The following is a 227534-nucleotide window of genomic DNA, read 5'->3' as shown; positions in this document are numbered from 1 at the left end:
TTCCCGCCTACGTGCAGGCCGCGGCTCCCGGGTTCGGCGTGGGCCCCACCGAAATGTCGCTCATCATCCTTACGCCGTACGCCCTTCTCGGCTGGGTGGTGGGACCCCTCAGCGGCAAGCTGGCACCCGTGTTTGGTTACACCAAGGTGCTGCGCATCGGCATGCTGGGCAGCGTCGCGGCCCTGGCCATCATCGCGTTCTTCGGGCTCAGCAGCCTGCCGCTGATGATCGCCGGAACGGTCTTGCTGGGCATCATGTACGCCGGTACGGTCAACATCATGCTCAACGGCCTCGGTGTGGTGCTCTCCCCTGCCGGCAACCCCGGCTTCCTGCCCGGCATGAACGCAGGGGCCTTCAACCTCGGTGCCGGCCTCAGCTTCCTGGTGCTCCCTGCCGTGCTGGTGGCGACGTCGGCGCTCGGGGACGCAAAGGCTTCCTACCTGACCGTCGTGGTCACCGGGCTGGTCATCACGGTTGCGGCGTTTGCGGCCTCGCTCCTGATCCCGAAGCCGGTTGAGGCTGAGGTGGCCGAATGAGCACCGGAACCGCAGGCACCGCCGTCGAAAAGACCGGCCGGATCGTCGTCGTCGGGTCCCTGAACGCGGACCTGACCATCTACTGCGAGCGGCTCCCGCGGCCGGGCGAAACGGTGCACGGCACCGGCTTTGCCGTCAATCCCGGCGGCAAGAGCGCCAACCAGGCCGTTGCGGCGAGCCTGCTGGGCGGCTCCGTGAGCCTCGTCGGCGCCGTGGGGAATGACGCCAACGGCGAGATGCTTCTGACGTCCGCGGCCAGCGCCGGCGTGGACATTTCGCGGGTTCGCTCGTCCGCGTCCGAGGCTACGGGTGTGGCTGTCATCGCCGTCGACGAAAACGGCGAGAACAACATCATCATCTCCGCCGGCGCCAACGGCACGCTGTCCCCCACGGACGTCGCGGCGTCAGCGGAGGAGTTCGACGGCGCCGCGGTGGTCTGCCTCTGCCTGGAAGTCAGCCCAGAAACAGTGGAAGCCGCAGCGCGGGCCGGGCGCGACGCCGGCGCCACCGTGCTGCTGAACCTCTCGCCGTACGCGACGATCAACCGCGAACTGACGGAACTGACGGACGTCCTGTTGGTCAACGCCCACGAGGCGTCGCTTTTCCTTGGCTCAGGAGGGATGCCGGATGCCGCAGCGGACGACGCCGACTGGGACCGGATCCGGGTCCGGTTCGCCGAGCGCGGGCTGCTCAAGGTCCTTCTCACCCTCGGCGCGGAAGGTTCCGTGGTCCTGGACTCAGAGACGGCCGGTCCGAAAGTCACGAAGATTGCGCCAACAGCGGTCAAAGCTGTGGACACCACCGGCGCCGGGGACGCGTTCACGGGGGCCGTGGCCGCACGCCTGGCCGCAGGCCAGCCGCTGGCGGCTGCTGCCCGGTTCGCCTCGGTGGCGGCTGCCCTGGCCACCACGCGCAAGGGCACGCAGGCTGCCTACGCGGACATCGGAGACGTGGAGCGACTGCTGGATCCCCGGAACTAGGGCCGCGGCTTACCCCGGGGGTTGCAGGGACTGGTTTCGGGGCTTCAACACCGCGAAGTAGCCGGGGACGAGGCTGGCGGCCGCGTCCCCGGTCATCGGGTTTATTTCGATGGTTGTGGGTCCGTCCTCCAGCAATTCCCAGGTCTCCGGCGGCAAGGCCCTGCTGCGCTCTGCCGGGCCAAAGTGGCCGGGCATTGGCAGTTCGCGGATGGCCCGTTCCAGTGGCGCGGGGATAGATTCCCTCGTGGCGCCAAGATGTGTCACATACTCAACAGCGTTGCCCTGGAAGTTGGTTTCGGCCAGGAAGACCGCGCCGCGCGTACCCACCACTTGCCGGAGATTCTCCACCAGGGCCCTCCGCTCGGCCGGTTCCAGCACGTGCAGGACGCCACGGATGAAGACGTTGGCGTCGGTTCCGCCGGCTAGCCCGGCACCGGCATCCGGTTGGGTCATGTCGCGCACCAGGAAGGTGACATTGTCGATTCCCGCGGACTCTTCCCGGGCCCGTTCCACGGCGTGCGAGGACACGTCCACGCCGATGGCCCTCGGGAAAGACGGTGCCAGGGCACGGGTGAAGCTGCCGTGGCCGCATCCCACGTCCACCACCGGCAAAGCCGGATCCAAGTGCCGCTGGAGCACGGCAGCGTAGCCAAGCAACTCGTGATCGCTTCCGGAGTCCCACAGCACTTCGCTCTGCGCACCGGTTTGGGCTATTCCGGCCCAGTACCGGTCCCAGGCAACAGTCCTGTCCTTCGGCGCGGAGCGGGACAGCCTGATGAGTTTGGGGACCATGAGGTACTTCCGCAGGGCGGAGCGCATGGTTTTCGCTGGGGAAGACACGGTCCAAATATATGTCGGGCAGGCAACAATTCTTCAGTTAACGTCGGTTACTGCCGGGTATCTGTCCTCAGCCAGGCCAACGTGCAAGCCCGGGCAGCTTCAACCCCGGCGCATCGGTACACGCGACGATTCGGAAGCAGCTGTGCCGCATCCCCCTAGAATGTACTCAATTAGGAGCGAAGGGAGCATAGTGGCAGCGGACACACCCTTTGTCACAGCTATGCAACGCACAGCTGTGGTGGCCGACCCCGACGGCGGGCGGCTGGCGTCCAGCGCCGCAGCCCTCCGCGACGCCGGCTATTTGGTCCACACGGCAGAGGACGCCGTGACCCTGTTCCCGCTGCTCGAGGGCGGCCGCCCATCGGTCCTTGTGGTTGACAGTTCCCTCTCTCCGCGGGAGTCCCGCGTGCCGGTGCTGGTGCTGGTGGACCTGGACGATGCCAACGAGATCGCCGCCATCGAAGGTTCGGGGGTCCGTGACTGCATCGCCAAGCCTCCGGCTGCCAAAGAGCTTGTGCACCGCGCAACTGCCCTGATCAACCTCGTGGAGCGGCGCACCCGGGCACGGCAGGAGGCCGAGGCCTTGCGCGAGCAGCTCAGGCTGGTTTCGGCTGCTGTGCGGGGAACCAATGATCCGCAGGAAATCGCCGACTACGTCGTGACCGGGTTTGGCGAAACGTTTGGCGCCGACCACGTGTGGCTGACCACGTTCGAAGATGAGCGTGTTCCCCCAATCACCGCCCAGTGGAGCCGGCCCGGCCTGGATCCGCTGCGGGCGGGCCCGCTGGAGGATGAAGCCACAGCCCGCTCCACGGCCGACCAGCTGTGGGCCAGGGCTGAAGTGCTGACCTCTGACGGCTCAGACGGTTCCATCAGGCTCCCCAAGTCGCTGGAGGACCTGCACGCGAAGGCATCTGTGGTGGTGCCCATGGGAGAAGGAAACTCTTCCCTGGGTATTTTGTGGATCGCCCTGCTGGACAGCCCGCGGGCGTGGTCACGCGCCGAACTGGGGCTCATCCAGCATGTGGCAGGCAATGCAGCCCATGGACTGATCCAAAGCCACCTGATCAGCAGCCAGCTCCAGGTGGTCAAGCAACTGCAGGAGCTGGACAAGGCCAAGACCGATTTCCTCGCTACGGTCAACCATGAACTGCGAACGCCATTGACGTCGATCATGGCGTACCTGGACATGATCCAGGAGAGCACGGCGGATCCCGTGTCGCCGGAGGTCCACCAGATGCTGGACATCGTGGTCCGGAACACGGAACGGCTGCGGATGCTCATCGAGGACATGCTGAGCGTTTCCCGCAGCGGTGGCGGGGATGGCCAGCTTCACCTGACGCCGGTCCGGCTGGGCCGTACGCTGGAAATCGTGGCCGGTGCCCTCCGCCCGCTGGCCACGCTGCAGGATGTCACCATAGCGCTGGAACCCGCACAGGAGGATCCTGAACTCATGGGGGATGAGGTTCAACTGCAGCAGGTCTTCACCAACTTGGTCTCCAATGCCATCAAGTTCACTCCCAGCGGAGGAAAGATCCACGTGGGAAGTGCTGCCCATGCCGACTCTGACGGCACGCGATGGGCAACCGTCCGCGTGACGGACACCGGGATAGGCATTTCCAGTGAGGAAATCTCCCATGTGTTCACGCGCTTCTACCGCGCTTCCAATGCAATGGCCGGGGCGGTCCCGGGCACCGGCCTGGGCCTGGCCATCACGAAGGACATCGTGAGCCGGCACGGGGGCCACATTGATGTTGCCTCGGAGCTGGGAGCAGGCACCACGGTCACCGTGACCCTGCCGCTTGCCCATGAGGCCCGGGCGAGCTGACCGCCGGAAGGAGCAATCCAGGTGTTTGCTGACAATGACCCCAGGGTCTCGCAGCTGCTGGAGGGCATCGTCCGGCTGGCCTCCGGCGACCTCAACTCGAGGATTGAAGTGTCCCCCGCCAGGGACGAGCTCGATGCCATCATCATGGGCACGAACCTCCTAGCCGAAGACCTGCAGATTATCTACGAGGAACTCGAACAGCGGGTGGAGGTCAGGACCAAGCTGCTCCACGAGGCCCACTTGGAGATGCAAAAAATGGCCATGCAGGACCCGCTCACCGGGCTGGCCAACCGTTCAGCGCTCCTGACTGCGCTGAAGTCGGCGCAGTCCGACGGGACGGCAGACTCACCCGTCATCCTGCTGCTGGACCTGGACGCCTTCAAATCGATCAACGACACCCAGGGCCACACCGCCGGGGACAAGGTGCTGATCACCGTGGCCGAACGCATCCGGAATGCGGTCCGCAGCACCGACGTCGTGGCCCGGTTGGGCGGAGACGAGTTTGCCATCGTGATGCCGGCGACGGGAGCCGACCAGGCCGCCGTCGTTGGACAACGGATCCTGGCAGCGCTGAAAGAACCGATCGAGCTTCCCGACCGGAGCATCCGCTGCGCCGCAAGCCTGGGCCTGAGCGTCGGGGATGCCGGCCAGGGCCCCGAAGAAATGCTGATGCAGGCCGATGTGGCCATGTACGCCTCAAAAGCCGAGGGCCTGAACCGGCTCCACTTCTTCGAGCCCGGGCTCCTGCTGGTGCGCCGGCTCCGCAGCCAGCTGGTGGATGACCTGAGGTCCGCGCTGAAGGGCGAAGGCCTGGTGCTCCATTACCAGCCTGTGGTGGAGCTGGCCACAGGCCGCGTGGAGGGTGTGGAGGCACTGATCCGCTGGAACCACCCCACCCGGGGACGGATCATGCCCGATGAATTCATCCCCCTGGCGGAAGAGGCCGGCCTGATCTCGGAGCTTGGCCGCTGGGTCCTCACTACCGCCGTGGAGCAGCTACGCCAGTGGGTCGACGAAGATGCGGTGGACAGCAGGTTCTCGGTACGGATCAATATTTCGGCCACCGACCTGCAGAGCCTCCAGTTCATCGAGGATGTCCGGGGAGTCCTGAAGGAGACGGGTGTCCGTCCCGAGCAGGTTGTCCTGGAGCTCACCGAGATGGCCATCGTGAAGGGCAATGATCTGGACCGCTATTCGCTGGGCGGCCTGCGCGGGCTGGGCGTTGGGATCGAAATCGACGATTTCGGGACGGGCTACTCATCCATCAGCTACCTTCGGCGGCTCCCGGTGGATCGGGTCAAGGTGGACCGTTCCCTGATCGTTGGACTGGGAACGGACCCCACCCAGCCCGCCCTGGTGGCCGCAGTCCTGCAACTGGTGCGGGCCTGCGGGCTCGAGGCTGTATGGGAAGGTGTGGAAACGGCTGAGCAGGCTGAGCACTTGCGCAACCTGGGCTGCCTCAGTGCGCAGGGCTACTTCTTCAGCAGGCCCTTGCCCGCCGAGGATATCCCCGCCCTTGTGGCGGCGGCGTTCCCGGCCGGGAATGTGGGCCTATAGTTCGGGAAAAGGCTGTACTTTTGCCCTGCCCGATATACGATCATGTTGCGGTGTCAGAATTACACTGCATGGGAGATCGGACATAATCAGAAGTGGCTGATTCCGAAGGTATCTGGAAATTGAACAATTACGGGGCCAACGGGTCATTACTTCGTCAACTGGGGGCGTAGTTAATGTCGGTTCGAGTACAGGCTTGGGGAGTAATTGCTGCTGTGCTGGCAGGTTCGGATCCTGCCCAGGCAGCCACGCGTCAGCGTCTTAGCGACCGTCTTGATGAGAATCCGGGAGTACCCGAAAGGGCCCTCCTGGAGCATCTGCTGGAAAGCCGGCAACAGGACAGCATAGGCAGCGGAACCCCGGACACCGCCCGAGTGCCGTTCCCCCGCGACGCCATGCCCCCGCAGCTGCTCGAACGCCTGGATGCCATCCGCAGTCTCTCAAGGATCAGCGCCTTGCTGGAGAACCAGATGTTGATGACCGCTTTCCAGCCAATCTACGGCCTGGCGAGCAAGGGCGTTGTTGGCGTGGAGGCACTCTCGCGGTTCGTCAGCGACGACGGCGCAGGCGCCGAGCTGTGGTTTGCCGAGGCCGCGTCCGTGGGGCTGGGGGCGAACCTGGAATTCTCCGCGTTGGGCTCCGCTGCGGCCGCCGCCGCAAATCTCCCCCCACACCTCTACGTTTCCCTAAATGTCTCACCGACGTCCTGCATTGACCCGCGGCTGCCCGAATTGTTCGACCACATCGAACTGCCAGTGAGTCGGATTGTGCTCGAATTGACCGAGGGAATTCCGGATGACGAATACCCGCATTTCGTTTCCGCAATTACCCCGCTGCGTGAGCGCGGCCTCCGCATTGCCATCGACGATTCGCACTCCGGAGCCGGCGCACTGAGCCGGATGGTTCACCTGCGCCCCGATTTCATCAAACTGGGACGCGACATCATCAGCGGTGTGGACAGCGATTCAACCCAGCAGGCGCTGGCGGCCTGCATGGTGGACTTCGCCGAGCAGATCGGCACAGTGCTGGTAGCCGAAGGCGTGGAAACCCGCGAGGAACTGCAGGTGCTGACGGATCTTGGCGTCAGCGCCGGCCAGGGCTACCTGCTGGGCCGGCCGTCGGTCCGGCCCCAGGACTGGGCGGCCTGGAACACCGCCAAGGACCCGGACGGCCTGATCAGGCAGCTCTCCGAGGCGGAGAACGTTGGCCACGGCTCACCAGGGGCAGCCGACAAGCACTGAGTGCGAGCCGCATTGCCCTGAAGCCTTGGGCAACAGCGGCCACCTACTCGCTGTGCCCCTGGTCCCCGCTCATCTGGTCCTCGGCCGGAGGGGTCTCCCCCGGCGGGACGCCGCCGCCCGGTTCGAGGCCGGTGATGTTTCCCTCCTGCGGATCGGGATTGGCCGTTCCTGCAGAGTCCTTTGCTGGGCGCGCCTGATCCGTGCCGGCGTCGGCCGTTTCCGCGCCTGGCCTGTCCGGGTTGGCGGGATCGTTTTCCGGATGGTAGCTGCTCATGGTGCTGGTTCCTTCCTGGATGGCTGCGGACTCTTCCTCAGCTCTGGACTAATTGTAAGCATGCTGATAATTCTGGAAGGGTTCCGGGATGGCAGGACAGGCCGTCCCCCCGAGCAGAAGGAGCACTGAGATGGGCATCGGCGACAGCATCGGCAAGGCAGCAGAAAACGCCATGGAAGACCTGGCGGGGACCTCATCGCCCACGGAGAACACCCGGGTTCCGGAACCCACGGATCCCAACAGCGACGTCGAGGTCCATTCGTCCATCAGTGAAGGATCCAACGCGATGGAGGCGGAGAAGGAAAAGGCGCCCGGACTCAAACCCGGCACTGCGACAGGACCGGTTTCTTCCCATCCGGCGGAGCCGGACACTGCTCCTGGCCCCTCAGGCGATGGCGCAGCGGAAGGCGCTGGCCAGTCCGCTGACGACGCCGGGGGTGTCCCCCGCGATGTTCCGGGTCCGGCGGGCCTGCCGGACGGCGACCCTGACTCCTTGCGCGCCGATCCGGGCGAGGGCGACCAGGACCCCTCCAGGGATTTGGGCCGCAGCTGACTGTCTGACAAGCGACTGGGACGTTTCGGGTTCCCGGGCTCAGGTTTCCGGCCACTCCCCGCGTTCCAGCAGCACCTGCTTGAGGAGGTCCGCCCGGTCGGTCACGAGGCCGTCCACGCCAAGGTCCAGCAACCTTCGCATTTCGGCGGGGTCATTGATGGTCCACACATGCACCATCAGGCCCAGGGCGTGTGCGCGCCGGACGTAACCGCGAGTGACCACCCTGAACCCGCCATAGCTGACCGGGACCTGCAGCGCCTGGACGTCCTTCAGTGGGGCCCGGAGCAGCAGCCGGAGCCAAGCAGCGGGCAGAGGCCGCAACAGGAAAAAGAGCGTGTTCGTGGCAATCCCGGCCGACGACGCAACGGGGCGGCTGAGCAGCTTCAGCACCGCCCGGCGTCGTCGGTCCGAGAAGCTGGCCACCAGCACACGGTCATGGAGGCTGTGCCGCTCGATGCCGGCGGCGAGGCTTCGCACCGAATTCCAGTCCTTGACGTCCAGGTTCAGCCTTACCCCGGGAAGGGCAGCCACCAGTTCGTCGAACAGCGGCACTGGTTCGTGGCCACCGATCCGGGCCCCAGCCACCTCGGCAGCGGTGAGCTCACAGATCCGGCCGACGGCGTCCGTCACCCGGTCCAGTGTCTCGTCGTGGAACAGCACCAGCACGCCGTCGGACGTTGTGTGCACATCCGTTTCCAGGTAGGTAAAGCCGAGGTCGACGGCGGCGCGGAACGCGGCCATGGAGTTCTCCAGGCCCTCGCGCGAGTAGCCGCGGTGGGCCATGGCCACCGGACGTCCGGCGTTGTGCAGGAACGGCGAGGATGCAGTCACAATGCGAGCGTACCGGCTACTCCTGCGGGACAACCTCCACGCCATCGCTGCAGTGCAGCAGCATGCGGCCGCGGCCGCCATCGAGGTCCACCCAAATGGCGGTGTGGTCCCACGTGATGGCATCCACGAGGCCGCCGCTTTCGAAGCCGGGTGCGAGGCGGACCAGGACGCGGTCGCCCTGCTTGAGCTTTTTCCAATGGGCCGCCGGTACCGCCGGACGCAGCGGCGCTTCGGCCGCATCGTGCTTGACGTTCCTTGCCATGATGTCCCCTTGAGCCGCGGATCGGTTGTCCACTTCCTAAGCTAGGGCGGCAAGGTAAACGGCAGGTGAGCGCCAGCTGTGAAAAAGGGCGTCAAGCTAGGGAAGTTTTACCCCCAGCGAGGTGAGCCGGGCCTCAAGAATCTGGGCCACGCCGTCGTCGTCGAAATGGGGCGCCTGCTGGCCGGCGGCAAGGATGGCCTCCGGGTGGCCGCTGGCCATCCCGTAGCCGTGGCCGGCCCAGCGGAGCATCTCGATGTCGTTCGGCATGTCGCCGAAGGCCACCACGTCGGCGGCGTCGATGCCCAGGGATTTGGCGTATTCGGCCAGGGTGACGGCCTTGTTGACGCCGGGCAGGGACAGCTCGAGCATGGAGACCCCTGGTGAGGAGTGTGTGGCGGCGGCCAAGTGCTGGACGGCGGGTTTCACCTCGGCGAGGAAGCTGTCCGGAGTGCCTTCCCGGACGATTGCCAGGAATTTGATGACGCGGTCGTCCGGGGTGAGCGTGTCAGCCAGCGGTGCCGGCGTGAACTCGGCGAGCAGTTCGCTGGATCCGTTCTCGATGAACCCGGGCTCGAGGTGGAAGCCGGTCAGGGTTTCCGCTGCGAAGAGTGCGGTGGGCCGCAATTCCTTGATGATCCGGCGGATCTCCAGGACCGATTCGATGCTGAGGGCCCGGGCGGAGACCAGCCGGTTATCCTCCAGGTCCCACACCACGGCGCCGTTGGAGCAGATCACGGTGCCGGTGTGGCCCAGCTGTTCTTCGAGGGGGTGCAGCCACCGCGGCGGACGGCCGGTGACAAAGACGAGTTCGACGCCGGCTTTCCGGCAGGCGTGGAAGGCACGGACGGTGCGGTCGCTGATCTTTCCGTCGTGTCCAAGAATGGTTCCGTCAATGTCACTTGCTACCAGCCGCATCCTGCCAGTCTACGTGGGTTGCTTGGACCGCTCGCCCTCATCGTTGAAGCCGGTTACCGGAAGGGTATCCCTTCACCGTGGAGCTTGGCGAAGGGATACCCTTCCATGGCTGCCGGCTCTTCCCGGCGTCCTGCTCAGTCAGGAACGGACACCAGTTCGGTGGCCGTCGGAGGCTCTGTTTGGGCCGGACCCTCCGACGAACGTTCTGCGGCGGGCGCCGCATGCGCGGCAAGCACACCGGTCTGATGCCTGATCTTGAGCCGATAGAGCAGGGCGCCGCCGCCGGCGACGGCACCGACAAACAGGACGCCGCCCCACTGCAGGTACCACTCAAACGGGGGCACTGAGTTGTAGATTTCCGGGCGGGGCCAGATCAGGTTCACGGTCATGGCGCCGCCCCAAAGCACCGCCACAATGTTCACCGGCAGCCCCCACTTGCCCAGGCTGAAGCCCGGTTCGGTGTCGTCGTCCGCAAGCGGCCACTTCTTCTGGAACCGCTTGCGTAGCATCGGGACGGTGACCAGCAGGTAGGAGAGGTAGATCAGGACGATGCTGATGCTCGAAAGGATGGTGAAGATCGCGGGCTGGGAGACGTTGACGATCAGGGGAATGATGGCGATGAGTCCGATGACGATGGCCGCCACCGTGGGCGTCTTCCGCTCTGGATGCACCTTGCTGAGCTGGCCGCTAAAGGGCAGGTTGTTGTCCCTGGCCATAGCGAACATCATGCGGATGGCGGCGGCGTGAACGGCCAGGGTACAGACGATCACTGCCACGACGATGCACACCAGGAAAGCCTTACCGAAGGGGCCGCCCAACACGGAGAGCACGATGTACTGCAGGCCGCCGTCGGCAGCGCCCAGCTTGGGGTCGTTGAGGTCGGGGGCGGCCAGGAGTCCGCCAAGGAGAATTAGGCCGCCCAGGACGAAGGACGCCGTGATTGCACGCAGGATGGCCTTGGGGGCTGTCTTTTTCGGGTCCTTCGTCTCCTCGCCGAGGGAACTGGCGGTGTCAAAGCCGTACATGACGTAACCAGAGGCCATGGCGCCGATGAGGAACACCCCGAAGAAGCCAAGGTCGTGGTCCATGCCGTAGCCTGCGGTGCTGAAAAGGACTTCCGGCCCCCGCACCACATGCCAGGCAAGGGCCAGGATGAGGAGCACGGCAGCAGCGAGCTCCACGAAGACGCCTATGCTGTTAATTTTGGTCATCAGCTTCACGCCGAAGGCGTTAATGATGGTGGAGATGGAGATCATGATGCTGGCGAGCAGCACCCCGTTGAGGGCGAAATCGTAGGTGCCCGTGCCGTCGCCGATGATCTGGAAACCGGACCAGATCTGGGGCAGGGTGAGCTGCAGTGCAAGGGCCACGGCCCCGAGCGCCACGATCGAGGAGATGAGCAGCAGCCAGCCCGCCAGCCAGGCGAACGTCCCTGACGAGAGCCGCTTGGCCCAGTTGTACACCGAGCCGGCCACCGGGTAGCGGCCTGCCAGCTCAGCAAAGCAGAGGGCTACCATCAGCTGGCCGGCGAAAACGAGGGGCCAGGACCACGCGTAGGCGGGGCCGGCCATGGAAAAGCCAAAGTAAAAAAGTTGGAATACGCCGGTGAGGATGGAGATGTAGCTGACTCCTGCCGCGAAGCTGGCGAACTTGCCGATGCTGCGGTCCAGGGTCTGGGCATAGCCGAATTCGTCCATGCCACTTGCGTCTGCACGCTTTGTGGGTTCTAACATCCGAGCTCCTAAGTGAGAAAAGCACGATGGTGATGACCCGCGGCCGCCATTGGACGCGGGTTTATATCAGGGCCGGGCACTGCGCTCGGCAGCGCCCGGCCGTTCCCCCATTGCCGTTGCCTATTCGGCCGGAACCGCCCCCGTTCCGTCCGAAGATGAACCGAACCAGCCGCTGGGTGCGGGCTGGATGTTCTGCCAGATATGTTTTGCCTCGCGGTATTCGTTGAGGCCCGCGCTGCCAAGTTCACGGCCTATGCCGGACTTGCCGAATCCGCCCCACTCCGCCTGCGGGACATACGGGTGGTAGTCATTGATCCATACTGTTCCGTGCCGGAGGGCGCCCGCAACGCGCTGCGCTTTCGATGCGTCCGATGTCCAGACCGCTCCCGCCAGGCCGTACTCCGTGTCGTTGGCTATGGCAACGGCCTCGGCTTCGGTCCGGAACGTCTCGACTGTCAGCACCGGGCCGAATGACTCCTCCCGCAGCACGCTCATACCCGAGCGGCAGTTGCCGAGCACGGTGGGCGGGTAGAAGAATCCGTCCGCAAGAGTCCCCTCGTTGGGGATGTAGCCGCCGCACAACAGCTCGGCGCCCTCCGCGATGCCGGCCTGGACGTAGGCGTGGACCTGTTCGCGGTGCTTGGCGGAAATCAGCGGGCCCGTTTCTGCGTCGGGATCAAACGGCCCGCCCATCCGGATCTTTTTCGCCCGTTCAACCACCTCGGCAACGAAGCGCTCCGCAATGGTCTCCTCGACGACAAGCCGCGCCCCGGCCGAGCAGACCTGGCCGGAGTGCAGGAAAACAGCTGTCAGGGCGTTGTCGACGGCGGCGTCCCAGTCCGCGTCCGCGAAGACGACGTTCGGGTTCTTCCCGCCGAGCTCGAAGGCGACGCGCTTCACGGTCTCCGCGGCGGCCGCCATGATGGTCTGGCCCGTAGCCAGGCTTCCGGTCAGGGAGACGAGGTCCACGCGCGGGTCCGAACTCAGCGCGGGACCCACCCTCGACCCGGATCCCGTGACCAGGTTCGCCACTCCGGCGGGAACCCCGGCCTCTGCCAGTGTTTCCATGAGCAGGATGGAGGTGGACGGCGTGAGCTCGCTGGGCTTGAGCACAAAGGAGTTTCCCGCGACAAGTGCCGGTGCCACTTTCCAGGCGGCCTGGAGGAGCGGGTAGTTCCATGGTGCGATGAGGGAACAGACGCCAAGCGGTTCGTAGACTACGCGGCTGATGGCATTCGGCCGGCCCGTATCGATAACCCTGCCGGCATCGAGGCCCGCTATCTTTCCGTAGTAGCGGAAGCATGCGGCTATGTCGTCAATGTCGTATTCGGCCTCGACGAGGCGCTTGCCCGTGTCCAGCGCCTCGGCCCGGGCGTAAGCCGCCTTGTCCCGCTCAAGCAGCCCGGCGATGCGAAGCAGTACCTCGCCGCGTTCGATATCCGTCAACCGGCGCCACGCACCGCCGTCGAACGCTGCCCGTGCACTCTCGATCGCCCGCTCAGCGTCCTCGACGGTCGACGACGCGACAACCGTCACCTCATGTCCGTCCGCCGGACAGCGCACAACTGTTGTCCCGCCGTCGGATGCCTGGTGCCATGAGCCGTCAATGTACAGGCCCTTAATGGGGTCCTGCCCTTTCCCGGCGTGGTGGATTTGTTCAACGGTGGCGGTCATGGTTTCTCCTTCTCCAGTCCATCAATCATGCCTAGGCCCCAGCCGCCGGGGCAGCTGCAGTATCAGCGGCGTTACGCTCCAGCGGGCTGATCCCGTGGCGGTAGAACTCCGTGTGCTGCGCGGCCAGCGGCGCCTTGCCGAGGATGAGGTCGGAGGCCCTTTCGGCCAGCATCATCACCGGGGCGTAGATGTTGCCGTTCGTCACATAGGGCATGGCGGAGGCGTCGACGACGCGCAGGCCCTTGGTGCCGTGGACGGACATGTCCAGCGGGTTGACCACTGCCATCGGGTCGGATTCCGGGCCCATCTTGGCGGTGCAGGAGGGGTGCAGGGCGGTTTCTGCGTCCCTGGCCACCCAGTCCAGGATTTCAGCATCCGTCTGCACGCTGCGGCCGGGAGACAGCTCGCCGCCGTTGAACGGGCCCATGGCCTGCTGGCCTAGGATGTCGCGGGAGATCCTGACGGCTTCCACCCATTCGCGGCGGTCCTGCTCGGTGGAGAGGTAGTTGAAGACCATCGACGGGTGGACTGTCGGGTCCGTGGACTTGATCTTGAGGCTGCCGCGGGCGTCCGAGTACATCGGGCCGATGTGCACCTGGTAGCCGTGCTTCGCGTCTGCCTTCTGGCCGTCATAACGGACGGCGACAGGCAGGAAGTGGAACATGAGGTTGGGGTAGGCCACGTCCTCGTTGGAGCGGACGAATCCCCCGCCTTCGAAGTGGTTGGTGGCTGCCGGGCCCTTGCGGCCGAAGAGCCACTGCAGGCCGATCCACGGCATGCGCCAAACATCCAGGGCCGGCTGCATGGACACAGGCTGCGTGCAGGCGTGCTGGATGTAGACCTCCAGGTGGTCCTGCAGGTTCTCGCCGACGCCGGGCAGGTTCACCACGGATTTGATGCCCAGCGATTTGAGGTGCTCGGCATCGCCCACACCGGAGAGCTGGAGCAGCTGGGGAGTGTTGATGGCGCCGCCGGACAGAATCACTTCACCGGCGTTGACCGTGTGCAGCTTGCCGTTGCGGCGGTAGGTGACGCCCGTGGCAGTGGTGCCCTTGAAGTTGACCTTGGTGACCATCGCCCTGGTCAGCACTGTGAGGTTTTGCCGGTTGGAGTTGGGACGGATGTGCGCCCTTGAAGCTGACAGGCGCTGGCCCTTGTGGACGTTGCGGTCAAAGGCCGCGAAGCCTTCCTGACGGTATCCGTTGACGTCGTCGGTGAGGGGGTAGCCGGCCTCCTGGGCGGCTTTGAAGAACGCCTGGAAGAGCGGGTTGGTGGCCGGGCCGCGTTCCAGGACCAGCGGGCCGTCGTGTCCGCGGAGTTCGTCGTCCGGATCCGCGGCCAGGGCATTTTCCATCTTGTTGAAGTAGGGAAGGCAGTGGGCGAAGTCCCAGGTTTCCATGCCGGCGTCGGCACCCCAGCGCTCATAGTCGAGGGGATTGCCGCGCTGGAAGATCATGCCGTTGATGGAGCTGGAGCCGCCCAGGACCTTGCCACGGGCATGGGCCACACGGCGGCCGCCCATGTACGGCTCAGGATCCGACTGGTAGCGCCAGTCGTACAGCGGGTTGCCGCTGGGGAAAGTCAGTGCGGCGGGCATCTGGATGAAAAGGTCCCAGGGGTAGTCGCTCCGTCCGGCCTCAAGAACCAGGACGCTGTTGTGGCCGCCCTCGCTGAGCCGGTTGGCGAGCACGGAACCTGCGCTTCCGCCTCCGACGATGACGTAGTCGTAGTGGGTTTTGGTCATGCTGCAAACTCTCCTTCTACCTGGTGCCGACCAGCCGCTGAGGGCGGTCGTCCTTCTTCCGGAAGCGGGCAATGCCTCTTGGTGCCCGGGAAAACTCTTTGTTGGATCTTTGGAATTGCTGGCGAACGGCGCCGGCAGGGTATCTACCTAGCCGGATGCGGAGGTTTCCGACGTGCCCTTGGAACTGCAGCCGCGCCGGATTTTCCTTGGGCCGCGAAGGGAGGTCGGCGTTGACGCCCCCTCATGTCCGCTTGGTGTGGTGTAGGTCATACTCATGCAGAATAGTGCACCTTGAACAAGTGTTCAATAGCCCGACTGGACAAGTGTTCAAAATTTACGTGGGCGTAACATGGCTCACTCATCCTGCCGTTTGGTTTCTAATCCGACGCCCCCGGGGCGCCTTGGGATGCCAACTCAGGCGCACCCCACCCTGGCGAAACGGGTGCCATGTATTGGCTTCTCTGCGGCGAACCGCGAACTCAACCTGACAGAATGAGGGTTGGAGGCGCACAATCCACTTAGCGAGGCAACCACAGTGACTCGACAGATCTTCGACAGCCATTTCCACATCATCGATTCCCGCTTTCCGCTCGTGCGAAACAACGGATACCTGCCGCCCGAGTTCACCGCGACCGATTATCTGCGGGCCGTTTCAGATCTGGGAGTTACGGGCGGCGCAGTGGTTTCGGGTTCATTCCAGGCCTTCGACCAGACCTATCTGACCGAGGCACTTGCAACACTTGGCCCGATGTTCGTGGGCGTTGCCAATATTGCCGAGACGACAAGCGATGAGGAACTTCTTCGTCTTGCTGAAGCGGGAGTCCGCGGCGTTCGGTTCAATCTCTACCGGGGCGGCTCCGCAGAAATTGAAAGTGTTTCCTCACTTGGGCGACGAGCATGGGATGTTGCAGGGATGCACGTCGAGTTCTATCTCGACGCGAATGACCTCGTTGAGTTGGAACCGGTCATTACAGCACTTCCGAAGGTGAGCATCGACCACTTAGGAATGACTTCGGTGCATCGCGATATCCTGCTCCGGCTCGTGTCCCGCGGCGTACGCGTGAAGGCCACAGGCTTCGGCCGGGTCCAACTGGACGTGACTTCAACTATTCGGGAGATCCACCAAGAGAACCCCGAGGCGTTGATGTTCGGAACCGATCTCCCCAGCACCAGGGCTCCAGTGCCCTTCCATCGGGACGACCTGGAACTCGTTGCGGACATTCTTGCCGACGACACGAGCCTCGCCCTTTACGACAACGCGGCACGCTTTTACGGTTTGACTGCGTAGCCCCCAACATTGCGGTTGGTTTGCCCGTCGTTGAGCTCAACAGCCGGCCTCCGCCCGGGCGCCAACAGCGTCCCCCTGTCCTTGGAGGAGTAACCCTGGTCCGACCGCGGCCAAGGTAGCTTTTCTGATGGGTGGCAGCTCAGTGCTTCCTTGGCCATCTTATGGATGCAACGCAGAGAACTGCTGACGACATCCATAAGGCTCCCCCCGGTCCGGCTGGAGCTGCCAGTAACCCTGCCCCGATCGGCAAGGCAACCTGTCCGAGGCGGTTTGCGAGGAGCCTCAGCGCCAGTGCGGCGCCGCGTGCGTCAGGAGGAACCGCCTGGGTAATGAGCGTCATCGTGATCGGTTGTCCGAGACCGAGGAAAAATCCAATGATGGCTAAGAGGATCGCCGCCAGGACAGGATTCCCGAACAGCCACGGCAGGGTCGCCAAGGTGGTACCTGCCCCAACGAGGCTGGCAGTAATGAGCCCGGTTCTGCTCCACCGGAACAGCATCATGGGCAGGAGCAGTCGGGACGTAATCGAGGCGGCTGCCCGGATGGCCAGAAGGACGCCGATTCCGATGGGGGCGATCCCGTTTTCCTCTCCAACGAGGGGGAGGAACGCAACGATGATGTCGGTTGTCGCCAACAATGCCAGGCTGGCGAGCATATTGGTCTTCACGGTTGGGATACCCAGAAGGTGGGCCACAGACTTCGAGGCCGGGGCCTTCACTGGCGCTGCTTCTGTTTTTGGAGCGTTGGCACGTTGCTTCGTTGATGCCCCGAAAGCGACCGGGATGGCCAGGACCGCTATTGCCCCGGCGAGTATCAATGCGGCGTTGGCGTCCATGAGCCGGGTATCGGCTGGTGCGTTTCCTGCAGCTCCCATGGCCAGACCTGCAACCAGCGGACCGACGAGCTGGCCTAGGGAGAATGCCGCGGTGAACCAGCCGAAGGCTGCGTCCATCCTGCTGAGCGGAACAAATCGTGCGATGGCGGACTGCCCGGCAATCGTGAAGCACAGGTGCCCTACGCCCAGCACCGCGCTGGCCACACCAACGAGCAAAAGAGATGGGGCGGCCGAGAGCAGGAACGGACTGGCCGCGAGCAAGAGCGTCCCGGCCACGGTGATGCTCTTCATGGACGTGCGGCGGTCGGACATTCGACCCAGCCAAAGGGCGATCACCACCGGAAGGAGGGCGAAGGAGGCAGAGGTCAGGCCGACTGCAACCGAGTCTCCGCCCAGGGCCAACACCTTGTAAGAGATGAGCGGCCTTGCCAGATTGAGAGCGATCTGGCAAAGCACCGCGGTTCCAATCAGCATCCATAACCAACGGATCGACTTGCTTTCGTTCACCCCTCCCCCTTTGGTGCGGCCAAGTCAGCCGATGCCAACAGAAGCGATACCGACACGAAGTGCCTCACTGCCGGCGCTGGGCTTCTCGAAGGCAGTCCATCACCGGAAGTCCGCTGTCGTGTCTTTGGCTACCTGCAGGAGCGTCGCTTGGAAGGCCATTTCCGCGGCAGCACGTACCCTGTCGTGGCGGTGAGCGAGGAGCACCCTTCGCGACGGTGCACTCGAACCCAGTGAAACGATGCTGACACCGGGATGCTTATTCACCACTGCGGTTCGCGGAGCAAGCGCGATGCCCAGGCCAACACTGACCATGGCCTGGGCCTCCTGGTAGTCGTTGGCTTGGAAAGCGATCCGTGGAGTGAACCCTGCCGCGCTTGCGCTTCGTTGCAGTACTTCAACCACAGGATGCGCATCACCACGAACGATCCATTCTTCTGCGGCCAAATCTGCCATGTCCACCTGCTTACGGCGCGCCAGCCGGTGATCCTTTCCGACTATGAGTGCGGTTGCGTCTTCGAAGACAGTCGTGAGCGCAAAGTCGCCAGGGTCAATCCGGTTCCATTCGTAGTCCCAGAGAAGAGACATTCCAACTTGGCCGTTTTCCAGCATTTCAACTAAGTCCTCGAAGCGGCTGCTTCGGACGTGCAGTTCGATGGCCGGGTATTCCTTCTTGAACCTGCTGATCACGAGCGGGAGAAAGGATCCGCCCAGGGTGGGGAAGGTCCCCATGGTGAGGCTGCCCCGGTGGAGTCCGGCGATTTCTGCCAGATCCGCCTCTGCGGCGGCCATCTGGCGCAGGATACGGCGGGTGTGCGCAGCCAGAACGTGCCCGGCATCGGTGGGGACCATGCCACGGGTCTGCCGTTGAAGAAGCGGCTGCCCGATTTCAGTTTCCAGACGCCGTAGCTGCTGCGAGACTCCCGACGGTGAGTACACATGCTTTTCTGCAGCAGCGGTGATCGATCCAAGCTCGACCACATCCAATAGCAATTCCAGCCTTCGAATGTTCAACACAGCCGCGCCTCCTTTGAAGTGTTACTTAAGCCCCCTAAACAATCTTAGGCTCATGCTTCATCGAAAGCGGAATTTCGGGCGTCAGTCAGGTCCAGACGTCATGAATCCTAACGAAGAGTCCTTGCTAACCCTATTTCTAAAACCCTTGATTGAAGTACAAGTGCATACAGCTGCATTATTTGGCGTTTGTAATTCATTTGAGGTTCGGATCACACTTAGATCAGCCGGCAAGGCTTGCAAGGCCCAAAGAAGGGCCCAGGAAGGTGTGAAAGCAATCATGTTTAAGATCCCAGCAGCGTGGATGCGGGGCGGCACTAGCAAGTGTTGGGTGTTCGAGTGGGACAACCTCCAAGTCCCGGGCAAGAGCGTGGACGAAGTTCTTCTGCGTCTCTTCGGCAGCCCCGACAACCGTCAGATCGACGGCGTGGGCGGCGGAACGTCCACGACGAGCAAAGCAGTCATCCTGTCCCGCTCCCTTAGCGACGCGGCCGATGTCGACTACACGTTCGCACAGGTGGCCATCGACGAGCAGAAGGTGGACTGGGGCAGCAACTGCGGGAACTGCTCCGCCGTCGTCGCCCCGTATGCCATCCAACGGGGATGGGTGACTCCCGGCCAGGAGACCACAACGGTCCGGACCCTGAATACCAACACAGACCAGCTCATTCTGCAGAAGGTTCCAACGCCGGACGGCGAACTTCAGGACCCGGGCACCCAGATGATTCCCGGCGTTCCGTTCCCCGGAATGGCAGTCGGCCTGGGATTCCTTGACCCCGCCGGGAGAACCACCGGAAAACTGTTCCCTACCGGCGAACCGCTGGACAAGGTGACCTTCGACGGACGGGAAGTGCCAGCCACTCTCATCGATGCCGGCGCTCCTCTGATCATTCTGGACGCTGAGTCCATCGGCCTCACCGGCAAAGAGACGGCCGCGGACATCGACAGCCAGGCTGCACTCCTTGTGCATCTGGACGACGTCCGCAGAGATGCCGCCGTGCGCATGGGTCTTGCAGCCACGCGCGCTGAGGCCGCTCGAGCGATACCGAAGCTGGCCCTGGTCGGCAAAGCGTCCCAGGACGATGAAGCCGACCTCAACGTCAGAATGCTGTCCATGGGAAGGCTCCACCCTGCCCTGGCCATCACGGGAAGCGTGGCGCTCACCATGGCCGCCCAGCACGAAGGCACCGTGGTCCGGGACCTTCTCACAACTGATCCGTCCTCAGGGCTGGTCATGCGCACCCCGGCCGGCATCGTCCAGACATGGGCGGAATATCGCGACGGCGTGCCCGTCGTCGGAACCATTCGAAGCGCCCGCCGCATCGCGGACGCCGAACTGCTGCTTCCAGAGTCCTGGTAAGCGGAACACAAACAAACAGCCTGTCCTCCTATCGACGCCGGAGTGGTGTTGCATTGAGGTAGGCCCTACCTAAGGATTCCTCAATGACGAGTAACAAGTCATCCTTGGAGCCGCCCGGACTCTTCCCGGAAGGCACCGACGGGCAGACCGAGCTAAGCGAACAGCCCGATCCGCCCAAGCACTCCCGGCGCACCATCCTCACGGCCGTCGGAGCCTTCGCACTGCTGGGAACGGCAACCACGATCCTGGGTGGGAGCCTGCTTAACCCACCCTCCAGCACCGAAGACGGCGATTTCAGCGGCGAAACCCTCGAATTCCTGATTCCTCTGGCTTCAGGCGGTGGAACCGATACCTGGGCCCGGTTCATCGGCACCGAACTTACTAACTACGTCCCCGGCCGCCCCGGTTTTGCACCCGTAAACGAGGCTGGCGGCGAAGGTATCTTGGGCACCAACAGGTTCGCGCGCTCAGCCAAGACCGACGGCACCGAGATCCTGGTCGGCACGGCATCCACCGTCGTGCCCTGGGTCCTGGGACGCTCGGCCGTGAAGTACTCCTTCGAAGACCTCAAACCTGTAGTTGTGAACGGCACCGGTGGAGTCATTTATGCCCGGGCCGAAGCCGGGGTTGCAGGTATTCAGGACCTGACCAACAGAGACCAGCCGCTTGAGTTCGGCGGGATCAGCGCCACAGGCCTGGACATCACTACCCTGGTAGCCTTCGACCTACTCGAAGCAGACGTGACGAGCACTTTCGGTTTCGAAGGCCGAGGCCCGGTCAACCTGGCCCTGCAGCGCGGGGAAATCGACCTGGACTACCAGACGACCTCAGCCTACGGCTCAGCCGTAGCCGGCATCGTGAAGGAAGGCAAAGCCGTCGTCCTCATGTCCTTCGGCCAGCTGAACGAGGCCGGGGACGTCATCCGTGACCCGAACTTTCCCGACGTGCCCACGGTCGCAGAAGCCTACGAAACGCTCCACGGAAAGAAACCGTCAGGGGAAAAGTACGAGGCCTACAAGACCCTGCTCGGTCTCACCTACACCTATCAAAAAGGACTCTGGGTTCCGCAGGAGACCCCGGAGAACGCCTACACATTGCTGCGCCAGTCCAGCGAAAAACTCGGCATGGACGCAGGATTCCAAGAGAAGGCCGCCAAAGTGCTCGGCGGCTACCCCCTTGTTGCGGACCCCGGAGTGGCCGATCGCGTCCGGGACGCCTACAAAGTCAGCGGCTCCGTCCGGTCCTATGTCACAGGGCTGCTCGCGAGCAAATACAACATCCACGTTGAGTAAGGACCATCATGCTTGACTCCGCAATGGCAGCGCTGGCATCCCTCGCTGACCCCTCCCTCCTCATCATGCTCCTGATCGGCACTGTCGCCGGTCTGATCATGGGCCTCATCCCCGGCCTGGGCGGCACAGGCGCCGTCGCGATCCTGCTGCCCATCACTTTCGGCATGGAACCGCCCCAGGCCCTGGCGCTCCTTATCGGTGCCCTCGCAGTCGTTCACACCTCCGACACCGTCTCTGCGGTACTGCTCGGCGCCCCAGGTTCAGCATCAGCCAGCGTCACCATGCTCGACGGCTACTCCATGGCCAAGAAGGGGCAGGCAGCCCGCGCGCTGACCCTGGCGTTCCTCTCCTCCATGGCCGGAGGCATCATCGGCGCGGTCGGCCTGACCCTGGCGATCCCACTGGCCCGGCCCTTGGTCCTTTCCTTCGCGAGTCCCGAACTGTTCATGCTGACCGTCCTCGGTGTTTCATTGGCCGCAGTCCTATCGCGGGGAAACATCATCAAGGGAGTTTCGGCAGGCCTCCTTGGCCTGATCCTCGGGATGGTCGGGACGTCACCGACTACGGCGGAGGAGCGCTTTACGTTCGGCAGCCTGTTCCTCGGCGACGGCCTGTCGCTCGTAGCTGTAGCCCTTGGCGTCTTCGGACTCGCCGAAATTGCGTCCCGCGCCAGCCAACGCCGAGGACAGAAGGAAAACATCACCCTCGGCGGAGGCTGGGGACAAGGCATCCGGGAATGGCTCACCCACTGGACCCAGGTCATCCGTGGAGCACTCATCGGAATCTGGGCAGGCGTCCTGCCCGGCGTCGGTGCCACCGCTGGAACCTGGATGGCCTACGGCCAGGCCGTCGCCACCGCCAAAGACAAGCGCCAGTTCGGCAAGGGAGACCCCCGCGGCATTGTCGGCCCCGAAAGCGCCAACAACTCCGTGGAAGCCGGCGACCTGATCCCCACCCTCCTCTTCGGCATCCCTGGCGGCGTGCCCTCAGCGATGCTCCTGGGAATGCTCCTCACATACGGCATCCAGCCAGGCCCCTCCATCATCACCGAACACCTCGACCTGATGTACCTGATCGTCTGGTCCTTCGCGATCGCCTCGATCCTTGGCGCACTGCTCTGCTTCCTCAGCGTCAAACAGCTCGCAAAACTGACCAAGGTCCCCTTCGCCGTCCTGGCAGCAGGCCTCGTAGCCATCATGCTCCTGGGCTCATTCCAGGAAGGCGGCCAGCTCGGCGACCTCTGGATCATGATCATCCTCGGCGCCTTCGGCTGGCTGCTGAAATCAACCGGATTCCCCCGGGCACCGTTCCTCATCGGCTTCGTCCTGGCCATCCCGCTGGAACGCTACTACTTCCTCACCGACAGCCTCTACGAAGGATTCGACTGGATGGCACGCCCCGGCGTCATGGTCTTCCTGGCAATCCTGATCCTGCCGATGATATGGGCATTCATCAAGTTCATCCGCGCCCGCCGACACACCAACCTTGACGATGGTCACCGGGATGAACAGCCTGAGGACGACGAAGCTCCGCTGAAGAATTCAACCTGGTCCCTCACCGCATCAGGCATCTTCTTCGTCGCCTTCGCGGCCGCCTTCATCTCGTCCGCTTCGTTCTCGCCGGAAGCCAGGCTGGTCCCCCAGTTGGTGAGCACCGGAGGCCTGATCTTCTCCGGCATCCTGCTCTTCATTGAGATCCGGAGAAGGCTTCGCGCCAGAACCCCGAATGCAGATCAAACCATCTCTGACGAGGCAGAGGGGATTCTTGGCACACAGCCCGCGAAAGCAGGTTGGACCCTTGACGCAAAGTTCGCCTTGAAGACCTTCCTATGGATGACAGGATTCCTGGCCCTCACGGCCGCCTTCGGATACCTGATTGCAGTCACAATCTTCATCCCGGCCTTCCTCCTAATAGTCGCAAGAGCACGGCTCAAGGTCGCTATCATCTACACCGGCGTCCTGTACATCGTGCTCCTGGCACTGCCCTCGCTGCTGCCGATCGATCTGCCGCAGGGCTGGCTCAACACCCTCGTCTAGCACCGGACACCCCGCAAATAGAACGCCATTGGAGAATCAAAGAAAATGACGATACTCGTAGCCTACGCATCCGCCCCCGAAGGCAGGGAGGCGCTGACCGAGGGGATCAAGGAAGCCCACCGGCGGAAGTCAGACCTGCTCATCGTCAATATCGGCCGCGGCCACCACGACCTGGACGCACAGGAACTGCAGGAGCTGGAGAGCCAACTGACCAAGGCCGGCCTGGCCTTGACCCTCGAATCCTCTATCCTGGCCGATCCGGGGGACGCGGTCATCCAGATCGCACAGGACCGCAACGTCGAAGTGATTGTCATTGGGCTGAGGCACCGGTCGATGGTGGGCAAGCTCATCCTGGGAAGCACCGTCCAGCGCATCCTGCTGGATGCGACGTGTCCGGTACTCGCAGTCCGGGCCGACAAACTCTGACCCGGCGCTACTGACTGCCGGACACATTGTCCGGCGCGTGTGCTGCCGTTCACGCACTCCATCGCAACAGGTAAGCCCGACGGACGGGCGCGAGGACAGCAGCACGCAAACGGAGGCAGGGTGACCAAACGGTCACCCTGCCTCCTCCCATAACTACCAGAAGAACTATTCGCCCGAACCGACCCAGATCAAGGACAACCGAAATGAACAGCCGCTCTCGCATAATCACGCCCCACACCGGATCCCCGAGGCCCGAACCCATTCCCAACTGGTCCACACTTTCCCGGGCCGACCAAGTAGAGATCCACAATCACGGACAAGTCATAACCTCAGGCTGCATCGATATGCTCGCCATGGACGGCAGCGTCCTCTGGCTTCAGCAGGACGACGGAAAGGGCCGGGCACTGTTCCTGCACAGCGACGGACTGCGCGTGTACCGGCGACCAGTCAAGCAAAGCTGAGCGGACACTCCGAACACCGGTTGGCGCGACGCCCCCGGCACCCCCCCGGGCCCCAGGCCGAGGGCACAAGCCCCAGCCCAAGCCCCAAGCCCACGCCGGTCTACGCGGCGAAAGCGATCTCCTCAGTGCGGGCGATGCTTCTCCGGATGGACGCCTTGTCTACGCCAAGGAGCGCCGTCAACCACATCCCGTTCTGGACGACGACGATGTCAGCTGCCCGCTCCCTGCATTCGTCGCCGGAAAGCCCAGGCTTGGCATTTCCTATGAGCGCCGCGAGTCCGTCGAGATACCGCTCAAAAGCTGCCGCATTGATCAACGCAAAGTCTTCATGGGCTTGCGCAAGCGCCCAAAGGTGCAGACGCAGGGACAGATACTGTGTGGTCAGGAATTCCGGGTCCGCAACGCGCCGGAGGGCCTTTTGGAGCTGTTCGTCCGGGGGCGACCCCGGGTCGGGGGCGACCAGCCTGAGGTCGCTTTCGTCAATTCGATTCAAGGCCGCTCGGATCAAGCTCGATTTGTCTTCGTAGTAGTAATTCACGAGCCCCAGTGCGACGCCGGCTTCGCGAGCCACCGCGCGCATGTTGACCCCCGAGATGCCATGGCGGGACAGCAGGGCCAGCGCCGCTTCGAGGATGCGCGACTGCCTGTCAACCTGTTCGCCTGAATTCACGATGCTTGTATCCACTTGGCCAGACTATGGCGAAAGCCGCGATGGTGCATCTCCGCCAAAGAAGACGCCCCGCGACGTTATTTGACGCCGCGCTACGTTCTGTTGAGCGTCCGCGACGTCCGGTGAACGTCCATGTCCTGCCCCGTTGTGGCGCTGTTGGGCCGTCCGTAATCTCAACTCCAGTACCCGCCCCAACAAAGGAATTTCCATGGCAACACCGCAGGACAACGGTCCGCAGAACCCGCAAGGCTCTACCCGCATCGTGGCTGGCCAGTCCCCCACGCCCAAGCGTCCGCTCGGCCTGAAGATCGGCATCGTGGCCGGCATCCTCGCCTTGGTGGGCGGCGGCGTGGCCGTCGCCTCCGCCGTCTCCAGCAACTCGTCCAGCACCGGCACCTCGACCGAGGCTGCAGCGCCTGCCGGCAACCCCGCCGCGGAGCTGAAGCTCGGCTACTTCGGCAACGTGACCCACGCCCCGGCACTGGTTGGCGTCAGCCAGGGCTACATCGCCAAGGAACTGGGCGACACCAAGCTCACCACGCAGGTCTTCAACGCCGGACCCGCCGCAATCGAAGCCCTGAACGCCGGAGCCATCGAGGCCACGTACATCGGCCCGAACCCGGCCATCAACTCCTTCGTCAAGAGCGGCGGGGAGTCCGTGAACATCATCGCCGGTGCCGCCGCCGGCGGTGCGCAGCTGGTGGTCCGGCCGGAAATCACTTCCGCCGCGGGCCTCTTGGGCAAGACCCTCGCCTCGCCGCAGCTCGGCGGAACGCAGGACGTCGCGCTCCGCGCCTGGCTCGCCACGCAGGGCTACAAGACGAACGTTGACGGCAGCGGCGATGTAGCCATCAACCCCACCGAAAACGCGCAGACGCTCAAACTGTTCCAGGACGGAAAGCTCGACGGCGCGTGGTTGCCTGAGCCGTGGGCCTCGCGCCTGGTGCTCCAGGCCGGAGCCAAGGTCCTGGTGGACGAAAAGGACCTCTGGGACGGTTCGCTCTCCGGCAAGGCCGGCGAATTCCCCACCACCATCCTGATCGTGAGCAAGACGTTTGCGGCAGAGCACCCGGACACCGTGAAGGCCCTGTTGAAGGGACACGTGAAGTCCGTGGAGTGGCTGAACAGCGCCGCCGCCGATGAAAAAGCCAAGGTCATCAACGCCGCCCTGAAGGAAGCCGCCGGCGCTGAGCTGAAGGCCGATGTGATCGACAGGTCCCTGAAGAACATCGTGTTCACCGTGGATCCGCTGGCCGGAACCTACCCCAAGCTGCTCAAGGATGGCGTTGAAGCCGGCACCACCAAGCAGGCGGACATCAACGGCATCTTCGACCTCACCGCCCTCAACGAAGTCACCGGGGAGAAGACCTCGGCCGCAGGGCTGGGTAAGGAGTAGCACCGCGCTGCTGAGGCCTTTTCTTACGCAACGCGTTCATCCGCCCGGAACTGCAAATCAGTTCCGGGCGGATGAACGGGTTAACGGCCGTGTTGAGTTTTGCCTAAATCGCTCACCGGCCTCCCGCCAAAGTTCCCGTACGGGGAGACAATGGCGGTATGAGCACAGAAGAACCGTTGCCACCCGCCGCCGTACCGCCCACGCCGGATTCCCGCCCAACGGTCCAGCGCGCCGAGCCTGCCCCTCCACCGGCTAGTAAACCGACTTCCACGCGCGTCACCCGTGCAGCGGTGATTTGGAGTGCCGTTGCGGTCAGCCTCGTGGTGCTGGTGCTGCTGATCATCTTCTTCATCCAGAACCAGGACATGGTTGCGGTGAAGTTCCTCGGCTGGGAAGGCAGGCTTGCCCAGGGCGTGGCCTTCTTCATCGCAGCGGTCGGCGGCGGCATACTCGTGGCAATCGCTGGCGGTGCGCGCATCCTCCAGTTGCGCCGTAACGAAAAACGGCGGCGCCGGGTCACCAACCTGTAGGGCAGCCGCCCACGGCTGCCCTCAGGCTTTCCCCTGGACCAACTCCTCCGCGGCTTTCCGTGCGCCGCGGACGGCGATGGCGACGCTCATCAGCGTGGGATTCATGGCCGTAGCGGTGGGGATGAGCGCATTGCCGCCCACCACAAGGTTGCTGTAGCCCCACACCCGCGACCATGGATCGGCCACCGAGGTGCCGTCGTCGGACTCCCCCATGCGCATGGTGCCCTGGTAGTGCAGGCTGGAACCGTTCGGCATCAGGCGTGGCTCGGCAACGAAAGCTCCGAGGGCCTTGCCTGCCCGGCGCAGCCGCTCGGTGGCGTCAGCGATCTCCGCGTTCTCCCGCTCGGTGAGTGCGTATTCGATCGTCATGTTCGGGAAGCCCCGGTAGTCCGGTTCGCTGTCGTCAAAGGTCACGGCGTCCTCGTAGCGGGGGTGCTTGCGCATGCCATAACCCATGTTGACGTAGCCCCAGCGGTTCTCCGCGTAGGGCGCTCCGGGCTCCATCGGAAACGGAGTCGATTCGGAGTACATGACCTGGACGGAGAAGGGGTGCTCCGGCTCCGAGAACGGGATCCGGTTCACGGCCGCCACAGGGTCAGCGGGATTCAGGGCGCGTCGGGACAGCTCGGCATCGAGGTCCTCTTCGGTGGCGAAGCGCTCCATCTTTCCGGCATCCAACGCAACCGTGGAGATGACCACGGGGTGCTCAGTCAGGTAGTGGCCCAGGGCCTGGGGCCGGACGCCCGAAGCCCACAGAAGTTGCGGTGAGCGGAAGGCATCCGCAGCAACCACCACGATGTCCGCGGCAACAAAAGACGTTTCGTGGGTGCGGAGATCCTCGACAGTGACCCCCGTGACCTGGTTGCCGTCCAGTTCCACCCGGCGGACCAGAGTCAGGTCACGGAGTTCGAACTGCTGCGAGAGGGGGCTCTCCGGATCGAGAAGCGGGCCGAGGACAACGTCGGCGCCTGCCCAGCGGATCGAGCCGTCCGGCTGCGGGTCGCCGGCAACGGGCAGGGTGTCCACGCCGTAGCCCTCCGGGAGCTCAGCGCCGAACTCCTCATCGAGGAGCGCCCTGATGGCTGCCCCCACCGCGGAATCGGCGAACGCGGCCCCCTGCACGTGCAGCAGTTCCTTGGCGGAACCAATCAGTTCATCCCACTCGTCGTCCGCGATGAACGGGATCTTTTCGCTGAAGGCCGGCGACGGCGTCGCACACGTCCAGTGGGCACCCTGGCCACCAACGTTGGTAGCCGCAGCCGCGGCGGGGAAGCTGGTGGCGTGGGCGGAGCCGGCACCGCCGTAATCGAGCAGGTGTGTGCCCTGGCGGGCGGTGAACATGCCCTCGGTGACGGTTCCGGCCGGAATGCCTAGCGACTCACGGTACGCGCCGGCCTGCGGCCCCTGTGACATCTCCCGCGCACGGGCTTTCTGGCCGGGATCGGCGATGTTGCGGACGCTCTCGCCGGGACGGTCCGTCAGCTGCGGTCCTGCTTCGAACATCACCACCCGCGCGCCGGGGACTCGTTCCAGGAGCACCCGGGCGTAGGTGGAGCCAATCGGCCCGCTGCCGACGACGGCGATGGTGGGGTTGGTGGACATGGTGTCTCCTTCGACAAAGGGTCAGACCGGTTGGGTCTCGGACGTTGTTTGGGCGGCGGGAACGGGCTCATCCGAAAGCCGGCCGTGGGGAAGCAGCACGGCTGCGACAATGCCGACGGCGTAGGTGGCCGCCAAGGCGATGAAAATGGGGACGAACACTGTGCTGTAAATCCGGGCGATGTCCGCCTGCACGGCGGGCGCTGCCCCATGGACAAACTGGGGGGTCAGGGTGGCAGGGTCTAGGCCCGCCGGAAGGAGGGCGGCCACACCGAAGCCGATCACCCCGCCGATGATCGCCGTCGCCACCGTTGACCCCACCTGCCGCACCAGGTTGACGGTCGCCGTGATGGTGCCTGTCTGGCTGGCCGGGGCAGCGCCTTGGACAACGGCGATAATCAGGCTCATAAAAGCACCTGTACCAATTCCCACCACACCCATCACGATCATCGGGACCCAGAGCGGAAGCCCGGCAGGCAGCATGGCCATAACAAAAAGACCGGCGGCTCCCAGCGACGTCCCAATGATCGGGAACACCCGGTAACGGCCCGTCCTGCTTGCCAGATAGCCAGAGAGGAGGTTGCTGACCAGCATGCCGAACACGGTGGCGATCGGAACAAGCCCGGACACCGTTGCCGTGGTCTGGTAAGCCATCTGAAAATACGTGGGCAGGTAGGCGGTGATGGAGAAGAGCCCGACGCCGATAATCGCCGACAGTGCGGTGCCGGCCGCAATAGTGCGGTTGGCAAAGTGCTTCAGGGGCACGATGGGTTCCGGTGCACGGCGCTCCACGATGAAGAAGGCAACGAAACCTGCGACACTCACGGCGAGCGCAGCGATCGTGGCAGTGCCCGCGGTTCGCTCGGCCGCCCAGGACACAGCCAACACCAAGGACACCAGGGAGGCCGTGAAGATGGCGGCTCCGGCGACGTCGAAATGCCGTGGAACGGTTCCCGGTTCCAGGTGAGGTATCGCGATGAGTGCCAGGCCCAAGGCAACTGCTCCCACCGGAATGTTGATCCAGAAGACCCACGACCAGCCCCAGTAGTCGGTGATGGCCCCGCCGAGCACCGGACCCACCAGGATCGCGATGGGAAAGGCCGCCCCAATAATGGCCATGTAACGGGGCCGTTCCCGCTGGGTGGTCACGCGGGCAATGATGGTCTGGGACATCAACTGCAGTCCGGCGGAGCTCATCCCTTGCAAGACACGCGCGGCAATGAGCCAAGAGATGTCCTGGGCAAAGCCGCAGGCCAGGGAAGCGGCAAGGAACGTCACCAGCGACACCAGGAAGACCCGCCGGGCTCCCAGGACGTCGCCGAGCTTGCCAAGCACCGGCAACAGCACCGTGCTTGCGAGGGTATACCCCACCACAACCCAGCTCATGAGTTTCAGGGCGCCCAGTTCTCCGGCAATCGTGGCCAGCGACGTGGACACCACGGTGTGGTCGAGGGCCCCGAGGAAGGAGACCGTGAGCAGGGAAATAACAAGGAGACGGAATCTCAAAGGCGAAAGTGGCATAGTCATCTACCCGAACGATCGGGCCATCGACGCGACGTGTTGTGCCTCCGCCGCACCATCACGACAGAGAACGGATCCGGAGGGGACCCCGACGCCACCATCATCATAGCGCACTTTAGTCTGAAAGCAACAAAAGAATGACTGGATCAAACACTGACATTCCCAGCCGCTCCGAGTGCAGCCAGGTCCCACCCGAGTGCGCAGTCGTCCAGGAAATCCCCGACGTCGTTCACGGCCCTGCCTGTGGAGCAAGCCTCGAAAGCCCGCCGGAGCGCCAGCCGCGCCGAGGCCTCAAACCGACGTGGAGCAGCCAACGCGCCTTCCTCCGTGCAGGTCTCAACCCGAGCCAGGCCTGCCGGCTGGTCCACCGTCACCTCAGACCTCACCTCCCTCAGCGCCAGGATCCGCACCAGGCCTCCCGAGCCGTGCCCCGCTTCAACGTTGCCTGCCACGGTGACGGCCGGACCGCCCTGCCCTTTCCGGAGTTCCAGGAGCGCAACCCGGGCCTGGGCCGTGGCAGAACCTGCAAGAAGGCCCAGCGGCCCACCCGCGAAGACCCTTGCCCACCCAAATCCATCACGGATCACCGAGATAAGTTCCGATGCGGGCGCGGCGCACTCGACGGCGATAATGCTGGCTGGAGTACCTGCCCGCCCCTGGATTGCATCGTCAACCAGATCGGTCCTTAGGCGGGGACGCTCAACAATGACAGGGATGTCTGTCAGCGCCAGCAGGACCTCCCGGGCCTCCCGGGGCAGGTCCTGCGGGTTCGCGACGACGATGGCTGCCGCACCCGCGGCCTGGGCTGCGAGCGCACGGTCCCACCACACGCCAACTCCGGGCACCACCACCACAGAACCGCGAGGGCTTTCCGACAATGCTGCACTGACAGGGAGTTCGGCGACGGCGGCCCGATAGTCGGACAGGACGGCGCAGACACCCCTCCGCAGGGTCGCCCCGCTCATGCGTGCACACCCTCGAGCAGTTTTGCGGAAGCGCCGTCAGCCAGGGCAGTGACGTAGTGGGAGTCCGCAAGCAGTTCGTCGTATTCCACGGGCACCCTTTCCTCAAGGAGCGCAGCCAGCAGGCGCCACTCCGCCACATAGCCGTCTTCCGGATCACGGCTGTAGGCCGTCCAACGCCCGCCTGGGGTGCGGACGCGCGTGGCGGCGCTTCCCGCATGGACAAACGCCGGCGGGAAGTCCACCTCGATGCGGTCATGCGACGTGGAGATGCTCATCCGCCACAGGGCATCGGGCCCTGCCGGAAGCATGGTGAGGGCAAGCTGTACCAGGACTCCGCTCGCAAGGTAGCCCACCACATAGCCGATCGGCGGAACCAGCCGCGCATACACCACTTCTTCAATGTCGGGCGCAAGGTCCCGCAGCGCCGGGAGATCATGGATGGCCAGCCCCGTCAGCAGTTGCCTCAGGACATCCGCTGCCACGGCGGGGTCAGTCAGGTCCGGCCTGCCCCGGCGCGCAGGCAGGAAGGGCCCTCCCTCAGCCACGAGCCGGTGGTAGCGCTCGTTCGGCGGCAGCGCCAACGTGACAGACACCGCCTGCACCCGGCCTTCAAGTGCCACGCGGTGATGCCTGGCATGGCCCCACGCCGCATCAAACAGGTGGTTCGTGCCGACGAGGAGGATCGTCCCCGCCGCACGGCAGGCGGCCACCACCTCTTCAGCTTCTTCCGGACTGGTGGCCAGCGGCTTCTCGCAGAAGATGGCCCGCTTTCCGGCGGCCACGGCGGCGAGGACCTGGCGTCCATGCTCTGCGGGCGGACTGCACACCGCCACAAGGTCCACGTCCGGGTCGGCAAGAAGATCCGAATCACCCTGCGACCAGCGTGCGCCAAGCCCCTCCGCGAGGCCACGGGCGCGCCCGCTGCCGGCATCAGCGATGTGCACCACGTTGAACAACTCCCCCAGCCGGCCCAGGGTTGCAAGATGAAGCGCAGCAACCCCCGGCCCGGCGCCCAGCACACCTACATTCCAAGGCATCGTCGCCCCCCCTTCTTATGTCTCTATTATTCATAAGTTAGGTCCGTTCTGGCTATAGTCGCGCCCCACGACACCTTAGTGGGTGTCAATGTGTGAGAATTGTGACCATGACGACAGACTCCACACTCCGCTTTGGAGCCCAAACGGATGAAGTGACGAGCCTCTTACGGATCGTCAACCTGGTGCGCACGGGCGAAGCAACCACCCGGCCGGAAATCGGCAAGGTCACCGGCCTAGGCAGGGGCGTAGTCAGTCAACGCGTGGACCAGGCCATTCATATTGGCTTCCTGGGCGATGGCGAGTTCGGAGCCTCCTCCGGCGGTCGCGCGCCACGGACCCTGCGTTTCCGGGCGGAACAGGGACGGATCATCATCTGCGCCCTTGGAGCGGCTCATATGAGGGTTGGCATTACTGCCCTCGACGGCGACATCCTGGAACACACGCACCGCACCTGGGATATCGCACAGGGTCCGGAGAAGACCATCGATGCCGTCATGTCCCTGGTCGAGAACTTACTGAAGAAGGACCCCAAGGTGCCCGTGTGGGGTGTGGTGGTAGGGCTTCCGGGACCGGTGGACTTTGCTTCGGGGCAGCCTGTGGCGCCCCCGATCATGCCGGGGTGGAACGGTTACGATGTTCGCACTCCCTTTGAAGAACGCTTCAATGCACCGGTTTGGGTGGACAACGATTCCAACCTGCTTGCCCTCGGGGAGCGCGCCCGGCGGCGCGATTCCCTGGCGGACCTGATCTACTGCAAGATCGGTTCGGGGATTGGGGCGGGCCTGCTCTCCAAGGGCAGGATCCACCGTGGCGCGAACGGGGCCGCCGGCGACATCGGCCATGTCCGGGTATCCGACTCAGATGCACAATGCCGCTGCGGCAAAATCGGCTGTCTGGAAGCCGTGGCCGGCGGCTGGGCGCTCGTCCGGGATGCCGAACTCGCCATCAAGGAAGGTGCCACAAGCTCCTTGGCAGTGAGTGCGAAGAAGGGAGCGCTGACGCTTGAACAGATCACCCTGGCAGCCCAGGCCGGGGATTCGCTCGCCATAACCCTCGTCCAGAAGTCGGCGAGGGTGGCAGGCGAGACCATTTCAGCCCTGGTGAACATGTTCAATCCGGGGATCATTGTGATCGGCGGTGCGATGGGCTCCGCCGGCGAGGTATTCCTGGCAGAGGTGCGCCAACGGGTCTACGAACTCTCACTGCCGCTCGCCACACGGGACCTCACCATTACCCTCTCGGTCAACGATGAGCGCGAGCCCCTGCGTGGCGGAGCGGAACTGGCCCGCGAGCAGCTCTTCGACGTCACCTTCCCGCGCTGGTTCGCGGAAGGCCGGCCCTCGCCGGAACGGGCAACTGTTCTGGCTTAGGGTTTCCGTCCACACTTCTTCCTGATTTCGACTTAAGCATGTATCTTCGGATCATAAGTCTCGCCACGAAGGAGTGCCAGCACCATGTCCACACCCATCAAAACGCTGATCATCACCGGCATGACCGATGTCCACCACGACTGGCGAAAGACAACGCCGGCGCTGAAGGAACTGCTCGAAGGGACAGGCCGGTTCCAGGTGCGCGTCACCGAGGAGTTCCGCGGAGCCACCGCAGCGACCCTTGAGCCCTACGACCTGGTCATCCTCAACTACTATGGCCGTACCGACCCGTGGCGCAATGTCCCGGAGGAGCGTTTCGGCCCCGTCGCAGAGCAGGCGCTTTTCGACTTTGTGGCGCGCGGCAAGGGCCTGATCGCCTACCACCCCACGCTTGCCGGCGGCGTGGGCTGGGAGCCGGAATACGAGCGCCTGCTCGGCGGCGTGATGCGCGAAGACACCTCCCGACGGGCTCCGAACAACGACTTCCTCCTGCACACTGCGGAGCCCCACCCCATCACAGCCGGCTGGCCGGCCGAGTTTCCGCACTACAACGACGACCTCTACGTCGGCCTCAAATGGCCCGAGGGCGTCAAGAAAACCGTCCTCCTGCAAGGCTGGGATAACCCCCTGCGCTACACGCAGGTTCCCTCGCAGTGGCGGAGCCTGCCGGGCATGGGCGAGGAGCATCCGGTGGCCTGGGCGGTCGAGTACGGCGAGGGCCGCTCAGTCTCCATCGGGATCGGCCACAACGTGCAGGCGATCGGCCACCCCGCCTTCCGCGCGCTCTTCCCACGGAGCGCGGAGTGGGCTGCCACCGGCAGCGTGACCATTGCGACGCCGGCAGACCTCGGCGAAGCGGTGGACGGTGGAGACTGGTGGCCCACCACCCTCGAACCGATGGTCCGGGAGCTGTTCAACGATTGGGTTGCCGCGGGCGAACCCGCCTCCCAGAAGTAGTATCGCCGTCGAAATCCGGGACGTGGCCACAAGCGTCAGGCCACGTCCCTAGCCACGTCCGAGGCGGCATGCCGCCCGGATTCCAGTTCCGCTTCGAGGTGGAACGGCAGAATGAGCGGCGAGCCCGGCCGCGCCTGGAGATAGGGCACCAAAAGCTGAAAGTCCACCGAGACGGCATGCGCGCCAACGGCGAGCCGGCCACTGCCAGCCACAACGAGGCGGTCCTGGACGAACCACCAGCCGTGCTCTTCCGGCAATGAGCCCGCCAGCACGTCCCGCACCCCAAGATGCACCGCAAGATCCTCCGGACCGAACCGCACGCCGTCGACCTCGACGGCAAGGCCGTACACGCTGGACAGCGGCATGGAGCGGATCCAGGGCAGTCCAATCCGTAGTTCAAAGCCGTCCGCAGTGGTGGTGAGCGCATCATCGCGCAGAGCTGTTTGCAGCATGACTTCCATCCTTTATCCTAAAAGTGACATAAGTTTGTCATTAACACGCATATTTGAAAAGGTGCCCATTGACCACTGGAATTCCTCAAACCTGGACCCTCTGCGCAAGTGCCTTCAATTGGACTCCTGACATCACGGCGGCACGCCGACCGGCCCTGGACATAGTCACCGGCATCGTCGCCGACGGCGTGGCCGATACGGTCGAACTGGAGCCCGGACTGCTGTGGCGGTCCTTTCCGGAGCCCCGGGATGCCGAGGTGGACGAGTTTCGCGATGCCCTGGACCAGGTGGGTGGAAGGGTCAGCATTGTGGGCGCGAGCCTGGATGACTTCCTCTCAGCTACCCAGCGGCGGTCCACCCAGGAGCGGCTGGACTTCCTGGTTCCTCAGCTCCAAGCGGCCCGGCGGGTGGGGGCTGCCGGTGTCCGGTTGCCGATCGGCCAGGCCGGCGCCGAGCTGCTGGCCCTGGTGCAGCCGCTGCTGCACGAGCTGGACCTGGTGCTGTACGAGGAGGTTCAAGGGCAGCAGGCTCCTGACAGCCCTGCCATAGCCCCGGCCTTGGAAACGATCGCAGGGCTGGCGGACGATCATGTGCGGGTCCTCGTGGACATCAGCATGCTCATGCCGGCCCTGCCCGCCAGCTACCTTGAGGAACTCCGCCGCGGCGGCGTACCCGGTGAGCTGGTAACCCGGCTGGCGGACGAATGGCGGAACCCTGCCACGCTCGGCGCCGTGAAGGCCCTGCTCCAGTCCGGAAACGTGCCGCCACGCGTCCACACGCTCTTCATGAACCTGGTCATCCGCTTCGGCCGCAGCGACGCCTCAGACCTCCGGAGCATCCTTCCGCTGGTTGGCGGCTTCCACCTGAAGTTCTGGGATCTGGAAGACGCTGACGGACGCGTATCGCAGCCGCTCCGCGACCTGGGCGGACTCCTTGGCGGCAACGGCTTTGCCGGTACTCTGACCAGTGAATGGGGCGGCCACGAGTGGCTCCAGGATGACCCCACCGACATCACCCGACGGCACCTTGCCCTCGCCACCACCGCGCTGGCTGCCGGCGCGTCGGGTGCCGGTGCGCTGGGCAAGGGAGCCGCCGCCTGACCGAAGCCGTGCCCGCGCGCAAACACAGCAAAGCGGCCGGCCCCGGCTTACCGGGACCGGCCGCTGACCTGTTTTTGATTACTTCGTGCTGAATGCCGCGTCGAAAGCGGCGGCCGAGGGCTCGTAGCTGGAGAGCCTGCGGATGAACCCCAGGGCCTCCGGCGCTCCAACGAGCCGGTCCATGCCCGCATCCTCCCACTCGACGGACAACGGGCCGACGTACTCGATGGAGTTGAGCATCCGGAAGGCATCCTCCCACGGCACGTCGCCGTGCCCCGTGGAGATGAAATCCCAGCCCCGGCGCGGATCGGCCCACGGCAAGTGGGATGACAGGCGACCATTGCGGCCGTTGGACAGGCGCTTCTTCGTGTCCTTGCAGTGCACGTGGTAGACACGGTCCCGGAAATCCCAGAGGAAGCCTACCGGGTCGATGTCCTGCCAAACCATGTGGCTCGGGTCCCAGTTCAGGCCGAAAGCCTTGCGGTGCCCGACGGCTTCGAGGGTACGGACCGTCGTCCAGTAGTCGTAGGCGATTTCCGACGGATGCACCTCATGGGCGAAGCGCACGCCGCACTCGTCGAAGACGTCCAGGATCGGGTTCCACCGGTCCGCGAAGTCCTGGTAGCCTGCCTCCACCATCGCCTCTGTGGCGGGCGGGAACATGGCAACGTACTTCCAGATCGATGAGCCGGTAAACCCGGTCACAGTCTTCACGCCCAGCTTGGCGGCCAGCCTCGCGGTGTTCTTCATTTCCTCGGCGGCCCGGCGTCGGACACCTTCAGGGTCGCCGTCGCCCCAAACGATGTCCGGCAGGATGCCACGGTGCCGTTCGTCAATGGGGTCATCGCACACGGCCTGGCCCTTGAGGTGGTTGGCAATTGTCCATACTTTCAAGCCGTTGCATTCCAACACGTCCAGCTTGCCCTGCACATACGCGTCGTCGTTCCAGCGCCAGGGATCAAGGTGGTCACCCCAGCAGGCGATTTCCAGTCCGTCGTAGCCCCACTCGCCGGCGAGCCGGGCCACTTCCTCGAACGGCAGGTCGGCCCACTGGCCGGTAAACAAGGTAATCGGTCGAGCCATGTTCTTTCCCTCCTTAGCGAGCCGGCACTGCAGCGTCGGCGCCGACACTGGTCCAGGCAGAGTCATTCTCGGAGCTGCGCTCGACGGCGTCGAGCACGCGCTGCACCCGCAGTCCCTCAGCGAACGTTGAATGCGGGTCAGTGCCGGCCACGATCCCTTCAACCAGGTCCTTGACCTGGTGCGAGAACCCGTGCTCGTAGCCGAGCATGTGGCCTGCGGGCCACCAGGCGGAGACATAGGGATGCCCGGCTTCAGTGACCAGGATCTTCCGGAAACCCTGCCGGTCCGCTGGGACTGTGCGGTCGTAGAACTGGATGCTGTTGAGGTCTTCAAGGTCGAAGGCCAGGGCTCCCTTGTCACCTGAGACCTCAATTGCCAGTGCATTCTTGCGTCCGGTCGCAAACCGTGATGCCTCGAACGACGCCAGCGCTCCGGATTCGAACCGGCCGGTGAAGATGGCGATGTCGTCCACAGTGACTGGCCCGTACCCTGCGCCGGCTATGCCCGACAGGCCTGAACCGGAATCCAGCACAGGCCGCTCCTTAATGATCGTATCGACGACCCCTGAGACCTTCTGGAGGTTCTGCCCGGTGACGAACTGGGCCAGGTCGATCGCGTGGGCGCCTATATCCCCCAGCGCGCCGGACCCGGCGTGCTCCTTCTGCAGGCGCCAGGCCAGCGGCATCTCCGGGTCCACGAGCCAATCCTGCCTGTACGAAGCCCGCACATGGCTGATCCTGCCCACCACGCCCTCGGCGATGAGGTCGCGAAGGAACGTCACCGCCGGAACGCGCCGGTAGGTAAACCCCACCATGGCCCGTATGCCCCGGGCAGCGGCGGTGGCGGCGGCGTGGGCCATCGCCTCGGCCTCCGCCACCGTGTTGGCCAGCGGCTTCTCGCACAGCACGTGCTTTCCGGCCTCGAGCGCCGCGATGGCTATCTCGGCGTGGGAGTCACCGGGGGTGACGATATCGACAATGTCGATGTCTTCCCGGGCGATGACTTGCCGCCAGTCGGTTGCGGATTCGGCCCAGCCCCATTTTCGGGCTGCCTCACCGACAGCCTGGGCGTTGCGGCCCACGATAACCGCCATCTCCGTCTCGGCAGGCAGGCCGAATACGCGCGGGGCGGTGCGCCAGCCCTGGGAATGGGCGGCGCCCATAAAGCCGTAGCCAATCATGGCCACGCGCAGGGTGGTCATGCGAGCACGACTTTCCGTTCCACGGCGACGCGGTTGCCCACGTAACGCATGGGAGCGATCTGCATGTAGAGCAGGCGGAGGGTGAGGATGACTTCGACGTCGATCTCCTCGCCGGCCTCAGGGACGCGGTCCAGGGGAATGATCACATCGGGCCGGTCCGCGACGAACCACAAGGTCTCCCACTGCTCCGGGAGTTCGGCGATGGAATAGGACTGGCCCTGGAGCTCGAAGCGAAGGGATTCCTTGGGGATCTCCACGCCGTTGACTGTCGCGGCGACGTCGTCAACGGCGGACAGCCAAAGGCTGCGGTACCAGGGCAGTTGCACCGACACCGCAATGCCCTCGGGGTGCCTGCGGACATCGGTGTCCTTGAACAGGGAGTTGTGAGTTGCCATGGCTTTCCTTACTTGAACGTGTCGACGAAGGTGTCGTGGGGAACAGGAGGCGCGGGATCCAGCGTCTGCCGTGTTGATGGGCTGTAGGGGTGGTACTCCGTGGGCACGGGTTCATCGGCGGGAGGCATAAAGACCGGCTTGCCGTCGTCGCCGAAGTACATCAGGTCCAGGGCAAAGGCATGCTGGTTCTTTTCCGCGAAGCTGATCCAGTTTTCCTCGAACGGCGCCCGGAGGAGCTCGTAGCAGCGGAATTTCCAGATCTTCCACTCACCGTCCTGCCGTAGGAAGTCCACCGCGTACTTGCACCAGACCCAGTGGGCCCAGACCTTCTTGCCCTGTACCTCACCGGGCGAGTACATGTAGTCGGGGCTTTGCTTGGCCACTTCAGGGTCCGTGAGTCCTGACTCGTTGCCTGTGACGATCCAGACGCCCTTGGCCGTCTTGCCGTCGGCGGCTACCTCGATGACCGGAGTCGTGGTGTAGTGCAGGATCAGCTTGCCCACAGGGGACGGACGCCCCTTGTGGTAGCGGACCACACTCTCGTAATCCGTGTACTGACCCGCGTTGGTGTACCTCGCCCGCACGCCCGGCGTTCCTGGCTTCACCCACAGCGGGATGATCTGTTCGTCCTCGAAGGCATTGTGCAGGTACATGTAGCGATTGAACAGATTCTCAAGGTCGCCCCTGTCGTTGGCCCGCCGGGCCAGGCGGAGTGCCTCGTCGAGTTCACGGCGCAGCTGCTCGACCTCAGTGGTGACTTCGCCATTGGTGGCAGTCATGGGCGTTCTCCTTAGGCTGGGACGACGGATTCCTCGACGGCACGGCGCATCAGCGTGTGCTGCTTCTTGACCAGGTCGATCGGATCGGATTCGCCGAGGTCAGCGAACGCATGCCCCTCCCACTCGCTGGACAGGTAGCCCTTGTAGCCGCCCTTGACGAATTGCCGCACGATCCGCGGAATGTCCATGGCGGGCTCGTTGCCTTGCTCGTCGATGTCGTAGAACTTGGCATGAACGTGGAAGATCTGCGGCATGATGTCCAGCCACTCTTCCGGGGGAACCAGGCCGTGCATGTTGAACGCCAGGCGGGTGAACGGGCCCAGGCGTGCAGGATCAAAGTTGTTGGCGTTCAGGTAGTCCTCGAACTCCTGGTTGCGCTCCTGCATGGGTAGGGGCTTGCGCCAGATTTCCTGCATGACAGCGAAGTGCTCTTTGGGCAGTCCCATCTGGGTCAGGGTACGGAACAGGGTGGGCGACAGGCTGTGCATGGTGGAGCTGAAGTCGGCGGTGAAGCCGAGCCGGTCGCTTCCAAGTTCCTCGTACATTTCCCGGATCTGCAGGATCTTGGGGTCGTTCGGGCCTTGCGGTGCGTGAATTTCGTAGCCGAGCTTCTGGTCGTACTTCTCAGCCAAGGGAAGCAGTTTCCGGAGCAGTTCCTTGCCGGCGGAGCGGATTACTACCCTGTGGAAACCGAGCCGGTTGGCCGTGTGCAGTTGCCTGGCGAAGAAGTCGTACTCCTCCTCGGGGGTCATGTCGCGTTCCTTGCGGCGGCCCATGTCCAGGTTGGTGCCCACTGCACTGGGGGTCAGGCCATAGCGGTCCATGCTGTCGCGCCACAGGCGCACAAAGTCGTCGTCGACGTCGGGGTAGGTGCGCAGCATCTGCGCAATGTTGAACTCAACCCCGGGGCCGAGACCCTCGTCTGCAACTGCCTTGATCAACGTCTCCGGGGTGTAGAGCCCGGCGGCGAACTCAGAGGTGAGCGAATACAGGGTAATGCCAAGCTCGATTCCCGAGCCTGCGATGCCTTCTGACATGTCTTGTTCCTTCAGTTTCAGCCGCGGACGGGCTGGGCGAGGTGGCTGTTGAGGATGCGGCGGGCCTCGGCGGGATCGGTGATCATGGCAGAGCCGGCGTCGGCAGCTGCTGAACGCTGCACGGCCTGCTCGCCGCGGATGATCTCGAACGGATCCTGCCAGTTGTTCCAGTGCCAGCCTTCGTATTCACTGGAGATCGCACCGGAATAGCCGTTTTCGACGAGCTGGCGGACCAGGCCACGCACGGGAACCGAGGGCTCCTCGCCGTGCTCGTCAATGCCGAAGAACTTGCCATGCACGTGGCGGACCCACGGCATGATTTCCAGCCAGGTATCGATGGGGGCCGGACCAAAAAGTCCGGTTCCATTAATGGCGAAGTCAATGCCGAGGTCCGGCCGGCCGCTGCGTGCGGCCAGGCCAATGAAGGCACCGAAGCGCTCACCATGGACCTTCTGGGTGTTGGGAGGCCCTTCGGCGTAGAAACCGTTCCAGAGTTCAACCACCTGGCGGAGCAGTTCCTCAGAAGCGCCGCGCCGGCGGTAGGCCTCCAGCAGCGAGGGGGCGAAGCCGGTGACGGTGGCGCCCCAGTCGGCAGTGAAACCAAGCAGTGGGGAGTCGAGCTTTTCGTAGCGGTCGCGGAGGGCCAGGACACGCTCGTGGGCGCCGTGCTGGTCCGCGTGGACCTCGAGAGCCAGGGTAACCCCGTACTTCTCGGCTACGGGCAGCAGGCTTTCCATGGCGTCGGGAGTCAGCGAGATTTGCACCCGGGCGATCGGGAAGCCGAGCCGGGCGGCTACTTCGATCTGCTTGCGCATGTACTCGACGAGCTCGTCGTGGTTCATGAGCCGGTCGCGGCGGATGCCGGTATCGACGTTAACGGCAAGGGAGGTGGGGACCAGGTCCACTTCGGCGACCAGGTCGCGGAACTTCCCAACGAAGGCGTCGTCGATGTGGTCCGGGAAGCCCCGGAGGCTGGAGAATCCGATGACCTCAAGCCCCGGGCCGAAGCCCTCGGCCGCCACCTTGCGGATGAGGCCGTCGAGGTCGTACTGCCGGGCGTGGAAGGCCCGGGTAAAGCTGTAAAGGGTGACGCCCTGGATCGGCGTGCCGAGGCTGGTCATCGCTGTGCCACCTTCATGGTCTTGGTGTCGTGTTCTTCGATGTGGAGCACCCCGTGGTCGGTGATGATGTACGGGATATAGAGCTTCAGGTCCACCCGGACCTCGTGCTCGTCCTGGTCATCTGCCACAGGAAGGTCGCCCGACAGGACGGCCGAGTCCAGGGGAAACCACCACTCGCCGGTCTCATCCACGAGCTCCTCGAAGCTGAAGGTCCGGTTGTTCATGGTCCAGCGGAGTGAATCCTCCGGGGCGCTCACTCCGTCGATTGTCAGCGCGGCACCTGCAATGCACGACCCCGGCAGGGCGCGGTACCACGGGATACGGACCTCTACGGCGGTGCGTCCGCCCTCGGTAGTGAGTGTTCCTTGCTCGATTATGCGGTCGGCGATCATCGAGACCTCCTTGTCTTTGCCTGGCGCTGAAGTGCAACCATCGGCCACTTCTTCATTATTTAATCATTCTATTGTCTAATTCAGACATAAGTAAAGGACTGTTGAGGTCTTTGGCGACTTTTCGTGCGCCTTTGACCGCAAGGGCCACAGCCGTCAGCGTGGGATTGCACGCCGTGGACGTAGGGATGACACCATTGCCGGCCACAAAGAGGCCGGGGACGTCCCAGACCTGGCTGTCGGGCGAACACACGCTCCCGCCGTCGTCCGCTGCGCCCATCCGGGTGGTTCCCTGATAGTGCAGCGACGCTCCCGGCGGGAGGACGAACGGACGTTCGTCGAGGGGTTCGCCCACCGCCTTGCCCAGTCGGACAATCTCCTGCTTGGCGCGCTCCAGCACGTCCCGGTCCCGCTCCGTCAGGCGGTAGTGGAGGCGCATGGCGGGCATCCCATAGGCGTCCAGGGACGCGTCGTCGAAGGCCACGCGGTCTTCCCTTTGGAGGTCCTTGGCGCAGAACAGCCCCAGTCCCACAATCGAGCCCGGGACAATGGGGTCGTCCTCGGCCACCGGAACAGGTGAGGCGTCCAGCTGCATGATCTGGCCATGGAAGGGCATCTCGTCGGTGTAGGGTACCCAGGCCACGCCGCTTTGCCCTTGGAGCGCACCGGCGGCGCCCGCCAACCCGTTGCCAGCCGTAACATCGCGCAGCCTGCTGGCGAACACCACCTGCGACTGGTCATTGAGGTACCGGCCCAACGCGTCGGGCCGAATTCCCGAAGCCCACAGCAGCTGCGGCGTACGCAGCGCATCCGCGCCCACTACCACCACGCGGGCGGCCACGTGGTGGGTTTCGCCCGTGCGCCGGCTCTTGACTTCGATGCCGGCAGCCCTGCCGTCCTCAAGCAGCACGCGCGTCACCAGCGACTCGTCGAAGAGCTCAAAGTTGGGGTTTTCGCGGGTTACGTCGCCAAGGACGACGTCGGCGCCCGACCACACGAGGCGGCCGTCCTGGCGCCGGTGGACGGCGAGGGGCATTGGCTGGACACGAAAGTCCGGCTCCCGCCCCTCGTCCACCGCGGCGGAGAGTCGCTCCAGGACGATCTCCGAGAACGGCGCGCCGTCGAAGGCGTGGGTGGTCACGCCAAGCAGCCGGCCGGCGTCGTCCAGGAGGCTGTCCAGATCCGGGAGGAAATCGATGCGTTCCCTCCCGCCCGGGCGGGGGCATGCCGCGGTCCAGTGTGCGGCCATGCCGCCCACGTTGCTGGACATGGCCGCAACGGGAAGTCCATCTTCGCCCGGAAAGGCGAAGCCTTCCTGCAGGAGGAAAGTTCCCGGCCGGGCGAGCCGGTCACCGCTTTTCACGGCGCCGGGCGAGTTCACCGTCTTCGCACCGGCCCCGGGTCCTTCGGAGGCACGCTGGGCGAAGCTGAGTCGCTCCGCATCCTCGATGTTTTTGACGTGGGCGCCCGGCGGATTGCTGACGGTTGGACCCACTTCGAACATGGCGATGCTGGCGCCCGGCGCTTCCTCACTGAGGATCCTCGCGTAGGCTGACGCCGTCGGGCCGCTGCCCACAATGGCTACGTCGACGGAGCCGGGGTACCTCCTGTGGCTCACGATCCGGCCACCAGTTCCTGGATGTAGCGGACCGACTTTGCCGAGTCGATGGTGGGGTAGTACTCCAGCCCAATGGGGCCGGCGTAGCCACTGGTCCGCAGGTCAGCGAGCCGGGCAGGCCAGTCGATGGATCCGGAACCCGGCTCCCCGCGCCCCGGAGTGTCGGCGATCTGCACGTAGCGGATGAGGCCACCTGCGTTGGCGAGCTCGACGGCGACATCCTCGCCTTCGACGGTGGAGTGGTAGAGGTCGTAGAGTACGCCGAAGTTCGGCGAGTCAACTCCCCGGGCGATGTAGACCGCCTCGGAGGTCCGGTCAAGCAGGGCGCCGGGATGGTCTACCCGGACATTGACGGGTTCGAGAACCAGCGTGATGCCGGACCCTTCGATGTGGGCCACCCCGCGGGAGAAAATCTCGATCAGTTCGTCGAGCTGGTCCTGCCGCTTCCGTCCGCCAAAGCCCGTACCGCTGCCCACCACAATGCGGGGGCAACCGAGCTGCTGGGCGACGGCGACGCCCGCGTCCAGCCCCTCGTAGAACGGCTCGTGGTTGCGTGGCGGGATCATGAACTGCATGCGGGGCTCGGCGAGCTGGGCTGTGAGCTGGACGCCGGTCTCCTCCAGGGCGGCCTTGAGGGCCGGAATGTCCTTGCCCGTGGGGCCCCACATCTCGACGGCGTCAAAGCCTGCGGCCGCTGCGGCACGGACCCGATCCGCGGCACTTTCGCCCGCTTCGGCGAACAAAAGGTCGATATTCGGCGAAAGTTGGAACATGGGTATCTCCTGGAATCTAGGGGTTTTAGGGTGTAGAAAATCGTCACGAAACGCGTCAAACGATTCGCGGTTACCAGCCGTTGCGTCAGCCCTTCAGGCCGCCGGAGAAGCCTTGGATGAACCTTTTCTGCGCGAAAAGGAACAGCACCAGGATGGGGATCATGGACACGATCACAATCGCGAAGATCGAGTTCCACTCCGAGACCAGGGACCCGATGTAGTAGTACATCGCCACCGGCAGCGTCTGGTTGGCGGAGCCGCCCAGGAAGATCAGCGAAGTGAAGAAGTCATTCCACACGATGAGGCCCGCGAAGATGACCACTGTCCCCGTGGCGGGAGCCATCATGGGAAGCACCACCTTCGAGAAGATCTGCGACCTGCTGGCGCCGTCAATGGTTGCCGCTTCCTCATAGTCGGTGCCCAATCCGCGGAAGAAGTTTGAATACAGGAAGATGGACAACGGCAGGAGCATGCCGGTGTACAGGATAATCAGGCCCCACGCAGAGCCGGTGAGGCCCAGGGACCGTGCACCCATGTAGAGCGGCACCGCACCGAGCTGGCCGGGCAGGATGATCGCGATCAGGAAGAGGTAGTACATGCCTTTGCTCCAGCGGCGGGTGCTGCGGGAGATGACGTAGCCGGTGATCGAACCCAGGGCGATCAGCCCGACGATGCTTCCGGCGGTGATGATGATGCTGTTCACGAGGCCCATCACCACGTTGGAGTTGCCCTGGGCCGTCAGGACGGCCACGAAGTTGCTGAAGTCCGGGTTCTTCGGGAGCGCAAGGGGCGAGGTGGTGTACATCTCGCTGTCCGGCTTCAGGGCGGTGGTCACCAGGAAGTAAAACGGGGCGAGGAAGGTCAGCGCCAGGGCCCAGAGGCCAATCTCGCGGAGCAGTGTGAGTTTGGTGTAGCGGAACATTCTTAGTCCTCCGGGTTCGATCGCGTCAGCCGTTGCTGGATGACGGCGAAGAACAGGATGATGGCGGCCAGCACGAGGGCAAGGGCGGCACCGCCGCCGAAGTTGCCGAGCGCAAACGCCTGTTTGTAGACCTGGGTGGCCAGGGTTTCGGTTGCGCCGGCAGGTCCTCCGTTGGTCAGGGCCATGATGGGATCGAAGACCCGGAGCCCCTGGACGATTCCCAATGTTGTGGCAATGGCGATAGCGGGGCGGATGGCCGGCAGCGTGACGTTGGTAAAGCGCTGCCACAGGTTGGCGCCGTCGATGGCGGCTGCCTCCTCGACTTCCACCGGGACGCTGGCAAGTCCGGCCATAAAGATCACCATGGCAAAGCCGGTGGACCCCCAGACGAGCACTACCAGGACTGTCCAGATGGCCCACTCCGGGTCAGCGAGCCATGGCTTGGCGAGGTCGCCGGCGCCGATCGAGGTGAGGAAGACGTTGATGGGGCCGTCGAAGTCGAAGATGTACTTCCAGACGTAGGCAGTGGCCAGCGGGCTGAGCACCACGGGCATAAAGAAGAGGGTGCGGAGGATATACCGTGTCTTCAGCATTCGGTTGAGGCCGAGGGCGATAACGAGACCGCCGACGTTGCCGAGGAAGACCGACCCAAAGGCCAGAAACAGCGTGTTCGTCAGGGCGCCGAGTTTAGTGGGGTCCTTGAAGATGGCCTCGAAGTTCTGCCAGCCCACAATTTTGAACGAGCCGATGCCCGTCCAGTTGGTAAATGCGAAGAAGCCGCCGATACCCGTTGCCACGTAGTGGATGGCGATAACCAGGACAATCCCGGGCAACGCCCACCACCAATGCCCCAACTGCAGGCCCGCGCCCCGGGGACGGGTCTTCCCGCCCGTCCCCGGAACGCGCCTGCCTCGCAGGGGTGCTTTAGCTGCTTCGCTTTTCGGTTGCATCGTCGCAGTCATGGTAGTCCTTGCTTGTCCCTTTGAGTGGTCGGAACTTTGGTGATCTGAAACTGTCACTGTCCCCAGGCTGCGTCCATGGCCTGAAGTACCTGGTCAGCGTTCTTCTGTCCGGTGATCAGACCCTGGACGCCGGTTGCGAGGGCGTCATAGACGGCGGAGTTGGGCCACTGGCTGTTCGGCAGCGGGCCGTATTTTCCGTCCTTGATGAGATCGCCGACGTTCTCGTAGGCACCTGCGCTGAAATCGTAGTTGTCCAGGCCGGTGACAGGCAGGGCACCGTCGATTTCCGCGAAGGCCTTGGTCTGCTCAGGCTCGGCAGCCCAGTCGAGGAACGCCTGGGCGGCATCCTTGTTCTTGGACGCTGCGTTGATGGAGAACGCGTAGTTCGCGCTGGCGTAAACGAAGCCCTTGTCCGAGCCGTTCTCCGCCGGGAGCGCGCGCACAGCGAAATCCGAGTCGGCGGCCGCGGTCTTCAACTGCTTCCAGCTGGGGCCCGGGATAAAGCCGGCAACCGATGTTCCACTGGCAAGGCCCTTGGTGATCGCGTCGAACCCGGCACCTGCAGCGCCCTTCTGGAAGCAGCCCGCATCATTGAGCTTGGTGACCGCCTCAAGGGAGGCTTTCCAGCCATCAGACCCAGCGAAGGTGGTTTCCTTGGCGGCACGCTTTTCGTTCCACTTCGGGTCCTCGGCGTAGACGCGGGACGCGGCCAGGGACATTGCCATCAGGCCGGTGTTTGGAGCAGCGGAGCCAGCGAGTGCGATGAACGACTTGCCGGCGGATGCGAGCGACCTGCATTCGTCCTCGAGGGCCGCGAAGTCTGACGGGAAGTCAGAAATGCCAGCTGCTTTGGCGGCTGTTTCGTTGGCCACCAAACCAACCACCGTGATTTCCGGTGCTTGGCCGTAGACTTTTCCATCCGCGCCGAAGAGGGCTTCGCTGCCCTCGGGCACGAGTGCCTTTGCTGCATCATCCAGTGGCTCCAGGAATCCGGCCTGAACCAGCGGCAGGATGCTGCGGCCGGTGCCCGAACCGGGAGAAGTCACTACAACGTCGGATGCATTGCCGGCTTGGAGCTGGGTCCGCAGGGTCTGGTCGTAGGAATCGTTCGGCTGCGGGTTGAAGGTGATCTTCACGTCCGGGTGGGTTTCCATGTACTTCTCGCCCAGCGTCTGGAACGGGCTCTCGATGGTGTTAGAGGTGGCAAAGGAGAGGGAAAACTCCTGGGCTCCCGCCGTGGCAGTGTTGCCTCCGGTGGAACCGGAACATCCGGTAAGGATGAGGGCTGCGGCTGTGGGGACGGCGAGGGCGCCGACCTTCAGGCCCGAAAAGCGACTGTGCTGTGTCATGTCCAGCCTTTCTGACTTCGTTGTCGAAAATCCGGGAGCCGTGACCCCGGTCACTCATCAGTATGCAGGAGATGTGCCGAAAAAGCACATAAGTCTTTGCTATACGAGACATAAGTTCCGCCGAGGCGCGCATATCGGCAGGGAAGGAGCGGGGGCGCGCCAAGTCGTGCCGCGGGCTTCCCCCAGGCGCATCAAGAACAATGATGGAATTTCCTATGGATATCGACCGCACTGATAGACTGGCCTGACTGAATTCCTCTTCGAAGGATCGCCGCGCCGTGACAAATTCCGCCCTTCTTTCCCGGCTGGACCTCAACCTGCTCATTTCGCTTGATGCCCTGATTACTGAGCGCAGCGTCACGAGGGCGGCCGAACGGCTTCACCTCAGCCAGCCGGCCCTCAGCGCCTCGCTCGCACGGCTCCGTTCCCACTTCGGCGACCCCATCCTGGCCCGCCGCGGCAATGCCTACGAACTCACACCCTTTGCGCTACGCCTGGCCGAACACACCACAACCGCGCTTGAGGCCGCCCGCCGCGTGTTCGAGAGCCAGGCCACGTGGGAGCCCACCGAGTCCGAACGCGAGTTCTCCATCTACGGCTCGGACTACGGCTTCACCACCATCGGCCGCGTCGCATCCGAACTCGCTGCCGAGCGGGCCCCCGGCGTCCGGTTCAGGTACATGCTCCACAACCCAATGGTGGTCGAAGACGCCGCCAACCGCCTGCGCTCAGTGGACGGTATGGTGCTGCCCCACGGGTTCCTCACCGGACTCCCCTACCTGGACCTTTGGCGGGACGGCTGGGTGGCTGTCGTTTCCACGTCCAACGAGGCCGTCGGCGATCAGGTCACCATGGAAAACGTGGCAGAACTTCCCTGGGTCATGTCCTACCAGTCACGCTCGGCATTCACCTCGGCCGAACGCCAGATCCAGCAGCTGGGCATAGAACCCCGGGTTGAAGTGGTGGTGGAGAGCTTCCTCTCATTGCCCCACTTCGTCGTCGGAACACAGCGGATCGGACTCATCCAGGCGGCACTTGCTCCCTTCGCCCTTCAACTGGGCGGAATAAGGGTACTGCCGCTGCCCTTTGATGCGACCCCCCTGGTCAACGCCCTGTGGTGGCACCCCGTGCACAACCGGGATTCGGAACATGAGTGGATGCGTAGCCTCTTTGAAGAGGCGGCCGGCATCGTGGCTGCCGCAGCAGCAAAAAACGTGCCTTAAAACACTGATGCCCGGCTGGATTTCACCAGCCGGGCATCAGCCTTCCACCGGGCTATTACCGGCCAGGCGGGGCACTTAGGCACTCATGAGCGCAGCCCGCATGCTGCTGCGGATGAGGTCGTGCTGCTTCCGCACCAGCAGCAGCGGATCCACTTCACCAAGCTCGGCGAAGGCATGCCCTTCCCACTCGCTGGACCAGAAGCCCCGGTAGCCCCCTTCGACAAATACGCGGACCAGTTCCGGGTAGTCGATCGCGGGCTCATTGCCCTGCTCGTCAATGTCGTAGAACTTCGCGTGGACATGCATGATCTGGGGCATGATGTCCGCCCACTCCTTCGGGCTGACATGGCCATGCATATTGAAGGCCAAATGGGCGAAGGAACCAAGGCGGGCAGGATCAAAGTCCCGTCCGCGGAGATAACCGATGAAATCCTCCTGCCGCGCGCGCATCGGCGCGTCGGTGGCCCAGATCGCCTGTAGCGTTTGGACGGCTTCGTGGTCCAGGCCGGCCCGGCGGACAGCACGCAGGAGCGTGGGGGACATGCTGTGCATGGTGGAGGAGAAGTCAGCCACGAAGCCCAGGAGCGGGGAGTCGAGGTCGGCGTAGACATCGCGGACTTTCATGATCTCCGGCGAGTTGGGCCCCAGCGGCGCATGGATCTCATAGGCAAGCTTGAGCTCAAGGTCCTCGGCGAGCGGCAGGAGCCGTCGGAGCAGCTCAGGCTTGGCGCTCTGGATGCGAACAAGGGGGAAGCCCAACCTCTTGGCGCCGTGGAACAGCGTTTGGGTGAACTCGTATTCCTCATCCGGGGTCATGTCACGGTCGCGACGGCGGCCCATGTCCAGGTTGGCTCCGAAAGAACTGGCCACGAAGCCATGCTTGTCGAAGGCCGCCTGCCACGAGCGGACAAAGTCATCTGTCACCTTGGGATACGTGGGCAGGACCTGGGAGGCCACGATTTCGATCCCGGGACCGATGCCCAGCTCAGCCACACGGTTAAGCAGGCCGTCGAAGTCATACCAGCCGGCCCGGAATTCCGCGCTTGCCGAGTAGAGCGTGAGTCCCAGCGAGAAGGGATCATCCTCGGCTTTTGGTGGAGCCGGCGTGAGGGATGTCGTGAGTTCGGGCGCAGGCGCTGGGCTGTCCGCCACAGTGAGCTCCAGGGTCTGGTTGACGAAGTTCGGGACGTATATGCCGGGACCACCGTCCTGTCCCGGGGCAATCTGCATGTAGGGCAGCCGCAGTTCCCCCATGAGTTGAATCTGGTGCCGCTCACCGAGGGACAGCGGGGTGTCCCTCGGCACGATGAGCAGCGGATGCTCCTGGAGGTACCAGAGCGTGTCGCTTTGGGCCGGCAGGTCCGCCAGCGCATAGCGGACGCCTCCAAGTTCCAGGGAAAGCTCCTCGGAAGGAACTTCCTGGCCATCGACCATGAGCCGGAGCGAGGACACCGAGGAGAGCCAGAGGCTGCGGTACCACGGGATGGTCAGTGCCAGGGCGAAGCCTTCGGGGTGCGTACGCAGGCTGGAATCGTCAAGAAGTCCGTTTGGCATGGTTTCTCTCTTTGCTGGTGGAGAGGTCGGGTGAGGTGGGTCAGGCAAGTTCGCCGGCGATGCGCCGGATCAGGGCATGTTGGCGGCGAACCTGCTCGATGGAGCGCCAAGGTGTGCGTTCGCCTTCGTATTCGCTGGAGAGGTAGCCGGTGTAGCCGGCGTCCTTGAGGCTTTGGAGGACGGGCCGCCAGGGGATCTGCTGGTCTTCGAGCTGGTCGTTAATGTCGTGGAACTTGGCTTGGATGAACACAACGTAGGGGGCGATGCCGGCGAAGTCGGCCGGATCAACACCGATACCGTCCAGGAAGGGCGGCCGAGTTTCGCGGGTCTCGCCCTCCCGCAGCGGAATCGGGCGGTCCTGGAAGATACCGGTGTCGATGAGCAGGCCAAAGTTCTTGGTGCCGGTCCGCTCGATGAGGCCGATGTAGTCCTCCACCACGGGGTGCCTGATGGGCGTCGGTGAGTGGATCTCGGGGCAAATGATGACTCCCAGCTCATGCGCCAGGTCAAGGGAGCGTTCCACGGATTCAGTCCAGATCGGGTCGGGCACCAAATCGCTGGAGACGACGCCGATCTTGGGACGCACGAAGCCGAAACCCAGCCGGTGGGCGAGCCGCAGGTCCCGCTGCAGTGCCTCGGCGCCCTCGGCAACAGTCATGGCCCTCCCCGGGTGCAGCCGGGTGTCAATCCAGGAACCGTAGTTCGTGGGCTCCAGGGAGTACTTTTCCAGGAGGCTGAACCAGTTGTCGATCCAGGCCGCAGAAGGCTCCGGGTACTGGGGAACGTGCCCCTCACCGAGGATTTCGACGCCGGTGGCGCCCACGTCCGCGACTGCTGCGAGCGCCGTTTCCAGGTCCATGACCGTTCCGTAATCGCCCATGAAGCTGTAGAGCGAGACGCCGTAGCGGAAAGTGCCGTCGCCGATTTCAGGCGAGAGCGTCACCTTTCGGCTGGTGCGGTGCACTGTGGGCTGGTGCTCGAGGGGAATGTAGGACATGCGCAGGCGCAGTTCGATCGATAGCTCATGGATGCCCTGCGGCAGGCCGCCCTCCAGGGGGACAGTGACCACTGCGGCCTCCTCCAGCGGCCAGCGGACGCCGTCGCTTCCCCAGAGTTGGTGCAGAGTGTAGGTCCGCTCCCCGAAGGTCCAGAGCGGAACGTCCGGTCCGACGTCGATGATGTCGCCCACACGAACCGCAACCCCGTCAATAAGGGAGGCGGCCATGCCCCGGTAGGACGGCATGCGGAGCCGGAACTGAAAGCCGGTTACACGTCCGTCCTCGGTGACATTGCGGAATCCGACGGACTGGATGAGGTCTCTCTCGAGAAGCATCATTGCTCACTCTCTGTAGGGGCAAAATCCAGCGTAACAGCATTCTGTCACTTTCACACCTAAGTTTGTTGCGATTCTACTAAACTGCTAACCCGGAAGGACCGCCGACCAGCCGCCGTCCACCATCAGGTTGGCGCCCGTCACGTACGACGCTTCGTCGGAGGCAAGGAACAGTGCGCATCTGGCGACCTCCTCCGGCGAACCGATCCGGCCCAACGGGATGCTGCCGGCGATAGTGCGCATGGGGTGGTCCGGGGCGAGGAGGTTGCCTTCGGTGGCCGCAGTGCGGATCATTCCGGGACTGACGGCATTTACCCGCAGCCCATGCGGAGCCCCTTCGGCCGCCAGTTGCTTTGTCATCGCCACCACGGCTCCCTTGGTGGCCGTGTGGGCAAGCCGGCCATTGGTCATGGACCCGGTGACACCTGCTGTGGATCCCACCAGCACGATGGCGGCATCAGGCGTCTGGATCAGTTGGGGCCAGAAGTATTTGACCGGCAGGAACACCACATCCATCTCATGCTCCACATTCCACTTCCAGTCGGCGAAGGTGAGCTGCTCCAGTGGGGCGAAGCGGGTGACTGCAGCGTTGGCATACAGGATATGGACCTGTCCGTGGGTTGCTGCCACCTCCTGCGCCCAGGAAGCGACGGCGGCCTCGTCCGTGAGGTCCACGCGGCTGCTGCTCATCCGGCCACCCGATGCGGTGACCGCCGCAACCGTGGAAGCGGCGCCGTCGTCGTCCATGTCGCAGCCGACCACGTAAGCTCCCGCGTCGGCAAAGGCCAGTGCCGCGGCCCTGCCCTGGCCGCTGGCCGTTCCGGTGATGACGGCGGTCTTGCCAGCGAGGCGGAGTTGGAGAACAGGCACGGAGGTCCTTCCGGAAGGGCGTTTCGGTCGAGTTTCGCAGGGACGCTCCTTCCGAGGAACGGCAGATCGGTTCTACGTGGTATTTGCCCCGCGGATAGTCAGAAACAGCTGCGGTGTATCTGCCAGACAAATGCCAGATATCAGTAAACGCCTCTTCACCAAATACATGAGCTGGTTCACAGTGGTTACAGGACCTGCACCAAACCGACCGCAGCCAGCAACCCAGAAGGACTTCAACGTGGAAACTCCCCTCTCCCATCTTGCCCACCTCGAGATCACCAGCCCCGACGTCGAAGCGTCAGCCCGGTTCTACGAGGAAAAGTTCGGCATGCGCATCATTGACCGCGTGGACGGCAACGTCTACCTGCGCTGCTGGGGCGACTACTACCGCTACAGCCTTGTCATTACCGAAGGCCCTGAAGCATCCCTGGGCCGGATGGCCTGGCGGACAAACTCCCAGGCGGCCCTCGAGGCTGCGGCCCAGCGCGTCGAAGCGACAGGCGTGCAGGGCACCTGGACCGCCGGCGGCCACGGCTACGGCAAGGCCTACGAATTCACCGGCCCCTACGGCCACCGGATGCGCCTCTTCTATGACGTGGAGAAGTTCGTCGCCGAGCCCGGCTTCGAATCCACTTACCCCGACCGCCCCGAGCGCCGCAGCAGCCACGCCGCAGCACCCCGCTTCCTGGACCACGTGACCGTGGCTAGCTCCGATGTGCGGGGCTTCGCCAAGTGGTACAACGAGGCCCTGGGCTTCCGCGTCATGGCGTTCGTTGACTTGGACGAAGCACCAATCACTGTGTTCTCGGTACTGACCACGAACGAAAAGTCCCATGACCTCGGCGTAGTCCTGGACACCTCCAGCCGCGCCGGCCGCGTCAACCACATCGCCTTCTGGGTAGATGCCACCGAGGACCTGCTCCGGACCGCGGACGTCATGATGGAAAACGGCACCCCGATGGAATACGGCCCCTCCATCCACGGCGTGGGCGAGCAAAACTTCCTTTACTTCCGCGATCCCTCGGGCCTCCGGGTGGAGCTCAACTCCGGCGGCTACCGCAACTACGTCCCGGACTGGGAAGCCAACACCTGGAAGCCGTCCCTGGGCTCCAACAACTTCTACAAGAACGGCGCCATGCCGCACTCCATGACCGAGTCCTTCCCTCCGGCCGAAGGCTTCACCGCCACCGAAGAAGGGGCATCCCCGGAGATGAAGGAAGCGCTCCTGAACCCGTATGCCAAGCAGGGACGGGGCTAAAGGAATATGCCTGAAGCGACATATTCCCTCATCCGGTTCCAGGAATCCGGTGACAGCAAGGCCCGCGTCGGCCTGCTGGTTGCGGGCCGGGTCCTGCCGCTTGACGGCGACATCAACTCCCTGATCGAGCACTGGGACACCACCGAAGAGCACTTGGACACCCTCGCCGCATCGGCAGGCGGGGACACCGGCCTGGCAGCCGCCGACGTCGAAATCCTTGCCCCGGTGGAACCCGTTCAGGTGCTTCAGACCGGAGCCAACTACCGCAAGCACGTGATCGACCTGGCAGCCGCGCACCGCGAACCGGGCCAGGACGAGGAGGAAGTGCGCGCCAAAACCGCCGCCATGATGGACAAGCGCGCGGGCCAGGGCACGCCGTACTTCTTCATCGGACTGCCGACGGCGATCGCGTCCGCCACTGACGACCTCACCCTTCCCTCCTACTCCACGTCCCACGACTGGGAGCTGGAACTGGCAGCGGTCATCGGCAAGAGGGCGTTCCGGGTCACCCCGGAGGAGGCACTGGACTACGTCTTCGGCTACACCATGGTCAACGACATCACCACCCGCGAGTACGTCTTCCGCAAAGACATGCCCGCGATCGGCTCAGACTGGTACCGATCCAAGAACGCCCCCGGTTTCCTTCCCACCGGACCCCTGCTGGTGCCCGCCAAGTTCTTCGGCGACCCACAGGACGTCCAGGTCACGCTGAAGCTCAACGGCAAGCCGATGCAGGACGAATCCACCTCAGACATGATCTTTGGGGTGGCCAAGCTGGTCAGCGAGGCCTCCCAGATCATGCCGCTTCGCCCGGGCGACCTGGTCCTCACCGGAAGCCCCGCCGGCAACGGCCAGCACTGGGGCCGGCTGCTCCAGGACGGCGACGTCATGGAAGGCACCATCACCGGCCTGGGCACCCAGCTGATCCACTGCAAGGACGAGGTCCAGTGACTTCGCAGCAGCACACCGCTCAGGCGGACCAAACCGGTACCGGGGAATCAAACGATTCTCCGGTGATCCGGCGTGAAGACCCGCTGGGCAGCATCCGCGCTATGGCCGCAGCCCACAACAACTGGGGCCGCTGGGGTGCCGACGACGTGCTGGGAACGCTGAACTTCATAGACGCGGCCAAGCGGATCGAAGCTGCGGCCCTCGTCACAAGCGGTGAAGCGTTCTCGCTGTCCCAGCCGTTCGACACCAACGGCCCGCAGAAGGGCTGGCGGCGCCGCACCAACCCCGTCCACACCATGACGGACACTGGAGTGGACGCTGAACGCGGCAACCAGGGATTCCCGCACGGTTTCGGCGGCGCGGACGACGTCATCGCCATGCCGTTGCAGTGCTCCACGCAGTGGGACGGGCTGGGCCACATCTTCGACCAGGGCAAGGCCTGGAACGGCCGGGCCGCCGGCGACGTGGTCACCTCTGAGGGCGACCTGGTGACCGGCATCGAAACCGCGGCGGCCAAAATCGTCACGCGCGGCGTCCTGCTCGACGTCGGTCGGGCCCTCGGGCCGGAGCTCGGAAGGAACGACGGCGAACTGCCGGACGGTTTCGCCATCACCCCGGAACACCTCGAGCGGACCATTGAACTGCAGGGACCCAGCTCGAAGGTGGGCCGCGGCGACATCGTGGTGATCCGCACCGGGCAGCACACCAGGGTGCGCCGCGACGGCTGGGGCGACTACGCCGGCGGGTCTGCCCCGGGCCTGTCCTTCAGCACCGCGCCGTGGCTGCACCGCAGCGAAATCGCCGGAATCGCCACCGACACCTGGGGCTTCGAAGTCCGTCCGAACGAGTTTGATGGTGCTTTCCAGCCACTCCACCAGATCGCCATCCCCAACCTGGGGCTGTTCCTGGGTGAAATGTGGGACCCGGACGGCCTGGCGGAAGCATGCGCATCGGATGGCAGGTACGACTTCCTGCTCACCGCCGCGCCGCTCCCCATCACTGGCGCCGTGGGCTCCCCAGTCAACCCGATCGCCGTCCGGTAAACACAGTCCGGTAGCTTTCAGTTAACAGCAGCAAACAGACACCAGCAGTAACGCCGTCAACACAAAGGAGTCAGCGATGGCAGCAGTACAGAACGTCGGAATCGTCGGAGCGGGAGCCGCGGGACTGACCGCCGCCATCCTGCTGGCCGACGCCGGAGTCCACGTCGAAATCCTCGAGAAGGCCGAAACCCCGCAGACCGTCGGCTCGGGAATCACGCTGCAGGGGAACGCCCTACGAATCTTCCGCCAGCTCGGTGTTTGGGAGCAGATCGAGGTAAAGGGCTACCCGTTCAGCACCCTCGGCCTGCGCGCCCCGGACCCCGCCGGCACCGTCATCGCCGTACTGGAGGACATCCGTACTGGCGGCGACGACCTTCCGGCCACCCTGGGGATGTACCGCCCCGACCTCACAGCCATCCTCCGCGAACGGGCCGAGCAGGCCAGTGCCCGCATCAGCTACGGCAAAACCGTCACAGGGATAGCGGACGACGGCCGTTCCGTCACCGTAAGCACCGCCGACGGCGACACCGCCACTTACGACCTCCTGATTGGTGCCGACGGCCTGCACTCTGCCGTCCGCAAAGCCATTGGCATCGACGTCGAGCCCCAGCCCACCGGCATGGGCATCTGGCGCGCCTTCGTTGAGCGGCCCGCGGACGTGGTCCGCACCGACCTGACCTACGGCGGCCCCTGCTTCATCGCCGGTTATTGCCCTACAGGTCCGGACACCATCTACGCCTACCTGGTGGAGAAGGCCCAGGAGCGCAAGCACGAGGACGGCCCTCGCATCATGACCGAACTCGCCGCAGCGTACGGCGGCCCCTGGAACGAGATCCGCGCCAATCTGGACCACAGCGCCCGCATCAACTACACGTGGTTCACCACCCATCTGGTGGACGGCCGTTGGAACCGTGGCCGCACCGTCATCATCGGCGATGCCGCGCACAGCTGCCCACCGACGGTGGCGCAGGGCGCAGCCATGGCCTTGGAGGACGCGGCCGTCCTGGCCGAACTGCTCATCAATGCCGAGGACGTCACCGAAACTCTCTGGAAGGAGTTCACAGACCGCCGTCTGGAACGTGCCAAAGCAGTGGTCAACGCCTCCGTCCAGCTGGGCCAGTGGATGCTCGACGGCGTCCGCGACGCCGATGTGCCCGGCCTCATGCACTCCTTGTCCACCATGCTGAAGGAACCCGCATGAGCGCGCATCCCGTTAGTGATCCGGCCCGCACCGTTGACGTCCACGCCCACATCCTCCTCCCGGCCCTGCAACAGCTGGTTGCCGAAGCCGACCCCGGCGGCTTCGGCGCCCAACAGGCCCTGGAAGTGCGGCGCAACGGACCCGAATCCCTGGCCGCTTCGGGCCGGATGATCAAGGAACGCTGGCCGCAGCTGACCGATCTGGACCGTCGGTTGGCGGACATGGACAGTCAGGGTGTGGACGTACAGCTCGTCTCACCGTCGCCGTCGCACTTCTACTACTTCGCCGGCGTCGAACTGTCCCTGCAGGTGGCCAGGCAAGCCAACCAAGCCGTCCGTGAGTTCGTGGACCGCGCCCCGGAACGGCTCAACGGCCTGGGTCTGGTCCCGCTGCAGCATCCTGCACTGATGGTCGAAGCGCTGGAGCACGCAGTCCTGGAATGCGGGCTGCTCGGCGTCGAGATCGGCTCGTTCGCCGCCACCCCGCACGATCCGGACCGCAGCACCGTTGAACTGTCCGATCCACGGCTGGAACCGTTCTGGAGCCGGGCCGAAGAGCTCGGCGCCCTTGTCTTCCTGCATCCTTTCGGTTGCTCGCTGGATGAACGGCTGGACCGCTACTACCTCGCCAACACCGTCTCGCAGCCAGCCGAAAATGCGGTGGCGCTCTCCCACCTGATCTTCAGCGGCGTCCTGGACCGCCACCCGGACCTGAAAGTGCTGGCCGCGCACGGCGGCGGCTACCTTCCCACCAGCCTTGGCCGGTCCGACCACGCCTGGAAGGTCCGGCCGGAAGCGCACGGCTGCGCCCACCCGCCGTCGTGGTACCTGAAGAAGTTGTACTTCGACTCCCTGGTCCACAGCGCGGCCGAACTCCGGGCACTGGTTGCGGCCGCCGGGCCGGAGCAGGTGCTGCTGGGCTCGGACTATCCGTTCGATATGGGCTCCGACAGCCCGGCGGCCGAAGTGCGTGCGGCAAGCCTGTCCGCGGCCGACGCAGCCAAGGTCCTGGCACGTAACGCCGCCGCGCTGGGCATCACGCCCGCCTCAGTCTTCACCGCCCATCCCACAGCCTAAGGAACACGCGAATGGTCAAGATCGCACGCTGGAACCACGACGGCGCGACGCAGTCCGGCTTCGTCGATGACGGACACTGCTACGCACTGCCCGCAGGCCAGGGCGTCAACACCCTGCTCGAAGCCGGGCTTGCCGAAACCCTGGCCCGTGCCAGGGAAACCATCGCTTCCGCCGCACCTCTCCCACTGGCCGACGTGCAACTGGTCGCCCCGTTGGTCCCCGCCACCATCCGGGACTTTGTGGCGTTCGAGGAACACGTCGAAGGCGTTCGGAAGAGCATCGACGGCGTGGCCGGCGTTCTGCCCGAATGGTACGAGGCACCCACGTTCTACTTCACGAATCCGCACACGGTGACGGGCCCCGGCGAGGTGATCGGTATTCCGGCGGGCTGTGATGAGCTGGACTTTGAAACGGAGGTGGCCGCCGTCGTCGGACGTGTTCCCGGCAGCGACGGCCGGAACCTGACGGCGGAAGGGGCACACGAGCACATCTTCGGGTACACCATCCTCAACGACTGGTCCGCACGCGACCTGCAGCGCCGCGAGATGAAAGTCAGCCTCGGCCCGTGCAAGGGCAAGGACTTCGCCAACACGCTGGGGCCCTGGATTGTCACCGCGGACGAGTTTGAGGACCGGCACGACGCCGAGGGATTCCTGCCTATCTCCATGGCCGTGGAAGTAAACGGCGAAACCATCGGGCAGGACCTGCTCTCCAACATGGGTTGGCCGTTCGCCGAACTCGTTGCCTACGCCTCCCAGGATTCCGTGGTGCGGCCAGGGGATGTCCTGGGATCCGGAACGTGCGGCAGCGGCTGCCTCGCCGAGCTCTGGGGGCGGAACGGCGCGAAGACTCCCCCGCCGCTGAAGACCGGCGACGTTGTCCGCATGACGATCGAAGGAATCGGCAGCATCGAGAACACCGTAGGCCCACGGCGTGAAGCTGTGACCCGCATTCCGGCCCGTCCCCGCCCACGCAACCGGGTTGCCTCTGCGGCTACGTCCGGGATTTAGCGTGCTATCCCTTCAGCTTGAGGGGCGGACGGTGGTTGTCACCGGCGCCGGGCAGGGCCAGGGCGCTGCCGAGACCCGTTTGCTGGCGGAAGCCGGAGCGCTGGTCATCGCCACCGACCTCGCGGCGGAGATGCCGGCTGACCTGGCCTTGCCTCCAGCCTCGGCGGGCGCGTTGCTGTACCGGCAACTTGACGTGTCCAATGCCTCGCATTGGGCCGGCCTCGCTGACTGGATCCGGTCCGAGGGGCGGCAGGTGGACGGACTGGTCAACAACGCCGGGATCACCCAGCGGAGCAGGCTGCTCGATGTCTTGGTGGCTGACCTGCAGCGGGTCTATGAAGTGAACGTCGCCGGAGCCCTACTCGGAATCCAGGCCCTCACGCCTCTGATGGCCAGCGGCTCTGCGATTGTGAACGTGGGCTCCGTTGCAGGCCTGACGGCGCATTATCCGGTGGCGTACACCGCCAGCAAGTGGGCCCTGCGGGGACTGTCCCAAGTGGCGGCCATGGAACTTGGCCCGCGCGGCATCCGGGTAAACACCGTCCACCCGGGTTTCATCGAAACGCCCATGACGGCGAGCGCCAAGCCGGAATTCAAGCATGCCACGCTGGCCGAGACCCCGCTGGGACGGACTGGAAGCGTGGAGGAGGTAGCCGGCGTCGTGCTGTTTCTCCTGAGCCCGTTGTCGTCCTACGTGACGGGCGCAGAGATTCCGGTGGACGGCGGCCAGTCTGGCCACGGTGGCGCCAAGTCAGTCTCGGACGCGATGCGCTGACCCGTCCTCCCCCAATCCCAACTAGGTAGCAGCAGATGTCGTTATGAGCGCCCAAAACGACATCAACTGCTACCTAGTTGGGAGGGTGATGGGCACCGGGTGGGCCGTGACCGGGAAGAGTTCGTGCAGCCTGGAGCACGCGCGCTGGACCACGGAGCGCAGCCAGACGCTGGCCGGATCCTCCGTTTGGGACGGATGCCAGTACATGGCTTCCACCAGGGAAGCTTCGGCCCCCTCGGAGAACTCCAGCACCACGATCTCGGCCCCGCGCTGCGCCCTGGCTGCCAGCATGCGTGGCACCATCGCCACCAAATCAGTTCCCTCGACCAGCAACGGCAGGGACAGGAAACCTGCCACTACTGCGGCTACCCGGCGCTGCATTCCGCTTGATTCGAACAGCTTGTCGGCAGGAGTGCTGATTCCCTCCCCAAAATAGCCGACGGCGTGGGGAACCGTAACCAGGTCCGCCAGGGTCAGCCGGGGCTGCCGGAGCAGCGGGTTACCGGTATCAGCCACGGCAACGAAGCTGTCGCGGAACAACTGCTTGCTGGTGCCCTGCATGTGGTACCCCGTCGGCCCCACGAGCAAGTCGATTTTCGAATAGTCAGCCATCTGGCCCTGGAACCTGGAACCGGCAGTAGGGACGAAATCCACTGACACGGAGGGGGCCTCCTCCCGCAGGATGCCCCGCAGCGGCCCAACGATCAGCGCCGCCGCGTAGTCCGAGGCGGCAATGATGAACTCCCGCTCGCTGGTGGCGGGATCGAAACCGGACCGGACGCGCGTGGCCCGCTGGATGTGGAGCATGGCTTCATCAACCAGCGGGACCAGGGAATGCGCGAAGGGCGTGAGATCGTACGTGCGGCCGTTCCGGACCAGGAGTTCGTCGTCGAAATGCCGCCGGAGCCTGGCCATGGCCGCGCTGGTGGCCGGCTGGCTCAGCTGGAGCCGCTCTGCGGCGCGGGAAACGTTCTTCAGCTCCAGCAGGACCTGCAGCTGGGGCAACAGGTTCAGGTCCAGGTTCTTCATACCCATAGGTTATCCACACATGGACCTGAGTCCTTTAGAGGTTGACGGGCACCGTCCGCGGACCCCGGATTAGGACCGCCAGCAGCGCCACCGCACACGCGATTCCCAGTGCCCCCAACGCGAAGCCCAGACTGCCCAGTGCTGCGGCGGCTGCTCCGAGGACGATAGGCGTCAGGAACTGGCCGATGAACAGCGTCCCCGTCCAGATACCCGTCCCCCGGCCACGCTGCTGGAATTCGAGGCCATTCACGGCCCACGTGAGCAGGGTTGGCAACAGCACACCCGTTCCGGCGCTGGCGATGACTGCCCCCGCGATCGCCAGCGGCACGTTGCCCGCCACCGAGACCAGGGAGAGCCCGACGGCGGCCAGCCCGAACGCGAGTGCCAGCAGGTTCCGCGTGCCCAGCTTTGCCAGGTAGCGGAAGGAGATGGCTCCTGCGGCGGTAGCGAGGGACGCGATGGCTGCCGCCAGTCCGATAAGGGCGGCATCGCCCACACCCAGCCCGGTGATGACGTACGGCAAGTGCACGATGAGTGCGTAGAAAACGACTCCGCCGAAGAGTGTCACCGCGGCCGGGGCACCGATGTGCCGCCATGGCACCGGCGTTTTGGCCGCCGTCGTGCGCTGGCTCTTGGCCGGCTCCCAGAGCTTGAAGACCATGGGGATGACGATGACTGCGCTGACAGCGTAGAGCCAGAACGGCGTCCGCCAGCCGATGCTGCCCAAGGCGCCGCCGAGAGCGAAGAAGGCGGTGGCCGCGAGCGCGCTGACCATGGTCTGAAGCCCAAGGTATTTGTTCCGCTGCTCGCCTGAGTAGTAGTCCGTGATGAGGGTGGTGCAGCAGGTCATGATGGCGGCTTCAGCGATGCCGACGCCGACCCGCGACACGGCAATGGATTCCAGGGTGGTCAGCCAAAGCGGTGCTGTGCCGAAGGCGGCATAGGCGAGCATGGCGAAGACCAGCAGTTGCTTCCGCCCCACGCGATCGGCCACATAGCCGGCCAGGGGCGAGAAGAGCGCCACGAACAGTGCTGGCAGGGTCAGGGTGAGCGGCACCAATACGGCAACGCCAGGGGTGTCCGCGAACGCCTGGTTCAGGTGGGGAGGATGGGTGCAAGCAGTACGGCCCCCAGCACCGGCATGCAACTGCCGGCAACCAGGAGGGTCGCCTGGAGTCGTCCGGCCGTCCGCGACGGCGCGGGACCGGACGTTTCGTTCCTGGTTTCGGTGCCCTTGAGCTGAGTATTCTCCATTGAATTTTCCTTAGCCTCTTGGTGGTCACTAAGGGACGGCGCTGATATAGGCGCCAAGTGACTTCCCTCACTCTGGCAAGGCTTGGGCTATCGGGGAATCAAGCATTTGAGATAGCTGGTATCCATGGGACGGATGTCTGCCTCGGCTGCCCCGCGCCCCTCGGGCACCGGGGCTACTCCCCCGGGACGGCGTTCAGTTCCGCACGTGTCGGCGGGTTGGCGCCGGGCCGCGACACGGTGACCGCGGCCGCGCGGGAGGCGTGGGCCAGGAGGTCGGCCAACCCCTCGGCCGGAAGCTCACGCAGGTCCTTCCGGTTCTGCGCACCGTCCAGGCCACGGTCCACGATCCCGGACAGCAGCGCCGCCATAAAGGAGTCGCCGGCGCCAACGGTATCTGCCACCACTACTTCCGGCGCGGGATACACCGCTTCGCCAGCCGCCGTGATGCCCCAGGGGCCCGCAGCGCCGCGAGTGACCACCACCATCGCCGGCCCCTCCGTACCGCCGAGGGTCAGCCAGCGGCGGGCTGAGTCCAGCGGGTCAACCCCGGGATAGAGCCACTCCAGGTCCTCGTCAGAGGCCTTGACCACATCCGCCAGACCGGCGAACTTCTCCGCTTGGTTCCGTGCGTAATCCACGTCGGTGATGATGCTGGGCCGGCAGTTGGGATCGAAACTGATGGTGGCGCGCGGGTGTGCGTATTCGACGGCGGCGAGCACCGCGCTCGCGCCCGGCGCCAGCATCGTGGCGATGGATCCAGTGTGCAGCAGGGTGGTGCCCTGCAGCATAAAGGCGAGGCGGTCCGCCAGCCCGGGGAGTTCCCAGGTGAGGTCGAAAGTGTAGGTGGCGGCGCCGTCGTCGTCTATCAGGGCGGTGGCCACACTGGTGGGGAGGTCGTCCGGTCCCTGCGGCAGCATCACTGAACTGGCGCGAAGGTGCGCAGCGACGGAATCACCGTACGCGTCGCGGCCATAGCGGCCGATGAACTGGACCGGGTGGTCCAGGCGGGCGAGCCCTACCGCGACATTGAGGGGGCTGCCGCCCACGTGGGCTTCGATTCCGGAGGCGCGCTGGACAACGTCAACAAGGCCCTCGCCGATTACAGTGAGCATGGGTCATACTCTGCCAGAGAAGCTGGCCCCGGACACCCGCCATCATCCATCCCGGCCACCATTACGGGCTGCTTTGCGGCGGCGCCGGAGTGCTGAGGCGGGGGTCCAGAGCTTCTGAGGTTTGTTCTGTGAAACCAACCGTGGGCGTGGTCCTCAAGGCGTTCACAGCCCTATCGGCGATAACTTGGGCTTCAGTTCCGGAATCCAGGATCGTATTCCGAACTGATTCGGAATCGACCATCACGGCGGTAACGGGAAGCCCCTCCGAAGCCTGGGTGGTCAACAGAGCGTCCACTTGAGCCTCGAAGCAGGAGTCGCTTGACGTGGAGTGAACGTCCATCGCCACTACGTGGTTGTTGGAGACGAAGTTGCCCGACCCGGCCAGCAGCCGGATGATGACAGGCATCGCTCCTACTGGCCGGATGCTCTCTGAGTCGATGATCTGGGAGAAGTGGTTGCCGATCACGGAGTTGTTGCTGCCGCTGACACAGAGAAGTCCGTTGAGGTCGTTCAGTCCGTTGTCCACTCCCAGGAAGGGCGTCCAGGGCTCATGGTCACGCAAGAAGTGATTCGTGGCCACGAGGTTTTCCGAACTGTCGGCTTCGAGAATCACCATCCCTGGGTAGAACGAGTGCAAACGGTTGTTGGAGACGCTTGAACGCGTGACGCCGCTGAGATGGACGCTGCTCGCACCACGGGGGAAGACGTTGTTCGCGGTTATCAGGAGCCCGCCATGGTTCTCTGCGTAGATCGAATAGCCTTTAGGGCCCGCTCCCACCAGGTTGTCGGTGATCTTTGATGCCTGTCCCCACCCCCGCAGTTCGATGCAGCTTCCGCACTCAGCGATGAAGTTGTCGTGAATGGATAGGGCGTCCGCCTTGTAGATGGTGAGGGCGTTCTCAAGATAGACGAACCCCATGCCATTGACGCGGAATGAGTCATTGGCGCTCGCCACATAGATACCGGTCTTGCCGTTGACGTAGGTGTTCTCCGAAGGCATTCCCGAGCCATCCGAGTTGAAGTGCAAACCGTCGATGCAGAAGTTGGAGAACTCGACCGAACTGATTCGCGGGCTCCCGCTTCGCTCAACGTAGAAGGCGGCTCCTTTGGATTCCTCCCGGCCTTCGCCGACGGGAATGTCGACGATAACGCGACTGCCTCCTGGCCACAGCTCATGCAAGTTGGGCCATTCGTCTTCGGGAACGTTGAACCGGATGCTTGAGGACGTAAAGCCGTGTCCCGAGCCCTGGATTCGAAGGAAGCTGACGTCGATCACCACCTGCGTACGGAGGTGGTAGTCCCCCGGCGGAATGTAGATGACCGCGCCCGGCTTTCCTCCGTTGTTCGCATCGGTGACGTTCTGCCGGTCCTTGATGTCGGCGATGATGCTGTTGATTACTTCACCGACGTCCTTGGACGGATTGCCGACCGGCCACGTCGTCACGTCGTAGTAGTTGTTGCTTGACATAGGTTCTTCCCCTAGGTGAGTGTCGAGACCGCGAGTTTCAGTATTGTTGCTGAGCCGCCCTCAGCCGATATCCAGTTCTCCGAGTTTTCGGTTTCGGGGAAGATGAGGTCGGTCAGGACCACCCTGCCGCCCTGTGCGAAGACTTCCACCGAGCAATGGTCGACGACGATCTGCAGCTTAAGCACGCCGTCATCAAGTACCAGCGGGGCTGATGCCACGGATGGAAACTTTTCGTGGAATCCTGTGTTGCCTGACTGCCTGCGGTCAAGGATGAGCTGGGCGCTGGTCGTGTCGTAGCTGAGGAGGGTGCCCTTGCTCCCGTTACGGCTTCCGAAGAGTCGGAAAGCAAAACGTTCGGCGCTTCCGGGCTGTATCTCCGCCTCGATGATTTGGGCGCTACCAGGCACCGCATCCGGCAACCGGAGGGCCGAATTCCGCAGCTCAAAGGCGTCTGCGGTCATTTGGTCCTTGGCAGCAGGCCGCTCGTCTCCTGCACCCGGGCCGGCCAGGACCGGGCGCTGGGTCAGGCAGGCAGAGCCGTTGACTGCTGTGAGGCGCACTTCGCGGGCAAGGGTCATCGAGGACCGCCAGGGGGCAGTGGGCAGCTCGTTGGCGTAGTCCCAGTTGTTCATCCAGCCGATGATGATGCGCCGGCCATCCGGGGCGTTGCTGAAGGATACGGAGGCGTAGCAGTCGCGCCCCCAGTCCAGCCATTGGCATTGCCGCAGGGCGGCAGCGGCCGCCTCAGGCTCGGCGATGGCGGACACACCGGCCGGCGCCGCAAGTGAACCGGCGTCCGGAACGAAGCGGACGCCGTCGAAATGGCCGACGAAGTACTGGCCGCCGGAACCTCCTGCTACTCCACCGGGGTTGATGTTTACAATCAGGACCCATTTGATGTTCTCCGGGTCCCCGTCCACCGCCAGGGGAAAAAGATCGGGGCACTCCCATTCCCCGGCGTCGGCGTTGGCCGGCCCGAAATCGCTCAGGAAGTCCCAGGACTTGAGGTCTTCCGAACGGTAGAAGACCACCTTTTGGTGCTGCGCTTCGACGGCGACCATGATCCAGCAGGCACCTTCGTCCCCGTCATAGCGGAAGACTTTGGGATCGCGGAAGTGCGCGGAGTCTCTGGTGAGGACTGGGTTGCCGTCGTATTTTCGCCACGTCATTCCTGCGTCTGTGCTGTAAGCCAGGGACTGCGCCTGCGTGCCGCTGTGTTCAGATGCGGCTTTGTAGGCACTGGTGTAAATGGCTACGAGGGCAGGTTCGTCGGCCGTGCTAAAACCAGACGTGTTGCCGTAGTCGACTACGACACTGCCAGAGTAGATGTCCTCTGTCTCGTCGCAGGCAATGGCAACAGGGTGTTCGGTCCAGTGCAGCAAATCACGGGAGGTGGCGTGGCCCCAGGACATGTTTCCCCAGACGTTGCCGTACGGGTTGTTCTGGAAGAAGAGGTGGTACAGGCCCTCGTAGAAAACCAGGCCATTGGGGTCGTTCAGCCAGGTATCCCTTGCCGTGAAGTGGATGGCAGGCCGGAACCTCGAGGTTCCGGCAGGGGTTGTTTCCGGGCGTGCGGCATCAAGGGCACTGGTCATGTCTGGCGTTCCTCTGGGGAAGTGGAAGGGGATGGCTGCCTATTGCCGGGGAGCCGCGATGGAATCACGGCGCACCAGGGGGCAGCTCAGAATGGTCGGGTGGAGTGCCATGAGGGTGAGGTCGGTCTTCCCCTCGACAGCGTCAATCAGGTGCTCGGTGGCCCACGCACCCATCTCGTAGTGGGGCAGGGCCACGGTGGTGAGGCCGGGGTGGAGGTTGGCGGCGATCAAAACCTGGTCATCGAAGCCGACGACTGAAAGGTCAGTAGGGATGGTGAGTCCCAACTCCGCAGCGGCGCGGTAGGCTCCCATCGCCATCCGGTCGTTGTAGCAAAACAAGCCGGTTGGCCGGTCCTCGCGTGCCAGGATCCGCCGGGCCGCTTCATAGCCGCCTTGCACCTCGGAGATCTCGGACTCGACAGGTGCCGCGTCGCCGTCGAGCCCTGCTCCGGTGAGCGTGGCCCGGAAAGCCTGGAGCCGCTGACGGGTTGCCGGGACATCGTCGGTGTTGTTGATGAAGCCCACCCGCGTGTGCCCTGCTTCCAGGAGCGCGCCAACGGCGGCACGTGCACCACCGTCTTCGTCCGGGACCACCGCTGTGATATTTCCGCCAATGGCCACCGAGTCGACCAGGACGGAGGGCACGCTGCCGAGGTTGGCCGGCAGTTCCACATTGCGGTGGTACATCGTGGCGTAGAGGATTCCGTCCACCCGGCGATCCAACAGTGCCTCGACGTCGGCCTGCCTGGATTCCAAACTGGCCGAACCGGAGGTGTTGATGATCATGAGGTTATAACCCCGGGCCTTGGCGGCCTCGTCAGCGCCGAGGATGATCCGGCCGGCGTGGGGCGTGGTGGCGATATCCTCGCTGACCAGGCCCAGCATGCCGGTCCTCTGGGTGCGAAGAGCCTGGGCAAGGCGGTTGGGGCCATAGCCCAGTTGCTCCGCAATGCTCCTGACCTTGTCCTTGGTCTCCGGGCTGATTCGAGCGTAGGAAACGTCGTTGAGGACGTGGGAGACAGTTGTCACGGACACACCGGCGGCGACGGCCACGTCCTTGATACCGATGTTCTTGTTGCTCATCTGTTTCCCACGTCCTTATGGTCTGCGATGCCCCTGAGGGTTACCAGTAGGCTACTCGTTGCCATCTCTAGCCCTTGACCGCGCCGAGCGTCATGCCTGCGACGATCTTGCGCTGCAAGAGAAGGGTGAGGAGGATGACCGGGATGGAGTAGACGGCGGCCAGCGCGGTCATGGAGCCCCAGTCCAGGCCGAACTGGGTCTGGAAGTTCGCGATCACCACCGGCGTTGTCTGGGAGCGGATCGCTGTCATCAGGAGTGCGAAGAGGAACTCGTTCCAGGAGGCCAGGAAGGCGAAGATCGCGGTGACGGCGATACCGCCGGAGACGACCGGGATCACCACCCGCCACAGGGCTCCGAGCCGGCTGCAACCATCCACAGTCGCGGCTTCCTCCAAGTCTTGCGGCACCGCTTCGAAGAAGCTGGACATCAGCCAGATCGAGAGCGGCAGCGAGATGGTGGTGTGGGCTATGGAAAGGGCAATGGGGGTATCTGACAGGCCAACGGCTGCCATCATCGAGGCCAGCGGAATACCGATCGCCACCGGCGGCACCATGCGGGTCACCAGGGCGGCCATGATGAAGATCCTGCCGCTGAGGGTTTTGTAGCGGGTGATGCCGTAGGCCGCCGGGACCGCCAGCACGAGCGAAAGCACGGTGCTGATGATGGCCGTCTGGGTGCTGTTGATGAAGGAGGCGAGGACTCCGTTGCGTCCAAGCGCGTTAGTGTAGTTCTCCAACGTCCATTCCCGGGGAAGGATGGTGGGCGGCACCGCGATGGTATCAATCGGCGTCTTGAAGGACGTGAAGAGCAGGTACAGGAACGGGAATCCGTAGAGCACCATAGCTACCGCGAGGAGGATCCACAGCAGTGCCCTGGTGCTTCGGCGGCCAGCCTCCAGGCCTTCGCGATTGACGCCCCGGCGCTTGCGGCCACCGGCATGCGTGGTTGGCACAGAATTCTCGGCAGTCACCGCGCGCGACTTCCCGCCGTCGGGCCTGATTCGTTCAGCGACGCGCATCAGTTGTCCTTTCCTGGCCGCCAGATGGTGGACACCGCGACGAATGCAACGGCGAGCATGGCCAGCAGATAGAGGGTGCCCATGGCGCTTGCCAGCCCGGGATCACCGAAGCGGATCATGGTCCGGTAGATCAGCAGGCTCATGGTTTCCGAGGCGGACTGCGGTCCGCCGTTGGTTTGGATAAGGATGGTGTCAAAGGCCCGGGCCGCGTCGATTCCGCGGACTACCAGGGCCACGGCGATGACCGGCCGCAGCAGGGGCAGGATAATGCGGAACAGCAGAGCCGGTGCGCGTGCACCGTCAAGGCGCGCTGCTTCGATCAGGTCACCGGGAATGTTCTGCAGGCCGGCAAAGAGGACCAGGCACATGAAGGACGTGGTCAACCAGATGTCCGGAATGGCCACCGAGAACAGCACAATGTTGGGATCGGACAGCCAGCCGATCTGATTGGGGTTGGACAGGATGCCGGCCTGGTGCAGGAGGGTTCCGATAAGCCCGAAGTTATCGATCATCAGGAACTTCCACAGGAGGCCTGCCACGATCGGGGCGATCATCAGCGGGTACATGAACACGGTCCGCCAGATTTGGGAGCTGCGCCCGAGGGTGGTGAACAGCAGCGCCATGCCCAGCCCGAGGGCGAATTCGAGGGTGACCACCACCAGGGTGTAGGCCAGGGTCCGCCAACCTGCGCCCATGAAGGCTTCCGAGGCGAAGGCCCGGAAGTAGTTATCCAGGCCCACGAAGTCGCGGGGGCCGCCGGCGATCGGCGAGATCTTGAAGAAGCTGTCCGCTACGAGGCGAAACAGCGGGAAGGCGACAAAAACTGCCAGGAACAGCGCCGCTGGTGTCATCAGGAACAATGCGAAGCGGCGATCGGAGATACGCACGGTTTTCTCTTCCGCTGGTTGGGACCGTGGCCGGCACCGGACTACGAGTGCCGTATCGGCAGGTGCCGGCCACGGGGGTCTTACTTAAGGAGGTCCTCGATCTGCTTCTTGGCGTCTGCGAGGAGGGTGGCGGAGTCCCCGCCGGCCACGGCCTTCTGGAGCATGGGAACCAGTACCGTGTCTACGATCTGCTGCCACTTTTCAGTCGCGGGGCGGGTGGCCGTCGCTTTACCGTTCAGGGTCTCGATCAACGGCCCGAAGCTCTCGTAGCCCTCTTTGTCCTGGTACTTCTCGAACGCGGAGATACGGGAAGCCAGGCCGAGGCTGGATTCGATACCCATGCTGTTGTTGTCGTAGGCGCACTTGATGAACTTCTTGGCCGCTTCAGTGTTCTTGGTGGCCTTCGGGACTGTGAGGTACCACGGTCCCGGGACACCGCCAATACCGGCGGATCCGGCGATCATGGGCGCGGTGCCCACCTTGCCGGCAACTGGCGAATCCTTGGGGATCTGCCTGTACGCGTGTGCCCAGAAGCGGGTCATTGCCGTTTTGCCCTGGTTGAACAGGTTCTGGGCGGCAGCCCAATCCACCTGGGCGGCGCCGGACGGGGCGGACTTGGAGAGGCTGACGTAGAAGTCGAGTGCTTCCTTGTGGGCGTCGTTGTCGATGACCACCTTGTTGTCCTCATCCAGGACCATGGGTGAGCCCGCCTGCAGGACGTGGGCGAGCCATTCGGTTTCCACCGCGCCCTTGACGTCGGTGCCGTACATGCCGTCCTTGGTGAAGAATTCCGCGATGTCCTGGTACTGCTTCCAGGTGGTGGGGGCGGTCAGCTCGTAACCGTACTTGGCCTGGAAGTCTGCTTTGTTCTTGGTGTCCTCAAAGAGGTCTTTGCGGTAGAGGATGATCTCTGCGTTAGTCCAGGCGGGCAGGCCGATGAAATGTCCGTCCACGTTCGCTTCCTTGACGAGGGCGGGGAAGATGTCCTTTTTGGCCTCGTCGGTGAAGATCTCGTCGATAGGCTGGACAGCGTCCTTGAAGCTGGGCAGCCAGACGGAGTCCAGGGCTGCAACGTCGAAGGAGACGTTGCCGGAGGAGAATTCGCTGGAGAGGCGGTTGAACATGCCGTCGTAGGGCAGTTCGACGAAGTTCACGTCGACTCCCGCGTCCTTTTTGCACTGCTCTGCGACGCCGGTCAGTTCGGCGTGGCCGCCAGCCTCCACCAGGACGTTGACGGTGCTGGTGCCGGCGCTACCCGTGGATGTCGGGCCCCCTGCGCCGCAGCCGGTGGCTACCAGTGCGACGGCGGTGCAGATGCCGCCGATGGTGGCGAACCTGTTGATGGTCTTTCGAGTGGACATCGCTGTCGACTCACTTTCTCTCGAACGGAAATGGCGAGATGCTGGGGTGAAAAATCGTTTTGCTAAAACGACTTGGCAACAATATAGAACCATCTCTTGAGAGGTGTCAAGCGTCACATCCGGACTCGGGCTGGCCGGTTAGTGCTGGGGCCAGCCGCACAATGCAGGATTTAGAAAAATCCTTTTGGCATAGCGGCAGATTCCTGCCGCGAACGTCCACAAAAACTGGCCGGATCAGCCCAGCAAATTCCGCGCCATTTCCCTGCATTCCCTGTACGCGGTGGACTTGGGATCGATCAGGTCGTAGTGGTCTCCCGGCACCTTGGTGAGCCGTACGGACATGCCGGCCGCACTGGCGGCAGCAGCATAGGACTCAGACTGGCTCAGCGGTACGTCCCCGTCCCCTACGGCGTGGACCACGTGGACAGGGATATCCAGCGGGATCGCGGTCATCGGGTCGGCGTAGCGGAGCCGCAGCGGATACTTCGACGGCGACCCGCCCAGCAGGTTGCACACGGCACCGTTGCTGAGGTCCAGCTTCTCCGCCTCAGCCAGGTTGAGCAGCCCGGACTGGCTGACCACGCCGGTCAGGCGCACCGCACCGGCGCCGTCGTGCCGCGGGACCTGGCGGTCGGCGTCGGGCAGTCCCAGCTGGGCCAGTCGGTCGCGCCCCGCAGCCCACACTGCCAGGTGTCCGCCTGCCGAATGGCCCAGTGCCACCACGCGGTCCAGGTTCAGGGAATGGCCGGCGGCGAGGTCCGCGAGCTTGTCGATCCCGGCCAGTACGTCAGCAAAGGTGTTGGGCCAGCCGCCGCCGTTACCGGCCCGTCGGTACTCCAGGTTCCACGCGGCAATTCCGTGAGCAGCCAGGTCCCTGGCCAGTGGCTCACCCAACTCCGCACCGTACTGCGAGCGCCAGTAGCCGCCGTGGATGACCACCACCACGCCGCGGTGCGCACCGCCGTCGGGCATTTCCGGGAGATACAGCTCCCCCCACTGGCTGGGATCCTCACCGTAATGGTACTTATACCGCTGCACTGCGCCCTCCCCCGCGGGGGACGGTCCCCTGCGTACCTGGCAAACATGCGGCGGTCAGGGCCCCGACGCCGCAGCCCAGCCATGTGCCCGAGCCTACCGTGAGCGCCGGGACGCCGCTGTCGGAACCCCGCCGTAAGCTGGAGCCATGCCGAGTAACTGGGACAGCCTGGATGTCAGCCTCCGCGAATCCGTGCAGGAGAACGTGGAGATCTACGAGCGCGTCCGGCCTGCGCTCAAGCTGGTCACCAAGGACGTTCTCTACATCCTCCGCGACATGCTGAAGGACACTGAAGTCACCCCGCTCTTTGTCACGGGCCGCACCAAGAGCGTTGAGTCGTTCCGGGAGAAGATTTCCCGCATCGAGGAACCCCTGGAACCTGGCGGCCCGCCGGTCCTGAAGTTCCCGGACCCGTTCCGGACCCTGAACGACATGGTGGGTGTCCGCGTCATCACCAAACTGCCGGCCGAAAACGCTTTGGTGGCCAATCTGATCAAGCGCCAGCGCAGCGTGTTCGACTGCCGAGGCGACCGCGAGAAGGACATCGGCTCCATCGAGTCGGGCACGTACGGATACTCCAGCCGCCACCTCATCCTGCGGACCATCCAGAACGAGGCAGTCAAGGAGTACCAACAGGTCTTCAACCCGGACATCCAGCCCAACGGCAGCTACTTCTTCGAGTGCCAGATCCGGACCGTCTTTGCGCACGCCTGGAGCGAGATCGAGCACGACATCCGCTTCAAGGCCGAGGACCCCCGCGCCTGGACACCGCACTTCGACCGCCAGTTCACGGCCACGGCCGCCATGCTGGAGACGGTGGAGAGCGCGTTCGCGGACCTGCACGAACGCTATGAGGAAGTCCGCAGCTACTGGGACGTCGAAGGCGAAGGCGCGGCCCAGCTCACTCCCAACCGCATCCGGGATGTCTGGCGTACGCTGCTGCCCCATGTGGACCGTAAAGTTGATGATGACTGGGGCTGGGCCGCCGAACTCATGGCGGCCCACGGCCTCAACCAGACCGTGCAGCTCGCCGGCCTGCTCAGCGCCAACCGGATCACCGAGGTCCGCAAAGCACTGGACCACCGGTACTCCCCCGGACCGGACCGCCTGCTGGATGACCTCCTGCTGTGGCAGTACGGAACCAAGCACATAGACCTCACCGCCGAGGCGCCCGACGCCGTTCCGCACCCCCGGCGCGACAGCCTCCTGCGGCGGCTGAAACAGATCGAGCGCTACCGCCAGACCAAGAAATAGGGATCCATGCAGCCCCTGCAGCTCCAGTCCGTCAGGGCCACCCTCCGCTCCCCCCGCCGGCTCAAGACCGAGGCACTGGCAGGACTGGTGGTGGCCCTTGCCCTCATCCCTGAAGCCATCGCGTTCTCGGTGATCGCCGGCGTCGATCCGCGGATCGGGCTGTTTGCCTCCTTCACCATGGCCGTCACCATCTCCTTTGTGGGCGGCCGGCCCGCCATGATTTCGGCGGCCACCGGAGCCGTGGCACTGGTGATCGCACCGCTGATGCGCAGCCACGGCCTGGACCACCTCATAGCGGCAGTCATCCTGGCCGGGGTCTTCCAGATCCTGCTGGCGGTCCTTGGGGTGACGAGGCTGATGCGCTTCATCCCGCGGTCGGTGATGGTGGGGTTCGTGAACGCCCTCGCCATCCTGGTGTTCATGGCCCAGGTCCCCGAGCTGATCGGCGTGCCGTGGATGGTTTATCCGCTCGTGGCAGTGGGCCTGGTCATCGTGGTGCTCCTGCCGAGAATAACGACGGCGGTACCCTCACCGCTCGTGGCCATCGTCCTGCTCACCGCGTTTGTGGTTGTAGCCGGGGTGGATGTGCCGGCCGTCCAGGACAAGGGCCAGTTGCCTGAGAGCCTGCCCTCGCTGTTCCTCCCCAACGTGCCGCTGACCTGGGAGACGTTCCAGGTGATCGCCCCGTTCTCGCTGTCCATGGCCCTCGTGGGACTTTTGGAATCGCTGATGACCGCAAAACTCGTGGACGACATCACTGACACACGCTCCAACAAAACCCGGGAATCCTGGGGCCAGGGCGTCGCAAACATCGTCACCGGCTTCCTGGGCGGCATGGGCGGCTGTGCCGTCATCGGCCAGACCATGATCAACGTCAAGGGCTCAGGAGCACGGAGCCGGGTGTCCACATTCCTTGCCGGCGTCTTCCTGCTGGTGCTGGTTGTAGCGCTGGGCGACGTAGTGGGGCTCATTCCCATGGCCGCGCTGGTGGCCGTGATGATCTTTGTTTCTGCCATCACCTTCGACTGGCACTCCGTTGCTCCGCGGACCCTTCGCCGGATGCCCAAGTCCGAAACGGCCGTCATGGTGATCACCGTGGCCGTCGTCTCAGCCACGCACAACCTGGCCATCGGAGTCGGCGCAGGCGTGCTGGCCGCGATGGCCATGTTCGCCCGCCGCGTGGCGCACTTCGTGACGGTCGAGCGCACCATCGTGGAGCTGAACGGCGAGTCAGTGGCAACCTACACCGTGGACGGCGAACTCTTCTTCGCTTCCTCCAACGACCTCTACACCCAGTTCGAGTACGCGATGGACGCGGAGCCGGAGATCAGCCGGGTAGTGATTGACCTGCACGCTTCACATCTCTGGGACGCTTCCACCATTGCAGTGCTGGACGCCGTGACAGAAAAGTACCGCCGGCACGGCCGGGATGTGGACCTGATCGGACTGAACTCGGCCAGCATCCAGATGCGTGAACGGCTGGCGGGCAAGCTCAACGCTGGCCACTGAACCGGCGCCCGTCAGTGCGCTGTGTCGCTGCGGGCGGTGCGGTTCCGGCCCTGCGACTTGGCCTCGTAAAGTGCCGCGTCAGCGGCGGCGATCAGGGCTTCCAAACCTGGCGTCCCGGCGTCGTACGTGGCGATGCCGTAACTGGCCGTGGGCATCCTTGGCCCCTCCCGGTGGGCGGAATCCGCGAGCCGCTGGCTGATCGCGTCGGCAATCCGTTCGGCACGGTCGGCTGTGGCTCCGGGGATGAGGAGAATGAACTCTTCCCCGCCGTACCGGCCAGCCAGGTCGGTCGAGCGCACGGTTTCCCGGCAGGCTGCGGCGAAAGCCTGAAGGGCCACATCGCCTGCGGCGTGGCCATAGGTGTCGTTGACGGCCTTGAAGTGGTCCAGGTCGGCGAGAATGAGGGCCCCCGTTGCCCGGGTGACGGCAGGGTCGGCAAGGTGTTCGTCAGCTATTTCAATGAAGGCCTTGCGGTTAAGGAGTCCGGTGAGGTCGTCCCGGGTGGCTACCATTCGGAGTGCACGGGTCTGCTGTTCGCTGCTGAGCGCGGACATGCTGAAGGACACCACTACCAGCAGCACCATGGTGACCAGCGTGGTCACTTCGGACCCAAAGTAGGTGTCGAAGGTGGGGCCGCCCGGGCCCTCCAGCAGGAAGAAGACGAGCCGGCCGAAGTAGAACGCAGACAGCCCTCCCGCGGCGGCCGCCATCGGGACCCTGACCCGGGAGTATCCGGGTTCAAGCCGCCAAAGCTCCCTTGACGCGAGCCCGATCGTCAGGCACATCGCGCCGAGGAAAACGGGACCACCTGACCAAGTGTTTGTCGCAGGATTGTCGAGTGCTGATGCCACGAGGGTAACCAGTGGTACCGCCGTGAAAAGCAAGCGCCGCGGGCGGACCTCCCGGAGCGATCTGGCGCCCGCCCAGACCGCCACCCCGCCGTGGACCAGCAACACGTTTCCCAGCGGATTGGCCCACCACTGATGCGCCGTTCCGTCCAGGAGGAAAGCCGCGGATCCGGCGAGGAAAAAAACCAGCGCCAGGCACCACCAGCCGCTGTAGGGCGAGCGCGTGATGCGGTATGCCGAAAAATAGAACAGGAGTCCCAGCACCAAAGCCATAAGGCCGAAGGCCACTCTGAGGGTTGCCGTATCCAGAACCATGTTTCGAGTTCCCCCAGACGCCGATGTGATGCAAAACTCAGTATCGCACTGCTCCGCGCCGTACCGGGCAGAAACCCACAAAGAGACGACCTGGGTTGTTACCGTGCCGGGTCACCGACTGGCACCGGACGCCCGGCAGTGCCAGCATGATTGGATGCTTGAGGCAACAAAATCCCAGAATCCCCCTGTCGAGCCGCCCGTCAATGCTGCGTTGGCCGCGGAAGCGAAGATCGCCCGGATAGCGGTCACCGTCTTCCCGCTCCTGGTAGTAGCGGCAGGTGTGCTGGGATTCTTCATTCCGGGAGCCTTCCAACCCCTGGGTCCCGGCGTGCCTTACTTGCTCGGCATCATCATGTTCTGCATGGGCCTGACACTCACTCCGCCGGACTTCGCCGCGGTGGCCAAACGCCCCTGGGCCGTAGTGCTGGGGATCGTGGCGCACTATGTGATCATGCCCGGCGCGGGCTGGCTGATCGCCGTGGCACTGCACCTCGAACCTGAACTGGCGGTGGGGCTCATCCTGGTCGGTTGCGCGCCGTCCGGGACCGCGTCCAATGTGATGGCGTTTCTGGCTAAGGGCGATGTGGCCCTCTCTGTGGCGGTGGCCTCGGTTTCCACCCTCATTGCACCCATCGTCACGCCGCTGCTGGTGCTGTTCCTCGCTGGCTCCTACCTACAGATCGACGCCGGGGCCATGGTGGGCGACATCGTCAAGACCGTGCTGCTCCCCGTGGTCGCAGGCCTCCTCGCCCGGCTCTTCCTCAAGAAGCTCGTGGCGAAGGTTCTCCCCGCGCTTCCTTGGGCGTCCGCCGTCGTGATTTCCCTGATCGTTGCCGTAGTGGTGGCCGGCAGCTCAAGCAAAATCGTCGCTGCAGGCGGCATCGTGTTCCTGGCCGTGGTGCTGCACAACGGCTTCGGCCTGGGCCTGGGCTACCTGGCCGGGAAGGTGGGCCGGCTGGATGACAAGGCACGGCGCGCCCTCGCGTTCGAGGTGGGCATGCAGAACTCCGGGCTGGCGGCCACGCTGGCCACCGCCCATTTCTCGCCCCTGGCTGCCCTGCCGTCCGCCGTTTTCTCGCTCTGGCACAACATCTCCGGCGCCATCGTCGCGGCGTGGTTGGCCCGGCGCCCGCTGCAGGACGCGTAGGCCGCCTGAAGCGGGACCGCCAGGCCGGCGCTGCTCAGCAGAACGCGAGGGAGCCGTCGGGCCTGGTGGGCAGCTGGCGTTCCCAGTGGATGTAGTCGTGCTCGCTCAGGGCCGCCTCATCGATGTCGATTCCCCAGCCGGCTCGGTCAGGCCGAAGTTCGAGATGTCCGTCGACGGGAAGGTAGGGGTCCGGGCACCAGGTGGTCTCCTCCAGCTTGTACTCGAGGATGGAGAAGTTGCTGCATGCTGCCGCGAAGTGGAGGTTGTGCGCAACCGCCAGGGGACCCATCGGGTTATGCGGTGCCACCGTGACGAAGTGCGCCTCGGCGATGGTTGCGATTCTGCGCATTTGGGAAATTCCGCCCACCACGCAAATGTCCGGCTGGACGATATCTGCCCCGCCTCCGGACAGCAGGCTCAGGAACTCGTTGGTCGAGTACAGGCTTTCGCCGGTGGCAAGTGGCACTTGGAGTTCGGCGCGCAACCGGTGCCAGGCAGGGAAAAACTCAGGCCGGATAGGTTCCTCGAAGAACAGCGGCTGGTACGGCGCGAGCGCGTTGCCCAGCTGGATGGCCTGGAAAGGCTCGAAGATCTTCGCGTGGGCGTCGAACGCGAAGTCCCAGGCATCGGGGCAGGCCTCCCTGACGGCGGCGAAATAATCCGCCGTCTCGGACACGACGAGGCCCCACCTCCGGTTGTGGATGTCCCCCCGGAACGGGCTGAGTTTGAAGGCCGTGAAGCCGTACCGTTCGTTCAGCTCCTCGCTCACGGCGCGGCACTCAGCTGGGTCCGGCGCCGAGTAGACGCCGGCGTAGACGGAAACCCTGTCGCGCACTGTCCCGCCTAGAAGGCTATACACAGGCACGTCCAGTGCCTTGGCCGCAATGTCCCAGAGCGCATGATCGACGGCGGAGATCGCGGCGAGGCCAATCGCCCCCTGGGGGAAGCGCGCCTTGCGGATAAGCTTTTGGGTCACATACTCCACGCGGCGGGGGTCGTCGCCCTTGACCTGTTCAAACAAGTAGTCCAGCACTGGCACGAGGGCCCAGTCCGGGCCGTGGTTGTATGCCTCGCCCCAGCCGGAAATGCCTTCGTCCGTGTCCACGCGCAAGAGCAGCCTTGGCCGGTTGCCCACACGCTGCATGAAGGTCTTGAACCCGGTGATCTTCATGCGTTCACTGCCGTGTCCGTGTGGGCGCCCGCAGGAAAGAGGTCGTTAACAGTGCTCCAGTCCGCCAGGATGCCCGCGATCTCTTCGCGGGCGCCTTCACTGAGCTCATGGCTGGGCGGCCTGATGGTCCGCTCGCAAAGGCCCAGCTGGGACAGCGCTTCCTTGACCACGCTCACGTTGTTGGCCGATCTGTCCTCAGCGCGCAATTCCTCAAACCTGGATATCCGGGACAACAGCACTCCCGCCAGCCGGTAGTCCCCTACGCGCAGGGCATCCCGCAAGGAGAGGGACAGCTGCGGGTTCACGTTGACAAGGCCGGAAGTAAAACCAGTGGCACCGTGGGCCGCGTAGGACAGGGCATATGGTTCCGCCAGTCCGGCGATCCAGACGAACCGGTCGGCGCCGGCCAGATCCCGGATCCGGGCAAACTGTGCGGGGTCAGGCACCGCATACTTGATGCCGATGACGTTCGGGCAGCGGCCGGCGAGCTCAACCAGCATTGCTGCTGTCACCCACTCATTGCGGATGTACAGCACGAAGGCGACGTCCGGCGCGGCTGAGGCGATCCGGGCGTGATACTCCACCCAGCCTGCAGCAGAGACATGGGGATGGGTCGGCTGGTGGATCATCGCCATGCGGATTCCAGCTGCCACGCCGGCCCGAACGTCGGAGATGGCAGAGTCCACGTCGTGGCCGACACCCAAAAGCAGGTAGGCTTCCGGGCCAACCGCCTCAGCCGAAGCCTCGATGAGCTGATGGCGTTCCCTGGCAGTCAGCGCATAGAACTCGCTGGTGTTGCCGTTGGGCGTGATGGTGGTGACGCCGTTGTCCACCAGCCGCCTCAGCAGCTTCTTGAACGCAGCGACATCCACGGCGCCGTGCCGGTAGGGGGTCACGGGAATCGCAACCACGTCTGCAAGAGCTGTCCGGAGCTCGGGGAATGTCATCGTTTTCTGCCAGCGATCTGTCCGACTGCGCGGACCTCGAAACTGTTGATGTGGTTGAGGACCAGCTCCGCTGCCCGGCCGGCATCGCCGTTGCGCGCCGCAGCGAGAATCTCGGCATGCTCGGCCGCCTCCTCATCCCACGACGGCTGCTGGATCCAGGCATTGACTGAAATCAGCGCGGTCTGCTCGCGCAGGCCGTCCAGCATGTCCACGAGGACAGGGTTGCCGCAGTTGGAATACAGCAACTGATGGAAGTCGCGGTTGGCCAGGCTTCGTTCAGCTTCATCGACTGACGACGAGGCACGGTCCAGCGCTTCCTGTGCAAGCTCCACGTCGAAGCCGCGTTCAATAGTCCGTGCGACGGCCACCGGTTCCAGAAGGGAGCGGACATCAAAGACGCTGCGGGCCATCTCCTCATCCACTACCCGCACGGTGGCGCCCTTGTATTCGCTCATGGTGACCAGGCCTGCGCCGACGAGCGTCTTCAGGGCCTCCCGCACGGGAGTTTTGGAAATGCCGAATCGGCGGGCCAGCTCGGTCTCAACCAGGGGCTGCCCGGCAGGTAGTTCGCCAGTGAGGATGGACCTCCGAAGCGCCTCCACCACAAGGCCGGTCCGGGACGAGGCTGGCAGCAGACCGCTGGGCGTGGATTCAGTGATCACAATAATTCCTTTCCATACTGCCCATCATATCAGGTGTATCGTATGTAGTATATGATGTATGACAGCGGCGATTCACCGGTTTTTCCGGCCGGCGCCTAACGAGAGGAACGCAATGAAGCGTATGAACCAGGGCCCATCGGCAATCAGGACTGGTAAGAAGAGGGCAGCACTGGCCTTGGCCGCAGTCCTCGCCAGCTCCATGGCTCTTGGGGCGTGCGGGTCCGGCGGCAGCAGCAGCGCCGAGGGTGGCGAGGTGGTGCTCGAACTTTGGGACACCGACACACGCCCGGAACGTACTGAGAACCTCAAGAAGCTCATCAGCATGTTTGAGGCAAAGAATCCCACTATCAAAGTCAATTACCTTGGGCTTCCCACGGATTCCTACATGCAGAAGATCAGCACGGCGATTGCCACGAAGGCGACTCCGGACATCGTTACGCCCAAGGCGTCCGACGTTTCAGCACTCGTGGCCCAAGGTGCCTTGGCCCCGCTCGATGAGAAATTCGAGAGCGGCGGCTGGGATGACAAGGTCTCGCAGGCAATGACCAAATCCTCTAAGGCCGCGTCGCCGGATGGGAAGCTCTACCTAACTCCCGCCACGAGCCTTGCGGACGTCATCTACTACCGGGCGGACTTCTTCAAGGACGCCGGGCTGGCCACGCCCACCACCTGGGACGACTTCTATGCCGCAGCCGACAAACTCACAGACAAGTCCGCCGGGAAATTCGGCTACACGCTGAGGGGAGGGAATGGATTCTTTTCACAGTTCGTCCAGATGGTCTACCCGCAAGCCGGCGTGGACAGGTTTTTCCGCGAAGACGGGACATCCACTCTTGACGATCCGGCTGTTATCGCCGCGGCACAAGATTACGTTGACCTGTACGGCAAAGACACCGCCGAAAGCGACCTGACCGCCGACTTCAAGACCATGGTTGCCCAGTTTGGCTCAGGAGGCGCTGCCATGCTCAGCCACAGCATCGGGTCCTACCCCACGCACGTCGCAGCCCTCGGCGCGGACAAGGTCGCAGCCGTGGCTCCCTTCCCGTCCGAATCGGGCAAGTCAGTCCTCTCCGGCCGGATGACTACGGGTTTTGCCATGTTCAAGGCAAGCGAGCACCAGGAAGCCGCGTGGAAGTTCCTCGAATACACCATGAGTGCTGAAGGAAACAGCTTCTGGGCACAAAAATCGGGCTATCTCCCCGGCAACCTCGAAGTCGCCAAGGAACCCTGGGTCACTGAGAACCCCGCCATGCAGACCTCCATCAAGGCAGTCGAGAACAAGGACGCCGTGGTGCTTGAGCAGCCCTTCTACCTGCCGGAATTCAACTCGATCACCACCACTGAAATGCTTCCGGAGTGGCAGCGGGTTCTCCAGGGCGAGCTCTCAGTGAAAGAGTTCCTGACCCAGGCAGCGGAGAAACTCACCAAAGCCCAGCAAAAATTCCTGAAGAAGTAGCCCCATGTCAGTCATAGCACCTCCGCGGCCTGCCCGGTCCAAGCATCCGAGCCGGCATGCCAAACTGCGACGTTATTACCCCTATTTCCTCATCGCCCCGGCCGCTGTCCTGACTCTGGTCTTCCTCGTCTACCCGGTGGGCAGTGTCTTTTACTACAGCCTCCAGCATTCGAATGTGACCCAACCCTGGAACGACGGCTTCGCCGGGCTGGAGAACTTCGTTGCCATGGGCTCGGATCCCCTTTTCTGGCGGAGCCTGACCTTTACCGTCCAATGGGTGGCAGTGGAAGTAGGACTCCAGTTCGTTTTTGGCCTTGCCCTGGCCCTCCTGATCAATAAGACGTTCATCGGGCGAGGGCTTGCCCGGTCGCTCGTCTTCTCCCCTTGGGCCGTCTCCGGAATCCTGACCACCACCATCTGGATCCTCATCTACAACCCTTCAACCGGTATTGGCCGGTACTTCGCCGACATCGGCATTGGCGAGTACGGAGTATCGCTGCTTTCAGGCAGTGGGACGACGTTTTGGGCCGTAGTCCTCGCCGAGATGTGGAAGGGCATCCCGTTCTTTGCGATCCTTATCCTGGCGGACCTGCAATCGGTCTCGCTTGAGCTCTACGAATCCGCGGAGGTGGACGGCGCCGGCACGGTCCGGAAGTTCCTGTCCATCACATGGCCGCACATCAGGCAGGCGGTCATCATCGCCACCCTGCTCCGGGCCGTGTGGGAGTTCAACAACGTTGATCTGCTCTACACCTTGACCGGTGGTGGTCCGGCAAGCTCCACTACCACGCTGCCTCTTTACGTGGCCCAGACTGCCATCCATGACAGGGATTTCGGCTACGGCTCTGCGCTCACCGTCGTCGCGTTCATGATTTTGACCTTCTTCTCGCTGGTCTACCTGCGTATCACCAAGTCCAAAGAGGATGAGAAATGACCTCGTTGCTTCCCAAGGCACCATCGGCCAGAGCACTGGCAGACATTGACAGCGCGCAGGAGGCCCGCCCCGTCAGTCCACTGAAGAAGCGGGCACGCCGCATCGACCGCGTACTGACCTACTTTCCGTTGGCATTGTTCCTCATCTTTACGCTCGTTCCTTTCTATTGGATGCTGCTGTTTGCCTTCCGGCCTGCCGGTTCCACCTCACTGGTGCCGTGGCCAATCACCTTCGAGCACTTCGAAACGGTATGGAACGGCTCGGGATTCGGCATCTACTTCAAGAACAGCCTGTTCGTCGCTGTGATGAGCCTGCTCTGCTCCACCGTCATCGCGCTGCTCGGTGGCTATGCCCTGGCCCGGTTCAGGTTCCGCGGAAAAGCATTGTTCCTGGTAGCCATGCTCTGCACGCAGTTCGTTCCCGGAGCCATGATGCTGATCCCGCTGTTTGAGATCTTCAACGCGGTGGGCCTGACCAACAGTCTGTGGAGCCTCATCATCTCTGATACCGTGTTCCACCTTCCGCTGTCCCTGATCCTGATGGCCGGATTCATCCGGAATGTTCCCATGGAACTGGAGGAAGCCGCGTGGGTGGACGGGTGCACTCGAATCCAGGCTTTCCGGCTAGTAGTCCTGCCGCTCCTGAAGCCGGGAATCGTTGCTGTAGGTTCCTTCGCCTTCATCAGCGCTTGGAACAACTTCCTTTTCGCCATCATGTTTATCAGCAGCCAGGACCGCTTTACCGTGCCCGTCGGTCTCAGCTATCTGCTCGGAGAATTCGGTGCCGACTTTGGGGCCCTCGCCGCAGGCGGGGTCATCGCCATCATCCCGGTGGTCCTCCTGTTCGCTTACGTGCAGAAGTTCCTTGTCCAGGGACTTAGTGCCGGTGCCGTCAAGGGATGAACACGGCGACGGATCACCCTGCTGACCCCCTGACGACCTCGGCTGTGGCCGATTCCACTCCGGCTGAAGTGACCGCCGCATGTTCGGCAGCGGCTGATGCCGCTGCCGAATTCGGTGGCTCCCTCCGATCTCAGCGCTCGGCTTTCCTTAACGAGCTGGCTAACGAACTGGAGCAAGACCGGGAAGCTTTAGAGGGCGCCGCTGCGAGGGAAACCTCCCTTGCCGCCAGTCGGCTTTCCATCGAATTAGCGCGGACTGCGCGGCAAGCACGCCTTTTTGCGGAAGTACTCGACGACGGCGGGTACCTGGACGCCGCCATCGACCATGCAACGGCCACCACACCGGATACGCGCCTCACGCGGATTCCGCTCGGACCTGTGGCAGTCTTCGGGGCAGGCAACTTTCCGCTGGCTTTCGGGGTCCCGGGCGGAGATACTGTTTCCGCCCTCGCCGCAGGGTGTCCCGTCGTCGTCAAAGTCCATCCCGGGCATCCGCACACGAGCCAGCTAGCCTTTGAGGCGATCCAGCGGGCAGTGACCAAGTCCGGCATGCCCCCCGGCACCATTGCCCGAGTCACGGGAATGGAAGCGGGGCGCAACCTGGTTATGGATCCGAACATCCACGCGGTGGGCTTCACCGGGTCCACTACAGCAGGGCGGATCCTTTTTGATCTCGCGTCATCCCGCCCCTCGCCGATCCCCTTCTATGGTGAACTCGGAAGCCTTAATCCGCTGGTGGTAACGGCGGCCGCAGCAGGGGCGCGACCACGTGGGATCGCAGCCCAACTGGCATCGTCCATCACCAGCAGTGCCGGGCAATTGTGCACCAAGCCGGGCCTCATCTTCATTCCCTACGAGGCTGGCGACGCCTTGGTGGCGAGTCTCGCGGAAGCCGTGGGGACAGCGCCCGCGTTGGCCATGCTGAACGAAGGCATCAAACAACGCTTCACCGAGAGTGTCGAGGCCTGGATCGCTGGCGAGGCAGTATCAGTCCTTGTCGACAGCCAGCAAGGCGGTCCGGCCGGCGCCCACCTCGTCAGCGTCGACATAGGCCGGCTCACGGGCCCCTTGCTGGAGGAGGCCTTCGGACCTGCGGCGGTCATCGTCAGGTACAGCACCCAGCAACAGGTAGTTAGCACACCCTCCGGTCATTGGGTGGACAGCTCACCACAACCCTGCTTTGTGAAGAGGCAGAAACGGACGGGCTGAGGCCCATCGCCCAAGCCATGACGAGCCGTTCCGGGCGGCTCGTCTTCAACGACATGCCCACGGGAGTCGCCACCTCGTGGTCGATGACCCACGGCGGCCCTTATCCTGCAACCACGAATTCAGGGCACACGTCCGTGGGAAGCGCGGCAATCAAACGATGGCTTCGACCAGTGACCTACCAGAACGCGCCGGACACACTCCTGCCGCCAGAACTGCGGGAAGAATCGTGCGGCATCCCACGTCGACTCAACGGCTCAATGACCAGGTCCTGAGCTGATTCGGCGACAGGAGTTTGCCACGGCCCCGCTGATTACTTCCCACCGCGCTTGGCGGCGGTGGAACTCCACCCCAGCCGCTGCAGGCGTTCAAAGCCGTCCAGCATCAGGTCGAGGGCGAACTCGAACTCAAACTGGTCGTCGCAGCCGTAGCTGACCACGGAGCCGTCGTCGTGTTGGGCCGCAGTGGCGACCTGGAGGATGTTCGGATACCGTTCCGCCATCTCCTGAACCATGGCGGCCTGCGCTTCGGGAGGTACCGCAGCCTCCGCGCCGCGGCCGGCGGCGGCGTCGTCGAACAGTTCCTGGGTGAAGCCCCACATCCGGCTCCCCAGCGCGTGCATCACGTGATGCGTGAGATCAACGGAGAAGCCTCCGGCCAGGAACATCCCGATGACTTCATCCGTGTACGTGAGGACCGCGGGGGTTCGATTGGTGCGGGTCTCCAGCACGTGACGCACCCAAGGATGCCGCAACAGCGCCTGGCGAGCGGAGAGCACGCGAAGCCGAACGGCGTCCTTCCAGCCTGCATCGGCGGCGACGGGGGCGATCTCGCCGATAACGGCGTCCACCATGCCGTCAAGGAGTTCATCCTTGTTGGCGACGTGTTTGTACAGCGCCATCGGCACCACGCCGAGGTCCTCGGCGAGCCGGCGCATGCTCAGCGCATCGAGGCCCGCCTTGTCGGCGAGCGCGACGGCGGCCTCCAGCACGCGGCCCCTGTTCAGTGGGATCCGGCGCGAGGTTTCCAGCTGCTGGGTCATCCGGACCACCCTTCCTTACACGTTTTCCCTTGACAAGTGTACGCCGTACACCTACGGTTAGGCGCATTAGGTGTACGCCGTACACCATAGATTCAGAGGAACCGAAATGACGACGTTATTTTCGCCCGCTACTCCGACGACACGACGACGCCGGGGGCAGTGGCCCGTACCCGTCGGGCTGATCCTCCTCAGCCTCATCCCGGTTACCGTCGGCGCCGTACGGCTGACGGAACTGACCGGCGGCGCCGCCATTACACCCCAGAACGCCCGGCTTTTCGCTTCCCCCGTCCCGGTCGTGATCCACATCATCAGCGTGACGGTCTACAGCCTCCTCGGCGCCTTCCAGTTCGTTCCCTCCCTTCGGGGCAAGCGCGGGTGGCATCGTACTGCGGGACTTATCCTGATCCCCGCCGGACTGCTAACGGCCCTGACCGGCCTGTGGATGTCCGCCTTTTATCCGCTTCCCGACGGCGACACGGACGTTCCGCTGCGCCTTCTCTTCGGCTCCGCGATGCTGGTAAGCATGGTGATGGGCGTCCTCGCGATCCGCAGGAGGGACTTCGTCCGGCACAGTGTATGGATGACGCGTGCCTACGCCATTGCCCTGGGGGCCGGCACGCAGGCGCTGGTCATCGCCCCTTGGATCCTCCTGGCGGGTCCGCCCAGTGAACTGATCCGGGCGCTGCTCATGGGACTGGCCTGGGTGATCAACCTGTTGGCGGCCGAATACGTCATCCACCGCAGGGCCAGGACTGCCGGACCTCAACGGGCGCCGCTAACGCTGGGCCAAGCACAACGTCCCGGTTCCACCGGACCGGTTCGCTTACACGGCCGGGCCCGGCTCCCCCAGCGACGAGCGCCTCAAACTGCTCGCCAGCTGGGCGGCGACGACCGAAACGAGCTGCCGGCTCCCGTGTCTCTTTCGGACTGAGCCCGCGTGAGGGCTACTGGCAGAGCTGGGAGAAAGTGGTTCCGGCCTTCTGGTAGGCCTCCTGCATCCCCGCGAGCTTTTCCTCGTCCGGGCTCTCCTTCGCAGATTCGTCCGTGTAGTCGAGAATCGCCTGAACGGACGGCTTGAGGTCATCCGATGCCCCGTTCAGGATGGGACGCAGGCGGTTGCCGAGGATGATCATTCCGGTCTTGCCGGCGTTGGCGCTGGTGTCTGAACCAACGATCCTGATCCGTTCGCAGGTCTGTTCGGTGGTCAGCTGCGTCGGTGCGGCACAAGCGGAAGCAGAGACGAGGAGCGCAGCGGCGAGCACGGCCGTGGTGAGTTTCTTCATGGTTCCCTTGATAGGTGGCTTACATCGATTGTAAGCAGAAGCTACGGGCCAGCGGGCACATAAAGTGGACCGGACTGGACCACACGACCGTGGTGGCCGTGGCCGGGTCAACCCCTAGCGATCGAGCGGACCATGCCGAGTCTTGAGTGACAGTGGTCCAAAGCGGAAGAGTAACTGCGGCTTCGCTTCAGGGTCTTCTGCATCTGTAGATGTGTCCGTCATCGTTTTCATCCTTTTTATACAGCAGGCCATCAGAGTTCCGTGACCAGCAGTTCCCCTACCTCACAGTCCAGGACCTGGCAGATGGCTGTCAGCGTGGAGAACCTGATCGCCTTCGCCCGGTCGTTCTTCAGAACCGACAGGTTCACTAAACTCACTCCAACGCGCCTGCTCAGTTCGGTCAGCGTCATTCCGCGCTGCTCCAGCAACACGTCGAGCCGGCAGTGGATGCCCGTCGAATCTTCCGCTGGCATCAGACCAGGCCCTCGGTGTCTTTCTGCAGGCGGCCGCCGAGCTGGAAGACCGCGGCGACCAGGATCAGCACAATCCCGGCCATGAGCGGCCCAACGTTGAAATTTGCGCTGAAGATGATGCTTTCCCCAGCGCCGCCCTGGTTCGCGCCGATAGCCTGGGCCACGCGGTGCCGGCCGGCGGAGTCAAGACCCTGGCCAAGCGTGCCGGCCACGGCCAGTACCACCCCGCACGCTCCGATGATCCACACGGAGCCGGCCGTGAACAGATTCTCGCCCCGAAGCCGGAATGCGAGCACGAACAGCAGGGCAAGGACGGCCAGGATACCGACGAGGTTCAGAACCCCCGCCCACGCCAGGAGGGTGGCCTCGGTGAGGGGCAGCGCAGGGATGGTGGCTTCAATGGAAGCGAAATGTGCTTCCGCTCCGAGGCGCAGCCCGGTGGCGGCCTGGTGCGTGGTGGCCAGCGGAAGGGTCAGCGTCACAGGGCCGGCAAAGTAGGCCACGATGTTGGAGACACCCGCAGCACTAGTGGCAATGGCAGCGACGGCGGCTGCGATCATCACCCATAGAGCCTCGGCCCTTGACACCACTTTCTTGTTGCTTGGCGTCGCTTGGGCGTCGCCCATGGCCTCGTTCATGATTTCCCCCAATAAGTTATTGACTACCGATAATATCGATAAGCGATAACCTACTGATGGCGACGCGGAAGGTCAAGGGCACCTATGACGGATGGCCCTCTCCCCTTCCTTCGTGTAACGCATATTCGTCCCGCCACAGGTGCTCGGGTTTGTATCCAAGCCGGCTGCGCGCCTTATCGATGGACATCAGCGTTTCAAACTCCCCCAGCTCCGGGCGGAGCGGAACGCCCGGAAAGTGGAGGGCGGCAAGCTCGGCGGTGGGGATTGCACTTCCCGTATCCGAGGCCGCGACGTCGTAGATTTCAAAGCCAGGTGCCGCGTGTTCCAGGGCGAGCGCCACGGCGGCCGCCCCGTCCCTTGAGTCGACGTAGCTGAAAAGAAGGTCACGGCGATACGCGGGATCCGGAGCGTTCGCGAAGGTGCCATACTCGCCCGGAGCCACCACATTGGTGAACCGGAGCGAAGTGATGCTCATGCCCGGCTCCCAGCGGACGAGTTGCGCCCACATCGCCTCCTCCGCCACCTTAGCCAAGGCGTAGGTGTTGTTCGCGGCTGTCGTGGCCTCGTCGATGGGCAGCGCGGCAGGCGGTTCGTCGAAAGGGAATCCCATGGCGGTGATGCTTGAGGCCGTGACGATCCTGCGTATGCCTGCCCGCATGGCCGCGTGAACCACGTTGAAGCTGACGGTCATGTTGTTCTGGAAAGTCGCTGCGTCGGGAACAAGTCCGTTCACCGGGATGGCCGCGAGGTGCACCACCGCGTCAAGCCCTGCGTGACGGGCCGTGACGCCGATCAGGCTGTCCAGCGTTTGCCCGTAGTCGGCGAGGTCCACGCGGGTGAACCCCGTGCCGGCAGTGCCCGTGAGGTCGAATCCCGCGACCGTGTGTCCCTCTGCCCGAAGCCGGTCAACGGTGGCCCGCCCCAGCTTGCCTGAGCTGCCGGTGACTGCGATGTGCATATCAAGCCCTTCTGTACGTGGAGCAGGAGCCGGGGCCTAGCCCCGGGTCCGCTCCTCAAGGATTTCGAGAATGTGCCGGTATTCCTTGCCGGTGGCGCGGCTCATGCCAATCTCGCACGTGCGGTTGCAGGAGGCATGTGCCTCGAAGTCTCCGCCAACCACCTCTGCCGCCTCGGCCCTGGTGGCAGAGCCGGTAAGTTCCGGGTGCAGCATTCCCCGGTCGCCGGCAAACCCGCAGCACCCCCAGGAATCCGGCACGACGGCCTTACCGGAAACAGCCTCGGCAAGCGTGCGCAGTCCCTCGTTGGTCCCGAGGCGCGTACTCGCGCACGTGGGATGAAGGACCAACGAGGACACCGGTTCCTGCACCCGAAGGTGTGGAAGCAGCTCGGCGGCTGCAAAGTCCACGGAATCGATGACCCGCAGCGGCACGGGTTCACCGGACCCGTAAACCTTGGCGAGCGCATGCAGCAGGCCCTCCGTGCAGGACGAATTGTCGGTCACCACCGGCAACCTCCCGCCGTCGGACGCTGCCATCAGGCTGGCCACGGTCCTCTCGGCCATCGCGGCAAACCCGTCCGCCAGGCCCTTGGACTTCCAGGGCGTACCGCAGCACAGGGCGTCAACGCCGGGCGGAATGACGACGGCGACACCCGCCCGGGCGCACAGCCGGCGGAACGCCTCGGCTGCTCCGACGCCGCCCTCCGCGGGCCCGAACATGGAACCTGTGCAGGAGGCAAAGAACACCGCCTGCGCCGGCTTTCCAGCCGCTGGACCGTCCGAGTGGGCGCGCCTGCTGCCGCCGGCAGGAAGGTCGCCGGTCCAACGCGGCACCACATCGGCGCCGAGTACGGCGCGTGCTGCTTCGCTGGCCCCGCGGACGAGGGGAGCCGGCAGCCACGCCGCCACGGTCAGGGCTGTCGCTGCCACCCGCGTGACCGGCTCCCACTGTCCGGCAACTGCGCGGCCTGCTGCCTGGGTGAACCGCGAAGCGTCCTGTTCGCGCAGGCGCCGGACAAGGTCGCCCGTATTTATCGACACCGGACACGCCGTCTGGCACATCCCGTCGACGGCGCAGGTCTCCACTGAGTTATAGGTCTCGGCGCGCGCGAGTTCGGCGTCGAGCGCGGCGTCCCCCCGGGCGGTAGCTGCAGCCCGGGCCCGGCGGACCGCGATGCGCTGACGCGGCGTGATGGTGATGTCCCGGCTGGGGCACACCGGCTCGCAATAGCCGCACTCGACGCAACGGTCCACTTCCGGCTCAACGACGGGAGTCAGCTTCAGGTGCGCCAGGTGCGATTCCGGGTCGTCGACGATCAACACACCCGGGTTGAGGATCCCGGCAGGGTCACAGAGCCGCTTGACCTCCAGCATGACCTGGTAGAGCCGCCGGCCGAACTGCCATTCGACGAAAGGGGCCATGATCCGGCCGGTGCCGTGCTCGGCCTTGAGGGTGCCGCCAGCGTCCAGGACCAGCTCCACCAGGTCTTCGGTGAAGGCCCGCTGGCGCTCAACCGCGCCGTCGGCCGTGAAATCTTCGGTGATGAGGAAGTGGATGTTGCCGTCCTTCGCATGGCCGAAGATCACGGCGTCGCCATACCCGTACTGCGCAAAAAGGCGTTGGAGGGAAGCACAGGTCGGCGCGAGCAATGGGACAGGCACCGCAATGTCCTCCAGCAGTGCCGTGGTGCCGGGTCGCCGGGCGCCGGCAATGGCTGCGTACAGCCCCTTCCGCGCATGCCATAAATGGGCCCGCTGCTTCGGGTCGGCGGTCGGTTCAAACGACGGGGCACCGGCAGTCACCAAGGCTGCGCGCGCGTTCCCGAGACGCTCGTCGAGTTCGTCGTCATCCTGCCCCTGGTACTCGATGAGGAGAGCAGCGTGGGAGGCGATGTCCACACTGGCGAGGATGTCTGCGGTGGCCGGATCGTTTTGAACAACACGCAGCGATGCGGCGTCCAGCAGCTCAATGGTGGCCGCCCCCGTGTCCACCAGGACGGGCAGGATTCGCGTGGCCTTCTCCAGGTCGTCGAAAATCACCAGGGCGGTGGCAGCGCACGGCGAAATCGGCACTGTGCCGAATTCAACCTCGGCAATGAAGCCGAGCGAGCCCTCGCTGCCCACCATCAGGTGGGCCAGGATCTCCGCCGGGGTGTCGAAGTCGAGGAACGAGTTAAGGCCGTAGCCCATCGTGTTCTTGCCGCGGTACTGGCGCCGGATCTCCGCCGAAAGCCCGGAGTCGGCCATGATTTGGTCGCGGAGTTTGGCGAGGCCGGAGTGCAGGGACGGTTCGGCAGCGGCCATCCTTTCGTCCGCGTCCGCGAGGGAGGTATCCACCACGGTTCCGGACGCCAGCACGAACCTCAGTGAGCGTAGTGTCCGGTAGGAGTTGAACTCCGTGCCGCACGCCATCCCGCTGGAGTTGTTCGCCACCACGCCGCCCACAGTTGCCGCGATCTCGCTGGCCGGGTCGGGCCCGAGCTTCCGGCCGTGGCGAAGGAGCCTCGCGTTGACCTGGCGGATGGTGGCGCCAGGCTGGACGACGACGGTACTGCCGTCAGCTGCGGCGCGGATGTCCCGGAAAGCGCCCCGGACGTCAATCAGCAGGTCTTCGCCCGACGCCTGGCCGGACAGGCTGGTTCCCCCGGAGCGGAGTGTAATGGAGCGATGGTGGTCGTGTGCGTACCGGAAAGCGGCAGAAACGTCCTCCAACGAGCGTGCGCGCACCACCGCCGCGGGCGTGAGCAGGAAATGGGAGGCATCGACGCCGGCCACAACGCGATCGAAGACCTCGACGCTTACGTCCGCGCCCGCCGTCGAACGGTGTCTTTGTCCCGGCAAACCTCTGCTTCCACCGGCGAGCGCCGCGGTGAGAGAGGACGCCAGGCCGCGATCGCCGGCCTTCACGGCAGCGCGGTCCGCCGTGCCATCACGGTGCAACACTTGCATAATCTATCACTTCCGAATTATGATACACTCTTCATAAACCTGCATGGATTGTTCCAGCCCTGGGGATCAAGGGGACGCCTCCTGCAGAACCGCCATCCCTGATCGGAGCCTCCCTTGGCAAATGGCCGCAACGCCGCCCCCGTTGATGGTCAGGTCCGCCTCCTGACCAAGGTGGCACGCATGTACCACGAGCGCGGAATCCGCCAGGCGGACATCGCCACCGCCCTGAACATTTCGCAGGCTAAGGTCTCCCGTCTGCTCAAGCGCGCGGTCACGCAGGGAATCGTCCGCACCACCGTGATGGTCTCCCCCGGCGTCTACTCGGATCTCGAGGAGCGCCTGGAGGCGAAGTTCGGACTGCTGGAAGCTGTGGTCGTGGATATCGAGAGCGACGACGACGAACGGGCCGTCCATTCGGCGCTCGGGGCGGCGGCAGGCAGCTACCTCGAGGCCACCCTCGGCGGTGGGGACCGCATCGGCATCTCCTCGTGGAGCCAGACGCTGCTCGCCCTCGTGGACCGAATGCGGCCGTTCAACGTTGGTGGCGCCACCCAGGTTGTCCAACTTCTTGGCGGCATCGGCACCCCCGAGGTGCAAAACATGGCCCAGCGACTCGTCGGCGAATTTGCCCGGATGCTCGGCGCGGAGCCGGTTTACGTTCCCGCCCCCGGAGTGGTGGCCGACCGCGCCATCAGGGACAGCCTCCTGCAGGAAGCCGCGCTCACCGAGGTAGCGCGGCGATGGAACGAACTCACCATGGCAATTGTGGGCATCGGCAGCATCGAACCATCCAACCTGCTTGCGGAAAGCGGAAACGCCTTCTCCCCGGAGGACCGCGAACGGCTCCTGCAGGAAGGGGCGGTCGGCGATATCTGTCACCACGTCTTCACCGCAGACGGGACGGCAGTCACGGGTGACCTTGCTGCGCGCACCATCTCGATCCCGGTGGACAACTTCCTGTCTATCCCCAGGCGCATTGGCATCGCCGGTGGCCTGCGGAAGCGGGAACCCATCCGCGGAGCGCTGGCGGGCGGGTGGGTCAACGTCCTCATCACCGATATCCACACCGCCGAGGCACTGGCCGGCCAAGAGGCCGGCGGCGCAGAAACCGAAAGCCGGGGGCTCACCGCTTAGCCGGGAGTGACGCAAGCAGCTGGTGCAGGCGCTTCACACCCGATTCCAGGCTCGTCAGCACCGGTATCGCCACATCGGAGCCCTCGGCGGCACTTGCCATCGACGCCTGAGCCAGGACCACGACGTCTGAGTCTTCTGCGGCATTCCGGATCGCCGCCGCGACCTTGAGGTCGTGGCTCGCACGGTCACCTGAGGCAACAGCCGCAAAAGCGCCCTCGACCACTACGCTCCGGATGGTGGGCGTAAGCCCGGCTGCCCTGGCCCGCTCGGCAATGAGACGGGAGGTGGGCCCGCACGTCGTCGGGAGGGTGGCCAGCACGGTGATCCTGGCACCGGTCGCCACCGCTTCGTCGGCCATGGCCTCATCGATGCGCAGGATGGGGATGCCCACCTCAGCCGAAACGGACGCGGCGAGTTCGGAAATGGACGAGCACGTCAGCATGATGGCCTCGGCGCCGGCATCTGCCGCCGCCTTCGCAAGTCCGGCGACGCGGCGCGGCACCGAACCGGACATCTCCGGGTCGCTGAGGTCAGCCACGATGCGGTCGTCCAGGTAGTTGATTGCCGTGACGCCCGGCAGTTCCCGCTTGACCAGCTCCATGACGGGGCCGATCACCACTGCGCCCGTGTGCAGCAGGGCAATCCTGGGGCTCTCACTCATTCGGTCGCCTATCCCTTCACTGAACCGGCAGCCATGCCGGCCATGATCTTCTTGTTGAGGAATACAAACACGATCAACAACACCACGATGTTGATGCTCACAGCCGCAAAAAGCGGTCCGTACTGCGTCGAGCCGTACTGGTCGCTCAGGCTCAGCAACCCCACCTGGATTGTGGCAAGATCCGGCCTGGTAGTGAAGGTCAGTGCGATAAGCAGGTCATTCCACACGCTGAAGAACTGCACCAGGCCGATGGTCAGGATGGAGTTCCGCATCATGGGCAGGCCGATGACAAAGAATGACCGCAGCGGGCTCGAACCGTCAACCGTTGCGGCCTCGAAAATTTCACGCGGGATGGACCGGAAATAAGCGGCCATCAGGAAGGTGGTCAACGGCAGGCCCATCACCGTATAGGTGATGATGAGCGGCCAGAGGGAGTCCGTTAGGCCCGCCCGGAAGTACACCGTGAAGAGCGGCACCAGGATCATCTGCCCCGGAACCATGATGCCCGCAAGGATGTAGAGGAGCGTGCCCTTCCGGCCCTTCCAGACCAGCACCTCCAGCGCATAGCCTGCCGCCACGCCGATCAACACAATGAGCGCTACCGACGGAATCGTCACCAGGATGCTGTTGAGGTAGTTCCGCGATACGTTGCCGTTGTTCAGGGCTGTGGTGTAGTTGTCGAAAATCCAGTTCTCGGGCAGCGACAACGCCGGGTTGGACAGGAACTCGGACTGCGTCTTGAACGAACCAAGGATCATCCAGACCTGCGGGTAAAGCACCACAACCACCACGATGGTGACGATGATCCACACGGGAAGGCGCTTGAGGGCGCGACGGGCACGACGGCGGTTGCGGAGTGGTTGTTCCGACCTCAAGAGCTCCGTGGCAGGAGGGTTTTCGAGCTGTGGTTGGACGGTCATCTCAGTCCTCCGCCTTGCGTTGGGACGATCGGAAAATCGCGAGGGTGAAGATCAGGCACAGGAGCGTCAGAACCAGGGCGATAGTGCTGCCATAGCCATACTCCGCATACTCGAATGCTGTCCGGTACATGTAAAGGGTCAGCGGCGCGGTAGAGGTTCCCGGGCCGCCGTTGTTGAGTGCAAGCAGGCTGTCAAAGACCTTCAGCGTCGCGTTGAGGCTGAAGATGATCGAAGACAGCAGAATGGGCAACGAAAGCGGCACCACGATATGCCGCACCAGCTTGAGCCCGTTCGCACCGTCAAGCTTCGCCGATTCGAGAATCTCGTCGGGAATGTCGAGCAGCCCCGCGTAGAGCAGGATTGCGTAGAAGCCCATGGAACCCCACAGCGTCATGGCGAGCGCGGTGGCCATGGTGCCCGAGGTAGTGGCGAGGAACTCCACGCTCTCTCCGCCAAAGAAGTTGATGAGGTCGTTGACGGGACCTTGGTTATCGCCCACGGCCACAAAGCTGCGGAAAAGCAGGGCGACGGCGACCGTCGGCAGGATCGCCGGGAAGAAGACGATCGTGCGGAGCAGCGATGAACCTTTGCGCAGGACAAAGACGTAGAGGAGTGCCAGCATGTACCCCAGCAGGATCTGGCCCACCGTGGCGACGATCGCGAAGAACACGCTGACCCCGAGGGACTGCAGCGCCGCCTCGTCCGTGAAGAACTTGGTGAAGTTATCGACTCCAACAAACTCGAAGCCGCGAAGGGTGTTCCCCTCAAAGAAGGAAAGGCCGAGGGACCAGGCCACGGGGCCAATCTTCAGCAGTGTGTACAGCAGGAGGGCTGGAGCCAAGAGGATGATGATCGTCTTGCGGTCCCCGAACACCGAGTTCATAGTTCAAACCTTTCGTCGGCTGGAGGCCCGGCCACCCGGAAAGGGTGGCCGGGCCTGGCCGAATCAACGGGCAGCGTCAACGCTCTTCTGAAGGGCGCTCATGTAGTCCTCGGCCGACATCTGGCCAGTGGTGAGCAATGAGACGTTGGTCGAGGCCAGTGAGTTGCTCTTCGGGTCCAACAGCGCTTCGAACCAGAGCACGGGATCCTTGAGTCCGGTGATCTTTTCCTGGATCTGGGAGGTCATGACCGGGAGTTCCTTGACGTCCTCGTTGACCTTGAACCCCGAGATGGTGCCGGAGTCCTTCAGTGCCTGGGTGCCGTAGTTCTCCGAAATGCACTTCAGCCATTCGCCGACCTTCGGCCCGAACTGCTTCGGTGACATAGCCATCACAGCGCCCGCGTTGGCCGCGAACTGGTCAATGCTGCCTGAGCCGCCTTCGACTGCAGGGAAGGCCATAAAGCCGATGTTGGTGTCACCAATGGTGTTCCGTTTGGGGTCATTGATGGAGCTCAGCAACCAGCTGCCGTCATAGGTCATGGCTGCCTTGCCGGTCAGGAAGAGGTTCGTGGACGTGTCGGCGTCGCGGGTGGAGAAGCCTTCGCCCAGGGCGCCGGAGGAAGCAAGATCGGCCAGGGCCTTTGCGCCCGCCACGTACTTGGGGTCGGTCAGCTTGGCCTTGCCATCCCTGACATCCTTCATCGCATCCGGACCAACATTCCTGAAGATGTACATGCCCATGAGCCGGGTGAGCGGCCACCCTGCGGCTCCGGCCTGGGTCATCGGCATGACGCCCGCCTGGGCAAGCTTGGCGTGGGCCTTCCTGAGTTCATCCCAGGTCTTGGGCTCTTGGATGCCGTTGGCCGCGAAGATCTGCTTGTTGTACCAGATTCCCTCGACGTTGTACTGATACGGCAGGGAGACCATGCCGCCGTAGACGTTCTCCACTGTGGCGGCGGCCGCGGGCAGGAGCTGATCGGCGGCACCAAGCTTCTCCAGCGCTTCCTTGTAGTCCAGCACCAGGTCCCCCTTGCCGAGATCTCCGTCCGGGCGGACCATGGCGGTGCCCGCGATGAAGTGTGCCGGAAGGGCGCCCTGGCCGGCAAGGAGCGTGACCTTTTGCACGACGTCGGCCTGCGCGACCTTCTGGTGTTCAATCGGGAGTGCCGCGTTCTCTGCCGAGCAGGCACCCTTGGCCAGCGCATCAAGGGTGGCCGGAAGGGCTTTGTTCTCGTTCGCCGTCAGAATGGTGAAGCTGCTGGGGTCAGTGCCGGTGCTCCCAGCCGTGCTGCCGGCCTGTGGTGATCCGCCACATGCAGAGAGCGGAGTAAGTGCGAGTGCGACGGCCGTTGCCACCATCACTCGACGACTGCGGATTGCTTTCATGACGTCCTCCTTGACGGCTGCCATTCGGTGGCAGCAAACCTCTGATCGATGCGTTTTCAATCAGGAGTGAGAGATTATTCAGCCCCTCGTTCGTGTTGAGCGTATCACATTCTTCCCCTATTGTGAATATTCATTCGAGTTTGAGATAATAATCAACAGCGGACGCAGGCAGCCGCCTGGCAAGGGATTCGACGATGAGGACGACACCATGAAAAGCAGTACAGCGAAGCGGCACCATGCACCTCTCACCGCGCTCGGCGCAGCTAACGTCGTGTGGGCCGGCGGGTTCTGGGGCGCTGAGCTTGAGCGCACGCGGACCGTGACAGTGCCGGGCATGTGGGCCTCACTCAGCAACCCGGACGTCAGCCCGGGCTGGCGGAACTTCCTCATCGCAGCGGGCGACGCCGAAGGCCAACACGAAGGCCCGCCGTTCCTCGACGGGGACCTCTACAAGTGGCTCGAGGCCGCCGTCAGCCTCCTGGAGACGTCGCCCGACACAGCCCTCGAAGCAAGCATCAACGACATCGCAGCGAAAATCGCCTCCGTCCAGCGCGGCGACGGCTACCTCCACACACCAACGCGCATCGCCGAGCGCCACCACGAGCAGGCGCAGCCACTCGCAGACCGGTTCAACTTCGAGACGTACAACCTCGGCCACCTCATCACCGCAGGAGTACGCCACCACCGGGTTACTGGCAGCACCATCCTGCTCGACGCGGCCGAACGGGCCGCGGGATTCCTCGAAGACCTGGCCACCAACCACAAGGACCAGCTCGCACGCAGCGCAATCTGCCCCTCCCATTACATGGCGGTCATTGAGCTCTATCGTGCCACCGGAAATGAACGCTACCTTCGCCTGGCAGAGTCCTTCGTCGCCGTGCGGGACGACTTTGAGGGCGGCGACGACAACCAAGACCGGGTCAGGGTACGCGAGCAGAAAGTCGTGGCGGGCCATGCAGTCCGGGCCAACTACCTGTATGCCGGGCTGGCTGACCTTGTTGCCGAGACGGGCGACCAGGAGCTGACTGGAGTGCTCGAACGCCTCTGGAGGGACGTCGTCGACGCCAAGCTCTACATCACCGGTGGCTGCGGCGCGCTGTACGACGGCGCATCACCGGACGGCAACCCGGAGCAGGGCCAGATCAGCAGGGTGCACCAGGCCTACGGACGCCCTTTCCAGCTGCCGAACACCACTGCCCACAACGAGTCCTGCGCAAACATCGGCATGATCTTCTGGAGTGAGAGGATGCTGGCGCTCACCGGCGATGCGGCCTATGCCGACGTCATCGAGCGCATCGCCTACAACAGCCTCCTCTCGAGCATTAGCCTCGACGGCACGCGTTACTTCTACACCAACCCGCTCCGGCAGGTCCGCGAACTGCCCTTCCCCCTCCGTATGCCCGGAGAAACCGCCCTGCGCCCGGTGCCCGAGCCGCCGGCGTCGGACGAGCGCCTTCGCGCGGAATACATGAGCTGCTTCTGCTGCCCCCCGAACATCGCCCGCACCCTGGCCCAGTTCCATGAACGCGCGATGTCCACCTCGTCAGAAGGCCTGTGGGTCCACCTCTACGGCAGCGCCAACGTCCAGGTGGAGCTTGATGGCCGAGGATTCGGACTACAGGAAGTGTCTGAGCAACCTTGGGGGGAACGCATCGACTTCACCGTCACGTCGGTGACGGACGGCGGAATTCCGCTGAAATTGCGGATCCCCGGCTGGAGCGAAGGAGCCACCATCACCGTCAACGGCGAACCGGCGGCAGCGGGCGAACCCGGGACGTACGCCACGATCGACCGCGAGTGGCAAGCAGGCGATACCGTCTCCCTTGCCTTGCCGATGCCGGTCAAGATGGTGCGCGGACACCGTCTCGCTGAGGAAATCTCCAACCAGGTCGCGGTGACCCGCGGTCCGGTGGTGTACTGCCTCGAAAGCCAGGACCTCCCGGAGGGTGTCCTGTTAGAGCAGATCGCGCTGCGGCGCGGAACGGACTTCACCCCGGTGGAGCTCGACATCGACGGCCGCCGGATCGTTGCCCTTGAGTGCGAAGCGGTGGTCCTGCCGCCCGCGGCGAGCCAAGGACTCTACGCCGAGGTCGACGACGCCGAACTCGCCACGGCACGGGTGCGGCTGATTCCCTACTTCACCTGGGGCAACCGCGGAGCATCCGAAATGTCCGTCTGGCTCCCGCTGGCATGGTGACGAAAATGACCCCCACAGTGACGCCCGGCCTCGCCACGGATCAGTCCGTCAAGGAAGCGGTGGATGCGAAGCCACAGCACGTTGTTGCCACCTATCACATCGAGACATCACTCGATCTCCAGCACGCTGCGGAAGTACTTGCCGGCGAGCAGTCCACCGGTACGTTCATCAGGGTGGCACGGGAGTCCGACGACCTGCGCTCCCGATTCGCCGCCCAGGTTGTGGACCTTGAGGAGATCCCGCTGAATGGTTCCTCCCCGCTGCCCGGCGCCGTCGGCGATCCGGCCAAACGCCGCCGCGGCAGGGTCCGGCTCCGGTTCCCGCTGGCAAACTTTGGCCCCTCACTCCCCAACCTGCAGGCCGCCGTCGCCGGCAACCTGTTCGAGATCAAGGAACTCGCCGCGATCAAGCTGATGGACCTTGACCTTCCCGAGGCCTTCTCGGAGCGCTATCCCGGGCCCGCCTTCGGCGTGGAAGGAACCCGCCGGCTGATGTCCCGACCCGCCGGGGCGATGATCGGAACGATCATCAAGCCCAGCATCGGACTCAGCCCCGCGGAGCTCGCCGAAGTAGTGGCGGAACTGGCCAGTGCCGGCGTCGACTTCATGAAGGACGACGAACTGCAGGGCAACGGCCCCTCCGCTCCCTTGGCTGAACGCGTACGGGCAGTCATGCCGGTACTGCAGCGCCACGCCGACCGCACCGGCGTGATGCCGATGTATGCCTTCAACATCACCGACGACATCGGCCGGCTCGAAGCCAACCACGACCTCGTAGTCGAGGCCGGCGGCACCTGCGTGATGGCCTGCATCAACATGGTGGGCCTGGCCGGGGTGGAGTTCCTGCGCCGGCACGCTACGGTACCCATCCACGGGCACCGGGCGATGTTTGGGGCGATCAGCCGGTCGGACCAGCTGGGGTTCTCCTTCCGGGCATGGCAGAAGCTGGCCCGGCTGTCCGGCGTGGACCATCTTCACACCAACGGCATCAGCAACAAGTTCTACGAAAACGACGCCGAAGTGCTGGACTCGATCGCGGCGGTCCGCGAACCCCTCCTGGGGCAGACGTCCACAGTGCCTGTGCTATCGTCCGGACAGTGGGCGGGCCTCGCCCACGCAACCTATGCGGCCACCGGCACGGATGACCTGCTGGTTCTCGCCGGCGGCGGAATCCACGGCCACCCTGACGGGCCGGCCGCCGGGGTGAAGAGCATGCGTGCCGCGTGGGATTCCGCCGGACGCGGCGAAGAGATGGCAACAGCCCTCGCCGCTTCAGCCGAATTCCGCCGTGCCGCCGAGACGTTCGGAGCGCCACGTGGCTGACTTGCAGTTCGCCTTCTACGGCGACGATTTCACCGGGAGCGTGGACGTGCTCCTGCAACTCAGGCGGGCCGGGTGGACCAGCCGGCTTTTCCTGGGGCTCCCCGGCCCTGCCGAGCTTCGGGCAGCGGCCGAGGAGGTGGACGCCGTCGGGGTGGCCGGGGTGGCACGGTCCCTGCCAACGGGCCAGATTGAGTCCGAGGTGCGGCCGGTGCTTGAGGCACTCCGGGCGCTCCGGCCGCAGATCGTGCAGTACAAGGCCTGTTCCACGGCTGACTCGTCACCAACCGTCGGAAGCCTTGGCCGGGTCATCGAGATTGCCCGGGACGTGTTCGGTCCCGCTACCGTGCCGACCCTTTTTGCGCAGCCAGACTTCGGCCGCTACACGGCGTTCGGCCACCATTTCGCTGCGGAGGAGGGCCAGGTGTACCGCCTTGACCGCCAGCCGACGATGTCCCGGCATCCGGTGACGCCAATGCGCGAATCGGACCTCGCACTGCACCTCTCGCTCCAGACCCGCCTTCCCGTGGGCTCCATGCACCTTCCGGAGTACACGGATGCGCCGGACCTCGCTCGCAAGCTGGCGGAGCGGACCGAGGCCGCCACGGTCCTCGACGCTTTGACGGACGTGCACATTGAACTGGTCTCCCAAGCCGTCGTCGTGGCAAACTCACAATCCAACGCCCCGCAGTTCGTGATCGGCTCCGGCGGGTTCACCCGTGGCCTCGCGGCCGCTATCTCCCGCGGTGACGCTTCCCGGACGGACAGCGTCGATGAACTGAGGGCTGATGGACCGGTACTGGCCGTCTCGGGCTCCCAGTCACCCCAGACATCACGCCAAGTCGACCACGCCCGCCGCCGTGGATGGACAGTCCTCGCGTTGCCGGCACACGATGACGGTCCGCTGAAGGAGCACGTCATCACTGAGCTTTCAGCGGGCCGCAGCGTGGTGGTCACCACCGGCAGCCCTGCAGCATCCAGCGACGGCGGCAGCCTGGTTGAAACGCTCTCCGCGCGCCTGTCGGGTGTCATCGAAGCCGCCCTCCGCGAAGGCGGCGGCAGCCGGGTGATCGTCTGCGGCGGGGACACGTCCAGCCACGTCCTCCGGCAGCTCGGCGCCCGGTCCCTATCCATTGCGGCAAATCCGGTGGGCAACGTGGTCCTGTGCAGGGTTGCATCTCCCGCACCGTGGCTGGATGGCACCGAAATGCTACTCAAGGGCGGCCAGGTGGGTCCGGCGGACCTGTTCGAACTGATCCGCACCCTGGGTTCGGCGCCCAGGCCGCGCGTCGCACCCCTCACCTGAGCCAGTCCTCACCTTCGACCCTCGTCAGGCCGAGACCAGTTCCGCCCTACGCCTGGAAGCTCACGCTCCAGCTGGTCGCTTCGCGGGGAATCCGGTATTGGCCCGGGATGGATGGCCCGCACGCCGCGGATCCCAGGCCGAGCTGTGACTGGTCAACGTTCAACCAGACCTTGCCGGAATCGGCCAGGTCATGGGGATGACGGGCACGCTCAAGCGCCTCGCTGGTCCACCGCCGTGCCGTGAAGTCGAACAGCGGGTCCCCTTCAACGCGCAGGGTAGGCAGCCCGGCCCCTGAGGCCTCCAGCCACCGCGTTTCCACGTGGTTGCCGTTTTCCTGGGGTACCGGATAGCCCACCTGCAGGGCGTCGACACTCGACGCGAACGTCCCGACGGCGGCCGCCTCCCGGGAATCGGCGTACGACTCCCCCGGTCCGCGCCCAAACCAGCGCACCTCCCGGTAGGCGCCGGGCAGGCCAAGCCGGAGTCCCAGCCGTGGCAGGACGATGTCCCGGTGCTGGTACGGCGTATCTGCCCAAGGCCCCACAAAATCCACTGAAACCTCCAGCCGCAGCCCGGTGCCGTCCGCGGTCCAATCGAACAGGTACTCAATGGCGTGCGGGTGGGTGGCCGCGGCGCAGCGGCCAGCTACCCGGAGGCGTTCGCCGTCGGCCTCGATCCGGTCGGTGCGGTGTTGCATCCGGTCCATTCCGACGGCGGTCCATGCGGCCGCGAGGTTATTGTTGCCCCCCTGCCCGCGGTCATTTTCGGTGGGAGCCCGGTACACGTCGAGTTGCGGGCCGTCGAGCTTCAGTTGTCCGATCCGCGTGAGCTGTCCGGTCACCGCATCGAACGCCGCGTCGCCAAGCAGCAGTTCGCCACCGGGCAACGCGGGCTGCCTGCCCAACATCGCGCGCCCCGGCTCCACCGCATGCGGCCTTGGACGTATGGCCAACGCCCCCTGGGACCAAGCCACGATGTGTCCGGCCGGAGCCCACGCCGTGCTTTCCTTTAGTGCCGCCTCGACCGTAAGCCACCACTCGCCGGGTTCCTCAGCGGGGGCAACCGGGCGCTGCACCGTGACTCCTTCCCCTGCGGCGACGGCCGGGACGTCCAAAACGCCGGTGCCGCGCGGGGCGCCATCCAGTTCGAGTCGCCAGGTGAACATGAGATGGTGGAGCCCGATGGTGTCGTAATCGTTTCGGATCGAGATCGCCTCATCTACGGAGATCTCCACCGGCTGGAGCACCTTCTTCAGCTCGGCCAAGCCGGGCGACGGCGTCCGGTCCGAAAACACCAGCCCGTCCAGGCAGTAGCGGCCCCCGTTCGGGCGGTAATCAACGTCGGAGCCGTGCATGATGAACTCATGGTCAGCGGCATCCCGGTGTGTGAAGCCGTGGTCGATCCACTCCCACACAAAGCCGCCGCAGAACCTGTCGTGTGCCTTCAGGATGCGGTGGTAGTCCAGCAGCGAGCCGGGGCCATTGCCCATCGCGTGGGCGTATTCGCACAGCAGGAACGGCAGGGAGCGGCGGCGCGCGTCGTCGTCGTCGGTAATTCCCGCAGGCCGGGGATCCTCACGCCGGCCTATCTGCTCCAGCAGTTCCAGGGATGGGTACATCAGTGACGCGAAGTCCGAATTGCGGTAGCTGGGGTCGCGCTCGTAATGGAGGGGACGCGACGGGTCGCGGTCACGGATCCAGGCCTCCACGGCGTCGAAATTCCCGCCTACCCAGCTTTCGTTCGCCAGGGACCAGGCCACCACGCTGGGGCTGTTCTTATCCCGCTCCACCATGCGGCGCGTACGGTCGAGCATCGCCGGCAGCCAGCGGGGATCAGCCGGCGGGTTGCCCTCCCAGCCGGCGTAGATGAAGCCGTGCGTCTCCAGGTCCGATTCCTCCACCACCCAGAGGCCGTACTCGTCGCACAGCCTGATGAACTCCGGGTGCGGCGGATAGTGGCTGGTGCGTACCGCGTTGATGTTGTGCTGCTTCATCAGCATGATGTCGCGGACCATCGTTTCCCGGTCGAGCGTCCGCCCGGTGTCCGGATGGTGTTCGTGGCGGTTCACTCCCCGGAAGAACACGGGCTTGCCGTTGACGCGGAGGACGCCGTCGTCAATCGCAACCGTGCGGAAACCTATCCTCAACTCAACCGTCTCGCCCTCCGACGCGAGCGTTCCCCGGTACAACCGGGGCGATTCGGCACTCCACGGCTGCACGGGCACAGTGGCGGACTCGCCCGCGGCCATGCTGATCCCCAGTTCAGTAATCTCCACCCGGGCAGGGGCTGAGGCATCCACCCGGAGCGTGCCCTGCCCCGTCCGGTGGTCGAAGCCGGCGTGGACAAAGTAGTCCTCAATCGCGCCGCCGGGCCGTTCGATCAGCTCGACGTCCCGGAAGATGCCGGGCAGCCACCACATGTCCTGGTCCTCAAGGTAGGTGCCTGAGGACCAGCGATGGACACGCACGGCGAGTACGTTCTCGCCCGGAAGCACGGGGGCGTCGAATTCGAAAGGCAAACGGCTTCCGGTGGAAAAGCCAAGCTCCACGCCGTTAAGCCAAACCTTCGCACAGGAGTCCACTCCCTGGAACCGAAGCACGGCCCGGCCCCAGTCCTCGGTCACGTCGAAGACCAGCCGGTAGTCGCCCGTGGGGTTTTCGGTGGGGACCCGCGGCGGGTCAAGGGGCATGGGCAGTGCAGTGTTGGTGTACAGCGGGCCCTCGTCCGTGCCGCGCAGCGACCGGGCGGGTCCGCCGGCCAGGGGTGTGACCGGTTCCAGGACCCAGTGGGAGGGAACGCGGATGGTGTCCCAGCCGGTGTCGTCGTACCCGGGCTTGATAAATCCGTCGCCGGTGCCCGACGCCGTCGGCGACAGTTTGAACCGCCAGCTTCCGTTCAGGCTCAGGCGGCGTGCGTCGCTGACCGTATCCGCGCGGGGTTCGCGGCGACCGGACCCCGGGGGGAAGTCATCCCAATATCGGCGCATCTGCAGTCCCTTTCAGTCCGCAACGGCAGGTTGCGGGACCCGGCGGACGCGCAGCGCGAGCGCCTCGCCTTCAGGCAGCTGGACTGGTTCCGAGTCCGCGGCGAACGCATCATTTCGCTGGACGTCCGTCAGCTCAAAGATCCGGCCTGCCGGCTTGATGGTCATGTTCCATGTGTCGATCACGTCAACCTCGAAGCGGTCACCCACCTCCAGCTGGATTCCCATGCCCGTATTCGGCAGCCGGAACGTCCACGATGCTGGAGCTGAGCGCCCAAGATACTGGAAGTACTCTCGCCGGGGAATGCCGGCGACGAACGCCGCATCCCACCAGTTGTCGATGGGATCCAGGCCGTCTCCGTCCACGTCGTCCAGCAACTTCCGCAGGAAACCGAGCCGTTCCGGACTCTTCCCGCGCAGAAGGCCGCCCTCAACGATATGGAGGCTGCCGTCGTCGAGCACGAAGCTCTCGCCGTGGGAGGCATAGCAGCCCGACACGGCGCTGATCCAGAACTGGTGCACCAGTTCCCGGGCCGTGAGGTGCCCCCACCGCTCGGGGACGTCGCCCTCGTACTTGACCTCGTCGAGCACCACCGGCTTGCGGTAGGCGTCACGGAACAGCGAAGCGCGACCGAAGTCCTCGGTCGCTTGTCCGAGTTGGAGCGAGGCGTGCGTGACCCACGGCTGGTTGTAGTCATACAAGCGCATCCAGTTATGGATGGACCGCAGATGGCCGTGGGGATCGGTGGCTGCGAGCAGTTCCCCGGCCGCATCCCATCTCGCCGTGGGACGGTCCAGGATGTCGAACTCGTTGCAAAGCGACCACCACACGTTGGAGTAGGCGGAGAGCCGCGCGACGAGGTAGCGCAGGTACACGGCATCCTCGGCTTCGGTCAGTCCGTCGAGTCCGAAGCGGCCGTTGTCATAGGCGTTGTAGATCAGCACGTCGGCCTGGATCCCCCGGGATTGCAGAAGGACGACGGCGGCATCCAGACGCTGGAAGAAGGCCACCACCGGGCGGGTCACGTCGTGGCGGCCGTCGGCGCCGCGTTCAAACGGCAGCAGCTTAGGGAAATGTTCCACATAGCCGCCCGCCTGCGGAAAGACCATAAAGCGCAGTTTGCTGAAGCCGGCCGCAGCCAGTGAGTCGACCGTGGCCGCGAACCGATCCTCGGGCTGGTGCAGCCAGTTGTACACGGTGGCCCCGACCGGGCGGAACGGAGTGCCGTCTGCGTGGGCGAAATGGAACGTGCCGGCCACCCTGACCGGCCCGTGCTCCGCGGGTGCCGGGGCCGTTACGGTGACAGTGCCCGTCATTCCGGAAAGTCCGACGGCCTCCGAGCGTGTGCTCCAGGTCCAGCTTCCTTCCCGCTCCGGGGCGAAACGCACCACGTAGCGGTTTGCGCCGTCCCAGAATCCAGGCACTCTCTTGACCTCCCCGGACTCGTGCTCAAAGGCGGTCCAGAACGGCACACGATCCGCAGGAACTGGTTCGTCCGGTCCGGCCAGTACTACCTCAAGCACCGCGTAGCAGGGGTGCGTCATGGGGTGGTCCTTTCAGGTGGGGATTGTGCGCTCCGGAATGCGGGAGGGCGGTTCTTGAACCGTATCAACAGATAATCCCGCGAAACAAGGGTCTAAGAGCGAAACTCTTGAAACGTGTCAAGAACTGCGGAATGATGGGCAGGACACGGCACATATTCCCCACCTCCCAGCTTCCGCACATCCGGACGCGGGCCGAGAGGCCCACCCATCAGGAGTCTTTATGAGCATCACCGTTGGTACACCAACGTTCGAACACCACCGCCAGGCCCTCGGCACCGGCGTCGCCACGCCGCGGCTCTCCTGGAAAACCCAGGCGGCGGCCGGCTGGACGCAGGCATCCTACGAAGTGCGGGTGGAACGCGGAGGCACCGTTTACACCTCACCATCCTTCGGCTCCACCGATTCAGTCCTACAGCCCTGGCCCTCCCCGCCACTCAGCTCCCGCGAGCAGGCAACCGTCAGGATCCGTGTCACGGGCGCCGACGGAACCCGCTCGGAGTGGAGTGAACCGGGCACCGTGGAAGCGGGGCTGCTGGAACCCGGCGACTGGAAGGCCATGGCCATCGGCGCCGGCTGGGAGGAGGATCCGGCGTCGGACGAACGGCGCCCGCCACTGCTGCGTCGGGAGTTCACCGTGCGCGACGACGTCGCCTCCGCGCGCCTCTATGTCACCGCCCATGGGCTCTACGAAGTCGAAATCAACGGCCGGCGGGTGGGCGATGACGCCATGTCGCCCGGCTGGACCACCTACAACCGACGGCTCCGGTACTACACCTACGACGTCACCGGGCACCTGGCCTCCGGCGCCAACGCTATTGGATCCTGGCTTGGGGATGGCTGGTACCGGGGGCGGCTGGGCTGGTACGGCGGTTTCCAGAACCTCTACGGCACAGATCTCTCGCTGCTCGCCCAGCTTGAAGTCCGGTACCGCGACGGCTCGGTGGACGTCATCGCCACGGATAGCTCCTGGCGGGCGGCCCCCGGCCCGATCGTGCGCAGCGGAAACTACGACGGCGAGCTGTACGACGCACGGCTTGAGCTCGATGGCTGGTCCCGGCCGGGATTCAACGACGCCGGCTGGCACGGCGTCGTCGCAGCACACCGCGATCCCGGCACGCTCGTGGCTCCGGAGGGACCCCCGGTCAGATGCACGCAGGAGGTAGCCCCTGCGATGGTTATGACCACACCAAGCGGCAAGAAGGTCCTCGATTTCGGCCAAAACCTCGTGGGCAGGCTCCGCATCCGGGTTTCCGGCGAGGCGGGGAACTCTGTCCTCATCCGCACCTCAGAGGTGCTGCAGGAGGGGGAGCTCTATACCCGGCCGCTGCGCAGTGCGAAGTCAACCGACGAATACGTCATGGCCGGACGGCCACTGGAGGAGTGGGAGCCCCGGTTCACTTTCCATGGGTTCAGGTATGCGGAGGTCAGCGGCTGGCCCGGCGACCTCGAGGCTGCCGTTGCCCGCGGCGACATCAGCGCCCGCGTCTACCACACCGACCTCGAGCGCACGGGCTGGTTCGAGACCTCGAACGCGAGCGTCAACCGGCTCCATGAGAACGTGGTCTGGAGCATGCGGGGAAACTTCCTGGACATCCCCACCGACTGCCCGCAGCGGGATGAACGCGTCGGCTGGACCGGCGATATCCAGGTGTTCGCACCGACCGCATCGTACCTCTACGACGTCTCCGGCATGCTCTCCAGCTGGTTGAAGGATGTGGCCGCGGAACAGCTTCCGGATGGAACGGTGCCTTGGTACGTCCCGGTCATTCCGGCGCACAAGATGTGGACTCCCATCCGCCCCGGCGCGGCCTGGGGTGATGTCGCGACGTTTACGCCGTGGACTTTGTACGAACGTTTCGGCGATCCCGGGATCCTGGTTGCGCAGTACGACAGCGCGAAACGCTGGGTGGAACTGGTGGAGCGGCTTGCCGGGCCGGACCGGCTCTGGAATGAAGGATTCCAGCTGGGCGACTGGCTCGATCCCTCCGCCCCGCCGCATGATCCGGCCGATGCCCGCACCGACCGCTACCTTGTGGCCACGGCGTATTTCGCCCGCTCCGCGGATCGCATGGCCCGGATGGCAGCGGTCCTGGGCCGGTCCGAGGACGAGGAACGGTTCGCCCGGCTGGCCGCGGATGTCCGCCGCGCGTTCGCGGCCGCCTATGTCCGCCCTGACGGAGCCATGACCAGCGATGCCCAGACCGCCTACTCGCTGGCCATCGGTTTTGAGCTGCTGCCCAACGCCGGGATTGAGGCGGCGGGGCGCCGCCTCGCCGAACTCGTAGAGGAGGCCGGGCACCGAATCGCCACTGGTTTCGTGGGTACGCCGCTGGTCTCCGATGCCCTCACAGTCACCGGACATGCAGACTCCGCCTACAGCCTCCTCCTTGAGGAAGAGGCGCCCTCCTGGCTGTACGCCGTCATGCAGGGCGGCACCACGATCTGGGAACGCTGGGACAGCATGTTGCCCGATGGCACAGTGAACACCGGCAAGATGACCTCGTTCAACCATTACGCCCTGGGAGCCGTGGCCGACTGGCTCCATCGCGTGGTGGCCGGCCTGGCGCCGGGAGCGCCGGGCTACCGGCATATCGTTTTCCAGCCGCAGCCTGGCGGTGGGCTCAAGCATGCTTCCGCGGAACATGAGACGCCGTATGGGCGGGCGGCCATCGCCTGGAAGATCGACGGCGGGAGCCTGCGTGTGGACGTCACGGTGCCCACGGGTGCGACGGCGACAGTGCAGCTTCCCGGGTGCGACGCCGTGGAGATCGGGAGCGGTGCGCATCACTTCGAAAGTGCGGCAGCCGCCGTCGACCGCGTTCCCCTGCTGGTCCAGGAAGCCTCCGCGATGTAGCAGCCTCAGGCGAGCGTGGAGGCCCGGACCATCAGTTTCGGCTTGAAGATAATCTGCTTGGCAGATTCGGTGTCCTTGGCAATGGCCGCTTGCAGGAGATCCACCGCCGCGATGCCGAACTCCTCGTGGGGAGCCCTGACCGACGTCAAAGGGATCACCGAGGCTTCCGCGAACTCGATATCGTCATACCCGACCAGGAAGATGTCGGCCGGTATGCCCAGCCCGTTATCCACCACGAGTCCGTGCATCAGGCCCAGAGCCAGGAGGTCGTTGGCGGCGAAAATCGCCTCGGGCCGGCGCTCCGGGGATCGCTTGGCGATCTCAGCTGCCACCTCCCGACCCACGGCAAGGGTCCGGCTGCCGACGTTGATCACCTCAAGGGTGGCATCGACGCATTCGCGCACCGCACGGCTGGCACCCTCGATCCGGTCCGAGATCTGCGACACTCCCAAAGGCCCTCCGACGAACGCGATGCGCCGGGCCGACTGCTCGATGAGGTGCCTGGCTGCCAAGTATCCGCCCAACTCGTCGTCCACTGACACGGACGGCTGTTCGCTGGCCAGCGCGCGCTGCCCCACGAGGACGCTGGGAGTGCCAAGCCTGCGGATGTGGGCCAGCCGGTCCTCGATAGGACCATGCGATGCCACCAGCAGCCCCCGGACGCGGTGAGCCTGGAACATTTCCAGATAGGCGTCTTCCCGCTCCCGGCTCCTGTTGGAGTTGGCCAGGAAGACCGAAAGTCCGTCGGCTGCGGCACGCTGCTCCACGCCCTCGGCAATAGTGGCAAAGAAGGGGTTGCTGATGTCCGGGGCAATGTAGGCGATGGTTGCACTGCTGCCACGGCGGAGCTGCGATGCAGCGTCATTGCGCACAAAGCCCAGTTCGTCGATGGCGCGCTGGATGCGCTCACGTTTTTCCAGAGACACTTTGTCCGGATGGTTGATGAAGTGCGAAACAGTGCCTTGCGCCACCTGCGCGAGCGCTGCGACTTCCCGGATCCCTACCCTTGAGGCCATGGCTTAGTAGAACTCGACGGTGTTGACCCGGTTCCGGAGGGGCTCGCCGTCCAGAAGCCGTGTCGCATTCGTGGCGAATAGCTCGGCGATGAGCCGCTCCTCGTTGCCGTTGATTGCCGCGGCGTGCGGACTGACGAGGACGTTCGGCATTTCCCATAGCGGGCTGTCCACCGGAAGCGGCTCGGTGTCGAAGACATCGAGGGCGGCGAAACCGATCCTGCCTTCAGCAAGGGCCTCAACCAGGGCTGGCTCATCCACGGTGGTTCCCCTGCCCACATTGACGAGCGTGGCTCCCGGCTTGACGCTTTCCAGCACCGTTCGGCTGACAACCCGGTGTGTCGCCGTCGTGCTTGGAAGGCAGAGAACGATAGCGTCCGCCCCGGCTACGGCCTGAGCAAGCTCTTCCATGGGGACGATCAGCTCAACCCCCGACACCTCGACCTGCCTGCGGTGGGCACCGATGACCCGCGCACCCAGTGCCGCCAGCTTTCCCGCCACGGCCCTGCCGATGCCCCCAAGGCCCACCACAAGGACGGTGGCGGAGGACATTTGGCTGAGCGTGCGGCGCTCACCCCAGGTCCGGTTCCGTTGATCGTTCTGGATCCTGGCAAGATCCTTCATCCCGGCCAGGACACCAAATACTGCGAACTCGGCGAGGGGCTGCGCGTGGACGCCGCCCGACGTTGTGAAGGCGATCCGCTCCAGTTGCTCCTGGCTCAGGTTGGCAGCGCGCACCTGGCCGCCGCCTCCAGCAGGAGTGGTGTGGACCCACAGCAGCCGTCGATTCGCCTCAACCGTGCGCTTGAGCTGCGATGGCGACTGGTCCGGTACGCCGTACAGCGCGTCTGCAGAGTCGATCAGCTTCTCGAACCGGGCCTGCTCTTCCGCGGTGCGCGTGAAGCTTTCGTCGCCCCGGTGGTCGCCGGGATGGCCCTGGGGCGGGAGCAGCGCCTGGTCGCGGACCATCTCCACTCGAGGCTCGGTCCGCTCAATGAGCTCGCACAGTTCCTCGGGCAGGGGTGTGGGCACAACAACACGGAGCGTCTTCATGGGTCTACTGTAATTGAACAGCTTGACACGTTTCAGGCCAGCTGCCTCCGGGCTGAAGGCATCCGGGCCGTGCATCGGATGCCTTCAGTTGGAGTGCACGGTTACGCGTATAGGGTGACGTCCAGGCTTTCCACGGTGGCAGTACCGCCGAGAGCGTAGATGGCGACGTCGGTGCTCGTCGGTGCGGGGAAGATCAGTTCCGTCATGGTGACCTGGCCTTCCTCGGCGAAGACTTCGAGGGAGCAGTGGTCCACGAAGATGGTGAGCCGGTAGGAACCCTCGATCGCCCTGATGGGGGCGGTGTCGATGGAGGGGAAGGATTCATGGAAGCTGGTGTTTCCTGATGTCCGACGGTCGACATGGAGGGTGCCATGTGCTGGCCGGATGCCGACGCGTGTTCCGTGGGCGCCGTTGGCGCGGACGATCAGCCCAAATTCCTCCGCGCTTCCGGGTGTGAGGGTCAGATCGATCCGCTGGACGGCGCCGGCCGCCCCGTCAAGGACGCGCGTGCAGTCGGAGAGTTCCGCGTTTTCCAGCGTGAATGACGCGCCGGCACTGGAAACCGCGGCGAAGTCCCCAGCAGGCTGTTGGATGAGGCGGGGTCTTCCGTCGATGGTGTGGAGGGATACTTCGCGGGCCAGGGTCATGGGGCTGCGCCAGGGCGAGGTGGGGATCTGGTTGGCGTACTCCCAGTTATTCATCCAGGCGATCATGAGGCGGCGGTTGTCCGGGGCGTCGCTGAACGACACGGCGGCGTAGTAGTCCCGGCCCCAGTCCAGCCACTGGTACTCGCCCAGACGGTCGGGATCCTGGTGGCCTTCGGTGACGGTGGTGGCCGAGGTGAAGGTGGTTCCGTCGAAGTCTCCGACGAAATACTGCCCGGCGGAGCCAGCGTTGGGGCCACCAGGGTTGAGGTTGACGGTGAGGACCCATTGGAGGTTTTCCGGATCGCCGTCGAGGGGCAGGGGAAACAGGTCAGGGCATTCCCAGACACCCCCGGTGGCGTTGGCCGGGCCGAACGTACTCAGAGGCTCCCAGTTTTTCAGATCAGGGGACTTGTAGAGCACAATTTGGAAGTCCGTGGCTTCCACGGCAACCATGACCCAGTAACTGCCCGCGCCGCCGTCGTACCTGATGACCTTGGGGTCACGGAACTCGGCTGATCCGCGGTTCAGTACCGGGTTCCCAGCGTGTTTCGTCCAGGTGTAGCCGCCGTCGAGGCTGAAGGCGAGCGACTGGGCCTGAAGCCCCTCATGCGCGGAGCCGGACTTGAAGGCGCTGGTGTAGACGGCGACCAGGGGCGGGGCCGAGTCGGTGCCCAGTCCGCTGGTGTTGTCCCGGTCAAAAACGATGCTTCCGGAGAAGATGTCCTCGTGCTCATCGCAGGCGATGGCGACGGAGTGCTCGGTCCAGGTGACCAGGTCCGGGGAAGTGGCGTGGCCCCATGACATGTTTCCCCAGACGTTATCCAGCGGATTGTTCTGGTAGTAGAGGTGGTAGACGCCGTCATGGAAAATCAGGCCGTTGGGGTCATTGAGCCAGGTGTTCCGGGCGGCGTAGTGCATGACCGGGCGGAAGGTGTCGGCTGTCGTGGCGGTCGCGGCAGTCATGGGGGTGGGGTCTCGTTTCTTGTGCGGGTCTGGCCGGGAAACTGGCAAGGTTCCCTGGTTGGGGTGGGCCGGCAGGCGCGCCGGCCCACCCGTTTTGTCGGTGTTAGGAGTTGGTCTTGTAGCGGTCGTAGCCCTGCTGGTAGACCTCGATCATTTTGTCGACGCCGATGTTCTTGAGCTGGGAGATGTAGCCGTCCCATTCCTGCTCGATGCCGCCGGAGACGATCCACTTGGCCATGTTCTGCTTGACCAGCGACGCGGCGTCCGTTTCGATGGTGCCGATCTGCTGGAGTTCCTCGGTGGACAGCGCCACGGGCGGGTATCCGTCGTTGGCGGCGAAGGGCTTGTAATTCTCTTCTACCGTTTTCTGGCGCTGGGCTGCCCTCGGCTCAGGGGCCACGACGTTCTTGAAGTTCTCTGCGGTGTTGGCTTTCGGGCCGCCCGGGGCGACCTTTTGGCGCCGTTCGCCCTCGCTGGTCCCTGCCGGGGCGGGGATCTGGGTCAGGATGCCACTGGCGTCCTTTTGCAGGGTTTCACCGATCGGTCCCCAGTTGGCCTGGGCTGACTGGATGGGGTCATACAGGTTGTCTGCCCAGCGCATGGTCGCGGCCGGGTATTTGTTGGTCCGCGTGATGGCGAAGGCGCCGCGTGCTATTTCCTGGTTGTTGGACTGGCTGACCAGGCGCTTTCCGTCGACGCCCTCAAGGGCGGGGACCAGGGAGTAGTTGTTGGCGCGGTCCGCGCCGACCATTTCGGGGATTTCCCACCAGACGAAGGAACCGAGGTTTTCCGTGGCGGCCTTGCCCTTGGCCAGGTAGGCCTTGTCGTCCTGGGAGAAGGACTCGGGATCGATCAGGCCTTCCTTGTACCACTCGTGCAGGGTCTGGATGGCTTTCTTGTAGCCGTCCTGGGTGGGGGTGAAGATGACCTTGTCGTCCTGGACGATGCGGTGGTCCATGTTGTCCGGCACTCCGCCGAGGGCGGCGATCAGGTCAACGATGTCCCCGCACCAGGAGCCGGGCATAAAGCTCAACGGGATGGTCTTGCCGGTGCCGGACGCGTCCTGGGTCTTGAATGCCAGCAGAGCGTCGTGGAACTCATCGATGGTTTTCGGCATCGGAATGTTGAGTTTCTTCAGCCAGGTAGTGTTGATGGCCAGTTCGTTGGGGAACTGGACCAGGCCGAGTTCCTCGATGGAGGGCAGGGAGTAGATGTGCCCGTCCGAAGAGGTGATGGCAGCCTTGATATCAGGCCGTTCCGAGAGCAGTTTGGAGAGGTTGGGCGCGTTCTTCTCGATAAGCCCCTCGAGTGGGATGAGGGTGCCGCTGGCGGAGTAGGTGGCTATTTCAGCATCGGTCAGCCCCGAGTTGAAGAAGGCGTCGGGGAGGTCACCGCTGGCGAGGATCAGGTTCTTCTTTTCCTTGAAGACTGTTTCGGGCAGGTTCTCCCAGTTGACGTGGACGTTGGTGGCCTTTTCCCATTCCTTCACCACGGTCATGGTGTTGTAGTCCGGGGCAAGCGCTGACTTCGTGCCGGAGAACGTGAGGTCCAGTGTCTTGCTGACGATCGGGAAGCCTGTTTCCTGGAAACCGAAGTCCGAGGAGGCGTCTTTGATCTCCGTGGTGCCTGAGCCGCCGGAGCAGCCGGTGAACATCAATGTTCCGGCCAGGACGGTGCCGAGGGCGGCGAATTTGCGGCTGAATGCCATGGTCTTTCCTATTCTGAGGTGGGGATACTGCATCTGGGGGTTTACTGGTGGGCGGTGCGGTTATTTGACGGCGCCGATCATGGCGCCCTTGGTGAAGTGCTTCTGCATGAATGGCAGGGCAATCATGAGGGGCAGGCTCGAGACGACGATCATGGCGTACTTGGTGAGCTCTGCGATCCGTTGCGCTGCCGCATAGGATTCGATGTCGCCGCCGGTGGTTCCGGCGGAGGAGACATCGGATTGGATGAGGATGTTCCGGAGCACCAGCTGTAGCGGGTACTTGGAGTCGTCATTGAGGAAGATCAGTGCGTCGAAGAACGAGTTCCACTGGGCTACGACGTGGACCATGATCATGAGCATGATCAGTGGTTTGGACAGGGGCAGCACCATCTGGAAGAAAAACTTGAAGTCGGTGGCCCCGTCCATCTGGGCGGCTTCGCGCAGTTCGTTGGGGATGGTGTGTTCGAAGAATGACCTGGCGATGATCAGGTTCCACACGCCCACCGCACCGGGCAGGACCACTGCCCAGACAGTGTCCAGCATCCCCAGGTCCCGGACCACAAGGTACTTGGTGATGAGGCCGCCGTCGAAGAACATGGTGATCACGAACAGGAGCATCAGAAACTTCCGGCCCGGCATGTCCTTGCGGGACAGCGCGTAGGCTCCGCACAGGATGGTGCTGACGCTGACGGCGGTGCCGAGCACGGTGTAGATGACTGTGTTGCCCAGGCCGTTCCAGATGCGGCTGTCGGCGAAGATCCGTTCGTAGCCCTCAGTGGTCACGCCGGAGGGGAACAGCCAGACCTTGCCTTCATAGACGGCGTTCGGGTCGCTGATGGAGGCGATGACGATGAAGTACAGCGGATACACGACGGCGAGGATGGACAGCAGCAGGACGGTAGTGGCGGCGACGTTGAACGCACGGTCGCCGTACTTGTCCCTCAGAGACTGCTTGGGACGGACCACGCTCATGGTCCGTTTCGGGTTCTCGATGGTCGGGGGGTTGGTTATCAGGGACATGTCGGCCTCACCACAGGGTCGCTTGGTTGGCCCGGCGCGCAATCGTGTTGAACACGAGCAGCAACGCCAGGTTAAGGAGGGAGTTGAACAGGCCGATAGCGGCCGAGTAGCTGAACTGCGCCTGCTGCAGGCCCGCGTGGTAGACGTAGGTCTGGATGATCTCCGAGGTCGAGAGGTTCAGCGGCGTCTGCATCAGCAGCGCCTTTTCGAAACCGACGTTAAGCAGGTTTCCGATGGCCAGGATGAACAGGATCGTCACCACCGGCATGATGCCTGGCAAGTCGATGTGCCGGATGCGCTGCAGCTTCGAGGCGCCATCGACTTTGGCCGCGTCATGCAGTGCCGGGTCGATGGCGGCCAACGCCGCAAGGTACACGATCATGGAGAAGCCGGCATTCTGCCAGACATCCGAGATCACGTAGATGGGGCGGAACCACTCTGCGGAGCCCATGAAGAAGATCGGTTCACCGCCGCCGAGTTGGATCGCATTGTTCACGAGACCAGACCTGGGCGAGAGGACCACGAACATAATGCCAACCACCACGACGGTGGAGATGAAAGCAGGCGAATACAGCACTGTCTGGGTGAACTTCTTGAACCTCTCGCTCTGGAGCTGGTTGACCAGCAACGCGAGGATGATCGGGATCGGGAAGGCCACCAGCAGGCCGAGAACTGCGATCCACAACGTGTTACCGACGACCTGGCCGAACTGGTAGGAGTTCATGAACCTGATGAAGTGCGTCAGGCCCACCCAGGGACTGTCGGTGAACCCGTCCACCGGGTTGTAGTTCTTGAATGCGATCTGAACGCCGTACATCGGCCAGTACTTGAAGACCAGGATATAGACGATCGCCGGGGCTAGTAATACGTATAACTGCCAGGCACGGGAAATCCTCTTCAGGCGGAGCGAAAGAGAATTTTTTCGTTGCGGCAACGGTGCCGCAACAGGACGCCCGCGTCGGGCCGGGATGGTGCGGCTCATGGCATCTCCTTAGGATGAGTCACTGAATTCCGTTCAATCAGAGGGCAGTCCATTAGCTCGACCCGGCCGTCGGGTTCCGCATCCTGGAGTATCAGATCAACCGCACGACGGCCCATGGCGACGAACGGCAATTCAAAGGTGGTCAATCCCGGGCGAAGGTGCGGCGCGATGGTCGTCTGGTTGTCAAACCCGACTATAGAGACGTCTCCGGGAATCGATAGGCGCAGGTCCGACACCGCCTGGTAGGCACCCCAGGCGCCGCGGTCATTGGCGCAGAAAATCGCTGTGGGCGGGTTTTGGGAAGTGAGCAGCTCCATCGCGTATTTGTAGCCATGCACCTCACCGCCCTGACCGAACCGGACCAGGCCCGGATCAACGTCCAGCCCCGCGTCCATAAGTGCCGCGCAGTATCCCTCATAGCGGCCAACAGCAGCAGGCAGCCCACTTTCGAGGGTTTCGATATTGATCATCCCCACGTGGGTGTGACCAGCTTTGAGCAGCCGGCTGGTGGCCGCATATCCGCCCTTGACCTCATCCGGTGCGACACTCGGGACCCGTCCAGCACGGTCCTGGGAGTTCAACACTACGGATCGAACATCAGCCAGCACCTCCGGGACATCCAGCCGCCGGTGATACATGGCGGCGTAGACCACTCCTGCAACCTTGTAGGAGAGCATCGTGTCCAGGGAAGCAGCCTCGAGCTCCTTGTCGCCCCCGGTATTCACCGTAAGCAGGAGGAGCCCGTCCTCCCATGCCCGCTGCTGTGCACCTTCGATGATGGCTCCGGCAAAAGGAGTGGTAGCCACGGAGTCACCGATGAACCCGATCATGCCGGCCACACCCTCACGGAGAACCTTGGCATGGGCGTTGGTGCGGTAGCCGAGCCGGCGCACGGCATCCCGTACGCGCTTGCGGGTATCCTCGGAAAAGCGTGACCCGGCAGCCGAGTTCAGCACCAGGGACACAGTTGCCTGTGAAACTCCCGCAGCGGCCGCGACGTCATGCATCGTCGGTCCTGACTTGGGCCGTGATCCAGCCATGGGCACCTCCTCGGGCCTTAGGTAATGGGGCAGTTATTCGTATAACTGGGTCAACTGTAGCCTGCATCACACGGAGCGTCAATAGATTGGCCTGTCGACCTCCCCCTACCCAACACACCAGCACCGGGCTACACTCAACAACCGAGAGTCCGTGAAGGAATCCGGACACCGGGAGGGAAAGGAGGTGGTTTTGATGACTGTCACAGCCGCGCGCCCAGAGCGCCCCGCACCCATCAAACCAATCACTCCGCTCCCCCGCCTCCGCACCGCCTAAGGCGCGCACCCGCAGGTTCCGGCCACAGGACTGCCGCCCTCAGGTGCCTGGGGACTTCTCCCGAGGACTCACCTTGAACAATTCGTCAGGCACCAGCCTGCACAGCTTTGCCGAATCCCTTTCCAGCCACGACGGACCCGAACGTTACGGCTACTCCCCTTCCATCGCCCAGTATTTCGACTCCCACGACCCCGAAACCCACCATCACCACGAACCCGGACGGGTAGTCCGCGTGGACCGCAACCTGGTCCTCACGGCCGTCGGAAGGGAACTGCTCCACCTGCCCTACCCGCTCGACGCCGGCGTGCCGGTCACGGGCGACTGGGTGTGGATCGGACCCAACCGCGCCGGCGACCGCCAGATCACCGGGATCCTTCCGCGCCGGTCCGAACTCAGCCGCAAGCGTGCCTTTGAAGACTCCTCGGAGGCGCAGGTGCTCGCCGCGAACATGGACGTGGTGGGCGTGGTGGTCCCCGTGGACCGGCCGCTTACCCACAACCGCCTGGAACGCACCCTCGTGGCCGCCTGGGATTCCGGCGCGGTTCCGCTGGTGATCATCACCAAAGCCGATCTGGCGGACGTGGCGGACGACGTCGTCGGCAAAGTCATCCTGCAGGCGGCCGGCGTGGACGTGGTCACCACGTCGGCCGAGAACGGCGATGGGATCGACGCGCTCCTGGCGCACCTGCCGCCGCACGGCACGCTGGTCCTCCTGGGCCCGTCGGGTGCTGGCAAGTCCACCCTCATCAATGCCCTCGTGGGCCACCAAGTGCAGCACACCGGCGAGGTCCGCTCCGGCGACTTCAAGGGCAAACACACCACCACGTCACGTGAACTCGTGCCGCTGCCCAATGGCGCCGTCCTCATGGACACCCCAGGCGTCCGGGGATTCGGACTGTTCGACGCCGACGAAGGCATGGGCGAAATGTTCGGCGACGTGGAGGAGCTGGCCAGCCGTTGCCGGTTTTCGGACTGTGCCCACCACCGGGAACCGGGCTGTGCCGTACAGGCTGCCCTGGCGGACGGGACGCTGGACGAACGGCGCTGGCATAGCTACGGCAAACTCCAGCGCGAACTCGCCGCCCTGGCCCGGCGCACCGACGCCGCAGCCCGCCGGGCGTATCAGCGCGAGTGGCACCAGAAGGTAGTGGTGGCCGGGAAATCGCAACGCTCCGCGGAGCGCGACACCTCCGAGCGGCGGGAGGAGCAGCGCTCCAAGCGGAAGCGGCGCTAAACATTCGGCGTTGCTCTATCACTCATGGTTGCCAAACATGCCTGTTAGGAACCGGAAGTGATAGAGCAACGCAGGGAAGGGGCGCTGAGGCGATGCAACGTTGTAAACTATCCGTGACAGGCCGCGTGGGCCAAAACAACACCCGGGGGAGGCAGGATGGCGGCAACGCTGCACGACGTGGCCCGTGTGGCGGGGGTGTCCTTCAAGACCGTCTCCAACGTGATCAACAACCATCCGCACGTCCGGGACACCACGCGCGCCAGGGTTGAAAAGGCCATTCAGGAACTCGGCTACCGGCCCAACCTCACGGCCCGCAGCCTCCGCTCGGGGCAGACCGGCGCCATCACCCTGGCACTGCCCCAGCTGAGCCTGCCCTACTTCGCCGAACTGGCCGACGCCGTCATCGAAGCCGCAGCGAAGCACGGCCTGGTGGTGCTGATCGAACAGACCGGCGCGGACCGGAAGCGCGAGCTTGAAGTGATGGCCAGCCCCCGGCTCAAGATGTCCGATGGCCTCCTTTTCAGCCCGCTCGCCCTCGGCCAGGAGGACGCGCACCTGATCAAGGCAGAGGTGCCGATTGTCCTGCTCGGCGAGCGCATCTTCGGCAGCGCGTCCGACCACGTCACCATGCAGAATGTCACCGCCGCCCGGGCTGCCACCGAACACCTGCTGGACCTAGGAAAGAAGCGGATCGCTGTCGTGGGGGCCCACGAGGGGGAAGTAATCGGCTCTGCTGGCCTCCGGCTGCGGGGCTACCGGGATGCCCTCGAGGCCCGGGGCATTCCATACGACGACGGAATCGTTGCCTACGTGGTGGACTGGCACCGGTCCAATGGCGCGGCCGCCATGCATGACCTGTTGGACCGCGGCGCCTCCTTCGATGCCGTCTTCGGTCTCAACGACACCCTGGCCCAAGGCGCCGTCCGCGTCCTGCAGGAGGCGGGCTTCCGCGTCCCGGACGACGTCGCCGTGATCGGTTTCGATGACCTGGACGAAACCCGGTACAGCCTGCCGACGTTGAGTACCGTCGATCCCGGCCGTACGGAAATCGCCGAGACCGCCATCCGGATGTTGATGGAGCGGATCAAGGAACCGAACGGCATGCCGCCACGGGAGATCGAGACGGAGTTCCGGATTGTGGCCCGCGAATCGACGGCGGGAGCAAGCCCGGCGTAGGAGGCAGCGGGAAGGCCTGGAACAGTTCGTCCATGACCTCCGGCCGCCCGGCTGTACGCTCCTGCCCAGTTGCTTTTGGCGGCCCCGCCGGTGAAGCGCTTTCCACGCGCGACACGCCGTGGCGCGGCCTGATTCAGCTGCTTGGGGCGAAAGCAACCGGGCAGGAACGCACGCGGATCCTAGCTCGCCTTGGGCCACCCGTCCTTCCACTCAAGATCGGCCAGCCCCAGCCGGAACGCCCCGTCCAGCTCCTCGGCGTAGTAGTGGAAGGCGAGCGTGTCCCCGGAAACGGACTGGCCGCCCGGCCCCACGCGCCCGCCATCTGTGGCCAACACAGGGGTCCCGCCGCCGTCGAGCAGTTCCTTGCCCTCCGCATCCACATAGGGGCCGGTAATGCTGTCCGAACGTCCCACCGCGATGTTGTACGTGCTTTCCAGGCCCTGGCAGCAGAAGTCCCGGGAAAAGAACAGGTAGTACTGGCCATCATGCGGCAGGATGTAGGGCGCTTCTATGGCGTTGGGCGGGACCTTCCGGTCGGCGATCGTTATCGGATCCGCGGCATCGGCGCGCAGGCCGGTAGGCCATTCGAGCTGGACCAGCTGAAGTCCGGTCCAGAAGGATCCAAAAGCCATGAAGGGCGTCCCGTTGTCGTCTTCCACGATGCCGGGGTCAATGGCGTTGAAACGCTCCCCCTTGGAGGAGATAACCTGCCCGCGGTCCACCCACTCGTACGCGGCGTCGGTCGGATCCAGCGTGGTGTTCGTGGCCAGCGCGATCACGGACAGGTTCTTTCCAAACGTGGACGCCGAGTAATACAGGTACCAGGTGCCGTCGTGTTCATAGAGTTCCGGCGCCCACAGGTTGTCCACGCCCGGGACCGCAGTGGCCAGCCAGGCCGGCTTTTCCTGCCAGACCTCGCCGACGTACTCCCACTCCACGCCGTCGTCGGAGCGCCGGATCTGGATGTTGCCGTCAGCCACCTGCCCGTTGCCTGTGGAGTAGATGAACCACGGCTCGCCGTCCCCGCCTTTGACCAGCGCGGGGTCGTGGGTGAAGAAGTCGCCGGTGATTTCGGCGGGCTTCGCCTCAGGCGCCGCGCCCGGAGAGGCGCCGCAGGCCGTCAGGACAAGGACGACGACGGCGGCAAGCACCGCTGCCAGCCGCCGCGCTGTGAATCGAACAGCAGGGCGGCCGGCAGCGGAACTACTCGGCTCGGAAAGCACGTCAGCCAAGCGCGACGGCGGACCAGGACACCGGCGGCAGGGTCACCGTCAGCGTGCCCTCCTCAAGGACGGCGCCCTGGAGCTGCTTCAGGCCAACCCGGTTCTGATCCTGGAGGGTGTTCTTGGCGTAGACGTCCGCATCATGCAGGGTCACGGCTTCGGTGATCACCGTGGCATTGAGGTCCGAAACGTTGACGGTTACGTCGATGGACTCGGTCTGGCTGCGGTTTACCAGGAAGAGAGCCGACTGGCCGGCGTCGGCCGTGGCGACGGCGTCCACCAACGGAGCCTCGCCATAGACCGCCGTCGTGTAGGTGCCGGCCTCGATGCGCGGGCGCAGGACTTCGCCGCGGGCCAGGCGGGAGGTGACGGAGAACGGGAAGAACGTGGTCTGGCGCCAGGTGTCGCCCCCCGGTTCGGTCATGATGGGGGCAATGACGTTGACCAGCTGCGCAAGGGAAGCCGCTGCCACGCGGTCGTGGTTCTTCAGGAGGGTGATCAGCAGGTTGCCGAACACCACGGCGTCGGCCACGGAGTAGGTGTCCTCCAGCTGGCGCGGCGCGTGGGTCCATTCATCGTTGACCTCGTCGGAGGCCTGGTGCTCGTCCAGGTACCAGATGTTCCACTCGTCAAAGGAGAGCTGGATGGTCTTTTTGCTCTTCAGCTTGTGCTTGACGTGGTCCGCGGTGGCCACCACGGTTTCGATGAAGTACTGCATGTCCAGCGAGGAGGCGAGGTAGGAGCCGAGGTCGCCGTTGCGCTCCTGGTAGTAGGCGTGGCAGGAGATGTAGTCCACGTAGTCGTAGCTGTGCTCCAGGACCACGCGTTCCCATTCGCCGAACGTCGGCATGGAGGATCCTGACGAGCCGCACACCACCAGCTCCAGGTTCTTATCCGCCGTTTTCATGGCGGACGCGGTGCGGGCAGCGATCTTGCCATAATCCTCGGCGGACATGTGGCCGATCTGCCACGGCCCGTCCATCTCGTTGCCCAGGCACCACATGCGGATGTTGTAGGGGTCCTTGGCACCGTTGGCGATGCGCTGGTCGCTGAGGGCCGTGCCGGAGGGGTGGTTGGTGTATTCCAGCAGGTCAAGGGCCGCTTCGATGCCGCGGGTGCCCAGGTTGACGGCCATCATCAGTTCGGAGCCGGTGAGCTTGCACCAGCGAGCGAACTCGTCCAGGCCCACCTGGTTGGACTCCAGGGAGTGCCAGGCGAGGTCACGCCGGACCGGTCGCTCCTCGCGCGGACCCACGCCGTCCTCCCAGCGGTAACCGGAGACGAAGTTGCCGCCGGGGTAGCGGATGGTGCTGGAGCCGAGCTCCTTGACGAGTTCGATGACGTCCAGCCGGAAGCCGTCCTCGTTGGCCGTGGGGTGGCCGGGCTCGTAGATGCCGTCGTACACACAGCGGCCCAGGTGCTCCACGAAGGAGCCGAAGATACGGCGGCTGACGGGGGCAACGACGGCGGACCGGTCGATGGTGATGACGGTGGGCGCCACAACAGCCAAGTGGGTCTGTTCAGCAGCAGCGGAGGTGATGGTCACGGTTCTGTCCTGTTCTGTATAACGTTGTAAAAACGGGTGTTGACGTTTATAAGGGCGAACTTGGGATTCTTAGGCGGTGGCCGGCGTGATGGCCTGTGCGGGTTCGGTTTGTCCGGCGGCCGCGACTGTCTCCGCCGCTTCGAACGCCGCCAGCCGGCGCCCCACCAACCAGCCCGACAGGAGCAGCGGAAGGGATACCCCCACCAACGGCACCAGCACCGGCACTGCGGAGAAGACGACGACGGCGGCCGTCAGGGTGGCCAGCAGCGACAGGCTCATCAGGGGCGAGACAAGGGGCAGGACGAGCGCCGTCCGCCACACGCTGGTGACGGAGTCACGGTAGCGGCTGCACAGGGTCACCGACGTTGCGGCTGCAGCCAGGGTGCCCAGGCCGGCCAGGGCAGCAAGTACCAGCAGGACAGCATGAACCAGCAAAGTCCCATCGGCGCCCGCGGACGCCGTCGCCGTTCCGGCGGTCAGGACATTAAGGTAAAGCACGACGCTGGCCAGCCAGAAAATGCTGCCCACCCGGTTTGTGTGCCAGAACTGCGAGCGGTACACGGTCACGAAGTCCCGGACCACGTGACCACCCTGGCTGTCGGCATCCGTTCCGCCCAGGCGCAGGCGGCCCAGGACAGTGGTGGCGGCAACGGCGGCCGGAAAGAGGCCGAACACCATCAGCCCGGCGAGCGTCCCGGCCACAAACAGCACGTTGACCAGCACCAGGCGGGTGGCGACGGCAAGCCACTGCATCACCCGTCCGGCCCACCCCAACGGAACGTCGTTCATGACGCGCCGCCCTTGGTTCCGCTCCAGGCCACGCCGTGTTGGTCGATTCCGCTAAAGGACAGTGCCGGGCGGTTACGGGCCCAGTCCCAGGACCCGAACACCACAGCATCAAGTTCAACAGCCCGTCCTGATCCGTCCTGCGCCCCGGCGATAACCAATCGGGCGGGAGCTGGTGTCCCGCCCGAGACGAGGGGACCAACGCTGGCCAGTTCGGCGGCGACGGCAGGGACAAGTGCCGTGGACCCCGGATCGAACCGGAGCACCTGCCAGGTGCCGGCCACAGGCTCCGGCACGGGCAACGTCTCGGTCTCCCGGCCGGCGAACGGCTGCGGTGAGACTACCGGCCAGCCCGCGGAGTTGAAGAATAGGCGCCGCAACTGCACCACATGCTCGCTGGGGTCGGCCGCAAACCGGACGTGGTGGACCATGAAGTATTCCGGGCTCCCGCCCGGGCCGTCCTGCGTGAGTACCGAGTTGTGGCCAGGGGCAAGCCAGCCCGTGCCGCCGTCGAACTGGTGACTGCCCAACACCTTGGTACCCACGGACGCTGGCAGCGCGTCCACATCCGTCATGGCGAGGCCATGGAAGTCACGGTATGGGCCGGTGATGGAGTCTGCCACGGCCACCCGCACGTTGTAGGAACTGAACAACGAGTCGTAGGACACGAAGAGGACGTACCGGCCATCCTCGGGCCTGCGGAGGATGAACGCGCCTTCTACTGCGCCTTCGACGGACTTCGGCCGGCGGGCGATGACGGAGCCGAGGTCCCCCTTCACCAGCGGCAGCCCGGAGGTCCGGTCCAGCGGCAGGATGTAAATCCCCGAAAAGAAGGAACCGTACGTCAGCCAGGGGGCGCCGTCGGCGTCGAACGTCACTGCGGCATCGATGGCATTCTGGGAGTGCTGCCCCGAGCGGGTGGCCACCACGAGGCCGCGGTCCTGCCAGGGGCCAGCCGGTGAGGGCGCTACAGCCAGCCCGATGGCGGACGTATTGGAGCCGAAGGTGGAGGCGGAGTAGTACATGTGCCAGTCCCCGGACTCCCAGCGGACCACCTCGGGCGCCCAGAGTCCCTGCGCTTGGGACCATTCGGCGGCTGGCCCCGGAACGCCATTCAACGCGGTTCCGGCATATGTCCACTCCACCAGGTCCACAGACGTCCGGACATGTACCCCGGCTGGAATATCTTTCGAGTTGGCCACGGAATCGGTGGAGAACATGTAGTAGGTGCCGTCGTCGTGGCGGATCACGGTGGGGTCGTGGGCGTGCCGGGCCCCCCAGGAGGCAGGGTCTGCTGCGGAATCGAAGGCGGGGGCGTCAGCACTGGTGAGATCTGCGGTGGTCATGGCGCTAGCCCTTGGACCCGGACAGGGCGATGGACTCGATGATCTGGCGCTGGAACACAATGAAGACGATCAGCACGGGCAGCAGCGCGATGAACGAGGCGGCCATGATCAAGGGGTAGTCGGTCTGGATGGCGTACTGGGCGTTGAAGTTCGCGATGACCAGCTGCAGGGTCTGCGTGCCCGGGGAGTTCAAGTAGATGATGGGCGCCAGGTAGTCGTTCCACACGGCCATGAACCAGAGGATGAACTGCGCGGCCAGCGCGGGCCGGATGGCGGGCATGATCAGCGTCCAGAAGATCTGCAGGTAGGAGGCGCCGTCGATGCGGGCGGCTTCCACGATGGAGTCCGGGACGCTGTTCAGGAACTGGCGCAGGAAGAAGATCATGATGATGTTGCCAAAGAGTCCCGGCACGATCAGCGGCAGCAGGGTGTCCACCCAGCCTATGCCGGCGAAGATGGTGAACTGCGGGATCATCAGCGTGGGGAACGGGATCATCAGGCCGGACAGCAGCCCGAGGAACAGGACGTTCTTGAAGGGCATCCGCATTTTGGCGAAGGCAAACGCTGCCAGCGCGGAGGTCAGCGAGCCAACGATGGTGACTGAGCAGGCAACGATCAGGCTGTTCTGGATCCCGCTCAGGAGCGGCCCGGCGGTCCAGATCCGGGCGTAGTTTTCCCATACGAACGGGTCCGGAATCCACTGCGGCGGCAGTTCGAACACGCCGTCCTTGGTCTTCAGGGACGTGGAGAAAGTCCAGGCCAGCGGGGCAATCATGATGATCGCGCCCACGGACAGGATGAGCGTGGTGATGATGTTGCCGAGCTTCAGTGTCGACTTGGCCGAGCGGTGGCCGTTCCTGGCTGGCAGGCCGGAGCGGCCGCGTCCGCCGGTAGCCGGGATGGCTTCGGTGGGTTCCAGCGGAGGGGTGCTGATGACGTTCTGTGCGGACATGGCTGCCTGCCTCAATCGATCGAAAACTGGTTGCGGCGGTTGAGCCGGAACTGGATGAAGGTAATGATGAACACCAGCAGTCCCAGGACCACGGACATGGCGGAGGCGTAGCCCATCTGGAGGTTGTCGAACGCCTTTTGCCAGATGTACCAAACGATGGAAGCGGACTCGAACTCGGGGCCGCCGGTGGGGGTCATGATGTTGATCTCCACGAAGATCTGCGAGCCGCCGATGATGGACGTGACGATCAGGAAGAACGTGACCGGACGGACCATGGGGATGGTGATGTGGCGGAACTGCTGCCAGGCGGAGGCGCCGTCGAGGGCTGCTGCCTCGTAGAGGTAGCGCGGCACCGACTGCAGCGCGGCCAGGTACAGCAGCATGGAATACCCCAGTCCCTTCCAGACGGCCATGATGATCAGCGCGGGCTTCACCGTGCCCGTGTCCTGCAGCCAGTTGGGGCCGTCAATGCCGATCAGGCCCAGGCCCTGGTTGATCAGGCCGAAGTCCCCATTGAAAGCCCACTGCCAAAGGATGGCGACGGCGGCAATCGAGGAGATCACGGGCAGGTAGTAGACGGTGCGGAAGAACGTGGTTCCGCGCATCTTGCGGTTCATGGCCAATGCCAGGGCCAGCGAGATGACCAGGCCGATGGGGATGCCGATCATCATGAACAGCGTGTTCCACAGCGACTTCAGGAAGTAGCGGTCCCCGAACATCTTGGTGTAGTTGTCCAGGCCCTTGAAGACCGGGGCGGAGATGCCGTTCCAGTTGGTGAAGGACGCGTAGACGGAGAACAGCAGCGGGAAGAGCGTAAAGAGGAGGAACCCGATCACCGGTATGGCAACAAAGAGCAGGGCGGCCTGGTGTTCCTTCCGGTGAAGCCGCGAGCGTCGCGGGCGCGTGATGGTTGTCATCGCTGGATCCTCTTTGATTCTTAATGGGTGGCGCGCCAAGCGGCACGCAAAGGCTGGTGGATAAGGTGCCGCGGCCCGTTCGGGCAGGGCCGCGGCACCCGGTCTGTCGGGCTAGTTGCCGGCTTGCTGGTTGGCGGCGTCCAGGAATTCCTGCATCCTGGGCTGGGCTTCCTTCAGGTAGTCCGCGGCGGTCTGTTTTCCGTCCAGCACGGGCTGGATGTTGGTGAACAGTTCGTCGTACCACTCGGCGTTGTAGGTGTTGCCGCCCGGGAGGGCGCGGCCGTAGTCCTTGACGATCTCCAGGAACTCGGCCTTGTTGGCGGGCTTGGTGGTGGTATCCGCAGCCCAGGTCTCCGCCATGTCCTTCAGGTTGGGGATCTGGATTCCGGCGTCCACCAGGCTCTGCTGTGCTTCCTTGTTGGCCGTCAGGAATTCGACGAGCTTGACGGCGTCCTCGGGGTGCTTGGTGCTTTCGGAGACCGCGATGCCGAGCGTGCCGATCCAGCTGGCGGTCTTGCCGGATTCACCCGCCGGGTAGGGGATCACGTCCCAGTCGAAGTCCAGCTTCTGGTAGGTGGAGAGGTCCCAGGGGGCGATGGGGAAGAAGCCGATTTCGCCCTTCATCCAGCGCTGGTAGGTGTCCAGGGTCTGCGCTTCCGCCACAGAGGGCGTCACGCCGTGGACGTTCTGCAGGTCGGCGAACCATTGGAGGGACTGGGCGAATTCCGGAGTGTCCACGGTGACCTTGGTGCGGTCTTCGTTGAGCCAGTCGCCGCCGTTGGACCACACGAACGGCTGCAGGTTCCACTGGACGTTCAGGCCGGTGCCCCACTGGTCCAGGGTGCCATCGCCATTGGTGTCCGCGGTGAGTTTCTTGGCAGCCGCAACGAACTCATCGAAGGTGTAGGGCTTGTCCTTGTCCGGCAGGGGAATGCCTGCCTTTTCCAGCATGGTCTTGTTGTAGCCAAAGGAGAACGGCCCAACGTCCTTGGGAAGGGCGTAGATGGACCCCTCACCCACTCGCTTCCCGTCGTAGCGGTAGCTGTCCACGCCGTATTCCCAGATGTTGTCCAGGTCGATCGTGTCCGAACCCTCCACGTATTCGGTGATGTCCTTGACGATGCCGTTCTGCACGTAGGCCTGGACGTCGCCGGGGCCGATGTAGAACACGTCCGGAACCTGCTTGCCGGCGATGGCGGCCTTCAGCTTGGTGGCGTACTGGTCGGCAGTGGTGACGATGATGTCCACGTCCACGCCGTTCTCCGTTTCAAACTGCTGAACGGCCTTTTCGTAGGCCTTCTTCTCGTCCTCACCCCCGCGGAACATGAAGGTCAGCTTCTTTTCGCCGGTGTCCCCACCGGTGGGGGCGGAGCATCCGCCGAGCATCAGGCCGGCGGCGGTAAAGAGCGCCAGGGTAGCGGCCATGGGACGTGACTTCATCATCACGCAGTCCTTCCGAGTTGGGTTGAGCGATCAAGTTTATTGGCTGGTGCAGAGCTTGCCCCGCAGTCCGCAATGGCGGACCCGCATCCGGAGCCATTCGTTTGCAACGTTGTAAGAAACCTTCACACAGCCTGTCGGATGCCGTCAAGGGGTGATGCCCAATAAGTTTTCATCCGCCGCCAACTCCCTTGACGCCTGCGGCCACGCGTGGAATATTCATCGTTACAACGTTGCAATAAATCCGGCCTCGGCGCATCCCCGACGCCCTAACCCCATTCCCGGACAAACCTTTCGGAAGGACCACGTGATGACGAAGTCACGTTCTTGGGCTGTGCGCGCCGCTGGATTGGCGGCGGTCACAGGCCTCGCCCTCGGGGCGTTGGCATTGCCTCCAGCCACAGCGTCAGCCCCTGCCCAGCCAACAACGAACAGTATCGCCGCACCGGCCTGGGATGCCCCGGCCATCCAGGCAAAGGCCAGCCAGGAGCTGCCCGCCGATCTCCCCGGCGGCAAATCGGTGGTCGGCGAAACCTCCCCCATCCACGATCCCGCCCTGATCATCGCCGAGGACGGCACCTGGTACGTGTACTCCACCGGGCTCTTGAACCGGGAGAACGGCGGAACCATCCAGATCTGGTCTTCGCACGATGAAGGAACCACGTGGGAATACACCGGCACCGTCTGGGACCGGATTCCAGCCTGGATCGATGAGCATTTCTCTGACGGCGAGCTCCCCGGCAACCTCTGGGCGCCGGAAATCACCGAACATGACGGCACCTACTACCTGTACTACTCAGCGTCGCGCTTTGGCGGGAACAACTCCCTGACGGCACTGGCCACCAACACCACCCTGGACCCGAGCGATCCCGACTATGAATGGGTGGACCAGGGGTTGGTGGTCTCCTCCCCGGCCACCGGCCTTGACCCGAACAACCCCGGCAAGACGTTCAACGCGATCGACGCCGGGATCATCGAAGACGCCGACGGCAAGCCCTACATGGCGATCGGATCGTTCTGGTACGGCATCTTCCTGGTCCCGCTCGAGTGGCCTACCGGCAAGCCGGTGGAGGGCTGGCAGGCCCAAACCGTGAATATCGCGGACCGCTTTATGCCCGGCAACCCCGTCGAAGCGCCGTACATCACTGAACACGACGGGTACTACTACCTGTTTGTCTCCTTCGACTCCTGCTGCCGCGGCGCCGACTCCACTTACAAAGTGGCGGTAGGCCGTTCCACCTCGGTGAAGGGCCCCTATCTGGACAAGGAGGGCCGCGACATGTTCGGCGGCGGCGGGTCGGTGGTGCTCGATTCGCATGGAGCCATCACCGGACCAGGTGGACAGTCGGTCTTTGGCGACTACCTGGCCTTCCACTACTACGACGGCTCCAACGAGGACATCCCCTACTTCCCCACGCTCGGCCTGCAGAAGATCAACTGGGTGGACGGCTGGCCGGAGTTCGATCAGAGCGTGGAACTTCCGGCAGTCCAGAAACAGCCCAAGGCTACGGCCGTCAAAGCAGGCAAGACGGCCACTTTCACTGCCACCGCCACTGGAACACCCGGACCGGTGGCGGTATGGGAGGTATCGTCCGACGGCGGCACAACCTGGGAGCGGACGGGAACCCAACCTGCCACCCGGCGGACGGACGAGGGCACCTACCGGTCCACTTTGGAATTCACTGCAGTCCCGGAACAGGCCGGAGTGCAGGTGCGCGCCATATTCCAGAATGCCCACGGCAAGGTGATCACGGACGCCGTTGGACTTTCCGTCAAGCCGTAACTGCAGCGGAACTGGCCGGAGGGCAGGGTGAGCGGGCCACCGGAATACTGCGGCGTGATATTGGGCGCTGGAGTATTACGGTGGCCCGCCGTGCGGGATTAGCCCTTTCGCGGCAGGCAAGGCTAACCTAAGTAGTCCCCATTTTTCCCCCGACGTCCCCTCGGGTCCTGCTAGGCGGTTTTTCGTGCGTCCACTCCACCGATCCCGGATCACCCTGGGCGTTGCTGCCCTCCTGACACTGAGCGGCTGCGGTTTCAGCGGCGGACAGGCCCAACCGGGCACTGCGACCCCCACGGCCGACACCAACCAGCGGATTGTGGTGGACAACTTCCGCGCACCCGTGGCCAACTGGGCGCTCGAATCCGATGCTGCGTACGTCCTGTCACTCTCCGGCTGCCTTGAGACGCTGACCAGCTATGACGCCGCCAAGGGCGAAGTGGTTCCCATGCTGGCTACGGAGTGGTCCCAGTCCAGCCCACTCGACTGGGACTTCACCATCCGCGAAGGTGTGAAATTCCAGGACGGGACAGCCCTGACAGCAGATTCGGTGGCTGGCGCCCTGAACCACGTCCTCGCCGCCACCGTCCCGGCTCGCGCCTTCAACAGCAAAATGGTGAGCGCCGTGACCGCGGTGGACGCCAACACGGTCCGCATCACCACTCCCACCGAGAGCCCGCTGGTCCCGTACCGGCTGGCCAGCGTTAACGCCGGCATCCTTGCCCCGGCCGCGTACGCCGGAGAAATCCTGAATCCGTTCGGGCACTGCACCGGGCCGTTCGTCCCGGCCTCCGAAGTGTCACAGCAGTCCCTTACCCTGGAACGGAATGAGGACTACTGGGGCGGCGACGTGCAGCTCGCTGGCGCCGAGGTCCGCTTCATCACCAACGGTGCCACCCGGGCGGCCCAGGTCCAGACCGGAGAGGCCGACATTTCCCTCTCCATTCCCGTTGCGAGCCTGGCCACACTGGAGAACGCCGACGGCGTGAAGGTCAACAAGGCGGATTCGCCGCGCACGGCCACCCTGTACCTGAACAACGGCAGGGAACCGCTGAACAACGTGGACGTCCGGACCGCTATCCGCGATGCGCTGGACCTCGAGTCGCTGGCGGCCAGCGTGTACGAGGGTGCGGCCCTCCCGGCCAAGGGTGTCTTTGCCCCGTCTGAGCCCTGGGCCGGCGACAAGCAGGAAGCCCCGAAACAGGACGTGGATGCCGCCAAGAAGCTGCTGGCGGACGCCGGTTACACCGCGGCCCGGCCGCTGGAGATCATCGCCATCGTGGAGCGGGCGGAATTCGCCGACGTGGCAGCCGTCATCCAGGAGAACCTGAAGGCCGTGGGCATCCCCGTCAGCATCCAGGCCAAGGAATACGCCGCGGCAGAGCCCGCTGTCCTGGCAGGCAACTACGACATGCTGTTGAGCCAGCGGAACCGCCTGATCGACATCGCCGATCCAATCGGTTTCCTCACCGCCGATTACACCTGCACCGGAGCGTACAACCTCAGCCACTTCTGCGACCCGGAATATGACCGGATCGTGGCCGAAGCAGCCAAGACCGTGGACCCCGACGAGCGCTACAAGCTCTACGCCGACGCCGGAAACATCCTCGCCGAAAAGGCCGTCAACGTGTGGCTGGTCAACGAGCAGGCAACGGATGCGGTCCGCACCAACGTGCTGGGCTACGTGCAGGACCCGCTGTCCCGCTACGTCCTGACCGCCAAGACCGCCAAGTCGGGCTCCTAGGCACCTGCCCCAGCCATGCTCCCCTTCATCGCCAAGAGAACAACAACGTTGGTGGCGGCCGTTGTGGTGTCCTCTTTCGCGGTGTTCCTGATTCCGTATTTCACTCCCGGGGACCCCGTCCGCAAGATCATCAGGTCTCGCGTGTCCGGGGACGTGGTGGATGACGCCGCCGTGCAGTCGTTGAGCCTCAGCCTGGGCCTGCAAGATCCGCTGGTGCTCCAGTATCTCCGTTGGCTGGGCCGGATCATCACCGGCGACATGGGTCTTTCGCACGTCAGCCGGACCCCGGTGGCGGACCAGGTCCTGCCTGCCCTGGCCGTGACGCTCAGCCTGGTTGTCCTTTCGTTGGGCCTCGCCGTCCTGGTGTCACTGCCGCTGGGGATCGCTGCCGGGCTGCGCCAGGGGAAGGCCACGGACAGGGTGATCACTACCGTCACGCAGTCTTTCATCGCCATGCCGGAGTACTGGGTGGCGCCGCTGCTGGTGCTGGTGTTCGCGCTGAAACTCTCCGTCCTGCCGTCCGCGGGCTGGGCGGGCCCGGCCTCGATGGTCCTGCCGGCAGTCACCCTGGCGCTGCGGCCCATCAGCTACTTCACGTCAGCTGTCCGCTCCGGCATGATCGAAGCGGCCGGCGCCGAACACGTTCCCGCGGCCAGGGCGAGGGGCCTGACCCACGCCCAGGCAGTCCTCCGGCATGTGGTGCCCAACGGGCTGGTCCCACTGTCCACACTCTTCGCCGTCTGGTTCGCGGGGCTGCTGGGCGGCTCGGTGATCGTGGAGGTCATCTTCGCCGTACCCGGCATGGGGCGGCTGCTGTTCGACGCCGTCATCAACAGCGACATACCGCTGGCCCAGGGCGGGGTAGTGGTGGTGGTGGTCCTCGCCGTCACCGTTACCACGCTCGCGGACCTTGTGCACCGGCTGCTTAGCCCGGCCGTGGAAGGAAGCTATGCGTAGGCGGACGGGACAAAGGCGCCCGGTGGCGACCGTCGCGGCGGCCGTGGTGCTCGCCGTCGTCATCCTGGCTGTCCTGGTTGCACCCTGGATCTACCCGTACCCGCCTTCGGAGCAGAACCTTGCCGCGCGCCTCGCCCCGGCGTCCGCCGAGCACTGGCTGGGAACCGACCACCTGGGCCGTGACACCCTGAGCCGGCTCCTGGAAGGCGGCCGGTTCTCCATGTCCGTGGCTGCGCTGGCCACTGTCCTGACGTGCGTGCTCGGTGTCGCCGCCGGGGTGCTCAGCGCCCGCCGGCGCGGCTGGCTGGATGAGTTCCTGACCCGGACCAACGATGTGCTGCTTGCGGTTCCCGAGATGGTGGTGGCGCTCTTTATCGTGGCCACGCTGGGCACCGGGTTCGGGCCGCTCCTGCTGGCCCTGACCGTGACCGGCTGGACGCCGTTCGCCCGGCTGGCACGGACCCTCGCTTACGACGTCTCAAGCCGCGGTTTCGTTGAGGCCGCGCGCGTGGTGGGCTGCCCGCCGTCGTTCATTATCTTCCGGCACGTCATTCCGCACCTGGCCGCCCCTATCCTGGGCCAGGCCACGCTCCGGTTCGGCCAGTTGCTGATCAGCGTTGGCGCCCTGTCCTACCTGGGGCTGGGCGTCCAGCCGCCGCAGTCGGACTGGGGGTCCATGATGGCCGCCGCGCAGCCCTACACGGAACGTGCCCCGCTGGGGATCCTCGCGCCGGGCCTCGCGATCTTTGCGGTTGCCCTGTGTGTGACCCTGCTGGGGCAGCGTGCCGCGCACATGGCCGCCGGTCCCCTGCTGCTGCCCGTGGCGGAGGCGAAATGAGCAGCCCGGGCAGCGTGTTGGAGATCCGCGGTTTGGAAGTCCGGAACCTTGGGCCTGCCGGAAAGTCCGACGGCGGCACGGCAGCCCGTGCCACCGGTCCAGGAAGCGCCGGGCCGGCACCCCTCGTCCGGGACCTGTCATTGTCCGTCGCCGCAGGCGAATTCGTGGCACTCGTGGGCGGCTCCGGGTCGGGAAAAACCCTCACCGCCTTGTCCTGCCTGCGGCTGCTGCCGCCTCAGCTTGGCATCACGTCCGGCTCCATCCGGCTGGGCACCGTCGATGTCACGGCCGCTGCAGAGGAGGACCTCAATACGGTCCGCGGCGGCAAGGTGGGCATGCTCTTCCAGCAGCCCAAGCGGATGTTCAACCCCAATCGCACCATCGGCCAGCACTTGCTCGAGCCGCTGCGCATCCATGGGGGCCTGCGCGGGGCGAAAGCCAGGGATACCGCCGTGGAGATGCTTCACGAGGTTGGCTTCGCCGATCCCGCCCGGGGCTTCGGTTCCTATCCCCACCAGCTATCCGGGGGCATGGCACAGCGGGCCATGACCGCCGTCGCCCTCGCCGGCCGCCCCCAGCTGCTCCTGGCGGATGAACCGACGTCGGCCCTGGACAAGATGCTCGAACGGCAGGTACTCCAGCTCCTGGACCGCGAGCGCCGGGAACGCGGACTCGGGGTCCTGTACATCACCCACAACATCGCCTCGGTGGCCCCGTTCGCCGACCGCGTGCTGGTGATGGACTCCGGCAGCATCGTCGAAAGCGGTCCCACGGCCGACGTCCTGGCCGCGCCGCAGCAGGACTACACCCGCGAACTGCTCGCGGCGTCGCAGTTGGCGCCTGACTCCCGCCGACGGCCAGCCCCCGCCGAACGGGACGTCCTCACCCTTTCCGGGGTGCACAAGACCTTTGGTCCGCGCAGGCGCCGGCACACCGTGCTTGAGGATGTGAGCCTGGAGCTGAAAGGCGGGGAGATCCTGGGTATCCTGGGCCAGTCCGGCTCGGGCAAAAGCACCCTGGCGCGCGCCGTCGTCGGCCTGGAAAAAGCCAGCCGCGGCACCATCAGCCGTCACCTGCCAGAAGCCGGCAGCGCCCCGGAGGCCACCGCCGTCCAGTTGGTGTTCCAGGAGCCGCACAGCTCCTTCGATCCGCGGATGACGCTGCGCGCCAGCATGGAGGCGCCCCTCCTGCGGCGGCGGGGGCTCACTGCCGCGGACCGCGCGCGCAGGATTGCGGACGCCATGGCCGAGGTGGAACTGGACGAATGCATGCTGGACAGGCGCCCCGGCCAGTGCTCGGGAGGGCAGCTTCAGCGCGCCACGATTGCCAGGGCCCTGCTGCTCGATCCGCGGGTGCTGATCTGCGATGAGGCCACTTCGGCCCTGGATGCGCTGACCCAGCGCACTGTCCTGAACCTTCTGCTGCGGCTCCAGCGCGACCACCGGCTGTCGCTGATTGTGATCTCGCACGACATGGATGTGGTCCGGTACATGTGCGACCGCGTGGCCGTGCTGCTGGACGGGCGGGTGATTGAGGTCGCGGAAACGCAGGCGTTCTTCGCCAGCCCCGCCCACGAGCACAGCCGTGCCCTGGTGGATGCTGCAATCCCCTGCCGGGGAGACCACCTGCGGTCGCTGATGCGCGGGCCTGCCTCCGTCCCAGGCTGACTCCGGACCCTTGCCATCGCCCTTGAGGGGCCGGAGCAGCACCGGTAGGGTTCGGTCATGGACATCATCCTGGTACCCGGATTCTGGCTGGACGCATCGTCGTGGGATGAGGTCACTCCCCCACTTGCCGCGGCCGGCCATCGCCTCCACCCGCTTACGCTCCCCGGCCTCGAATCCCCTGACGCATCGCGGGCGGGCATCGGACTGCGGACCCACATCGACGCCGTGGTGGAGAAGGTGGATTCCCTTGACGGCAAGGTGGTGCTGGTGGGCCACTCGGGCGGCGGGGCCATCATCCACGGCGTGGCTGACGCCCGGCCGGACCGCATCGAACGGAACATCTTTGTGGACAGCGGGCCCCTGGGCGAAGGGGACGTCATCAATAATGAACTGCCGGCCGACGGCGACGACATTCCGCTTCCGCCGTGGGACGGTTTCGAGGATGAGGACCTGGTGGACCTGACGGACGAACTCCGGGACAACTTCCGGGCACGGGCCATCCCGGAGCCCAAGGGCGTGGCCTACGACAAGCAGCACCTCCACGATGCGCGGCGGTATGACGTCCCGGCCACGGTGATCGCCTGCGAGTTCCCGTCGTCGCTGCTGACGGAGTGGATCGACGCCGGCCATCCCTTCGTCGCCGAACTCGCCCGCATCCGGGACGTGGAGTACGTGGACCTGCCTACCGGGCACTGGCCCCAGTTCACTAAGCCGGGCGAACTGGGCCAAGCGATTCTGAAGGCGGTGGACCGCACGGGCTGAGCGCCGCCGTCGGACCCTCCGCAAAAGTGACCCGCCGAAAAGTGGTCCGTGCGCTTCGAGCGCCGAGGGAATAGATTAGTAGTGCGACTTAGTGAACAGGGCTTGGCTGCCTGTTCACTCCCAAGGTGGGGTTTGGGATACATGCCGGGGCCGGCGGTGAGATGGCCTCAGGGTGAGACCAGGCCACGCTCCCCAGCCACCGCCGGCCCCCTGACGTGTCCGGACAGTTCGATGCCGCAGCCCGCCGTCATTCCCAGAGCGTTCCGGTTTTCCGGGTCCTGCCAGTACCTCCCTAACGTGCGGGTCCGGGGGTAGCGTGGACGGGTGGACAACAGGATGGAAGTGCGCGAGTTCCTCGCCTCACGGCGTGCCCGGATCACTCCCGAAATGGCAGGACTGACGCTCTACGGCGGCCGACGCCGGGTCCCCGGCCTGCGCCGTGAAGAGGTGGCCATGCTTGCCGGTGTCAGCGTGGACTACTACACAAAGCTTGAGCGGGGGAACCTGTCCGGCACCTCCGAAAGCGTCCTTGACGCCATCGCCGGGGCGCTGAAACTCGACGAGGCCGAACGGGACCACCTCTACAACCTTGCGCGCGCGTCCAGCCCGTCAGGCAGGGCCCGACGGCGCCCCCTCCAAAGCGGCGCGGTCCGGCCCACCCTCCAGTTCATGCTCGACTCCATCACCACGGCACCGGCTTTCATCAGCAACCACTACATGGACATCGTGGCCGCCAACCAGCTTGGCTTTGCCCTGTACTCGGAGATGTACCGCGGGCCAGCCCGGCCCGGGAACCACTGCCGGTTCATTTTCTTGGACCCCAAAGCCCGGGATTTTTACCCCGACTGGGATCTGGCGGCCAATACCAACGTTGCGATCCTGCGGACGCAGACCGGGCGCAACCCCTTTGATAAGCGGCTGGCCGACCTCGTCGGAGAACTTTCCGTCCGCAGCGAAGAATTCCGGACGCGCTGGGCCGCCCACAATGTCCGGCGCCACTACGCGGGCACGAAGGTTTTCCACCACCCGGTGGTGGGAGAGCTCGAGCTTGCCTACGAGGCGATGGAACTGGCCGAGGACCCCGGCTTCACCCTCACGGTCTACCCCGCAGCGCCCGGATCGCCGTCAGATGAAAGGCTGCGCCTGCTCGCGAGCTGGGCCGCGACGGAACGGATTCAGGACCTGGCGGGGGCACCGCAGCCGCAGGACGTCCGGCACCCCTAGCTTTGGGGAGCACTTATCCGGCGCGCGAACCGCCGGGTGGTGGCATGATGGGCGCATGAGCCGAGTCACGTGCGATCTGACGGTATCCCTCGACGGCTTCGTCGCCGGCCCGAACCAAACTCCGACAGACCCTTTGGGCGAGGGCGGCGAGTTGCTGCACAGATGGCAGTTCGAGGAACGCGAAGCCAACGCACCCGAGCTCGAGGGCATCCTCGCGGCGGGCGCGTACATCATGGGTCGGAACATGTTCGCCGGGCCCGGGGCGTGGGCCGAAGAATGGCGGGGTTGGTGGGGTGAGGAGCCGCCGTATCACGCCCCCGTGTTCGTTCTCACGCACCAGGAGCGCGAACCTGTGCAGATGCAGGGCGGAACCACCTTCAACTTCGTAACCGATGGGATCGAATCGGCCCTTGCCAGGGCGAGGGAAGCCGCCGGCAGCAAGGACGTGGCCATCGCCGGAGGGGCGCAGACGGCCCGCCAGTACTTGTCGGCGGGGCTGATCGACGAGTTGCGGCTGCACATCGCACCCATGACCCTGGGGGCGGGTGAACGGCTGCTCGACGGCGTCGGGAACCTCACGCTTGAGCCGACGGAAGTGAGCGGCAGCCGCCTCGTCACACACGTGCGTTACCGCATCATCCGCTGAACGGCTACGCGAGGGCTTGTTCCCAAGTCGCTTGATTCCGGGCGACGTAGTGGGTCGCGGTACGCCAGTGCTCGCCGTGCCCGTTAACGTACATGTCGGCCCAAGGCTGGATCCCGGTCGCATGCGAGGACTTCAGAAGATCGAACATCGCCGCAGTTCGTTTCGCCATGGCCGCCGGAAGTGCCTTGCTTAGTGCGGCATCGGCTCCGTAGCCGTCAACAAGTGCCCGCAACCTCAGGGCGGCGTCATCCACCGGCTGCCCGTCGAACAGCAGGCCGAACGACTGCGCGGCGTAGGCCAGATCCCACAACCGCGTGCTGGGCCCGGCACCATCCCAATCGATGAATACCCAACGGTCCCCCATGATGAGGTTCCACGGAGCGACGTCGTTGTGGCACATCAGGTCTGGATTCTCCGCCGGCAGCAGCATCTTCCAGTCGCCCGGGTTGCGCATCGGCACTGTTTCGCTCGCATCATGGATTTGCCGAATCATCCGACCCACCCGCAATAAATCGTCCCGCCAGAGCGGCAAATGATCCATTGCAAGTACGCCTTCTATGTACTCCACTGTGCTTCGACCGTGTTCGTCCCGGCCCAGAGGCTGGGGAACGTCCACCCCGGACGACCGGAGCGCACTCAGATAACTCTGCACGGCGGCTGAGTTCTCCAGCCAGGGTTTTCGGACGGTATGACCAATCCGGACCACGCTCTCGGAAGCGTTTCCACCTGTCAGTTCCTGCTCGTCCGCAACCATCCCAGCAGGCTACTGGAGTTCCCAGCTGACCTTAAATGGCGCCACATCGAAACCTCGCACCGCTCGTCCAAATTCAGATTCTTGATTGTGTGGGATGGGCGCTCGGAATACAGGTTTGCCGTTGGCGGACCCGGATAGTCTCGGCCCGCACCTCGCCCTAATCGAGCACCCCGGACCGTGGGTTACCCACTTCGCCAACAATGCTTGCGCTCCACTGCCGACAGCTAATAGCGTCTCGACAAGCTGGTTCAAAACCACAAGCGGAAGGCGTTTCATGCTGAAGAAAGTCGCTGAGGGTGTTCTCGTTCACGAGAGCGAGTTCATCCAGAGTAATTCCGTTGTGGTGCAGGGCCGGGACGGTGTGCTGCTCATCGACCCCGGTATAACGCGTGGCGAAATGGCGGACCTGGCGAACGACGTTCGCGAGTTGGGCCAGCCTGTTGTGGCAGGCTTCTCAACGCATCCGGACTGGGACCACGTGCTCTGGCACACGTCCTTCGGCGCAGCGCCCCGGTACGGTACGGCCCGCTGCGCGGCATCTATCCACGATGTGCTGTCGAAAGCGGATTGGCAGGACCTCATCGCCGAAGGGCTCCCGCCGGAGTACGCCGAAGAGATCCCGATGGAGCTGCTCGGTCAAATTACGGGTCTGCCCGCCGGAGCTGAACAGATTCCTTGGGATGGCCCCAAAGTCCGCATCATCGAGCATCAAGCCCATGCCCCGGGGCACGCGGCGCTGCTGATTGAAGAGCGCCGCGTCCTCGTCGCCGGCGACATGCTTTCTGACATCCTGATGCCGTTCCTCGACCTGGAGACAGCGGATCCGCTCGGGGACTACCTCGAGGCGCTGCGGCTGTTCGAGGACCTGGCAGACGACGTCGATGCCGTCATTCCCGGTCACGGTTCAGTGGGAGGGGCTGGGCAACTAGGAGTACGAATCAATCAGGATCGCGCATATGTCCAGGACCTGCTCGACGGCGGTGTTCCCGACGACCCGCGGATCGGCCCATCGGCCCCGTTGGATTGGCTGCCCGACGTGCATCAATGGCAACTCCAGCGGCTCGCCGAGAGAGGGCAGAAATAGCGGTCGGACCCGCACCTGCCATTGGACCCGGAACTATCAGTCCCCGAGGAGGCGGCGCTTGGCATCGCTGAATTCCGCATCAGATAGCGCGCCTTTCGCATGCAGGTCCGTCAGGAGCGCAAGTAGAGACTACGCACTGTCGCCCCCTGGCTGTACACTCAAAGTATCGAACATATATTCGAATAAAGGTGTGTTGTGGGCGTTGTTGTCGGTCCCCGTGTGATAGATGCGGGCCTCTCCTTGCGGCTGGTGCTGATGTCCCCGGTTGCGGTTGCCGCGGGCTACCCCTCGCCAGCCCAGGACTACTTCGACGGCCGGATCGACCTGAATGAACACCTCATCAAGGACATCACCAGCACCTTCGTTGTCCGGGTAACCGGCGACTCGATGGAACGGGCAGGGATCAGCGATGGCGACGAACTCATCGTCAACCGGGCCCTCGAACCCAAGGACGGCTCCGTGGTCATCGCTGTCCTCGACGGCGAACTGACCGTCAAGCGGCTGCGGATCACCGCCACAGGTGTGGTGCTGCAGGCAGAGAACCCCCGCTACCCGGACATCCGCGTCCCCGGCCTCAGTGAGCTCACCATCTGGGGCGTGGCCACCAGGTGCCTCCACCATGTCTAGCTCGCGGAAATTCAGTAAGCAGCACAGCTCAGAGGAGCCGCACCATGCGGATCTCGCGCACGCCGTCGTCCACATTCACGGTCCCGTCCGCTACGAACCCGTGCTTACGGTAGAACGCCTGCGCCCGGGGATTCGGATCGGCAACCCACAGCGCCGCCGAATCGTGAGGGCCGACGACGGCGTCCAGGAGGGCAGCCCCGGCGCCGGTCCCATGCTCAGCCGCAACGACGTACAGCACGTAAAGGTGCGTGCCCCACTGCGCACCGGAGTCCTGCGGGGGTCCTGCCATCGCAATCCCGATCACGTCGCCGTTGCGTTCGGCCACCGCGACGCGGTTCGCTTGGTAGCGCTCGTCGCTGAGGGCGACGGTCCAGAAGCGTTCCCGGGTGGAGGGCAATTCCGGGTCATCGAGCACCAGGTCTGCCATCACCCCGCGGTACGTCTCACGCCACGACCGCACATGCACGCGCGCCATCTCGGCAGCGTCATCAACGCGCGCCCGACGAACCGTCACCCCCGTATCCATAGCGGAAACTCTACCCAGAACGGCGGCTGGCCCCATGTCTAAACCGGCGCTGATGCGGCAGATGCCGGAAATCGCCCTCGTGGACGTGAACTGCTTCTATGCGAGCGCCGAACGCGCATTTGACCCGTCCCTCGAGGGCAAACCGCTGGTTGTTCTGTCCAACAACGACGGCTGCGCCGTCACCCGCTCCCCTGAAGCCAAGGCCCTGGGCATCGGCGTTGGGGAGCCGTGGTTCAAGATCGCCCCGCGGGCGAAAGAATGGGGGCTGATTGCCAGGTCCAGCAACTACGAGCTGTACGGCGACATCAGCGCCCGCGTGATGGAACTCCTGGGCCGGTACTCCGCGTGGCTGGAGGTTTACAGCATCGACGAAGCCTTCCTCGGCGTCAAAGGCTCTCCCACGGCACTCCTCCAGCTGGGACGGGACATGAAAGCCGCCGCAGCGAGGAACGTGGGCGTCCCCGTCTGTGTTGGTATCGCCCGCACCAAGACACTCGCCAAGCTCGCCAACAAATGGGCCAAGCACAATCCCGCGTTCGACGGCGTCTGCCGCTGGGATTCGGTGCCGGCAGGTCGGCGGGAGGCACTCATGGCGGGCCTCTCCGTCGTCGAACTCTGGGGCGTTGCCACTCGCCTGACCAAACGGCTGAACGCGATGGGTATCCACTCGATCCTCGATCTCAGCCGGGCGGACCCCGTGCGGATCCGCGACAAATTCTCCGTAGTGCTGATGCGGACCGTCCTGGAACTGCAGGGCACCCCCTGCATCCCCATGGAGGAGGAGCGCGTGGGCCGGGACCAGCTCATCTTTTCGCGCTCGTTCTCCACCCCGATCACCACAGCCGCCGGCCTGCGCCAGGTCCTTAGCGTGTACGGCCAGCAGGCCAGCGCCCGGCTGGCCAAACACCACCTCCAGGCCAAGGTCCTCACAGCCTTCGCCGGCACCTCCCACTTCAACGCGAAGGACACCTCCTTTCCGTCGGTCTGCGTCCCGCTGCCCATGCCCACCGCGGATCCGGTGATCCTGACCAAGGCCGCCCATGCCCTGCTGCCCGCCATCCACGAGGGCGTGAAGTACGCCCGCGCCGGGATCATGGTGACGGACCTTAGGCCCACCGGAAACCAGAAACCCTTGGAAATCTTCGAGAACCCACACGAGGAACGCCACATCGGACCCCTCCTTGAAGACATCGTCCGCCGCTACGGACGCGGCTCCATCGGACTGGGCCACGCGGGCATCCGCGGCGGACCCGACTGGAGCATGAAACGCGGCATGCGCTCCCCGCGCTACACCACCCACTGGGACGAACTCCCCCTGGTCAAAGCCGCCTAGCAGCCCGCAGATGCACTAACGAAATGAAAATCCTTTCGTTCCACCGGTTCGTCCAGTTTGGTGGAACACCAGGAGCGCGGCCGTAGTTGGCAGCTGCAACCTGGTCAGCGTCGAATTTTGGCGTGTCCAGGTCCGCCTTGTCTACGGAGTCCGTGCGGGCCATGGCGGAAACGATAAGGCGCACCCAGAAGTACACCGCCGAGGGTACCCAAGACGGCCCCAAGAGGTATGAACGACCCGTCCTTTATGCTGGGCCGTTGAGCGAGTCCATCCCGCCGGCTCTGCAACCACCGGTTGCTGTTGCCCTGGCGAAACTCGTCAAGACATTCCCGGGACCCGATGCACTGCCGGGCGTGATTTATGCAGAACCCAAATGGGACGGATACCTTCACTGCACTCTGTCAATCGGAGCCCGTCCGTCCTGCCGCCGATCAGGTTGCTGTCACACCAATTCGCTCTGGCTTACGCGCGCTCACGTGTCTCAAAACTAACGATGGGTACTCGATTTTTTCCTGAAGGTTGCAAGACATAGATACGAGAATTGCCCTTGCCACCGCCACTTCCAGAATTCCGCCGAAAATCTGTGACTGTGGAGGTGAAACGGCTGTTCACTCGTTGAGACGTCTCGTTTCCCAAGGGTTTTGAGACACAATGTTCAGGCCGGGAGGTTTGGCATGTTTGCTGCTTGGGTTGCCGGACCACGCGAACTCCGCACACTTCGTCTTCAGTGTTCACTGCTTCGTCGGTGACGAAGCCGTTCTTTCGGTAGAAGGCTTGGGCACGGGGGTTAGGGTGGGCGACCCAGAGGGCAGCGGGCGCGTTGTCATCGATTACTGCAGCCAGGAGTGCCGTACCCACCCCGGAACCGTGGAACCCGGCATATGTGTAGAGACAACTGCTGCGCGTCATCTGTCCGATCGAGGGAAGAGCCTGACATTGCGATACCGATCAGGTACCTAGGGCGAGCACCGGCGCCGGATAGGGTGAATGCAACCAGCTACGCATGAAACAGCGATAGGTCACCTCATGGCAACTTCCGAAAAAGCGGCAACCAAAATCATTGAAGGTTTTGGAAGATCAAACGAAACCTTCAACCGGGAGTGGGTCCGGTTGGAAGCAAACCTGGCACAGCACGGAAAGCTGTCGTTTGATGACCAAGACCTTGCAGACCCCATTGACCATGCAATCTCACAGCTCGTTGCAGCTGTGGGGGAAGACATCGATCACGCCCTGATCGTCAACGCGCCAAAGGGCCCTCCGGGGTATGCACTCGAATACCACTGCGCGGTATTCGGCAAGGGAGTGCTGGCTTACGTTGAATTCAGCAACGAAAGCCGCGATCCCGAGATCATAGTGCACACCATCCCCCGAACCTCGATAACTGAAATTCAGGTTCGGGCCGCAAAGGACTACCGGAACGAAAACGGTCGTCTCGTGTATGTCGTGAAGTACGCCAACGGGCCAACGCTCGATATCCGCGAACGGAACAGCGAGGGCCAGGACGTCGCCGAGCCGGGAGCGTGGCTCCAGCAACTCTTGGATGATCTCCGCGAAGATCTGGCAGCCGCACGCTAGCGGCGGAGGACCGGCACACGTTGTGCCGGTCCTCTCACGCAACTAGCGTTTACCACCTGCCTACAGGGTTGGCGGATATCCAGGTGTTGGCATCACGTCAGAGGCCCAATTAAGGACAGACCATCTACTGTCATTCAGCTGCATCACCATCGGATACGCCAAACTGTCAGCACCCGCTTTCCAGACCCCGCCCGGCGGGATTTCTGCATGGACGTAAAGCATCTCCGTGTCCAGCGCTATGACTCGTGGAGCAACACCCATGCCGCAAGTCGCAAGGTTCAGTGGGTAAGCCTTTCGAAAGTCTCGAAGAAGCACCCTTTCGAAATCGGCCCACAAAGGATGTTCCGTAGGCGCGCTTGGGGCTAATTCGTCGGCAACTTTGACCAACTCATAACCCGCCTGTTGGAGAGCAACCTTGTTGGCTGTCGCCCACCACTGCACCCAACAGACCCGAAGCCGGGGATGAACTAGCGGCCAGGCTCTGGCCAGGTCTTCCTTATAGAAAGCATCCAGAATAGAAAGCATCCAGAAACTTCAAGGCAACGGACACTACCTGCGACTGAGCGCTAGCTTCATTGTCTTCCGGTTCCAAGGTCATTCGCCAATATCATCGAAGCTCGACTACTCCCCCAGCGTTCCACTTCCACAAAGGCGACTTTTGGTATTCCCAGAGTTCACGTTCTGCCGGCGCGAGCGGTGAGCAGATCAGATCGAAGCGAGTCAAAGAGTCGGGCGGTACTTCCGTTACGTTGCGAGGAGTAGCGTGGCATGCCGACCACAAGGGGAGGGACCCCGTCGAATACGGCGGTGAAGGATATGTAGTCCGGATGTTCCTCGTCCGGCACATCGAAATACTCCACGTGGTGCATCGTTAAACTTTGGATGCTTGAGCGCGGAACAATTTTTACGTCTCCCTTGTAGGGATATGGAGAGTAGTTGTTCGGGTCCACGGTCTGCAGATCGCCGGAAATTACGAACAGGGGTGTAACGATGGTTGCTGTGTACCGCGGCAGGCTGCCCCCGCGGCCGCCTTCTACATTGGACACGCAGAACTGGACCTCGTCGTCTTGTATCGCCCGCGCCAGCCGGCCCTCTAACCAAGCAGTAGCCTTCTCCGCGGTCGTGAAAGGATCTCTAGGCCAGTCATAGTTACCTTCACAAAGGCGGTCGTGAATGGCTTTTATGCGTTCAGACGACATTGCGGTCGTTCCCCCAAGTGATAGCGCCGGCTGCTGCCAACAGTAGAAATTCAGGCTACAGTTCGGGACTGACAACCTCTCCCGAACTGTACGTCTGCGGATTGCTCACGTCGAGTTTTGGAAAGTGCGGATCAACGACCGGGCCAGCATCGTCGCAACTTCTCCCGCTCCTCGATCGAGCGCTGCGCGGCTTACGGTTTCATCCGGTTCTAGGTGCAGCGGAGCGCTGCTAAGGTGCATTCCCACGCTGTTACGGGGACCGCGCCCGAGTTCTCCAACCGCCACCATTGACGTCGAAGTGATTCCCACGCCAATGGCAAACCTATCCGCCCCTGATACATCAACCTGCCCCGCTAACCGCAGCGCTGATCCTAGCCTCCGCGACAGATCGTTTAGATCCAGAATCGATCCCATCATGTCCCCCGGAAGCCTGAACGTCACAGTTGTCCCGCCAGCTTTGCGGATCAACACAGCAGCAAGGGACCCGTCATGGGTCTCATGCAAACCTCCCCGACGTGAAGGCGCCGGAGAGCGAACAATGACGCCGCCTTCAAAGTGGTCTAATTCCACTCCCTGAGCAGCAGACACAAGTCCAGCGTTTCTGACTTGCCCCGGCAGACCGGCCCCTACCTCATCCAGTAGTCGCGCTGAAACCGGCCGTCCGTGGATCGGGACAACATGAATCTCAAGGAGGCAACGTTCCGCAGACGAAAACTGGTTCCTGAAATCTTCTTCCAGAAGCCAGCGAACCTCAACGGTTTCTTGCAGGGGCTCGAAATCCAATGATTCGGGCGCAGCCTCGAGTTCGCGGATGGACGCTACTACAGCTTGTTGAAGCTCCGATACGTCGGAGAAAGCCTTATAGAAGCGACCTGATCCGTACTCGCCCAAACTCTTTTCAAACTGCTGCTGCTCTACGTCGAAGGTGCTGCCGCTCTTTCGAAATACGTAACGGGCGATACCGGCCCGTTGTGCTGCTACCCACTCGTCGTGCGTCGCCGACTGCCCAGTCTCCGGAAACACCGTTCCGTAATGAGGGCCGAGTATCAATAGGTAGGCATCACTTGATTCCACACCCTTGATGCATGCCTCTCTGCTTGGTGCTGATTGCGCGGAAAAGTCCTCGAAACGAACAGGCTCGTGCCCGAGCGCTTTGATCAGGCCTGGTAGCGCATCTCGCTCTACTTCCAACCCACGCCGAACGCTGCTAATGAAGATCCTCATTGGAACATTGTGCTTCACTCGGCGCACCAATATTTTCAAGATCTAACGCCTGCGCCTTGAAGGAATCTACAAGATTAACTCTGGGCCCGGGTTTCCAGCACGGCCAGCACCTGGCGTGCTGCAGTTCCGGTAATCGGACACCCACCGGGAGTAGGGTCGAGCTTTGAATCCTGCAGAGGGCTGGAGCAGCGTAGGCGAAGGAGACGGGGAATGGATATAGCGGGTCTGCCTGACCGGATTGCTGCAGGAATACAGCTCCTCATCAGCGGGGATAAGCCAAAGCCAGGCGGCCTCAGCCTCGGAAAGTGCTACTACTACGCGGACGGCAGCAACAACTTCTGGGCGCTGCTCTACGACTCCGGGCTCTCCTCGGAGGCGCTGACATGGCAGGACGACAAAGAACTTTCGCGACTGGGGATCGGTCTGACCGACCTGAATAAGTCAGACGAACTCGGCTCGGGCCACATACGGTTGGAGGCACTAGTGCGCGAGTTCCGTCCGCAATGTATGGCCTTCAACGGCAAGGGTGTTGCCAAGGACTACGTCAGACAGGCCGGTACCCATGAGCGCGTCGAGCTGGGTCTTCAGGACTGGAGAATCGCCGACACCGAAGTGTTCGTCCTGCCCAGCAGCTCGGGCCTGAACACGCACCCACTATTGCTGGGCCGGGACGAACTGCTTCTGGACAAGCCCGCTTGGTGGGCGCAGCTAGCGATGCACCTAGGGCGGCGGTCACGGGCAGGAGTAGCCGAAACCTGAAGCGGTCCTGGGTCGACACGGTTCCTCGCCGGAGTCGAGCGCATAACAGTTACGAAGTCGGATCTGGAGAAGCCGCGTACAGGGCTTCCAACCAGCGAGCGGGTGGTGGACGAAAGGGACGTAGTGGCAGAACAGTACGTTGCCGGTGTGGCCTGAACGCCGACGCTTGCCATCCATTAGTGCCTCATCCCACCATCGCGATGGCGGAACAATTGCCAAGGCATCACTGAACCTATTCCTGAGAACCGGGGCAGCCCCCGCTTTAATCACGGAATTTTCAGTATAAAGCTGGCACGATGGCTAGCAGGAGCGTAACGAGCACAAGGTTCGAACCTCCCAATGGAGGCTGAACGTTTTGGGAACGAGGGAAGGGCTTCGGCTGTTTGCGGCCATCGAACTGGAGCTGAATCAAGCCCGGCGTTGGATGCAAAGTCCTAGGGTGGCTATGGGGCGCCTAGTTAAGGCCCACAGCCAATTCGAAGAGCTAATAGCTTCCGGAAGCCTAGACCATGCTCGTTGCCTACACGTTCTTTATGAGCTCTCGTCACTACAAATTGATGCTGCTTCTACTGCAGAAGACGTAGACCAAGTTAGGCTAGGTCTGGCTTGGGCGCAGGCAGTGATGGACGATGAAAGCGCGGCTGCCGAGGACAAAGATTCAGCGGCGTTCAACATCGCGAATGGTCTGACTGAAATCCACTACATAGGTTGGACCAAGCATCGCGCCTTGCCCGTAACGAATGCCAGCCTCAAACGAGCGCCTTTCCGGTTGGCCGAGCGGGAAACCCTGCGACTAACCCGTCGCCTCAACGCAACTGCAGCAACGAGCGAGCATTTGGAAGGGCGTCGTCGATCGACTGCACTGTGTAACCTGGGCAGTTCTTTGGACGAGTCCGGCCGCTGGGTCGAGGCCTACCAATGCTACGCCGACGCGCTGGAAGCAGATCCAACGAATGGCAACGCAGCTGGCAACGCAGCCGAGCTGCTAAGGCGAAGGATCGTTCGCGGCCAAGGACTGCTCGGCCATTACGGTGCGGTGTACGACCAATACGTAAGAAGAGCACATCAGCTTCGGGACCACACTGTTGCTATTGCTGGCGAGGCAACCGCCCGACGCTGGGATGAGCTAGAGCTTACGGAAAGTCTCGGACACACAAGCCACGAGGGCGACGGATTAGATGAATACCAGCAGTGGATAAAGGAACACCGGCTTGCGTTGGCGCTAGCGGTCGAGGGATTGGGGTCGGATGAGCCTCGATGGGATAGCGCCAGCCTGGGAGGGGTAAAGGTAAAAGTCGGAGAGCCTGACCCGCCCCTGATATTTTCGTCTATGAACGTGTTGAAAGCGGAGTTTCTTACGGTTCGTCGATTGGCTTTTCGCGGAGAGACCATGCTGCTGGAGTCGCTCTTCTCTCAGCACCCTGACGACACAGGTTCTTACGCTGACACCCTTGACTATTCCTTGTATGGAGAGCCACCTGCGATGCTGATCTTGGCTCAGAGGGCCAGCCTAGATTTGCTTGACAAAATAGCAGTGGCCGCCAATGAACATTTTGGAACCGGGCTGAGCCCCGAACAAGTCAGTTTTCGAGGCTACTGGTTTGACCGCGGATCAGGCGCGCTTCGTCCAAAACTGCCTAAGCCAGTTGCTGGCCACGGCATGGCTATTGCCTTGGCGGAGTTATCTTATGACATGGATCCAGATGGTCTTTACCCGGCCGCACAGACACTCAGAAATGCCGGTACTCACCGGCTCGTGCATCTAACGCATGGAGTTCCAACCGGTGTCACTGAGGGAACGCACAGCACTGTGGATTACTGGGAGCTCATCCATGCATGTCACGAATCTCTTCGCGTTGCGCGGTCAGCTTTTATCTACTTGATTGATCTGATTGGCGAAGCAGAAGCCGAACACCAATCGTCGAATCTGCTCAGTCTCCCGCTTCCAAACCAACTTTAGAGAACCTTACACACCCGCTGGGAGCACTATTGCCAGCAGCTCTTTGCTTTCGCCTCGTGATTCGGCCTGGTACTACAGAAGGACAAACTGGGTCGTCGGTTCGGCCACCACCCGTAACCGCCACATTTATGCCGAAATCGTCAGCGGCGGCGGACTCGACCGGTACAACGGCGGCGGACTGGACACCTCAACTGGTGGCGGTTTGCACGATGGGCCTTGCGCCAACCCCTACAAGGAGGGCATCCCACCAATGCACGTTTTCATACCAGAGCTTCGAGCTCGCGGTTATGAAGCCGAAGCGGACCTGTTAGCGAAGGCACACGGACTCAAACTTTAGTTCACGGGCACAGCCCGCAAAAGGTCATTTTTGAAGGCCCAGGAACGGGGCCCTTCGGGCGTTCCAGCTAGGGCTCACTCCTGAGGCAGGTCAGCGAAGTACTTGGCGTGCTGTTCGAGGATGCCTTGAAGGGCCGGAACGAAGTGCGCCTCGAGGCCGGTCACGCGTGAGTATCCGTAAGCGGCACCGATGAGCGCCAGACTGGACACCGCCGCGCAGTCCGCTGCCGGTCGCGGTCGGGCTACCGAGAGCAGGGCCATGTAGTGGCTGCCCGGCTTCTTATCAATGTAAGGCTCGGCGGAGTCGATCGATGGGTGGCTGGCGGCAGTGTAGGCGAGCCACGCCAAATACATGCTCTTGAGCCGGTCCTTGATCTCCTCCGGACCCTTGTCGATCGCATTCTTCAGATGGGTGGAAGTCCCCATGCTCTTGAACTAGTCGGTAGCGGCATCCGCGTACTGCTGGAGCTGGTCGGCCATAGCCGCATCGAATCGCCAACCGTCATGCTGGGCTTCCAGCATCTTCTTGCTCGTATTCTTCTTGGCGAGCATGGCTACCTCGACGAACTTCCCTTCGCCTGCGTCCGCCCAGACAAGGCGCATTGCATGCTCGAGGGCGGAGCGAAGAAGCGGCGCGGATTCGCTCCCGTAGCCACTATTCTCGAGCTTGATCGCGGCCTCGCCGCTGCGCAGAGTGCGCTGGAGCCAGCCCCAAGCAAGGCCAGGTGCGGCTGCCCTACGCTGCTCCTCGTCGGACTCATTGTGGATCCACAGCAGTTGCGGCTTAGGCGCTTCATTGACCACGCGCGCAAGGCTGCGATAGATCGCATACCCTGGGTCTTTCTCCGTGGGGCTGGTTCTGTCGGTCGGCTTACGGAACTTATTTCTAGTACTCATGCCGACAGCCTTTCAAGGGACCCTCGCCATTTGGGGGACGAGGCTCGAATCGCGCTAACGTTCGTCGCCCTCACCGCGCATTGGTGCACGGTGAGGGATCCCCTTACGGGCACTTGAACCCTTCTCCGGACCGAGGCGATGTGTCTCATAACCCATATGCGTCAAAACCCTAGGGATTCGAGGCGCTGACAGCTCGGATTACCTTGACCTAAAGAAGATGGTCTCTGTGGTCACGTCATCGACTGCAGGCTTTCCGTAGATCAATGCATACCGGGAATACGGCTCTACCTGACCGTCTTTGGACGTATGGTGATCCTCCCAGCGAAGGAAGACCTCGAAAGAATTTCCTCCTGCCTTACTTGTTGCCCAAGCGATAACTTCAGTGACCTCTCCGGCGTCCCCGACATCCCATTCATCAACAAGCCAGGCGAAATTCACGGCTGGCGGTGGAAACCAGAAACGCACTCTATAGATCGGAGATAGATCGCCCCCTCCGACGGAGTCATTCGGATCAGCCCGTACGGTACGCATGGGCCGAGCCTACGCCCAAAGCCGGAAGTAGCTGCCCCTCGCGCCATCTCCTCATGGGCAGCTGCAGCCTGCTCCGAACTGAGGCGATGTGTCTCAAAACCGGGACGCCTCGAATCCCTAGCGATACACGACAACCTGACGATTCGAAAGCCGGCCTGTGCGAGGACTTTGGACATTTGTCCAGACGACTTCGGAAAACGACACCGAGCACTCGCTCCGGACCCGCTACTTAGAACGCTCAAGGAATGCCTTCACACGCTCCACATATTGTCGAGCGTGTAGCTTGTACTGCTGTTCGTACTGAGGAAAGTACCCTGCCGCTTCGGCCGGCAACGTGAAGTATGAGCCATGCTCCAAGACCGTTGTTCCGTCCTCGCCGTCGCGCAAAAAGTCACGCCCGCGAGCTGCCGTGTCGGTGTCACCGATACTCCGTGTGATAGCCAGTTCCTGCGGAATTTCATGCACGACTTCTATAGCAGACACGGTTTCCACCCCATCGCGCACTGAGATGAAGACTTGGATCTCGCCTTCTCCTTCTCGGCCAGGAGCCCGAAAGGCGCGCACAACATCGGGATCGACGAGAACACTGTTCTCCGCCGGCTTGATGAAATCCCACACCTGCTGCCTCGAAGCCTTAATGGCCGTGGACGCGCCTACGTAATGCACCGAAGGCGCAACTGACGATGGTGGTGCGGACTGCTGGCGGTCTAACCATGGGCTCATGGAATGAGTGTTTCACTGGCTGCCCGACCCGGCCATCCGCCACGCTCGCACCGCCTGCGTCCGGAGGCTGAGCCGGATGCCTTGGCAGACCGGGTCGGCAGGGGTCTTGCAGTAACGAATTTGAACCACTGGGTCCGCTTCCTTCTGCCGCGCATCAGCCTGGCAATGTCTCGTCCAAGCTTGGGTCAGCGTTCATCTATGGATCCTTTACCAAGACCGGACGAGCTGGTCGTCAACTATTTTCGAAACCCTGCCTTCCAGCGGTTCCAGCCAACCGTGCGTCGTTTCAACAATGTGTCTCAACTGATCTATTCTCAACAAAAGAGAAAGATGCCTTTGATGCGCCATGAGGAGTCGGTTTGGGCAGTATCGGATACGCCAGAGTCAGCCCCACCGACCAGAACTCGGACCTGCAGCATGTGGCCTTGAAGGCCGCCGGCTGCCACCGGATCTTCACCGATCATGGAGTCAGTGGATCTAGGGCCAGTCGGCCCGAGCTGAACAAGATGCTCAAACACCTGCCCGGTGAAGGGATCCCTTTACCGGACGCCTCCTATTCCGAGTCCGGGTGGCGGGACCCCGTGGCTACGGCAGTTCCTGCCATCCGCAGCTGAGGAGGCAGGGCCCGACGTGGTTCAATAGACTTGCCTTTTGCAGGTCCCGCCCGCGGCCCAGGAGCCAGCTGCCGGCCCAAAGCAGCACAACGAGAATCAGGATCTCGGTGCCGTTGGGGGCCGTGAGCCACGCCCGGGCGCTCATCCCCGTTCTCCGCTATTGAGCTCGAGACGTGCCTTCTCCCGCCGCTCGTCGGCTTGGAGGATGCCGTCGCGGACAGCGGCGCGAATGACGCCGTAGAGGACGTAGAAGAAGACGGCCGCGAAGACCACGAGCAGGACCGGGTTGTTGAGTGGATTCATCCCTGCACGTCTTCCTCAGGCCAGTACTTTTGGACTCCTGCAGCGGCCTCTCGAAGCTGACGGCCGTCGAGGATAATGGAGCTTTCGGGCAGGCCCATGTCGGTCCACTGGGCGACCAGGCGCAGGTCCCCGGCCGGCGGTAGCGGCCAGAGCCAGAGTGCGGCGTTTGCTGACATGTCATCTTCCCCGCCATTGCCGCCCTTGGGCCGGTATTCGAAGACCGGGCCGCTAGGTTCCTGGTCCATTGGCCTGTGTCCGTACATCGTCAAGGATGAGCTGCTGGCCTTGGTGCCGTCGGGGAACTGGACTCCGAGCAGGAGGATGGAGTCGGCAGAAATGCCCCCATCGCGCACTTGCGGCGCCGGTCGGTGAAAGACGGCATTGATTTCCGCCCACTTCCGGTCCCCCTGGTCGGTGCGGCGCAGAATCCAGTTCATGTCCATGATGCATCCCGTGGAGTAGACCTTGATGGCTTCAACGGACATCACAAAGGTCGGGGATTTGTGGACGAACCGACCCACCGGGACGACGGCGGGCAGTTCGTAGCGGGGTGGCGCCGTCCAGGGAGGCGGCGTGAACTGCGGCGTCCGTGGGCGGGGAGGCAGCGCCGGGATCGAATAGTCCTGGAAGAAGGTCACGGTCGTTCCTACGGGTTCGATGGTTGCGACCGACCAGCGGAACAGCGGCGTGCGCCACCTTGGATCCCCCAATCCGTCCTTACCGGCCCCAGTCTAGCCCCGGACCAGAGCCCCAAGGATTTTGATGCCGGCGCGAAGGCAGGAACTGCCCGTAAGCCGATCCTCTATCGGGATGCAGGGATTGCCAGCTTCGATTAGTCGTGAAAGATGGTGAGCATGACACTTGACCCGTGGGAGTGCACTGAATTGTCGGAAGCTCCTCAGGATTGGATACTTGCCACCGAGAACGGCTGGGGCGCAAAACCGCTAATGCATCAGTCGGTGACCTTCCCTCAAAGGTCGCTCCAGTGCCGGCCTGGCGTGCGACGTGCTCGAACCCATCCCCCGTCTAGGGTCCTCGTTTCGAGGATGTTTGCAGGGAGTCCCCGGATGTCCCTCGGGTGACGATCCGAGCCACCTGTGTTCAGAACCAGGGTCGTACCGGATCACACGGAGTATCTACCCCTGAGGAGGTACGTTCGTATCGGGCAGCCCATGACTCCTTGCGGTCGACTCCTCACGATTGGCTGGATGAACAACTGCCCGCACGGTTGCGTACACAGGGTCGACGTCGAAGGCCTCCACCCGGTTGGGGGCGGCGCCCCAGTGCAGCTCATTGAGGCCACGTTTGGGCCCGGCTCCGCGGAAGAATTCGGCCTCGTGATCCGCGGCAACGGCAGTGAAGGGACCAGGATCGGCATCCGTACGGTCGACGGCCGACTCGCAGTAGGCAGGACGGACAGAGTTGCTGCGGAAAGTTGTTAGCTACTCCTTTGCCCCTCGAGACGGGCCTCAAGCATCGATTCCCGGAGCCGGGAGTGGGCCAGAGCCAATCCGGCATACGCCGCTCCCCTGGCCACCGATAGTCCAACCACTTGCGTCACGACCCTGATCTCCGGAACGACGGGAAGGCTTTGCGCCAGCCGCCTCCGCACCTCGGGAAGAACCATGTCCACGAGCGGGCTCAAGCGACCCACAAAATACACGGACTCGGGGTCCAGCGTCACCGCAACGGCACCGACAGCGGTGACGATCGCCGTCGTAAACGCGTCCACCACTTCCGCGTGGGACGCCGCTTCCTGCTGTTGGGCCCAGAGTGCTTCGATGCCCTCCAGGTCCAGTCCCCGCCCCTGGGCGAATCGGAGGAGACCGCTTGTGCTCAGTAGCCCATCGAGGGTCTCGCTCCCAACGCCCGAGAAGAGAACACCACCAAGATCGCCGAAAGCAGGGGTCCGCCCCTGGACGATCTCCTGATCAGTACAACTGGCGAAGCTCAGCACCGTACTAAGCATGAACAAAGCAGCATTCCCTATGCTCGGATCGTCCTTAAGGATCCCTCGGAGCGATGCATTGGCATCGCTCTCAAGCATCACGGGAGCCTTCAACCGGTCTTCAAGAGAATCCAGGAAAGTCTTCCTTGATTCCGGTGTCACGGACCAGTTAGGGCCACTAGGGACACGACCGGGCAGCGCGGCGACGACCTGGCGCAATGGCCCCTCTGCGGAATCACGGGTCTCCTCAATCACGTCCACCAGCCACTCGGCAATGGTTCCAACATCGGCTCCCTCGAGGCTGGGAACAACGACGTGCCTAACCTCGCGACCTCTCAGGTCCGTCACCAGGACGCAAGTGGTTCGTGCCCCGAAAGAGATTCCGACAATGTGCCCCGCCGTGCCGGGTACATCCAGATACGTCGAGCGCCGACCGCGGCGCACAACCGCATCGACTCCCTGCTCGACTACGAATCCGTCAACAAGAAGCTCATCCACCTTCCGGGACACCGTCGGCTGGCTCAGACGCGTCACCTCGATCAGCCTGTTGCGCGTCAAAGGGGCCTCGGAAAGGACCGCGTCCAGGACCGAAGCCTTGTTGTAGTCGCGTGCCGTGGGAGTGCTACTCATAGGCCAACCTTAATGAGGTTCAGGGCGAAACACCGCTAGCGGATCGCGGCTTCAGTGATGGCTGACTCGCCCAGGCCCCAGTACTCCAGGGACTCCTTGTATTCCGGGGTTTCCAGGACGGACTGGATGGCCTTCTGCAGGGCCGGTGTCAACGGTGATCCCTTCTTCACACCCATGGCGACGTTGGTGTTCGTACGGGTGTCCATCCTCGGCTCCAGAATGGTGAAATGGTTGGGCTGCTGATCGTTGGCCCAGGCCAGGGCACTGGCATCGTAGAAGACCCCGTCGACGCGCTTGGAGTCCAGCTGCGTCAGGGCCTCCTGGACGTTGGGCAGTGTGATGGCGTTGATGGCCGGCTGGCCCTTTTCCTCACAGGTCCACTTCGAGACGTTCGGCAGGTGCTTCAACTGCTGGGTGGAGCCCTTGGTCACCGCGATGTTCTTGCCACAGAGCGAGTCGTTGGTCAGCTTGAGCGGGTTGTCCTTGGCTACCGCCACGGCCGAGCCGCCCTTGAGGTAGTTGATCATGTCCATGACCTTCAGTCGCTCTTCGGTGGCGGACATCGTGGTGGCGGTGAAGTCGTACCGGCCGCCGTCGATCCCGGGAACGATCGTGTCGAACGCCGTGTTCTCAAACTTCAGCTTCAGCCCCAGCTTTTTGGCCACCAGGCGGGCGAGGTCCGGGTTCACGCCAATCGGGGTGGTGTTGTCCTCCGCCAGGAACGTCATCGGCGGAGAGCTCAGATCCATCGCCACAGTCAGCTCACCCTTAGCCTTGTAGGACTCCGGCAGCAGCGCCACCGCAGCCGCATCCGGCTGGACACCCTCAGAAACGTCACGAGTGTTCTGGGTCTTCCGAACTTCCGTCTCCGACGTTCCCGTAGCCGCACCGCCACAGGCGCTCATCGCCAGCACGACAGCAAGCCCCGCGGCCGCCGTCTGAATCTTGTTCATGGTCTTCATGGTGCTTCCCTTCAGTGGTTTCCGCTGATGTAATCCGCAGAATGAGTGAGCATGCTTAGCAAGGCTCCCCCGGGGCCTATTGGTTTTAGCGCAGTGTTTTGAAGGCGCGGCCCATTCCTTCGAGCAGGCGGTCGGCGTCGTTGCTGGAGAAGGGCATGGGCGGACGGAGTTTCAGGACGTTGCCCTGGGCACCACAGGCCGAGATGAGGATCCGGTCCTGCCGGAGGGCATTTACGATGCCGGCGGCGGCTTTCCCGTCGGGCATAAGTGTGGACCGGTCGGTGACGAGATCAACGCCGATAAAGAAGCCGCTTCCGCGGACTTCTGCGACCTGTTCCAGCCCCTGGCTGAGGTCCTTGAGTCCGGTGAGGATCTTTCCGCCCACCTTGAGGGCGTTTTCTATGAGTGATTCCTCGCGGATCACGTCCAGGACGGCCTGAGCGGCCGCGATGGCTACGGAATTCCCGCCAAAGGTGTTGAAGTAGCGGATGTTCTTGCCGAACTCCTGCAGTAGTTCGGGCTTGAAGATTGCTGCCGCCACGGGGATGCCGTTGCCCATGGGTTTGCCGATGGTCACGATGTCCGGGACGATTCCGTGGCGTTGGAAGCCCCACCATTCCTCGCCGGTGCGGCCGAAGCCGGGCTGGACTTCATCGGCGACGTACAGGCCGCCGACGGCGTGAACTTCTTCGATGATGGGACGGAGGAAGCCTGCCGGGCCGGCGAAGATACCGTCGGAGGAGAAAATGCTGTCGGCAACAAAGGCCGCCAGTCCGATGCCGTGCCGGTGAAGGTCGGCGATGGCGGCACGCACCTGGTTCCTCAGGTGATCCTCAAGAGACCCTTGGTCCGATGAGTAGCGCAGGGCGTCCGGGGCATCAATGACCCGCACATTCGCGCCCAAGGGCACGCCGACACCCAAGGAGGGCGAGAATGAAGCTACTTCGGCGGTCAGGCCGTGGTACGCGCCGGAGGTGACGATAATGCCCTGGTTGCCGGTGGCGTATTTGGCCACGCGCATAGCGAGATCGTTGGCTTCGGACCCGGTGCAGGTGAACATGACATGGCCCAGTTCGGCCGGGAACGTGGACAGGAGCTGTTCGGAGTAATCAAGGATGGATTCCTGGACGTAGCGGGTGTTGGTGTTCAGCGTCTGCATCTGTTCGTGGACCGCGGCTATAACCCGCGGGTGGGCGTGGCCGACCGAGGGGACGTTGTTGTAAACGTCGAGGTACTCAGTTCCGTCCCGGTCAAACAGCGTCACGCCCTTGCCGCGAACGACCTCCAGCGGGGTGTCATAGAAAAGCCGGTACCCGGGTCCGAGGCTCTGGTCCCGGCGTCGGATGTTCTCCTGCATCTGATCCGGAAGCTCGCCAAGGCGGCTGGGATCAAAGCCATTGACCATGGCCTTGGAAGGCTTACGGATGGTTTGGGGACTAGAGTTCATGATTCTCTCCTGGAAAGCTGGTGAATCTGGTTCGGGGTGCGAAGGGCAGTTGTGGTGCCGGCACAGCGGCGGTGGCGGCCAGCCGGTCCCAGTCCTGCTTGGAGTGGGAGAGCAGATAATCGCGCCTTTCAGGCAATTGACTCGCCCGCCACTGCGTAATCAGGGCCCGCAGGAGGAGGCGGGCCTGCGCTGAGATGATCAGGGCCTCCAACTCCCGAACGGGCAGCGGACGGATCCTCAGATAACCATCCATGACATGCAGTGCGTGCTCCCAGGGGCTGCCCGGGTCTGCTCCCAGCAGGTTGGCCATCATGACGCTGAGGTCGAAGATCACCGGCGTGCGCACGACGTCTCCGAAGTCGATGATCCCGCTCACGTAGTCCGGCCTGTCCGGGTCGATAAGGACGTTGAACGGGCTGAAATCCCCGTGCACAACCTGGGAAGTCAGGGAACCCAGCCGCGGGACCACTGTCTCGTCGAACTGATCGAAAATTCCTTCAGCAAGGGAGCGTTTCTGCTTCTCCTCGAGATAGGCAAGCAGCGGCCGCATCCGGTGCAAGTGCTTGAGGTCCCAGAGGAGCAAACGGTCGGCACGCGGATGATCGAAGTCCCGCAGGGCAAGGCCCAGACGAGCAAGGCTTGAGCCCACCAACTGCAGCTGCCCGGCCGACGCCTCCTGACTGGCCAGCAAGTCTCCGGGCATGAAGCGCATCACCCGAAGTACCCGATTAAAAGGTCCTCGTGATGGCGGGAGGAGGACTTGCGGCTCTCCGCCAAGGCTCCTAACAAGGCGTTGAACTGGAAGTTCAGGGGCGGTCCGCTCCAAATATTCCATGCACGCCGTCTGCAACTGGACAATCACCGGATCCTCATCCGATGGTGACACCTTCACCAGATACGTTTCTTCGCGGTCCCGGAGCCGGAAAGTCTCGTCCTTCTCGGTGGGAATCCGGGCAAGCGTCCCCTTCAGGCCGTAGGACTGTTCAAGGAGTTCCAAGACAGTCGAGTCAGCGAGCTGGGACTGCCCTGCAAGGAGTCCACTCTCCGATGCGACGGCAGCAATAAAAGCAGAGTCGCTATTGACGCCCGCATCGTTTGCCCGGGCGAGGCCGGTGTGAAGTGCGCTGGGATCAACAGAAGGATTCATCTCACGCTTTCAATAGTCGAAGGAAAAACCAGAAGGCCCTAACAGCTGAGGATCTCGTGCCCGGCGGCAGTGCCGATGGAGAGTCCGCCGCAGCGGGTCAGGACGGAAGAGGCGGGTGTCCCCGCCCACGGCGCTACGGCCGTGGGCGGCACACGCGGCTTCGAACCCGGTGACGGAGTCGGACAGGCTGGACCGGTTCAGAGACCGAGGTTCCTGTTGATCTCGTCCAGGGACTTAACAGTTGTGTAGTCATAGCCCACGGTGATGGGGTCATAGCCACGGTCCAGCACAACGAGGTTCCGGAAGCCCATGTCGTGCATCGGATGCATGTCATACCGGGTGTGCGAGGCGACATGCAGGAAGTCCTCCGGCTTGGCATTGAGGGTGTCCAGCATGTACTCGAAGGCCTGGTAGCGCGGCTTGTAGGCCTGGGCCTGCTCGGCGGTCAACACGGCGTGGAAGTCCGCACCGAGCTTGGGAATGCTGATGTCCAGGAAGCTGGTGTCCGCGTTGGACAGCGCCACCAGCTGATAGTTATCGCCCATGAGCTTCAGCGGCGCCGGCACGTCCTCGTGTGCAACCCAGCCGCGTACAGCTTCTGCGAACTCTGCGCCGGCACCAGGGGTCGGCCCAATGCCCCACCGCTTGCACACGCGGTCAAAGGAATCCTGAAGGATCGCCTCGTAAGGCTTGTAATCGCCAAGGACCTCGTCGAACCGGTAACCGCGGAACTGCTTCTTGAAGGTTGGCCACTGCTCTTCAGAGATGCGGCCATCCAGCAGGCGGCGCGTGGTGGGATCGATGTCGAAGTTGATGAGCGTGCCGTAGACATCAAAGGAGATGTACTTCGGCCGAAAGTTGTTTGGAGCCACGATAAGTCCCTTCTTTGGGGCGTCAGGAGAGGGCCTCGGTCGTGACAGCATCTGCACCGTTAGACCGAGCTGAATGTTTTTGATTCACAATGAATCTAAATCCTCAAGCTGTCGATTGTCAACGATTTTTTTGAGATTTTCTCCCCGCCCAGGACACTGGCCAAGCTGCCGAGGAAGTGGGCAGCCCGGCGTCACTGGAGTAGTCTGGACCGCAGTGATTCTTCATATGTCTCTGTGACCCAGAGTTCCCGCAGCCTCCCGCAACTCCCGCGGCCGTCCCGTCCAGGAGTACTGATTCCGCGCGCCCGCAAGGGGAACTCATCACGAGTTCCCCTTCTCCCCGCACACACCGGAACCAACTTTGGGAGAACCCATGAACATCACTTCACAACGCCCGTCCAGCATCCCCGCCCCGGAACGGGACAGCCTCCGCCCGGACTGCAGCAACTGCTTCGCGCTGTGCTGCACCGCCTTCGGCTTCGCGCGATCCGCGGATTTCGCCATCGACAAGCCCGCCGCCACCCCCTGCTCGAACCTGGACCAGGATTTTTCCTGCACCATCCATGACCGGCTGAGGCCTCGGGGATTCCGTGGCTGCACTGTTTTTGACTGCTTTGGGGCTGGCCAAGCGGTGTCCCAACAGCTGTTCGGGGGCATCAGCTGGCGTGACGCCCCGGAATCGCAGCAGGACATGTTCGCGGCGTTTAGGGTCGTGCGGCAGCTGCACGAAATGCTCTGGCACCTGGCCGAAGCACAGGAAAGAACGTTCGACGCCGACACCGCCGGGGCGGCGCGTGGGCTCCGGACGGCCATCGCGGACCTGGCCCGCGGTCCGCTGGCGGCGCTGCTCGCCTGTGACCTCGAAGGCCTCCATTCAGCCGTCAGGACAATGCTCGTGGAGGTCAGCGAGGAAATCCGCGCTGGCTACTTCGCCGGCGGCACGGACCAGTTGGACTCCGCCCTGAAACCCGGCGCCGACCTGGCGGGAGCGAACCTGCGAACCCGGAAGCTGTGTGGCGCGGACCTTCGGGGAGCGTGCCTGATAGCGGCAGACCTTCGCACAAGCGACCTGGCCGGCGTGGACCTGCTGGGCGCGGATCTCCGGGATGCAAGGCTCGACGGCGCCGACCTCAGCGCTGCGCTTTTCCTCACCCAACCCCAGCTCAATTCGGCCCGGGGCAGCAGAACCACCCTGCTTCCGCGGGGACTGTCTGCGCCGCCGCACTGGCAGCAGGACTAACCGGGGAAGCGGTACAGCTGCGCACCGTGGGCGGGCAGCTTCACCTCAAGAGCGGGCAGGCCGTCCTGAAAGCCAAGGGCGGCCTCGTCCCCGCTCCATGCTTCGCGTGCCCGGCCTCCGGACAAGGCACCCACGCCCAGGTCGCCCACGGGAATCATCCGGACCAAGTCCGCCGTCCCGGTGTTGAACGCCGCGACAAACCGGTCCTCCGACGTCGTGCTTTCCGCTGCCCAAAGCACCAGGTCACCATCGCGGAGCAACTCACGGTTGTTGCGGCTCGCGTTGAGGACGTCGAGCAGATCGGTATTGGTCAGGAGGGCCAGCGTTTCGGGCGGCGACGACGGCAGGTCGCAGCCGAGCATCAGCGGCGAACGCGATACGCACCAGAGCGTCAACATAGTCCGCTGCTCATCCATGGTCAGGCGGCTGAGCCGTGCCGTGCCGCGTTCGGCGCGCAGGGCGATCCGCCCCACTGGCAGCATGTCCGCATCCGCCCAGGCGCCCTCGCGCTGGTGCGGCGCCCAGCGGGCCATCCGCGCGAACTGCGCTTCGACGTCCTCCCAGACATCCCACAGGTCATCGGACACCCGCCACATCTGGGCGTTGCCGCGAAGATGCTCCAGGTGGGCCAGGGACAGCACCCGGCCAGGCGACAGGCTGAGAACCATGTCCCGGCCGCAGCGTGAAATGGCGCGCTGATAGGCGGCGATCTCCGCGGCGAAGTATGGCCCAAGCATGTCGTCGGCCTTGACGAAGTCAACGCCCCATTCCGCGAACAGCCGCAGCTGGGAGTCGTAGTAGGCCTGCGCTCCGGGATGATCATGGTTGAGGCCAAAATTGTCGGTGTTCCACTCGCACGTGGAGGACGTGTCTGCGATCTGGTCCGCCGTGGCATTGGTGCCTTCAACGGGCAGCCTGTCCCGGACGGCTTGGCGGGGGATGCCGCGCATGATGTGCAGCCCGAACTTCAAGCCCATCCCGTGGATGCGCTCCGCGAGCGGCTTAAAGCCCCGGCCGCCCGCCGCAGACGGGAACCGGTTGACGGCGGGCATCTGGCGGCCGAAGCCGTCCAGCTCCAGCGCGGCGCCGTCGTTGTAGCCGCCGGCACGGGCCGCGGGTTCATACCACTGGATGTCCACCACCACGGTGTCCCAGCCGTACGGCAGAAGATGCTCGGCCATGAAGGCAGCGTTCGCCACGACCTCCTCTTCCGTCACGGTAGTGCCGTAGCAGTCCCAGCTGTTCCAGCCCATAGGAGGTGTCTGCGCGAGTGTCATCGGGCCAATTTACAACGATATAAACTGAAGCACCAGCACTCCGCGCTGGCCAGATTCTGAGAAACTTTACGAAATCCTTGACAACTTTCGTGAGCAAAGTAGCGTGGAAGCCATACCCTCCACCGGAAAGCGATCCAATGAAGAACTGGGCAGGAAACCTCGAATACTCCTCCGCTGACGTCCAACGACCGGCCTCAGTGGCCGGGCTCGCCGAGGTGGTGGCCGGCGCCAGCCGGGTAAAAGCACTCGGATCGCGGCACTCGTTCAACCGCGTAGGCGATACCGACGGCGTTCACGTCCTCCTGGACGCCCTGCCGCAGGAGATCGAGCTGGACTCGGAGCGGCAGACGGTCCGGGTCAGCGGCGGTATCAGCTACGGAGCTCTGTGCCGCACGCTGGAAAAGTCCGGCGTCGCGATCCACAACCTCGCCTCCCTGCCACATATCTCGGTGGCCGGCGCCATCCAGACCGGGACGCACGGCTCGGGCGTGGAGAACCCCTCCCTGGCCGGCGCCGTCGAACGCATCGACCTGGTCCGCGCCTCCGGCGAGCAGGTGTCCCTGTCCCGCGAGGACGGGGACGAGTTCGTGGGCAGCGTGGTGGGCCTCGGTGCCCTGGGCATCGTCACCGGCCTGGAACTGTCCGTGCGGCCGAGCTTTCAGATGCGGCAGCGGGTCTTGGAAAACCTGCCGTGGGACCGGGCCCTGGCCGACTTCCCTGCCCTGGTCTCCAGCGCCTACAGCGTCAGCCTCTTCACCGATTACGCAGGCGACGCCATCAGCCAGGTGTGGCTCAAGGCCCTCCACTCCCAGCCGGTCCTGACCGAACTCTTCGGCGCTTCTGCGGCCGTTGAGGCGCGGCACCCCCTGCCCGGAATGTCCGGCGAAAACTGCACGGTGCAGCTGGACGAACCCGGCCCTTGGCTGGACCGGTTGCCGCATTTCCGCCACGAATTCACGCCCAGCAACGGCGAGGAACTCCAAAGCGAATACATCCTGCCCCTGGAGCACGGACCGGCCGCCATCCAGGCCATCCGCAGCCTCGCGGCCAAGCTGGCACCGCTGCTGTTCGTCTCCGAAATCCGCACCGGGGCCGCGGACGAGTTCTGGCTCAGCCCGTTCTACCGGCAGCAGAGCGTGGCCCTGCACTTCACGTGGAAGCCGCTGCAGTCCGAGGTGGAGGCTGTCCTTCCCGAACTGGAGGAACTCCTCCGCCCGTTCGGGGCCCGGCCGCACTGGGGAAAGCTGTTTACGCCAGCCGGCCACGACTGGGAAGCGCTGTACCCGAAGTTCGCCGATTTCCGCGCCCTGGCAGCCCGGCACGATCCCGAAGGCAAGTTCCGCAACGGATTGCTGGACAGCATCCTGGGAGCTCCGGCGGCCAGCCTGCGCTGACCCCTGTCCATCGGAGTTTTGTCCAGCTACCGGGACTTCCGCGGCCGCCAGCCAGCCGTACCTGGACAAAACCTCCAGCTGTTAACTGATCAGCGCCAGCACGGCTCCGGCCATAACAACCCCGCCGGACTTGGCCCTGACGTCGGTGACCTTACCGTCACGGTGCGCGGCGACCTGGGTTTCCATCTTCATGGCCTCAAGCACCACCACGGGATCCCCCGCAGCAACCTCGGCTCCAGGCTCTACGAGCCACTTCACCACCGTGCCGGACATGCCCGCGCGGAGCTCACCCGGATCCCCAGAGGTGGCGGCAGCACCGCCGTCGGCCGCCGTCGGCGAGGAGGCAACAGAAACCCCGTCGGGCACAGCCCCGCCGGACCGCGCCCAGCCATCCAGCAGGACCGCGGGAAGGCCGACGGCGAGGCGCCGGCCGTCGACGTCGACGGTAATGGTGCGCCGCTCACTATCCGGAACGGACGTGCCGAACTCCGGATCCGCCGCGATCGAATCGGCGAAGTCCGTCTCGATCCACCGGGTGTGGATTCCGAGGGCGGATTCGGAGGTGAAGTCCGGAGCCTGGACGACCGCGCGGTGGAACGGCAGGACGGTGGCAACGCCCGTGATCTGCATTTCTGCGAGGGCGCGGCGGGCCCGGCGGAGCGCCTGCTGGCGGTCGGCGCCGGTGACGATCAGCTTGGCCAGCAGGGAATCGAACTGTGGCGCCACGATGGAGCCGGAACGGACTCCGGAGTCGAGCCGGATGCCCGGACCGGTGGGACCGCTGAAGCTGGTGATCGTCCCGGGTGACGGGAGGAAGCCCCGGCCCACGTCCTCAGCGTTGAGCCGGAATTCGAAGGAGTGGCCGCGCGGTGCGGGATCGGAAGTGAAACGCAGCGGCTCGCCGGCGGCGATGCGGAGTTGCTCCTGGACGAGGTCGATTCCCGTGGTCTCCTCGGTGATGGGGTGCTCCACCTGCAGGCGGGTGTTCACCTCAAGGAAGGCGACGGTACCGTCCGCGGCAACCAGGAATTCCACCGTTCCGGCCCCTGAGTAGGAGGCTTCGCGGCAGACTGCCTTGGCGGCGTCGTAAATTTGCCGGGTCTGAGCTTCGGTCAGGAACGGCGCGGGCGCCTCTTCAACGAGTTTCTGGTGCCGGCGCTGCAGCGAGCAGTCGCGGGTTCCCACCACCACCACGTTGCCGTGCTGGTCCGCCAGGACCTGCGCTTCCACGTGCCGGGGCCGGTCCAGGTACCGCTCCACAAAGCACTCGCCGCGGCCGAAGGCCACCACAGCTTCGCGGACTGCCGAGTCGAAGGATTCCTCGATCTGGTCCATCTCCCGGACCACTTTCAGCCCGCGCCCGCCACCCCCAAAGGCCGCCTTGATGGCGATGGGCAGGCCGTGCTGTTCGGCGAACTCGCGTGCCTCGGCGGCCGTGGCCACCGGTCCGTCGCTGCCGGCCACCAGCGGAGCCCCCGCCCGGACAGCGATCTCACGCGCGGTGATCTTGTTGCCAAGCTGCCGGATGGCCTCCGGAGTGGGGCCGATCCAAGTCAGGCCCGCGTCCAGGACGGCCTGGGCAAAGCCGGCGTTCTCGGACAGGAAGCCGTAACCGGGATGGATGGCGTCAGCACCGGAAGCCGCGGCTGCCTGTAACAGTTTGGGGATGTCCAGGTAGGTTTCCGACGGCGCGTTGCCGCCCAGGCTGTAGGCCTCGGTGGCGGCGCCAACGTGCATGGCGTCGGCGTCCACGTCCGCGTACACCGCTACGGATTCCAGGCCTGCGTCCTCGCAGGCACGGGCAATTCGGACGGCGATTTCTCCGCGGTTGGCGATCAGGACCTTGCGCATCAGTTGCTCACTTTTGTCTGGGAAGTTTTGGGAGAGGAATAGCTGGTGGGACGCCCGTGGCCGGGAGCCCAGCGAAAGCGGATGGAGCCGCCGATCGGCACCTGGGCGGCCAGGTCAAGCTGGTGGTCCACCACCACGCCGATTACCGGGTAGCCGCCCGTTATGGGGTGGTCGGCCAGGAAAAGCACGGGCTGGCCTTCGGGCGGGATCTGGAGCGCGCCGGCCATGGTTCCTTCGCTGGGCAGTTCACCATCCCGGCTCCGGTTCAGCGGCTGGCCGTCCAGGCGCATGCCCACCCGGTTGGAGCGGGGCGTTACGGCCCAGTCCTGGCTGCAGAGCGACTCCAGCGCGGCGTCGTCGAACCAGTCATCGCGCGGGCCGGGGACGATGTCCAGGACTGTGACGCCGGTATCCGGGAAATCAGGCTGCAGTTCGGGGTTGCCCACCACGTTGGAGGATGTGGCAGCGCCCGCGCCCAGCAGCTGCCCGGCGGCCAGCGGCGCAGGCCCGATCCCGGACATGGTGTCCGTGGACCGGCTTCCGAGCACGGCGTCGGCCAGCGCCCCGCCGCGGATAGCAAGGTACGTGCGGAAGCCGCGCTCCGGCGCCCCGATGGTCAGGATCTCGCCGTCCAGCAGGGCAAATGCCGTGGCCATGGGCACGGTGCGAACCTGCTCCGGTTGATCATCTTCCGGTGCGGCTTCGCCAGAAGCGGACGACGGCGTCACAACAGTCAGTGCCGACGGCGCACCGGTGACTGCAAGGACCTGGTCCCCCACCGCCTGCACGCGCAGCCCGCCCGCAACGGATTCGACGACGGCGGCTGACGGCTGGTTGCCCACGATCCGGTTGGCGCGGCGCAGGGAAGAGCGGTCCAGGGCTCCGGCGGAGGACACGCCCAGGCCGGCATGGCCGGGACGGCCAAGGTCCTGGATGAGGCTTTGGAGTCCCGGTGACAGGATCCGCAGGCCGGACTGGGTTCCAGTGGCGTTCGTAGTGGCGTTTTCGCGGCGAGCGGCGTCGGAAGCAGTTGACTGAGGGACAACCTCAACGAGCTCCCGCACCGCCCGGAACTGCACGCGGTCGCCTGGCGCGGCCAAGGCCGGCTGCTCGCGGCTGAGGTCCCACATGTGCGCCGCGGTCCGGCCGATTAGTTGCCAGCCACCCGGGGACTTCCGCGGGTATACGGCGGAGTAGTTGCCCGCCAGGGCCACCGAGCCTGCCGGGACGGCGGTCCGGGGCGAACTCCGGCGTGGAACTTCAAGGACCTGGTTCTCCCCCACCATGTAGCCAAAGCCCGGGGCGAAGCCACCAAAGGCCACGGTCCAGATCTGTCCGGTGTGGGCGGCGATGACGCCGTGAGCGCTGAGGCCGGTGAGCCGCGCTACTTCGGCGAGGTCCTCGCCGTTGTACACGGTATCGATCTGCACCAGCTTGCCTTCGGCGTGGGATTGGACCGTCAGGTCCATGCCCAGCAGCAGGCTGGGCATCCGGCGTGCGGCCGCGGGCGAGTCCGCCTTGACCATCACGGTTTCGGCGGCGGCCAGGACATCAACCTGGCCGGGCAGCGGCTCTTCCAGGAGCAGTGCCTGCAGGGCCAGCACGTCATGGAGCCCGGAGAGTTCGGCGAGAACCGCCGTCGTGCCTACCGGCCGGACGGCGAGGACACGGGCTGCCGCGCTTGTTTTGCTGACTGTTTCCATCGGAATCACGCGGCCGCTCCGGCGAAGGCCGAGATCGTGACACCGGCGGCGGCAAGCGCGTCTTTGACCGCGATGGCCATCTCCACGGCGCCGGGGGAGTCGCCGTGGACGCAGATGCTTTCGGCGTGGATCTTCAGGACGGACCCGTCGACGGTGCGGACGGATGATTCGGTGGCCATCCGGAGCACGTGCTCGGCCACCTGCGCTGGGTCCTCCAGCACGGCGCCGGGCAGGGTGCGGGAAACCAGGGTGCCGTCGGGGTTGTAGGCCCGGTCCGCGAAAGCTTCAGTGACCGGCCGCAGCCCGGCGGCTTCGGCGAGCCGGAGCACCTCGGAGCCCGGAAGGCCAAGAATGGGAAGTCCCGGATCCACGGACTTCACGGCGTCCACCACCGCTTGCGCCTGGGCCGTGTGATGGACGATGGCGTTGTACAGGCCGCCGTGGGGTTTGACGTACCGGACCTGGGCCCCTTCCGCAGCGGCCAGCGCCTGCAGCGCGCCGAGCTGGTAGACGACGTCGTCCGCGAGTTCGCCGGGGCTGATGTCCAGGAAGCGGCGGCCGAAGCCAGCAAGGTCCCGGTAGCCCACATGCGCGCCTATGACCACGTTCGCGGCCGCGGCCTTGCGGCACGTTGCCCTGATCACACTGGGATCGCCGGCATGGAAGCCGCACGCCACGTTCGCGCTGCTGACAGAGCGGAACATGGCCGAGTCATCGCCGAGCGTCCAGCGTCCGAACGATTCGCCTACGTCACTGTTCAGGTCGATGCTTGCCATTGTGATCCTCATCTCATGGGTGTGCTCTACCAAGAATGCCCTAAATCCTCGGATTGTTCAACAATCCAACGATATTGAATCGGACGAATTTTCCTGGGCCGCTAGGCTGGAGGAATGAAACGTTGCCTTGCCGCCCTGTCCGCCGTCCCCCTGATGCTTGTCCTCGCCGGCTGCGGATCGGTGCAGGAGGCCGCCGAAACAGCCGCCAGCGACGCCGCCTCGAAGGTGGCCACCGCCGCGGCGGATGAGGTCACCAGGCAAATCTGCGCCGTGATCCAGGATGGCCTGGTCAGCGTGGAGGACAAGGCAGTACTTGGCGGGCTGGTGGCCGCCGCCGAAACAGCCGGCGTCCCCTCAGACATCACAACCCCGCTGGGCGAGATCGCCGAAGCCGGCGACCAAGTTCCCGCCGAGTCGGTTACAGCATTGAAGGAAGCCTGCCCGGCCTAGCTGCAGGTCCCCCACCCACCGAACCGGCCGCGCTCAGGGCCGGGGCCCTCCCGGGCGGCTCAGCGCAGCTCACCCGCGCCGATGCTCGACATTCGGACTATCCACCCCATGGAGCTTGGCGGCATGGTCTCCCGCGCTGCGGGGATGCCGGTCCTCCGGCTCAGGGAACCGCACGACGGCGGAGTCCGGGTCCGGGCTCGGAAGGGAACCTACCAGCTTGGCAAGTTCCTCCCGGAGGACTTTCCACCCGATGGCCGGGTCCTGCGGATAGGCGCGGATCTCAGCCTGCGCTGCTGCAGCCAGGGCTGCGGCGCCGACTTCGGTGAGTTCAACCTTGAATTGCCTGCGGTCAACGGTCTGCCGCGTCCGCGTGATGTGTCCCGTCCCCTCCAGCCGGAGCAGGACCCGGCCCAAGGTCTGGCTCTGCACGTGTACTGCGGCTGCCAACTGTTCCTGGTTGAGCGGCCCGGCCGAAAGACCCTCGAGGGCGATGACGGCGGCGCGGGTCAGGCCCAGCGGCGCAAGGGCATCGTCCTGCCGCCGCTGGACCATTCGCGCGGCCAGTGTCAGCAGGCGGTAGCTGTTCCGGGCATCTGGATCAAGATTGCTGCTCATCGACCGCGGCCTCCTGTGGATGGCGGATTGGGCGTGGTGGCACCTCTTCTGGTGCACCGCTTCCGCCTCCACAATAAGCATGCTTACCATATGAATTGCAAGTATGCTTATTATTCTCCCTTGGCCGGTGGCCGATTATGCGCTGGTTGGGCTCTGGAACTCTAACGCTTGCCCTTTTTCCGGGAGCCCTTGCCCCGGCCCTTGTCCGGATTCGGGGCATACCGCTGCGCCACCTTGGGCTTCTTGACCGCAGGTCCCCGCCGGTCCGGCTTCGGTTCCCGCTTAGGCTTTTCCTGCTGGGCTGAAGGCTGCCGCGAACTCTGCGCCGTCCGGCCACGGACAATTCCGATGAACTCTTCAATGATCTCGTCCGTGGATTCGCTGGGCCAGGCCACGGCGATCTCCGTGGCGGGCGCACCAGTCAGGCGCCGGGCAACGGTGTCCTTGACGTTGAAGTGGCGCGCCACGGACATTGGCAGAATGACCAGGCCCGCCCCGGAGGCCACCACCTGCATGGCCATTTCGGCTCCGCCGAGTTCGGCCACGTCCAGGAACGTCTCTTCGGCCAGGTCCGCCAGCGCCACTTCCTCAAACACCGAGATCTCGTGCCCCTTGGGGGCGACCACTACGGGCTGCTCCTCATACAGGGGAATCACACTGAGGCCTTCGCGGTCCACGGGGAGCCGGACGAAGCTGAGGTCCGCGGAACCGTCACGCAGCACTTCCAGCTGCGCGCCGTCGTCGGACATAAAAGACTGCAGCGGGATATCCAGCACACGCTCTTCCCAGCGGCGGATCCACTTGCCCGGCGTCACGCCGGCCACGTAGGCGAAGCGCAGCACCCGCGGCGCCGCTTCCTCCGGTGAGTCAGCGGGGCTGTTATCGGAGGGCGCGGCGTTCTGCGGGGATTCATTGTCAGCGGGCACGTCTTCACAGTACCGCCCGCCCGGATACCCTTGAAGCATGACCTCTGCAAACTCCCAGTCCATGAAGCCGGCCACCGTTGCCAAGAAGCTTGGCATCTACCTGCCCGCAACACCGCAGGAGTTCCAGGATTCGACCATCACCCGCGCCGATTTCGCCGAGCTCCAGGCCAACCCGCCGGAGTGGCTCGCCGAACTCCGGCGCAACGGGCCGCACCCGCGCCCCGTGGTGGCCCAGAAGCTGAACGTTTCCATCAGCGGCCTGGCCCGCGGCGGTGTGGAGGAAGCGCTGACGACGGCGGAAATCACCGCGCTGCTTCAGGCGCCCCCGGCGTGGCTGGTCACCGAGCGCGCTACGCATGCGGCCGTCCGCGCCGAAGCCCAGCGGGTCAAGGACGAGGCAGCCAAGAAGGACGCCAAAAAGGCACGCGCCAAGGCCGAGTAGTCCGTTTCGCCCCGCGCATTCGAGGCTTGTTCGCGGATCCGGACCTTCGTGGTTCGGATCTGCGAACAAGCCTCTGTTGTGTCCGGGGGCGGGCTAGGTAGGCGTCAGTCCTGGTGCAGCTGCACGAAGTTTCCGCAGCCGTCGTCGAACACTGCGCTGATGCCGGAGGGGTCCTCGGACGGTTGACCTTGGAAGGTGACGCCGGCGGCGACCAGTCGGTTGTACTCCGCCTGCACATCGGGGACGCCCAGGACGATGGCCGGGAGCCCGGCGTCGTGCACGGCGTTCATGTAGTCCGCCCCGATGGGGTTGTCACTGGGCTCCAACAGGAGTCCCACCGACCCGGCGTCGGAGCCTGGGTCCTTGATGATGAACAGGTTGTGTTCGGGCATGGCCATCAGGGTCTCGAAACCCAGGGTTTCCGTGTAGAACGTGTGGGCCGCGGCGGGGTCCTTGACGTGGATGCTGCACATTTTGAGTCGCATGGTCATACGCTACGCGGTGGCGGCGCAGCTGAGTAGGTTCAATCCAGGGGCTTGGCTCGCCCACAGCGCTGCCGGCGTTCCTACCCATTGACCCGGCCGCCCGGAGGGGTTGCAATGGAAGAAGCAACCCGGAGTCCTGGGCCGGGCCTGACGCTGGGAGGTGCCGCGGTGCCCGCCTTGATTGAATCCGTCCTTTCGGGAACCTGGCAGCTGTTGTTCTGGGGAGCTGTGCTGGCGTGCGCGGTAGCCGCGACGGTTTTTGCCGTGCGCCTGCACTCTGCGCCGGAGCCGGCCGGCCGGGCCTCCGACACCTTGTTCTGGGACGTATTTATGGGCTCGGCAGTGGCGGTCCCCGCGATCCTCATTCCCACGCTGGCCTCGCCGTGGGCAGGGATCGTGCTGGCCGCTGTGGGCGGAGCAACGGGGGTGGCGGCCTACCGGAGCCATCCTCGAATCATGGCGTGGCAGACTACTCGGCGCCAGCGCCGGCAGGAGCAGCCGCTTTATACGGCAGCGCAGGCTGAACACAGCACGCTGCTGGCACGGTGGAGCCGGTATGAGCTGGATCCGGCCTATTGCATCGATTACCCGGCCATGACCGACGTCCGGCAGCCCGAAACTGCGGCAGTGATCAGGGCAATGCGGGAAGCCGAGCAGCTACGGGCCGTCCCGCATCAGGGGTATGCCCCCGCCGTCGCGCGCCTTCGCCTGGCCTTGACCGAGGCCGAAAAAGCGGCGGGAATTCCGGCGCCCGCTGAATGAGTGCCGACTGGTCAGATCCGGTTCCGCAGGAGGCGGTCCCGGTGCCAGCGTTGATGTTCCCGCAGTGAAGCGTCCAATTCCCGGACCCAATCGGGCCGCTCACCATCGCCCGCATCCAAGACGCCCTCCAGTTGCCGGATCATGCGCGCGGATGCGGCCAACGAATGCAAGGGCAAGCTGGCCTCCTCGGCTGGCGTGAAGGCTCGCCGGCTGCGGTAACCCGCCAGGAATGCTGCCAATAACTCGGGCCGTTCCCTGGAGCCCAGGGTGGTTCCGGTCAGGTCCCGGACGGCAAGGGCGACGTCGGCGGCGAACCAGCCGTGGTGAGCCTCATCGGCGTCGAAGAACGCTACTCCCCCGGGACCGAACCGGATGTTGTCCAATTCAAAGTCACCGTGGCAGATGCCGTGCGAGTACTGGTCCGGGTCGAGTTTTGCGATTTCGTCCTCGACGGACCGGATGGCGCGGTCCAGCGGTCCGTCGCCTAACCCGCCCAGGTTCATCCCGGCCGCCTGTTTCTGAACTGGCGGCACGTCGAGCTTGGGCGGCGCCTGCTCCGGAACTGCCTTTCCACTGGCGTGAAGGCCAGCCAGCGCTGCTCCCCACTCGGCTGCCTGCCCGGCGGAAAGGTCCTCGACGGTAAATTCCGCGCCTGCGGCCGCGGGGACCAGCATCGCAACGACGCGGCCGTCCGGAGTCTCGACGGCTTCAGAAAGCTGGCCGTTCGTGCTCGGGATCGGCGCCACGGCACCCAGTCCCTGGCCGGCCCAGCCAGCCAGCAGCGGCACCGAGTTGGCGAGCTTCACTGCGGCCGTGGACCCATCCCGGGCAAATCGCAGATAGGCAGGCGGCTGGTGGCCGTCCGGGGCCGGGATGACGAAGACGTGGGTGGCACTCGACCGCAGCCACCGGGCGGAGTCCGCCGGAAAGCCCCAGGCCGCTGCAACGGAATCGGCTACCGGGCTGCGCCAGCTTTCATCCACGGTCCCGCTGATTCGCCAGATTTCGGAAATGGGAAGCACGGGACAAATATGGCACAAGACATGCTCGAGGCCGTGGATACTGATGTGCGCGGCACCTGGAGGTGCTGCAAACTGTCTTAAGACCTGCACATCCAACACGCACATGCGCTGGGCAGAACGCTGCACACAAGGAAGACACTTATGAGCCGAAGGATTTTCGACAGCCATTTCCACATTATCGATTCCCGCTTTCCGCTCGTGCGAAACAACGGATACCTGCCGCCCGAGTTCACGGCGACGGATTATCTGCGCGCCGTTTCAGACCTGGGAGTTACGGGCGGCGCAGTGGTTTCGGGTTCATTCCAGGCTTTCGACCAGACCTATCTGACCGACGCACTTGCAACACTTGGCCCGATGTTCGTGGGCGTTGCCAACATTGCCGAGACGACAAGCGATGAGGAACTTCTTCGTCTTGCTGAAGCGGGAGTCCGCGGCGTTCGGTTCAATCTCTACCGGGGCGGCTCCGCAGAAATTGAAAGTGTTTCCTCACTTGGGCAACGAGCATGGGATGTTGCAGGGATGCACGTCGAGTTCTATCTCGACGCGAATGACCTCGTTGACTTGGAACCGGTCATTGCAGCACTTCCGAAGGTGAGCATCGACCACTTGGGAATGACTTCGACGCATCGCGACGTCCTGCTCCGGCTCGTGTCCCGTGGCGTACGCGTGAAGGCCACAGGCTTCGGCCGGGTCCAACTGGACGTGACTTCCACTATCCGACAGATCCACCAAGAGAACCCCGAGGCGTTGATGTTCGGAACCGACCTCCCCAGCACCAGGGCCCCAGTGCCCTTCCATCGGGACGACCTGGAACTCGTTGCGGACATTCTTGCCGACGACGCGAGCCTCGCCCTTTACGACAACGCGGCACGCTTTTACGGTTTGCCGGGATAGCTCCCCACCGGGCGGTGGTACGCCCGCTGATGACTTCTCCGTTGTCGGCCTATTAATTCTCCCTATTGCTGGCCACACGTCAGGTTTAAACTGGTCTTGCACTCAGCGGTTGCGTGCACAAAAGGAGAAGGTCATGGCGGTCATCGAGCAGGTGCGTGAAGGAATGCACGTCGTAGCGTCGGATGGGAAGAAGATCGGCAAGGTCGAGGACCTGAAAATGGGCGATCCGGAAGCAGTGACCTCGGATGGCCAGACAAACCCTGAAACAGGAGGCCTCGTCAACAGCGTGATCGATGGCTTTGCTGTGTCCTCCAAGTTGCCCCGGCATGCCGCAGAGAGGCTGCTGCGGATTGGCTATGTGAAAGTCGACAGGTCCGGCTTCCTGGCCGGTCACGCCTACTTCGCTGCGGATGAGCTGGACCGGGTTGAGGGCGACACGTTGTGGCTCACAGAGGGTAGGACCGCGGAGTAAGGAATAAGGAGTAGCGCCTTGGTGGCGCTACTCCGACGAAATGGTCACTCCGTATACGCGGGATACCTAGGGTCACCATGCGCGGGGACCGCAGGCGGCGGACCGTCGTCTAGAATTTTCAAAGCATCATCGGTACTGGGGGCAGCCGATCGTGGATCCCCGTGCTGTGAGCGCCATCGGCCAAACAGAAACGGGATCCAGCAAACATGAGTCACCCCCCTTACCCCAACTCACCCCAGAATGACACCGGAGCAGGAGCTCCGCCGATCCCGAACGGACCGATCCCGAACACACCGTCCAGTTTTGGAGGGCAGTACCAGGGAGCACCGCAGGGCGGGTACCAGCCAGGACCAGGTTCAGGCCCTTACGGCTACGTTCCCTACACCAATGGTCCGGGCAAGTCCTTCATGACCACCTGGATCCTGTCTCTCCTCCTCGGCAGCCTGGGTGTAGACCGCTTTTACCTGGGCAAGATCGGCACCGGCATTGCCAAGCTGCTGACCGCCGGCGGACTCGGCATCTGGTCCATCGTTGACCTGATCATCACGTTGACCGGCAATGCCAGGGACAAAGACGGCCGTCCGCTGGAGGGGTACACGGAGAACAAGAAGACGGCATGGATCGTCACGGGCGTCGTGTGGCTCGTCGGGCTGGTCGTGGGAATCCTGTATGGGCTCGTTGCCATTGCGTCCACCGCAGCAATGATGGAGCAGCTTCAGAAGTCGCCGGCCACACAGTCGGCCGCTGCGGAGGACACCGCCAGCGAAGCAGCACCCGCACCACCTTCCGGTAACGCCAACTCCTTCGTGGTTACTGTGTCCGAGGGCAACACAGCAAAGGTCACCGTCACAGATTCCCTCTATGTCACAGAGATTCCCTCCATGTCCTACATGACTCCGAACAACGGCGGGTTCCTTCTGGTGGAGGTGTCTTGGGAGACGCTCACTGGAATGAGCTCCCCCAGCCCTGCCAACTTTGAGGCCTACGATGCGGACGGTAACGAGGGCGAGGGCATTTATCTGGAGGAGGGTGCCCTGCCGAGCGAGATGGACAGCCCGGCTGGCCAGGTCCACAGTGGAGTGATTGCATTTGACATCAAGAACGGACCCACCACCATCGAGATCAGCGATGACTACGGCGACAAGGCATCGACCTTCACGCTGACAGCTCCTGTGGGTCAGTTGTAAATCCACGCCCACAGGTCCGAGGTTAAGTGCTGTGTCGTTGTGGCTGGAGTGCAGCCACAAGACGCCGGTAGCATCCGAGGATGGAACCCACAGAAGCGGAAGTCCGTGACCAGTTCGGCAGGAACCTGGAGGACAAGGGTGCCTGGCGGCAAGCCACCACTCTTGATGCCGCCGGGGAACTGACGGCGCGCTGGCTCGAAGGGAAAAGTGAGTACCAGGCGGCTACCTTCACGGTCCGCTATGACGACGAAACTGAACCCATCGCCGTCGAACTGGCAGCTCTTAACAGAAGTGGTCTCTTCACCAAGGAATCCCAGCCCGGCCTGCAGGCCGGGGAAAGCGCGCAGCGCCAGTACGTCACAGGATTCTGCAGCGCCGAAACCGCCGCCGACCTGCTGGCTCTGTCCACCCGGTCCGACCTCGTCACCGTGGCCCACGCCCCCGGTGAGTCCAGCAGGGCGTCCATAGCGGTAACGCTCGACGGCGGCGAGGTAGTGACAGTGTTGGGTTCCAGTGAGAATCCGGTCACTGAGGATCAGATTCGGGACTGGGCGGAGGAAAGCAACGAAAGCTTGGCATTGCTGCTGGCCGACTCCTGGTACGTGGAGATCCTGGACCCCGTGTGGGGCAGGAACGACGTCCTGCTCCCGGCTGTCTTCGCCGCACTGACCGCCCGGCAGTAGGCGCCTACCGGGCCTCAGCTCCCCTGTTCTCCGTGACGACGGTGACAATCTCCGTGTTGTACGACTGGGATGACCGCATGGAGCCCCGGAACCAGCAGAGGGCATGCACGCCTGCGTCCCCCGGGACCACTATGGGGCGCAGGTTGTCCACTTCGGAATCGGAGGTGACGGCCTCCCAGTCCCAGCTGGCGCCGCCGTCGGACGTCCGTCCCGAATAAATCTCGTAGTGGTCCGTCGGGCCTCCGGAGCGCGGATCCACCGGCGCGGAGATGTAAACGTGGTCAAGGTCGTGAGGATCCACGGCACCCAGCCCGGTGTAGTCCTGTTCGTGCGGGAGCAGGGCGGGCCCCGCGACGGCGAGCGGGTGGAGGCTCCAGGCCGAGCCGTCAAAGCGTGCGTACAGCAGGCGGTGATCGTCGACGTCGAGGCGTTGCTCCCGCTTCAGCACACCGTTGACGTCGTTGGCGCGGCAGGTGATGATCGCGGCAAGCTGGCCTCCCTGCCTTCGCAGGTCGGCGGTCCATCCGTGGGTGAGGACATCGCCGTCGAGCTCGGTGCCTGCCTCGAAGATGGTGGTCAACCCAACCTGGCTGACGCCGGCGGACCCGATCACGGGCTTGCTGATGACCTGCCCGGCCGCATCGTGCAGGGCATCCCCCTGGACATAGCCGTGGTAGATGCTGTTGTTGTAGTCCCGTGGGTGGTGGTCGGTGGAGATGAGGTCGATCCGGTCCGTGCCGTTGGAGCAGTACCGGGTGTAGCCGTTGACGTAGCCCACCTTGGGACGGGTAAAGAGCTTTCCGCCATAGCTCCAGGTGGCGCCGTCGTCGTCGGAAACCATCAGGGTGGGGTCATCGTTGATGGCACGGACGAAGTTGTAGGTCCGTGACTCGTTGGCGAGGCGGTGCAGGTTGGAATAGGTGGCGCCGCGGCCGCCTGCGAGTTCGGTCCAGTCGAAGGCCTGTTCGGGCTCCCACTCGCTGGCGTCATGCGGCCGGACTGAAACGCGCCAGCGGGAGTAATTGTCCGTCTTGTGCTTGGCGTACATCGCCAGGTAGCGCCCGTCCGGACGGATCAGCAGCGCCGGCGCGTTGTGGTCGTCCGATTCGAGCTGCTCGTGGAGGACGTGGACTTGGCTGACACCCGTGGCCAGGTCCAGGACCGCCACTTCGATGTTGCCGCAGCGGTGTTCGCCGCCCGGCCCCTCGGGTGCGGCGACCGAGCCCACCAGCAGGGTGTTGTTCACGGGATCGATCAGCGCCCGTTCATCCTGGAACCAGCACCAGGCACCGTTGTCGTTGAGCGTTACTGGAGCGTTCGTCATTGAGTTCCCCTGTGGTTGCATCGTTTCAAAAGAAGGATTACGACCATCGTAGTCAACTTGCTTCCTCCAGCCCGACTATGGCGGCTTCTAACTACCTTGTCCCCCACCAAGAATTGCATGGCTGCCTCTCTCAATGCGCGGACGCCGGGACGTGGGTGACGTCGTCGACGTCGTCGATGATCGGCGGTTCCTTGATCCACAGCATGGTGACCGCGGCCAGACCGAGGAGCACACCGGCGGACACGATCGCATTGTTCGGGTTGGCTCCCAGCAGATGCTCGTAGATCCAACCGAACGTCACCGACTGAATCATCATTGGCACCACGATCATCATGTTGATGATGCCCATGTAGACGCCGTACCTGTTTGAGGGGATCATCCGGACTGCCATGATGTAGGGCACTCCCATGATGGAGGCCCAGGCGATCCCGAGGCCGATGATCGGGAGGAAGATCAGGAACTTGTTGTCGATGAACGGGAAGATCACCAGCCCGGCAGCCGCCAGCAACAGGCACACGCAGTGGACCATTTTGGCGCCGCGACGCCGTGCGAAGGCAACCAGGGCAAAGGCGACGCTGAAGGTGATGATGTTGTACCAGCCGTTGACGAGGCCGGTCCAGGCGACAGCATCTTCCTTGCCTTGCAGGTTGTCCGGGAACACTGACTTGGCAACGGACAGAGCCACGAACTGCCAGTAGCAGACCATGCCGTACCACTGGAACAGGTACACAACTGCGAGCTTGCGCAGCCGGCGCGGCATCACGCGAATCGCCTCAGCGATCTCCTTGACCGCGGGAACGAGGCCGCCCTTCTTCGCTCGCAATGCCGCGAGCTCCTCTTTGGATGGCGGGATCTCCGGCGTGGTCAGGACGGAGACGAGCACTGTGGCGATCGAGCACACGGCACCAACCATGAATGAGCCGACCACCCAGTACGGGATGCCGGCTTCGGTGGCCCCCTGGATGAATTGCTGGAAGACGAACAGGGAGATGTTGGCCAGGGTGATGCCGAGGCCGGTGAAGAACGCCTGGGCCAGGAAGCCCTTACCGAGCTGGGAAGGAGGCAGTTTATCGGCGATGAACGCACGGTACGGCTCCATGGCCGTGTTGTTGCTCGCATCCAGGAGCCACAGCAACATCACCGCCATCCAGACCGCGGTGACGAAGGGGAATAGGAACAGGCACAGGGCGCAGCCGATTGCGCCAATGAGGAAGAACGGCTTGCGGCGCCCCCACCGAGGGCTCCAGGTGCGGTCCGAGAGGGCACCAATGAGGGGCTGGATGAGGAGGCCGGTGATCGGCCCTGCCAAGTTGAGGATGGGCAGATCGGCGGGGTCTGCGCCGAGGAACTCGTAGACCGGGTTAATCGCGGTCTGCTGCATCCCGAAACTGTACTGGATCCCGAAAAACCCGATATTCATCAAGAGGATCTGCCGCATGTTCATCAACGGTTTCTGCCGAAGGGCCCCCGTTTGCTGCATGCTGGACTGCTTCGCCGAACTCATAGGCGTTTCCTTCTTACGGGCTACCCCCGCTGTCGACGAGCTTAACCATCATACTCGGTTCCATCGTGAGTCGAACGGCATGAATAACCCGGATGACATGTGCCCGCAACACTGCTGGGGTGTAATTGCGATTCAACTTTTGAAAGGCGGCAGGATGAACGGCACCATGACGGGCACAAGAATTGCAGATCCCATCACAAGGGGAATAATCGAGCTCCGGACCAACCCTGTCCGCACCCAAATAATTGACCATCTGGCACTGCGCGGAGCAAGCCGTTTATCGGACATTAGCGACGCCGTCGGCTCGCCCCGGGCAAGTGTGCAATATCACTTATCGAGGCTGGAGGACGCATCAATTGTTCGGTGCAATATCCCGGCCGGCGAAAGAACCGGATTCACCCCTTTCTACTACCTGACTGCCACGAATGGTTACTTTTCGACCGTATAGGCGAAGGGGTCGGCCCACCCCAGGGTGGGCCGCCTTCATTGAGGCCGCCCACCCTGGAATCGGGCCGCCGAGTCCTGACTCGGCTGACAGCTACACCCCGGCCGGCTCGGCCACACGGGCAACTTCGGCAATTCGGGCGGCAGTGAGCCGGCCCATTCGGATGGCTCCGTCCACGTGCTGGTAGCCTTCCGCGGCGAGGTCCGAGGAGCACCAGTAGATGGGGCCGACGGGGGTGTGCTGGTCTTTTCCGTAGCGGTGGAGCCCGCCCAGGTCGTAGCTGGACGCGTATGCGCCCCGGGTCCACTCCTCGGAGCCCCAATCCGATTCGTAGTACACCTCAGGGTCCAGCGCCCTGTCCCCCAGGAACCCGGCGATCGACTCAAGCACCAGGCGCTTGCGTTCGTCGGCACCCAACTCGAAGACGGCGTCGGCCTTTTCATCCGAGATAAAGCCCACCAAAGTCCCGCGTGCATCGCCGTGGTTGGTGTTGTCGTAGACCTCCTGGACCAGCGAGCCGGCGCCGAATCCGGTCCCGGAAAGGCCCTCCTCGCGCCAGAACGGCGTGCTGTAGACGGCATGGACCTTGATGACCAGGCCCAGCGACTGGTGCTGGTGCATCTGGTGCTGGCGGCGCGGCAGCGGCGGGTTGAAGGAAACACGCGAATAAAGGTTTGGCGGCACGGCCATGATCACAAACCGTGCGTTCACGGTTGCCCGCTCGGATACGACGGTGACGCGGTGGCCGTCCTCATCATGCTCCCAGTTGATGGTTCGCACGGGACTGTCGAGGACGACGTCGTCACCCAACTCTCGCGCTTGCAACAGGGAGACCTGCTGCATTCCGCCCACCACGCGCTTGTCCAGGATGAAGTCCTCGTCGGTGAGGTGGGTGAAGGACCCGGCAGAGGCTGCCATCAGCACGGCCTGGAGCGCGGAGAAGGCGTGCGCGGGCTTGGTGAGCATGCCGCCGGCGATAAACAACCCGATATTGTTGCACGCTTCCTCGTTGTCGGAGTTGGCGCGCAGCCAGTGGTGGAAGGAAACCGTGTCCAGGTCCCGGGCTTTGGGATGCGCCCAGGGTTCGGTAGCACCGATTTCGGCGGCCAGTCCGTCCAGCAGGGCAATGAGTTTGTCCATTTCGACGGCGGTGGCCGGGTCCACCGGGAAGGAGTCGCCGGTGTAGCGAACAGGTTTGCCGTCGGCTCCGATGTAGACGGACTCGCCACTGCGGTAGCGGGAATAGGTCTTCAGGCCCAGTTCATCCAGCAGGTCCAGGAGCACCGTCTGGTCCGGCGAGACCCACTGGCCGCCGATCTCCAGCATGGCCCCGTCCACGGTGTCCGTCCAGGTGCGGCCACCCACGCGGTCCCGGGCTTCCAGCACGGCCACGGTCAGTCCCGCTTTCTTCAGTTCACGGGCTGCGGTCAACCCGGAGGGTCCCGCTCCAACGACCACAACGTCGCGGTTTAGGTTCAGCATGATGTCCTCTCTGTGGCTGCGCCAGTGATACGCGCCACTAAATGAATGCCATTCATTTATTAGAACTATAGCGGTTCGCGCCGCGCTCGGGAAGACGTGGGTGGAATAATGCTGGGGAACCCCCCACGAAAGGGCCCGCACCATGCCGGCTGCCGCCGCACCAGGAACCACCGCCGGAAAAGCCGGCACCAGTACCGCCGCCGGCGTCGCCACGGGACCCGCTGACGGGTCAAAGGGCGGACGACGCCGGGCCGGCCGCCCCTCGGCGGCCCTGCTGGACCAAGCCGGCATTACGGCAGCCGCCCTGGAACTCATCGGCAAGAAGGGCTACGACGGCCTCACGATGGCTGCCTTGGCACGCCAACTGGACGTGGCGCCGTCGGCCCTTTACAACCATGTGGCCTCCAAGCGTGATGTCCTCCTGCTCGTGGAGGACCACCTCGCGGCCCTTGTCGATGTTTCGGGATTTGGGGCGCGGCCGTGGGAAGACGCCGTGCGGACGTGGGCGTGGAGCTACCGCGACGTTTTTGCCCAGCACACTCCGCTGATCCCGGTCATCGCGGTCCTGCCCGTGACGGACGCACCTCAGACCCTGGCCATGTACGAGACCGTAAGCGCCGGTTTCGTGGCGGCAGGCTTTCCCGAAGAGCGGATCGTGTCAGCGATCGTGGCCCTGGAGTCATTCATTTTCGGCTCGGCCTATGACGTCACGGCGCCGGCGGACATTTTCGACGCCGGCAGCATGGCCGATGCGACTCCGCACTTCACTGCGGCCGTACGGAGCCTGGCGGCGCGGGGCGACGAGCGCCCCGCGGACGTAGCCTTCGGCCTGGGGCTCGATGCACTCATCACTGGACTCGGGGCGCTGCGGCGCTAAGGGCGCGCTGAACGAGGTACTTCCCAGGCGCCGCCCGCCTTGACGGCGAGGACCGGGCGGTCGGCCTGCATCAGGATCCGCTGGGCATGGCTTCCCAGGATGAACTTTCCTACCTGGGTCCGGTGCCTGAGCCCGATGACGATCAGTGATGCATTGGCCTCACGTGCGACGTCGAGGAACTCATCGGCAAGGTCGTGCTGGTAGGGGGGCTGGATCACGGTGGCCATGACGCCGGCTTCTGCCGCGCGGCTGGCCGCCCGTGCCAGGACATTGTCCGGTGCCACTGACTTGTCCACCAGCGCGCCTTCCCTTGCCGAGTTGACGATCACCAGGTCCTCGTTGCGGAGCTTGGCTTCGGCAATGCCTGCCGTCAGCGCGGCTTCTCCTGCCGGCGTGGGGACGAATCCGACGATGATGCTCATACCTTCTCCTTGATTTCCGGCGTGACAGCCGTGGGGGCAATTGATTTGCGCTTGGCGATAGCACCGCGGATGACCGGAAGGACGGCTACCAGGACGAAGACCGCCAGAAGGGTTGCGGAGATCGGACGGCCAAAGAAGCCCAAGGAGTCGCCGCCGAACATGAGCAACGAGCGGCGCATGGAGCTTTCCAGCAGTTCGCCCAGCACGAAGGCCAGCACCAGGGGTCCCGGCTCGAAGCCGAACTTCTTCATGAGGTAGCCGATGATGCCGAACACAACGACGAGCGTGACGTCGAACATGCTGTTGTTGATGGTGTAGGCACCCAGCAGGGTGATCAGGGCCGTGACGGGTGCCAGAATGGCAGCCCGGACGCGGAGGATCTTCACGAAGATTCCCACCAGCGGCAGGCTCATGATCAGCAACAGGACGTTGCCGATGTACATGGAGTTCACCACGCCCCAGAAGAGTTCCGGGTTCTGCTCCACCAGCTGCGGTCCGGGCGTGACGCCCTGGATCAGCAGCGCACCGAACATCAGCGCCATGGTGGCGTTGGCGGGGATGCCAAGGGTCAGCAGCGGGATAAAGGAAGACGTCGCGGCAGCGTTGTTGGCAGTTTCCGGGCCGGCCACACCTTCGGGTGCGCCCTTTCCGAAGCGTTCGGGCTGCTTGGCCCGCTTTTTCTCCATGGCGTAGGAGGCCATGGACGCAATCGTGGCACCGCCGCCGGGCAGGATGCCCAGGAAGAAGCCCAGCACGGAACCTCGGCCGATCGCGCCGGAGGCCTGCTTGAGATCCTTGCTTGAAGGCCAGACGTTAGTGACTTTCGACGGCGCCTTGGCGGCCCGGTGGCGTTCCTCAAGGTTGTAGAGGATTTCGCCGAGGCCGAAGATGCCCATGGCGATCGGCACAAAGTCCAGGCCGTCGGCCAGTTGCAGGCTGCCGAACGTGAACCGGCTTTCACCGGTGAAAATGTCGCGGCCCACGGTGGCGAGCAGGAGCCCAAGGGCCGCGGCGATGAGTGCCTTGGCCTTCGAACCGCTGCTGATGGTGGCCACAAGGAGGATACCGAGCATGGCCAGGGCGGTGTACTCGGGTGCACCGAAGTCCAGGGCGAAACTTGCCACGATGGGCGCCAGGAACGTCAGGCCGATGATGGCTGCTGTGCCACCGATGAAGGATCCAATGGAGGCCAGCCCCAGAGCCGTTCCTGCCCTGCCCTGCTTTGCCATCTGGTAGCCGTCGAAGACGGTGACAACTGAGGACGCTTCACCGGGAAGCCGCAGGAGCACGGAGGTGATGGTGCCGCCGTACTGCGCGCCGTAAAAGATGCCGGCCAGCATGATGATGGCGGTGACCGGCTCCACGTTGTACGTGAGCGGAAGCAGGATTGCGATGGTTGCCGCCGGTCCAAGGCCGGGCAGCACACCGATCAGCATGCCGATCACGACGCCGATCAGGCAGTAGAGGAGGTTGGTCGGCTCCAGGACAACCGCAAATCCGTTGATAACGGGATTCAGAAAATCCACGGGGGTCTCCTAGAAGAGGTGGGGAATGGAGGTGTTGAGCGCCAGGACGAAGATTGCGTAGAAGGCAATAACGACGGCGGCACTGACTACCAGCGTGGAGCGCCACGTTTCGCCGCCCAGGAAGCGCATCCAGATAAGGCACAAGACCAGGGCCGGCAGCTCAAAACCGATCAGCGGCATCAGGGCCACCATGGCGGCGAGCGTCACCAGGCCGGTCAGCGGTGCCGCGGACATCCGGGTGAATTTCTCCGCATCGCGGTTGTGCCGGCCCAGGATTAGTTGAAATAGTCCAAGGGCTACCATGACGCAGCTGATGATGAACGGCCACAGGCCAGGCTGGGGCTTGTCTGGCGTTCCCAGCCCCATGGAGACCGAGAGGATGACCGCGCCAATTCCGACGCCAAGGACCACCAGCGACGACGCCGCGTTGGCGAGGGCCCCGGCCGCGGGAGGCTTTTCCTCTTCCCACTGGGCTGCGAGTTGCTCTGGTGTCAGGTCATCGGGAACTTCGCTGGGGAGGGTGCTCGGGCTGTCCCCGCCGGAGGCAGCTGACGTGCTGCCTCCGGCGGGCACTGCGGGGGTTCCTTTCACAGGAATCACTTGGTTCCGCTGAGGCTGATGTCGTACTTCTCCACCAGTTCCTTGTACTTAGTTGCGTATCCCTTCCAGTCGGCGACTACTTCCTCACCGGAAATCTCCTTCGGGGTCAGCATGTTCTTCTTGTTGAACTCCTTGTAGGCATCCGACTTGAAGGTTTCCTGGAAGGCCGCGAGCAGTTTCTGCTTGACGTCCGCGGGCGTGCCCTTGGGGGCGGCGACGGCGCGGTACTGGGCTACCGGTACGTCGTAGCCGGCTTCCTTGGCAGTGGGGGTGTCCGGCAGGAAGCTGTTGCGTTCCTCCGAGAAGACGAGGAGCGGTGCCACCTTTCCGGCTTCGATCTGCGGCATCGCTTCGCCGAGCTGGATAGTGGCGAGCTCCACCTGATTGCCGAGCACAGCCGTCAGGGCCGGTTTGCCGCTGTCGAAGGGGATGTCCGTACCCTTCACGTCCGCCTGCTTGAAGAGTACGGTCTGGGCAAGCTGACTTCCGGTGCCAACGCCCGTGGTGCCAAAGGTGACGTTGCGGCCGGCGCCGGCTACGTCGTCGAACGTCTTAAACCCGGACTGGGTGCTTGCAACCAGCACGTAATCGTCCTGCGACAAGCCGGCGATGATGTCCAGGTCGTCGATGTTCACGGCTTCGTCCGGGGTGACGGCCAACGGAGTGATGGTGACCAGGGATGCTGTGAGGAGGACCAGTTCCTGTCCATCGGCGGGCTTGCCTGCCACTTCCTTGGTGGCGAGGGCGCCGTTGGCACCAGGCTTATTCACAACGGGCATCGGCTGGCCCAGGGTCTTGGAGGCGCCTTCGGCAAGGGCGCGGGCGATCAGGTCCGTGCTGCCACCTGCAGCCTGGCCTACCGAAAGGTTGACGGGCCCGGAGGGGTACTTGGCGGAGTCTGTTGCGCCGCCGGCGACATTGCCGCAGGCCGTCAGCGCCAGCAGCGTCACGGCAGAGGCCGCACCGAGAATCGTGCGGCGGGTGGGGAAGTGCATCATTGGAACTCCTTGAGGAAATCTCCGGAACGGGGGTCCGGCATGTGATGTGAACCGAATCACTGGCTCGCTGTGACGACTATAGGGAGCCGCTATGATGCCTGTCTAAGCCCTAAAATGCATCGGGTGATACCGGAAAGGCATCATGTTTACTTTTGACCAACTGGCCGGATTCATTGCCGTCGCGGAGGAACTCCACTTCGGACGGGCCGCGGAAAGACTGAACATGACCCAGCCTCCGCTGAGCCGCCAGATCCAGAAACTGGAGAAAAGCATCGGCACGGAACTACTGGAACGCGACAACCGGAAGGTGGAACTCACTCCAGCCGGCATCGCCTTCCTGGACGAAGCCAAGCGTCTTATGGCACTGGCCAACCGGGCGCCAATTACCGCGCGCAGGATCGCCACAGGGCGCGCAGGCGTGTTGCGCGTCGGGTTTACCGCGGCCAGCGGGTTCAGCATCCTGGGACCGCTGCTGGAAGAAATCGCCACAATCCTTCCCGAGGTGGACATCGACCTCCAGGAACTCGTCACGGGTGAGCAGATCCAGGGGCTGCTGACGGGAGAGCTGGATATGGGCCTGGCCCGGCCGCCGTTCGACCGCGAAGTCTTTGATTCACACCTGCTCTACCGCGAGTCCATGATGCTGGCAGTCCCGGCCGGGCACCGGTTGACGGAGCTTTCCCGGCCCGTTGAAGACGCAGACCTCCGGGACGAACCCCTGATCATGCATTCACCCACCCAAGCCGCCTATTTCTACGACCTGGTGATCCGCATGCATGACATCCAGCACGGGAATGTCCTCCACACCGTGAGCCAGATCCTCACCATGGTCTCCCTCGTGGCAGCACGGCGGGGGGTGGCTTTTGTGCCACACTCGGCCACGCTGCTCGCCATCAAGGGCGTCGAATTCCTGCCCCTCGCCGGGCCCAGCAGCGAGGATCCGGTGGAGCTGCATGCCATCTGGAACCGCAAAGTCGCCAACCCGGCACTCCGGCGCCTCCTCCAGGACCTGGAATTCCGGACAGAGTAGCGCGGGGATCCGGCAAACCGATTGACGATACGTTTTGGGTATCAATCAATACGAAAAGGCACTTAGACAGGCATCAGTCAGCCTGCCTACTCTTGACACGAACCAACACCCCTTAGCCGGCAGCGGCATTCACACAGAGGACAACATCGTGGCAAAGTACACCCCGCAGGAACTGGCAGACACCCTCAAGGAAGGCCTGCTGTCCTTCCCGGTGACGTCGTTTGATGCCCAACTGCGGTTCGATGAAGAAAACTACCGCAAGCACCTGGCCTGGCAGGCGAGCTTCCCTGTGGCCGGCCTCTTCGCAGCGGGCGGCACCGGCGAAGGGTTCTCCCTGACGCCGTCGGAATCAGAGCGCGTGGTCCGCACCGCCGTTGAAGAGGTAGGTGGCCAGGTTCCCGTGCTGGCATCCGCTGGCGGTTCCACCGCCCAAGCCATCGAGAACGCCAAGGCTGCCGAGGCAGCGGGCGCCGATGGCCTCCTGCTCCTCCCGCCGTACCTCACCGAGGCTGACCAGGGCGGCCTGATTGATCACGTCAGCGCCATCTGCGGCGCAACGTCGCTGGGTGTGATCATTTACAACCGCGCCAACGCCATCTACAAAGACACCACCGTGGCCACCCTCGCGGACCGCCACGAGAACCTGATCGGTTTCAAGGATGGCGTGGGCGACCTCGAACACGATGCCCGGGTTTACGCCAAGCTCGGCGACCGCCTCTTCTACCTCGGCGGCCTGCCCACGGCGGAAACCTTCGCGCTCCCGCTGCTCCAACTCGGCATGAGCACTTACTCTTCCGCCATGTACAACTTCGTTCCGCAGTTTGCCCTGGACTTCTACCAGGACGTCCGTAACAACGACCGCGTGGCCGTGAACAAGAAGCTCAATGACTTCGTGATCCCATACCTGGACATCCGCGACCGAGTGAAGGGATACTCCGTCTCCATCGTCAAGGGTGGCCTGGACGCCATTGGCCGCTCGGCCGGCGGTGTCCGCCCGCCGCTGCAGAACCTGGCTCCGCAGGACTTCGCGGACCTCAAGGCCCTCATCGCCACCGTCTCCTGAACAACCGCCTCCTGAACACCTTCTCCTGAGGAGTAACCACAGTGACACTCACCGGACATTCCCTGATTGCCGGCCAGCCCGTCGTCGGCGCCGGCAAGACAACCTTTGGCTTCAACCCCGCCACCAACGAGGCACTCGAACCGACCTACACGCTGATCACCGAAGAGCAGCTGACGACGGCGACCTCCGCGGCGGCGGAAGCCTACCCCTCTTTCAGCACCCTGGACCCGGAAACGCACGCCGCGTTCCTGGACGCGATCGCGGACAACATCGAGGCCATCGGCGAGGAACTCATCACCCGCGCCGGCCAGGAAACCGGCCTGCCCGCCGCGAGGTTGACCGGCGAACGCGCCCGCACCACCGGCCAGCTCCGGCTCTTCGCCACTGTGGTCCGCCAGGGCGACTTCCGCGGCGTCCGCATTGACCCGGCCATCCCGGACCGCTCGCCCCTGCCCCGGGCGGACATCCGCCAGCGCCAGATCCCGCTCGGCCCGGTCGCCGTCTTCGGCGCGAGCAACTTCCCGCTCGCATTCTCGACGGCGGGAGGCGACACCGCGTCCGCCCTCGCAGCCGGCTGCCCGGTCGTCTTCAAGGCCCACAACGCCCACCCCGGCACCAGCGAACTCGTCGGCCAGGCTGTGGTCAAGGCCGTCAAGGACCACGGCCTGCACCCGGGCGTGTTCTCCCTGATCTACGGCCCCGGATCCAGCATCGGCCAGGCCCTCGTGGCCGACCCCGCGATCAAGGCGGTCGGCTTCACCGGCTCCCAGTCCGCCGGCATCGCGCTGATGCGCACCGCCGCAGCCCGGCCCGAGCCGATCCCCGTCTACGCCGAAATGTCCTCGCTGAACCCGGTCTTCGTCTTCGACGGCGCCCTCAGCGGCTCCGTGGAACAGATTGACGCGCTGGCACAGCAGTACGTCACCGCCGTCACCGGCAGCTCAGGCCAGCTCTGCACCTCCCCCGGACTCCTGTTCGCGCCCGAAGGCGAGCTGGGTGACAAACTGGCTGCCGCCGTCGGCCGCGCGATCTCCGCCTGCGCCGGCCAGACGATGCTCACCGAAGGCATCGCCGGATCCTGGAATGCCGGCGCCGAAGCCCTCGGTTCCGCGAACGGTGTCACCGTCGTCGGGCAGGGCACAAAGGGTCCCACCGAAAACGCGCCCGCCCCCACCATCTTCGGCACCCACATCGGCGAGTTCGTCTCCAACCACGTGCTGCACGCCGAGATCTTCGGCGCCGCGTCCCTGGTGATCCGATACTCCTCCACCGAGGAACTCATCGAGGCCGTCGGCCGGCTCGAGGGCCAGCTCACCGCCTCCCTGCAGCTCACGGAAGAGGACTACCCGACGGCGGCACGCCTGCTTCCAGCCCTCGAGCAGAAAGTGGGACGCATCATCGTCAACGGCTGGCCCACCGGCGTCGAAGTAGGCCATGCCATGGTCCACGGCGGCCCCTTCCCGGCTACCTCGGACACCCGCACCACCTCAGTAGGCACCCTCGCGATCAACCGCTTCCTCCGCCCGGTCTCCTACCAGAACCTCCCGCAGGAACTCCTTCCCGCAGCCCTGCAGGACACCAACCCCTGGCACCTGAACCGCCGCATCGACGGCACCGTGGTTGCGGCAGATGCAGAGGTCAACGCATGAGCACCCAGCCAACCATCGCAAAGATTGAAGTGGTCCCGATCGCCGGCCACGACAGCATGCTGATGAACCTCAGCGGCGCCCACGGACCATTCTTTACCCGCAACGTGGTCATCGTTACCGATTCGGAGGGCCGGACCGGCCTCGGCGAGGTCCCCGGCGGCGAGAAGATCAAGGGCACCATCGAGGAAGCCGGGACGCTCGTCACTGGCCAGCCTGTAGCCCGCTACCGGTCCCTGCTACGGGAGATTGCGGCAGAGTTCGCCCACCGTGACGCCGGCGGCCGCGGCCTGCAGACCTTTGACCTGCGGACCACCGTGCACGCTGTCACCGCCGTCGAATCCGCCCTGCTGGACCTTCACGGCCAGTTCCTCGGCATCCCCGTCGCTGAACTGCTCGGCGACGGCCAGCAGCGCACCTCTGTGCCGATGCTCGGATACCTCTTCTTTATAGGAGACCACGCCCGGACTGACCTTCCCTATCTCGTGGAGGAGGCGCCGTCAGATCGCTGGGAGAAGCTGCGCCGTCAGGAGGCCATGACGCCGGAGGCTGTTGTTGCCCTGGCCGAAGCCGCCCAGGAGCGCTACGGCTTCAGCGACTTCAAGCTCAAGGGCGGCGTACTCTCCGGCGACGACGAAGTGGATGTGGTCACCGCCCTCGCCAAGCGCTTCCCCGAGGCGCGCGTGACCCTTGATCCGAACGGTGGCTGGCTCCTGGAAGACGCCATCCGCCTCGGCAAGCGGATGCAAGGCGTCGTTGCGTATGCGGAGGATCCGTGCGGAGCCGAGGGACGCTTCTCCGGCCGCGAGGTCATGGCTGAATTCCGGCGTGCCACCGGCCTGAAGACCGCTACCAACATGATCGCCACGGACTGGCGGGAGATGTCACACGCCATCCGCAGCAACGCCGTCGACATCCCGCTCGCGGACCCGCACTTCTGGACCATGTCCGGTTCCGTCCGCGTGGCGCAACTGTGCAAGGAATTTGGCCTGACCTGGGGATCGCACTCGAACAACCACTTCGATATCTCACTGGCAATGTTCACGCACACCGGTGCAGCTGCCCCGGGCGAAATCACCGCACTGGACACGCACTGGATCTGGCAGGACGGGCAGGGACTGACCAAAAACCCGCTGCAGATCCGCGACGGCGCCATCGAGGTTCCGGACGCCCCGGGCCTGGGCATCGAGCTGGACCGCGAGGCCCTGGACAAGGCGCACGAGCTGTACCTGCAGCACGGGCTTGATGCCCGCGACGACAGCATCGGCATGCAGTACTACATCGAAGGCTGGTCCTTCGACCCGAAGCGCCCCTGCCTGGTCCGGTAGGCCGTTTCGACCACCAAGCTTCCGCACGGCCGGCCCTCTTTTCGCAACAGGAGGCGGCCGTGCGGAATCACCTCAGTTAAATAGAAGGGCGCACTTTGGGTGGCGTTGTCTCCGGAATACTGATCGTCTCCGCTGTCATTGCCGTAGGCTATTTCGCCGCCCGGCTGCGGATCCTGGGGCCGGAAGTCCAGGGCGCACTGACCCGGACGGCCTTCTACATCACCAATCCGGCCTTGCTGTTTACCGTTGTGGCCGGAAGCGACATCCGCGCTGCCTTGGGAACAGATGCCCCACTCGCGTTGCTCTCAGCAACGATAGTGGGGCTTCTCTATTGGCTGGCGAGTTTCCTGTTCTTCCGGCGTCCGGTGGCGGAGACCGCGGTCGGGGCCATGGCGAGCAGCTATGCGAATGCCAACAATATCGGCATTCCGGTGTCCCTCTATGCAGTGGGGACTGCGCAGCATGTGGCCCCCGTGCTCCTGGTCCAGCTCCTGGTTCTGGCGCCGTTCTACCTCACTGTCTTAGGGCTTGCGTCAGGCTCCAAGGTCTCGTGGAAAAAGGTGCTGTTACAGCCGTTCGCGAGTCCCATGATCATCGCCTCCGGACTGGGTGTCGTCGTCGCCCTCACCGGCTGGACCGCGCCGGACCTGCTTCAGAAGCCCATCGACATGCTGGCCGGAGGCGCCGTGCCCATGGTGCTGCTGGCCTTCGGCCTCTCCCTTGCGGGCCGTGCTCCGCTGCAGAAGGGCGATGGCCTGGTAGAAACGCTCGTGGCAACGTTCCTGAAGATCGCCGGGATGCCACTTGTTGTGTGGGCCTTGGGCCGCTTTGTCTTTGGACTGGACGGCCAGCACCTGCTTGCAAGCGTGATCATGGCCGCGCTGCCCACGGCCCAAAACGTGTTCCTCTTCGCCTCCCCCTATGGCCGCGGAATGAGCGTGGCCCGTGATGTCATCCTGTGCACCACGGTATTGAGCGTTGGCGCGCTGCTTGTTGTCGCCTGGCTGGTGTAGCCGCCAACTGTCAGCTACTTGTAATACAAGTTTTATACTTGTATTCTAAGTAGGTGGGCAACGCAGCCCTGACAGCCAGCTTTCGAGGAGCACCCATGAGTACCGTCGACCTCATCCGCCATGTAAAACTCTCCACTGCAAGACTTCCGCTCGCTGTCCCGATCAGTGATGCCAAGGTCTTCACCGGGCGCCAGAAGCCCATGACGGAGGTCGTCTTCCTCTTTGCCGAGATCACCACGGAGCAGGGCCACAGCGGTATCGGCTTCAGCTACTCCAAGCGCGCCGGCGGCCCCGCCCAGTACGCTCACGCCAAGGAGGTCGCCGAAGGCATCATCGGCGAGGACCCCAACGACATCGGCAAGCTCTACACCAAGCTCCTCTGGGCCGGCGCCTCCGTGGGCCGCTCGGGCGTCGCCACCCAAGCGTTGGCCGCCATCGACATCGCCCTCTACGACCTCAAGGCCAAGCGCGCTGGACTGCCGCTGGCAAAGCTGTTGGGCTCCTACCGCGACTCCGTCCAGACCTACAACACCTCGGGCGGCTTCCTCAACGCCTCCCTGGAAGAGGTCAAGGCCCGTGCCACGCAGTCCCTCGACGAGGGCATCGGCGGCATCAAGATCAAAGTGGGCCTGCCCGACAGCAAGGAAGACCTGCGCCGGGTTGCCGGCATCCGCGAGCACATCGGCTGGGACGTCCCGCTCATGGTGGACGCCAACCAGCAGTGGGACCGCGCCACCGCTCTGCGCCTGGGCCGCCAGCTGGAGGAATTCAACCTTGTCTGGATCGAAGAACCGCTGGACGCCTACGATTTCGAGGGCCACGCCCACCTGGCCAATGTGCTGGATACCCCCATCGCCACCGGCGAGATGTTGGCCTCCGTTGCTGAGCACAAGGGCCTGATCAACGCCAACGGCTGCGACATCATCCAGCCGGATGCACCCCGCGTCGGCGGTATCACCCAGTTCCTGCGCCTCGCCGCCCTCGCCGATGAACGCGGGCTAGGGCTGGCCCCGCACTTCGCCATGGAGATCCACCTGCACCTGGCCGCCGCCTACCCCCGCGAGCCCTGGGTGGAGCACTTCGACTGGCTAGACCCGCTGTTCAACGAACGCCTCGAGACGAAGGACGGCCGTATGATCGTCCCGGACCGCCCGGGCCTCGGCGTGACCCTGAGCGACCAGGCCCGGGCCTGGACCACCGAGACCGTGGAGTTCGGCGCGTAACCTTGAACGCATGAGCCGGAACCTGACCGCGGACCTCGCCGCCGACCTTCGCACCCGCATCGTGGACGGCGTCATCCAGCCCGGCGACAAGCTCCCCAGCGAGAACGCGCTCATGGGCGAATTCGGCGTCAGCCGCACCGTGGTGCGCTCAGCTTTAACTCGCCTCCAGGCCGAAGGGCTTGTGGAAACCGAACGGGGGCGGGGCAGCTTCGCGCTGACCCCGCCCGACGACGGCACTCTTCCAGTCCCGGGCAGCCGACCGGTAGCCAGCGTGGAGGACCGCCTCCATCTGCTCGAATTCCGAATGGGTGTGGAGGCCGAGGCTGCCGCCCTGGCCGCCCGCAACCACACCGAACGCCAACTCCGGGCCATTAATGCCGCCCTGGAACAGTTCACCGCCAGCCCGGACCACCCAGGCCATGCAATGAAGTTCGACTTCGAATTCCACCGGGCCATCGCTGCCGCCTCCGGGAACCCGTTCTACTCGGACTGCCTGGCCGCCCTGGGGCAGACCATGATCGCGATGCCGCGCACCCGGCTGATGACCGGCGTCGAGCACTACGCCCGTGACCACTTTGACCAAGTGATCCACGAGCACCGGTCCATCGCCGCGGCCATCGCTGACGGAGATGAAACCGCCGCCGCCGCCGCGATGCGCAGCCATCTGGCAAATTCCCGACGCCGGTTTAAGGCTTCCGTGCGGCCGTCTCCGTGAGCGCAAATGGAGTCCACCTGTTGTAATGCCCTGAGGGCATCAAACAATGCGATATGCGTGTTGGACGCGCATCGAATTCCCTGAATACAGTGGACCACGTCCCTGTGTTTCACACCACAGGAGTTGAAACGGGTCCACGGACGGGCCCCCACCGCAATACCTAAGGAATTTCCCCATGCAGTCTGTAGACACCGCTGTCACGGATGTGGCCCTGGCCACGAAGAAGTTCTTCAAGCGGGTGCTGCCCATCATGCTTGTCATGCTCGTGTGCAACCAGCTGAACCGGTCCAACATCGGCTACGCCCACGAACACCTCGAAGCGGACGTGGGCATTGGCGCCGCCGCCTACGGCTTCGGGGCAGGACTCTTCTTCATCGCCTACGCGATCTTTGAACTCCCCAGCAACGTCATGATGGAGAAGTACGGCGCCAAGGTGTGGCTGGCCCGGATCATGGTCAGCTGGGGCATTGTCTCCTTTCTGATGGCGTTCGTGCAGAACGAAATGATGTTCTATGTGTTGCGGTTCCTGCTGGGGGCCGCCGAAGCCGGCTTCTTCCCGGCAGTAATCTTCTACTTCGCCCGGTGGGTACCGGCCGGCCAGCGCGGCAAGGCGACCGCCATCTTCATCGCTGGCTCCTCCATCGCCGCAGCACTGTCCGGGCCCATCGCCGGCATGCTGCTGAGCCTTCACGACGTCCTGGGAATCCGCGGCTGGCAGTGGCTGTTCGGCTTCGAGGGCCTGCTCTCCGTGGTGGTGGGCATCATCGTGTTCTTCCTGTTGGACGCCAAGATCCAGGACGCCAAGTGGCTCTCGGTCGGCGAAAAGTCCGCCCTGGCCAACGCCATCGCTGACGAGGACGCCCAGCACGCCAGCACTTCCGGGGCGAAGATCAACCGCTGGAAGATGCTGCTCAACCCGCAGATCCTGCTGCTTTGCGGCATCTACTTCTCCGTGCAGCTCTCCATCTACGCCAACACTTTCTGGCTGCCCACCATCGTCAAACAGATTCCCGGAACAACGGACCTGAGTGTTGGCTTCCTGTCCTCCATACCGTGGGTGTGCGCCGTCTTCGCGATGTATTTCGCCGCCAAGTGGCAGGACAAGGCCAGGTCCAAAAAGCCGCTGCTGGTGGCCGCGCTGCTGGTCGCCGCCGTCGGAACGCTGGCCGCCGCGATCGCCAGCCCGGTCCTGGCCCTCGTGTTCCTGGCCATCGCCGCCATGGGCTTCAAGAGCGCGTCGCCGCTGTTCTGGACCATCCCGCAGTCCGGGCTGCACCCTCTGGTCCTTGCTCCCGCCATCGCGATCATTAACTCGCTGGGCAACCTGGGTGGTTTTGTAGCCCCGTTCGGGTTCGGCATCATCAAGGAGACCACGGGCAGTGTCGTGCCCGGCCTGTTCGCACTTGCCGCAGCCTCCACCCTGGCGGCCGGACTCGTCTACTTCCTCAAGGAACGCCGCACCCCGGCCTCGCCTGGGAAGGCACCTGAGCAGGAGTCCCGCAAGGCAACCTCCGGCGAAGAGCTTATGGAGCCGGCCACAGCCCGCTAGAAACCTGTCCTTCGGCTTATCCCCGCCCCGCGGTCCAATCCCCCACGCGATTCCAGGGGAAATGACCGTGCGGCGGGGATAAGTCGTCGCGCTGCCGTTCTCTGAACGCAAAAGAGCCCCGGTCCTAAGACCGGGGCTCTTTTATTTGCGTGCGCGAGGGGGGATTTGAACCCCCACGCCCTTTCGGACACTGGCACCTGAAGCCAGCGCGTCTGCCGTTCCGCCACTCGCGCGCAACTTCTTTTCCATGAATTGCGACCGGTTTCCCGGTTCCGCACCATGTAAAAGCAGCGAGATCAAGCATAACGGACATCGGCGGCAAAACACCAATTGAGGTCGGCAGCCTGGCCTACGCGGCCGATCCAGGCATGTATCAAGGCCACGGGAGCCACCGGCAATGAACCCTTTCTGACCGCGCGCAGATCGCCCGGAACGAACTTTTCCGCAGGCCGGGCCGTTGTGGATTAAGGTCATTCACAGGCCTGCCCAGTAGTATCTGATGTAGTAGTGCCTGCCGTCGGCGGGCCTGCCGATACGCAGTGATCTGTGTTGCTGGTTGAGTTCCGGAACGAAAACTGCCCCGCAGTCGGGGGGAAAGGAGGAGGACCATGGGTTTGCTGGACAAGGTCGAGCGCGGCATCGAAAAGGCCGTTCGCGGTGTCTTCTCCACTGGTTCCCGGGCGCAGGTCGAGCCAGTTGAGATCGCAAGCCGGCTTCGCCGCGAGGTGGACCACAAGGCGATCACCATTGCCGCCGGCCGGACCCTCGCCCCCAACGTTTTCGACGTCCTGCTCAGCGAGGACGATTTCAAGCGGGCGCAGGAATGGGGCACTCCGCTGGCTGAGGAACTGTGCGACGTCGTCATCAACCATGTCCGCAGTCAGGGCTACACGCTCCAGGGCTCCGTGCGGATCTCATTTCGCCGCTTCGAAGAGCTGCGGGCCGGCGATTTCGAGATCAAGTCCTCCACCGAAAAATCAAGCGGGGCACCTGCCAGCCCAGCGCCCCGGCCCAATCTCCCCGCCGCCCCCAGCCGCCAGCCCACCCGCCTGCAGCCAGTCCTGGACATCGATGGCCAGCGCTACTCGCTCAATGCCCCTTCGATCATCCTGGGCCGGTCCTCCGAGGCCGACATCCTGGTTGACGACACCGGCGTGTCCCGCCGCCACCTCGAGATCCGCACGGCGAACGGGGTTACCAGCGCCGTGGACATGGGTTCCACCAACGGCAGCTATGTTAACGGGCACAAGGTCGCAGGCAGCACCGAACTTACCGACGGCTCCACCATCACAATGGGACGGACAAAGATCATCTTCCGCTTGCTCCCCGCCACCTCTGGTGGCCGCCCATGAGCGAACTGACCATTACCGCCCTCCGCTTCGGCTTCCTGCTCCTGCTCTGGGTGCTGATTTTCAGTATCGTGTCGGCAATGCGCCGGGACCTGATGGTGGGCCGCAAGGCCGCCGTTGGAACTCCCACTGCCCGCCAGGTCCGGAAGAACCCTGAACTGGCCGATGCCCCGCCGCAGCCCGTGAAGCAGCAGGCACACCAGCTCGTGGTCACCGAAGGACCCCTCAAAGGCACCACCATCCCCCTGGCGGCCAGTCCCATCCTCCTCGGCCGGGCCCAGGAAGCCACCTTGGTGCTTGAAGACGACTACGCCTCCGGCCGTCACGCCCGGCTCTTCCCGCAGGGTAGTAGATGGTTCATAGAGGACCTGGGCTCCACCAACGGCACGTACCTGGCGGACCAGCAACTTACCCGCGCCCTGCCCGTTGAGCCTGGCGTACCTGTGAGGATCGGCAAGACGGTCATCGAATTGAGGCCATAGCCATGGCCGATCCAAAAATTCCCGCAAACGAGGCACAGCCCGCGCAGCGGCCCCTCATCATGCGTTATGCAGCCCGCTCGGACGTGGGCCGCATCCGCGCCAAGAATGACGACTCCGCCTATGTGGGCCGCCACCTTGCGGTCGTCGCTGATGGCATGGGTGGCCACGCCGGCGGTGACGTTGCCTCCGCCGCAACCGTCCTGGACATGCTGCACCTGGATCACGGGGATTACGACGGCGACGCCGGCACCGTGCTTGCGGATGAAATCCAAACAGCCAATTCCCTCCTGTCCGAGCTGGTCCACATCAATCCCAAGCTCGCCGGCATGGGAACCACCGTCACCGCCCTGCTCCTTGCCGAAGGCAAACTGCACTTCGCCCATATCGGGGACTCCCGCGCCTACCGCCTTCGCGACGGCGTTTTCGAGCAGGTGAGCGTCGACCACACGTTTGTGCAGCGGCTCATCGATGAGGGCCGGCTCCGGCCCGAGGAAGCCGAGACGCATCCGCACAAAAACGTCCTGATGCGCGTTCTCGGCGACGTCGACGCCAGCCCGGAACTCGACCTCGACACCTTGGACGTCAAGCCCGGGGAACGCTGGCTTCTCTGCTCGGACGGCCTCAACTACGTTGCCGGGCACGTAGTGGAACGGACGGTCCGGGAGACGAAGGACCTCCGCGAATGCGTCGAGACCCTCGTGAACCTGACGCTGGAAGCCGGCTCACCTGACAACGTCACCGTGGTGATGGTGGAAATAGCGGAGGAAACGCGCGACGACGTCAGTACCGCCGCCGTGGAAATCATCCCTCCCGCGTCAGTCACCGCAGTCGTCACACCCAGCGAGCCCGCCGGTCCGGCGGCACAGCAGCCACCTGCTGCCGGGGACGCGGCCGAGCCCAAACCGGCAGAAGCGCTCCCCTCAGGGAAATCTGGCGAAGAAAAGCCTGATGCAGGAAGGGCCGACGCCGAAAACCCGGACGAAGCCAAAGCTGATGCGGGGCAGTCCGGCAAGGGCGAAAGCGCCGATTCCACAGACCCGCACCTCGGCGAACATCTCTCCGCCGAAGTCCTCCGGGAGGAACTGGCCTCCCGCCCGCACGAACTTGTGGGCGCCGCAGCCGCAGCGGCAGAGTCCGGCTCCATTCCCACTATCGCCGGCCGTACGGTAGCCCGACGCGCGGCCACGGTGCTGACGCACAAAGCCGACCAGCAGTCCGTCGATGCAGATGAATCCTTCCTTCAGCCGAGGCCTCGCCGCTGGGTCACATGGTCCATCGCGGCCTCGGTCCTGGTGGTCCTCACAGTCGGGCTCTGGCTCGGCTACGCGTGGACACAGACGCGCTACTACATCGGCGAATACGATTCCCGGGTCGCCATTTACAACGGAGTCTCCCAGCGCCTCGGCCCTATCCAGCTCTCCAGCCTTGAAGCCGTGACGGAAATCCGGATGGACTCGCTGCCGCCGTTCTCGCAGCAGCGAGTCCGCCAGACCGTCCCGGCGCGGGACCTTTACGACGCCCAGCGGATCGTTAAGAACCTTGAGCGGACGGGCACTACCTCCCCGGCTGACGAATGCCCGTCGCCGACTACCGGCGCCACAACGACCCCGCCCGCACCGGCACCCACAGAAACGGCAGCGCCCGCACCCTCTCCGTCGGATCCGGCAGCAGCGCCGGCTCCCACGTCGCCCTCACCAAGTCCTACCGTCACCTGCGAGGGCACCCCATGAGCCAGCTAAGTACTATCCCCAAACCCAGGCGGAACGTCGAACTGCTGTTGTTGTTGCTTGCCCTGTCGGTGGGAATCGGCGCCAACATGTTGGTCGGTGTGGATCAGGAAAAGGCTTTTGATACCGATTTCTGGTTCCAGTCCAGCCTGCTCGCCGTCGCCGCACTGGCATTCCATGTGGTCCTGCGGATCCGGGCGAAATATGCCGATCCGGTAATACTTCCCCTTGTTGTAGCGCTAAACGGTCTCGGCCTCGCCATGATCCACCGACTGGACGGGCCCGGCGATGACACCGGCAACGACCAGCTCCGCTGGACATTGGTCGCTATGGCCGTGGCGATCGCCGTTATTTGGTTCCTCAAGGACCACCGGGTCCTCCGACGCTTCACTTATATTTCCCTCGCAGCCAGCGCACTCTTGCTCGTCTTGCCGCTGGTACCGGGAATCACAGCCGGCGAAATCCTGGGCGCCCGTGTGTGGATCAGACTCGGCCCATGGACCTTTCAGCCGGGCGAAATTGCCAAGATTACGCTTGCCATCTTCTTCGCAGGCTACCTTTCGTCAAACAGGGACCTGATCCTGCTGGCGGGGCGGAAGATCGGCCCGCTGCAATTCCCTCGGTTCAAGGACATGGGTCCGATGATCACCGCCTGGCTGGTGAGCATCGGCGTGCTCATCTTCCAGCGGGACCTTGGTTCCTCTGTCCTGTTCTTCGGCTTGTTCATCGTGATGATCTACGTGGCCACCAGCCGGATCAGCTGGGTAGTGATCGGCGTAGCACTCATCCTGGGCGGCGGCTTTGTGGCTTCGAAGGTGTTCTCCCACGTTGGCCTGCGCATTGATGGCTGGCTCAACGCCTTCACCGACGAGGTCTATGGACGGCAGTTCGGCGGCAGCTTCCAGATTGTTGAAGGCCTCTTTGGCATGGCCAACGGTGGCCTCGTAGGGACGGGTCTCGGACAGGGCCGGCCCAACCTCGTGCCCTTTTCCAACAGCGACATGATCATTGCCTCGTTCGGTGAAGAGCTCGGACTCATCGGGCTGTTCGCCATCGTCATGATGTTCCTGCTGCTCTTCACGCGCGGCTTCCGGGCAGCCCTGGGCACCCGCGACGCCTTCGGTAAGCTCCTCGCCTGCGGCCTGTCGTTTGCCATCGCGCTGCAGTGCTTTGTGGTGATAGGCGGCGTCACGCGCCTCATTCCGCTCACCGGCCTAACCACGCCCTTCCTGGCGGCGGGCGGTTCCTCATTGCTCGCCAACTGGATCATCGTGGGCCTGTTGCTGATGATTTCGCACACGGCAAGGGGGCCAGTGGACACCACCCCGTTGCCACCTGCCAAGGGCGCGGAATCCAACGGAATTGACACACCAACCGAGGCGGTGAAGCACCTGTGAACCAGGCAATACGAAACTCATGGGTCGCCGCGATCGCGATGTTCGCACTGATTTTCGGTGCTCTGAGCTACGTGCAAGTGATCGGGGCGGACGACCTCAAGGCCAACGCCTGGAACAAGCGCGCCATCCTGCAGGACTACTGCAATGACCGGGGTGCCATCATTGTGGGCGGCACGCCGATAGCCGAGTCGGTTGAAGGCTCGGAGACGTGCAAGTTCCAGCGCACCTATTCCCAGCCCGAACTCTATGCAGGCATCACCGGCTATTTCTCTCAAAACTATGGAGCCACAGGGCTGGAAATTGCGATGAATGACCAGCTGGCCGGCAGCTCCGACCAGCAGTTCCTGGACCGGATAGGCCAGCTGTTCCTCGGAAACCAGCCCAAGGGCGCCTCGGTGGAGCTGACCATCGATCCTCGGATCCAACAGCTCGCCTACGACCTCATTCCGGACGGACAGCGCGGTTCCATTGTGGTGACCAACCCCAAGACGGGTGCCATCCTGGCCATGGTGTCGAAGCCCTCCTACAACCCCAACCTCATCGCTACCCAGGACCCCACTGCTGAGAGCACGAATATCAACGAGCTCGTCAAGGTCCCCGGTATCAACCTGAACCAGTCGGTCAGCGGCCCGACCGGTGAGCTCCTAGCCCCCGGCTCTGTGTTCAAGCTCGTTGACACCGCCGCGGCGCTAAATTCGGGCAAGTACAACAAAGACAGCCAGCTACCCAACCCTGCCGAGATGCCTTTCACCGGCATCTCGTACAAGCTCCCCAACTATGCCGGGGGCAACTGCTACACCAGGGACACGGCTTCCTTCGCCTTCGCCCTGCAGCAGTCATGCAACACGCCCTTCGCCAGCATCGCCCTGGACCTGGGGCGCGACGCCATCGCCGAACAGGCGAAGAAGTTCGGGTTTGGCGAGAGTCTGGGGGACCAGCTGAAACTTGATTACGCTCTGCAGGGCTTCCCCGATAACTTGGACGAACCGGGGCTGGCCCAGTCCGCCATCGGCCAAAAGGATGTCCGGGCAACGCCGCTCCAGATTGCGCTGATGACGGCGGCAATAGCGAACGATGGCGTCCAGATGAGCCCAAGCCTGGTCAAGACCCTTCGCTCACCGGACCTCCGCGTCCTGGAAGAACCCCAGCCGACGCCTCTGCGCACGTCAACCACGCCCGACATCGCCAACCAGATCACCGAATGGATGACCAGTGCGGTGAGCGAGGGCATCGCCCGCGGCGCGGCCGTTCCCGGCGTTCAGGTGGCCGGCAAGACAGGTACGGCGGAATTGGGCAATGGCCTGAACAACTCCTGGTTCACGGGCTTTGCCCCCGCGAACAACCCGCAGGTGGGTGTCACGATCGTCATGGAAGGCGTAGACATCACCACCGGCGCACAGCTAACCAGTCCGAACGCGAAGAAGATTTTTGAGGCGGTGTTGAATAAGTGAGGCCTACAACAGGAATCACCCTCGGCGGCAGATTCCAGCTGACCACGCGGATTGCGATCGGCGGCATGGGAGAGGTCTGGAAAGCCAAGGACCAGGTCCTGGGCCGGATCGTCGCCATCAAGGTGCTCAAGGAGGAATACACCGGCGACCCCGGCTTCCTGCAGAGGTTCCGTGCCGAGGCACGCCACACCGCGCTCCTGAACCACGTGGGCATCGCAAATGTCTTTGACTACGGCGAGGAAGAGGGCTCCGCCTACCTCGTGATGGAACTCGTCCCGGGCCAGCCGCTGAGCAGCATCATCGAGCACGAGCAGGTGCTGTCCCCGGACCGGACCCTGTCCATGATCGCGCAGACCGCCCGGGCTTTGTCCGTCGCCCACGCCCAGGGACTGGTCCACCGCGACATCAAGCCGGGCAACCTCCTGATCACTCCCGACGGCCGGGTCAAGGTCACCGACTTCGGCATTGCCCGCCTGGCCGACCAGGTCCCGCTGACCCAGACCGGGCAGGTGATGGGCACGGCCCAGTACCTCGCCCCGGAGCAGGCAACAGGCCAGACCGCCACTGGTGCCTCGGACATCTATTCGCTCGGAGTGATCGGCTACGAGTGCCTTACCGGGCACCGGCCGTTCTCCGGCGAATCCCAGATCGCCATTGCCCTGGCGCAGGTCAACGATGCCCCGCCGCCGCTGCCCGATACGCTGCCCAAACCGGTCCGTGCCCTCCTGATGTCCATGTTGGCCAAGGATCCCAAGAACCGGCCGGCCAACGCCATCAAGCTGTCCGAGGCCGCCGAGGCTATCCGCAACGGCGACATCAGCGCCGCACACGCCGCCGTCCCCGGAATGCTGTTGTTCGAAGCTGCCACCGGGCCCATCACGGCCCCGGTGAATGTTGCCACCGCGCCCACGGGCATCATCGGCGGGCAGAAGGACAGCTCCACCACGTCCACCTCCGCACTGCCGGTACTGGGTGCCGCTGCCGCAGGTGCGGCAGGCGGTGCCGCAGCAGGCGCTGCTGCTGCCAACGCCGCCGGCACCGGCACTGGAGCCGCCGGTACGCTGTCGCGGGCCGATGCGCTTGCTGCAGAACGCTCCTGGGTCCAGGAAGAAGAGACGTACGACGACGAACCTGCCGACGAGCCCCAGCGGCGGGGCCGGAGCCCTTGGACTTGGCCCCTAATCGCCTTGATCCTGCTGGTGCTCTTCGCGCTGGTCGGTTTCTTCCTGTCCCAGCAAGGCATCCTGTTCCCTCCGAGCAATCCCACCAGCTCCGCGCCCAGCACGACATCCAGCAGCCCAAGTCCGACAACAACGTCCGCATCGCCCACTCCCACCTTGACGACGCCACCGCCAACGCCCACGCCCACCCCGACGCCCGAAACCGTAAACATCATTTCCGCGGCCTACCTGGGCAAGGACTACCGCCAGGTCCAGTCCTCCTTGGAAGCGTTGGGCCTCTCGGTGACCGTCCTTCCGCAGCAGAGTGCTGAGACGGCCGGAACGGTACTGGAAATCAACCCGACCGGAACCGTTCCCAAGGGCACGGCCGTCACCATCATCTACGCCGTACCGCTCCCGACGGCCACTCCGGTTCCAACAACGACGCCGAAGGCTACCGCCAGCGAGACCGCCCTGCCCGACTGCACCACTGGCCAGTTGCCGGGCGTGCCCGCCACCTGCAAGCCGTAGCCTCCGGGACGCCCAGTGACTGACACGCCCCGTACGCCGTCGCACCGTGAGGACAGCCTCCCGGTGGATAACCAGCGTGTCCTGAGCGGCCGCTACGAACTCGGCGGGCTGATCGGGCGCGGCGGAATGGCGGATGTCCACAGGGGGGTGGACACCAGGCTGGGCCGGACCGTTGCCATCAAGCTGCTCCGCCCCGACATGGCCCGGGATCCGCAGTTCCAGGCACGGTTCAAGCGCGAGGCGCAGGCCGTCGCCGCATTGAACCATCCCTCCATCGTTGCCATCTACGACACCGGCGAGCACACGGTTCCGGACGGAACGGAAGACAGCATCCGCGTTCCCTACATCGTGATGGAGTTTGTGGAAGGCAAGACCATCCGGGACCTCATCAGGGCCAAGGAAGTCAGCATTGACCAGGCCATCGAGTTCGCCTTGGGCGTGCTCGCGGCACTGGAGTACAGCCACAAGGCCGGCATCGTGCACCGGGACATCAAACCGGCCAACGTGATGTGCTGCGAGGGTACCAACTCCGTCAAGGTGATGGACTTCGGCATCGCCCGGGCTATCGCCGATTCGTCGGCCACCATGACCCAGACCCAGGCCGTAGTGGGCACGGCGCAGTACCTTTCGCCGGAGCAGGCCCGTGGTGAAACCGTGGACGCCCGCAGCGACCTCTATTCCGCCGGCTGCCTGTTGTACGAAATGCTCACGGGCCGCCCGCCGTTCATTGGGGACAGTCCGGTTTCAGTCGCCTACCAGCACGTCCGGGAGATCCCGGAACCTGCGAGCAGCGTTAATCCCGAGGTGTCGCCGGCGCTGGACAGCGTCCTGGCCAAGGCCCTGCTCAAGAACAGGGCTGACAGGTTCCAGGACGCGGCGGCATTCCGGCGTGCCCTTCGCGCCGCCCGGGCCGGAGTGCCGGTTCCGGACGTTTCGGCAACCGAGGCGCCGACGGATCCGAACGACCACGTTCCGACGCCGGAACGTACGCCCGCCACCGAGGCCTTCGCTTTCACTGGTGCCAGTTTCCTGGACGACGCCCCCACCGGCCGGCTGCGGGCCACGTCCAACAACCACTCCAACGGGAACTCCCTGGCCGCCGGAGCGGCCGGAGCGGCCGCAGCCTACGAGCCGCCGGACGCGGATGAGCTTCCCCTCGGCCTCCCGCCGGAACGGGAGCGGAGCCCGCGGCAGAAGTCCCGTCGTCGTGCTTGGATAGTCACCCTGGTGATCTTCACACTCCTGGTCCTTGCCGGCGGCGGCCTGTGGCTCTACAACACCGTAAACAGGCCAGCCCCAGCAGCTCCCAAGGTGGAGATCCCCGTAGTGGCCGCCATGACGGAGTCCGCGGCCCTGCAGGAGCTCTACGGGGCCAACCTGCGCCCACAGATCAAACGGGCCCAGCACGATACCGTTCCCAAGGGGACAGCAATCGGAACGGACCCGGCGGCCGGAACATCGCTTGATCCCAATTCCGAAGTAATCCTTAACATCTCCGATGGCCCCAGCGCGGTCAAGGTACCGGAGAACCTGCCCGGGAAGACTGAGGCAGCAGCCCGGGACGTCCTGCGCCAAAGCGGCCTGGTGGGCGCCCCGACCACCACTATGGCCAACAGCGCCACCGTACCGGCCGGCATTGTGATCACCACCAGCCCCGCCCCCGGACAATCGGTGGCCGTCGGCAGCACCGTGGAGATTGTGGTCTCCACCGGGAAGGTGGCCATGCCGGAACTGCGCGGCCGTACCCGTGCCGAGGCCGAAACTGCCTTGAAGGAACTGGGCCTTGTTCCGAATGTGCAGGAAGTGGAAAACTCCCAGGTCGAAGCCGGCCGGGTGACGGACCAGAGCGATCCCGTCAACGCCGCTGTCGAACAGGGGAAGACCATCAACATCGTGGTGGCCAAGGAGCCGCCACCGCCGGTAACTCCCACACCGACGCCGACTCCCACCCCGTCAGCCACCAAAAAAGGCTGACCCCGCGTCCTTCACGGAACGCGGGGCCAGATGTGCCAGACAGCTGCACTGCGGCGGTCAGCAGCGCCTAATGGTCAGTGCTGGATGAGCGGACTCAGTTTGGCGGCCCGGGATGCGGCACCGGCCATGCCCAGCGATTCGAGCCAGTTGCCCAACATCTGGTAGCCGCCCTCCGTCAGCACGGACTCAGGGTGGAACTGCACGCCGCACAGCGGCGCCGTACGGTGTTGCAGGCCCATAACCACGCCGGTAGAAGTTTCCGCAGTGATCTCCAGGACGTCCGGGATGGTGTCGCGGACGGCTGCCAGCGAGTGATACCGGGTGGCGGTCACGGGGGAGGGGAGGCCTTCAAAAACACTCGTTCCGTGGTGCTCCACCAAAGAGGTCTTGCCGTGCATCAGCTCAGGGGCATGGGTCACTTTGCCGCCGTAGGCCTCGGCCAAAGCCTGGTGGCCCAGGCAGACACCGAACATGGGCTTGTTGTTGTCCCCGCACCACTTGATCAGTTCGATGCAGACTCCGGCTTCCGCCGGGTTGCCTGGGCCGGGCGATATGAGGACACCGTCGCGCGTTCCTGCCATTTCGATGGCTTCTGCCAGCGTGACATCGTCGTTGCGCACCACGGTGGTCTCGGCGCCGAGCTCCTGGAGGTATCCCACCAGGGTGTATACAAAGCTGTCGTAGTTGTCTACGACCAGGATCTTGGTTGTGGTCATGGCTGGGTTGCAGAACCAATCGTTGAGTCGGTGAATGGGGTGAAAGTGGACATCCAGGGGAACAGGAACTGGGCCATCAGGACCAGGGCGGCGAAGACAAGCAGCACCGAAGTGGCGATCCGCAGCCAAAGGGGGCCCGGCAGGTGCCGGAAAATCCAGGCGTACATGATCAGCCCTCTCCGATCGCGGCGGCCACCTGGGCCGCTATCTCAGCCGGGGGGCCCGCCGAGGCAGGCCGCCAGCTGTCCAGGAGCGCATAGGCGATAATGCGTTCCTGGGAGCCGAAGCGCGGGTTGCAGCTTGTCATGGTGAGGAAACTTTCGGTGGGTGTGAGGCCGGGCCTGGTGGGCACCGGTTCCAGCACATCGGTCCGGGATGGCAGCACAATCTGGTTGTTGCGGAAGACATACACGTAGTAGCCATCCTTGGTCTGGACGTAGATTTTGTCCCCGGGTACCAGGGTGTGGATGCTGTCCAGGACTGCGCCGTGTGTCTGCCGGTGGCCGGCCACCGCAAAATTCCCCACGGCCCCGGGCATTGCAGTGTTGCTGTAGTGGCCCAGCCCCAGGGTATCCAGCACATCACCGGTAGTGCCTTGGACAATGGGCCGGGTGTAGTTCGCACCGAAGCGCGGAATGTACATGATGCCGATGGTTCCGGCGTGTCCGGGGGCCGCAGAGACTACGGGTGCTCCGTAATTCACGGCGCCGGGGGCCGAGGGCGAACTGGTGGGCGCATCCGCGCCGAGATCCTGTGCGAATTCCTTGATGATGGCGCTCTGCCTGGCGTCCGATTCCACGTTGGTCCACCACAGCTGCCAGCCCACAAAAAGCAGCAGGACGATGCCCGCCGTGATGAGCAGCTCGCCCAGCACCTGGACAGTCCCACGCAGAATCACGACGCCGGGCCCCGGCGCAGTGCCGGTCCTCGCCTTCTCCTGCAATACCACGCGTTCTCCTCCGGGCGGTCACCACGGGCGCTGGTTGGCCCTGAACTACGGCTAGAATTGGCTGCTAGTAAGAATCCAGATTTGACCAAGATCGCGCAGACCGCTGGCAATTTCCTTCTTGCAGGATATCAAGCCCGGGTCGCCGAGCTTGCCTCAGCCGCAAGGAGAGCACGTGCCCGAGTCCAAGCCACGCAAGAAGACTTCCACCCCGGCCCAAGCGGCTTCGTCCACGCAGGCGTACAAGCCGAACCCCGTGTGGTTCAAGCCTGTCATGTTCGGCCTCATGATCATCGGGCTGCTCTGGATCATCACGTTCTATATCAGCGAAGGCCAGCTTCCGGTCAAGGCCTGGGAATCATGGAATATCGTCGCCGGGTTCGGCATCGCCATCGTTGGCTTCCTGATGACCACCCGCTGGCGTTCGTAGCGTCCGGAGTATGATCCCCGGCCCTGGCGGCACCGTTCTTGGCGACGACGGACTCTTCCGTCCGCCCTGGGCCGCCGTTGATCCCCTCCTCCGGGAGTACTACGACACCGAGTGGGGCCTGCCGGTCCGGGACGAACAGGGCCTCTACGAACGCATCAGCCTGGAGGGTTTCCAAGCCGGCCTGTCCTGGGCCACTATCCTGCGGAAACGCCCGGCTTTCCGCGCCGCGTTCCACCACTTCGACCCGGATATCGTAGCCACTTTCACTGAAGACGATGTGGAGCGGCTGCTGCAGGACCCCGGGATTATCCGGAACCGGCTCAAAATCCGGGCCGCCATCACGAACGCGAAGGCGGTCATAGCCCTGCGCAGCGAAGGCGGGCTCGTGAACTTCGTCTGGAGCTTCCAGCCCCCCGAGACGCCGCAGCCGCTCACACATTCCGATATCCCCACCCAGTCCCCGGAATCGGTTGCGCTCTCCAAGGCGCTCCGCAAGAAGGGCTTCTCCTTCGTGGGGCCTACTACGATGTACGCGCTGATGGAGGCGATCGGGATGGTGGACACGCACCTGCTGGACAGCCACCGCCGAGGATCATCCGGGGTATGGCTGGATGCCCGCGAATAAGTCCGTGCCTGCGAGTTCTCCCCAGCTGTTCCTAAAGTTATCCACAATGTGAATAACTGACGCCCGGCGATTTACCGAAAGGGCCCGCAGATGCCCTCAATCAAGGCTTATGCGAACAGTGCCTTTGGCGAGGCAGTTATTAACAGTGTGGATTAGCTGTGGATAAGACTCGGCTCTCCCCACAGACGGGGCGGGAAACCGTGGCCGCAGCAAGTCCCGCTTCCGCGCTGGAACCGTTACTCCTGGCGGCGTACTGGATGATGGCTAGTTATGGAGACCCGGTTGAACGCGTTCATGGTGATCGCCAGCCAGCTGACCGCTGAGAACTCATCCGCGGTGAGGTGTCGCCGGGCATAGCCTTCCTCTACCTCCCGTGAGCGCGGATCCGGGAGTTCCGTGATGCTCTCGGCCAGCGCCAGCGCAGCACGCTCCCGGTCTGTGAACAGGGCCGTGTCCCGCCACGCGGGAAGTACCGCAAGCCGTTGGGGGGATTCGCCGTTTTCAACGGCATCGCCGACGTGCATGTCCAAGCAGAACGCGCAACCGTTGATCTGCGAAATGCGCACGTACATCAGTTCAATGATCGTTTCATCCACTCCGGCGGTGGCCGCTGCCTCGCGTGCCTTGAGTCCCAGGCCGTTCAGCGATCGCCACATGGCCGGGTGCTGCTTGTCTAGGAAGATGTTTCCGGTGTTGCGGCCCATGGGCCCTCCTGATTCTGGGTTGCGTCGGCGGCGGGGCTTGCCGGTGCGCCGATCCGCGTGGTTATCCACTTGCTAACACACGACTACCCACAACTTATCCACAGATGTGGACAACATGCATGAGTACACACGGTTTTTTCCCCGCAGAGGCTCCGCAGAGCCTCGCGTCGACCATGAACTACACGCCTGTGAGTTATTAACACTGTGAATAACCATGTTGAAATCCGGCCGATATAGCTTGCTCAGCGCCTCTCCAGCCCCAGAAAGCCAGGGATATCCACAGATGCAGCTCCAAAGCGCGTGATTGTCCACTTAACCACAGGGACATCCCCAGCAGTTATCCACAACTGTGGACGTACGCCGACCCTTGCGTACCAGCCAGTGCGCCGTTGCAGGCTTCTGGCAGTATCGGGCCTTGAACTACAGCCGTGTAAGTTACCAACAATGTGGATAAACCCTGTGGAAAACCTCCGTCGGCATTCCGGACACAAAAAGACCCCGGTGTCCAAGGGACACCGGGGTCTTCGGTAAGAGCGGCTACAGCGCCAAAATCAGCCCGCCGTGACGCGGACCCAGCTCACGAGAATCAGCAGCCCAAAAACGGCAACCAGGCCAGCTGCCTGGAGCAGGCCCTGACGCGGGCCGCGCGGCGTGTACGCTACCACTGCAGCGCACAACGCCCCGGTGATGAGGCCGCCCAAGTGGGCCTGCCAGGCGATCTGGGGGATCAGGAAGCCGATGACGCCGTTGATGGCTATCAGCACCCATAGCTGGCGCGTTTCCCCGCCCCGATGCCGCTGGACCAGGAGCATCGCCCCGAAGAGTCCGAAAATGGCACCGGATGCCCCGACCACTCCGGCGAGCTGCTGGCCTGGGACCAGCAGCGGGTTGAGGAGCAGATAGCCCACCGAACCGCCGACGGCAGAGATCAGGTAAACGGCCAGAAAGCGTACCCTGCCCAGAAGCGGCTCGAGGGCCTGCCCGAAAATCCACAGCGTGTACATGTTCAGCACGATGTGGAGGACTGAATCTGGAGAGTGCAGGAACGCGGCCGTCAGCATGCGCCAAGGCTCAAACGCGCCGTAGGCGGGCGTCGCGAACACATTGTTGTACGCGAACTGTTCGTATACGGCGCCGCCGGGCACTATCCACTGCAGGACGTACATCAGCGCACAGACGGCGATAATTCCGTACGTGACGATGGGCTTGCCGGTTGTCACCGTACCGCCGTAGACGGTCCTGACGGCCGGCGTCGAACGTGCTGTTTCGTTGACGCAGTCAACACATTGGAACCCGACGGCGGCCGCGCGCTGGCAGTCAGGGCACGCGGGGCGCCCGCAGCGCTGGCACCGCACATAGGAGGGCCGGTCCGGGTGCCGGGGGCAGACCGGAACTTGCGCTGACGGCTCCGCCGCCGGGATTCCGTAACTCATTGGTGCTTGTTAGAGCTGTTCGATGTCAATGCTGTTGATGGTGACGTCCTCGACCGGGCGGTCGCCCATGCCGGTGCGGACACCCTCGATGGCGTCGACGACCTTCTTGGAGTCCTCGTCAGCCACCTCGCCGAAGATGCTGTGCTTACCCTGCAGCCAGTCGGTGGGGATCGTGGTGATGAAGAACTGGGAGCCGTTGGTGCCCTTGCCCATCTGGATGCCTGCGTTGGCCATGGCCAGCTTGTAGGGCTGGTTGAAGCTGAGCTCGGGGTGGATTTCGTCGTCGAACTTGTAGCCGGGTCCGCCCACGCCACGGCCCAGGGGATCGCCGGCCTGGATCATGAAATCCTTGATGATGCGGTGGAAGATGGTGCCGTTGTACAGCGGAGTACCGGTCTTGTCCTCACCGGTTTCCGGGTGGGTCCAGGCCTGCTCGCCCGTGGCGAGGCCGATGAAGTTCTTGACCGTCTTGGGGGCGTGGTTCCCGAAGAGGTTCACGACGATGTCGCCGAGGCTGGTGTGGATGGTTGCTTTTGCGGTTGCGATGGCAGTCATACCGCTTATTCTTTCACGGCCCGCCAAAGCGGCACGGGTGTGGACGGCAGTTCCGCGCTGGGTGAAATCAGCCTGAATTCCGGGCCAAGAATAGCCGGTGAAGGTCAATCCACGTAGGCTAACAACAGAACCGTCACATTAATCGGGAGGTAGTTGTGAAGAAATCGGATCGTATTGCCCGTGACCTTGAGCAGTCAGTCAACAGCGCGGTAGAGAACGCCAAGGACTGGGCAGCCCCCCGCGTGGAAGCAGCAGTGGACTGGGCCGTTCCCCGCCTGCAGCATGGCCTGGATACCGCATCTCCCAAGATCCAGGAAGGGCTTAAGACAGCCGCCCACAACCTTGCCGACGGCGTAGCAACAGTAACGCCGCGGATCCAAGACGGGCTCGCCCACCTGGCCCCAAAGATCCACGATGCTGTTGAAGGCACCACTCCGCGCCTTCACGAAGCGCTGGACAAAGCCACACCCGTGATCCTGAACGCCCGCGACCGCGTAGTGGTGGAGTACCTGCCACGCCTCTCGGACCAGATCGGCCAGGCGTCCGAAGCTGTTCACCGCACGCTGGAGAATGCTCCGTTGCACGTGGACGCCGTAGCCCAGCGGCTTGCCGATTCCGGAGTTGTGCACTCCATCCAGGAGCAGGCCCACACGGCAGGGACCCAGCTCAAGGCAGCCGCGCATGAAGCCGGCAAGGTGGTAGGCGTGCAGATCGCCCAGCCTGAGAAGCCCAAGAAACGCGGTTGGCTGGTCTTCGGCATCATCGCCGCCGCCGTGGCCGCTGGTGTTGCCGCGTGGAAGGCTTCCAAGCCGGTTGAAGATCCGTGGAAAACCCCCTCTCCGGTGACGCCCACTCCCGCCCCGGTACCCGCCACCACGGTCAACGACCTCAAGGAAACCGCAGCCGACGCCGTCAGCAATGTGGCAGCCGCTGCTGCCTCAGCTGCAGGAGCCGTTGCGGAAAAGGCCAAGGATGTCGCGGAAGATGCCCAGGAGGCTGCTGAAGATGCAGCCGACAAAGCCAAGCACGTCGCCGAGGACGCCAAGGACGCTGCCGCGAAGGCAACAACCGATGCCAAGACCGCGATGAAGAACATCGCCTCCAACATGAACGGATCCGCGGACAAGGACACCGTCTAGCAGTTCCAGGCGCTTTGCGCCGTCAGCTGAAGGGGTCCCGCCTGGTGCGGGGCCCCTTCAGTGTTTTCCCAGTGTTTGTCCGGACTTGAGCCGGCAGCCCGGGGGGCCGGTCACCGATCGATGCTAAATTTGAACTGATGTCAGCCGATAAATCCTCTGGGGATGCCTTGAACGACGCAGCACAGCTGCCCCGCGTGTCCATTGTCATTCCGGCTTACAACGAGGAAAGTGTGATCCGGCAGTGCCTCATCGCTGCCGTCTACCAATCGGTCCCGGCGCACGAGATCATCGTGGTGGACAACCTCTCCACAGACCGGACCGCGGCAATCGTGCAGCAGATGCAGCTGGAGTATCCGGAAAGCCCCATCATCCTGCTGAGCCAAGACCGCGACCAGGGGCTGATTCCCACCCGCAACTTTGGCCTGGACCATGCAACCGGTGACATTCTGGGCCGGATCGACGCCGACTCCGTCGTGGAACCGGACTGGGTGGAGCAGGTCCAGAAGGCATTCCAGGACCCTTCAGTCCAAGCGGCCACGGGACCGGTGGTCTACTATGACATGCCAATGCGCCGGTTCGGCCTCAAAGCCGACGACAAAATGCGCCAGCTGATGCTTAAGCTCGCCAAGCACCAATACCATTTTCTCTTTGGCTCAAACATGGCACTGCGTGCCTCGGCGTGGGAAACCATTCGGTCCGAGACCTGCCGTGATGAGAAGGATGAGATGCATGAGGACATCGATCTGTCCCTGCATCTTGCCGACCACGAACTCAAAGTGCAGTACTGGCCGCAGATGGTGTCCGGAATGTCTGCCCGCCGGCTGGAAGATTCGCCCCGCGACTACCGCTACTACGTGACACGCTTCGACCGGACGTACAAGGCCCACAACGTGAAGAAAATGGCTCTCAAGGCCCCCATGGTGGTCTTCTTCTCCGTTTACTTCCCAGCGAAGCTGCTGCGGGCCATCCACACCGTCAACACGGCTCAGCCGGTCCGCCGCGGCGGCCAGTAAGCACCTTCGGTACGGTCCTTACGGTCAGTCCGTTCCGAGCTCCGCGAGGCGGTCCGACGGCGGTTCGCCGTCCCGCGTGCCGTCCTCTGAATCCAAGCGCCGCCGTCGGGCGTTTCCGGACCGTTGTCCCAGGACGACGACGGCGAGTCCCACCAGGATCAGGGCCAACCCTGCGTAGGTTCCAGCCGGGAGGGTTTCGTCCAGGAAGACGGCCGCCAGCACCGCAGCGCCGGGGATTTCCAGCAGGATGATCATCGAGACCAGCAACGGGCTCATCGTTGCCAGCAGGTGGTTGAAGGCTGTGTGGCCCACCAATTGCGCACACACGGTGATGGCGATAATCCCCAGCCAGCCGCCGGCGTCGAACCCTGTCAGGGGTTGTCCGCTGAACAGGGCGAGGACGGCCACCAGTGCGGCGCACATGCCGTAGCAGAGCGTCGTGTACGTCCCTGTGGTCATGCTTTGCCGCGCCTTGCCGCCCGCCAGCGTGTACAGCCCGGCCAGGGCCCCGCCGGCCACCGCCAGCAGGTCGCCCAAGAGCGCCTCGGGGGAGCTCCCCATATCAAAACCCGTGATGGCAACGACGCCGCCGAAAGCTATGCCCAGGCCTGCCAGTACGGGCCAGCGGTGTTTCGTGCCACGAAATAGCTGGAAGACAGCAATCCAACCGGATTGAAGGCACACGAGGGCAGTCGCGGCGGCCACGGAGGTCAGCTGCAGTGAGGTGATGAAGCACGCGAAGTGCAGGGCCAGGGCGACGGCGGCAAGCAGCGACCAGCGGAACTCCCGGCCGGAAATGGCCCCGAACTGCCGCGGTTCGCGCACGAGGGTGGGTGTGGCCATCACCACCGCGCCTATGGCATTGCGCCAGAACGCGATGGCCAGGGCGCTGACAGTGGTGGCACCGAGGGTGGCCGCGATCAGCGGACCGGACGAGGCAACGCCCAGCACGCCGAGTGCCGCGATGAAGAAGTTCACTGTCCAACCCTACTTTTTCGAGTTAACCAAAAAGTATGGTGGAGGCACGGGGACTCGAACCCCGAACCCCCTGCTTGCAAAGCAGGTGCGCTACCAATTGCGCCATGCCCCCATAAGAAGCAACCCGTCAATCATACCCTAGAACCTGGGAGCCTCTTGCCAGCTCCCGGTCCGGGAATCCGTGCTAATCAACCGTATCGGTTGATTCGCTCCAGACCGTTTTCCGGGCCTCGGATTCCTGTGCTTTCCGGTAGAGCAGGACGCCTGCGATCGCAGCTGCAAGAACCAGCAACTTCTTCACATGCACCCCGTTCCGACTCAGTCCACCAACCGGAGGACTGAACCTTTCCTGAAACCTGCACAGGTTCCGTGGGCGTACCAGGACTTGAACCTGGGACCTCTTCGTTATCAGCGAAGCGCTCTAACCGCCTGAGCTATACGCCCCGATGCCTCATCGGGCCGAGATATGACTGTACAGCACATCCCGGCCCGATCTCAAATCGAGGCATTCCGCGGGAAAAACCCGCCGGAATTATGGGTTTTTCAGTCGTCCGTGAGGGTAACGCCGATACCGCCCACCAGGGTGGCGGAGATGTTGTACAGCACTGCAGACAACATGGACAACGCGGTCAGCAGGACCACGTTCACTACGGCGATGATGGTGGCAAAGGAGGCCACCTGCCCCAGCGACGCAACCTTCTTCAATTCGAAGCCCCCGCCTTCGGACCCGGCGAGGGTGCCCAAGAGACTGTCCACTTGGTCGAAGATGCCGGTCAGGTCCAGGACTGTCCAGAGCACGATGGCCGCAACGACCGTAACGATTCCCAAGGCCACAGACAGCAGGAACGCCATTTTCAGGACGGACCAGGGATCAACTTTGCTGACCAGCAGGCGCGCACGCCTGACCTTGGCTTTGGGGGCCGGCTTTACCAGTCCCGGACCGCCAGGCGCGGGTCGCTGCCCTGCCGTGGCGGGACGCTGAGCCGGGCGCTGGCCCTGTCCAGGCTGGGCCTGTCCAGGCTGGGCCTGCCCGGGCTGGGCCTGCGGACGCTGGCCTGCTGCTGCGGGGCGCTGGCCGGGCAGGCCTGCCGGAGCCGCCGGGCGCTGCTGGGGACGAACGGGGGCGTTCACTCGGGGGGCAGCCGCGGGCTGCCCCGTTCCGCCGGGAACATTGCTGTTCTGCTTGGGATATGAGTCGGGATTACTCACTCGTTACCTCCGGTGTAGTCTTCGTTCGGCTCAGCGTCGCCGGAGGCGTCCTCTGACTCAACGGCCGGTGCTGTCTCTGCCACTGCTGCTGACCCTGCGGACCCCTCGGGGGATCCGTCCTCTTCAGCCAACGTTACGTCATCCTCCAAGGATTCATCGCCCTCAAGACCGCGTTCGCTGTTCCGGGCCACTTCGATGATGCGGTCATTCTTGTCAGGTTTGGCGAAGATCACGCCCATGGTGTCGCGGCCCTTGGCAGGGACGCCAGCCACGGAGGAACGGACCACCTTGCCGCCTTCCATGACTACCAGGACTTCGTCTTCCTCCTGGACAATCAGGGCTCCCACGAGGTCACCGCGTTCCTCGGCCAGCTTGGCAACCTTGATTCCCAGGCCGCCGCGGCCTTGGAGCCTGTATTCCTCCACGGCGGTGCGCTTGGCGTAGCCGCCCTCGGTCACGATGAAAACAAAGGAGCCGTCCGTGACCACGTTGGCGGCCAGAAGTTCGTCTTCCTCACGGAATTTCATGCCGGTGACGCCGGACGTGGCACGCCCCATCGGCCGCAGTGCGTCATCGGTGGCCGTGAACCGGATGGACTGGCCCTTGCGTGAGACGAGAAGGAGGTCGTCCGATTCGGAGACCAGCTGGGCGGACACCAGTTCGTCCTCGTCCCGGAGGTTGATGGCAATGACGCCGGCGGAACGGTTGGTGTCGTAATCCTCCAGCCGGGTCTTCTTGACCAGTCCGCGTTTGGTGGCGAGGACCAGGTAGGGCGCGTGCTGGTAGTCCTTGAGGTCCAGTACCTGGGCGATGTGTTCGTCCGGCTGGAAAGCCATCAGGTTGGCGACGTGCTGGCCCTTGGCATCGCGGCCCGCCTCCACCAGTTCGTAAGCCTTGGCCCGGTAAACCCTGCCGAGGTTGGTGAAGAACAGCAGCCAGTGGTGCGTGGTGGTTACAAAGAAGTGCTCCACCACGTCGTCGCCGCGCAGCTGGGCGCCCTTGATGCCCTTGCCGCCGCGCTGCTGCGAACGGTAGTTGTCGCTGCGGGTCCGCTTGACGTAGCCGCCACGGGTAATGGTGACAACCATTTCCTCTTCGGGGATCAGGTCCTCCATAGACATGTCGCCGTCGAAGCCCATCAGGATCTTCGTGCGGCGGTCATCACCGTGCTTGGCCACGATCTCGGCCAATTCGGTGCTGATGATCTCGCGCTGACGCTCCTCCGAAGCCAGGATTGAGTTGTACTCCGCAATCAGCGCCTCGAGTTCTGAGTGCCGGTCCTGGATCTTCTGGCGTTCCAGGGCTGCCAGGCGGCGCAACTGCATGTCCAGGATGGCCCGGGCCTGCAGTTCGTCGATGTCCAGCAGTTGCATCAGCCCATCGCGGGCCGCCTCCGTGGTGTTCGAGGCCCGGATGAGTGCGATGACCTCGTCCAGCATGTCCAGGGCCTTGAGCAGCGCCCGCAGGATATGTGCTTCTTCCTCGGCCTTGCGCAGGCGGTACTTGGTGCGCCGGGCGATAACGTCCAGTTGGTGGGTCACCCAGTGCCGGATGAAGGCATCCAGGCTGAGCGTGCGGGGCACTCCGTCCACGATGGCCAGCATGTTCGCGGAGAAGTTGCTTTGCAGTTCGGTGTGCTTGTAAAGGTTGTTCAGCACTACCTTGGCAACGGCATCGCGCTTAAGCACGATGACCAGGCGCTGGCCCGTACGGCCGGAAGTCTCATCGCGGAGGTCCGCGATGCCGGAGATCTTGCCGTCCTTGACCAGTTCGGCGATCTTGATGGCCAGGTTGTCCGGGTTGGCCTGGTAGGGCAGCTCGGTAACCACCAGGCAAGTACGGCCCTGGAGTTCCTCTACGTTGACCACAGCCCGCATCGTGACAGACCCGCGGCCGGTGCGGTAAGCGTCCTCGATGCCCTTGTGCCCCAGGATCGTGGCCCCGGTGGGGAAGTCGGGTCCCTTGACCCGCAGCAGGAGCTCTTCGAGCAGTTCCTCGCGGCTGGCGGTCGGATTCGCCAAGTACCACTGGACGCCGTCGGCCACCTCCCGCAGGTTGTGCGGCGGGATGTTGGTGGCCATGCCGACGGCGATGCCTGAGGAACCGTTGACCAGCAGGTTGGGGAAACGCGCCGGCAGGATGGTTGGTTCCTGGTTCTTGCCGTCGTAGTTGTCCTGGAAATCGACGGTTTCCTCATCGATGTCCCGGACCATCTCCATGGCCAGCTGCGCCATCTTGGTTTCGGTGTACCGCGGGGCGGCAGCACCGTCATTGCCAGGGGAACCGAAGTTTCCCTGTCCAAGCGCCAGCGGGTAACGCATGGTCCAGTCCTGGATCAGGCGGACCAAGGCGTCGTAAATGGCGGTGTCACCGTGGGGGTGGTACTGGCCCATGACCTCGCCCACCACACGTGCGCACTTGTTGAACGAGCGGTCGGGGCGGTACCCGCCGTCGAACATCGCGTACAGCACGCGGCGGTGCACCGGTTTCAGGCCATCGCGCACGTCAGGAAGGGCGCGGCCCACAATAACGGCCATCGCGTAGTCGAGGTAGGACCGCTGCATTTCGGTCTGCAGGTCCACCTGCTCTACGCGGTCGATCAGCACATCGCCTTCAAGCACGGTTTCCGGAAGATCGGCGGATTCCGCCTGGTTCTCGGGTGTCTCGTCACTCATCGTCTATATTTTCCGTTTCAGGTATATGTCAGTTCTGGAATATCAGTCGGGAGTACCGCTAGATATCCAGGAACCTGACGTCCTTGGCGTTCTGCTGGATGAAGTTTCGGCGCGATTCAACGTCCTCGCCCATCAGCGTGGAGAAGATCTGGTCCGCAGCCAGGGCATCGTCCATGGTGACCTGCAGGAGGGTCCGGTTGTCCGGGTCCATGGTGGTGTCCCAGAGCTCGGTGTAGTCCATTTCGCCCAGGCCCTTGTAGCGCTGGATGCCGTTGTCCTTCGGAATGCGGCGTCCGGCTGCCTGCCCCGACAGCAGCTTGGCATCGCGCTGTTTGTCGCTGAAGACGTAGTCGTGCGGCGCATTGGACCACTTGATGCGGTACAGCGGCGGCTGTGCCAGGTAGACGTAACCGTTCTCGATGAGGGGACGCATGTACCGGAAAAGGAGCGTCATCAGCAGCGTGGTGATGTGCTGTCCGTCGACGTCGGCATCGGCCATCAGCACGATCTTGTGGTACCGGAGCTTGCTGAGGTCGAAGTCCTCGCCGATGCCGGTGCCAAAGGCAGTAATCATGGACTGGACCTCGGCATTGCCCAGGGCCTTGTCCAGGCGTGCCCGCTCAACGTTCAGGATCTTGCCGCGGAGCGGCAGGATCGCTTGGGTTTCCGGGTTGCGGCCGCGCTTGGCGGAACCACCTGCGGAGTCACCCTCCACGATGTAGACCTCGCACCTTGCCGGGTCCTTCGAGGAGCAGTCCGAAAGTTTTCCGGGCATGCCGAAGGACTCGAGCGGGCTCTTGCGGCGGGCGTTGTCGCGTGCCTTGCGGGCCGCCATACGGGCCTGGGCCGCGGAAATTGCCTTACGGATAACGTCACGGGCCGGACCCGGATTGCGCTCCAGCCAGTCGCCGAGTCCGTCTGTGACAACGCGCTGGACAAAGCCCTTGACCTCGGAGTTGCCCAGCTTGGTCTTGGTCTGTCCCTCGAATTGCGGCTCGGCAAGCTTGACTGAAATAACGGCAGTCAGGCCCTCACGGATGTCATCGCCGGTGAGGTTGTCGTCCTTTTCCTTGATGATGCCCTTCTCCCGCGCGTAGCGGTTGATGAGCGAGGTCATGGCGGCGCGGAAGCCCTCTTCGTGCGTTCCGCCCTCGTGGGTGTTGATGGTGTTGGCGTAGGTGTGGACGCTTTCGGAATACGCGTTGGTCCACTGCATAGCCATTTCCAACGCAATACGCCGGTCCTTGTCCTCGGTTTCGAAGGCAATCACGTCCTCGTGGACGACGTCGACCTTCTTTCCGGAGTTCAGGTGCTTGACGTAGTCCAGCAGGCCGTCGTCGTACTGGTAGACCACGGTGCGGTGCTCTGCGGTGACCTCGCCCTCGGTAACCACGGCGTCCAGGTCCAGGTCGCCGTCGTTGTCCTCCGGGGAGGTGCGCTCGTCGGTCAGCGTAATGCGCAGGCCCTTGTTCAGGAAGGCCATCTGCTGGAAGCGGGCCCGAAGCGTCTCAAAATCGAACTCAGTGCTTTCGAAAATCCCGGCATCCGGGTAGAAGGTCTGCGTGGTTCCCGTGCGGTCCGTCTCCTCGCCCTGGACAAGGCCGCCCTGGGGCTTACCGCCGTCGGCGAAAGACATCCGCCAGACGTGTCCTTGGCGCCGGACTTCGGTGTCAACACGGCTGGAAAGTGCGTTCACTACGGAGATGCCCACACCGTGCAGGCCGCCGGAAACCGCGTAACCACCGCCGCCGAACTTGCCGCCCGCATGCAGGATTGTCATCACAACTTCGACGGTTGGCTTGTGTTCGGTGGGGTGCATGTCCACGGGGATTCCACGGCCATCGTCCACCACCTTGACGCCGCCATCGGCCTGAAGGACTACCTCGATGTGCGTGCAGTAACCGGCCAAAGCCTCATCTACAGAGTTGTCCACCACTTCATAGACCAGGTGGTGGAGGCCGCGCGGACCGGTCGAGCCGATGTACATGCCGGGGCGTTTGCGCACGGCTTCGAGGCCTTCAAGGACGGTGATGTCACTTGCACCGTATTCACGGGGGGTCACAGCGTCTGCCGGGGTGTCGGGGGTACGGGCATCCTCAACTGCGGGTTCCACTGCCTGGATATCTGTATTGTCGTTAGCCACAGGCGCTGTCGACTCCTCTGTTTTCGATGATGGCCGGCCGGAGTCCTTCCCCCAGGGAAAGCTTCGGCCAACAGGCACAAACTGATGGCGCTGGCGAGTTAGCTGACATGCGGAACCGCGATCCGCCAGCGGGAAGCGTGCGGAAAACGGACTCAGTCAACGTTTCACCGGCGCCCAGTTATCTGTTGCGATTCTATCGTGGATCGCGGCGTTCACCCGCATTCGGAGGGCCTCGGCGGCAGGCAATGTGCCTTTGTCAGGCCGTTGACCCCGCCTTGGGCGCCCCAGCGGTCCGGTCTCCGGGTTCCTATACACCCCACGGCCGTTGCATCGCCCTACACGCCCTTGGGCGAATATTCAATAGTCGACGACGGCGGCACGGACCTCGCAGGCTCACCCGTAAGTATCGCGGGGGCCGCGGCCGTTAACGCTTCGCCCTCCCTTGCGCCAACTGGGCGCCGACGGGCCCAGGACGTGGATGCTGGTCACCACGCCGTCACCAAGTTCGGTGCGGAACTTCTCGAGCAGGCTGATGCTGAGGAGGCGAAGCTGGGTGGCCCACGCCGTTGAGTCGCAGCGAACGTGCAAAGTGGTGTCCGTAAAGCTCTCCGGTGTGCAGTGAGCGGAGATTTCCGGCCCCACAAGGGTGGCCCATTCGGCCATCACCGACCCGACAGCAACGGGCGAGGTCCAGCCCCGTTCGGCCACCAGGCGTCCCACCACCTTGCCGAGGCCCAGCGGATCACGGCCGGTGGAGTGGAACTGGCTAAAACCTCGGGTGTCCCGGATGCCGCCACGTTTTGTCTTGCCGGCACCGGCGGCGGGTGGTGCCTTGCGGCGGATCTCACCGCGTGCCGCTGCTGCTTCGCGCATCCGATTCAGCGCCGCCTGCGGCGCGTCGATGTTGTCGGGATCCCGGCCGGGCTGGAGGCCGCCGTTTTCATCCTTATTCATCGATTCCTCCCGGGATGACCTTCACCCGCCGGCCGGAGAGCTCTTCCGGAATATCGGCGTCGACGGCGGCAGTCACCAGCACCTGTTCCGCGCCGGAGACTATTGCCGCCAGTTTACGCCGCCGCTGGACATCGAGTTCGGCAAAAACATCATCGAGGATCAGGATGGGAGCGGACCCGCCCGTTCGGGCGTCGTCGAGCATCACATAATAGGACGCCAGCCGGAGGGAGAGGCACATGGACCATGTTTCCCCGTGCGAGGCGTACCCCTTGGCCGGAGCCTCGCCCAGGACAAGTTCCAGCTCGTCGCGGTGCGGGCCCACCAGTGAAATGCCACGCTCAAGTTCCTTGCGGCGGGACGCGGCGAACGCCCGGACGTACGCTTCGGTGAGTTCTTCCACCGTCAGCGTCCGGAGGTCTTCCTGAACAGGTTCGCCCGTGGCGGACGGAAAGGCAGCACCCGGTGCTGCCCCGCCGTCGTCGTCCATCATGTTTTGCAGGCTTGAGCGGTAGGCGGCGTCGGCAACCTTTGAACCGTCCGTGAGCTGCGCATAGGCACTGGCCAAGTGCGGGCGAAGCCGCTCTACCAGTTCCAGCCGGGCATGCAGCAGCTCGGCGCCGGCCCTGGCCATGTGCTGGTCCCACACGTCAAGAGTGGCTTCGTGGCCGGCGGTGAATTTGCCGGCCCTCGCAGATTTCAGCAACGCATTGCGCTGCTTCAGCACACGGTCATAGTCGCTGCGGGTTGCCGCGTGCCGCGGAACCAGGCTGACCAGCAGTTCATCGAGGAACCGGCGCCGGTTGGACGGATCACCTTTGACCAGCGCCAGGTCTTCGGGGGCGAAGAGCACTGTCTGGCAGATCCCGAGGATGTCCCGCGCACGCACGGGATTGCTGCGGTTGATGCGGCCACGGTTTGCACGGCTGGCATTGATTTCCAGTTCGAGCACGGTGATCTGGCCTTCGCGGACCAGCCGGGCCCGGACCAGGGCACGCTCCGTACCGAACCTCAGCAGCGGACCGTCTGCGCTGACACGGTGCGAGCTGAGGGTGGCGAGGTAGCCGATGGCTTCCATCAGGTTGGTCTTGCCAATCCCGTTGGATCCCACCAGGACCGTGACGCCAGGTTCCAGGGCAAGGTCAACCTGGGCGTAACTGCGGAAGTCAGTCAGTGAGAGGTGTTCTAGGTACACGCGGTCTTCAGGATTCTCGAAACCCTCGGGTCCCGGGGATTGGAGCTATTTGGCAGGGCGGGTGGCGTGCCCGCCGAACTGGTGGCGCAGCGCCGAAACCATCTTCATGGCGGGGGAATTGTCTTCCCGTGAGGAGAAACGGGCAAAAAGTGCTGCCGTGATGGCAGGAGCGGGCACTGCGTTGGCGATCGCCTCTTCGACGGTCCAGCGGCCCTCGCCGGAATCTTCTACGTAATCATCGATGGAGGCAAGGCCCGGATCTTCGTCAAGCGCCTTCACCATGAGGTCCAGCAGCCAGGACCGGACAACCGTTCCCTTTTGCCAGGCGCGGAAGGTCCCGGGAAGATCGTTGACGATGTCCTTGGCCGCGAGCAGTTCATAGCCCTCGGCGTAGGCCTGCATCAGGCCGTACTCGATGCCATTGTGGACCATCTTCGCGTAGTGTCCGGCGCCGACCCCGCCCACATGCACAAAGCTGTCGGCCCGTTCGCCTTCCGGGCGGAGTGCGTCGAAGACCGGGAGGGCCCGTTCGATGTCGGCCGCGTCTCCGCCGGCCATCAAGCCGTAGCCGTTCTGGAGGCCCCACACGCCGCCGGAGACACCGCAGTCGGCAAACCGGATGCCCTTTTCGGCCAGCGCGGCACCATGTTTCTGGTCCTCGGTGAACCGGGAGTTGCCGCCGTCGATCACCAGGTCGCCGGCGTCGAGCTTGGCCCCGAGTTCGGTGACGACCGCATCGGTGATATCGCCGGCGGGGACCATGACCCAGATAATCCGGGGTGCCGGGACGGCGGCGATGAGTTCGTCCAGCGAGGAAACATCGGTGACGTCCGGATTGCGGTCGAAGCCGGTGACGTCAATTCCACCCTTGCGCAGGCGTTCGCGCATGTTGAAACCCATTTTGCCAAGGCCGATCAGTCCGATATGCACGGTGGATCTCTTTTCTGCGCTGGTGGTGTGGCTGCGGGGACGTCATCCCAACTAGGTAGCAGTAGATGTCGTTATGAGGGTTCAAAACGACATCTACTGCTACCTAGTTGGGTGGGAGGCTGCTAGTTGGGGAGGCGGACCGGCATGACCAGGTAGCGGTAGTCGTCCTGGTCTTCGCCGTCGACATCCGCCTGGGCCGTGATCATCGCTGGTTTGGGCGCGGTGGTGAAGGAGAACCGGACGTATTTGGTTTCAATGACGCTCAGCCCTTCCACCAAGTAGTGGGGATTGAAGGCAACAGTGATGTCCTCACCGGACAGCTGGGCCTCGAGTTCTTCAGAGGCCTGTGCATCCTCGCCGGTCCCGGCGTCGAGGTGCAGCTGGCCTTCAGTGAAAGCCAGGCGCACCGGGGTGTTGCGTTCGGCGACAAGGGACACACGACGCACGGCTTCGACCAATTCCTGGGTCTGCACGGTGGCGTGGATGGGTGTCGTGTCGGGGAAAAGCGAGCGGATTTTGGGGTAGTCGCCGTCCACCAGCAGAGATGTGGTGGTGCGGCCGCCGCTTTCGAAGCCGATGAGCCGGCTGTCGTCGTCCGCCAGGGCCAGGTTGATGTCCCCGCTGTTACCCAGTGTTTTGGCAACTTCGTTCAGGGTCTTCGCCTTGACCAGCGCGCTGGTGGAAATTCCCGGGGTGACGGGCTTCCATGGGACTTCGCGCATGGCCAGCCGGTACCTGTCGGTGGCCAGGAGAGTGATGAGATCATCCTCAATTTCCATCCTGACGCCGGTCAGGATGGGGAGGGTGTCATCCTTGCTGGCCGCGATGATGACCTGGGAAACAGCTTGGGCGAAGGCATCGCCGGGAACTGTGCCGCTGATGGTGGGCAAGGCCGGCAGTGGCGGGTACTCGGCTTCCGGCATGGTGGCCAGGTGGAAACTGCTGCGGCGGCAAGTAAGCGTGACTTTGTTGCCGTCCGTTTCCACGTCAACCGGGGCCGAAGGCAGGCTGCGGCAGATGTCTGCCAGGAGACGGCCCGATACCAGGATGGTGCCTTCCACTGCGATGTCAGCCGGGATCTCAAGCCGGGCAGAGGTTTCGTAGTCGAAACTCGAAAGGCTTACGGTGCCGGACTCAGCCTTGAGGAGCAGGCCTGAAAGGACCGGTACTGGCGGCCGCGGAGACAACGAGCGGGCTGTCCATGTGACGGCTTCTGCCAGGACGTCCCGATCGACTCTGAACTTCACGGAAGGGTGCCGCCTTTCATTGCTGCTGCCATGTCTGAACCGGGAACTCCATCGTGGAGTTCCAAAAGTGGGTGCCCCAAACTCCTGAACCTGCATGGTCCGCGCTTGCTGAACCACAAAGAAACCCGAGGATGGGAGCGCTGCTGACAGCTTAGCCGGAAGATCCGGGATTAACCCATCCCCGGCAAGGATCCCGGTTGTCCTGGGCCGCCAGGCCCTGGCAGGTTCGTCGTGTGGATCCAGATTGTTGTTTGAGGGAAATCAATTTTTTGGGATTAGTAGTGTTAATAACTGCTGTGGAAACTGTGGATAACCCCGTCTCGCCGCAGGATCCGGCGGTTAAGCCCTGTTCATGGACTGTGGGTGAAGCAGGTTTTAAACAGGGTGTGGATGGGGATAAGAATTTTGGCGGTTTCGCTGATCCACAGATGGGTTAAGGGTTTTAAGCCCATTAACCGCACTTGTCCCCTTAACTGTCCACAGGGTTATCCACATGCACCTGTTAATAAGGTATAGAGGCGGAGGGTCAGGAGTCGCGCTGCTGCTGTTTGATCCTGTTGGTGAGCTCGGTGACCTGGTTGTAGATCACACGGCGCTCGGCCATGAGTTCGCGGATCTTGCGGTCCGCATGGATCACCGTGGTGTGGTCTCGGCCGCCGAGCTCCTGGCCGATCTTGGGCAGCGACATGTCAGTGAGCTCGCGGCACAGGTACATCGCGATCTGGCGGGCCGTCACCAGTGTTCGGGTGCGTGACTTGCTGCAGAGTTCCTCCATGCTGAGCTTGAAGTACTCCGCCGTCTGCGTGAGGATCTGGCTGGAGGTGATCTCCTGGGCGCCGTCATCGGTGATGAGGTCCTTGAGGACCATCTCTGCCAGGGCAACGTCAACCGGCTGCCGGTTCAGGCTCGCGAACGCCGTGACGCGAATGAGGGCGCCTTCGAGTTCGCGGATGTTGCTGGAGATCTTGGAAGCGATGTATTCGAGGGCGTCGTCCGGCGCGGAGAGGCCCTCACTGAGCGCCTTCTTCCGGAGAATGGCGATTCGGGTTTCAAGTTCCGGCGGCTGGATGTCCGTGAGCAGGCCCCACTCAAAGCGGGACTTCATCCTGTCTTCGAACCCTGCCAGGAGCTTGGGCGGCTGGTCCGAGGTGATGACCACCTGTTTGTTGTTGTTGTGCAGGGAATTGAACGTGTGGAAGAACTCTTCCAACGTCCGGTCCTTGCCTGCCAGGAATTGGATGTCGTCGATCAGCAGCACGTCCACGTTGCGATACGTCGTCTTGAAACTCGCACCCTCGTCGTCGCGGATGGAGTTGATGAAGTCGTTGGTGAATTCTTCAGAGTTCACGTACCGGACACGAATGCCACTGTAGAGGCGGCGGGCGTAATGGCCGATGGCGTGCAGGAGGTGGGTTTTGCCCAGCCCCGAGTCACCATAGATGAAGAGCGGGTTGTAGGCCTTGGCCGGCGCTTCGGCAACGGCCACCGCGGCCGCGTGGGCAAACCGGTTGGACGAGCCGATGACGAAGGTATCGAAAACGTACTTGGGATTCAGCCGCCCGAATTCGTGGGAGGTGCTCGGCAGCATGGGTTGCGGCTTCTGCTCGATCAGCTGGTCGGACGTGAAGGACGGCTCGACGACGAGTTCCGGCTCCTCATGGATGGGCACCAGATCGGTGTCCACGTCGATGGCACAGCGGATGTCCTCAGAGAAAACGTTGTGCAGTGCGTCGTCCAGCGCATCTTTGACCTGCGTCTGCAGGACCTCGCGGGTGAGTTCGTTGGGGACGGCCACCAGAAGGGTTGAACCGATCAGGCCCTGGGCCTGGGCCAGGATGACAAAGCCCCGCTGCCGTGGTGAAACGCGGTCGTCCTGCTCCAGCAGGCTGACAACGCGCCGCCAGGAACTTCCGACAGTATTGGCGTGGTTGGCTTCGTCTAATGTCATCAATCAGTTCCTCAAAACTTGCTTTGCCTGCATTACCTGCAGCCCCAAGTCCGGAACCAGGATGCTGGTCCAGCTTCATCCACAGGGTTATACACAGTCCGTGGATAATCGGCTACTGAGCCACTCTAGGGGATCAAAACGCCAGAAGATAGCTGGGAAGTAGCTTGTGGATAATTACACCAGTGTGGTTCTGAAAAGGGGCCTGTGAGCCAGTTCATCCACAGGCTGTTGTGGACGGTTAACCACAGCTGGGGACAAGGACCGCAGGCCGTCCCGGTTTGACTCTCGGGCGTAATTTGCCCTAACGTTGTGAAGTCCTTTGTGTCCGCTTTTTGGCCCCATCTGAATCTCTCAGACGCACCGCGTTCGAGCAGCCGGGGGAAGCGTGCATTACAAAACTTAGCGTCGGCCAGTTCTTCCCCTTTACTGATCGGGTGGGCGCACCTTTGATCCACTGGAGTAACTAACGTGAGCAAGCGGACTTTTCAGCCGAATAACCGCCGTCGAGCCAAGAAGCACGGCTTCCGCCTTCGTATGCGTACCCGTGCCGGCCGTGCCATCCTGGCAGCCCGTCGTGGCAAGGGCCGCACCGAACTGTCGGCCTAAATAACTGACTCGTCGGTTTACATTTCTTTGCGAGTTTAAGGTGCTGGCCACCCGTAACCGTTTGAGGACTGCATCCGATTTTTCAACAACCGTACGTTCCGGTGTCCGCAATGGGCGCCGGAACGTAGTGTTATATACGGCAGCTATCGCTGCCGACGAACCCAGCCGGATCGGGTTTATCGTTTCCAAAGGTGTCGGGAACGCTGTGGTCAGGAACCTCGTTAAGAGGAGACTGAGGGAAGCCGGTGCTGCCTCGCTACGCGAGTACGGTACCGGGTTCGCCATAGTGGTCCGGGCTCTGCCTGCGTCCGCGGCCGCCAGCTGGGATCAGTTGTTGGCGGACTACAACGCCGCGCTGGAATCGACGGTGAGCCGGTTGGGCAGCCGCCTTCCGCGGGCTGCTGTTAACGGTTCTACCGGTACAACACAGGAAGGGACACAGCGTGCATAACGTGACTGCCGCCGTCGTCCATTTCCTGCAGCCTGTTGCCGTCATCCTGGGCAAGGTCATCTGGAACCTGCCCCGAAACATCCTCATTCTGCTGCTCAAGGCCTATCGCAAGGTGATTTCCCCCTTGTACGGCCAGGTTTGCCGCTTCTTCCCTTCTTGCTCGGCATACGCCCTTGAAGCAATCACTGTCCATGGTGCAGTCAAAGGGAGTTGGCTTGCCGTCCGGCGCCTCGCCCGCTGCCACCCTTGGAATGCCGGCGGCGTGGACCATGTCCCCGCCGGCCACCGGGAATGGCCTGAAAACCGGACCCCCACAATTGTTGTGCTGAACAACCCGGACAAGTACCTGGCTGCTCAGACTGATGGAGAAGGCCGCCTTGCGGCCTGACGAATAGGGATATCGTATGGACTTCTTTGAAACAATCATGTTTCCGTTCAAGTGGCTTGTGTCCATCATCATGGTGGGTTTCCATGAGGGCCTGAGTTCCATCGGCATGCCGGAGGCCTCCGGCTGGACATGGACGCTCTCCATCATCGGCCTGGTGCTGGTGATCCGTGCCGCTTTGATCCCGGTGTTCGTCAAGCAGATTAAAGCCCAGCGCGGTATGCAGCTGCTGCAGCCGGACCTGAAGAAACTCCAGGACAAGTACAAGGGCAAGACCGACCAGCTCTCCCGCCAGGCAATGGCGCAGGAACAGATGGCCATGTACAAGAAGCACGGCACCAACCCGTTCTCCGCCTGCTTGCCCATGCTGATTCAGATGCCGTTCTTCTTCGCGCTGTTCCAGGTTCTCTCCGGCATCAGCACGGCCCGTGACCAGGGCAAGAGCATCGGCGCGATGAGCCACGAACAGGTGTTGCAGTTTGATGACTCCACCATCTTCGGAGCGCCGCTGTCAGCTACGCTGCTGCACAACCCCGAGGGCAACGTAGTTGCCGTTTATGTCCTGTCGATAGTGATGATCCTGGCCATGACGGCCTCGCAGTTCATCACGCAGAAGCAGATCATGGCCAAGAACATGTCTGAAGAAGCCATGGCCAGCCCGTTCATGCGCCAGCAGAAAATGATGCTGTACATCCTGCCGATCGTGTTCGGCGTGGGCGGCATCAACTTCCCCATCGGTGTGCTGATTTACTGGACCACCACCAACCTGTGGACCATGGCACAGCAGTTCTTTGTCATCCGACGGATGCCGACGCCGGGATCCCCTGCCGCCAAGGCACTGGCCGAGCGCCGTGCGGCCAAGGGCCTGCCGGCCCTGCCCATCCTGGGCGGGAAGAAGGCCGACGCCGAAGCAGAGGCCGCCGCTGCCGCTGCAATCATCGAGGCCAAGGGTCAGCGCATTCAGCCACAACGCAAGAACAGGAAGAAGAAGTAATGTCAGCCGAGAGCACCGAACACGCCCTTTCCGACGAGGTCACCGAAGACCGCGACGAGTCCGTGAGTGATGCCACTTCCACGAAGGGCTCAACGGCCAGCCGCCTGGAGGAAGAGGGCGATGTTGCTGCCGACTACCTCGAAGAACTTCTGGATATCGCTGACATCGATGGCGACATTGACATTGAGGTCCGCAACGGCCGAACCTACATCTCCATCGTGGCCGAAGAGGAATCGGACAGCCTGGACAGCCTCGTGGGCGAAGACGGGGAGGTCTTGGAAGCGCTGCAGGAACTGACCCGCCTTTCTGTCCTGTCTGCCACCGAGAACCGTTCGCGCCTGGTGCTGGACATCAATGGTTACCGCCAGCAGCGTGCCGGACACCTTCAGAAAATCGCTGAGGATGCCGCCGCTTCGGTCAAGGAGACCGGCAAAGCCGTGGCCCTCGAGCCG

At 64.0% G+C, this 227534-nt stretch carries 208 protein-coding genes and 3 tRNA genes (2 of these 211 cut by a window edge); 89 read left to right on the top strand and 122 right to left on the bottom strand.

Annotation, left to right across the window (positions count from 1 at the left end):
- Positions 1-536 carry the final stretch of a uridine transporter UriT gene (uriT, locus tag V9L17_RS04350; RefSeq protein ID WP_337350608.1) on the top strand. The gene continues 892 nt to the left of window position 1, outside the view, so only the last 536 of its 1428 coding nucleotides appear in the window; the start codon falls outside the window, past its left edge; the stop codon is at positions 534-536.
- Positions 533-1516 carry a ribokinase gene (locus V9L17_RS04345; protein ID WP_337350607.1) on the top strand — a complete coding sequence of 328 codons (984 nt, stop codon included), beginning with the start codon at positions 533-535 and terminating at the stop codon, positions 1514-1516. Before uriT ends, V9L17_RS04345 begins: the two co-directional genes overlap by 4 nt.
- A gap of 9 nt (positions 1517-1525) precedes the next feature.
- On the opposite strand, the gene V9L17_RS04340 is transcribed toward V9L17_RS04345, so the two are convergent.
- The gene (locus V9L17_RS04340; protein WP_337345614.1) at positions 1526-2335 is read right to left on the bottom strand and encodes a class I SAM-dependent methyltransferase; all 810 of its coding nucleotides are present in this window, start codon (positions 2333-2335) and stop codon (positions 1526-1528) included.
- A 241-nt stretch (positions 2336-2576) separates the two neighbouring features.
- Here V9L17_RS04340 and V9L17_RS04335 point away from each other — a divergent pair, with 241 nt between their 5' ends.
- From V9L17_RS04335 to V9L17_RS04325, 3 genes are all read left to right on the top strand, one after another.
- Positions 2577-4184 carry an ATP-binding protein gene (locus V9L17_RS04335; RefSeq protein WP_337345613.1) on the top strand — a complete coding sequence of 536 codons (1608 nt, stop codon included), beginning with the start codon at positions 2577-2579 and terminating at the stop codon, positions 4182-4184.
- Between the two features lie 21 nt (positions 4185-4205).
- Positions 4206-5741 carry a putative bifunctional diguanylate cyclase/phosphodiesterase gene (locus V9L17_RS04330; RefSeq protein WP_337345362.1) on the top strand — a complete coding sequence of 512 codons (1536 nt, stop codon included), beginning with the start codon at positions 4206-4208 and terminating at the stop codon, positions 5739-5741.
- Positions 5742-5914: 173 nt separating this feature from the next.
- Positions 5915-6979, top strand: a complete 1065-nt coding sequence (locus V9L17_RS04325) for an EAL domain-containing protein (protein WP_337350606.1) — start codon at positions 5915-5917, stop codon at positions 6977-6979.
- A gap of 43 nt (positions 6980-7022) precedes the next feature.
- On the opposite strand, the gene V9L17_RS04320 is transcribed toward V9L17_RS04325, so the two are convergent.
- Entirely contained in the window at positions 7023-7253 is a 231-nt protein-coding gene (locus V9L17_RS04320; protein WP_337345360.1) for a DUF6480 family protein, read from the bottom strand.
- A gap of 130 nt (positions 7254-7383) precedes the next feature.
- On the opposite strand from V9L17_RS04320, the gene V9L17_RS04315 reads away from it, so the two are divergent.
- On the top strand, positions 7384-7806 hold the full coding sequence (locus V9L17_RS04315) for a hypothetical protein (protein WP_337345359.1): 423 nt from the start codon (positions 7384-7386) through the stop codon (positions 7804-7806).
- Positions 7807-7845: 39 nt separating this feature from the next.
- Here V9L17_RS04315 and V9L17_RS04310 read toward each other — a convergent pair whose 3' ends face one another.
- The 6 genes from V9L17_RS04310 to betA all read right to left on the bottom strand — a co-directional run bounded on the left by V9L17_RS04310 (position 7846) and on the right by betA (position 14965).
- Entirely contained in the window at positions 7846-8589 is a 744-nt protein-coding gene (locus V9L17_RS04310; protein WP_337350770.1) for a glycerophosphodiester phosphodiesterase, read from the bottom strand.
- A gap of 64 nt (positions 8590-8653) precedes the next feature.
- Complete coding sequence (locus V9L17_RS04305) at positions 8654-8899, bottom strand: hypothetical protein (RefSeq protein ID WP_337345358.1); 246 nt, start codon at positions 8897-8899, stop codon at positions 8654-8656.
- 96 nt (positions 8900-8995) lie between these two features.
- The gene (locus V9L17_RS04300) at positions 8996-9814 is read right to left on the bottom strand and encodes an HAD family hydrolase (RefSeq protein WP_337345357.1); all 819 of its coding nucleotides are present in this window, start codon (positions 9812-9814) and stop codon (positions 8996-8998) included.
- 134 nt (positions 9815-9948) lie between these two features.
- Entirely contained in the window at positions 9949-11547 is a 1599-nt protein-coding gene (locus tag V9L17_RS04295) for an APC family permease (RefSeq protein WP_337345356.1), read from the bottom strand.
- Between the two features lie 120 nt (positions 11548-11667).
- On the bottom strand, positions 11668-13221 hold the full coding sequence (locus V9L17_RS04290; protein WP_337350605.1) for an aldehyde dehydrogenase family protein: 1554 nt from the start codon (positions 13219-13221) through the stop codon (positions 11668-11670).
- Between the two features lie 31 nt (positions 13222-13252).
- The gene (betA, locus tag V9L17_RS04285) at positions 13253-14965 is read right to left on the bottom strand and encodes a choline dehydrogenase (RefSeq protein ID WP_337350604.1); all 1713 of its coding nucleotides are present in this window, start codon (positions 14963-14965) and stop codon (positions 13253-13255) included.
- A gap of 535 nt (positions 14966-15500) precedes the next feature.
- Here betA and V9L17_RS04280 point away from each other — a divergent pair.
- A complete protein-coding gene (locus V9L17_RS04280; RefSeq protein ID WP_337350603.1) occupies positions 15501-16253 on the top strand; it encodes an amidohydrolase family protein in 753 nt (250 codons plus the stop codon).
- Positions 16254-16392: 139 nt separating this feature from the next.
- Here V9L17_RS04280 and V9L17_RS04275 read toward each other — a convergent pair whose 3' ends face one another.
- Complete coding sequence (locus V9L17_RS04275) at positions 16393-17595, bottom strand: MFS transporter (protein ID WP_337350602.1); 1203 nt, start codon at positions 17593-17595, stop codon at positions 16393-16395.
- A gap of 99 nt (positions 17596-17694) precedes the next feature.
- Entirely contained in the window at positions 17695-18609 is a 915-nt protein-coding gene (locus tag V9L17_RS04270) for a LysR family transcriptional regulator (protein WP_337345343.1), read from the bottom strand.
- A gap of 277 nt (positions 18610-18886) precedes the next feature.
- Between V9L17_RS04270 and V9L17_RS04265 the strand changes: the two genes are divergently transcribed.
- The 5 genes from V9L17_RS04265 (at position 18887) to V9L17_RS04245 (ending at position 24181) form a co-directional block, all read left to right on the top strand.
- The gene (locus V9L17_RS04265; RefSeq protein ID WP_337350601.1) at positions 18887-19966 is read left to right on the top strand and encodes a PrpF domain-containing protein; all 1080 of its coding nucleotides are present in this window, start codon (positions 18887-18889) and stop codon (positions 19964-19966) included.
- Positions 19967-20049: 83 nt separating this feature from the next.
- The gene (locus V9L17_RS04260; RefSeq protein ID WP_337350600.1) at positions 20050-21258 is read left to right on the top strand and encodes a hypothetical protein; all 1209 of its coding nucleotides are present in this window, start codon (positions 20050-20052) and stop codon (positions 21256-21258) included.
- Between the two features lie 8 nt (positions 21259-21266).
- Complete coding sequence (locus V9L17_RS04255) at positions 21267-23294, top strand: tripartite tricarboxylate transporter permease (RefSeq protein WP_337350599.1); 2028 nt, start codon at positions 21267-21269, stop codon at positions 23292-23294.
- A 45-nt stretch (positions 23295-23339) separates the two neighbouring features.
- The gene (locus V9L17_RS04250; protein WP_337345339.1) at positions 23340-23720 is read left to right on the top strand and encodes a universal stress protein; all 381 of its coding nucleotides are present in this window, start codon (positions 23340-23342) and stop codon (positions 23718-23720) included.
- Between the two features lie 203 nt (positions 23721-23923).
- Positions 23924-24181, top strand: coding sequence for a hypothetical protein (locus tag V9L17_RS04245; protein WP_337350598.1), 258 nt, complete (start codon positions 23924-23926; stop codon positions 24179-24181).
- Between the two features lie 100 nt (positions 24182-24281).
- On the opposite strand, the gene V9L17_RS04240 is transcribed toward V9L17_RS04245, so the two are convergent.
- Positions 24282-24866, bottom strand: a complete 585-nt coding sequence (locus V9L17_RS04240; RefSeq protein WP_337345323.1) for a TetR/AcrR family transcriptional regulator — start codon at positions 24864-24866, stop codon at positions 24282-24284.
- A 193-nt stretch (positions 24867-25059) separates the two neighbouring features.
- Here V9L17_RS04240 and V9L17_RS04235 point away from each other — a divergent pair, with 193 nt between their 5' ends.
- Together V9L17_RS04235 and V9L17_RS04230 are read left to right on the top strand one after the other, a co-directional pair.
- Positions 25060-26247 (top strand): ABC transporter substrate-binding protein, encoded by a 1188-nt coding sequence (locus V9L17_RS04235; protein WP_337350597.1) that lies wholly within the window; start codon positions 25060-25062, stop codon positions 26245-26247.
- A 158-nt stretch (positions 26248-26405) separates the two neighbouring features.
- On the top strand, positions 26406-26777 hold the full coding sequence (locus tag V9L17_RS04230) for a LapA family protein (RefSeq protein ID WP_337350596.1): 372 nt from the start codon (positions 26406-26408) through the stop codon (positions 26775-26777).
- Positions 26778-26798: 21 nt separating this feature from the next.
- Here V9L17_RS04230 and V9L17_RS04225 read toward each other — a convergent pair whose 3' ends face one another.
- The 4 genes from V9L17_RS04225 to V9L17_RS04210 form a co-directional block, all read right to left on the bottom strand.
- Positions 26799-28379, bottom strand: coding sequence for a GMC oxidoreductase (locus V9L17_RS04225; RefSeq protein WP_337350595.1), 1581 nt, complete (start codon positions 28377-28379; stop codon positions 26799-26801).
- A 21-nt stretch (positions 28380-28400) separates the two neighbouring features.
- Entirely contained in the window at positions 28401-29903 is a 1503-nt protein-coding gene (locus tag V9L17_RS04220) for an MFS transporter (protein WP_337345319.1), read from the bottom strand.
- 140 nt (positions 29904-30043) lie between these two features.
- Complete coding sequence (locus tag V9L17_RS04215) at positions 30044-30862, bottom strand: hypothetical protein (protein ID WP_337350594.1); 819 nt, start codon at positions 30860-30862, stop codon at positions 30044-30046.
- Positions 30859-31899 (bottom strand): Gfo/Idh/MocA family protein, encoded by a 1041-nt coding sequence (locus V9L17_RS04210; protein WP_337350593.1) that lies wholly within the window; start codon positions 31897-31899, stop codon positions 30859-30861. The genes V9L17_RS04215 and V9L17_RS04210 overlap by 4 nt, the downstream gene beginning before the upstream one ends.
- A gap of 107 nt (positions 31900-32006) precedes the next feature.
- Between V9L17_RS04210 and V9L17_RS04205 the strand changes: the two genes are divergently transcribed.
- Positions 32007-33269 (top strand): ROK family protein, encoded by a 1263-nt coding sequence (locus tag V9L17_RS04205; RefSeq protein ID WP_337345316.1) that lies wholly within the window; start codon positions 32007-32009, stop codon positions 33267-33269.
- Positions 33270-33353: 84 nt separating this feature from the next.
- Entirely contained in the window at positions 33354-34226 is an 873-nt protein-coding gene (locus V9L17_RS04200; RefSeq protein ID WP_337350592.1) for a ThuA domain-containing protein, read from the top strand.
- 35 nt (positions 34227-34261) lie between these two features.
- Here V9L17_RS04200 and V9L17_RS04195 read toward each other — a convergent pair whose 3' ends face one another.
- Positions 34262-34678, bottom strand: coding sequence for a C-glycoside deglycosidase beta subunit domain-containing protein (locus V9L17_RS04195; RefSeq protein WP_337350591.1), 417 nt, complete (start codon positions 34676-34678; stop codon positions 34262-34264).
- Between the two features lie 68 nt (positions 34679-34746).
- Between V9L17_RS04195 and V9L17_RS04190 the strand changes: the two genes are divergently transcribed.
- Positions 34747-35778: a restriction endonuclease subunit R gene (locus V9L17_RS04190; protein ID WP_337350590.1), complete on the top strand. Its 1032-nt coding sequence runs from the start codon at positions 34747-34749 to the stop codon at positions 35776-35778.
- A gap of 78 nt (positions 35779-35856) precedes the next feature.
- On the opposite strand, the gene V9L17_RS04185 is transcribed toward V9L17_RS04190, so the two are convergent.
- The 12 genes from V9L17_RS04185 to V9L17_RS04130 form a co-directional block, all read right to left on the bottom strand.
- Positions 35857-36861 carry a sugar phosphate isomerase/epimerase family protein gene (locus V9L17_RS04185; protein WP_337350589.1) on the bottom strand — a complete coding sequence of 335 codons (1005 nt, stop codon included), beginning with the start codon at positions 36859-36861 and terminating at the stop codon, positions 35857-35859.
- Between the two features lie 13 nt (positions 36862-36874).
- Positions 36875-38062: a Gfo/Idh/MocA family protein gene (locus V9L17_RS04180; RefSeq protein WP_337345311.1), complete on the bottom strand. Its 1188-nt coding sequence runs from the start codon at positions 38060-38062 to the stop codon at positions 36875-36877.
- The gene (locus tag V9L17_RS04175) at positions 38059-38457 is read right to left on the bottom strand and encodes a C-glycoside deglycosidase beta subunit domain-containing protein (RefSeq protein ID WP_337345310.1); all 399 of its coding nucleotides are present in this window, start codon (positions 38455-38457) and stop codon (positions 38059-38061) included. Before V9L17_RS04175 ends, V9L17_RS04180 begins: the two co-directional genes overlap by 4 nt.
- An 8-nt stretch (positions 38458-38465) precedes the next feature.
- Complete coding sequence (locus V9L17_RS04170; protein ID WP_337350588.1) at positions 38466-39236, bottom strand: nuclear transport factor 2 family protein; 771 nt, start codon at positions 39234-39236, stop codon at positions 38466-38468.
- 11 nt (positions 39237-39247) lie between these two features.
- Entirely contained in the window at positions 39248-40273 is a 1026-nt protein-coding gene (locus V9L17_RS04165; RefSeq protein ID WP_337350587.1) for a sugar phosphate isomerase/epimerase family protein, read from the bottom strand.
- A 17-nt stretch (positions 40274-40290) separates the two neighbouring features.
- On the bottom strand, positions 40291-41394 hold the full coding sequence (locus V9L17_RS04160) for a sugar phosphate isomerase/epimerase family protein (protein WP_337350586.1): 1104 nt from the start codon (positions 41392-41394) through the stop codon (positions 40291-40293).
- Positions 41391-41786 carry a C-glycoside deglycosidase beta subunit domain-containing protein gene (locus V9L17_RS04155; RefSeq protein WP_337350585.1) on the bottom strand — a complete coding sequence of 132 codons (396 nt, stop codon included), beginning with the start codon at positions 41784-41786 and terminating at the stop codon, positions 41391-41393. Before V9L17_RS04155 ends, V9L17_RS04160 begins: the two co-directional genes overlap by 4 nt.
- Before the next feature lie 55 nt (positions 41787-41841).
- Positions 41842-43401 carry a GMC family oxidoreductase gene (locus V9L17_RS04150; protein WP_337350584.1) on the bottom strand — a complete coding sequence of 520 codons (1560 nt, stop codon included), beginning with the start codon at positions 43399-43401 and terminating at the stop codon, positions 41842-41844.
- Entirely contained in the window at positions 43398-44174 is a 777-nt protein-coding gene (locus V9L17_RS04145; RefSeq protein WP_337350583.1) for a TIM barrel protein, read from the bottom strand. Before V9L17_RS04145 ends, V9L17_RS04150 begins: the two co-directional genes overlap by 4 nt.
- A gap of 85 nt (positions 44175-44259) precedes the next feature.
- On the bottom strand, positions 44260-45096 hold the full coding sequence (locus V9L17_RS04140) for a carbohydrate ABC transporter permease (protein ID WP_337345303.1): 837 nt from the start codon (positions 45094-45096) through the stop codon (positions 44260-44262).
- Between the two features lie 2 nt (positions 45097-45098).
- Positions 45099-46058, bottom strand: a complete 960-nt coding sequence (locus V9L17_RS04135) for a carbohydrate ABC transporter permease (protein WP_337345302.1) — start codon at positions 46056-46058, stop codon at positions 45099-45101.
- Positions 46059-46111: 53 nt separating this feature from the next.
- On the bottom strand, positions 46112-47407 hold the full coding sequence (locus V9L17_RS04130; RefSeq protein WP_337350582.1) for an ABC transporter substrate-binding protein: 1296 nt from the start codon (positions 47405-47407) through the stop codon (positions 46112-46114).
- A gap of 278 nt (positions 47408-47685) precedes the next feature.
- On the opposite strand from V9L17_RS04130, the gene V9L17_RS04125 reads away from it, so the two are divergent.
- Positions 47686-48630 (top strand): LysR family transcriptional regulator, encoded by a 945-nt coding sequence (locus V9L17_RS04125; RefSeq protein WP_337345300.1) that lies wholly within the window; start codon positions 47686-47688, stop codon positions 48628-48630.
- Between the two features lie 75 nt (positions 48631-48705).
- On the opposite strand, the gene V9L17_RS04120 is transcribed toward V9L17_RS04125, so the two are convergent.
- From V9L17_RS04120 to V9L17_RS04110, 3 genes are all read right to left on the bottom strand, one after another.
- Positions 48706-50184: a C-glycoside deglycosidase beta subunit domain-containing protein gene (locus tag V9L17_RS04120; RefSeq protein ID WP_337350581.1), complete on the bottom strand. Its 1479-nt coding sequence runs from the start codon at positions 50182-50184 to the stop codon at positions 48706-48708.
- Between the two features lie 40 nt (positions 50185-50224).
- On the bottom strand, positions 50225-51517 hold the full coding sequence (locus tag V9L17_RS04115; protein WP_337345611.1) for a C-glycoside deglycosidase beta subunit domain-containing protein: 1293 nt from the start codon (positions 51515-51517) through the stop codon (positions 50225-50227).
- A gap of 87 nt (positions 51518-51604) precedes the next feature.
- Complete coding sequence (locus tag V9L17_RS04110; RefSeq protein ID WP_337350580.1) at positions 51605-52387, bottom strand: SDR family NAD(P)-dependent oxidoreductase; 783 nt, start codon at positions 52385-52387, stop codon at positions 51605-51607.
- 238 nt (positions 52388-52625) lie between these two features.
- Between V9L17_RS04110 and V9L17_RS04105 the strand changes: the two genes are divergently transcribed.
- The 7 genes from V9L17_RS04105 (at position 52626) to V9L17_RS04075 (ending at position 59701) form a co-directional block, all read left to right on the top strand.
- Entirely contained in the window at positions 52626-53645 is a 1020-nt protein-coding gene (locus V9L17_RS04105; protein WP_337350579.1) for a VOC family protein, read from the top strand.
- A 6-nt stretch (positions 53646-53651) separates the two neighbouring features.
- Positions 53652-54596, top strand: coding sequence for a fumarylacetoacetate hydrolase family protein (locus V9L17_RS04100; RefSeq protein WP_337350578.1), 945 nt, complete (start codon positions 53652-53654; stop codon positions 54594-54596).
- A 101-nt stretch (positions 54597-54697) separates the two neighbouring features.
- Positions 54698-55639 carry a cyclase family protein gene (locus V9L17_RS04095; RefSeq protein ID WP_337350769.1) on the top strand — a complete coding sequence of 314 codons (942 nt, stop codon included), beginning with the start codon at positions 54698-54700 and terminating at the stop codon, positions 55637-55639.
- A gap of 76 nt (positions 55640-55715) precedes the next feature.
- A complete protein-coding gene (locus tag V9L17_RS04090; RefSeq protein ID WP_337350577.1) occupies positions 55716-56840 on the top strand; it encodes an FAD-dependent monooxygenase in 1125 nt (374 codons plus the stop codon).
- Positions 56837-57916 (top strand): amidohydrolase family protein, encoded by a 1080-nt coding sequence (locus tag V9L17_RS04085; protein WP_337350576.1) that lies wholly within the window; start codon positions 56837-56839, stop codon positions 57914-57916. The genes V9L17_RS04090 and V9L17_RS04085 overlap by 4 nt, the downstream gene beginning before the upstream one ends.
- A gap of 11 nt (positions 57917-57927) precedes the next feature.
- Entirely contained in the window at positions 57928-58926 is a 999-nt protein-coding gene (locus V9L17_RS04080; RefSeq protein WP_337350575.1) for a fumarylacetoacetate hydrolase family protein, read from the top strand.
- A 1-nt stretch (position 58927) separates the two neighbouring features.
- Positions 58928-59701 (top strand): SDR family NAD(P)-dependent oxidoreductase, encoded by a 774-nt coding sequence (locus V9L17_RS04075; RefSeq protein ID WP_337350574.1) that lies wholly within the window; start codon positions 58928-58930, stop codon positions 59699-59701.
- Between the two features lie 69 nt (positions 59702-59770).
- Here the strand turns inward: V9L17_RS04075 and V9L17_RS04070 are convergent, their stop codons facing one another.
- The 11 genes from V9L17_RS04070 to V9L17_RS04020 form a co-directional block, all read right to left on the bottom strand.
- The gene (locus tag V9L17_RS04070) at positions 59771-60730 is read right to left on the bottom strand and encodes a LysR family transcriptional regulator (RefSeq protein WP_337350573.1); all 960 of its coding nucleotides are present in this window, start codon (positions 60728-60730) and stop codon (positions 59771-59773) included.
- A 34-nt stretch (positions 60731-60764) separates the two neighbouring features.
- Positions 60765-61787 carry an MFS transporter gene (locus V9L17_RS04065; RefSeq protein WP_337350768.1) on the bottom strand — a complete coding sequence of 341 codons (1023 nt, stop codon included), beginning with the start codon at positions 61785-61787 and terminating at the stop codon, positions 60765-60767.
- A gap of 38 nt (positions 61788-61825) precedes the next feature.
- The gene (locus V9L17_RS04060) at positions 61826-61984 is read right to left on the bottom strand and encodes a hypothetical protein (protein ID WP_337350572.1); all 159 of its coding nucleotides are present in this window, start codon (positions 61982-61984) and stop codon (positions 61826-61828) included.
- A gap of 173 nt (positions 61985-62157) precedes the next feature.
- On the bottom strand, positions 62158-63096 hold the full coding sequence (locus tag V9L17_RS04055) for a carbohydrate kinase family protein (RefSeq protein WP_337345288.1): 939 nt from the start codon (positions 63094-63096) through the stop codon (positions 62158-62160).
- A gap of 61 nt (positions 63097-63157) precedes the next feature.
- On the bottom strand, positions 63158-64564 hold the full coding sequence (locus V9L17_RS04050; RefSeq protein WP_337350571.1) for a NosD domain-containing protein: 1407 nt from the start codon (positions 64562-64564) through the stop codon (positions 63158-63160).
- 11 nt (positions 64565-64575) lie between these two features.
- Positions 64576-66159 (bottom strand): glycoside hydrolase family 32 protein, encoded by a 1584-nt coding sequence (locus V9L17_RS04045; RefSeq protein ID WP_337350570.1) that lies wholly within the window; start codon positions 66157-66159, stop codon positions 64576-64578.
- Positions 66160-66198: 39 nt separating this feature from the next.
- Positions 66199-67242: a LacI family DNA-binding transcriptional regulator gene (locus V9L17_RS04040; protein ID WP_337350569.1), complete on the bottom strand. Its 1044-nt coding sequence runs from the start codon at positions 67240-67242 to the stop codon at positions 66199-66201.
- 67 nt (positions 67243-67309) lie between these two features.
- Positions 67310-68260 (bottom strand): carbohydrate ABC transporter permease, encoded by a 951-nt coding sequence (locus V9L17_RS04035; protein WP_337345284.1) that lies wholly within the window; start codon positions 68258-68260, stop codon positions 67310-67312.
- Complete coding sequence (locus V9L17_RS04030) at positions 68260-69147, bottom strand: carbohydrate ABC transporter permease (RefSeq protein WP_337345283.1); 888 nt, start codon at positions 69145-69147, stop codon at positions 68260-68262. The genes V9L17_RS04035 and V9L17_RS04030 overlap by 1 nt, the downstream gene beginning before the upstream one ends.
- Before the next feature lie 80 nt (positions 69148-69227).
- On the bottom strand, positions 69228-70508 hold the full coding sequence (locus tag V9L17_RS04025; RefSeq protein WP_337350568.1) for an ABC transporter substrate-binding protein: 1281 nt from the start codon (positions 70506-70508) through the stop codon (positions 69228-69230).
- Between the two features lie 234 nt (positions 70509-70742).
- Positions 70743-71546, bottom strand: a complete 804-nt coding sequence (locus V9L17_RS04020; protein WP_337350567.1) for an alpha/beta hydrolase — start codon at positions 71544-71546, stop codon at positions 70743-70745.
- 145 nt (positions 71547-71691) lie between these two features.
- Here V9L17_RS04020 and V9L17_RS04015 point away from each other — a divergent pair, with 145 nt between their 5' ends.
- Complete coding sequence (locus tag V9L17_RS04015) at positions 71692-72798, top strand: GTP pyrophosphokinase (protein WP_337350566.1); 1107 nt, start codon at positions 71692-71694, stop codon at positions 72796-72798.
- Positions 72799-72804: 6 nt separating this feature from the next.
- Positions 72805-74307, top strand: coding sequence for a SulP family inorganic anion transporter (locus V9L17_RS04010; protein WP_337350565.1), 1503 nt, complete (start codon positions 72805-72807; stop codon positions 74305-74307).
- A gap of 11 nt (positions 74308-74318) precedes the next feature.
- On the opposite strand, the gene V9L17_RS04005 is transcribed toward V9L17_RS04010, so the two are convergent.
- Positions 74319-75470, bottom strand: a complete 1152-nt coding sequence (locus tag V9L17_RS04005; protein WP_337350564.1) for a GGDEF domain-containing protein — start codon at positions 75468-75470, stop codon at positions 74319-74321.
- A gap of 154 nt (positions 75471-75624) precedes the next feature.
- On the opposite strand from V9L17_RS04005, the gene V9L17_RS04000 reads away from it, so the two are divergent.
- Positions 75625-76617: a bile acid:sodium symporter family protein gene (locus V9L17_RS04000; RefSeq protein ID WP_337350563.1), complete on the top strand. Its 993-nt coding sequence runs from the start codon at positions 75625-75627 to the stop codon at positions 76615-76617.
- 34 nt (positions 76618-76651) lie between these two features.
- Here V9L17_RS04000 and V9L17_RS03995 read toward each other — a convergent pair whose 3' ends face one another.
- The 3 genes from V9L17_RS03995 to V9L17_RS03985 are packed head-to-tail and all read right to left on the bottom strand — an operon-like array spanning position 76652 to position 79397.
- A complete protein-coding gene (locus tag V9L17_RS03995; RefSeq protein ID WP_337350562.1) occupies positions 76652-77788 on the bottom strand; it encodes a mandelate racemase/muconate lactonizing enzyme family protein in 1137 nt (378 codons plus the stop codon).
- On the bottom strand, positions 77785-78735 hold the full coding sequence (locus V9L17_RS03990) for a dihydrodipicolinate synthase family protein (protein ID WP_337350561.1): 951 nt from the start codon (positions 78733-78735) through the stop codon (positions 77785-77787). Before V9L17_RS03990 ends, V9L17_RS03995 begins: the two co-directional genes overlap by 4 nt.
- Positions 78732-79397, bottom strand: coding sequence for a GntR family transcriptional regulator (locus V9L17_RS03985; protein ID WP_337345274.1), 666 nt, complete (start codon positions 79395-79397; stop codon positions 78732-78734). Before V9L17_RS03985 ends, V9L17_RS03990 begins: the two co-directional genes overlap by 4 nt.
- Before the next feature lie 112 nt (positions 79398-79509).
- Here V9L17_RS03985 and V9L17_RS03980 point away from each other — a divergent pair, with 112 nt between their 5' ends.
- Genes V9L17_RS03980 through V9L17_RS03965 form a run of 4 tightly spaced genes read left to right on the top strand, consistent with a single transcriptional unit; the run spans position 79510 to position 83897 of the window.
- Positions 79510-80853 (top strand): ABC transporter substrate-binding protein, encoded by a 1344-nt coding sequence (locus V9L17_RS03980; protein ID WP_337350560.1) that lies wholly within the window; start codon positions 79510-79512, stop codon positions 80851-80853.
- A 4-nt stretch (positions 80854-80857) separates the two neighbouring features.
- Positions 80858-81787: a carbohydrate ABC transporter permease gene (locus V9L17_RS03975; RefSeq protein ID WP_337350559.1), complete on the top strand. Its 930-nt coding sequence runs from the start codon at positions 80858-80860 to the stop codon at positions 81785-81787.
- Positions 81784-82689: a carbohydrate ABC transporter permease gene (locus V9L17_RS03970; protein WP_337350558.1), complete on the top strand. Its 906-nt coding sequence runs from the start codon at positions 81784-81786 to the stop codon at positions 82687-82689. The genes V9L17_RS03975 and V9L17_RS03970 overlap by 4 nt, the downstream gene beginning before the upstream one ends.
- Positions 82686-83897: an aldehyde dehydrogenase family protein gene (locus tag V9L17_RS03965; RefSeq protein ID WP_337350557.1), complete on the top strand. Its 1212-nt coding sequence runs from the start codon at positions 82686-82688 to the stop codon at positions 83895-83897. The genes V9L17_RS03970 and V9L17_RS03965 overlap by 4 nt, the downstream gene beginning before the upstream one ends.
- 310 nt (positions 83898-84207) lie before the next feature.
- On the opposite strand, the gene V9L17_RS03960 is transcribed toward V9L17_RS03965, so the two are convergent.
- On the bottom strand, positions 84208-84936 hold the full coding sequence (locus tag V9L17_RS03960; RefSeq protein ID WP_337350556.1) for a TetR/AcrR family transcriptional regulator: 729 nt from the start codon (positions 84934-84936) through the stop codon (positions 84208-84210).
- A 106-nt stretch (positions 84937-85042) separates the two neighbouring features.
- Between V9L17_RS03960 and V9L17_RS03955 the strand changes: the two genes are divergently transcribed.
- Complete coding sequence (locus V9L17_RS03955) at positions 85043-85867, top strand: DUF2306 domain-containing protein (protein ID WP_337350555.1); 825 nt, start codon at positions 85043-85045, stop codon at positions 85865-85867.
- A gap of 13 nt (positions 85868-85880) precedes the next feature.
- Here the strand turns inward: V9L17_RS03955 and V9L17_RS03950 are convergent, their stop codons facing one another.
- The 5 genes from V9L17_RS03950 to V9L17_RS03930 form a co-directional block, all read right to left on the bottom strand.
- A complete protein-coding gene (locus V9L17_RS03950; RefSeq protein ID WP_337350554.1) occupies positions 85881-86219 on the bottom strand; it encodes a hypothetical protein in 339 nt (112 codons plus the stop codon).
- Positions 86220-86470: 251 nt separating this feature from the next.
- Positions 86471-86692, bottom strand: a complete 222-nt coding sequence (locus V9L17_RS03945) for a helix-turn-helix domain-containing protein (protein ID WP_337350553.1) — start codon at positions 86690-86692, stop codon at positions 86471-86473.
- A complete protein-coding gene (locus V9L17_RS03940) occupies positions 86692-87330 on the bottom strand; it encodes a hypothetical protein (protein WP_337350552.1) in 639 nt (212 codons plus the stop codon). The genes V9L17_RS03945 and V9L17_RS03940 overlap by 1 nt, the downstream gene beginning before the upstream one ends.
- A gap of 82 nt (positions 87331-87412) precedes the next feature.
- A complete protein-coding gene (locus V9L17_RS03935; protein WP_337350551.1) occupies positions 87413-88288 on the bottom strand; it encodes an NAD-dependent epimerase/dehydratase family protein in 876 nt (291 codons plus the stop codon).
- A gap of 36 nt (positions 88289-88324) precedes the next feature.
- Complete coding sequence (locus V9L17_RS03930; RefSeq protein WP_337350550.1) at positions 88325-91231, bottom strand: FAD-binding and (Fe-S)-binding domain-containing protein; 2907 nt, start codon at positions 91229-91231, stop codon at positions 88325-88327.
- A gap of 120 nt (positions 91232-91351) precedes the next feature.
- On the opposite strand from V9L17_RS03930, the gene V9L17_RS03925 reads away from it, so the two are divergent.
- Positions 91352-92371: a sugar-binding transcriptional regulator gene (locus tag V9L17_RS03925; RefSeq protein WP_337350549.1), complete on the top strand. Its 1020-nt coding sequence runs from the start codon at positions 91352-91354 to the stop codon at positions 92369-92371.
- Here V9L17_RS03925 and V9L17_RS03920 read toward each other — a convergent pair.
- From V9L17_RS03920 to V9L17_RS03905, 4 genes are all read right to left on the bottom strand, one after another.
- On the bottom strand, positions 92361-93032 hold the full coding sequence (locus V9L17_RS03920) for an aspartate/glutamate racemase family protein (protein ID WP_337350548.1): 672 nt from the start codon (positions 93030-93032) through the stop codon (positions 92361-92363). The genes V9L17_RS03925 and V9L17_RS03920 overlap by 11 nt on opposite strands.
- Positions 93033-93040: 8 nt before the next feature.
- Positions 93041-93952, bottom strand: a complete 912-nt coding sequence (locus V9L17_RS03915; RefSeq protein ID WP_337350547.1) for a carbohydrate ABC transporter permease — start codon at positions 93950-93952, stop codon at positions 93041-93043.
- A gap of 1 nt (position 93953) precedes the next feature.
- Entirely contained in the window at positions 93954-94835 is an 882-nt protein-coding gene (locus V9L17_RS03910) for a carbohydrate ABC transporter permease (protein WP_337350546.1), read from the bottom strand.
- 63 nt (positions 94836-94898) lie between these two features.
- On the bottom strand, positions 94899-96221 hold the full coding sequence (locus V9L17_RS03905; protein WP_337350545.1) for an ABC transporter substrate-binding protein: 1323 nt from the start codon (positions 96219-96221) through the stop codon (positions 94899-94901).
- Between the two features lie 208 nt (positions 96222-96429).
- Between V9L17_RS03905 and V9L17_RS03900 the strand changes: the two genes are divergently transcribed.
- The 3 genes from V9L17_RS03900 to V9L17_RS03890 are packed head-to-tail and all read left to right on the top strand — an operon-like array spanning position 96430 to position 101043.
- On the top strand, positions 96430-98418 hold the full coding sequence (locus V9L17_RS03900) for a glycoside hydrolase family 127 protein (protein ID WP_337350544.1): 1989 nt from the start codon (positions 96430-96432) through the stop codon (positions 98416-98418).
- A 5-nt stretch (positions 98419-98423) separates the two neighbouring features.
- Entirely contained in the window at positions 98424-99740 is a 1317-nt protein-coding gene (locus V9L17_RS03895; protein ID WP_337350543.1) for a RuBisCO large subunit C-terminal-like domain-containing protein, read from the top strand.
- Entirely contained in the window at positions 99733-101043 is a 1311-nt protein-coding gene (locus tag V9L17_RS03890) for a four-carbon acid sugar kinase family protein (RefSeq protein ID WP_337350542.1), read from the top strand. The genes V9L17_RS03895 and V9L17_RS03890 overlap by 8 nt, the downstream gene beginning before the upstream one ends.
- A gap of 46 nt (positions 101044-101089) precedes the next feature.
- Here V9L17_RS03890 and V9L17_RS03885 read toward each other — a convergent pair whose 3' ends face one another.
- Positions 101090-104029 (bottom strand): glycoside hydrolase family 2 TIM barrel-domain containing protein, encoded by a 2940-nt coding sequence (locus V9L17_RS03885; RefSeq protein ID WP_337350541.1) that lies wholly within the window; start codon positions 104027-104029, stop codon positions 101090-101092.
- 12 nt (positions 104030-104041) lie between these two features.
- The gene (locus tag V9L17_RS03880) at positions 104042-105571 is read right to left on the bottom strand and encodes an apiosidase-like domain-containing protein (protein ID WP_337350540.1); all 1530 of its coding nucleotides are present in this window, start codon (positions 105569-105571) and stop codon (positions 104042-104044) included.
- A 220-nt stretch (positions 105572-105791) separates the two neighbouring features.
- On the opposite strand from V9L17_RS03880, the gene V9L17_RS03875 reads away from it, so the two are divergent.
- Positions 105792-108425, top strand: a complete 2634-nt coding sequence (locus V9L17_RS03875) for a glycoside hydrolase family 78 protein (protein ID WP_337350539.1) — start codon at positions 105792-105794, stop codon at positions 108423-108425.
- 5 nt (positions 108426-108430) lie between these two features.
- On the opposite strand, the gene V9L17_RS03870 is transcribed toward V9L17_RS03875, so the two are convergent.
- From V9L17_RS03870 to V9L17_RS03840, 7 genes are all read right to left on the bottom strand, one after another.
- Positions 108431-109441 carry a LacI family DNA-binding transcriptional regulator gene (locus V9L17_RS03870; RefSeq protein ID WP_337350538.1) on the bottom strand — a complete coding sequence of 337 codons (1011 nt, stop codon included), beginning with the start codon at positions 109439-109441 and terminating at the stop codon, positions 108431-108433.
- A 3-nt stretch (positions 109442-109444) separates the two neighbouring features.
- Positions 109445-110491, bottom strand: coding sequence for a D-2-hydroxyacid dehydrogenase (locus V9L17_RS03865; protein ID WP_337350537.1), 1047 nt, complete (start codon positions 110489-110491; stop codon positions 109445-109447).
- 101 nt (positions 110492-110592) lie between these two features.
- Positions 110593-112101, bottom strand: coding sequence for a glycoside hydrolase family 32 protein (locus V9L17_RS03860; protein WP_337350536.1), 1509 nt, complete (start codon positions 112099-112101; stop codon positions 110593-110595).
- A 103-nt stretch (positions 112102-112204) separates the two neighbouring features.
- Positions 112205-113809: an ABC transporter substrate-binding protein gene (locus tag V9L17_RS03855; protein ID WP_337350535.1), complete on the bottom strand. Its 1605-nt coding sequence runs from the start codon at positions 113807-113809 to the stop codon at positions 112205-112207.
- Between the two features lie 60 nt (positions 113810-113869).
- On the bottom strand, positions 113870-114829 hold the full coding sequence (locus V9L17_RS03850) for a carbohydrate ABC transporter permease (protein WP_337350534.1): 960 nt from the start codon (positions 114827-114829) through the stop codon (positions 113870-113872).
- Between the two features lie 7 nt (positions 114830-114836).
- On the bottom strand, positions 114837-115811 hold the full coding sequence (locus V9L17_RS03845; RefSeq protein ID WP_337345261.1) for an ABC transporter permease: 975 nt from the start codon (positions 115809-115811) through the stop codon (positions 114837-114839).
- On the bottom strand, positions 115808-116851 hold the full coding sequence (locus V9L17_RS03840; protein WP_337350533.1) for a LacI family DNA-binding transcriptional regulator: 1044 nt from the start codon (positions 116849-116851) through the stop codon (positions 115808-115810). Before V9L17_RS03840 ends, V9L17_RS03845 begins: the two co-directional genes overlap by 4 nt.
- Before the next feature lie 347 nt (positions 116852-117198).
- Between V9L17_RS03840 and rsgA the strand changes: the two genes are divergently transcribed.
- Both rsgA and V9L17_RS03830 read left to right on the top strand, forming a co-directional pair.
- Positions 117199-118359: a ribosome small subunit-dependent GTPase A gene (gene rsgA, locus V9L17_RS03835; RefSeq protein WP_337350532.1), complete on the top strand. Its 1161-nt coding sequence runs from the start codon at positions 117199-117201 to the stop codon at positions 118357-118359.
- Between the two features lie 156 nt (positions 118360-118515).
- Positions 118516-119535, top strand: a complete 1020-nt coding sequence (locus V9L17_RS03830; protein WP_337350531.1) for a LacI family DNA-binding transcriptional regulator — start codon at positions 118516-118518, stop codon at positions 119533-119535.
- Positions 119536-119714: 179 nt separating this feature from the next.
- Here the strand turns inward: V9L17_RS03830 and V9L17_RS03825 are convergent, their stop codons facing one another.
- The 7 genes from V9L17_RS03825 to V9L17_RS03795 all read right to left on the bottom strand — a co-directional run bounded on the left by V9L17_RS03825 (position 119715) and on the right by V9L17_RS03795 (position 127748).
- Entirely contained in the window at positions 119715-120758 is a 1044-nt protein-coding gene (locus tag V9L17_RS03825) for an arabinan endo-1,5-alpha-L-arabinosidase (protein ID WP_337350767.1), read from the bottom strand.
- Position 120759: 1 nt separating this feature from the next.
- Positions 120760-122304 carry an arabinosylfuranosidase ArfA gene (gene arfA, locus V9L17_RS03820; protein ID WP_443198002.1) on the bottom strand — a complete coding sequence of 515 codons (1545 nt, stop codon included), beginning with the start codon at positions 122302-122304 and terminating at the stop codon, positions 120760-120762.
- A gap of 69 nt (positions 122305-122373) precedes the next feature.
- A complete protein-coding gene (locus V9L17_RS03815) occupies positions 122374-123093 on the bottom strand; it encodes a YesL family protein (protein WP_337350530.1) in 720 nt (239 codons plus the stop codon).
- The gene (locus tag V9L17_RS03810) at positions 123090-124436 is read right to left on the bottom strand and encodes an arabinan endo-1,5-alpha-L-arabinosidase (RefSeq protein WP_337350529.1); all 1347 of its coding nucleotides are present in this window, start codon (positions 124434-124436) and stop codon (positions 123090-123092) included. Before V9L17_RS03810 ends, V9L17_RS03815 begins: the two co-directional genes overlap by 4 nt.
- 4 nt (positions 124437-124440) lie before the next feature.
- Positions 124441-125388, bottom strand: a complete 948-nt coding sequence (locus tag V9L17_RS03805) for a carbohydrate ABC transporter permease (RefSeq protein ID WP_337350528.1) — start codon at positions 125386-125388, stop codon at positions 124441-124443.
- A gap of 11 nt (positions 125389-125399) precedes the next feature.
- The gene (locus V9L17_RS03800) at positions 125400-126305 is read right to left on the bottom strand and encodes a carbohydrate ABC transporter permease (RefSeq protein ID WP_337345255.1); all 906 of its coding nucleotides are present in this window, start codon (positions 126303-126305) and stop codon (positions 125400-125402) included.
- A 111-nt stretch (positions 126306-126416) separates the two neighbouring features.
- On the bottom strand, positions 126417-127748 hold the full coding sequence (locus V9L17_RS03795; protein WP_337345254.1) for an ABC transporter substrate-binding protein: 1332 nt from the start codon (positions 127746-127748) through the stop codon (positions 126417-126419).
- 307 nt (positions 127749-128055) lie between these two features.
- Here V9L17_RS03795 and V9L17_RS03790 point away from each other — a divergent pair, with 307 nt between their 5' ends.
- From V9L17_RS03790 to V9L17_RS03755, 8 genes are all read left to right on the top strand, one after another.
- Positions 128056-129528 carry an arabinan endo-1,5-alpha-L-arabinosidase gene (locus tag V9L17_RS03790; protein WP_337350527.1) on the top strand — a complete coding sequence of 491 codons (1473 nt, stop codon included), beginning with the start codon at positions 128056-128058 and terminating at the stop codon, positions 129526-129528.
- 184 nt (positions 129529-129712) lie between these two features.
- Complete coding sequence (locus V9L17_RS03785) at positions 129713-131269, top strand: ABC transporter substrate-binding protein (RefSeq protein WP_337350526.1); 1557 nt, start codon at positions 129713-129715, stop codon at positions 131267-131269.
- A 15-nt stretch (positions 131270-131284) separates the two neighbouring features.
- A complete protein-coding gene (locus V9L17_RS03780; RefSeq protein ID WP_337350525.1) occupies positions 131285-132226 on the top strand; it encodes an ABC transporter permease in 942 nt (313 codons plus the stop codon).
- On the top strand, positions 132219-133064 hold the full coding sequence (locus V9L17_RS03775) for an ABC transporter permease (RefSeq protein WP_436472917.1): 846 nt from the start codon (positions 132219-132221) through the stop codon (positions 133062-133064). The genes V9L17_RS03780 and V9L17_RS03775 overlap by 8 nt, the downstream gene beginning before the upstream one ends.
- Positions 133061-134731 carry an ABC transporter ATP-binding protein gene (locus V9L17_RS03770; RefSeq protein ID WP_337350524.1) on the top strand — a complete coding sequence of 557 codons (1671 nt, stop codon included), beginning with the start codon at positions 133061-133063 and terminating at the stop codon, positions 134729-134731. Before V9L17_RS03775 ends, V9L17_RS03770 begins: the two co-directional genes overlap by 4 nt.
- Positions 134732-134788: 57 nt before the next feature.
- On the top strand, positions 134789-135493 hold the full coding sequence (locus tag V9L17_RS03765) for an alpha/beta fold hydrolase (RefSeq protein ID WP_337350523.1): 705 nt from the start codon (positions 134789-134791) through the stop codon (positions 135491-135493).
- Positions 135494-135817: 324 nt separating this feature from the next.
- Entirely contained in the window at positions 135818-136717 is a 900-nt protein-coding gene (locus V9L17_RS03760; RefSeq protein WP_337350522.1) for a helix-turn-helix transcriptional regulator, read from the top strand.
- A 55-nt stretch (positions 136718-136772) separates the two neighbouring features.
- Positions 136773-137363: a dihydrofolate reductase family protein gene (locus V9L17_RS03755; protein ID WP_337350521.1), complete on the top strand. Its 591-nt coding sequence runs from the start codon at positions 136773-136775 to the stop codon at positions 137361-137363.
- Between the two features lie 4 nt (positions 137364-137367).
- On the opposite strand, the gene V9L17_RS03750 is transcribed toward V9L17_RS03755, so the two are convergent.
- Positions 137368-138117: a phosphotransferase gene (locus V9L17_RS03750; RefSeq protein WP_337350520.1), complete on the bottom strand. Its 750-nt coding sequence runs from the start codon at positions 138115-138117 to the stop codon at positions 137368-137370.
- 274 nt (positions 138118-138391) lie between these two features.
- Between V9L17_RS03750 and V9L17_RS03745 the strand changes: the two genes are divergently transcribed.
- The gene (locus V9L17_RS03745) at positions 138392-139201 is read left to right on the top strand and encodes an MBL fold metallo-hydrolase (protein ID WP_337350519.1); all 810 of its coding nucleotides are present in this window, start codon (positions 138392-138394) and stop codon (positions 139199-139201) included.
- 36 nt (positions 139202-139237) lie between these two features.
- On the opposite strand, the gene V9L17_RS21275 is transcribed toward V9L17_RS03745, so the two are convergent.
- Positions 139238-139315, bottom strand: coding sequence for a hypothetical protein (locus V9L17_RS21275; protein ID WP_443198006.1), 78 nt, complete (start codon positions 139313-139315; stop codon positions 139238-139240).
- An 81-nt stretch (positions 139316-139396) separates the two neighbouring features.
- Here V9L17_RS21275 and V9L17_RS03740 point away from each other — a divergent pair, with 81 nt between their 5' ends.
- Positions 139397-139828, top strand: a complete 432-nt coding sequence (locus V9L17_RS03740) for a LexA family protein (RefSeq protein ID WP_337350518.1) — start codon at positions 139397-139399, stop codon at positions 139826-139828.
- A 28-nt stretch (positions 139829-139856) separates the two neighbouring features.
- On the opposite strand, the gene V9L17_RS03735 is transcribed toward V9L17_RS03740, so the two are convergent.
- A complete protein-coding gene (locus V9L17_RS03735) occupies positions 139857-140354 on the bottom strand; it encodes a GNAT family N-acetyltransferase (RefSeq protein WP_337350517.1) in 498 nt (165 codons plus the stop codon).
- Positions 140355-140388: 34 nt separating this feature from the next.
- Between V9L17_RS03735 and V9L17_RS03730 the strand changes: the two genes are divergently transcribed.
- Positions 140389-141687, top strand: coding sequence for a Y-family DNA polymerase (locus V9L17_RS03730; RefSeq protein WP_337350516.1), 1299 nt, complete (start codon positions 140389-140391; stop codon positions 141685-141687).
- Positions 141688-142149: 462 nt separating this feature from the next.
- Here the strand turns inward: V9L17_RS03730 and V9L17_RS03725 are convergent, their stop codons facing one another.
- Complete coding sequence (locus V9L17_RS03725; RefSeq protein WP_337350515.1) at positions 142150-142596, bottom strand: GNAT family N-acetyltransferase; 447 nt, start codon at positions 142594-142596, stop codon at positions 142150-142152.
- 117 nt (positions 142597-142713) lie between these two features.
- Between V9L17_RS03725 and V9L17_RS03720 the strand changes: the two genes are divergently transcribed.
- Complete coding sequence (locus V9L17_RS03720; RefSeq protein WP_337350514.1) at positions 142714-143262, top strand: hypothetical protein; 549 nt, start codon at positions 142714-142716, stop codon at positions 143260-143262.
- Between the two features lie 674 nt (positions 143263-143936).
- On the opposite strand, the gene V9L17_RS03715 is transcribed toward V9L17_RS03720, so the two are convergent.
- Together V9L17_RS03715 and V9L17_RS03710 are read right to left on the bottom strand one after the other, a co-directional pair.
- Complete coding sequence (locus V9L17_RS03715; protein WP_337350513.1) at positions 143937-144461, bottom strand: hypothetical protein; 525 nt, start codon at positions 144459-144461, stop codon at positions 143937-143939.
- 105 nt (positions 144462-144566) lie between these two features.
- On the bottom strand, positions 144567-145685 hold the full coding sequence (locus V9L17_RS03710) for a DUF4062 domain-containing protein (protein ID WP_337350512.1): 1119 nt from the start codon (positions 145683-145685) through the stop codon (positions 144567-144569).
- Positions 145686-145895: 210 nt separating this feature from the next.
- Between V9L17_RS03710 and V9L17_RS03705 the strand changes: the two genes are divergently transcribed.
- Positions 145896-146444 (top strand): mismatch-specific DNA-glycosylase, encoded by a 549-nt coding sequence (locus tag V9L17_RS03705; protein ID WP_337350511.1) that lies wholly within the window; start codon positions 145896-145898, stop codon positions 146442-146444.
- Between the two features lie 622 nt (positions 146445-147066).
- Positions 147067-148404 carry an LA2681 family HEPN domain-containing protein gene (locus V9L17_RS03700; RefSeq protein WP_337350765.1) on the top strand — a complete coding sequence of 446 codons (1338 nt, stop codon included), beginning with the start codon at positions 147067-147069 and terminating at the stop codon, positions 148402-148404.
- A gap of 411 nt (positions 148405-148815) precedes the next feature.
- Here V9L17_RS03700 and V9L17_RS03695 read toward each other — a convergent pair whose 3' ends face one another.
- The 3 genes from V9L17_RS03695 to V9L17_RS03685 form a co-directional block, all read right to left on the bottom strand.
- Positions 148816-149166 carry a hypothetical protein gene (locus V9L17_RS03695; RefSeq protein WP_337350510.1) on the bottom strand — a complete coding sequence of 117 codons (351 nt, stop codon included), beginning with the start codon at positions 149164-149166 and terminating at the stop codon, positions 148816-148818.
- 9 nt (positions 149167-149175) lie between these two features.
- The gene (locus V9L17_RS03690) at positions 149176-149637 is read right to left on the bottom strand and encodes a hypothetical protein (protein WP_337350509.1); all 462 of its coding nucleotides are present in this window, start codon (positions 149635-149637) and stop codon (positions 149176-149178) included.
- Positions 149638-150393: 756 nt separating this feature from the next.
- Positions 150394-150891 (bottom strand): SRPBCC family protein, encoded by a 498-nt coding sequence (locus V9L17_RS03685; protein WP_337350508.1) that lies wholly within the window; start codon positions 150889-150891, stop codon positions 150394-150396.
- 359 nt (positions 150892-151250) lie between these two features.
- Here V9L17_RS03685 and V9L17_RS03680 point away from each other — a divergent pair, with 359 nt between their 5' ends.
- Positions 151251-151505: a recombinase family protein gene (locus tag V9L17_RS03680; protein ID WP_337350507.1), complete on the top strand. Its 255-nt coding sequence runs from the start codon at positions 151251-151253 to the stop codon at positions 151503-151505.
- A 141-nt stretch (positions 151506-151646) separates the two neighbouring features.
- On the opposite strand, the gene V9L17_RS03675 is transcribed toward V9L17_RS03680, so the two are convergent.
- From V9L17_RS03675 to V9L17_RS03640, 7 genes are all read right to left on the bottom strand, one after another.
- On the bottom strand, positions 151647-151808 hold the full coding sequence (locus tag V9L17_RS03675; RefSeq protein WP_337350506.1) for a hypothetical protein: 162 nt from the start codon (positions 151806-151808) through the stop codon (positions 151647-151649).
- Positions 151805-152446 (bottom strand): hypothetical protein, encoded by a 642-nt coding sequence (locus V9L17_RS03670; RefSeq protein WP_337350505.1) that lies wholly within the window; start codon positions 152444-152446, stop codon positions 151805-151807. Before V9L17_RS03670 ends, V9L17_RS03675 begins: the two co-directional genes overlap by 4 nt.
- Before the next feature lie 800 nt (positions 152447-153246).
- Positions 153247-154386, bottom strand: a complete 1140-nt coding sequence (locus V9L17_RS03660; protein ID WP_337350503.1) for an ROK family transcriptional regulator — start codon at positions 154384-154386, stop codon at positions 153247-153249.
- A gap of 35 nt (positions 154387-154421) precedes the next feature.
- A complete protein-coding gene (locus tag V9L17_RS03655) occupies positions 154422-155348 on the bottom strand; it encodes an ABC transporter substrate-binding protein (protein ID WP_337350502.1) in 927 nt (308 codons plus the stop codon).
- Between the two features lie 85 nt (positions 155349-155433).
- Positions 155434-156795, bottom strand: a complete 1362-nt coding sequence (locus V9L17_RS03650) for an aspartate aminotransferase family protein (RefSeq protein ID WP_337350501.1) — start codon at positions 156793-156795, stop codon at positions 155434-155436.
- Positions 156785-157942 (bottom strand): phosphotransferase, encoded by a 1158-nt coding sequence (locus tag V9L17_RS03645; protein ID WP_337350500.1) that lies wholly within the window; start codon positions 157940-157942, stop codon positions 156785-156787. Before V9L17_RS03645 ends, V9L17_RS03650 begins: the two co-directional genes overlap by 11 nt.
- Positions 157943-158139: 197 nt before the next feature.
- Complete coding sequence (locus V9L17_RS03640) at positions 158140-158814, bottom strand: haloacid dehalogenase type II (protein WP_337350499.1); 675 nt, start codon at positions 158812-158814, stop codon at positions 158140-158142.
- Positions 158815-159187: 373 nt separating this feature from the next.
- Here V9L17_RS03640 and V9L17_RS03635 point away from each other — a divergent pair, with 373 nt between their 5' ends.
- Positions 159188-160054 carry a pentapeptide repeat-containing protein gene (locus V9L17_RS03635; RefSeq protein ID WP_337350498.1) on the top strand — a complete coding sequence of 289 codons (867 nt, stop codon included), beginning with the start codon at positions 159188-159190 and terminating at the stop codon, positions 160052-160054.
- Here V9L17_RS03635 and V9L17_RS03630 read toward each other — a convergent pair.
- A complete protein-coding gene (locus V9L17_RS03630; protein WP_337350497.1) occupies positions 160051-161331 on the bottom strand; it encodes a glycoside hydrolase family 27 protein in 1281 nt (426 codons plus the stop codon). The genes V9L17_RS03635 and V9L17_RS03630 overlap by 4 nt on opposite strands.
- Before the next feature lie 137 nt (positions 161332-161468).
- Between V9L17_RS03630 and V9L17_RS03625 the strand changes: the two genes are divergently transcribed.
- Positions 161469-162725, top strand: a complete 1257-nt coding sequence (locus V9L17_RS03625) for a D-arabinono-1,4-lactone oxidase (protein ID WP_337350496.1) — start codon at positions 161469-161471, stop codon at positions 162723-162725.
- Between the two features lie 81 nt (positions 162726-162806).
- Here the strand turns inward: V9L17_RS03625 and V9L17_RS03620 are convergent, their stop codons facing one another.
- The 3 genes from V9L17_RS03620 to V9L17_RS03610 are packed head-to-tail and all read right to left on the bottom strand — an operon-like array spanning position 162807 to position 167055.
- Positions 162807-164576, bottom strand: a complete 1770-nt coding sequence (locus V9L17_RS03620; protein ID WP_337350495.1) for an acetyl/propionyl/methylcrotonyl-CoA carboxylase subunit alpha — start codon at positions 164574-164576, stop codon at positions 162807-162809.
- Entirely contained in the window at positions 164576-166279 is a 1704-nt protein-coding gene (locus V9L17_RS03615; protein ID WP_337350494.1) for a 5-oxoprolinase/urea amidolyase family protein, read from the bottom strand. The genes V9L17_RS03620 and V9L17_RS03615 overlap by 1 nt, the downstream gene beginning before the upstream one ends.
- Before the next feature lie 5 nt (positions 166280-166284).
- The gene (locus V9L17_RS03610; RefSeq protein WP_337345228.1) at positions 166285-167055 is read right to left on the bottom strand and encodes a LamB/YcsF family protein; all 771 of its coding nucleotides are present in this window, start codon (positions 167053-167055) and stop codon (positions 166285-166287) included.
- Between the two features lie 114 nt (positions 167056-167169).
- Here V9L17_RS03610 and V9L17_RS03605 point away from each other — a divergent pair, with 114 nt between their 5' ends.
- Complete coding sequence (locus V9L17_RS03605) at positions 167170-167505, top strand: hypothetical protein (protein WP_337350493.1); 336 nt, start codon at positions 167170-167172, stop codon at positions 167503-167505.
- Between the two features lie 69 nt (positions 167506-167574).
- Here the strand turns inward: V9L17_RS03605 and V9L17_RS03600 are convergent, their stop codons facing one another.
- Positions 167575-168120 carry a MarR family winged helix-turn-helix transcriptional regulator gene (locus tag V9L17_RS03600; RefSeq protein ID WP_337345226.1) on the bottom strand — a complete coding sequence of 182 codons (546 nt, stop codon included), beginning with the start codon at positions 168118-168120 and terminating at the stop codon, positions 167575-167577.
- Positions 168121-168281: 161 nt separating this feature from the next.
- Positions 168282-169121: a LysR family substrate-binding domain-containing protein gene (locus V9L17_RS03595; protein WP_443198001.1), complete on the bottom strand. Its 840-nt coding sequence runs from the start codon at positions 169119-169121 to the stop codon at positions 168282-168284.
- Here V9L17_RS03595 and V9L17_RS03590 point away from each other — a divergent pair.
- On the top strand, positions 169084-169488 hold the full coding sequence (locus V9L17_RS03590; RefSeq protein ID WP_337345224.1) for a DUF5997 family protein: 405 nt from the start codon (positions 169084-169086) through the stop codon (positions 169486-169488). The genes V9L17_RS03595 and V9L17_RS03590 overlap by 38 nt on opposite strands.
- Positions 169489-169592: 104 nt before the next feature.
- On the opposite strand, the gene V9L17_RS03585 is transcribed toward V9L17_RS03590, so the two are convergent.
- The gene (locus tag V9L17_RS03585; RefSeq protein ID WP_337345223.1) at positions 169593-169973 is read right to left on the bottom strand and encodes a VOC family protein; all 381 of its coding nucleotides are present in this window, start codon (positions 169971-169973) and stop codon (positions 169593-169595) included.
- A 114-nt stretch (positions 169974-170087) separates the two neighbouring features.
- Here V9L17_RS03585 and V9L17_RS03580 point away from each other — a divergent pair, with 114 nt between their 5' ends.
- Positions 170088-170735 carry a hypothetical protein gene (locus V9L17_RS03580; RefSeq protein ID WP_337350491.1) on the top strand — a complete coding sequence of 216 codons (648 nt, stop codon included), beginning with the start codon at positions 170088-170090 and terminating at the stop codon, positions 170733-170735.
- Positions 170736-170746: 11 nt separating this feature from the next.
- Here V9L17_RS03580 and V9L17_RS03575 read toward each other — a convergent pair whose 3' ends face one another.
- Positions 170747-171757, bottom strand: coding sequence for a phosphotransferase enzyme family protein (locus V9L17_RS03575; protein ID WP_337350490.1), 1011 nt, complete (start codon positions 171755-171757; stop codon positions 170747-170749).
- A gap of 141 nt (positions 171758-171898) precedes the next feature.
- On the opposite strand from V9L17_RS03575, the gene V9L17_RS03570 reads away from it, so the two are divergent.
- From V9L17_RS03570 to V9L17_RS03555, 4 genes are all read left to right on the top strand, one after another.
- Entirely contained in the window at positions 171899-172651 is a 753-nt protein-coding gene (locus tag V9L17_RS03570; protein ID WP_337350489.1) for an amidohydrolase family protein, read from the top strand.
- 133 nt (positions 172652-172784) lie between these two features.
- A complete protein-coding gene (locus tag V9L17_RS03565; protein WP_337350488.1) occupies positions 172785-173123 on the top strand; it encodes a hypothetical protein in 339 nt (112 codons plus the stop codon).
- 206 nt (positions 173124-173329) lie between these two features.
- The gene (locus V9L17_RS03560; protein ID WP_337350487.1) at positions 173330-174310 is read left to right on the top strand and encodes a TM2 domain-containing protein; all 981 of its coding nucleotides are present in this window, start codon (positions 173330-173332) and stop codon (positions 174308-174310) included.
- 80 nt (positions 174311-174390) lie between these two features.
- The gene (locus V9L17_RS03555; protein ID WP_337350486.1) at positions 174391-174993 is read left to right on the top strand and encodes a DUF6919 domain-containing protein; all 603 of its coding nucleotides are present in this window, start codon (positions 174391-174393) and stop codon (positions 174991-174993) included.
- 4 nt (positions 174994-174997) lie between these two features.
- On the opposite strand, the gene V9L17_RS03550 is transcribed toward V9L17_RS03555, so the two are convergent.
- The 3 genes from V9L17_RS03550 to V9L17_RS03540 all read right to left on the bottom strand — a co-directional run bounded on the left by V9L17_RS03550 (position 174998) and on the right by V9L17_RS03540 (position 179748).
- The gene (locus tag V9L17_RS03550; RefSeq protein ID WP_337350485.1) at positions 174998-176317 is read right to left on the bottom strand and encodes a BNR-4 repeat-containing protein; all 1320 of its coding nucleotides are present in this window, start codon (positions 176315-176317) and stop codon (positions 174998-175000) included.
- 130 nt (positions 176318-176447) lie between these two features.
- Positions 176448-177821, bottom strand: coding sequence for an MFS transporter (locus tag V9L17_RS03545; RefSeq protein ID WP_337350484.1), 1374 nt, complete (start codon positions 177819-177821; stop codon positions 176448-176450).
- A 538-nt stretch (positions 177822-178359) separates the two neighbouring features.
- The gene (locus tag V9L17_RS03540) at positions 178360-179748 is read right to left on the bottom strand and encodes a flavin monoamine oxidase family protein (RefSeq protein ID WP_337345213.1); all 1389 of its coding nucleotides are present in this window, start codon (positions 179746-179748) and stop codon (positions 178360-178362) included.
- Between the two features lie 271 nt (positions 179749-180019).
- On the opposite strand from V9L17_RS03540, the gene V9L17_RS03535 reads away from it, so the two are divergent.
- A complete protein-coding gene (locus V9L17_RS03535) occupies positions 180020-180625 on the top strand; it encodes a TetR/AcrR family transcriptional regulator (RefSeq protein ID WP_443198005.1) in 606 nt (201 codons plus the stop codon).
- Here V9L17_RS03535 and V9L17_RS03530 read toward each other — a convergent pair.
- The 4 genes from V9L17_RS03530 to V9L17_RS03515 are packed head-to-tail and all read right to left on the bottom strand — an operon-like array spanning position 180622 to position 184171.
- The gene (locus V9L17_RS03530) at positions 180622-181047 is read right to left on the bottom strand and encodes a universal stress protein (RefSeq protein WP_337350482.1); all 426 of its coding nucleotides are present in this window, start codon (positions 181045-181047) and stop codon (positions 180622-180624) included. The genes V9L17_RS03535 and V9L17_RS03530 overlap by 4 nt on opposite strands.
- The gene (locus V9L17_RS03525; RefSeq protein WP_337350481.1) at positions 181044-182573 is read right to left on the bottom strand and encodes a tripartite tricarboxylate transporter permease; all 1530 of its coding nucleotides are present in this window, start codon (positions 182571-182573) and stop codon (positions 181044-181046) included. The genes V9L17_RS03530 and V9L17_RS03525 overlap by 4 nt, the downstream gene beginning before the upstream one ends.
- Positions 182574-182582: 9 nt before the next feature.
- Complete coding sequence (locus tag V9L17_RS03520) at positions 182583-183164, bottom strand: tripartite tricarboxylate transporter TctB family protein (protein WP_337350480.1); 582 nt, start codon at positions 183162-183164, stop codon at positions 182583-182585.
- A 5-nt stretch (positions 183165-183169) separates the two neighbouring features.
- Positions 183170-184171: a Bug family tripartite tricarboxylate transporter substrate binding protein gene (locus V9L17_RS03515; protein ID WP_337350479.1), complete on the bottom strand. Its 1002-nt coding sequence runs from the start codon at positions 184169-184171 to the stop codon at positions 183170-183172.
- A 142-nt stretch (positions 184172-184313) separates the two neighbouring features.
- Between V9L17_RS03515 and V9L17_RS03510 the strand changes: the two genes are divergently transcribed.
- The 8 genes from V9L17_RS03510 to V9L17_RS03475 all read left to right on the top strand — a co-directional run bounded on the left by V9L17_RS03510 (position 184314) and on the right by V9L17_RS03475 (position 193738).
- Entirely contained in the window at positions 184314-185201 is an 888-nt protein-coding gene (locus tag V9L17_RS03510) for a LysR family transcriptional regulator (RefSeq protein ID WP_337350478.1), read from the top strand.
- 148 nt (positions 185202-185349) lie between these two features.
- Positions 185350-186264: a 5-dehydro-4-deoxyglucarate dehydratase gene (gene kdgD, locus V9L17_RS03505; protein ID WP_337350477.1), complete on the top strand. Its 915-nt coding sequence runs from the start codon at positions 185350-185352 to the stop codon at positions 186262-186264.
- Positions 186265-186305: 41 nt separating this feature from the next.
- Positions 186306-187913, top strand: a complete 1608-nt coding sequence (locus V9L17_RS03500) for an aldehyde dehydrogenase (NADP(+)) (protein ID WP_337350476.1) — start codon at positions 186306-186308, stop codon at positions 187911-187913.
- Positions 187910-189238 carry an enolase C-terminal domain-like protein gene (locus tag V9L17_RS03495; RefSeq protein WP_337350475.1) on the top strand — a complete coding sequence of 443 codons (1329 nt, stop codon included), beginning with the start codon at positions 187910-187912 and terminating at the stop codon, positions 189236-189238. The genes V9L17_RS03500 and V9L17_RS03495 overlap by 4 nt, the downstream gene beginning before the upstream one ends.
- Positions 189239-189333: 95 nt before the next feature.
- Positions 189334-190251: an AEC family transporter gene (locus tag V9L17_RS03490; RefSeq protein ID WP_337350474.1), complete on the top strand. Its 918-nt coding sequence runs from the start codon at positions 189334-189336 to the stop codon at positions 190249-190251.
- A 95-nt stretch (positions 190252-190346) separates the two neighbouring features.
- Positions 190347-191474, top strand: coding sequence for an L-talarate/galactarate dehydratase (locus tag V9L17_RS03485; protein WP_337350473.1), 1128 nt, complete (start codon positions 190347-190349; stop codon positions 191472-191474).
- 10 nt (positions 191475-191484) lie between these two features.
- Positions 191485-192189 carry a FadR/GntR family transcriptional regulator gene (locus V9L17_RS03480; RefSeq protein WP_337350472.1) on the top strand — a complete coding sequence of 235 codons (705 nt, stop codon included), beginning with the start codon at positions 191485-191487 and terminating at the stop codon, positions 192187-192189.
- A 175-nt stretch (positions 192190-192364) separates the two neighbouring features.
- Positions 192365-193738 (top strand): MFS transporter, encoded by a 1374-nt coding sequence (locus tag V9L17_RS03475; RefSeq protein ID WP_337350471.1) that lies wholly within the window; start codon positions 192365-192367, stop codon positions 193736-193738.
- A 150-nt stretch (positions 193739-193888) separates the two neighbouring features.
- Here V9L17_RS03475 and V9L17_RS03470 read toward each other — a convergent pair.
- A tRNA-Leu gene (locus tag V9L17_RS03470) sits at positions 193889-193971 on the bottom strand.
- A 375-nt stretch (positions 193972-194346) separates the two neighbouring features.
- Between V9L17_RS03470 and V9L17_RS03465 the strand changes: the two genes are divergently transcribed.
- The 7 genes from V9L17_RS03465 to pknB are packed head-to-tail and all read left to right on the top strand — an operon-like array spanning position 194347 to position 203809.
- Positions 194347-195090, top strand: a complete 744-nt coding sequence (locus V9L17_RS03465; protein WP_337345199.1) for a DUF3662 and FHA domain-containing protein — start codon at positions 194347-194349, stop codon at positions 195088-195090.
- Complete coding sequence (locus V9L17_RS03460) at positions 195087-195569, top strand: FHA domain-containing protein FhaB/FipA (protein ID WP_337345198.1); 483 nt, start codon at positions 195087-195089, stop codon at positions 195567-195569. The genes V9L17_RS03465 and V9L17_RS03460 overlap by 4 nt, the downstream gene beginning before the upstream one ends.
- Before the next feature lie 2 nt (positions 195570-195571).
- A complete protein-coding gene (locus V9L17_RS03455; protein WP_337350470.1) occupies positions 195572-197299 on the top strand; it encodes a PP2C family protein-serine/threonine phosphatase in 1728 nt (575 codons plus the stop codon).
- On the top strand, positions 197296-198693 hold the full coding sequence (locus V9L17_RS03450; protein WP_337350469.1) for an FtsW/RodA/SpoVE family cell cycle protein: 1398 nt from the start codon (positions 197296-197298) through the stop codon (positions 198691-198693). The genes V9L17_RS03455 and V9L17_RS03450 overlap by 4 nt, the downstream gene beginning before the upstream one ends.
- Complete coding sequence (locus V9L17_RS03445) at positions 198690-200144, top strand: peptidoglycan D,D-transpeptidase FtsI family protein (RefSeq protein WP_337345195.1); 1455 nt, start codon at positions 198690-198692, stop codon at positions 200142-200144. Before V9L17_RS03450 ends, V9L17_RS03445 begins: the two co-directional genes overlap by 4 nt.
- Positions 200141-201835, top strand: a complete 1695-nt coding sequence (locus tag V9L17_RS03440) for a protein kinase domain-containing protein (protein ID WP_337345194.1) — start codon at positions 200141-200143, stop codon at positions 201833-201835. The genes V9L17_RS03445 and V9L17_RS03440 overlap by 4 nt, the downstream gene beginning before the upstream one ends.
- 15 nt (positions 201836-201850) lie before the next feature.
- The gene (pknB, locus tag V9L17_RS03435) at positions 201851-203809 is read left to right on the top strand and encodes a Stk1 family PASTA domain-containing Ser/Thr kinase (RefSeq protein ID WP_337350467.1); all 1959 of its coding nucleotides are present in this window, start codon (positions 201851-201853) and stop codon (positions 203807-203809) included.
- A 74-nt stretch (positions 203810-203883) separates the two neighbouring features.
- Here the strand turns inward: pknB and V9L17_RS03430 are convergent, their stop codons facing one another.
- From V9L17_RS03430 to V9L17_RS03420, 3 genes are read right to left on the bottom strand one after another with little or no spacing between them, the layout of a single operon-like run.
- Positions 203884-204525, bottom strand: a complete 642-nt coding sequence (locus V9L17_RS03430) for an anthranilate synthase component II (RefSeq protein WP_337345192.1) — start codon at positions 204523-204525, stop codon at positions 203884-203886.
- Positions 204522-204692 carry a hypothetical protein gene (locus tag V9L17_RS03425; protein ID WP_337345191.1) on the bottom strand — a complete coding sequence of 57 codons (171 nt, stop codon included), beginning with the start codon at positions 204690-204692 and terminating at the stop codon, positions 204522-204524. Before V9L17_RS03425 ends, V9L17_RS03430 begins: the two co-directional genes overlap by 4 nt.
- 2 nt (positions 204693-204694) lie before the next feature.
- Positions 204695-205474 carry a class E sortase gene (locus tag V9L17_RS03420; RefSeq protein WP_337345190.1) on the bottom strand — a complete coding sequence of 260 codons (780 nt, stop codon included), beginning with the start codon at positions 205472-205474 and terminating at the stop codon, positions 204695-204697.
- A 172-nt stretch (positions 205475-205646) separates the two neighbouring features.
- Here V9L17_RS03420 and V9L17_RS03415 point away from each other — a divergent pair, with 172 nt between their 5' ends.
- Positions 205647-205901, top strand: a complete 255-nt coding sequence (locus V9L17_RS03415; RefSeq protein WP_337345189.1) for a cell division protein CrgA — start codon at positions 205647-205649, stop codon at positions 205899-205901.
- 10 nt (positions 205902-205911) lie between these two features.
- Positions 205912-206526 carry a DNA-3-methyladenine glycosylase I gene (locus tag V9L17_RS03410; RefSeq protein ID WP_337345188.1) on the top strand — a complete coding sequence of 205 codons (615 nt, stop codon included), beginning with the start codon at positions 205912-205914 and terminating at the stop codon, positions 206524-206526.
- Positions 206527-206762: 236 nt separating this feature from the next.
- Here the strand turns inward: V9L17_RS03410 and V9L17_RS03405 are convergent, their stop codons facing one another.
- From V9L17_RS03405 to V9L17_RS03395, 3 genes are all read right to left on the bottom strand, one after another.
- Positions 206763-207230 carry a carboxymuconolactone decarboxylase family protein gene (locus tag V9L17_RS03405; protein ID WP_337350466.1) on the bottom strand — a complete coding sequence of 156 codons (468 nt, stop codon included), beginning with the start codon at positions 207228-207230 and terminating at the stop codon, positions 206763-206765.
- Positions 207231-207781: 551 nt separating this feature from the next.
- Entirely contained in the window at positions 207782-208663 is an 882-nt protein-coding gene (locus V9L17_RS03400; protein ID WP_337345186.1) for a rhomboid family intramembrane serine protease, read from the bottom strand.
- A 9-nt stretch (positions 208664-208672) separates the two neighbouring features.
- Complete coding sequence (locus tag V9L17_RS03395) at positions 208673-209218, bottom strand: peptidylprolyl isomerase (protein ID WP_066288542.1); 546 nt, start codon at positions 209216-209218, stop codon at positions 208673-208675.
- Positions 209219-209373: 155 nt separating this feature from the next.
- Here V9L17_RS03395 and V9L17_RS03390 point away from each other — a divergent pair, with 155 nt between their 5' ends.
- Both V9L17_RS03390 and V9L17_RS03385 read left to right on the top strand, forming a co-directional pair.
- The gene (locus V9L17_RS03390) at positions 209374-210357 is read left to right on the top strand and encodes a hypothetical protein (protein WP_337350465.1); all 984 of its coding nucleotides are present in this window, start codon (positions 209374-209376) and stop codon (positions 210355-210357) included.
- 137 nt (positions 210358-210494) lie between these two features.
- Positions 210495-211370 carry a glycosyltransferase gene (locus V9L17_RS03385; protein ID WP_337345184.1) on the top strand — a complete coding sequence of 292 codons (876 nt, stop codon included), beginning with the start codon at positions 210495-210497 and terminating at the stop codon, positions 211368-211370.
- Positions 211371-211394: 24 nt separating this feature from the next.
- Here the strand turns inward: V9L17_RS03385 and V9L17_RS03380 are convergent, their stop codons facing one another.
- From V9L17_RS03380 to dnaA, 12 genes are all read right to left on the bottom strand, one after another.
- A complete protein-coding gene (locus V9L17_RS03380) occupies positions 211395-212348 on the bottom strand; it encodes a DMT family transporter (protein WP_337345183.1) in 954 nt (317 codons plus the stop codon).
- A 36-nt stretch (positions 212349-212384) separates the two neighbouring features.
- A tRNA-Ala gene (locus tag V9L17_RS03375) sits at positions 212385-212460 on the bottom strand.
- Positions 212461-212532: 72 nt separating this feature from the next.
- Positions 212533-212649 carry a DLW-39 family protein gene (locus tag V9L17_RS03370; protein WP_242633290.1) on the bottom strand — a complete coding sequence of 39 codons (117 nt, stop codon included), beginning with the start codon at positions 212647-212649 and terminating at the stop codon, positions 212533-212535.
- Between the two features lie 69 nt (positions 212650-212718).
- A tRNA-Ile gene (locus V9L17_RS03365) sits at positions 212719-212792 on the bottom strand.
- 99 nt (positions 212793-212891) lie between these two features.
- On the bottom strand, positions 212892-213557 hold the full coding sequence (locus V9L17_RS03360) for a DUF3566 domain-containing protein (RefSeq protein ID WP_337350464.1): 666 nt from the start codon (positions 213555-213557) through the stop codon (positions 212892-212894).
- A complete protein-coding gene (gyrA, locus tag V9L17_RS03355) occupies positions 213554-216232 on the bottom strand; it encodes a DNA gyrase subunit A (RefSeq protein ID WP_337350463.1) in 2679 nt (892 codons plus the stop codon). Before gyrA ends, V9L17_RS03360 begins: the two co-directional genes overlap by 4 nt.
- 58 nt (positions 216233-216290) lie before the next feature.
- Positions 216291-218375: a DNA topoisomerase (ATP-hydrolyzing) subunit B gene (gyrB, locus tag V9L17_RS03350; RefSeq protein WP_337350462.1), complete on the bottom strand. Its 2085-nt coding sequence runs from the start codon at positions 218373-218375 to the stop codon at positions 216291-216293.
- 393 nt (positions 218376-218768) lie between these two features.
- The gene (locus tag V9L17_RS03345; protein WP_337345179.1) at positions 218769-219329 is read right to left on the bottom strand and encodes a DUF721 domain-containing protein; all 561 of its coding nucleotides are present in this window, start codon (positions 219327-219329) and stop codon (positions 218769-218771) included.
- Entirely contained in the window at positions 219322-220521 is a 1200-nt protein-coding gene (gene recF / locus V9L17_RS03340) for a DNA replication/repair protein RecF (RefSeq protein ID WP_337350461.1), read from the bottom strand. The genes V9L17_RS03345 and recF overlap by 8 nt, the downstream gene beginning before the upstream one ends.
- A 45-nt stretch (positions 220522-220566) precedes the next feature.
- Entirely contained in the window at positions 220567-221451 is an 885-nt protein-coding gene (gene gnd / locus V9L17_RS03335) for a phosphogluconate dehydrogenase (NAD(+)-dependent, decarboxylating) (protein ID WP_337345177.1), read from the bottom strand.
- 122 nt (positions 221452-221573) lie between these two features.
- The gene (gene dnaN, locus V9L17_RS03330; protein WP_337345176.1) at positions 221574-222698 is read right to left on the bottom strand and encodes a DNA polymerase III subunit beta; all 1125 of its coding nucleotides are present in this window, start codon (positions 222696-222698) and stop codon (positions 221574-221576) included.
- A 526-nt stretch (positions 222699-223224) separates the two neighbouring features.
- Positions 223225-224646, bottom strand: a complete 1422-nt coding sequence (gene dnaA / locus V9L17_RS03325) for a chromosomal replication initiator protein DnaA (protein WP_337350460.1) — start codon at positions 224644-224646, stop codon at positions 223225-223227.
- A gap of 468 nt (positions 224647-225114) precedes the next feature.
- On the opposite strand from dnaA, the gene rpmH reads away from it, so the two are divergent.
- The 5 genes in view from rpmH to V9L17_RS03300 are tightly spaced (at most 40 nt apart) and all read left to right on the top strand, a layout consistent with a single transcriptional unit that may run on beyond the window.
- On the top strand, positions 225115-225252 hold the full coding sequence (rpmH, locus tag V9L17_RS03320) for a 50S ribosomal protein L34 (protein ID WP_003800212.1): 138 nt from the start codon (positions 225115-225117) through the stop codon (positions 225250-225252).
- Positions 225253-225292: 40 nt separating this feature from the next.
- Positions 225293-225703: a ribonuclease P protein component gene (gene rnpA / locus V9L17_RS03315; protein ID WP_337345174.1), complete on the top strand. Its 411-nt coding sequence runs from the start codon at positions 225293-225295 to the stop codon at positions 225701-225703.
- On the top strand, positions 225696-226091 hold the full coding sequence (gene yidD / locus V9L17_RS03310) for a membrane protein insertion efficiency factor YidD (RefSeq protein ID WP_337350459.1): 396 nt from the start codon (positions 225696-225698) through the stop codon (positions 226089-226091). Before rnpA ends, yidD begins: the two co-directional genes overlap by 8 nt.
- A gap of 16 nt (positions 226092-226107) precedes the next feature.
- Positions 226108-227082: a membrane protein insertase YidC gene (gene yidC, locus V9L17_RS03305; protein WP_337350458.1), complete on the top strand. Its 975-nt coding sequence runs from the start codon at positions 226108-226110 to the stop codon at positions 227080-227082.
- On the top strand, positions 227082-227534 hold the 5' portion of the coding sequence (locus tag V9L17_RS03300) for a Jag family protein (protein WP_337345171.1). Its footprint extends 111 nt past the window's final position; 453 of the gene's 564 nt are visible here — the first part of the coding sequence; the start codon lies at positions 227082-227084; the stop codon falls past the right edge of the window. Before yidC ends, V9L17_RS03300 begins: the two co-directional genes overlap by 1 nt.

Source organism: Pseudarthrobacter sp. CCNWLW207, from assembly GCF_037203945.1.
GTDB lineage: Bacteria > Actinomycetota > Actinomycetes > Actinomycetales > Micrococcaceae > Arthrobacter.
This window is presented reverse-complemented; position numbering and strand designations above follow the sequence as displayed.

What these genes read in the sequence shown, in the direction of transcription:
- V9L17_RS04005 (WP_337350564.1), bottom strand. Translation starts at nt 75,470, where the DNA reads ATGGTTCTGGATACGGCAACCCTCAGAGTGGCCTTCGGCCTTATGGCT.
- V9L17_RS03690 (WP_337350509.1), bottom strand. Translation starts at nt 149,637, where the DNA reads ATGAGTACTAGAAATAAGTTCCGTAAGCCGACCGACAGAACCAGCCCC.
- V9L17_RS03950 (WP_337350554.1), bottom strand. Translation starts at nt 86,219, where the DNA reads ATGAAGAAACTCACCACGGCCGTGCTCGCCGCTGCGCTCCTCGTCTCT.
- V9L17_RS03610 (WP_337345228.1), bottom strand. Translation starts at nt 167,055, where the DNA reads ATGGCAAGCATCGACCTGAACAGTGACGTAGGCGAATCGTTCGGACGC.
- V9L17_RS03345 (WP_337345179.1), bottom strand. Translation starts at nt 219,329, where the DNA reads ATGAATAAGGATGAAAACGGCGGCCTCCAGCCCGGCCGGGATCCCGAC.
- V9L17_RS03695 (WP_337350510.1), bottom strand. Translation starts at nt 149,166, where the DNA reads ATGGGGACTTCCACCCATCTGAAGAATGCGATCGACAAGGGTCCGGAG.
- V9L17_RS04015 (WP_337350566.1), top strand. Translation starts at nt 71,692, where the DNA reads ATGCCGAGTAACTGGGACAGCCTGGATGTCAGCCTCCGCGAATCCGTG.
- V9L17_RS03845 (WP_337345261.1), bottom strand. Translation starts at nt 115,811, where the DNA reads ATGAGCCGCACCATCCCGGCCCGACGCGGGCGTCCTGTTGCGGCACCG.
- V9L17_RS03965 (WP_337350557.1), top strand. Translation starts at nt 82,686, where the DNA reads ATGAACACGGCGACGGATCACCCTGCTGACCCCCTGACGACCTCGGCT.
- V9L17_RS04230 (WP_337350596.1), top strand. Translation starts at nt 26,406, where the DNA reads ATGAGCACAGAAGAACCGTTGCCACCCGCCGCCGTACCGCCCACGCCG.
- V9L17_RS03510 (WP_337350478.1), top strand. Translation starts at nt 184,314, where the DNA reads ATGTTTACTTTTGACCAACTGGCCGGATTCATTGCCGTCGCGGAGGAA.
- V9L17_RS03545 (WP_337350484.1), bottom strand. Translation starts at nt 177,821, where the DNA reads ATGAGTTCGGCGAAGCAGTCCAGCATGCAGCAAACGGGGGCCCTTCGG.
- V9L17_RS03995 (WP_337350562.1), bottom strand. Translation starts at nt 77,788, where the DNA reads ATGAAGATCACCGGGTTCAAGACCTTCATGCAGCGTGTGGGCAACCGG.
- V9L17_RS04335 (WP_337345613.1), top strand. Translation starts at nt 2,577, where the DNA reads ATGCAACGCACAGCTGTGGTGGCCGACCCCGACGGCGGGCGGCTGGCG.
- V9L17_RS03480 (WP_337350472.1), top strand. Translation starts at nt 191,485, where the DNA reads ATGAGCCGGAACCTGACCGCGGACCTCGCCGCCGACCTTCGCACCCGC.
- V9L17_RS04090 (WP_337350577.1), top strand. Translation starts at nt 55,716, where the DNA reads ATGGCAGCAGTACAGAACGTCGGAATCGTCGGAGCGGGAGCCGCGGGA.
- V9L17_RS03405 (WP_337350466.1), bottom strand. Translation starts at nt 207,230, where the DNA reads ATGGGCCGCAACACCGGAAACATCTTCCTAGACAAGCAGCACCCGGCC.
- V9L17_RS04135 (WP_337345302.1), bottom strand. Translation starts at nt 46,058, where the DNA reads ATGACTGCGACGATGCAACCGAAAAGCGAAGCAGCTAAAGCACCCCTG.
- V9L17_RS03635 (WP_337350498.1), top strand. Translation starts at nt 159,188, where the DNA reads ATGAACATCACTTCACAACGCCCGTCCAGCATCCCCGCCCCGGAACGG.
- V9L17_RS03460 (WP_337345198.1), top strand. Translation starts at nt 195,087, where the DNA reads ATGAGCGAACTGACCATTACCGCCCTCCGCTTCGGCTTCCTGCTCCTG.
- V9L17_RS03715 (WP_337350513.1), bottom strand. Translation starts at nt 144,461, where the DNA reads ATGTCGTCTGAACGCATAAAAGCCATTCACGACCGCCTTTGTGAAGGT.
- V9L17_RS04205 (WP_337345316.1), top strand. Translation starts at nt 32,007, where the DNA reads ATGACGACAGACTCCACACTCCGCTTTGGAGCCCAAACGGATGAAGTG.
- V9L17_RS04160 (WP_337350586.1), bottom strand. Translation starts at nt 41,394, where the DNA reads ATGACCAGCCTCGGCACGCCGATCCAGGGCGTCACCCTTTACAGCTTT.
- V9L17_RS04045 (WP_337350570.1), bottom strand. Translation starts at nt 66,159, where the DNA reads ATGACCAGTGCCCTTGATGCCGCACGCCCGGAAACAACCCCTGCCGGA.
- V9L17_RS03430 (WP_337345192.1), bottom strand. Translation starts at nt 204,525, where the DNA reads ATGACCACAACCAAGATCCTGGTCGTAGACAACTACGACAGCTTTGTA.
- V9L17_RS03400 (WP_337345186.1), bottom strand. Translation starts at nt 208,663, where the DNA reads ATGAGTTACGGAATCCCGGCGGCGGAGCCGTCAGCGCAAGTTCCGGTC.
- V9L17_RS03485 (WP_337350473.1), top strand. Translation starts at nt 190,347, where the DNA reads ATGAGTACCGTCGACCTCATCCGCCATGTAAAACTCTCCACTGCAAGA.
- V9L17_RS04115 (WP_337345611.1), bottom strand. Translation starts at nt 51,517, where the DNA reads ATGCTTCTCGAGAGAGACCTCATCCAGTCCGTCGGATTCCGCAATGTC.
- V9L17_RS03450 (WP_337350469.1), top strand. Translation starts at nt 197,296, where the DNA reads ATGAGCCAGCTAAGTACTATCCCCAAACCCAGGCGGAACGTCGAACTG.
- V9L17_RS03465 (WP_337345199.1), top strand. Translation starts at nt 194,347, where the DNA reads ATGGGTTTGCTGGACAAGGTCGAGCGCGGCATCGAAAAGGCCGTTCGC.
- V9L17_RS03900 (WP_337350544.1), top strand. Translation starts at nt 96,430, where the DNA reads ATGAAAAGCAGTACAGCGAAGCGGCACCATGCACCTCTCACCGCGCTC.
- V9L17_RS04080 (WP_337350575.1), top strand. Translation starts at nt 57,928, where the DNA reads ATGGTCAAGATCGCACGCTGGAACCACGACGGCGCGACGCAGTCCGGC.
- V9L17_RS03880 (WP_337350540.1), bottom strand. Translation starts at nt 105,571, where the DNA reads ATGACGCACCCCTGCTACGCGGTGCTTGAGGTAGTACTGGCCGGACCG.
- V9L17_RS03905 (WP_337350545.1), bottom strand. Translation starts at nt 96,221, where the DNA reads ATGAAAGCAATCCGCAGTCGTCGAGTGATGGTGGCAACGGCCGTCGCA.
- V9L17_RS04055 (WP_337345288.1), bottom strand. Translation starts at nt 63,096, where the DNA reads ATGCTCACTGTAATCGGCGAGGGCCTTGTTGACGTTGTCCAGCGCGCC.
- V9L17_RS04180 (WP_337345311.1), bottom strand. Translation starts at nt 38,062, where the DNA reads ATGACCACCCTGCGCGTGGCCATGATTGGCTACGGCTTTATGGGCGCC.
- gyrA (WP_337350463.1), bottom strand. Translation starts at nt 216,232, where the DNA reads ATGAGTGACGAGACACCCGAGAACCAGGCGGAATCCGCCGATCTTCCG.
- V9L17_RS03775 (WP_436472917.1), top strand. Translation starts at nt 132,219, where the DNA reads ATGCGTAGGCGGACGGGACAAAGGCGCCCGGTGGCGACCGTCGCGGCG.
- V9L17_RS03840 (WP_337350533.1), bottom strand. Translation starts at nt 116,851, where the DNA reads ATGGCTGGATCACGGCCCAAGTCAGGACCGACGATGCATGACGTCGCG.
- V9L17_RS04140 (WP_337345303.1), bottom strand. Translation starts at nt 45,096, where the DNA reads ATGTTCCGCTACACCAAACTCACACTGCTCCGCGAGATTGGCCTCTGG.
- V9L17_RS03410 (WP_337345188.1), top strand. Translation starts at nt 205,912, where the DNA reads ATGATCCCCGGCCCTGGCGGCACCGTTCTTGGCGACGACGGACTCTTC.
- V9L17_RS04345 (WP_337350607.1), top strand. Translation starts at nt 533, where the DNA reads ATGAGCACCGGAACCGCAGGCACCGCCGTCGAAAAGACCGGCCGGATC.
- V9L17_RS04100 (WP_337350578.1), top strand. Translation starts at nt 53,652, where the DNA reads ATGCCTGAAGCGACATATTCCCTCATCCGGTTCCAGGAATCCGGTGAC.
- V9L17_RS03970 (WP_337350558.1), top strand. Translation starts at nt 81,784, where the DNA reads ATGACCTCGTTGCTTCCCAAGGCACCATCGGCCAGAGCACTGGCAGAC.
- V9L17_RS03590 (WP_337345224.1), top strand. Translation starts at nt 169,084, where the DNA reads ATGACCTCTGCAAACTCCCAGTCCATGAAGCCGGCCACCGTTGCCAAG.
- V9L17_RS04290 (WP_337350605.1), bottom strand. Translation starts at nt 13,221, where the DNA reads ATGACCGCCACCGTTGAACAAATCCACCACGCCGGGAAAGGGCAGGAC.
- V9L17_RS03650 (WP_337350501.1), bottom strand. Translation starts at nt 156,795, where the DNA reads ATGAACTCTAGTCCCCAAACCATCCGTAAGCCTTCCAAGGCCATGGTC.
- V9L17_RS04320 (WP_337345360.1), bottom strand. Translation starts at nt 7,253, where the DNA reads ATGAGCAGCTACCATCCGGAAAACGATCCCGCCAACCCGGACAGGCCA.
- V9L17_RS03955 (WP_337350555.1), top strand. Translation starts at nt 85,043, where the DNA reads ATGACGACGTTATTTTCGCCCGCTACTCCGACGACACGACGACGCCGG.
- V9L17_RS04155 (WP_337350585.1), bottom strand. Translation starts at nt 41,786, where the DNA reads ATGATCGCCGACCGCATAATCGAGCAAGGAACACTCACTACCGAGGGC.
- V9L17_RS03815 (WP_337350530.1), bottom strand. Translation starts at nt 123,093, where the DNA reads ATGAACGACGTTCCGTTGGGGTGGGCCGGACGGGTGATGCAGTGGCTT.
- V9L17_RS03855 (WP_337350535.1), bottom strand. Translation starts at nt 113,809, where the DNA reads ATGGCATTCAGCCGCAAATTCGCCGCCCTCGGCACCGTCCTGGCCGGA.
- V9L17_RS04010 (WP_337350565.1), top strand. Translation starts at nt 72,805, where the DNA reads ATGCAGCCCCTGCAGCTCCAGTCCGTCAGGGCCACCCTCCGCTCCCCC.
- V9L17_RS03615 (WP_337350494.1), bottom strand. Translation starts at nt 166,279, where the DNA reads ATGGAAACAGTCAGCAAAACAAGCGCGGCAGCCCGTGTCCTCGCCGTC.
- V9L17_RS04310 (WP_337350770.1), bottom strand. Translation starts at nt 8,589, where the DNA reads ATGGCCCACCGCGGCTACTCGCGCGAGGGCCTGGAGAACTCCATGGCC.
- V9L17_RS03920 (WP_337350548.1), bottom strand. Translation starts at nt 93,032, where the DNA reads ATGAGTGAGAGCCCCAGGATTGCCCTGCTGCACACGGGCGCAGTGGTG.
- V9L17_RS03980 (WP_337350560.1), top strand. Translation starts at nt 79,510, where the DNA reads ATGAAGCGTATGAACCAGGGCCCATCGGCAATCAGGACTGGTAAGAAG.
- V9L17_RS03865 (WP_337350537.1), bottom strand. Translation starts at nt 110,491, where the DNA reads ATGAAGACGCTCCGTGTTGTTGTGCCCACACCCCTGCCCGAGGAACTG.
- V9L17_RS03875 (WP_337350539.1), top strand. Translation starts at nt 105,792, where the DNA reads ATGAGCATCACCGTTGGTACACCAACGTTCGAACACCACCGCCAGGCC.
- V9L17_RS03560 (WP_337350487.1), top strand. Translation starts at nt 173,330, where the DNA reads ATGAGTCACCCCCCTTACCCCAACTCACCCCAGAATGACACCGGAGCA.
- V9L17_RS03725 (WP_337350515.1), bottom strand. Translation starts at nt 142,596, where the DNA reads ATGACGCGCAGCAGTTGTCTCTACACATATGCCGGGTTCCACGGTTCC.
- V9L17_RS03720 (WP_337350514.1), top strand. Translation starts at nt 142,714, where the DNA reads ATGGCAACTTCCGAAAAAGCGGCAACCAAAATCATTGAAGGTTTTGGA.
- V9L17_RS03750 (WP_337350520.1), bottom strand. Translation starts at nt 138,117, where the DNA reads ATGGTTGCGGACGAGCAGGAACTGACAGGTGGAAACGCTTCCGAGAGC.
- V9L17_RS04195 (WP_337350591.1), bottom strand. Translation starts at nt 34,678, where the DNA reads ATGCTGCAAACAGCTCTGCGCGATGATGCGCTCACCACCACTGCGGAC.
- V9L17_RS03795 (WP_337345254.1), bottom strand. Translation starts at nt 127,748, where the DNA reads ATGATGAAGTCACGTCCCATGGCCGCTACCCTGGCGCTCTTTACCGCC.
- V9L17_RS03655 (WP_337350502.1), bottom strand. Translation starts at nt 155,348, where the DNA reads ATGAAGACCATGAACAAGATTCAGACGGCGGCCGCGGGGCTTGCTGTC.
- betA (WP_337350604.1), bottom strand. Translation starts at nt 14,965, where the DNA reads ATGACCAAAACCCACTACGACTACGTCATCGTCGGAGGCGGAAGCGCA.
- V9L17_RS03685 (WP_337350508.1), bottom strand. Translation starts at nt 150,891, where the DNA reads ATGAGCCCATGGTTAGACCGCCAGCAGTCCGCACCACCATCGTCAGTT.
- V9L17_RS04200 (WP_337350592.1), top strand. Translation starts at nt 33,354, where the DNA reads ATGTCCACACCCATCAAAACGCTGATCATCACCGGCATGACCGATGTC.
- V9L17_RS03625 (WP_337350496.1), top strand. Translation starts at nt 161,469, where the DNA reads ATGAAGAACTGGGCAGGAAACCTCGAATACTCCTCCGCTGACGTCCAA.
- V9L17_RS03540 (WP_337345213.1), bottom strand. Translation starts at nt 179,748, where the DNA reads ATGCTGAACCTAAACCGCGACGTTGTGGTCGTTGGAGCGGGACCCTCC.
- V9L17_RS03735 (WP_337350517.1), bottom strand. Translation starts at nt 140,354, where the DNA reads ATGGATACGGGGGTGACGGTTCGTCGGGCGCGCGTTGATGACGCTGCC.
- V9L17_RS03710 (WP_337350512.1), bottom strand. Translation starts at nt 145,685, where the DNA reads ATGAGGATCTTCATTAGCAGCGTTCGGCGTGGGTTGGAAGTAGAGCGA.
- V9L17_RS03790 (WP_337350527.1), top strand. Translation starts at nt 128,056, where the DNA reads ATGACGAAGTCACGTTCTTGGGCTGTGCGCGCCGCTGGATTGGCGGCG.
- V9L17_RS04220 (WP_337345319.1), bottom strand. Translation starts at nt 29,903, where the DNA reads ATGACTATGCCACTTTCGCCTTTGAGATTCCGTCTCCTTGTTATTTCC.
- V9L17_RS03630 (WP_337350497.1), bottom strand. Translation starts at nt 161,331, where the DNA reads ATGACACTCGCGCAGACACCTCCTATGGGCTGGAACAGCTGGGACTGC.
- V9L17_RS04165 (WP_337350587.1), bottom strand. Translation starts at nt 40,273, where the DNA reads ATGTCAGAAGGCATCGCAGGCTCGGGAATCGAGCTTGGCATTACCCTG.
- V9L17_RS03945 (WP_337350553.1), bottom strand. Translation starts at nt 86,692, where the DNA reads ATGCCAGCGGAAGATTCGACGGGCATCCACTGCCGGCTCGACGTGTTG.
- V9L17_RS03385 (WP_337345184.1), top strand. Translation starts at nt 210,495, where the DNA reads ATGTCAGCCGATAAATCCTCTGGGGATGCCTTGAACGACGCAGCACAG.
- V9L17_RS04000 (WP_337350563.1), top strand. Translation starts at nt 75,625, where the DNA reads ATGCTTGAGGCAACAAAATCCCAGAATCCCCCTGTCGAGCCGCCCGTC.
- V9L17_RS03870 (WP_337350538.1), bottom strand. Translation starts at nt 109,441, where the DNA reads ATGGCCTCAAGGGTAGGGATCCGGGAAGTCGCAGCGCTCGCGCAGGTG.
- V9L17_RS03915 (WP_337350547.1), bottom strand. Translation starts at nt 93,952, where the DNA reads ATGACCGTCCAACCACAGCTCGAAAACCCTCCTGCCACGGAGCTCTTG.
- V9L17_RS03705 (WP_337350511.1), top strand. Translation starts at nt 145,896, where the DNA reads ATGGATATAGCGGGTCTGCCTGACCGGATTGCTGCAGGAATACAGCTC.
- V9L17_RS03895 (WP_337350543.1), top strand. Translation starts at nt 98,424, where the DNA reads ATGACCCCCACAGTGACGCCCGGCCTCGCCACGGATCAGTCCGTCAAG.
- V9L17_RS04255 (WP_337350599.1), top strand. Translation starts at nt 21,267, where the DNA reads ATGCTTGACTCCGCAATGGCAGCGCTGGCATCCCTCGCTGACCCCTCC.
- V9L17_RS04060 (WP_337350572.1), bottom strand. Translation starts at nt 61,984, where the DNA reads ATGGAGAATACTCAGCTCAAGGGCACCGAAACCAGGAACGAAACGTCC.
- V9L17_RS03805 (WP_337350528.1), bottom strand. Translation starts at nt 125,388, where the DNA reads ATGTCCGCACAGAACGTCATCAGCACCCCTCCGCTGGAACCCACCGAA.
- V9L17_RS03860 (WP_337350536.1), bottom strand. Translation starts at nt 112,101, where the DNA reads ATGACTGCCGCGACCGCCACGACAGCCGACACCTTCCGCCCGGTCATG.
- V9L17_RS04295 (WP_337345356.1), bottom strand. Translation starts at nt 11,547, where the DNA reads ATGTTAGAACCCACAAAGCGTGCAGACGCAAGTGGCATGGACGAATTC.
- V9L17_RS03515 (WP_337350479.1), bottom strand. Translation starts at nt 184,171, where the DNA reads ATGATGCACTTCCCCACCCGCCGCACGATTCTCGGTGCGGCCTCTGCC.
- V9L17_RS03700 (WP_337350765.1), top strand. Translation starts at nt 147,067, where the DNA reads ATGGACGATGAAAGCGCGGCTGCCGAGGACAAAGATTCAGCGGCGTTC.
- V9L17_RS04035 (WP_337345284.1), bottom strand. Translation starts at nt 68,260, where the DNA reads ATGCGCGTCGCTGAACGAATCAGGCCCGACGGCGGGAAGTCGCGCGCG.
- V9L17_RS03395 (WP_066288542.1), bottom strand. Translation starts at nt 209,218, where the DNA reads ATGACTGCCATCGCAACCGCAAAAGCAACCATCCACACCAGCCTCGGC.
- V9L17_RS04050 (WP_337350571.1), bottom strand. Translation starts at nt 64,564, where the DNA reads ATGTCAAGCAACAACTACTACGACGTGACGACGTGGCCGGTCGGCAAT.
- V9L17_RS03580 (WP_337350491.1), top strand. Translation starts at nt 170,088, where the DNA reads ATGGAAGAAGCAACCCGGAGTCCTGGGCCGGGCCTGACGCTGGGAGGT.
- V9L17_RS03770 (WP_337350524.1), top strand. Translation starts at nt 133,061, where the DNA reads ATGAGCAGCCCGGGCAGCGTGTTGGAGATCCGCGGTTTGGAAGTCCGG.
- V9L17_RS03730 (WP_337350516.1), top strand. Translation starts at nt 140,389, where the DNA reads ATGTCTAAACCGGCGCTGATGCGGCAGATGCCGGAAATCGCCCTCGTG.
- V9L17_RS03585 (WP_337345223.1), bottom strand. Translation starts at nt 169,973, where the DNA reads ATGCGACTCAAAATGTGCAGCATCCACGTCAAGGACCCCGCCGCGGCC.
- V9L17_RS03780 (WP_337350525.1), top strand. Translation starts at nt 131,285, where the DNA reads ATGCTCCCCTTCATCGCCAAGAGAACAACAACGTTGGTGGCGGCCGTT.
- V9L17_RS03755 (WP_337350521.1), top strand. Translation starts at nt 136,773, where the DNA reads ATGAGCCGAGTCACGTGCGATCTGACGGTATCCCTCGACGGCTTCGTC.
- V9L17_RS04325 (WP_337350606.1), top strand. Translation starts at nt 5,915, where the DNA reads ATGTCGGTTCGAGTACAGGCTTGGGGAGTAATTGCTGCTGTGCTGGCA.
- V9L17_RS04315 (WP_337345359.1), top strand. Translation starts at nt 7,384, where the DNA reads ATGGGCATCGGCGACAGCATCGGCAAGGCAGCAGAAAACGCCATGGAA.
- V9L17_RS03600 (WP_337345226.1), bottom strand. Translation starts at nt 168,120, where the DNA reads ATGAGCAGCAATCTTGATCCAGATGCCCGGAACAGCTACCGCCTGCTG.
- V9L17_RS03935 (WP_337350551.1), bottom strand. Translation starts at nt 88,288, where the DNA reads ATGCACATCGCAGTCACCGGCAGCTCAGGCAAGCTGGGGCGGGCCACC.
- V9L17_RS04170 (WP_337350588.1), bottom strand. Translation starts at nt 39,236, where the DNA reads ATGACTGCCACCAATGGCGAAGTCACCACTGAGGTCGAGCAGCTGCGC.
- V9L17_RS03885 (WP_337350541.1), bottom strand. Translation starts at nt 104,029, where the DNA reads ATGCGCCGATATTGGGATGACTTCCCCCCGGGGTCCGGTCGCCGCGAA.
- V9L17_RS03605 (WP_337350493.1), top strand. Translation starts at nt 167,170, where the DNA reads ATGAAACGTTGCCTTGCCGCCCTGTCCGCCGTCCCCCTGATGCTTGTC.
- V9L17_RS04085 (WP_337350576.1), top strand. Translation starts at nt 56,837, where the DNA reads ATGAGCGCGCATCCCGTTAGTGATCCGGCCCGCACCGTTGACGTCCAC.
- V9L17_RS03990 (WP_337350561.1), bottom strand. Translation starts at nt 78,735, where the DNA reads ATGACATTCCCCGAGCTCCGGACAGCTCTTGCAGACGTGGTTGCGATT.
- V9L17_RS04340 (WP_337345614.1), bottom strand. Translation starts at nt 2,335, where the DNA reads ATGCGCTCCGCCCTGCGGAAGTACCTCATGGTCCCCAAACTCATCAGG.
- V9L17_RS04225 (WP_337350595.1), bottom strand. Translation starts at nt 28,379, where the DNA reads ATGTCCACCAACCCCACCATCGCCGTCGTCGGCAGCGGGCCGATTGGC.
- V9L17_RS04235 (WP_337350597.1), top strand. Translation starts at nt 25,060, where the DNA reads ATGGCAACACCGCAGGACAACGGTCCGCAGAACCCGCAAGGCTCTACC.
- V9L17_RS03565 (WP_337350488.1), top strand. Translation starts at nt 172,785, where the DNA reads ATGGCGGTCATCGAGCAGGTGCGTGAAGGAATGCACGTCGTAGCGTCG.
- V9L17_RS03555 (WP_337350486.1), top strand. Translation starts at nt 174,391, where the DNA reads ATGGAACCCACAGAAGCGGAAGTCCGTGACCAGTTCGGCAGGAACCTG.
- V9L17_RS04175 (WP_337345310.1), bottom strand. Translation starts at nt 38,457, where the DNA reads ATGGCAACTCACAACTCCCTGTTCAAGGACACCGATGTCCGCAGGCAC.
- yidC (WP_337350458.1), top strand. Translation starts at nt 226,108, where the DNA reads ATGGACTTCTTTGAAACAATCATGTTTCCGTTCAAGTGGCTTGTGTCC.
- V9L17_RS03660 (WP_337350503.1), bottom strand. Translation starts at nt 154,386, where the DNA reads ATGAGTAGCACTCCCACGGCACGCGACTACAACAAGGCTTCGGTCCTG.
- V9L17_RS03745 (WP_337350519.1), top strand. Translation starts at nt 138,392, where the DNA reads ATGCTGAAGAAAGTCGCTGAGGGTGTTCTCGTTCACGAGAGCGAGTTC.
- V9L17_RS04215 (WP_337350594.1), bottom strand. Translation starts at nt 30,862, where the DNA reads ATGAGCGGGGCGACCCTGCGGAGGGGTGTCTGCGCCGTCCTGTCCGAC.
- V9L17_RS03800 (WP_337345255.1), bottom strand. Translation starts at nt 126,305, where the DNA reads ATGACAACCATCACGCGCCCGCGACGCTCGCGGCTTCACCGGAAGGAA.
- V9L17_RS04120 (WP_337350581.1), bottom strand. Translation starts at nt 50,184, where the DNA reads ATGCCAAACGGACTTCTTGACGATTCCAGCCTGCGTACGCACCCCGAA.
- V9L17_RS04095 (WP_337350769.1), top strand. Translation starts at nt 54,698, where the DNA reads ATGGCCGCAGCCCACAACAACTGGGGCCGCTGGGGTGCCGACGACGTG.
- V9L17_RS03645 (WP_337350500.1), bottom strand. Translation starts at nt 157,942, where the DNA reads ATGAATCCTTCTGTTGATCCCAGCGCACTTCACACCGGCCTCGCCCGG.
- V9L17_RS03765 (WP_337350523.1), top strand. Translation starts at nt 134,789, where the DNA reads ATGGACATCATCCTGGTACCCGGATTCTGGCTGGACGCATCGTCGTGG.
- V9L17_RS04260 (WP_337350600.1), top strand. Translation starts at nt 20,050, where the DNA reads ATGACGAGTAACAAGTCATCCTTGGAGCCGCCCGGACTCTTCCCGGAA.
- V9L17_RS04300 (WP_337345357.1), bottom strand. Translation starts at nt 9,814, where the DNA reads ATGCGGCTGGTAGCAAGTGACATTGACGGAACCATTCTTGGACACGAC.
- V9L17_RS04305 (WP_337345358.1), bottom strand. Translation starts at nt 8,899, where the DNA reads ATGGCAAGGAACGTCAAGCACGATGCGGCCGAAGCGCCGCTGCGTCCG.
- V9L17_RS03850 (WP_337350534.1), bottom strand. Translation starts at nt 114,829, where the DNA reads ATGTCCCTGATAACCAACCCCCCGACCATCGAGAACCCGAAACGGACC.
- V9L17_RS03830 (WP_337350531.1), top strand. Translation starts at nt 118,516, where the DNA reads ATGGCGGCAACGCTGCACGACGTGGCCCGTGTGGCGGGGGTGTCCTTC.
- dnaA (WP_337350460.1), bottom strand. Translation starts at nt 224,646, where the DNA reads ATGACATTAGACGAAGCCAACCACGCCAATACTGTCGGAAGTTCCTGG.
- V9L17_RS04070 (WP_337350573.1), bottom strand. Translation starts at nt 60,730, where the DNA reads ATGAAGAACCTGGACCTGAACCTGTTGCCCCAGCTGCAGGTCCTGCTG.
- V9L17_RS04210 (WP_337350593.1), bottom strand. Translation starts at nt 31,899, where the DNA reads ATGCCTTGGAATGTAGGTGTGCTGGGCGCCGGGCCGGGGGTTGCTGCG.
- V9L17_RS03620 (WP_337350495.1), bottom strand. Translation starts at nt 164,576, where the DNA reads ATGCGCAAGGTCCTGATCGCCAACCGCGGAGAAATCGCCGTCCGAATT.
- V9L17_RS03550 (WP_337350485.1), bottom strand. Translation starts at nt 176,317, where the DNA reads ATGACGAACGCTCCAGTAACGCTCAACGACAACGGTGCCTGGTGCTGG.
- V9L17_RS03455 (WP_337350470.1), top strand. Translation starts at nt 195,572, where the DNA reads ATGGCCGATCCAAAAATTCCCGCAAACGAGGCACAGCCCGCGCAGCGG.
- V9L17_RS03530 (WP_337350482.1), bottom strand. Translation starts at nt 181,047, where the DNA reads ATGAGCATCATCGTCGGATTCGTCCCCACGCCGGCAGGAGAAGCCGCG.
- V9L17_RS04130 (WP_337350582.1), bottom strand. Translation starts at nt 47,407, where the DNA reads ATGACACAGCACAGTCGCTTTTCGGGCCTGAAGGTCGGCGCCCTCGCC.
- V9L17_RS04185 (WP_337350589.1), bottom strand. Translation starts at nt 36,861, where the DNA reads ATGGCTCGACCGATTACCTTGTTTACCGGCCAGTGGGCCGACCTGCCG.
- V9L17_RS03975 (WP_337350559.1), top strand. Translation starts at nt 80,858, where the DNA reads ATGTCAGTCATAGCACCTCCGCGGCCTGCCCGGTCCAAGCATCCGAGC.
- V9L17_RS03960 (WP_337350556.1), bottom strand. Translation starts at nt 84,936, where the DNA reads ATGACCCAGCAGCTGGAAACCTCGCGCCGGATCCCACTGAACAGGGGC.
- V9L17_RS04040 (WP_337350569.1), bottom strand. Translation starts at nt 67,242, where the DNA reads ATGAGCAACAAGAACATCGGTATCAAGGACGTGGCCGTCGCCGCCGGT.
- V9L17_RS03910 (WP_337350546.1), bottom strand. Translation starts at nt 94,835, where the DNA reads ATGAACTCGGTGTTCGGGGACCGCAAGACGATCATCATCCTCTTGGCT.
- V9L17_RS04250 (WP_337345339.1), top strand. Translation starts at nt 23,340, where the DNA reads ATGACGATACTCGTAGCCTACGCATCCGCCCCCGAAGGCAGGGAGGCG.
- V9L17_RS03940 (WP_337350552.1), bottom strand. Translation starts at nt 87,330, where the DNA reads ATGAACGAGGCCATGGGCGACGCCCAAGCGACGCCAAGCAACAAGAAA.
- V9L17_RS04265 (WP_337350601.1), top strand. Translation starts at nt 18,887, where the DNA reads ATGTTTAAGATCCCAGCAGCGTGGATGCGGGGCGGCACTAGCAAGTGT.
- V9L17_RS04025 (WP_337350568.1), bottom strand. Translation starts at nt 70,508, where the DNA reads ATGTCCACTCGAAAGACCATCAACAGGTTCGCCACCATCGGCGGCATC.
- V9L17_RS04145 (WP_337350583.1), bottom strand. Translation starts at nt 44,174, where the DNA reads ATGTTCCAACTTTCGCCGAATATCGACCTTTTGTTCGCCGAAGCGGGC.
- V9L17_RS03675 (WP_337350506.1), bottom strand. Translation starts at nt 151,808, where the DNA reads ATGAATCCACTCAACAACCCGGTCCTGCTCGTGGTCTTCGCGGCCGTC.
- V9L17_RS03495 (WP_337350475.1), top strand. Translation starts at nt 187,910, where the DNA reads ATGAGCACCCAGCCAACCATCGCAAAGATTGAAGTGGTCCCGATCGCC.
- V9L17_RS03570 (WP_337350489.1), top strand. Translation starts at nt 171,899, where the DNA reads ATGAGCCGAAGGATTTTCGACAGCCATTTCCACATTATCGATTCCCGC.
- V9L17_RS03425 (WP_337345191.1), bottom strand. Translation starts at nt 204,692, where the DNA reads ATGTACGCCTGGATTTTCCGGCACCTGCCGGGCCCCCTTTGGCTGCGG.
- V9L17_RS03475 (WP_337350471.1), top strand. Translation starts at nt 192,365, where the DNA reads ATGCAGTCTGTAGACACCGCTGTCACGGATGTGGCCCTGGCCACGAAG.
- V9L17_RS03810 (WP_337350529.1), bottom strand. Translation starts at nt 124,436, where the DNA reads ATGACCACCGCAGATCTCACCAGTGCTGACGCCCCCGCCTTCGATTCC.
- V9L17_RS04245 (WP_337350598.1), top strand. Translation starts at nt 23,924, where the DNA reads ATGAACAGCCGCTCTCGCATAATCACGCCCCACACCGGATCCCCGAGG.